The 227793-nt window shown below is 61.6% G+C and carries 219 protein-coding genes, 5 tRNA genes and 2 riboswitches; of the genes, 113 read left to right on the top strand and 111 right to left on the bottom strand.

What is annotated here, in order from left to right; all coding sequences use genetic code 11:
- The first annotated feature begins 340 nt into the window (after positions 1-340).
- Entirely contained in the window at positions 341-955 is a 615-nt protein-coding gene (locus ABIE18_RS01120) for a methyltransferase family protein (protein WP_499720794.1), read from the top strand.
- A gap of 80 nt (positions 956-1035) precedes the next feature.
- On the opposite strand, the gene ABIE18_RS01115 is transcribed toward ABIE18_RS01120, so the two are convergent.
- From ABIE18_RS01115 to ABIE18_RS01105, 3 genes are read right to left on the bottom strand one after another with little or no spacing between them, the layout of a single operon-like run.
- Entirely contained in the window at positions 1036-1449 is a 414-nt protein-coding gene (locus tag ABIE18_RS01115) for a hypothetical protein (RefSeq protein ID WP_499720793.1), read from the bottom strand.
- A complete protein-coding gene (locus ABIE18_RS01110; protein WP_499720792.1) occupies positions 1449-2348 on the bottom strand; it encodes a TIGR01777 family oxidoreductase in 900 nt (299 codons plus the stop codon). Before ABIE18_RS01110 ends, ABIE18_RS01115 begins: the two co-directional genes overlap by 1 nt.
- Positions 2345-3007: a TetR/AcrR family transcriptional regulator gene (locus ABIE18_RS01105; protein ID WP_499720791.1), complete on the bottom strand. Its 663-nt coding sequence runs from the start codon at positions 3005-3007 to the stop codon at positions 2345-2347. Before ABIE18_RS01105 ends, ABIE18_RS01110 begins: the two co-directional genes overlap by 4 nt.
- A 322-nt stretch (positions 3008-3329) precedes the next feature.
- Between ABIE18_RS01105 and ABIE18_RS01100 the strand changes: the two genes are divergently transcribed.
- A complete protein-coding gene (locus ABIE18_RS01100) occupies positions 3330-4040 on the top strand; it encodes a queuosine precursor transporter (protein ID WP_224166404.1) in 711 nt (236 codons plus the stop codon).
- A gap of 92 nt (positions 4041-4132) precedes the next feature.
- On the opposite strand, the gene tgt is transcribed toward ABIE18_RS01100, so the two are convergent.
- The 8 genes from tgt to ABIE18_RS01060 form a co-directional block, all read right to left on the bottom strand.
- Positions 4133-5449 carry a tRNA guanosine(34) transglycosylase Tgt gene (gene tgt, locus ABIE18_RS01095; RefSeq protein ID WP_499720790.1) on the bottom strand — a complete coding sequence of 439 codons (1317 nt, stop codon included), beginning with the start codon at positions 5447-5449 and terminating at the stop codon, positions 4133-4135.
- Positions 5450-5496: 47 nt separating this feature from the next.
- Entirely contained in the window at positions 5497-6207 is a 711-nt protein-coding gene (locus ABIE18_RS01090) for an SRPBCC family protein (protein ID WP_477514431.1), read from the bottom strand.
- Positions 6208-6298: 91 nt separating this feature from the next.
- Positions 6299-7306, bottom strand: coding sequence for a DUF6707 family protein (locus tag ABIE18_RS01085; RefSeq protein ID WP_499720789.1), 1008 nt, complete (start codon positions 7304-7306; stop codon positions 6299-6301).
- Positions 7307-7416: 110 nt separating this feature from the next.
- The gene (locus ABIE18_RS01080) at positions 7417-7956 is read right to left on the bottom strand and encodes an NUDIX hydrolase family protein (RefSeq protein WP_224094275.1); all 540 of its coding nucleotides are present in this window, start codon (positions 7954-7956) and stop codon (positions 7417-7419) included.
- 77 nt (positions 7957-8033) lie between these two features.
- Entirely contained in the window at positions 8034-8642 is a 609-nt protein-coding gene (locus ABIE18_RS01075; protein WP_499720788.1) for an RraA family protein, read from the bottom strand.
- Positions 8639-9046, bottom strand: a complete 408-nt coding sequence (locus ABIE18_RS01070; protein ID WP_499720787.1) for a RidA family protein — start codon at positions 9044-9046, stop codon at positions 8639-8641. Before ABIE18_RS01070 ends, ABIE18_RS01075 begins: the two co-directional genes overlap by 4 nt.
- Entirely contained in the window at positions 9043-10410 is a 1368-nt protein-coding gene (locus ABIE18_RS01065) for an MFS transporter (RefSeq protein ID WP_224094278.1), read from the bottom strand. Before ABIE18_RS01065 ends, ABIE18_RS01070 begins: the two co-directional genes overlap by 4 nt.
- 182 nt (positions 10411-10592) lie before the next feature.
- Positions 10593-11804 (bottom strand): PucR family transcriptional regulator, encoded by a 1212-nt coding sequence (locus tag ABIE18_RS01060; protein ID WP_499720786.1) that lies wholly within the window; start codon positions 11802-11804, stop codon positions 10593-10595.
- A 137-nt stretch (positions 11805-11941) separates the two neighbouring features.
- On the opposite strand from ABIE18_RS01060, the gene ABIE18_RS01055 reads away from it, so the two are divergent.
- Genes ABIE18_RS01055 through ABIE18_RS01035 form a run of 5 tightly spaced genes read left to right on the top strand, consistent with a single transcriptional unit; the run spans position 11942 to position 19292 of the window.
- Entirely contained in the window at positions 11942-13273 is a 1332-nt protein-coding gene (locus ABIE18_RS01055) for an MFS transporter (protein ID WP_499720785.1), read from the top strand.
- On the top strand, positions 13270-14892 hold the full coding sequence (locus ABIE18_RS01050) for a thiamine pyrophosphate-dependent enzyme (RefSeq protein WP_499720784.1): 1623 nt from the start codon (positions 13270-13272) through the stop codon (positions 14890-14892). Before ABIE18_RS01055 ends, ABIE18_RS01050 begins: the two co-directional genes overlap by 4 nt.
- A 14-nt stretch (positions 14893-14906) precedes the next feature.
- Entirely contained in the window at positions 14907-16313 is a 1407-nt protein-coding gene (locus ABIE18_RS01045) for a gamma-aminobutyraldehyde dehydrogenase (RefSeq protein ID WP_499720783.1), read from the top strand.
- Between the two features lie 7 nt (positions 16314-16320).
- Positions 16321-18024 carry an amidohydrolase gene (locus ABIE18_RS01040; RefSeq protein ID WP_499720782.1) on the top strand — a complete coding sequence of 568 codons (1704 nt, stop codon included), beginning with the start codon at positions 16321-16323 and terminating at the stop codon, positions 18022-18024.
- Positions 18025-18035: 11 nt separating this feature from the next.
- Positions 18036-19292: a M20 family metallo-hydrolase gene (locus ABIE18_RS01035; protein ID WP_499720781.1), complete on the top strand. Its 1257-nt coding sequence runs from the start codon at positions 18036-18038 to the stop codon at positions 19290-19292.
- Here the strand turns inward: ABIE18_RS01035 and ABIE18_RS01030 are convergent.
- On the bottom strand, positions 19289-20035 hold the full coding sequence (locus tag ABIE18_RS01030; RefSeq protein WP_499720780.1) for a hypothetical protein: 747 nt from the start codon (positions 20033-20035) through the stop codon (positions 19289-19291). The genes ABIE18_RS01035 and ABIE18_RS01030 overlap by 4 nt on opposite strands.
- A gap of 81 nt (positions 20036-20116) precedes the next feature.
- Between ABIE18_RS01030 and ABIE18_RS01025 the strand changes: the two genes are divergently transcribed.
- On the top strand, positions 20117-20722 hold the full coding sequence (locus ABIE18_RS01025) for a YdeI/OmpD-associated family protein (protein ID WP_499720779.1): 606 nt from the start codon (positions 20117-20119) through the stop codon (positions 20720-20722).
- Positions 20723-20773: 51 nt separating this feature from the next.
- On the opposite strand, the gene ABIE18_RS01020 is transcribed toward ABIE18_RS01025, so the two are convergent.
- The 4 genes from ABIE18_RS01020 to ABIE18_RS01005 all read right to left on the bottom strand — a co-directional run bounded on the left by ABIE18_RS01020 (position 20774) and on the right by ABIE18_RS01005 (position 25952).
- The gene (locus ABIE18_RS01020; protein WP_499720778.1) at positions 20774-21940 is read right to left on the bottom strand and encodes an ABC transporter ATP-binding protein; all 1167 of its coding nucleotides are present in this window, start codon (positions 21938-21940) and stop codon (positions 20774-20776) included.
- Positions 21937-23538: an ABC transporter permease gene (locus ABIE18_RS01015; RefSeq protein ID WP_499720777.1), complete on the bottom strand. Its 1602-nt coding sequence runs from the start codon at positions 23536-23538 to the stop codon at positions 21937-21939. The genes ABIE18_RS01020 and ABIE18_RS01015 overlap by 4 nt, the downstream gene beginning before the upstream one ends.
- 4 nt (positions 23539-23542) lie before the next feature.
- The gene (locus ABIE18_RS01010; protein WP_499720776.1) at positions 23543-24604 is read right to left on the bottom strand and encodes an iron ABC transporter substrate-binding protein; all 1062 of its coding nucleotides are present in this window, start codon (positions 24602-24604) and stop codon (positions 23543-23545) included.
- Positions 24605-24794: 190 nt separating this feature from the next.
- Positions 24795-25952, bottom strand: a complete 1158-nt coding sequence (locus tag ABIE18_RS01005; protein ID WP_499720775.1) for a glycoside hydrolase family 76 protein — start codon at positions 25950-25952, stop codon at positions 24795-24797.
- Between the two features lie 90 nt (positions 25953-26042).
- Between ABIE18_RS01005 and ABIE18_RS01000 the strand changes: the two genes are divergently transcribed.
- Both ABIE18_RS01000 and ABIE18_RS00995 read left to right on the top strand, forming a co-directional pair.
- Positions 26043-26876, top strand: a complete 834-nt coding sequence (locus ABIE18_RS01000; protein ID WP_499720774.1) for an SDR family NAD(P)-dependent oxidoreductase — start codon at positions 26043-26045, stop codon at positions 26874-26876.
- On the top strand, positions 26876-28147 hold the full coding sequence (locus ABIE18_RS00995; protein ID WP_499720773.1) for an acyl-CoA dehydrogenase family protein: 1272 nt from the start codon (positions 26876-26878) through the stop codon (positions 28145-28147). The genes ABIE18_RS01000 and ABIE18_RS00995 overlap by 1 nt, the downstream gene beginning before the upstream one ends.
- A 27-nt stretch (positions 28148-28174) precedes the next feature.
- On the opposite strand, the gene ABIE18_RS00990 is transcribed toward ABIE18_RS00995, so the two are convergent.
- The 3 genes from ABIE18_RS00990 to ABIE18_RS00980 form a co-directional block, all read right to left on the bottom strand.
- Positions 28175-29002 carry a DUF1684 domain-containing protein gene (locus ABIE18_RS00990; RefSeq protein WP_499720772.1) on the bottom strand — a complete coding sequence of 276 codons (828 nt, stop codon included), beginning with the start codon at positions 29000-29002 and terminating at the stop codon, positions 28175-28177.
- Positions 29003-29248: 246 nt separating this feature from the next.
- Positions 29249-30643 carry an Ig-like domain-containing protein gene (locus ABIE18_RS00985; protein WP_499720771.1) on the bottom strand — a complete coding sequence of 465 codons (1395 nt, stop codon included), beginning with the start codon at positions 30641-30643 and terminating at the stop codon, positions 29249-29251.
- Positions 30644-30734: 91 nt separating this feature from the next.
- On the bottom strand, positions 30735-31430 hold the full coding sequence (locus ABIE18_RS00980) for a hypothetical protein (RefSeq protein ID WP_499720770.1): 696 nt from the start codon (positions 31428-31430) through the stop codon (positions 30735-30737).
- Between the two features lie 296 nt (positions 31431-31726).
- Between ABIE18_RS00980 and ABIE18_RS00975 the strand changes: the two genes are divergently transcribed.
- The 8 genes from ABIE18_RS00975 (at position 31727) to ABIE18_RS00940 (ending at position 41292) form a co-directional block, all read left to right on the top strand.
- Complete coding sequence (locus ABIE18_RS00975) at positions 31727-33235, top strand: RNA polymerase sigma factor (protein ID WP_499720769.1); 1509 nt, start codon at positions 31727-31729, stop codon at positions 33233-33235.
- A 111-nt stretch (positions 33236-33346) separates the two neighbouring features.
- Positions 33347-34261 carry a PIG-L deacetylase family protein gene (locus ABIE18_RS00970; RefSeq protein WP_499720768.1) on the top strand — a complete coding sequence of 305 codons (915 nt, stop codon included), beginning with the start codon at positions 33347-33349 and terminating at the stop codon, positions 34259-34261.
- Positions 34261-35184 (top strand): ATP-grasp domain-containing protein, encoded by a 924-nt coding sequence (locus ABIE18_RS00965; RefSeq protein WP_499720767.1) that lies wholly within the window; start codon positions 34261-34263, stop codon positions 35182-35184. Before ABIE18_RS00970 ends, ABIE18_RS00965 begins: the two co-directional genes overlap by 1 nt.
- Entirely contained in the window at positions 35181-36458 is a 1278-nt protein-coding gene (locus tag ABIE18_RS00960) for a glycosyltransferase family 2 protein (RefSeq protein WP_499720766.1), read from the top strand. Before ABIE18_RS00965 ends, ABIE18_RS00960 begins: the two co-directional genes overlap by 4 nt.
- Positions 36455-37582 carry a hypothetical protein gene (locus tag ABIE18_RS00955; RefSeq protein WP_499720765.1) on the top strand — a complete coding sequence of 376 codons (1128 nt, stop codon included), beginning with the start codon at positions 36455-36457 and terminating at the stop codon, positions 37580-37582. Before ABIE18_RS00960 ends, ABIE18_RS00955 begins: the two co-directional genes overlap by 4 nt.
- A 43-nt stretch (positions 37583-37625) precedes the next feature.
- Positions 37626-37955, top strand: a complete 330-nt coding sequence (locus ABIE18_RS00950) for a hypothetical protein (RefSeq protein WP_499720764.1) — start codon at positions 37626-37628, stop codon at positions 37953-37955.
- 117 nt (positions 37956-38072) lie between these two features.
- Complete coding sequence (gene ppc, locus ABIE18_RS00945; protein WP_499720763.1) at positions 38073-40871, top strand: phosphoenolpyruvate carboxylase; 2799 nt, start codon at positions 38073-38075, stop codon at positions 40869-40871.
- A 115-nt stretch (positions 40872-40986) separates the two neighbouring features.
- Positions 40987-41292 (top strand): hypothetical protein, encoded by a 306-nt coding sequence (locus tag ABIE18_RS00940; RefSeq protein WP_477514413.1) that lies wholly within the window; start codon positions 40987-40989, stop codon positions 41290-41292.
- Positions 41293-41299: 7 nt separating this feature from the next.
- Here the strand turns inward: ABIE18_RS00940 and ABIE18_RS00935 are convergent, their stop codons facing one another.
- Positions 41300-41932: a DedA family protein gene (locus ABIE18_RS00935; RefSeq protein WP_431118258.1), complete on the bottom strand. Its 633-nt coding sequence runs from the start codon at positions 41930-41932 to the stop codon at positions 41300-41302.
- A 53-nt stretch (positions 41933-41985) separates the two neighbouring features.
- Here ABIE18_RS00935 and ABIE18_RS00930 point away from each other — a divergent pair, with 53 nt between their 5' ends.
- Entirely contained in the window at positions 41986-42525 is a 540-nt protein-coding gene (locus tag ABIE18_RS00930) for an O-acetyl-ADP-ribose deacetylase (protein WP_499720762.1), read from the top strand.
- Between the two features lie 21 nt (positions 42526-42546).
- On the opposite strand, the gene ABIE18_RS00925 is transcribed toward ABIE18_RS00930, so the two are convergent.
- Both ABIE18_RS00925 and ABIE18_RS00920 read right to left on the bottom strand, forming a co-directional pair.
- Positions 42547-43206 (bottom strand): hypothetical protein, encoded by a 660-nt coding sequence (locus ABIE18_RS00925; protein ID WP_499720761.1) that lies wholly within the window; start codon positions 43204-43206, stop codon positions 42547-42549.
- Positions 43207-43282: 76 nt separating this feature from the next.
- A complete protein-coding gene (locus ABIE18_RS00920; protein WP_499721360.1) occupies positions 43283-44212 on the bottom strand; it encodes a pseudouridine synthase in 930 nt (309 codons plus the stop codon).
- A 152-nt stretch (positions 44213-44364) separates the two neighbouring features.
- On the opposite strand from ABIE18_RS00920, the gene ABIE18_RS00915 reads away from it, so the two are divergent.
- Positions 44365-45000, top strand: a complete 636-nt coding sequence (locus ABIE18_RS00915; protein ID WP_499720760.1) for an ArsR/SmtB family transcription factor — start codon at positions 44365-44367, stop codon at positions 44998-45000.
- Positions 44993-45685 carry an SRPBCC family protein gene (locus ABIE18_RS00910; RefSeq protein ID WP_499720759.1) on the top strand — a complete coding sequence of 231 codons (693 nt, stop codon included), beginning with the start codon at positions 44993-44995 and terminating at the stop codon, positions 45683-45685. Before ABIE18_RS00915 ends, ABIE18_RS00910 begins: the two co-directional genes overlap by 8 nt.
- Positions 45686-45771: 86 nt before the next feature.
- Here the strand turns inward: ABIE18_RS00910 and ABIE18_RS00905 are convergent, their stop codons facing one another.
- Complete coding sequence (locus tag ABIE18_RS00905; protein ID WP_499720758.1) at positions 45772-46347, bottom strand: TetR-like C-terminal domain-containing protein; 576 nt, start codon at positions 46345-46347, stop codon at positions 45772-45774.
- A gap of 87 nt (positions 46348-46434) precedes the next feature.
- Here ABIE18_RS00905 and ABIE18_RS00900 point away from each other — a divergent pair, with 87 nt between their 5' ends.
- Positions 46435-46926, top strand: coding sequence for a DUF4188 domain-containing protein (locus ABIE18_RS00900; protein WP_499720757.1), 492 nt, complete (start codon positions 46435-46437; stop codon positions 46924-46926).
- 5 nt (positions 46927-46931) lie between these two features.
- Here ABIE18_RS00900 and yczR read toward each other — a convergent pair whose 3' ends face one another.
- Positions 46932-48386: a MocR-like transcription factor YczR gene (gene yczR, locus ABIE18_RS00895; protein WP_499720756.1), complete on the bottom strand. Its 1455-nt coding sequence runs from the start codon at positions 48384-48386 to the stop codon at positions 46932-46934.
- Between the two features lie 60 nt (positions 48387-48446).
- Between yczR and yczE the strand changes: the two genes are divergently transcribed.
- Entirely contained in the window at positions 48447-49085 is a 639-nt protein-coding gene (gene yczE / locus ABIE18_RS00890) for a membrane protein YczE (RefSeq protein ID WP_499720755.1), read from the top strand.
- Positions 49086-49116: 31 nt separating this feature from the next.
- Here yczE and ABIE18_RS00885 read toward each other — a convergent pair whose 3' ends face one another.
- From ABIE18_RS00885 to ABIE18_RS00860, 6 genes are all read right to left on the bottom strand, one after another.
- Positions 49117-49947, bottom strand: a complete 831-nt coding sequence (locus ABIE18_RS00885; protein ID WP_499720754.1) for a DNA-formamidopyrimidine glycosylase family protein — start codon at positions 49945-49947, stop codon at positions 49117-49119.
- A complete protein-coding gene (locus ABIE18_RS00880; protein ID WP_499720753.1) occupies positions 49940-54847 on the bottom strand; it encodes an ATP-dependent helicase in 4908 nt (1635 codons plus the stop codon). Before ABIE18_RS00880 ends, ABIE18_RS00885 begins: the two co-directional genes overlap by 8 nt.
- Before the next feature lie 55 nt (positions 54848-54902).
- On the bottom strand, positions 54903-55532 hold the full coding sequence (locus tag ABIE18_RS00875) for a DUF4232 domain-containing protein (RefSeq protein ID WP_499720752.1): 630 nt from the start codon (positions 55530-55532) through the stop codon (positions 54903-54905).
- A gap of 114 nt (positions 55533-55646) precedes the next feature.
- The gene (locus tag ABIE18_RS00870; RefSeq protein WP_499720751.1) at positions 55647-56384 is read right to left on the bottom strand and encodes a YcnI family copper-binding membrane protein; all 738 of its coding nucleotides are present in this window, start codon (positions 56382-56384) and stop codon (positions 55647-55649) included.
- Positions 56385-56483: 99 nt separating this feature from the next.
- Entirely contained in the window at positions 56484-57101 is a 618-nt protein-coding gene (locus ABIE18_RS00865) for a hypothetical protein (protein ID WP_499720750.1), read from the bottom strand.
- A gap of 137 nt (positions 57102-57238) precedes the next feature.
- Positions 57239-57811 carry an SRPBCC family protein gene (locus ABIE18_RS00860; protein WP_499720749.1) on the bottom strand — a complete coding sequence of 191 codons (573 nt, stop codon included), beginning with the start codon at positions 57809-57811 and terminating at the stop codon, positions 57239-57241.
- A gap of 138 nt (positions 57812-57949) precedes the next feature.
- Here ABIE18_RS00860 and ABIE18_RS00855 point away from each other — a divergent pair, with 138 nt between their 5' ends.
- Positions 57950-58612, top strand: a complete 663-nt coding sequence (locus ABIE18_RS00855; RefSeq protein WP_499720748.1) for a hypothetical protein — start codon at positions 57950-57952, stop codon at positions 58610-58612.
- Positions 58613-58660: 48 nt separating this feature from the next.
- On the opposite strand, the gene ABIE18_RS00850 is transcribed toward ABIE18_RS00855, so the two are convergent.
- From ABIE18_RS00850 to ABIE18_RS00835, 4 genes are read right to left on the bottom strand one after another with little or no spacing between them, the layout of a single operon-like run.
- Positions 58661-59815, bottom strand: a complete 1155-nt coding sequence (locus ABIE18_RS00850; RefSeq protein ID WP_499720747.1) for an alpha/beta hydrolase family protein — start codon at positions 59813-59815, stop codon at positions 58661-58663.
- Positions 59809-60813: a hypothetical protein gene (locus ABIE18_RS00845; protein WP_499720746.1), complete on the bottom strand. Its 1005-nt coding sequence runs from the start codon at positions 60811-60813 to the stop codon at positions 59809-59811. The genes ABIE18_RS00850 and ABIE18_RS00845 overlap by 7 nt, the downstream gene beginning before the upstream one ends.
- Positions 60813-61313, bottom strand: coding sequence for a hypothetical protein (locus ABIE18_RS00840; RefSeq protein ID WP_499720745.1), 501 nt, complete (start codon positions 61311-61313; stop codon positions 60813-60815). The genes ABIE18_RS00845 and ABIE18_RS00840 overlap by 1 nt, the downstream gene beginning before the upstream one ends.
- Before the next feature lie 15 nt (positions 61314-61328).
- The gene (locus tag ABIE18_RS00835) at positions 61329-62039 is read right to left on the bottom strand and encodes a helix-turn-helix domain-containing protein (RefSeq protein WP_499720744.1); all 711 of its coding nucleotides are present in this window, start codon (positions 62037-62039) and stop codon (positions 61329-61331) included.
- Between the two features lie 149 nt (positions 62040-62188).
- Between ABIE18_RS00835 and ABIE18_RS00830 the strand changes: the two genes are divergently transcribed.
- The 13 genes from ABIE18_RS00830 to ABIE18_RS00770 all read left to right on the top strand — a co-directional run bounded on the left by ABIE18_RS00830 (position 62189) and on the right by ABIE18_RS00770 (position 73527).
- Entirely contained in the window at positions 62189-62455 is a 267-nt protein-coding gene (locus tag ABIE18_RS00830; RefSeq protein ID WP_499720743.1) for an acyl carrier protein, read from the top strand.
- Positions 62452-63222 carry an SDR family NAD(P)-dependent oxidoreductase gene (locus tag ABIE18_RS00825; RefSeq protein ID WP_499720742.1) on the top strand — a complete coding sequence of 257 codons (771 nt, stop codon included), beginning with the start codon at positions 62452-62454 and terminating at the stop codon, positions 63220-63222. Before ABIE18_RS00830 ends, ABIE18_RS00825 begins: the two co-directional genes overlap by 4 nt.
- Positions 63219-64187, top strand: coding sequence for a glycosyltransferase family 2 protein (locus tag ABIE18_RS00820; RefSeq protein WP_499720741.1), 969 nt, complete (start codon positions 63219-63221; stop codon positions 64185-64187). The genes ABIE18_RS00825 and ABIE18_RS00820 overlap by 4 nt, the downstream gene beginning before the upstream one ends.
- A 14-nt stretch (positions 64188-64201) precedes the next feature.
- A complete protein-coding gene (gene ribB / locus ABIE18_RS00815) occupies positions 64202-64828 on the top strand; it encodes a 3,4-dihydroxy-2-butanone-4-phosphate synthase (protein ID WP_499720740.1) in 627 nt (208 codons plus the stop codon).
- Entirely contained in the window at positions 64825-66093 is a 1269-nt protein-coding gene (locus ABIE18_RS00810; RefSeq protein ID WP_499720739.1) for a lysophospholipid acyltransferase family protein, read from the top strand. The genes ribB and ABIE18_RS00810 overlap by 4 nt, the downstream gene beginning before the upstream one ends.
- A 14-nt stretch (positions 66094-66107) precedes the next feature.
- Complete coding sequence (locus ABIE18_RS00805; RefSeq protein ID WP_499720738.1) at positions 66108-66815, top strand: hypothetical protein; 708 nt, start codon at positions 66108-66110, stop codon at positions 66813-66815.
- Positions 66812-67504 carry a 4'-phosphopantetheinyl transferase family protein gene (locus tag ABIE18_RS00800; RefSeq protein WP_499720737.1) on the top strand — a complete coding sequence of 231 codons (693 nt, stop codon included), beginning with the start codon at positions 66812-66814 and terminating at the stop codon, positions 67502-67504. Before ABIE18_RS00805 ends, ABIE18_RS00800 begins: the two co-directional genes overlap by 4 nt.
- An 84-nt stretch (positions 67505-67588) precedes the next feature.
- A complete protein-coding gene (locus tag ABIE18_RS00795; protein ID WP_499720736.1) occupies positions 67589-68578 on the top strand; it encodes an ABC transporter ATP-binding protein in 990 nt (329 codons plus the stop codon).
- A gap of 66 nt (positions 68579-68644) precedes the next feature.
- On the top strand, positions 68645-69790 hold the full coding sequence (locus tag ABIE18_RS00790; protein WP_499720735.1) for an ABC transporter permease: 1146 nt from the start codon (positions 68645-68647) through the stop codon (positions 69788-69790).
- On the top strand, positions 69787-70326 hold the full coding sequence (fabZ, locus tag ABIE18_RS00785; RefSeq protein ID WP_499720734.1) for a 3-hydroxyacyl-ACP dehydratase FabZ: 540 nt from the start codon (positions 69787-69789) through the stop codon (positions 70324-70326). The genes ABIE18_RS00790 and fabZ overlap by 4 nt, the downstream gene beginning before the upstream one ends.
- Positions 70323-71435, top strand: coding sequence for a beta-ketoacyl synthase N-terminal-like domain-containing protein (locus ABIE18_RS00780; RefSeq protein WP_499720733.1), 1113 nt, complete (start codon positions 70323-70325; stop codon positions 71433-71435). The genes fabZ and ABIE18_RS00780 overlap by 4 nt, the downstream gene beginning before the upstream one ends.
- Positions 71432-72658 carry a beta-ketoacyl-[acyl-carrier-protein] synthase family protein gene (locus ABIE18_RS00775; RefSeq protein WP_499720732.1) on the top strand — a complete coding sequence of 409 codons (1227 nt, stop codon included), beginning with the start codon at positions 71432-71434 and terminating at the stop codon, positions 72656-72658. The genes ABIE18_RS00780 and ABIE18_RS00775 overlap by 4 nt, the downstream gene beginning before the upstream one ends.
- 17 nt (positions 72659-72675) lie before the next feature.
- Positions 72676-73527, top strand: a complete 852-nt coding sequence (locus tag ABIE18_RS00770) for a phosphotransferase (RefSeq protein WP_499720731.1) — start codon at positions 72676-72678, stop codon at positions 73525-73527.
- A 140-nt stretch (positions 73528-73667) separates the two neighbouring features.
- Here ABIE18_RS00770 and ABIE18_RS00765 read toward each other — a convergent pair whose 3' ends face one another.
- A complete protein-coding gene (locus ABIE18_RS00765; RefSeq protein ID WP_499720730.1) occupies positions 73668-74639 on the bottom strand; it encodes a hypothetical protein in 972 nt (323 codons plus the stop codon).
- A 683-nt stretch (positions 74640-75322) separates the two neighbouring features.
- Positions 75323-75868 carry a hypothetical protein gene (locus ABIE18_RS00760; protein WP_499720729.1) on the bottom strand — a complete coding sequence of 182 codons (546 nt, stop codon included), beginning with the start codon at positions 75866-75868 and terminating at the stop codon, positions 75323-75325.
- A gap of 73 nt (positions 75869-75941) precedes the next feature.
- On the opposite strand from ABIE18_RS00760, the gene ABIE18_RS00755 reads away from it, so the two are divergent.
- Positions 75942-76199 (top strand): helix-turn-helix domain-containing protein, encoded by a 258-nt coding sequence (locus ABIE18_RS00755; protein WP_499720728.1) that lies wholly within the window; start codon positions 75942-75944, stop codon positions 76197-76199.
- Positions 76200-76220: 21 nt separating this feature from the next.
- Here the strand turns inward: ABIE18_RS00755 and ABIE18_RS00750 are convergent, their stop codons facing one another.
- Positions 76221-76481: a hypothetical protein gene (locus tag ABIE18_RS00750; RefSeq protein ID WP_499720727.1), complete on the bottom strand. Its 261-nt coding sequence runs from the start codon at positions 76479-76481 to the stop codon at positions 76221-76223.
- Positions 76482-76680: 199 nt separating this feature from the next.
- Between ABIE18_RS00750 and ABIE18_RS00745 the strand changes: the two genes are divergently transcribed.
- The 5 genes from ABIE18_RS00745 (at position 76681) to ABIE18_RS00725 (ending at position 80789) form a co-directional block, all read left to right on the top strand.
- Positions 76681-77307: a Panacea domain-containing protein gene (locus ABIE18_RS00745; RefSeq protein ID WP_499720726.1), complete on the top strand. Its 627-nt coding sequence runs from the start codon at positions 76681-76683 to the stop codon at positions 77305-77307.
- A gap of 5 nt (positions 77308-77312) precedes the next feature.
- On the top strand, positions 77313-77891 hold the full coding sequence (locus ABIE18_RS00740) for a GNAT family N-acetyltransferase (protein WP_499720725.1): 579 nt from the start codon (positions 77313-77315) through the stop codon (positions 77889-77891).
- A gap of 147 nt (positions 77892-78038) precedes the next feature.
- Positions 78039-78647, top strand: a complete 609-nt coding sequence (locus tag ABIE18_RS00735) for a hypothetical protein (protein WP_499720724.1) — start codon at positions 78039-78041, stop codon at positions 78645-78647.
- A 473-nt stretch (positions 78648-79120) separates the two neighbouring features.
- Entirely contained in the window at positions 79121-79723 is a 603-nt protein-coding gene (locus ABIE18_RS00730; protein ID WP_499721359.1) for a tyrosine-type recombinase/integrase, read from the top strand.
- A 136-nt stretch (positions 79724-79859) separates the two neighbouring features.
- On the top strand, positions 79860-80789 hold the full coding sequence (locus tag ABIE18_RS00725; protein ID WP_499720723.1) for an SEC-C domain-containing protein: 930 nt from the start codon (positions 79860-79862) through the stop codon (positions 80787-80789).
- 47 nt (positions 80790-80836) lie between these two features.
- On the opposite strand, the gene ABIE18_RS00720 is transcribed toward ABIE18_RS00725, so the two are convergent.
- The 3 genes from ABIE18_RS00720 to ABIE18_RS00710 all read right to left on the bottom strand — a co-directional run bounded on the left by ABIE18_RS00720 (position 80837) and on the right by ABIE18_RS00710 (position 83184).
- Positions 80837-82276: a hypothetical protein gene (locus tag ABIE18_RS00720; protein WP_499720722.1), complete on the bottom strand. Its 1440-nt coding sequence runs from the start codon at positions 82274-82276 to the stop codon at positions 80837-80839.
- A gap of 287 nt (positions 82277-82563) precedes the next feature.
- A complete protein-coding gene (locus tag ABIE18_RS00715) occupies positions 82564-82878 on the bottom strand; it encodes a hypothetical protein (protein ID WP_499720721.1) in 315 nt (104 codons plus the stop codon).
- A 114-nt stretch (positions 82879-82992) separates the two neighbouring features.
- The gene (locus ABIE18_RS00710) at positions 82993-83184 is read right to left on the bottom strand and encodes a transcriptional regulator (protein WP_499720720.1); all 192 of its coding nucleotides are present in this window, start codon (positions 83182-83184) and stop codon (positions 82993-82995) included.
- A 488-nt stretch (positions 83185-83672) separates the two neighbouring features.
- Between ABIE18_RS00710 and ABIE18_RS00705 the strand changes: the two genes are divergently transcribed.
- Positions 83673-83909 carry a helix-turn-helix domain-containing protein gene (locus ABIE18_RS00705; RefSeq protein WP_499720719.1) on the top strand — a complete coding sequence of 79 codons (237 nt, stop codon included), beginning with the start codon at positions 83673-83675 and terminating at the stop codon, positions 83907-83909.
- A 26-nt stretch (positions 83910-83935) separates the two neighbouring features.
- Here the strand turns inward: ABIE18_RS00705 and ABIE18_RS00700 are convergent, their stop codons facing one another.
- A complete protein-coding gene (locus ABIE18_RS00700) occupies positions 83936-84358 on the bottom strand; it encodes a DUF7793 family protein (protein ID WP_499720718.1) in 423 nt (140 codons plus the stop codon).
- Between the two features lie 287 nt (positions 84359-84645).
- Between ABIE18_RS00700 and ABIE18_RS00695 the strand changes: the two genes are divergently transcribed.
- A complete protein-coding gene (locus tag ABIE18_RS00695) occupies positions 84646-85191 on the top strand; it encodes a hypothetical protein (RefSeq protein ID WP_499720717.1) in 546 nt (181 codons plus the stop codon).
- Between the two features lie 155 nt (positions 85192-85346).
- Positions 85347-86033, top strand: a complete 687-nt coding sequence (locus tag ABIE18_RS00690) for a hypothetical protein (RefSeq protein WP_499720716.1) — start codon at positions 85347-85349, stop codon at positions 86031-86033.
- A 207-nt stretch (positions 86034-86240) separates the two neighbouring features.
- On the opposite strand, the gene ABIE18_RS00685 is transcribed toward ABIE18_RS00690, so the two are convergent.
- The 33 genes from ABIE18_RS00685 to ABIE18_RS00525 all read right to left on the bottom strand — a co-directional run bounded on the left by ABIE18_RS00685 (position 86241) and on the right by ABIE18_RS00525 (position 113126).
- Positions 86241-86939: a hypothetical protein gene (locus ABIE18_RS00685; RefSeq protein WP_499720715.1), complete on the bottom strand. Its 699-nt coding sequence runs from the start codon at positions 86937-86939 to the stop codon at positions 86241-86243.
- Positions 86939-88567 carry an SGNH/GDSL hydrolase family protein gene (locus ABIE18_RS00680; RefSeq protein WP_499720714.1) on the bottom strand — a complete coding sequence of 543 codons (1629 nt, stop codon included), beginning with the start codon at positions 88565-88567 and terminating at the stop codon, positions 86939-86941. The genes ABIE18_RS00685 and ABIE18_RS00680 overlap by 1 nt, the downstream gene beginning before the upstream one ends.
- A gap of 17 nt (positions 88568-88584) precedes the next feature.
- The gene (locus ABIE18_RS00675) at positions 88585-88962 is read right to left on the bottom strand and encodes a hypothetical protein (RefSeq protein ID WP_499720713.1); all 378 of its coding nucleotides are present in this window, start codon (positions 88960-88962) and stop codon (positions 88585-88587) included.
- 3 nt (positions 88963-88965) lie between these two features.
- Positions 88966-89772, bottom strand: a complete 807-nt coding sequence (locus ABIE18_RS00670) for a hypothetical protein (protein WP_499720712.1) — start codon at positions 89770-89772, stop codon at positions 88966-88968.
- Between the two features lie 13 nt (positions 89773-89785).
- Positions 89786-90124 (bottom strand): hypothetical protein, encoded by a 339-nt coding sequence (locus ABIE18_RS00665; protein ID WP_499720711.1) that lies wholly within the window; start codon positions 90122-90124, stop codon positions 89786-89788.
- Complete coding sequence (locus ABIE18_RS00660; protein WP_499720710.1) at positions 90121-90522, bottom strand: hypothetical protein; 402 nt, start codon at positions 90520-90522, stop codon at positions 90121-90123. The genes ABIE18_RS00665 and ABIE18_RS00660 overlap by 4 nt, the downstream gene beginning before the upstream one ends.
- A 92-nt stretch (positions 90523-90614) precedes the next feature.
- Entirely contained in the window at positions 90615-91607 is a 993-nt protein-coding gene (locus ABIE18_RS00655; protein WP_499720709.1) for a hypothetical protein, read from the bottom strand.
- On the bottom strand, positions 91607-92731 hold the full coding sequence (locus ABIE18_RS00650) for a Gp37-like protein (protein WP_499720708.1): 1125 nt from the start codon (positions 92729-92731) through the stop codon (positions 91607-91609). Before ABIE18_RS00650 ends, ABIE18_RS00655 begins: the two co-directional genes overlap by 1 nt.
- Positions 92728-93702, bottom strand: coding sequence for a hypothetical protein (locus tag ABIE18_RS00645; protein ID WP_499720707.1), 975 nt, complete (start codon positions 93700-93702; stop codon positions 92728-92730). The genes ABIE18_RS00650 and ABIE18_RS00645 overlap by 4 nt, the downstream gene beginning before the upstream one ends.
- 12 nt (positions 93703-93714) lie before the next feature.
- Positions 93715-96951, bottom strand: a complete 3237-nt coding sequence (locus ABIE18_RS00640) for a peptidoglycan DD-metalloendopeptidase family protein (protein WP_499720706.1) — start codon at positions 96949-96951, stop codon at positions 93715-93717.
- A gap of 19 nt (positions 96952-96970) precedes the next feature.
- Positions 96971-97273 carry a hypothetical protein gene (locus ABIE18_RS00635; protein WP_499720705.1) on the bottom strand — a complete coding sequence of 101 codons (303 nt, stop codon included), beginning with the start codon at positions 97271-97273 and terminating at the stop codon, positions 96971-96973.
- Positions 97274-97428: 155 nt separating this feature from the next.
- The gene (locus ABIE18_RS00630; RefSeq protein ID WP_499720704.1) at positions 97429-97833 is read right to left on the bottom strand and encodes a hypothetical protein; all 405 of its coding nucleotides are present in this window, start codon (positions 97831-97833) and stop codon (positions 97429-97431) included.
- Between the two features lie 21 nt (positions 97834-97854).
- Positions 97855-98061 carry a hypothetical protein gene (locus ABIE18_RS00625; RefSeq protein ID WP_499720703.1) on the bottom strand — a complete coding sequence of 69 codons (207 nt, stop codon included), beginning with the start codon at positions 98059-98061 and terminating at the stop codon, positions 97855-97857.
- Between the two features lie 94 nt (positions 98062-98155).
- Positions 98156-98806 (bottom strand): phage tail tube protein, encoded by a 651-nt coding sequence (locus ABIE18_RS00620; protein ID WP_499720702.1) that lies wholly within the window; start codon positions 98804-98806, stop codon positions 98156-98158.
- A gap of 28 nt (positions 98807-98834) precedes the next feature.
- Positions 98835-99212 carry a hypothetical protein gene (locus ABIE18_RS00615; RefSeq protein WP_499720701.1) on the bottom strand — a complete coding sequence of 126 codons (378 nt, stop codon included), beginning with the start codon at positions 99210-99212 and terminating at the stop codon, positions 98835-98837.
- Positions 99209-99484 carry a hypothetical protein gene (locus ABIE18_RS00610; RefSeq protein ID WP_499720700.1) on the bottom strand — a complete coding sequence of 92 codons (276 nt, stop codon included), beginning with the start codon at positions 99482-99484 and terminating at the stop codon, positions 99209-99211. The genes ABIE18_RS00615 and ABIE18_RS00610 overlap by 4 nt, the downstream gene beginning before the upstream one ends.
- Entirely contained in the window at positions 99485-99820 is a 336-nt protein-coding gene (locus ABIE18_RS00605; protein ID WP_499720699.1) for a hypothetical protein, read from the bottom strand.
- Positions 99820-100185 carry a hypothetical protein gene (locus tag ABIE18_RS00600; protein ID WP_499720698.1) on the bottom strand — a complete coding sequence of 122 codons (366 nt, stop codon included), beginning with the start codon at positions 100183-100185 and terminating at the stop codon, positions 99820-99822. The genes ABIE18_RS00605 and ABIE18_RS00600 overlap by 1 nt, the downstream gene beginning before the upstream one ends.
- Before the next feature lie 144 nt (positions 100186-100329).
- Positions 100330-100485, bottom strand: a complete 156-nt coding sequence (locus ABIE18_RS00595) for a hypothetical protein (RefSeq protein WP_499720697.1) — start codon at positions 100483-100485, stop codon at positions 100330-100332.
- Positions 100486-100503: 18 nt separating this feature from the next.
- On the bottom strand, positions 100504-101748 hold the full coding sequence (locus tag ABIE18_RS00590; protein WP_499720696.1) for a phage major capsid protein: 1245 nt from the start codon (positions 101746-101748) through the stop codon (positions 100504-100506).
- On the bottom strand, positions 101745-102545 hold the full coding sequence (locus tag ABIE18_RS00585) for an HK97 family phage prohead protease (protein WP_499720695.1): 801 nt from the start codon (positions 102543-102545) through the stop codon (positions 101745-101747). The genes ABIE18_RS00590 and ABIE18_RS00585 overlap by 4 nt, the downstream gene beginning before the upstream one ends.
- A 17-nt stretch (positions 102546-102562) precedes the next feature.
- Positions 102563-104536 (bottom strand): phage portal protein, encoded by a 1974-nt coding sequence (locus tag ABIE18_RS00580; RefSeq protein ID WP_499720694.1) that lies wholly within the window; start codon positions 104534-104536, stop codon positions 102563-102565.
- A gap of 21 nt (positions 104537-104557) precedes the next feature.
- The gene (locus tag ABIE18_RS00575; RefSeq protein ID WP_499720693.1) at positions 104558-105907 is read right to left on the bottom strand and encodes a terminase large subunit domain-containing protein; all 1350 of its coding nucleotides are present in this window, start codon (positions 105905-105907) and stop codon (positions 104558-104560) included.
- Between the two features lie 52 nt (positions 105908-105959).
- On the bottom strand, positions 105960-106193 hold the full coding sequence (locus ABIE18_RS00570; RefSeq protein WP_499720692.1) for a hypothetical protein: 234 nt from the start codon (positions 106191-106193) through the stop codon (positions 105960-105962).
- A gap of 115 nt (positions 106194-106308) precedes the next feature.
- Positions 106309-106590 carry a hypothetical protein gene (locus tag ABIE18_RS00565; RefSeq protein ID WP_499720691.1) on the bottom strand — a complete coding sequence of 94 codons (282 nt, stop codon included), beginning with the start codon at positions 106588-106590 and terminating at the stop codon, positions 106309-106311.
- A 268-nt stretch (positions 106591-106858) separates the two neighbouring features.
- On the bottom strand, positions 106859-107185 hold the full coding sequence (locus tag ABIE18_RS00560) for a hypothetical protein (RefSeq protein ID WP_499720690.1): 327 nt from the start codon (positions 107183-107185) through the stop codon (positions 106859-106861).
- A gap of 324 nt (positions 107186-107509) precedes the next feature.
- Positions 107510-108220 (bottom strand): hypothetical protein, encoded by a 711-nt coding sequence (locus ABIE18_RS00555; protein WP_499720689.1) that lies wholly within the window; start codon positions 108218-108220, stop codon positions 107510-107512.
- A 585-nt stretch (positions 108221-108805) separates the two neighbouring features.
- A complete protein-coding gene (locus tag ABIE18_RS00550) occupies positions 108806-109417 on the bottom strand; it encodes a DUF7341 domain-containing protein (RefSeq protein ID WP_499720688.1) in 612 nt (203 codons plus the stop codon).
- Positions 109414-110724, bottom strand: coding sequence for a replicative DNA helicase (locus tag ABIE18_RS00545; RefSeq protein ID WP_499720687.1), 1311 nt, complete (start codon positions 110722-110724; stop codon positions 109414-109416). Before ABIE18_RS00545 ends, ABIE18_RS00550 begins: the two co-directional genes overlap by 4 nt.
- A complete protein-coding gene (locus ABIE18_RS00540) occupies positions 110721-111797 on the bottom strand; it encodes a phage replication protein O (protein WP_499720686.1) in 1077 nt (358 codons plus the stop codon). Before ABIE18_RS00540 ends, ABIE18_RS00545 begins: the two co-directional genes overlap by 4 nt.
- The gene (locus tag ABIE18_RS00535; RefSeq protein ID WP_499720685.1) at positions 111787-112200 is read right to left on the bottom strand and encodes a hypothetical protein; all 414 of its coding nucleotides are present in this window, start codon (positions 112198-112200) and stop codon (positions 111787-111789) included. The genes ABIE18_RS00540 and ABIE18_RS00535 overlap by 11 nt, the downstream gene beginning before the upstream one ends.
- Positions 112193-112771 (bottom strand): hypothetical protein, encoded by a 579-nt coding sequence (locus ABIE18_RS00530; RefSeq protein WP_499720684.1) that lies wholly within the window; start codon positions 112769-112771, stop codon positions 112193-112195. Before ABIE18_RS00530 ends, ABIE18_RS00535 begins: the two co-directional genes overlap by 8 nt.
- 160 nt (positions 112772-112931) lie before the next feature.
- Positions 112932-113126: a helix-turn-helix transcriptional regulator gene (locus ABIE18_RS00525; RefSeq protein WP_499720683.1), complete on the bottom strand. Its 195-nt coding sequence runs from the start codon at positions 113124-113126 to the stop codon at positions 112932-112934.
- A 213-nt stretch (positions 113127-113339) separates the two neighbouring features.
- On the opposite strand from ABIE18_RS00525, the gene ABIE18_RS00520 reads away from it, so the two are divergent.
- Positions 113340-113927 (top strand): hypothetical protein, encoded by a 588-nt coding sequence (locus ABIE18_RS00520; RefSeq protein ID WP_499720682.1) that lies wholly within the window; start codon positions 113340-113342, stop codon positions 113925-113927.
- Positions 113914-115047 (top strand): site-specific integrase, encoded by a 1134-nt coding sequence (locus tag ABIE18_RS00515; protein WP_499720681.1) that lies wholly within the window; start codon positions 113914-113916, stop codon positions 115045-115047. The genes ABIE18_RS00520 and ABIE18_RS00515 overlap by 14 nt, the downstream gene beginning before the upstream one ends.
- A gap of 61 nt (positions 115048-115108) precedes the next feature.
- Here the strand turns inward: ABIE18_RS00515 and ABIE18_RS00510 are convergent.
- Positions 115109-115198: transfer RNA gene (locus ABIE18_RS00510), tRNA-Ser, on the bottom strand.
- Between the two features lie 172 nt (positions 115199-115370).
- Between ABIE18_RS00510 and ABIE18_RS00505 the strand changes: the two genes are divergently transcribed.
- The 4 genes from ABIE18_RS00505 to ABIE18_RS00490 are packed head-to-tail and all read left to right on the top strand — an operon-like array spanning position 115371 to position 119010.
- Positions 115371-116372 (top strand): zinc-dependent alcohol dehydrogenase, encoded by a 1002-nt coding sequence (locus tag ABIE18_RS00505; protein WP_499720680.1) that lies wholly within the window; start codon positions 115371-115373, stop codon positions 116370-116372.
- Positions 116373-116375: 3 nt separating this feature from the next.
- Complete coding sequence (locus ABIE18_RS00500) at positions 116376-116774, top strand: 6-pyruvoyl trahydropterin synthase family protein (protein ID WP_431118292.1); 399 nt, start codon at positions 116376-116378, stop codon at positions 116772-116774.
- A complete protein-coding gene (locus ABIE18_RS00495) occupies positions 116775-117782 on the top strand; it encodes a glycosyltransferase family 4 protein (protein WP_499720679.1) in 1008 nt (335 codons plus the stop codon).
- Positions 117783-117786: 4 nt separating this feature from the next.
- Positions 117787-119010: a DNA glycosylase AlkZ-like family protein gene (locus ABIE18_RS00490; RefSeq protein WP_499720678.1), complete on the top strand. Its 1224-nt coding sequence runs from the start codon at positions 117787-117789 to the stop codon at positions 119008-119010.
- A 21-nt stretch (positions 119011-119031) separates the two neighbouring features.
- Here ABIE18_RS00490 and ABIE18_RS00485 read toward each other — a convergent pair whose 3' ends face one another.
- Together ABIE18_RS00485 and tadA are read right to left on the bottom strand one after the other, a co-directional pair.
- Complete coding sequence (locus ABIE18_RS00485; RefSeq protein WP_499720677.1) at positions 119032-119412, bottom strand: VOC family protein; 381 nt, start codon at positions 119410-119412, stop codon at positions 119032-119034.
- 22 nt (positions 119413-119434) lie between these two features.
- Complete coding sequence (gene tadA, locus ABIE18_RS00480) at positions 119435-119971, bottom strand: tRNA adenosine(34) deaminase TadA (RefSeq protein WP_442004712.1); 537 nt, start codon at positions 119969-119971, stop codon at positions 119435-119437.
- Positions 119972-119993: 22 nt separating this feature from the next.
- Here tadA and upp point away from each other — a divergent pair, with 22 nt between their 5' ends.
- From upp to ABIE18_RS00460, 4 genes are all read left to right on the top strand, one after another.
- Positions 119994-120629 carry a uracil phosphoribosyltransferase gene (gene upp, locus ABIE18_RS00475; protein WP_431118299.1) on the top strand — a complete coding sequence of 212 codons (636 nt, stop codon included), beginning with the start codon at positions 119994-119996 and terminating at the stop codon, positions 120627-120629.
- A 48-nt stretch (positions 120630-120677) separates the two neighbouring features.
- Positions 120678-121055, top strand: coding sequence for a VOC family protein (locus ABIE18_RS00470; RefSeq protein ID WP_499720676.1), 378 nt, complete (start codon positions 120678-120680; stop codon positions 121053-121055).
- A 45-nt stretch (positions 121056-121100) separates the two neighbouring features.
- Positions 121101-121805 carry an HAD-IA family hydrolase gene (locus tag ABIE18_RS00465; RefSeq protein WP_499720675.1) on the top strand — a complete coding sequence of 235 codons (705 nt, stop codon included), beginning with the start codon at positions 121101-121103 and terminating at the stop codon, positions 121803-121805.
- A 64-nt stretch (positions 121806-121869) separates the two neighbouring features.
- Entirely contained in the window at positions 121870-123261 is a 1392-nt protein-coding gene (locus tag ABIE18_RS00460; protein WP_499720674.1) for a pyridoxal phosphate-dependent decarboxylase family protein, read from the top strand.
- A 12-nt stretch (positions 123262-123273) separates the two neighbouring features.
- On the opposite strand, the gene ABIE18_RS00455 is transcribed toward ABIE18_RS00460, so the two are convergent.
- The 4 genes from ABIE18_RS00455 to ABIE18_RS00440 form a co-directional block, all read right to left on the bottom strand.
- Positions 123274-123411 (bottom strand): hypothetical protein, encoded by a 138-nt coding sequence (locus tag ABIE18_RS00455; RefSeq protein WP_499720673.1) that lies wholly within the window; start codon positions 123409-123411, stop codon positions 123274-123276.
- Between the two features lie 170 nt (positions 123412-123581).
- Complete coding sequence (locus ABIE18_RS00450; RefSeq protein ID WP_499720672.1) at positions 123582-124391, bottom strand: aggregation-promoting factor C-terminal-like domain-containing protein; 810 nt, start codon at positions 124389-124391, stop codon at positions 123582-123584.
- 5 nt (positions 124392-124396) lie between these two features.
- Positions 124397-124554, bottom strand: a riboswitch (cyclic di-AMP (ydaO/yuaA leader).
- A gap of 134 nt (positions 124555-124688) precedes the next feature.
- Complete coding sequence (locus ABIE18_RS00445; RefSeq protein ID WP_499720671.1) at positions 124689-126182, bottom strand: sensor histidine kinase; 1494 nt, start codon at positions 126180-126182, stop codon at positions 124689-124691.
- A 3-nt stretch (positions 126183-126185) separates the two neighbouring features.
- Positions 126186-126926, bottom strand: coding sequence for a response regulator transcription factor (locus ABIE18_RS00440; RefSeq protein WP_499720670.1), 741 nt, complete (start codon positions 126924-126926; stop codon positions 126186-126188).
- Positions 126927-127593: 667 nt separating this feature from the next.
- On the opposite strand from ABIE18_RS00440, the gene ABIE18_RS00435 reads away from it, so the two are divergent.
- Both ABIE18_RS00435 and ABIE18_RS00430 read left to right on the top strand, forming a co-directional pair.
- The gene (locus ABIE18_RS00435) at positions 127594-128460 is read left to right on the top strand and encodes a winged helix-turn-helix domain-containing protein (protein ID WP_223935847.1); all 867 of its coding nucleotides are present in this window, start codon (positions 127594-127596) and stop codon (positions 128458-128460) included.
- Positions 128461-128550: 90 nt separating this feature from the next.
- The gene (locus ABIE18_RS00430; protein WP_499720669.1) at positions 128551-129075 is read left to right on the top strand and encodes a SixA phosphatase family protein; all 525 of its coding nucleotides are present in this window, start codon (positions 128551-128553) and stop codon (positions 129073-129075) included.
- Positions 129076-129087: 12 nt separating this feature from the next.
- Here ABIE18_RS00430 and ABIE18_RS00425 read toward each other — a convergent pair whose 3' ends face one another.
- Positions 129088-130008: a LysR family transcriptional regulator gene (locus ABIE18_RS00425; protein WP_499720668.1), complete on the bottom strand. Its 921-nt coding sequence runs from the start codon at positions 130006-130008 to the stop codon at positions 129088-129090.
- 73 nt (positions 130009-130081) lie between these two features.
- On the opposite strand from ABIE18_RS00425, the gene ABIE18_RS00420 reads away from it, so the two are divergent.
- Entirely contained in the window at positions 130082-130993 is a 912-nt protein-coding gene (locus ABIE18_RS00420; RefSeq protein ID WP_499721358.1) for an EamA family transporter, read from the top strand.
- Positions 130994-131044: 51 nt separating this feature from the next.
- Here the strand turns inward: ABIE18_RS00420 and ABIE18_RS00415 are convergent, their stop codons facing one another.
- From ABIE18_RS00415 to ABIE18_RS00395, 5 genes are all read right to left on the bottom strand, one after another.
- Positions 131045-131656, bottom strand: coding sequence for a hypothetical protein (locus ABIE18_RS00415; RefSeq protein WP_499720667.1), 612 nt, complete (start codon positions 131654-131656; stop codon positions 131045-131047).
- 144 nt (positions 131657-131800) lie between these two features.
- On the bottom strand, positions 131801-132454 hold the full coding sequence (locus tag ABIE18_RS00410; protein ID WP_499720666.1) for a TetR/AcrR family transcriptional regulator: 654 nt from the start codon (positions 132452-132454) through the stop codon (positions 131801-131803).
- The gene (locus ABIE18_RS00405; protein WP_499720665.1) at positions 132451-134487 is read right to left on the bottom strand and encodes a YhgE/Pip family protein; all 2037 of its coding nucleotides are present in this window, start codon (positions 134485-134487) and stop codon (positions 132451-132453) included. The genes ABIE18_RS00410 and ABIE18_RS00405 overlap by 4 nt, the downstream gene beginning before the upstream one ends.
- The gene (locus ABIE18_RS00400; protein ID WP_499720664.1) at positions 134484-135257 is read right to left on the bottom strand and encodes a P-loop NTPase family protein; all 774 of its coding nucleotides are present in this window, start codon (positions 135255-135257) and stop codon (positions 134484-134486) included. The genes ABIE18_RS00405 and ABIE18_RS00400 overlap by 4 nt, the downstream gene beginning before the upstream one ends.
- Before the next feature lie 69 nt (positions 135258-135326).
- Positions 135327-136784, bottom strand: a complete 1458-nt coding sequence (locus ABIE18_RS00395) for a dihydrolipoyl dehydrogenase family protein (RefSeq protein WP_499720663.1) — start codon at positions 136782-136784, stop codon at positions 135327-135329.
- A gap of 252 nt (positions 136785-137036) precedes the next feature.
- On the opposite strand from ABIE18_RS00395, the gene ABIE18_RS00390 reads away from it, so the two are divergent.
- Positions 137037-137765 carry a FadR/GntR family transcriptional regulator gene (locus ABIE18_RS00390; RefSeq protein ID WP_477514371.1) on the top strand — a complete coding sequence of 243 codons (729 nt, stop codon included), beginning with the start codon at positions 137037-137039 and terminating at the stop codon, positions 137763-137765.
- Between the two features lie 220 nt (positions 137766-137985).
- On the opposite strand, the gene ABIE18_RS00385 is transcribed toward ABIE18_RS00390, so the two are convergent.
- Positions 137986-138059, bottom strand: a tRNA-Arg gene (locus ABIE18_RS00385).
- A gap of 284 nt (positions 138060-138343) precedes the next feature.
- On the opposite strand from ABIE18_RS00385, the gene ABIE18_RS00380 reads away from it, so the two are divergent.
- A complete protein-coding gene (locus tag ABIE18_RS00380; RefSeq protein WP_499720662.1) occupies positions 138344-140170 on the top strand; it encodes a phosphoenolpyruvate carboxykinase (GTP) in 1827 nt (608 codons plus the stop codon).
- A 112-nt stretch (positions 140171-140282) separates the two neighbouring features.
- Here the strand turns inward: ABIE18_RS00380 and ABIE18_RS00375 are convergent, their stop codons facing one another.
- The 4 genes from ABIE18_RS00375 to ABIE18_RS00360 form a co-directional block, all read right to left on the bottom strand.
- A complete protein-coding gene (locus ABIE18_RS00375; protein WP_499720661.1) occupies positions 140283-141455 on the bottom strand; it encodes a globin domain-containing protein in 1173 nt (390 codons plus the stop codon).
- Positions 141456-141594: 139 nt separating this feature from the next.
- Entirely contained in the window at positions 141595-142065 is a 471-nt protein-coding gene (locus tag ABIE18_RS00370) for an RrF2 family transcriptional regulator (protein ID WP_499720660.1), read from the bottom strand.
- 23 nt (positions 142066-142088) lie between these two features.
- Complete coding sequence (locus tag ABIE18_RS00365) at positions 142089-142544, bottom strand: hypothetical protein (protein ID WP_499720659.1); 456 nt, start codon at positions 142542-142544, stop codon at positions 142089-142091.
- A 12-nt stretch (positions 142545-142556) separates the two neighbouring features.
- Entirely contained in the window at positions 142557-143975 is a 1419-nt protein-coding gene (locus ABIE18_RS00360; protein ID WP_499720658.1) for a phosphomannomutase/phosphoglucomutase, read from the bottom strand.
- 141 nt (positions 143976-144116) lie between these two features.
- On the opposite strand from ABIE18_RS00360, the gene ABIE18_RS00355 reads away from it, so the two are divergent.
- Both ABIE18_RS00355 and ABIE18_RS00350 read left to right on the top strand, forming a co-directional pair.
- A complete protein-coding gene (locus tag ABIE18_RS00355; protein ID WP_499720657.1) occupies positions 144117-146282 on the top strand; it encodes a RecQ family ATP-dependent DNA helicase in 2166 nt (721 codons plus the stop codon).
- 172 nt (positions 146283-146454) lie between these two features.
- Positions 146455-147888, top strand: coding sequence for an MFS transporter (locus tag ABIE18_RS00350; RefSeq protein WP_499720656.1), 1434 nt, complete (start codon positions 146455-146457; stop codon positions 147886-147888).
- Positions 147889-147976: 88 nt separating this feature from the next.
- Here the strand turns inward: ABIE18_RS00350 and ABIE18_RS00345 are convergent.
- A tRNA-Ser gene (locus tag ABIE18_RS00345) sits at positions 147977-148064 on the bottom strand.
- A 144-nt stretch (positions 148065-148208) separates the two neighbouring features.
- A complete protein-coding gene (locus ABIE18_RS00340; protein ID WP_499720655.1) occupies positions 148209-150494 on the bottom strand; it encodes a prolyl oligopeptidase family serine peptidase in 2286 nt (761 codons plus the stop codon).
- Between the two features lie 60 nt (positions 150495-150554).
- Here ABIE18_RS00340 and ABIE18_RS00335 point away from each other — a divergent pair, with 60 nt between their 5' ends.
- Both ABIE18_RS00335 and cycA read left to right on the top strand, forming a co-directional pair.
- Complete coding sequence (locus tag ABIE18_RS00335; protein WP_499720654.1) at positions 150555-152540, top strand: FAD/NAD(P)-binding protein; 1986 nt, start codon at positions 150555-150557, stop codon at positions 152538-152540.
- Positions 152541-152614: 74 nt separating this feature from the next.
- Positions 152615-152713: riboswitch (glycine riboswitch) on the top strand.
- 133 nt (positions 152714-152846) lie between these two features.
- A complete protein-coding gene (gene cycA / locus ABIE18_RS00330) occupies positions 152847-154334 on the top strand; it encodes a D-serine/D-alanine/glycine transporter (RefSeq protein WP_499720653.1) in 1488 nt (495 codons plus the stop codon).
- Between the two features lie 81 nt (positions 154335-154415).
- Here cycA and ABIE18_RS00325 read toward each other — a convergent pair whose 3' ends face one another.
- From ABIE18_RS00325 to ABIE18_RS00315, 3 genes are all read right to left on the bottom strand, one after another.
- The gene (locus ABIE18_RS00325; RefSeq protein ID WP_499720652.1) at positions 154416-158948 is read right to left on the bottom strand and encodes an ExeM/NucH family extracellular endonuclease; all 4533 of its coding nucleotides are present in this window, start codon (positions 158946-158948) and stop codon (positions 154416-154418) included.
- A 228-nt stretch (positions 158949-159176) separates the two neighbouring features.
- Entirely contained in the window at positions 159177-159962 is a 786-nt protein-coding gene (locus tag ABIE18_RS00320) for a VOC family protein (protein WP_499720651.1), read from the bottom strand.
- 224 nt (positions 159963-160186) lie between these two features.
- Positions 160187-160277, bottom strand: a tRNA-Ser gene (locus tag ABIE18_RS00315).
- Positions 160278-160379: 102 nt separating this feature from the next.
- Between ABIE18_RS00315 and ABIE18_RS00310 the strand changes: the two genes are divergently transcribed.
- From ABIE18_RS00310 to ABIE18_RS00275, 8 genes are all read left to right on the top strand, one after another.
- Positions 160380-161363 (top strand): NAD(P)H-quinone oxidoreductase, encoded by a 984-nt coding sequence (locus tag ABIE18_RS00310; RefSeq protein WP_499720650.1) that lies wholly within the window; start codon positions 160380-160382, stop codon positions 161361-161363.
- A 63-nt stretch (positions 161364-161426) separates the two neighbouring features.
- On the top strand, positions 161427-161969 hold the full coding sequence (locus ABIE18_RS00305; protein ID WP_499720649.1) for a PadR family transcriptional regulator: 543 nt from the start codon (positions 161427-161429) through the stop codon (positions 161967-161969).
- Positions 161970-162122: 153 nt separating this feature from the next.
- Positions 162123-164432, top strand: coding sequence for a carbon starvation CstA family protein (locus ABIE18_RS00300; protein ID WP_499720648.1), 2310 nt, complete (start codon positions 162123-162125; stop codon positions 164430-164432).
- Entirely contained in the window at positions 164432-164623 is a 192-nt protein-coding gene (locus ABIE18_RS00295; RefSeq protein WP_499720647.1) for a YbdD/YjiX family protein, read from the top strand. Before ABIE18_RS00300 ends, ABIE18_RS00295 begins: the two co-directional genes overlap by 1 nt.
- Positions 164624-164702: 79 nt before the next feature.
- Positions 164703-165344 (top strand): bacterial proteasome activator family protein, encoded by a 642-nt coding sequence (locus ABIE18_RS00290; protein ID WP_499720646.1) that lies wholly within the window; start codon positions 164703-164705, stop codon positions 165342-165344.
- 8 nt (positions 165345-165352) lie between these two features.
- Positions 165353-165805 (top strand): hypothetical protein, encoded by a 453-nt coding sequence (locus ABIE18_RS00285; RefSeq protein ID WP_499720645.1) that lies wholly within the window; start codon positions 165353-165355, stop codon positions 165803-165805.
- A 120-nt stretch (positions 165806-165925) separates the two neighbouring features.
- Entirely contained in the window at positions 165926-166765 is an 840-nt protein-coding gene (locus ABIE18_RS00280; RefSeq protein ID WP_499720644.1) for an aldo/keto reductase, read from the top strand.
- 153 nt (positions 166766-166918) lie between these two features.
- Entirely contained in the window at positions 166919-167875 is a 957-nt protein-coding gene (locus tag ABIE18_RS00275) for an AsnC family transcriptional regulator (RefSeq protein ID WP_499721357.1), read from the top strand.
- On the opposite strand, the gene ABIE18_RS00270 is transcribed toward ABIE18_RS00275, so the two are convergent.
- Complete coding sequence (locus ABIE18_RS00270) at positions 167856-169322, bottom strand: amidase (protein WP_499720643.1); 1467 nt, start codon at positions 169320-169322, stop codon at positions 167856-167858. The two genes, ABIE18_RS00275 and ABIE18_RS00270, sit on opposite strands and share 20 nt — an antisense overlap.
- A 271-nt stretch (positions 169323-169593) precedes the next feature.
- On the opposite strand from ABIE18_RS00270, the gene ABIE18_RS00265 reads away from it, so the two are divergent.
- The 5 genes from ABIE18_RS00265 to ABIE18_RS00245 are packed head-to-tail and all read left to right on the top strand — an operon-like array spanning position 169594 to position 175274.
- Positions 169594-170370 carry a DUF5058 family protein gene (locus ABIE18_RS00265; protein WP_499720642.1) on the top strand — a complete coding sequence of 259 codons (777 nt, stop codon included), beginning with the start codon at positions 169594-169596 and terminating at the stop codon, positions 170368-170370.
- 53 nt (positions 170371-170423) lie between these two features.
- Positions 170424-171155 (top strand): hypothetical protein, encoded by a 732-nt coding sequence (locus ABIE18_RS00260; protein WP_499720641.1) that lies wholly within the window; start codon positions 170424-170426, stop codon positions 171153-171155.
- A gap of 56 nt (positions 171156-171211) precedes the next feature.
- Positions 171212-172441, top strand: a complete 1230-nt coding sequence (locus ABIE18_RS00255; RefSeq protein WP_499720640.1) for an amidohydrolase — start codon at positions 171212-171214, stop codon at positions 172439-172441.
- A 19-nt stretch (positions 172442-172460) separates the two neighbouring features.
- Positions 172461-173726 (top strand): CaiB/BaiF CoA transferase family protein, encoded by a 1266-nt coding sequence (locus tag ABIE18_RS00250; RefSeq protein WP_499720639.1) that lies wholly within the window; start codon positions 172461-172463, stop codon positions 173724-173726.
- A complete protein-coding gene (locus tag ABIE18_RS00245) occupies positions 173727-175274 on the top strand; it encodes a carboxyl transferase domain-containing protein (RefSeq protein ID WP_499720638.1) in 1548 nt (515 codons plus the stop codon). It abuts the gene before it with no gap.
- 63 nt (positions 175275-175337) lie between these two features.
- Here ABIE18_RS00245 and ABIE18_RS00240 read toward each other — a convergent pair whose 3' ends face one another.
- From ABIE18_RS00240 to ABIE18_RS00230, 3 genes are read right to left on the bottom strand one after another with little or no spacing between them, the layout of a single operon-like run.
- On the bottom strand, positions 175338-176762 hold the full coding sequence (locus ABIE18_RS00240; RefSeq protein ID WP_499720637.1) for a dihydroorotase: 1425 nt from the start codon (positions 176760-176762) through the stop codon (positions 175338-175340).
- A complete protein-coding gene (locus ABIE18_RS00235) occupies positions 176755-177732 on the bottom strand; it encodes an acetamidase/formamidase family protein (RefSeq protein ID WP_499720636.1) in 978 nt (325 codons plus the stop codon). The genes ABIE18_RS00240 and ABIE18_RS00235 overlap by 8 nt, the downstream gene beginning before the upstream one ends.
- 12 nt (positions 177733-177744) lie before the next feature.
- Positions 177745-178719, bottom strand: a complete 975-nt coding sequence (locus ABIE18_RS00230; RefSeq protein ID WP_499720635.1) for a branched-chain amino acid transaminase — start codon at positions 178717-178719, stop codon at positions 177745-177747.
- 439 nt (positions 178720-179158) lie between these two features.
- On the opposite strand from ABIE18_RS00230, the gene ABIE18_RS00225 reads away from it, so the two are divergent.
- The 15 genes from ABIE18_RS00225 to ABIE18_RS00155 all read left to right on the top strand — a co-directional run bounded on the left by ABIE18_RS00225 (position 179159) and on the right by ABIE18_RS00155 (position 192193).
- Entirely contained in the window at positions 179159-180046 is an 888-nt protein-coding gene (locus ABIE18_RS00225; protein ID WP_499720634.1) for an ABC transporter permease, read from the top strand.
- Positions 180046-180939, top strand: coding sequence for an ABC transporter ATP-binding protein (locus tag ABIE18_RS00220; protein WP_499720633.1), 894 nt, complete (start codon positions 180046-180048; stop codon positions 180937-180939). The genes ABIE18_RS00225 and ABIE18_RS00220 overlap by 1 nt, the downstream gene beginning before the upstream one ends.
- A 2-nt stretch (positions 180940-180941) precedes the next feature.
- Positions 180942-181745, top strand: a complete 804-nt coding sequence (locus ABIE18_RS00215) for an ABC transporter ATP-binding protein (protein ID WP_499720632.1) — start codon at positions 180942-180944, stop codon at positions 181743-181745.
- Entirely contained in the window at positions 181742-182827 is a 1086-nt protein-coding gene (locus tag ABIE18_RS00210) for an ABC transporter permease (RefSeq protein WP_499720631.1), read from the top strand. The genes ABIE18_RS00215 and ABIE18_RS00210 overlap by 4 nt, the downstream gene beginning before the upstream one ends.
- Positions 182828-182878: 51 nt before the next feature.
- Complete coding sequence (locus tag ABIE18_RS00205; protein ID WP_499720630.1) at positions 182879-183706, top strand: MBL fold metallo-hydrolase; 828 nt, start codon at positions 182879-182881, stop codon at positions 183704-183706.
- A 9-nt stretch (positions 183707-183715) separates the two neighbouring features.
- Positions 183716-184546 (top strand): MBL fold metallo-hydrolase, encoded by an 831-nt coding sequence (locus ABIE18_RS00200; RefSeq protein WP_499720629.1) that lies wholly within the window; start codon positions 183716-183718, stop codon positions 184544-184546.
- A 27-nt stretch (positions 184547-184573) separates the two neighbouring features.
- Positions 184574-186169, top strand: a complete 1596-nt coding sequence (locus ABIE18_RS00195) for an ABC transporter substrate-binding protein (RefSeq protein ID WP_499720628.1) — start codon at positions 184574-184576, stop codon at positions 186167-186169.
- Between the two features lie 79 nt (positions 186170-186248).
- A complete protein-coding gene (locus ABIE18_RS00190) occupies positions 186249-186926 on the top strand; it encodes a cysteine hydrolase family protein (RefSeq protein WP_499720627.1) in 678 nt (225 codons plus the stop codon).
- A gap of 34 nt (positions 186927-186960) precedes the next feature.
- Positions 186961-187737 (top strand): MBL fold metallo-hydrolase, encoded by a 777-nt coding sequence (locus ABIE18_RS00185; protein WP_499720626.1) that lies wholly within the window; start codon positions 186961-186963, stop codon positions 187735-187737.
- A complete protein-coding gene (locus ABIE18_RS00180) occupies positions 187734-188558 on the top strand; it encodes an MBL fold metallo-hydrolase (protein ID WP_499720625.1) in 825 nt (274 codons plus the stop codon). The genes ABIE18_RS00185 and ABIE18_RS00180 overlap by 4 nt, the downstream gene beginning before the upstream one ends.
- 38 nt (positions 188559-188596) lie before the next feature.
- The gene (locus ABIE18_RS00175; protein ID WP_499720624.1) at positions 188597-189529 is read left to right on the top strand and encodes a polysaccharide deacetylase family protein; all 933 of its coding nucleotides are present in this window, start codon (positions 188597-188599) and stop codon (positions 189527-189529) included.
- A complete protein-coding gene (locus ABIE18_RS00170) occupies positions 189529-189954 on the top strand; it encodes a cupin domain-containing protein (RefSeq protein ID WP_499720623.1) in 426 nt (141 codons plus the stop codon). The genes ABIE18_RS00175 and ABIE18_RS00170 overlap by 1 nt, the downstream gene beginning before the upstream one ends.
- A 63-nt stretch (positions 189955-190017) precedes the next feature.
- Positions 190018-190740, top strand: coding sequence for an aldolase/citrate lyase family protein (locus ABIE18_RS00165; protein ID WP_499720622.1), 723 nt, complete (start codon positions 190018-190020; stop codon positions 190738-190740).
- A gap of 113 nt (positions 190741-190853) precedes the next feature.
- Complete coding sequence (locus tag ABIE18_RS00160; RefSeq protein ID WP_499720621.1) at positions 190854-191471, top strand: cupin domain-containing protein; 618 nt, start codon at positions 190854-190856, stop codon at positions 191469-191471.
- 2 nt (positions 191472-191473) lie between these two features.
- Entirely contained in the window at positions 191474-192193 is a 720-nt protein-coding gene (locus ABIE18_RS00155) for a maleate cis-trans isomerase family protein (RefSeq protein WP_499720620.1), read from the top strand.
- Positions 192194-192276: 83 nt separating this feature from the next.
- On the opposite strand, the gene ABIE18_RS00150 is transcribed toward ABIE18_RS00155, so the two are convergent.
- Positions 192277-193206 (bottom strand): polysaccharide deacetylase family protein, encoded by a 930-nt coding sequence (locus tag ABIE18_RS00150; protein WP_499720619.1) that lies wholly within the window; start codon positions 193204-193206, stop codon positions 192277-192279.
- Between the two features lie 92 nt (positions 193207-193298).
- Here ABIE18_RS00150 and ABIE18_RS00145 point away from each other — a divergent pair, with 92 nt between their 5' ends.
- Genes ABIE18_RS00145 through ABIE18_RS00135 form a run of 3 tightly spaced genes read left to right on the top strand, consistent with a single transcriptional unit; the run spans position 193299 to position 196287 of the window.
- The gene (locus tag ABIE18_RS00145; protein ID WP_499720618.1) at positions 193299-194672 is read left to right on the top strand and encodes an amidohydrolase family protein; all 1374 of its coding nucleotides are present in this window, start codon (positions 193299-193301) and stop codon (positions 194670-194672) included.
- Positions 194669-194884, top strand: a complete 216-nt coding sequence (locus tag ABIE18_RS00140) for a hypothetical protein (protein ID WP_499720617.1) — start codon at positions 194669-194671, stop codon at positions 194882-194884. The genes ABIE18_RS00145 and ABIE18_RS00140 overlap by 4 nt, the downstream gene beginning before the upstream one ends.
- Positions 194881-196287: an amidase gene (locus tag ABIE18_RS00135; protein WP_499720616.1), complete on the top strand. Its 1407-nt coding sequence runs from the start codon at positions 194881-194883 to the stop codon at positions 196285-196287. The genes ABIE18_RS00140 and ABIE18_RS00135 overlap by 4 nt, the downstream gene beginning before the upstream one ends.
- A gap of 88 nt (positions 196288-196375) precedes the next feature.
- Here ABIE18_RS00135 and ABIE18_RS00130 read toward each other — a convergent pair.
- Positions 196376-196448: transfer RNA gene (locus ABIE18_RS00130), tRNA-Thr, on the bottom strand.
- 242 nt (positions 196449-196690) lie between these two features.
- Between ABIE18_RS00130 and ABIE18_RS00125 the strand changes: the two genes are divergently transcribed.
- Positions 196691-197422: an HAD family hydrolase gene (locus ABIE18_RS00125; protein ID WP_499721355.1), complete on the top strand. Its 732-nt coding sequence runs from the start codon at positions 196691-196693 to the stop codon at positions 197420-197422.
- A gap of 25 nt (positions 197423-197447) precedes the next feature.
- Here the strand turns inward: ABIE18_RS00125 and ABIE18_RS00120 are convergent, their stop codons facing one another.
- From ABIE18_RS00120 to tmk, 3 genes are read right to left on the bottom strand one after another with little or no spacing between them, the layout of a single operon-like run.
- Positions 197448-199055, bottom strand: a complete 1608-nt coding sequence (locus ABIE18_RS00120) for an alpha/beta hydrolase (RefSeq protein WP_499720615.1) — start codon at positions 199053-199055, stop codon at positions 197448-197450.
- Between the two features lie 8 nt (positions 199056-199063).
- Positions 199064-200215 (bottom strand): DNA polymerase III subunit delta', encoded by a 1152-nt coding sequence (locus tag ABIE18_RS00115; RefSeq protein WP_499720614.1) that lies wholly within the window; start codon positions 200213-200215, stop codon positions 199064-199066.
- Positions 200212-200886, bottom strand: a complete 675-nt coding sequence (gene tmk, locus ABIE18_RS00110) for a dTMP kinase (RefSeq protein WP_499720613.1) — start codon at positions 200884-200886, stop codon at positions 200212-200214. The genes ABIE18_RS00115 and tmk overlap by 4 nt, the downstream gene beginning before the upstream one ends.
- Positions 200887-200960: 74 nt before the next feature.
- Here tmk and ABIE18_RS00105 point away from each other — a divergent pair, with 74 nt between their 5' ends.
- Together ABIE18_RS00105 and ABIE18_RS00100 are read left to right on the top strand one after the other, a co-directional pair.
- Positions 200961-202145 (top strand): trans-sulfuration enzyme family protein, encoded by a 1185-nt coding sequence (locus ABIE18_RS00105; protein ID WP_499720612.1) that lies wholly within the window; start codon positions 200961-200963, stop codon positions 202143-202145.
- Between the two features lie 10 nt (positions 202146-202155).
- On the top strand, positions 202156-202497 hold the full coding sequence (locus ABIE18_RS00100) for a DUF2516 family protein (protein WP_216921243.1): 342 nt from the start codon (positions 202156-202158) through the stop codon (positions 202495-202497).
- Positions 202498-202521: 24 nt separating this feature from the next.
- Here the strand turns inward: ABIE18_RS00100 and ABIE18_RS00095 are convergent, their stop codons facing one another.
- A complete protein-coding gene (locus ABIE18_RS00095) occupies positions 202522-203343 on the bottom strand; it encodes a class I SAM-dependent methyltransferase (protein WP_499720611.1) in 822 nt (273 codons plus the stop codon).
- A gap of 73 nt (positions 203344-203416) precedes the next feature.
- On the opposite strand from ABIE18_RS00095, the gene ABIE18_RS00090 reads away from it, so the two are divergent.
- Positions 203417-204163: a phosphoglyceromutase gene (locus ABIE18_RS00090; RefSeq protein ID WP_223947997.1), complete on the top strand. Its 747-nt coding sequence runs from the start codon at positions 203417-203419 to the stop codon at positions 204161-204163.
- Positions 204164-204322: 159 nt separating this feature from the next.
- Here the strand turns inward: ABIE18_RS00090 and phoU are convergent, their stop codons facing one another.
- Positions 204323-204976, bottom strand: a complete 654-nt coding sequence (gene phoU / locus ABIE18_RS00085; protein ID WP_499720610.1) for a phosphate signaling complex protein PhoU — start codon at positions 204974-204976, stop codon at positions 204323-204325.
- Between the two features lie 199 nt (positions 204977-205175).
- On the opposite strand from phoU, the gene ABIE18_RS00080 reads away from it, so the two are divergent.
- Together ABIE18_RS00080 and ABIE18_RS00075 are read left to right on the top strand one after the other, a co-directional pair.
- Positions 205176-206417 carry a sensor histidine kinase gene (locus ABIE18_RS00080; RefSeq protein ID WP_499721353.1) on the top strand — a complete coding sequence of 414 codons (1242 nt, stop codon included), beginning with the start codon at positions 205176-205178 and terminating at the stop codon, positions 206415-206417.
- A 59-nt stretch (positions 206418-206476) separates the two neighbouring features.
- The gene (locus tag ABIE18_RS00075; protein ID WP_431118419.1) at positions 206477-207157 is read left to right on the top strand and encodes a winged helix-turn-helix domain-containing protein; all 681 of its coding nucleotides are present in this window, start codon (positions 206477-206479) and stop codon (positions 207155-207157) included.
- A 111-nt stretch (positions 207158-207268) separates the two neighbouring features.
- Here the strand turns inward: ABIE18_RS00075 and ABIE18_RS00070 are convergent, their stop codons facing one another.
- A complete protein-coding gene (locus ABIE18_RS00070; RefSeq protein WP_499721351.1) occupies positions 207269-207820 on the bottom strand; it encodes a hypothetical protein in 552 nt (183 codons plus the stop codon).
- Positions 207821-208112: 292 nt separating this feature from the next.
- On the opposite strand from ABIE18_RS00070, the gene ABIE18_RS00065 reads away from it, so the two are divergent.
- The 6 genes from ABIE18_RS00065 to rlmB all read left to right on the top strand — a co-directional run bounded on the left by ABIE18_RS00065 (position 208113) and on the right by rlmB (position 212984).
- The gene (locus ABIE18_RS00065; RefSeq protein ID WP_011690592.1) at positions 208113-208595 is read left to right on the top strand and encodes a CarD family transcriptional regulator; all 483 of its coding nucleotides are present in this window, start codon (positions 208113-208115) and stop codon (positions 208593-208595) included.
- A gap of 120 nt (positions 208596-208715) precedes the next feature.
- Positions 208716-209498 carry a 2-C-methyl-D-erythritol 4-phosphate cytidylyltransferase gene (gene ispD, locus ABIE18_RS00060; protein ID WP_431118420.1) on the top strand — a complete coding sequence of 261 codons (783 nt, stop codon included), beginning with the start codon at positions 208716-208718 and terminating at the stop codon, positions 209496-209498.
- On the top strand, positions 209498-210061 hold the full coding sequence (gene ispF, locus ABIE18_RS00055) for a 2-C-methyl-D-erythritol 2,4-cyclodiphosphate synthase (protein ID WP_499720609.1): 564 nt from the start codon (positions 209498-209500) through the stop codon (positions 210059-210061). The genes ispD and ispF overlap by 1 nt, the downstream gene beginning before the upstream one ends.
- Positions 210054-210410 carry a hypothetical protein gene (locus ABIE18_RS00050; RefSeq protein WP_499720608.1) on the top strand — a complete coding sequence of 119 codons (357 nt, stop codon included), beginning with the start codon at positions 210054-210056 and terminating at the stop codon, positions 210408-210410. Before ispF ends, ABIE18_RS00050 begins: the two co-directional genes overlap by 8 nt.
- A gap of 35 nt (positions 210411-210445) precedes the next feature.
- Positions 210446-211915, top strand: a complete 1470-nt coding sequence (cysS, locus tag ABIE18_RS00045) for a cysteine--tRNA ligase (RefSeq protein WP_499720607.1) — start codon at positions 210446-210448, stop codon at positions 211913-211915.
- 79 nt (positions 211916-211994) lie between these two features.
- The gene (rlmB, locus tag ABIE18_RS00040; protein WP_499720606.1) at positions 211995-212984 is read left to right on the top strand and encodes a 23S rRNA (guanosine(2251)-2'-O)-methyltransferase RlmB; all 990 of its coding nucleotides are present in this window, start codon (positions 211995-211997) and stop codon (positions 212982-212984) included.
- A 372-nt stretch (positions 212985-213356) separates the two neighbouring features.
- Here rlmB and ABIE18_RS00035 read toward each other — a convergent pair whose 3' ends face one another.
- On the bottom strand, positions 213357-214166 hold the full coding sequence (locus ABIE18_RS00035) for a carbon-nitrogen hydrolase family protein (RefSeq protein ID WP_499720605.1): 810 nt from the start codon (positions 214164-214166) through the stop codon (positions 213357-213359).
- A 238-nt stretch (positions 214167-214404) separates the two neighbouring features.
- Between ABIE18_RS00035 and glgX the strand changes: the two genes are divergently transcribed.
- Positions 214405-216519 carry a glycogen debranching protein GlgX gene (gene glgX, locus ABIE18_RS00030; protein WP_499720604.1) on the top strand — a complete coding sequence of 705 codons (2115 nt, stop codon included), beginning with the start codon at positions 214405-214407 and terminating at the stop codon, positions 216517-216519.
- A gap of 120 nt (positions 216520-216639) precedes the next feature.
- Entirely contained in the window at positions 216640-216999 is a 360-nt protein-coding gene (locus ABIE18_RS00025) for a barstar family protein (protein WP_224166499.1), read from the top strand.
- 135 nt (positions 217000-217134) lie between these two features.
- On the opposite strand, the gene glgP is transcribed toward ABIE18_RS00025, so the two are convergent.
- On the bottom strand, positions 217135-219759 hold the full coding sequence (gene glgP, locus ABIE18_RS00020; RefSeq protein WP_499720603.1) for an alpha-glucan family phosphorylase: 2625 nt from the start codon (positions 219757-219759) through the stop codon (positions 217135-217137).
- 152 nt (positions 219760-219911) lie between these two features.
- Here glgP and ABIE18_RS00015 point away from each other — a divergent pair, with 152 nt between their 5' ends.
- The 3 genes from ABIE18_RS00015 to ABIE18_RS00005 are packed head-to-tail and all read left to right on the top strand — an operon-like array spanning position 219912 to position 227426.
- Entirely contained in the window at positions 219912-221972 is a 2061-nt protein-coding gene (locus ABIE18_RS00015) for an alpha-1,4-glucan--maltose-1-phosphate maltosyltransferase (RefSeq protein WP_499721350.1), read from the top strand.
- Complete coding sequence (gene treS / locus ABIE18_RS00010; protein ID WP_499720602.1) at positions 221972-223768, top strand: maltose alpha-D-glucosyltransferase; 1797 nt, start codon at positions 221972-221974, stop codon at positions 223766-223768. Before ABIE18_RS00015 ends, treS begins: the two co-directional genes overlap by 1 nt.
- A gap of 1 nt (position 223769) precedes the next feature.
- Entirely contained in the window at positions 223770-227426 is a 3657-nt protein-coding gene (locus ABIE18_RS00005) for a 1,4-alpha-glucan branching enzyme (RefSeq protein WP_499720600.1), read from the top strand.
- Positions 227427-227793: the final 367 nt, after the last annotated feature.

The following is a 227793-nucleotide window of genomic DNA, read 5'->3' as shown; positions in this document are numbered from 1 at the left end:
CGTTCTGTCCATGAAGCTCTTGCTCATGGCGTCCTTGCGCATGGCTCTTCGTCGACTAAGAAAGGTCCTCCGTGGGTGAAGAGGACATAATCCAAACTATTGGTGATGCACGGCACAGCCAACGTCGGAGGCCATTTCCTAACACTTCCTTAGGTTTCAGGCGCTGAACGCCCTGAACGCCCTGACGCACGACGGCGGGGTGCGGCATTGTTTTGATCCCACCGTTGCGCTGTGGTCCCCCCGGATGCTCTCTCACATCCTTTGGCCTTTCGGCGGATGCTCTATCAGGTCCTGATCGGTTTCGGCGGATGCTCTATCAGGTCCTGTTCGGTTTCGGCGGATGCTCTGTCACATGCTGACCGCATTCGGCGGATTCTTTGTCACGTCCTGTTTCCTTGCTGCGGACAAGAGCGGATCGCGGGGTTACTGTTCAGACATGGCGACTTTTTCTCAGCCATCCCCGGGCCCTCGGCTGACGTTGAGGAGGTTATTCGGCAACCTGCCCCTTCCTCCGGGCCAAGTGACCGGAGTGACCATGATGGTCCTTCTCGGAAGGGCCAGCCCCTGGCCGTTGCCGGGGTCCCACGCGCTTCACAGGATGGTGGGTTCCGGTCTGCTGGCGATTGGCGGTGGGCTGAATGCCTGGGCCTTGGCTGAACGAGACCGCCGCTCGACGGGCACTTTCGATTTGGAGAGGCCTGGGGAGCTCGTAACAAGCGGCCCTTATGCATTGACCCGCCATCCTATGTACGTGGGGTGGTGGCTCATCCATTTGGGCGTGGGGACGCTCGCCGGTTCATCGTGGGTGCTCGTGACATTGCCGATCGGAATGCTTGTGGATCACAGGGGTGTACTGCGCGAAGAGGCTGCGCTGTTGGAGGCCTTTGGGCGACCCTATGCGGAATACGCGAAAAGGGTTCGCCGCTACCTAGGCACAAGATCACGGCGCCGATGATCCCTCGCGCGCTGCGGGATGTGAGAGAACGTTGCCCGGAAGGCGTCGGGATGTGAGAGAACGTTCTGGGGAGGCGGTAATTATGTGAGAGAAGGTGCGTCGTTGATGCGGACGATTTTCCAAATGGAGAGGCGCGCGATTCCGGCTGCGACGGCAATGCTCAACGGAAAGGCCCATGCTGTGGGACTCCAAAAACCTCCGAAGGGGACACACATTAGTGCCGCGGTCGTGAAGAATGCTGCGACGTGAATCCATTGGTTTCGGATGCGTCGCAGCGCCAAGCCCAAGAGTGAGCCCACCGCGGCACCGATTGCCCAAGCTGGTGGGGCGCTGAAGACGAACAAAACGACGCCCCATGTTGGGTTTGATAGGGCAAAGAGGATGCCGAACACCAGGTGTGAGATCAAGATGCCTATCACCAAGGCCTTCCAGCCCAAAACCACTCGATCCTTTGGCCCGTAGGTCCAGACCCCCGAAGGGGCGGTCAGACTCATCACTTGCCCCTTGCGATCGCGTTGAGTGCACCGGCAAGAGCTGGATACGTGAAGTTGAAACCGGCATCGACCAACTTCCGGGGTTCGACCCACCGGCTCTTCAACACCAGTTCCGTCTGTGTCCGGATGAGGAGCGCTCCTGCTTCGAGCAGCCAAGCTGGCGTCGGGATGCCAAACGGGACACCCATACTTTGCCGAACCAGCGACATCAGTTCGCGGTTATCCACGGCATACGGCGTTGCTGCGTTTACTGGACCCGTGAGTGCAGGCTGCCCGTGGACAAACACCACTGCGCGGAACAGATCCTCCACATGGATCCAGCTGAACTTCTGCGTGCCCGGCCCCATCTGCCCACCCAAACCAAGCCGGGCCAGATTCCGCAGGGGAGTCATCACGCCGCCGCCCGGACCGAGGACGATCGCAATGCGAAGCGGAACCTTTCGAGTGTCCGGAACATTGGCAGCAGCCAACTCGTCCTCCCACGCACGGGCCACGTCTACAGAGAACCCGCTGCCCAGCACGCCCGATCCTTCAGATTGTGAACGGTCCTCCGCGTGTCGATAGATGGTGCCAGTGCTGGCGTTGATCCATGTCCCAGGCGGATCGGCGCATCGAGCAACGGCACGGCCCAGGACACGAGTTGTCAAAACCCGGGAGTCCACGATCTCCTGGCGGTTCCGGTCGTTGTAGCGGCAATTCACAGATCGTCCGGCGAGGTTCACCAGCAGTTCGGCGCCGTTCAGCACCTTGGCGATGGCGCCGTCGTCGTTCCATGGAGCATCAGTTGAAGCATCCCGCCCGACCGTCCGAACCTGCCAACCTTCATTAACAAAGCGATGCTTGAAGTAACTGCCAAGGAAGCCGGTAGCGCCCGCAAGGACCACTGTGTGCGGCATCACGAGCCTTCCTTCACGCTGCGGACGAGTCCCAGAACGTCGTCAAATACCTTGCTGACGCCGGGAATCTTCGCGAGCGACAACCCCCGCGCTACCAGGGGCGCGGCGCCGTCGATCAGTTTCCGCGTGCGCCGTTGGCCCTCGGATTTGTCGTAAACCCAGAAAAGCGCGACACCCATATAGGCAAGCCACAGCAGCTCCGGTAGATCTTCGCGCAGTTTTTTGGCGACGGCGGGGGAGGAACCGTCGACGGCGGACCGGAAGATCGCCAGCGAAGCCTCGCGGGCGGCGTTGGACGCCTCGCCGAATGGGTTGACTGGCGACGTCGGCCGGATTGCAGTCGCGATGAAATCTGAGCCGAACTGGTGATAGGGCGCCATGACGTCGACGCCGGTGTGCAGCACGGCTTTCAGCCGACCGGCGAGATCGTGGACGTCGTTGAGGACCTGTGCCGCAACCTCCGCATGCTCGTTCTGGACTTGGATGTACAGCTCCTGGACGAGTTCATCCTTGGAGGCGAAGTAGTAGTAGGCATTGCCGACGGAAACTTCTGCCTCCTGTGCGATGGCACGCATGGTGGTCTTCTCGAAGCCGATTTCGCGGAACATTTTCAGTGCGACGTCGGCTACAAGCTGCCGGGTCTGTTCGCTTTTTGCTGCCATGGCGCTACTCCTTGAACCAAGTTTTGAACGCGTTCAATATTGAGTATACCCCCGAATTTGAACGCGTTCAGAAATGATCGCCGAAGAGTTGGCTGGATGTGATAGATCATCCGCCGAAACCCCGTTGGATGTGAGAGTTCGTCCGCCGAAACCCCAACGGATGTGAGAGAAGATCCGCGGAAACGGGTCAGGATGTGAGAGAGCGTTGGTGGGTGGGACAATAAAGCTGGTGTTGGGCCGAGCCCCCACCAACCACAGTGCTAATACAGCAGGGTGCCTGAACCAACAGCGCCCGTGCGAACCACTACGAAATGGATGACCCATGCCCTCGCCTTCCGGCTCCAGCACCTTGAGCAAGCCTGCACCCCGCTTCGCCTCGATCGGATCCCCGTACTTTGGCATCATGCTCGCCATCATGGCCGTGGTGCTGATCCTGTCCAATATCGGCGCATCCAAGGGCGTCGTGCTTGGTCCGATCATCACCGATGGCGGATTCTTCCTGTTCCCGCTCGCCTACATTCTGGGCGACGTCATGAGTGAGGTTTACGGCTTCAAGGTGGCGCGCAAGGCCATCATTACCTCGTTCGCTCTCTCAGTCTTCGCTTCGCTCTGCTACTGGGTGATCATCGTGCTGCCGGGTTTCACGGATGAGTATGGAACCGCCAAGCAGGCAGCTATCGAAGGCGCGCTCGGTCCCGTCCCGCAGATCGTGCTCGCTTCACTCTTGGCCTTCCTCGCCGGTCAGACCATCAACTCCTGGATCCTGGTGAAAATGAAGGAGCGCACGGGCGAGAAGACCTTGTGGGCACGGCTCATGGGTTCATCCGTTGTGGGCGAATTCGTGGACACCCTGATCTTCTGCAGCATCGCGGCCTCGGTCATTGGCATCACCGACTTCGGCATGTTCGCCAACTATGTCCTGGTGGGCTTTGTCTACAAGACAGCCGTGGAGTTCCTGTTCGTGCCGATCACAGTGCTGGTGGTTGGCTACATCAAGAAGCGCGAGCCGAGCTACGGGCCGGTCGCGGCCTAAGTTTGCCGAGATCGCCGGAGCCGTGCCAGTTCGTTGGAAGTTCCCAGACGTCCACGCACGTTTCCGGCGATCTCGATGCGATACAGCCCAAGCTACGAGTAGTACCGGCCCAGCGTCTCTGCCTTGAACTCGAAGAAATCCCCGGACTCGATGGCCAACCGTGCATCGTCCACCATTTTCACCACGAAGCGCTCGTTGTGGATGGAGATCAGCGTTGCCGAGAGCATTTCCTTGGCCTTGTACAGGTGGTGGATGTACGCGCGCGAATAGTTTCCGCAGGTGTAGCAGTCGCAGCCATCCTGCAGGGGTCCGAAATCGGCCTTATAGCGGGCACCGGACAGGTTGAACCGACCGGAGGGCGTATAGAACGCGGAGTTCCGTGCCACGCGGGTAGGGGAGACGCAGTCGAACGTGTCGGCCCCGTTCTCGATTGCCGTGAAGATGTCGTCCGGCTCGGAAATGCCCAGCAGGTGCCGCGGCTTGTTCTCAGGAAGTTCCTCATTGCACCACCGCACGATGGTGCCCAGGTTCTCCTTTTCCAAGGCACCGCCAATCCCGTACCCGTCAAACGGCATGGCACCGAGATCCCTGCAGGCCTTTCGGCGCAGATCCTCGTACTGCGCGCCCTGGATCACCCCGAACAGTGCCTGGTACGGCTTCCCCACCCGAGCGGAAGTCAAACGAGCGTGCTCTTCCAAGCACCTCAAAGCCCAGAGCCGGGTCCGCTCCAGCGATTCCTCTTGGTAGGCCCGGGAGTTCTGCAACGTGGTCAGCTCGTCGAACGCGAACATGATGTCAGCGCCGATCTGATGCTGGACCTGCATGGAGATCTCGGGGGAGAAGCGGCGCCGGTCCCCGTTGAGGTGAGACTTGAACCACACGCCGTCGTCATCAATGTGCGCCAGCCGTTCCTTGCCGGGCGCCACCGCGTCATCGGGGCCGGAGGTGTCCACATTCTTCATGTCAATGACCTTCTTGAACCCCGAGCCCAGGCTCATCACCTGGAATCCGCCGGAATCCGTAAACGTCGGTCCGGACCAATTCATGAACGCGCCCAGCCCGCCAGCGGCGTCGAGGATCTCAGGGCCCGGCTGCAGGTACAGGTGGTAGGCGTTGGCAAGCACTGCCTGCGCGCCGAGCCCGGCAATCGACTCCGGCAGCACGGCCTTGACTGTTGCTTTGGTCCCGACGGCGATGAACGCGGGCGTCTGGATGGTTCCGTGCGGCGTGGTGATGGTTCCGGTCCGGCCCAGGAAAGTGCCGCCGTTGGCTTCGATCAAGGCGTCCGACGGCGAACACGTTTCAGCCAGGCGCTGGCCCACCGAAAAGGAGAACCCGGATTGCCGTGAAGAAAGACCCGGCAAGGCAGTGGACGGAGGAGACGAGGGCAGGAAAGCGGAAGCTGGCACGCTACCAAGTGTGCCAGCTTTACCCCGGGTAACCTGCGGAACCCGTCCTAGGAGCTGTAGTTCTCAGCCTTCCAGTTATCCCAGGAGGACCTGATATCCGCCAAGGTGTGAGCCCCCAAATCGTAGGTGGAGGCAATCACCATGGAACCGCCGTCGGGCCTTTTATCGGGGATCGGCAGCTGCTCTGCAACGATCAGCAGCCCATCGCCGTGCTCTGCGTAGCTGTGCACGGTGAGGCCCACCTGGTGACGGCTCTTGAACCACACGCGGCCGGAGATCTTCTCGCCGGTTCCGAGCGTAAGGGAGTAGTCATCGCCGATGGGCGGAAGATCGCCCAGCCCCAACTTCTCGATAGCCGGCCCACCACTGCCTGGAAGCGATACGAAGTGGGTTCGCCGTTGACCGTGCGGGTGTCTCTCAAGGGCGAAACGGAGTTGTTGCAGGAAGGTAAGCCAGCCCTGCGTGATGTCCTCGTCCCATTCCGCCCACTCGGAATCGTGGTCCAGCGCGGCGCGCGTGACTTTGACTTCGGTGCCGCCGGAAACAGGGTGGAGCTCGAACTCATCCCCGCCATGCACAGTCAGCTTGGTGTGATCGGGATTTTCCTCCACATCCGGGTGGAAGTAGATCTGCTTAATTTCGTCGGCGAGGTCATCGGCTTCCCATCCGTGCCATTGAGCCACCAGCGAGGGTTCACGCAGCATTGTCCAAACCTGCTGCGCGTCGGCATTAACCACAACGCTCAGATTGTTCGTCATGGCCCCGAATCTACCGCCGTTCGCGTCTCTAAAACAGGTCTTGAAGTTTAGAAGTGCCGGGACTAGGCGGACGAATCAGGACACCGCTCATTCAGGCCCGCACGGCATCCAGTTCGATGCCGATGCGCCGGCCCAGTTCCTCTTCTCCCAGTGTCTCGGATCCACCGTGTGCACCCAGGAACAGCAACGACTCAAGGCGGAGGAACCGCCATTCGCGCTCGGCTTCATGATTGCCGTTATCGATCGCACGGAAGATTTCCTTGTCGTACAAATTCGGTTCGTTCAGGGCGCGTTGGCGGACCTTCGCGGCGATTCGGGCCTTGAAAGGGTCCGTTTCCTCCGACTCGTGGGCGCGCAGCAATTTCTCGTACACGGCCGCGCGTTCAGTTTGTCCGCCCTCCCGGCAGATGAAGCTGGAGAGCGCCAGGGCGCGTTCGATCGACGCCCAGCGGTCGGGGTTGCCGTCAAAGGGCAGCACGTTCAGGAGATCAGCCACCGCCAGGGCGTTGTCAGGATCGCGCAGCACGATGCAGAGATCGAACGCGAGGTTACTGAGGTCCCGGAGGCAGCTGCCGGATTTGGTGTTGATGCCCTTCGCCAGCCTTTCGGCGAGCACCTGAACGCCGTTCTTGCCCTTGTGATTGGCGACGGCGGCCCGCACCACGGCTTCAGGCGTTCCGGCCGGCTCGGGGATCAGCGCGAGTTCTTCGGGGGCCGGCGTGGCGACTACAGGCGGCGTTTCCGGGCGTGGGGGAACGACGACGGCGGAACCCGCCTCCACTTCGGCTTCGCCTTCCATGGAGGTGCTGGAGCCGTCGGCTTCAGAACCAGCCAGGCCGACTGCGGCGGATTCGGGCGCGGCCAAGCCGGCCGAAGCTCCATCACCCACCGGCACACTGGAGCCGGCAGCGATCCGCACGGTGCCGCCGTCGACCGTTGTCACCACCAGCAGGGCGGCAACGCCATAATCGTCCTTTTCCACCTCCACGGCAGCAATTTCCTCGGCAGGCCCGTCTCCGGGCAGGAACACAAAGTCTCCGGGTTGCAGGTCCCCAGCCTGCTTTTCGCGGTATTGCTGTGAGGCTGGGCTGTGAGTCATCGGAAGTCCTTTGGTTCTCTTGCGGTCCGCCGTCCAGTCTACAAACTCCAGCCGCCGCAGGACGCGGGACCCGCTAAAGGACGATGCCGAACTAAAGGACTATGCCCGAGCTATAGGACGATGCCCGAGAAAGCCAGCGCCTGGCGCACCAGGTTGCCGCGGCCGCCCTCGAACTCCTGTTGAACATCGTCACTCAGGACTTCCCGTGGCGTCATCCAGGTGAGTTCCAAGGCGTCCTGGCGCGGTTCGCATTCGCCGGTGACGGGGATGATGAAGACCAGCGACACCGCGTGTTGGCGGTCGTCGGTGAATCCTGTCTGGGACGGCGCGGGGAAGTATTCGGCCACGGTGAAGGGAACGGGGCTGATGGGCAGCTGCGGGAAGGCGAGGGGGCCGAGGTCCTTTTCCATATGCCGCAGAAGGGCTGCGCGAATGGTTTCACGGTAAAGGACGCGGCCGGAGACGAGGTAGCGAACCATGTTGCCGTCGGCGTCGCCCTGCAGGAGGGAACCGACTTCATTGACGTACCCGAGCGGATCCAGGCGAACGGGGACTGCCTCCACGTAGACCATGGGAAGGCGGCCGCGGGCTTCGAAGAGGTCTTCGTCGGAAAGCCAGCCTGGATACGGGTCGGGTGTACGTACGCTCATGGTTAAGTTCTACCGCATCCCCGGCCGAAGTTCCTTGGCAGCGAGGCCGTGGCCGCGGGGTTACGCTCTTGGCGGCATTAGATGGCAAGGATGGACTGGAGCGGCTCCCCGGATGCTATGCGTGCAAGGATGGCGGGCTCCGCAGCGTCCGATGCGAGCGCCTTCCCCAGGATGTCTCCCGCGACTTCGGACGCCAGGACGATCAGACCGTTGTCGTCGCCCAGGACCAGGTCACCTGGGTTGACCTCCACGCCTCCGACCAGCACCGGGACGTTTACGGCGGAGCCGGTTCCGTTCAGGCGTTTGGTGGTGAGGCACGACGTCCCGCGGGCGAATACGGGCAAGCCGGTCTGCCGCAGTTCCAGGACATCGGTCGCCACACCGTCAACCACGACGGCGGCCGCACCTTGGGCGAGTGCTGCGGCTGCCGTTACGGCCCCCACGGGCGCATGTTGGTGGTCGCCGCACATGTCCACCACGAGGACGTCCCCGGGTTGCAGGGCGAGGAGCGCGCGGTTCATGGCGATGGCGTCGTGGTCTGCGATCCGGACGGTGACGGCGGGTCCGGCGATCTTCACGTTTGCCAGCAGGGACTGGATGGTGGGGGAGACGAAGCCGTCTTCGAGGAAGTGGCCGATGGTTGGGTAGCTGACGTTGGTGAGTTCCTCCAGGAGTGTTGAACTCACTTGGGAGCCTCTTCTTTCCCGGGAAGAACGGCCACGCACTCGATTTCCAACGACACGCCCCACAGGCTCACGCATACGGTGGTCCTTGCAGGCTTGGCGGTGCCGAAATACTCCACGTAAACGCGGTTGTATTCCTCCAGTTGGTCCTGGTTGGTCAGGTACGTGTTGACCTTGACCACGTGTTCAAGGCTGGATCCCGCGGCTTCCAGGACACCCGTGAGGTTTTCGATGGTCTGCCGGACCTGCCCTTCGAAGGTGTCCGGCTGATCGTCCAGGCCCGTGATCGTGGGGATCTGGCCCGAGGTGAACACGAAACCGTTGGCAACGACCGCCGGGGAGAAGGGCCCGACCGCGGGCGCCTGGCCGGGGATACCGGCCAGGCGCTCGATGGCGGTGACGGTCACCGCGCTGCCGCGGCTTCCGTGGAGGGGGCTTCTGCGGGTGCTTCGTCGACGGCGTCGATGTTGCCGTACCGGGTCTCGGTCAGCAGGAAGAGTGCAACGAGCGACAGTCCGGCGGCGGCCATGATGTACCAGGCGATCGAGGAGCTTTGGTGTGTCATGCCCAGGAGCCACGTGGTGACGAACGGGGTGGCGGCACTGCCCAGCAGGCCGGACAGCATGTAGGCCACGGACAGGCCCGAGTATCGGACCTTGGATCCAAAGAGCTCGGCAAGGAACGTGGCGATCGGTCCGTAGTTGGCGCAGAACGCGGTCATCATGGCGAGGTAGGCAACGAAGAGCAGTGCCACCGACTTGGTGTCCATGAGCCAGAACATCGGGAAGGCCAGGGCGGCCTCGGCAGCGACACCAGCGAAGATGATCGGTTTGCGGCCGTACTTGTCCGAAAGCCGGCCGAAGAACGGGATGAGGAAGAGTCCCAGGATGCAGGAGGCCAGAACCACCCAGAGCATCAGGCTCTCGGAGTGGCCCAGTTCCTTCTTGCCGTAGGAGACGCCGGAGGCAACCAACAGGGTGAACGTGCTGCCCGTGGAAAGGGTTGCGATGCCGCCCAGGACCACCTGCTTCCAGTACTTGGCCATCAAAGCGGCGAAAGGCATTTTGGCCTTGGCGCCAGCGGTCTTGACTGCCTGGAAGGACGGGGTTTCCTCAATGTTCAGGCGGATGTAGATGCCCACCGTGACCAGGAGGACGGAGGCGAGGAACGGGATACGCCAGCCCCACGAATACAGTGCTTCGGTGCTGACCGTGGAGGCCACGATCAGGAATGCGACATTGGCGATCAACGTACCGGCGGGCACGCCAACCTGCACCAGGGAACCGTAGAAACCACGGCGGGTGGGCGGTGCATGTTCAACCGTCATGAGCACCGCACCGCCCCATTCGCCGCCGAGGGCCAGGCCTTGGATGACGCGGAGCAGAAGAAGCAGCAATGGGGCCATGATGCCGATGCTGTTGTAGTCAGGCAGCAGACCGATGGCGAACGTTGCCGCTCCCATGGTCAGCAGCGAGACCAGGAGCATGGATTTGCGTCCCAGCCGGTCGCCGAAGTGACCAAAGATGATGGCGCCCACCATGCGTGCAATGTAGGCGGAAGCGAAGGTGCCGAAGGCCAGCATGGTGCCGACGATTGGATCGAAGCTGGGGAAGAAGATCTTGTTGAAGACGAGGGCCGACGCCGTCCCGAAGACGAAAAGGTCGTACCACTCGACGGTGGTGCCAATAACGCTGGCAAGGGCAATCTTGCGCATCTTGGTCAGGTCCAACCTGGCTGTGGATGCGGAGGAAGTATCTACCGTGGGGGCCATCTGATTCTCCGGATGGGGTGCGGGGACGAATGTCCGGTGCAAAGTAGCTACAACTATGGTGTGTGCCCGATCACACCATCAATGGCATTACTTCCATCAAAACGCGGCTGGGAATGTGAAAACACACAGCGGAGCGGTGCAGCAACGCTCGGCAGCAACTCCCGACGGCGCCACCTCCTCGCTTAGGCCCACGCCACCACCAGTCGGGCCGTCTTTGCGGGAACGGCGAGGTCGATCCCGGTCAGCTCCTGGAATCGGTTGAGCCGGTTCAGAATGGTGTTCCGGTGGCAGAAGAGTTGCTCGGAAGTGACCGTGACGTTGCCTGTGCCCAGGTAGTTCCGGACCGTTTCCAACAGGCGCTCGCGCTCGCCGCCCCGGCACTCCGCCAGGGCCTCTTCGAGTTCAGCGGCGAGGTCCAGGCCGGCGTCCTGCAGGTTCTGCTGGGCCAATCGCGCCCAGGCAGAATCAGCGGACAGCGGGCCGGCGTCGCGGGGGCGGAGGAGTGCGGCGAGGCTCTCGGCAGTGCGGGCGGCCGCGGGAAGGGAGCGAAGGCCAAGGACCTCGGGAACGTAGCCGCATGGGACATTTACGACGCCGGGAGGCAGCTGTTGCGCGTCGGTTTCGGTTCCGTACGCCTCGCTTCGAGATTCAGGACCACGGTTCCGCCGTGCAGGCAAGGCCCAGAAAACATAGGTGTTGCCCCCGGATTCATGGAGGAACAATCGTTGCCGGGTGTGTTGGCCTGATCCGAATTGGGATGCCGCTGCGCGCAGCCGTGCGCCTGGATCGCCGCTCGCGGCAACCAGTGCAAAGCGTGATTCGGGGTTGATACCCAATGCCGAAGCAACCTGCGCGGAGGTCTCCTGGGACGGCGTGCTCTGGTTGAACAGGCGGGCAATGAACTCGCGTTGGATGCTCGATTCTTCCTGAGCCATCCTGACGCGTTCGGTCAGGTAACTCGTGTGCGTGCGGGTGGCGAATTCGTCTACGACGCGCCACACCTGATCCACGCGGGTAGCCAGCAGCGCGGCGTCCTCGGTGTGCGCGATCTCCAACAGTTCAGCCCAGAGGATGCTGAAGTCCAGGCGGACAGCTGAGGTCAGGGACTCCGGCGGGATCCCGGCCCTGGCCCGCTTGGATCCGAGGTCGGAAGCGAAGTCGAGCAGGCCATCCTGGCTGTCGATACGCCCGTTCCTGAGGCCGCTGATCAGGCGCCGGAAGGTCTCCCGCGCCGTCTCCTGGATCTCCAGGACAGTCACCTGGCTTTCGCCGTACTCCGGGATCTCACGGACCCTCGTGGTGAAGGCCTGCGCCAGGGTGTCCAGCCGGCCTTCAAGCTGGTCCACCAGCTCAGTCCAACGAACGGCATGCCCCGAGGTTTCAGAATTGTGCATTCACACATTCTAACGGCATGATTCCGTGGTGGATTGCTAGTCTTTTTGGGAAAAACTACTGGCACTCTGGAACGAGTCACACAAAAATCGCCCGGGCATCCCCAACGTCCGGTCCCGTTCGCACTCATGGAGCAACAATGGCAAGCACCGTCAGCGGAGCCACGGACGCCAGTCCCTCGGCAGTACGCATCGTCGATGAAAGCGTCACCAAGAAGGTGGCCCTGGCTGCCCTCGTGGGCACTGCGCTGGAATGGTACGACTTCTTCCTTTTCACCACAGCTGCTGCTCTGGTGTTCAACGCACAGTTCTTCGTATCCCAAGATCCCTTCGTCGCTGCCATGGGCTCCTTCGCCACACTCGCCGTTGGCTTCGTGGCCCGCCCGATCGGCGGCTTCATCTTCGGCGCCCTCGGTGACAAGGTGGGCCGCAAGAAGATCCTCATGGTCACGATCGTTGGCATTGGCATTGTCACCGGGCTCATCGGCCTGCTGCCGAACTACATGACCATCGGCCTGGCCGCCCCCATCCTGCTGGTTGCCTTGCGCATCGTCCAGGGCCTCGCCGTCGGTGGCGAGTGGAGCGGCGCGGTGATTATCGCCGTCGAAAATGCGCCGGTGGAAAAGCGTGCACGCTACGCCGCGCTTCCACAGATCGGTTCCCCGATCGGTACCATCCTGTCCTCCGGTGGCTTCTTTGGCATGCTGTTCCTGGTAGGTCAGACCAACTTTGACGCCTGGGGTTGGCGCATCCCGTTCATTGCCGCCATCCCGCTGCTGGCTATCTCGCTGTGGATCCGCAGCCGCCTCAGTGAATCCCCGGAATTTGAAGCACTCATGGAGTCCGGCGAAACGGAACATGCTCCCATCCGCGGCGTCCTGAAGAACAGCTGGCGCCAGATCCTGGTGGGCATGTGCTCGGCCCTGCTCGGCATCGGCGGTTTCTACCTCATCACCAGCTTCGTGGTCTTCTATGGCACCAAGGTCCTTAAGCTGCCCTCCGAGCTCCTGCTCCTGGGCACCCTGCTGGCCGCAGCCCTCGAAATCGGCGCCCTGATCTGGGCAGGCCGCCTCGGTGAAAAGTTCGGCGCCAGCAAGGTCATCCTTTGGGGCGGTGTGGCCTCGGCACTTATCGCAGTTCCTGTGTTCCTGGCCATCGACTCCCGCAACCCCGTCCTGGTGGTCCTGGGCATGATGATCGGCGTCGCCGTCCTTTCCATCCCGTACGCCGTCTCCGGCACCGCGCTGACCGCGCTGTTCGCCACGAAGGTCCGCTACACCGGCGTCGCCATCACGTCCAACACCGCGGGTGTCATCTCCGGCTTCGTGCCGCTGATCGCCACCGCGCTCGTGGCGGCCAACAACTCCTTCTGGCCGGGCGCCATCATCCTGCTGGTCGTCTCAGCACTGACCGCGCTGTCCGGCCTGTTCCTCCCACGCCTTTCCATCGAAGAAGAAGGAATGAAGCATTGAACACAACCACGGCTGGCCATCTGATTGTTGGCCAACTCGAACGGGCAGGCGTCAAGCGCGTCTACACCGTCCCTGGCGAGAGCTTCCTCGACGTCCTTGACGGCCTGCACGGCTCGCCGATCCAGAACGTGGTGGCCCGCCAGGAAGGCGGCGCGGGATTCATGGCACTCGCCGAAGGCCGACTGACCGGGCTTCCCGGTGTAGCGATGGTGACCCGTGGACCGGGTGCTGCAAATGCCTTCATCGCCATCCACACTGCCTACCAGGACGCCACGCCGCTGATCCTGTTCGTTGGACTGATTCCGGTTGCCGACCGCGGTCGCGAGTCTTTCCAGGAGTTCGACATCAACGCCTGGTTCGGCAGCACCGCCAAGAAAGTCGTGACGCTCGACGACGCCGCTTCCGCCGCCCGCGTAGTGGACGACGCCATCTTCACCGCCCTCAGCGGACGCCCCGGCCCGGTGGTGATCGGTCTCCCCGAGGACGTGCTGGTGCACGTCGTCCCGGACGCCACGGTGGAACTGCGCAAGGTTGCCCGTCCCGAGCCGGCCGCCGCGGACCTGGACGAGCTGAACCAAAAGCTCAGCACAGCACGCAAGCCGCTCGTCGTCGTCGGCGGTGAAGGCTGGACGCAGGAGTCGGGAGAGCAGTTGGCCGCGTGGGCAAGCCGCAACAGCGTCCCGGTCGTGGCCGACTTCCGCGCTTACGACGCCGTCCCGCACCGGAGCGACGCCTACGCCGGCTTCCTGGGGTACGGTCGCAGCGATGCCAACGCCGAACGCCTCGACGACGCCGACCTGCTCGTCTTTGTTGGTTGCGTCCGCGGCGACGTCCTCTCCGATGGCTACAAACGCGGACTTGACGCCGAGACCGTGGTGGTCAACGCCGACACCAACCTCCTGGGCCATTTTGGTCGGGTGAACCAGCACATCATTGCCGATGTGACGGCATTCGCCAGCGCGCTGGCTGCCACCAACACCACAGGCGAACGTGAGGAAGGCTGGTTCGCCAGCGCCCGCGCCGACCAGCTCACGTTCTCCACGCCGCAGCCTGACGGCGGCATCGGCGTCGACCTGGGCGTCGCTATGGAGGTCCTCAAGAAGGAGATGGACGCCGACGCCGTCCTCACCTTCGGCGCCGGTAACCACGCGCTGTGGCCCGCACGCTACCTGGACCACAACTCGGCAGATTCCCTGGCCGCACCCCGCAACGGCGCCATGGGCATGGGAATCCCCGCAGCCGTGGCAGCATCCCTCGCATACCCCGGGCGCCAGGTCATCTCCGTTGCCGGTGACGGCTGCTTCATGATGAACGGCCAGGAAATCGCCACGGCCATGGGCTACGGCGCCAAGTTCATCGTCCTGGTGGTGGACAACGGCATTTTCGCCACCATCCGCGAACACCAGGAAGCGCACTACCCGGACCGCCCTTCGGGCACGCACATGACCAACCCGGACTTCGCCGCACTCGCCCGTTCTTACGGCGGCTACGGCGAGCGCGTGGACCGCACGGAAGACTTCGCAGCCGCGTTCCGCCGGGCCGTCGACTCCGGCCTCCCGGCCTTGCTGCACCTGCCACAGGACCCCACCACGCGTTCCCCCAAGACTTCAACAAACTGACCGGAGCCCTCACAGTGATCCAGCTTCAGAACATCATCAACGGCGAGTCCGTGGACGCCTCGGCCAGCCTGCCGTTCTTCGACCCCGCCACGGGCCAGCAGATCGGCACCGCTCCGGACAGCGACGCCGCCGCCGTCGACGCCGCCTTCCAAGCCGCTGCTGCAGCTTTCAAGAGCTACAAGCGCACGACGCCCGGAACGCGGCAGTCGCTGCTGTTGCAGTTGGCCGACCTCGTTGAGGCGAATGTCGACCGTCTCCTTGAGGCCGAGGTTGCTTGCACCGGCAAGCCCGCAGCCTTGACCCGTGAGCTCGAAATCCTCCGCGGCGCGGACCAGCTCCGTTTCTTCGCGGGAGCTTGCCGTGTTGTCTCCGGGACTGCGCAGACGGAGTACGTGGAGGGTTTCTCTTCGACGATCCGGCGCGAGCCCATTGGCGTGGTCGCCCAGATCACGCCGTGGAATTACCCGTTCATGATGGCTGTCTGGAAGATCGGTCCGGCTCTTGCCGCGGGCAACACCCTGGTCCTCAAGCCTGCAGACACTACTCCCTGGTCCACTGTGGTCCTGGGCGAACTGGCGCAGCAGGTCTACCCGGCCGGCGTAGTGAACATCGTCTGTGGCGGCCGTGAAGCCGGTGCAGCGATGGTGGAGCACGACATCCCTGAAATGGTCTCCATCACCGGCTCCACCCGTGCCGGTGCGCAGGTCATGTCCGCTGCGGCCAGGACGCTCAAGGACGTCCATCTGGAGCTTGGCGGCAAGGCACCCGCAGTAGTGTTTGCCGACGTCGACATCCAGCGCACCGCCAGCGAAATCGCCTTGGCTGCTTTCTTCAATGCCGGGCAGGACTGCACCGCCGTGACGCGCGTGGTGGTCCACCAAGATATCCACACGGAATTCGCGGCCGCACTCGCCGACGCTGCTTCGGCGCTGAAGGTGGGCGGTTCCGATGCGGATCTCGGTCCGCTCAACAGCGCCGCACAGCTGGAGCGTGTGGAGGGCTTCATGTCCCGCCTCCCGGCCAACGCCAGGGTCCTTTCCGGCGGCAAGCGCACCGGAACCGGCTTCCATTTTGAACCCACGGTAATCGACGGTGTGTTCCAGACGGACGAAGTGGTGTGTGACGAAATCTTTGGCCCCGTGCTGACGGTCCAGCCGTTCGCTACCGAGGACGAAGCGGTCGACCTCGCCAACGGCACCAAGTACGCCCTCGCTTCCAGCGTCTGGTCCGAGAACCATGGCGTGGTGACCCGTGTTTCCAACGAGCTTGATTTCGGTGCCGTGTGGATCAACTGCCACCAGGTAATACCCGCCGAGGCCCCCCACGGCGGCTTCAAGCACTCGGGCACCGGCAAGGACCTGTCGGTGTACGGTCTTGAGGACTACACGCGCATCAAGTCCGTCACCACGTCCCACCGCTAGACACATCATGAAACTTGATCTCCTGCTGCGGAACGCAGATATCATCACGATGGATCCGGCCCGTCCTATGGCCAGTTCGCTGGGCATCTGGCAGGGACGCATCGTGGGCCTCGACGAGGACCTGGACGGGTTGGATGCCCTCGAGGTTTTGGACCTTGGCGGCGTGACCGTCACTCCCGGCTTCATTGATGCGCACTGCCACACCACGTGGTTCGGGCTGGGCCTCGCGGAACTGGACGTGTCCGGTGCCCGTGGTTTGGACGAGCTGTATGAGCTTCTCCGCGGTGCCGTGACCAGCGGCGGGGCCGAAGGTGAGGGCTGGCTTTTCGCCACCGGCTTCAGCCAGACCCAGCACGGCGGTTCCTTCCCGGACCTCGCCGAGCTGGACCGCATCACGGGGGAGCGGCCCCTGTTCATGCGGCACAATTCCGGGCACATGGCTGTGGTCAACACTGCCGCGCTGCGGCTGGCGGGTGCCGAGTCGCCGTCGTACCCCGATCCCGACGGCGGAGCAATAGTCCGCGACGCCGCCGGCCGCCCCACCGGACTCGTCCAGGAGACGGCACAGGAACTGATCCAGCAGCTGATCCTGCCGTATTCGTTGGACGACATCGAGGACGCCCTTGAACGGGCCACCCTGTACTACGCCTCCGAGGGCATCACGAGTTTCACCGAGGCCGGTGTGGGTGGGGGCTGGATCGGGCACAGCCCGGCCGAACTCGCGGCCTACCAGCGCGCTGCCGCCAACGGCCGGTTGCACGCCCGCGCACAGGTAATGCCGGTGCTGGATCTGCTGCACGGATTGGACGGGCATTCCTCGGACAGCCCGGGAGCTGCACCTGCAGGGCTGGACCTCGGGATCTCCAGCGGATTCGGGAACGAGTACCTGTCCCTCGGCCCCGCGAAGGTCTTCCTGGATGGCTCGCTTTTGGGCGAAACCGCCGCCGTGACCCATGAGTTCTGCAGCCACGGACACCGGGACAACACCGGAAACGTTGGTTACTTCCAGGCCGATCCCGCCCAGCTGCGCGAACGCATCGAGGCCGCCTACGCAGCGGGCTGGTCCATCGCGGCCCACGCCATCGGTGACCGGGCGATCGACCTCGCCGTGGGCATCATCACCGATTGCCAGGCTTTGTATGGGCCGCGTCGCCTGCCCAACAGGATCGAGCACGCGTCCATGACGCGTCCGGACCAGTTGGCCAAGCTCGCGGACGCAGGCATCGCCGTCACGCCGCAGGCTAGCTTCTTCCGCGATGGCGGGGACGGGATGACCGCTTCCCTCGGACCGGATCGCTTGCCATGGGCGTACCGTGCGGCCAGTTTCCTGGAAGCCGGGGTGACGCTTGCGGGAAGCTCGGACCGGCCGGTTGCGGACGGAAACGTGCTCCGCGGAATGCAGGCGTTCGTGGACCGCCGGACCGAATCGGGGGCCGTTTTTGGAAACCGTTCCGAACGACTCAGCGCTCAGCAAGCACTGGCCGCCTACACCAGCGGAGCCGCGGCAGCCACTGGGACGCTTGCCGGGAAGGGGACCCTCGAGCCGGGCAAACTTGCCGACTTCACAATATTGTCCGCCTCACCCTTGGACGCACCCAACATCAGCGAACTGCAGGTCCTGGCCACCGCCGTCGGAGGCCGTTTTACCTACGAATCAACCGACTTCCACGCTGAACTTTCCCCTGAAAGTTCCTTCGCGGCCCACCGTTAATAGGGGAGACCATGACAACCACCACACGTTTCACCGCCCAGGACACCGCCTTCGTGCAGGACTTTCAAACCATGAGCACGTTCGGCGCCACGGAGAACGGCGGCGTGGACCGCCAAGCCGCAACCATTCCCGACGGCGAACAGCGGCGCTGGCTGGCAGGACTCCTGGAAGACCACGGCTTCACAGTCAAGTTCGACCACGCCGGCAACCAGTGGGGCCTCTACGAGGCTGTACCCGGTGCGCCCTTCGTGGTGGTCGGCTCGCACATGGATTCACAGCCGACGGCGGGACGTTACGACGGCGCGTACGGCGTCCTCGCCGCGGCCCACGCCGCGTTCCGCTTGGCCGCACGCTGGGAAAGCGGCGCCGCAGCACCCAGATTCAATCTCGCTGTCGTCAACTGGTTCAACGAGGAAGGCAGCCGCTTCAAGCCCTCCATGATGGGCTCGTCCGTCTACACGGGCAAGCTGGAACTGGAAGACGCGCTCAACACCAAGGATGCCGCCGGGATTACGGTGCGCGAGGCCCTGGACGCGATCGGTTGCCGCGGAAACTTTGAAGGACCGGAGGCTGCCTACTGCGCCGAGATCCACATCGAGCAGGGCCGTAGCATGGAGCGTGAGGGCATCACGATCGGCCTTGTCAGTTCAAACTGGGCAGCGAACAAGTACGAGTTCGTGGTCCATGGCGAGCAGGCGCACACCGGTTCCACCGTGATTGCGGATCGCAAGGATGCCCTCCTGGGTGCTTCCATGCTGGTGGTTGCCGCACGCGAACTCGCGGATCGTTTCCCCGGCGTACTCCACACCTCCGTGGGCCAGCTCAACGTCTACCCGAACTCGCCCGTAGTGGTGCCTTCCCGTGTGAACTTGCTCCTGGACCTGCGCAGCGCGGACGAAGCCGTCCTTGCCGAGGCCGACGCCCTGCTGCACGCCCGCATCACGGAAATCGAACGGCTAGCCAACGTCTCCGTGGAGAAGCACCACTCGCACTCCTGGGCCGTGACTCCGTACCAGCCCGAAGGAGTGGAGCTGGCCGCCAAGGTCGCCGCCGACCTGGGGCTCTCCAACAAGGAAGTCATGACCCTGGCCGGGCACGACTCCACGAACATGAAGGACCTTGTTCCCACCGTGATGCTCTTTGTGCCCAGCGTGGACGGCATCTCCCACAACGAGCACGAATACACCACGGACGAAGACATCGTGGCCGGGCTCACCATGCTCACCGAAGTTGTTGGCCGGCTCTGTGATGGGGCGTTGGCGGACTAACTGCTTGGGCTTGCCAGCACCCGTTCCACTGGTGTCCGTTCCACCACGATCGACGCCGGCGCCGAGCCGCCCACGGCGTCCGGGTTGGCTACGAACAGGATGTCCTCGCTGATCCGCGCCTCAACCCCGGCTCCGGTGAGCCTGTGCAGCAGTGGTTCCAGATCGCCGTCGTACTCAAAAGCGAGATCGCCAGACTCCGCAGCCGCACCGTGGATCACGCGCAGTATCCCGCCGTTTTTGGCGTTGAACGTCGCCGATTCGTCATCCGAGGGCCGGGGCCGGGCACCGATGTTGCGGAGTTCCTGTGCTGAATCCTCGACGCCGGGACTCACCCAGGTGGCTACCACGGCAAGCGCCGGGTCGGCTTTGTCCGACGTCGCCCAGGTGCCGTCCCCGGCGCGCCGGGCGGGGTCAGCCAGGAACGTGAAGCCATCACGGGCCGTGATCTGCACGGTCTGGCCGTGCGAGGCCTCGGTGAGCACTGCGATGGTCCCATCCTCCTGTGTGCGCCGGGCGAACTCTTCCAGTGTGCCAACCTCGACGCCAAAGATCGTGACGCCGTCCTGCGGTGTGCCGCTCATCGCCTGCGTATGTTCCACGCGCTGCATCGCCAGCCGACCCGAGCCGGCATCGAACTCCAACCAGTCGCCATCCTTGACCGTGTTGACCATGCCCAGTGCTTCCAGCAGTTGAGTCCACTGATGCGGGCGGGAGGTGAAGTGGATGGGGCGGGCTCGCAACATGGGTCCTCCTGGGCTGGCTTCACTGGCACTCCGGCTTTTGGCCTCCAGCCTATGCCGTCCGGTTTGCCGCAGAATGAATCCATGCCCATTGAGCTCGAAGAATTGATCGTCGAGGACGCGGCCGCATGGCGGGCGTGGCTTGGAGAACACGCTGCCGACAGTCCTGGCGTGTGGCTGGTCCTTCACAAGAAGGGTGGGAACGTCACGGAGTTGGACTACGACGCCGCGTTGGACGAGGCGCTGTGTTTCGGCTGGATCGACGGCCAATCCAAAAGCCGCGACGCCGAAAGCTACTTTCAGCGCATGACACCGCGCGGCCGCCGAAGCATTTGGTCCGCACGGAACGTTGGGCACATCGCCCGCCTGGATCAGGAAGGAAAGATGACTCCCGCAGGATGGGCGGCCGTCGAAGCCGCCAAAGCCGATGGGCGCTGGGAAGCTGCCTACGCCGGTCCCGCGGATTCAGTGGTTCCCGATGATCTCGCAGCTGCCATCGCCGCTGTACCCGAGGCGCAGGCCATGTTCGATGTCCTGACGTCCCAGAACCGTTTCGCCCTCATTCACCGGACCAACCTGGTCAAAAGGGCAGACACCCGGGAACGGAAGATCGCCGGGTTTGTGGAGATGCTTGCCCGCCACGAGGCGCCGTACCCGCAGAAGAAACGCCCGGCGTCAGGGCCCAAGTAGCCCCAAAGACCATGTAGCGGCACAGCGAGTAGCGCCAGGGCTCAAGTAGCGTCAGCCTTCGGGCGCGAACGCCACGCCTTCGCCCACGACGCGAAGGCTGAGCTCTGTGCCGGGCTTGGTGATGGACGCGTTCCAGTGTCGGATGGTGATGATCTCTCCTCCGCCGGGATAGCGGTGGCCATTTCCGGATAGGACGCCGTCAGCCGCGGTGTAAGCGCCGAGTCTTATCCGAACAGTCGTTTCGGGACCGAAGTAGTCCGTGTCCACAACCACGCCCCGGATGGGGCCGTCGGGTGCGATGCGTATCTGCTCCGGGCGGAGCATGAGCTGCACTTTGCCCTGTGCTGGTGGCCGGCGGACGGGAATCCCGCCCAGGGAACACGTGGCCAGGGACCCTTCCATCCACGCGTCCAGGATGACGGCGTCGCCGAGGAATTCGGCCGTCGCGCGGTCTGCTGGGCGTGTGTAGACCACAAAGGGGTTGCCAATCTGTGCCAGTTTTCCTCCGCGCATGATGGCCACTTGGTCGGCAAAGGAAAGAGCTTCGGCTTGGTCGTGCGTTACGAGGATGGTTGTGACGCCTGCCGCGTTGAGCACCTTGGCAACAGCCCGGCGCGTAGCTACGCGAAGCCCGGCGTCGAGTGCCGAGAATGGCTCATCCAGCAACATGAGCTCCGGTTCGCGGGCCAGCGCACGTGCCAGGGCAACGCGCTGTTGCTGCCCGCCCGACAACTGGTGCGGACGCCGCTTCGCCATGGAGCCATCCAGGGACACCATTTCGAGCAGTTCCTGGACCCGGGAAGCAACGGCCCGGCGGCCGCCGTTGAGCTTTCCGGAATCCAGCCCAAAAGCGACGTTCTGTCCCACGGTGAGGTGCGGGAAAAGAGCCCCATCCTGGGCGACGTATCCCACCTGCCGTTTGTGCGCAGGGAACCACACGCCATTGCCCGCAACTGTTGAGCCGTTCAGGGAAATGGTCCCGGTGTCTGGATGCTCGAAGCCTGCGATCAAGCGAAGCAGCGTGGTTTTGCCGGAGCCGGAAGGACCGACAATGGCGGTGGTTCCGCCCTTGGCCACGGAAAGATTGACTCCCTTCAGCACAGCCTGGGAACCGAAATTCTTTGTGACCTCAGCGATGTCCAAGTGCGTGTTGGTGGTGGGCACAATGGACGGCGCCACGCGCGGTGACGGGAGCCTGGGTGGAGATTGTTCGGTCACTGTCCGGCCACTTTCTTGGACTGTTGGAAAAGAAGGTAGGTCATCGGGGCGGAAAGCACGATCATCAACAGCGCATACGGTGCAGCGCCTGTGTAATCGATCTCGCTGCTCTTGCTCCAGAACTCTGTTGCCAGGGTGCGGGTTCCATTGGGCGAGAGAAGGAGGGTGGCCGTGAGTTCGTTGACGATGGCCAGGAAGACCAGGGCAGCACCACCTGCCGCCGCCGGCGCCGTGAGCCGCAAGGTCACCCTGAAGAAGGACACCAGCGGAGCTTTGCCAAGGGATTGAGCGGCTTCATCGAGCTCTTTGGGTGCCTGGGCCAGCCCGGAGCGGATGTTGACCAGCGCCCGGGGAAGGAAGAGGAGAACATAGGCGGCCACCAGCACGCCGACGCTTTGGTAGATGCCGGGAACTGCGCGGATGCTGACGGTGACGAAGGCGAGGCCCACAACGATTCCGGGCAGGGAGCTGGTCACGTAGTTGGACAGTTCAAGCATCTTGCTGAACCAGCTGGGATGCCGAACGGCCAAGTAGGCCATGGGAAAAGCCACGATCGTGGTAACTGCGGCGCCGACGGCCCCGTACAGGAGCGTCTGCAGCAGCGCGGGCAGGAATTCGTCGGCGGCCCATACCTCGGCGCCTCCGGCAGAAAGCCAGCGCAGGACGAACCAGACAGGAAGCCCGAACGCCAGCGCTGTCAGGGCCAGCAAAGCGAGCTGCGCCGGAGCCTGGTATCCGCCCAGGGACGCCCGTGTTGCTTTCGCTTGCGCGCCTGAGCCAATCCGCGCGTAGCGGGCGGTGCCTCGGCTCTTGACTTCGGCGAGGAGAAGAAGCAGGCAGAGGAAGACCAGGACGCTGGCCAGCATGTTTCCGGCGGCACCGTTGAACGTCGACTGGAACTGGACCATGATCGCCGTCGTAAAGGTATCAAAGCGGATCATCGCGAAAGCGCCATATTCCGCAAGTAGGTGCAACGCCACAAGCAACGCACCGCCGGTCATTGCGATACGAAGCTGCGGGAGCACTACCCGGAAGAACACGGCCCAGGAACCCAGGCCGAGCGACGCGGCAGATTGTTCGATCGCCGGATCCAAGCGCCCCAGCGTGGCGGCGGCTGGAATGTAGACCAAAGGGAAATACGACAGGGTGGCGATCAGCACGCCGGACCAGATGCCCTCCATGGAAGGTACGGCCGATACCCATGCGTAGCTGTTGACGAAGGCGGGAATGGCAAGCGGAGCAGCCAATGCCACGGCCCACCAGCGGCTCCCACGTAGCTTGGTGCGCTCAACCAGCCAAGCGCCGCCCACCCCAAGAATGAGGCACAACGGCACTGTCAGGGCCATCAACATGATGGTGTTCAACAGCAGTTCGCCAACCCGGGGACGAACAATGAGTTCGACGGCGGTGTCCCAGCCTGTCGCTGCTGTCATGAAGATGACGTAGCCCAACGGCATGAGGGAAAACAGGGCGATCAGCACCGCCAGCAATGACACTGTGGAAACGCCGAATGGCGGGCGAGGGCGTTTGCCCTTGCCCGCCGTCGTCGTGCTCCCTGGCGACTGTGGAAGGTCGGGAGCCGATAGATCAGTGGTCACAGAACTACAGGAGTCCTGCCTTGGTCATCAGATCGGTGACCTTGGTGGAGTTCAGCTTGGCCGGGTCAACCGTGGGCGCCTGCAGGTCCTTGATCGGGACAAGCTTGTCATTGGCGTCCACCTGCGAGGCGATGGCGTACTCGAACGAGGTACCGGTCTTCAGGACTTCCTGGCCCTTCTTGCCAGTGATGAACTTCAGGAACGCCTGGGCATCTGCTGCCTTCTTGGAAGACTTCAGGACACCGCCGCCGGAGACCGAGAGGAACGCGCCCGGATCCTGGTTCTTGAAGAAGTACGGCGTGACGTTCTTGGAGTTCTCGCCGGTCTTGGCCTGGTCGCCATAGTAGTAATAGTGGTAGATCAGTGCGGCGTCCACTTCACCGGCGTTGACGGCCTTCATGGCCGTGCTGTTGCCCTTGTAGGCTTTGAAGTTTTCCTTCATGCCCTTGAGCCACTCTTCGGTGGCGGCTTCGCCCTTGAGTTCGAGCAGTGCTGCGACGATCGCCTGGAAGTCGGCACCAGACGGTGAAGCGGCCCACTTGCCCTTCCACTCCGGGTTCGCCAGGTCCAGCATCGACTTGGGCAGCTTGTCTTCGCTGATCTTGTTTTTGTCGTACACAAGGACTGTGGAGCGGGCTGCGATGCCGGTCCACTTGCCCGTGGAAGGACGGAATTCGGCGGGGACCTGGTCCAGCGTTGCCTTGTCTACGTCGGCAAACAGTCCAGCGTTCTCAACCTGCGCCATTGCGGGCGAGTTCTCTGTCAGGAAAACGTCTGCCGGAGAAGCGGCACCTTCCTGGACGATCTGGTTGGACAGTTCGGTATCCGAGCCCTGCCGCATGGTGACCTTGATGCCGGTTTCCTTGGTGAAGGCATCCACCCATTCCTTGGTCAGGCTCTCATGCTGCGCGTTGTACACCGTGATGCCTTCGCCCGAAGCGGCAGCATCTGACGACGGCGAACCGGAGGCAGCGGGGCTGCCGGCGTTGGAGCCGCAGGCGGTAAGGCCAAGGGCGGCGGAGGCGAGCAGGGCGATTCCCGCCAGCGCGTTTTTGGAGAGCTTCATGAGGGCTTCTTTCTGCGAACAAAGACACAGAGTGCCAAGCTTTGGGCTTGTTCCGTGTGAGCGGGAAGGTTTGGGGGAACCCGCTGAGAAAAGCGTAGGTTAGGCAAACCTATGCTTCCAAAGCCTGGAACACTTATGTGACAAGGATCACAACAATTACGGAACTATTGCGTGCCGTAATTACCGCGATCTAAGTTTCCAGCGTGGCCGCAGCCTCAAGCGCCATCCATGCCTGCAGCTGGGTGGAAAGCTCGACGGCGGTCCCGTCCGGATACGTTTCACTCGCCGGGCGCAAAGGGTTGGGGGAGAAGGTAAGGCCCGGACATTTGGGATCACCGCCGGACTCCCGTCGGCCGTCCCAGAAGGCCCCGGCTGTGCTGAGAACGAGGCCCTTAGCGATGTCACGGGCGGAATCCTGGAGCCGCTGATCTTTGGCAGCGAGCGCCAGGTACCGGATCAGAATGCCGGTAAAGAGGCCCCCATCCCCGGTTCCATCGCCGTGGATTACGTGCGTGCCGGGCACCGTAAGATCCCTGGCAACGGCTTCGATCAGATGGGCGGCGCGGTCCAGGTTCTCATCTCCGCCCAGTTCCAGGAGTGCCCCAAGGATTGGCCCTTGGTTATAGGTGTAGACCGCGTCCTCAAGGACGATCTCCCCATTCCGCATGCGAAGGCCATCCAGATAAAGGCCGCGGCCGGGGTGAAGGAGCTTGCCGTTCAGCCAGTTCACCAGGGCTTGAGCCCGCTCACGGTGATCGGTTCGTGCGAAGTAGAGGGCAACCGGGGCTGTTGCGGGGGTGTTCTTGAAGTCCCTCTTGGTGCTCCAGAATGTTCCACCGCCCAGATCGTCCGTGGAAGCGGAATCGAATTGAAGCGTTAGCTTCCGGCGAATATAGGCATTTCGGCGGCGTCCGGGCTTGCGCGTCTCCTCGGCCAGCTTTTCCAATCGGAGTGTGGACAGTGCCAGCCAGGCCATGTCGTCGTAGTAATCGTTGACGAACCTGAAGAGGTTTCTGAGCCGGATGGTGGTGACCAGACGGGAAGCGAGGCGTCCCGCGCTCGGGCGGGAGTCGCCGTCGAACTTTCTCTTGGTGGCCAGTTCCCGGCGGCCCGTGTCCACCAGGCAGTCGACGTAATGCGCCTGCCACCAGTAGTGCCATGGACCGAGAAGGCTGCGGATGCCGCGGGAGGGGATGCTGACGGCGCCGATGTGGGTGCCTGGGAGGAAAAGCAGCCGCCGGCCGAAGAGTCGCGTGATAGAACGAGCGGTCTCATCTGCGCGAATCGCCCACGCTGCTGCCTCCGTTGTGGGTGGTTGCTGGCCGGCGGGGTTGCTTTCGGTGGGCATGGGACCAGCCTATCCGGGGCCCAGGGTGCGCTCGATCACAATTCCAGTTAACATGCATTAACGGATTTGAGTCTGCATCAAGGAGGATGGATGGACATCAAGGGCACGGTCGCGCTGGTCACCGGCGGGGCGTCAGGCTTGGGCGCGGCAACCGCCAAACGCTTGTTCGACGGCGGAGCATCGGTGGTGCTGGTGGACCTGCCAAATTCTTCCGGGGAGGATTACGCGGCGGAGTTGAACGCCATTGGCTCGGCGGCTGGCTCGAATTCGGTGGGTTCCGCTGGCGGGGATGCGGGTCCGCGGGCCGTCTTTGCCCCCGCAGACGTGACCAACGAAGCCCAGGTCCAGGCCGCCGTCGACGCCGCGGTTTCACTGGGAACCCTGCGAATAGTAGTTAACTGCGCCGGCATCGCGACGCCGGGCAAGGTCCTGGGCCGCGATGGTGTTCTGCCGCTCGAGGCATTTAACAAAGTCATCCAGATCAATCTCGTTGGAACCTTCAACGTCATCCGTCTGGCAGCTGCGGCAATGGTGGAAAGCGAGCCGGTTGCCACGGAATTGGGCGGCCCCGAGCGCGGAGTCATCATCAATACGGCGTCCGTCGCCGCTTTCGAAGGGCAGATCGGCCAGCCTGCCTATGCCGCATCCAAAGGTGCTGTTGCGGCGATGACACTGCCCCTTGCGCGCGAGTTCGCCCGCTCCCTGATCCGGGTTGCCACCATTGCCCCCGGCATCTTCGAGACGCCGATGATGGCCGGATTGCCGCAGGCGGCCCAGGAGTCACTCGGCCAGCAGGTACCCCACCCTGCCCGGCTTGGCCGCGCGCCCGAATACGCCAATCTTGCCGCACACATCGTCGAGAATGCCATGCTGAACGGCGAGACGATCCGGCTGGACGGCGCCATCCGCATGGGCCTGAAATGATGGGCGACTACAGCGGCGGCCCGGTTCCCGCGGGTTCGGGGCGCTACGTGCCGGCGTCTGTGGCGGACCTGCCGACGGCCGACTTCTTCGACTTTGAGTCTCTCCTGAGCGTCCAGGAACAGCGAAAGCTCAACGAGCTCCGTTCCTTCCTTGCCTCCGAGATCGCCCCCTACGCAGGGCAGTGGTGGGACAAAGCCGAGTTCCCCGAACACATCCTGCCCAAGCTCGCGGCCCTTCGGCTCAGCGCTCCAGCCCAGCGCGGCTACACACACTTGTTCGCCGGGCTGGTCATTGCCGAGATGACACGCGTGGACACGTCCATCGCGACGTTCTTCATGGTCCACCACGACCTCTTCGTTGAGTCGCTCTACGACTTCGGCAACGACGCCCAGCAGGACAAATACCTCGACGACGCCTCAAACCTCCGCACCACAGGGGCCTTCGCGCTCACCGAACCAGAGCACGGATCCGACGTCGCGGGCGGTATGCAGACAAAAGCACGGCGTGTGGAAAGAGCGGAGTCCGACGGCGGCGATTACTGGGTGATCAACGGCGCCAAGCGCTGGATCGGCAATGGGACGTTCTGCGACTACATGCTGGTGTGGGCCAAGGACGAAAGCGACGGCGCCGTTCGGGCATTCATCGTGGACGCCTCGCTACCGGGCATCACGAGGAGCCGGATAGAGAACAAGATTGCCCTGCGGACGGTGCAAAATGCCGACATTCTCTTCGAAGACGTCCACGTCGCAGAATCAGACCGTTTCGCCGGAATCAGCAGTTTCGCGGATACGAACCATCTCCTTCGCGGCTCACGGATCATGGTTGCCTGGCAGGCAGTCGGCCAGCAGTTGGCAGCCTTCGATGTCGCGCGGCAGTATGCGGTGGAACGACTGCAGTTCGGTAAACCCCTGGCCCGGTTCCAGCTGATCCAGCAGCACCTGGTGGATATGCTCGGCAACGCCGTGGCCAGCATGGGGATGATGGTGCGGATCGCCCAACTTCAAGAGGGCATTTCCCGCGACGCACAAGGTGCCCGGCACGGCGGTGCCGACATGGCACAGGTGGCACTGGCAAAGGCCTACTGCAGTGCACGGATGCGTGAAAGTGTGGCCTTGGGCCGCTCCATCCTGGGTGGCAACGGTATCGTCACCGACTACAAAATTGCCAAGATCTTCGCCGACGCTGAGGCCATCTTCACCTACGAGGGCTCATACGAGATCAACTCATTGATCGTGGGCCGTGCAGTAACGGGGGTCTCTGCCATCGTCTAGTCAGTCGCTGTCCGGGTTCCCGGCGCTTTACTCCTGAGGGATCTTTTCGCCAGCCTCAACGCGGACATCAATGGAATTTCCACGGACCGGCATCGGGCAGGTGCCATAAGGCGTAAAGGCGCTGGGGTAGTTGATGGCGCGGTTGAAATCGATCACCACGGATCCATCGGGGCGTGGACGGGAGATGAAAACCTTCCGCCACTCATCCGTGGTGTCGCCGTTGGTCTCATCATGGAAGGTCACGTTCAAGGCGCCGAGTTTCTCTTCCTCAGCATGGAGGCGGACTTCATGGGCAACGCCAGGAACCCGGAACACCACCTCCCCGACAGAACGATGAACGCCGTCCACCAAGGGGTTGGCCGTTCCTATGGGTACATCCACGGGCTGGTCATAGGGTTCGAATCGACCCTGAATCACCCAGTCCGGGTTGTAATCGTAGGTGGGAACTCCGGCGAAGTCCGTAAAAACGGGCGAGCCCGCGTCCCTGGTCCGGATGGCATACTTGTCCGCCCGCATCGCTAGCTCCACCACCACCTGCTTGCCGTCGTCGCCGCCGTACTGCACCCACATGTGCGACTCTTCATCCTGCAGGGTCGCCGTCACGGTGCCGTCAACACGTTCGCCGGTCTCAACGAGGGTCAGGCCGTCCTCGGCGGTGGCCGTGAGGGCAGCAGTCGTGCCATCCGTTGACCACAGCCCCGGGGCAAACTCGACTTCTGCCGGCTCCGACTCGAGCCACTGAAACGACGTCAGCGTCAGCCAGCCATGATCGGCAGCCAGTGCTGCATTCCGAGACGCTCGGAACCGCTCCCAACGGGCAAGCTGGGCGTCTGTTGCAGTGGTGGGCGAGCTCATGGTTCTCCTCGGCAGATGTGAGCCACGGTTGGGCGGCTTTGCAATCTCCTCAACTATGCGCCGCACCGGTGCATTCCCGGAAGCGTGCAGCATTGAGCGTGGAACCCGGGGCGTGCAACGATGGGCCGCGCATCGTGTGCACGGCCCATCGTTCGTTCGGATCGCCATTCGCAGTGGAGCCTATGTGTCCTTGCGGTCTTGCGAGGCTATCGGGATGCCGTGGCCATCGGACTCGGCCTTTTGCTATTAGTGCTGACGACGAGCCGATCGCCTGACGCCCAGGAAAGCGAGCAAGGATCCCAAGGCCAACAGCGCGGCGGCCGCGTAGATGAACGCCGGGCTTTGAGCGCCAGTGGTAGCGAGGGGCTCTGGTGCCGCAACTTCTGCGGGCTGAGAGGGCTCGTTCGTAGGTACAAGCACCGGGCTCGTGGTGCTTGTGCTCGGGCTAGGTGTGGGTGTTGCCGTGGGTGTTGCCGTGCTGGTGGTAGGGCTCGGTGTGGGGGTGGGTGTGGGTGTTGCTGTGCTCGGGCTCGGCGTCGGGGTGGGTGTTGCTGTGCTCGGGCTCGGCGTCGGTGTGGGCGTGGGTGTGGGTGTTGCGTGGCTGGGGCTCGGCGTCGGTGTGGGTGTTGCGGTGCTGGGGCTCGGGGTCGGCGTGGGCGTAGGTGTGGGGCTTGCCGTTCCGTCGCCTGTTCCCTCAGCCCGGGTTCGCCGCGTTTCGGCACCGACAGGGGTTTCTTCCCCTGCAATAGTGACGGTTCCGCTGTTGGTGTAGACGTCCAGCTTCCTGTCGGTCACTTTGGTGACGACGAACAGCTCCACCCGTTCACCCCTGGGCAGGCCCGTCCATCGCACCGTTGCTTCCTGGGGAGTGCACTCGACAGTCGCGGGGTATTGCTCGTTGTCCATTGGATCGGTGATGTTTCCGGAGCTGCTGACAACCCTGCCGACGCGCGGAGTGATGTGGTCGCAATCGATTTCCATGCCGGCGGCGGGTGTGTCCGTCACAACCACGTCGTTTGATTCTGAAGGCATCGGGGGCATGTAAAAGATGGATTCAAGTTCAGTTTGTGGAGCGTCGGCCCACCACATGGACTTGCCCGCCGAAGTAGGGGGAGCGGGTTCGCAGTCCTTGGTGCATGGGCCGTCGACATCGACAGGCACGCGTACCACTGTGGATCCCACGGTGAAGTTCAGTTCCGTCGTTTCGCCGGTGCCCGGCTCCACAGCATATTGCGTGCTGAAATTGCACGTGCCACCCACATTATTGGGATGGTCCGCCACGAAGTCGGTCAACGTGAAGACCACTTGTCCGGCATCGTTCGCTACCGCCTTGGCGACCGTTACGCCGTCGGCGTTGTCCAGATCAAATGACGCGGCACCAAACCAGCGAAGCTCTGGTGGGAGCTGGAGGTTGAAGGTATCGCCCGGTTGCGAGTTGTCTGGAACGGACCACTGACAGGTGAGGTCTACTTGGTCCCATTGGTTTGTAACCACTGAGTCCGTGCTGATGGTGACGGCCGCGCCCGGGATGACGGCAGCGTTTGCCGGCACCGCCGACCAGGTGAGCCCGAAGGCTGTCACCACAACAGCCAGTAGCGCGGCCACCAGGGAGGCGGACTTGAGATGGAGCTGATTCTTCATGTGTTGGCTGGTCCTTCGAATGCGGAAGCGTGTCTCGTCGCATGGTGAGTGGCGGCTCAACGCTGTTCGTGACGGCACCAACAGGCCTCACTCACATTGCTTCGGGAATGTAGTCCTGGGGCGCGGGTTCTGAAGGGGCATTTGCCAACGGGAAGAACTGCATGCGTGCGGGTCGGAGGGCTCCTTCGCCCAGGCTTTCCATGGCAGTCCTGCACTCCATGAGTTGCCCAAGGTTGTTTGCTGAGAGGGGCAACAGCACGTGAACAGCAGAGTTCTTGTACATTGCCGTGGCACCTGTCCCGTGCAGCTGCCGTTGAACAGTTTCTCCGAGCCGCGCCAGCAGGGTCCAGCGATGGACGCGGCTCTCAAGCGGTTGGGGCAGGGACAGGATCGCAAGGGCGTAAGGGTGGGAACATGCCGTTCCAAAAATGGAGAGTTGGTGGATTTGTCGCTGGAAATGGGCCTGTGTGGCCAGGCCCGTCTCAACGTCCGTGCACGAAATCGGCGGTGCGGAATCGGCGGCCTCTGCCCATCCTTCAGCCAAGGATTGGAGAGCCTCTATGTCCATGTTCCGGTCTGCTGCCAGGAAGAGGGCGCGGAAGTCCGTCATGGTTTCGCCGATTCCAACACCATTCCTGGCCCGCGCCGCGCCCAAGGATCTCGCGGTAGGAGGTGGAACGCTGGCTCGTGTAGCCAGCGATGTCACCACCGTCCGGACCTCGGGCAGGAACCAGTCTGCGGGGAACCGCCAACCATTCTGATAACTGGTGGTCTGCCATTTGCGCATCAAGAGGTGTCGGGAAAATGTACATTCGGCGAATGATTTTGTCCGGAACGATGTCATATCCGAATAGTGCGTCCGAATAAGGATTCATGACGAAAAGCGGTAGAAGGATCTGTTTGGTAAAGAGCCTATACAAATTCGCGTCATGACTTGAGCTTGGTGCCCACTGCGTATATATGGGCACGATTTTATACGTTGTGGGGGTGCCTTAAATGGCATCCGGGACAGGTACTGACAACGCTTCCAGCGCAGGAGTTGAGAGCGATGGTCATCTAATCGGGTTGGTGCGTGGCGGTGACATGTCAGCATTCGACGAACTGTACGAACGCCATGTGTCCGTCGCGTCCACAGTGGCCCGGCGAAACGTGGACAATCCAAGTGATGCCGAGGATGTTGTGGCCGAGGCCTTCCAAGCCGTATTGCAGAGCCTGGTTGTGGGACGGGGGCCGGACAACTTCTTCAGGGCGTATCTGCTGTCCACTGTCACCCGTCTCTCACATCATCGGAATCGGAAGGCCGGGAGGTCGCTGCCCAGTAGCGACGACGCCATTCTTGACCGTACGCTGCCGGATCCCGATGCCGTAGTCAAAGCCTTCGAATCGCATACGGTTGCAAAAGCATTTCGCGCCCTTCCCGAACGGTGGCAGGCCGTGCTGTGGTACCTGGACGTGGAAAGAATGAAGCCAGCGGCGGTGGCACCACTCCTGGGTCTGTCCGCGAATGCCGTGTCAGCACTGGCGCTCCGGGCACGGGAAGGCTTGAGGAGGCAATACCTGCAGGCCCATGTGGCGGAAGAACCGGACAGTGACTGCGCTGGATTCGCATCGAAACTCGGTACGTTCATTCGAGGTGGACTTTCAAGGATCGCTGAACGCAAGATGCGTCAGCACCTTAATGGTTGCTCGAAATGCACCGCCGCCCTCTCGGAACTAAAGGACGTTCAGGGAACCATGAGGGCTGTGCTTCTCCCTCTGGTGACCGGCATACCTCTCGCCACCTTGGCAGCCAAGGGTGCCGGACTGGGTTTCCTGGGAGGGCTGGTCCCCATCAAGGCAGCGATAGTGGTCCCGGCAATTGGGCAACCAGCGGTAATGGCCATCGTAGCGGTAGCAGGATTGGGCCTGGCTCTAGGCGCGGTGGGAATCGTTGGTCGCTTGACGCCGGATGTCCCCATGGAGCAGTTGGCCATTGAGACAAGTTCCTCCCGTCAGGAGTCATTCGTAGGGGCCCTGGCTCCAACTCCCACCGCGACGCCGAAGCCCAGCCTGCCATCGCCTGTGTCGCCAGCTGCGGTTGAGCCATCGCCGTCAAAGGCAGGGCATGAGGATCCAAACACTGAGGCCGAACCTTTGGTTTCCACCCCGGCACCTTCTGGTGTGGAATCCCAGCCGCAACCTCAACAATCTGTTCCCTCGCCGGACCCCACCTCATCAGCGGCAACAGCCCTTCCTGCGTCGCTTGCAGCGGTGACAGCCTCGGTGCGGACACCCAAGGACCGTGGTTCTGGCATGACGGCCATGGAGGTGGACTTTGGGATCGGCGGCTCACAGTCCCTGGGACCGGCCAAAGCCGTGTTCTCAGTGGAAATGGACGCACGGATCCAGGAGAGTTCGCTGCGGGCTCCGGAAGGGTGGTCGTGCTCCATGGAGGGGCGGACAGCCGTCACGTGCATTACAGGTTCGGCACGGCGGAGCGACCTCCATTTTCAGGTTTCCGCGCAATCCAAGCATAAAAAGGGCGCAGGTGTCCTGACATATTCCCTGAGTGGAAGTGGTCTTGCAGCGGGCGAATTCGTGCACAAATACTGACCACGAATCACTGCCAGATACAGCGTCACGAACCAATTGCTCCGGCCACTAACTCAGAGGCGGTGCCCTGAGAGGGCAGCTGCCCATTTATCTGTGCAATTTAGGGGAAATATGAAAGCAACGTTTTTGGCCGTTGCAGGCTTGCTGGGCGCCTCGGCGGCGGTCTGGGCTTTGGTCCCGATCGGTCAAAAGTGGTTCGTTCGCAGGTTCAGCTCGCCGCATGGCCTCCGATGGGCCATGGCAAGTTTGGGCGCCTTATTGTTGCTGTCACTGATGGGATGCGCAATGGGGCCGGCGCAGCGCCCCTGGCTTGAGGTTGTAGTCCTGCTCGCAGGAGCCGGGCTGATTGTGGGCTTTCTTGTCGCGCCGGCCTTCAGGATTCACCATGGTGTGGCCATGCAGCCTCGAAGGGTGCTGGCCATAGGAGCGCACCCTGACGACTTGGAATTGGCTTGCGGTGCCACCCTCGCCAAACTGGCCGATGCCGGGCATGAAGTCCGAACCATGGTGATGAGCTCAGGGGGAAAAGGAGGAGACAGCGCAGTCCGTGTGACTGAAGCGGCGTCAGGCTCGGATTTCATGGGTGCGTCCAAGGTCCATGTCCACGACTTTACGGACACCAGCCTCGCGGAACATGGGGATGAAATGGTCCAGGCGATCGAGGCCGTGATGGACGATTTTCGCCCCGACGTTGTGATTACCCATTCCCGTAACGACTACCACCAGGACCATCAGGCCGTACACAGTGCGACTATGCGGGCAGCCCGCCAGCACTCCTCCATCCTGTGCTTTGAGAGTCCTTCCTCCACACGGCAGTTCGATCCCAGCGTCTTCGTGGATATCGCGGGGTATGTGGACGTGAAGATTCACGCCGTTGCCATGCACCGGAACCAAAAGGGCAAGCCTTATATGAGCGCAGAAAGAGTACGCAGTCTCGCAGCGTTCAGGGGCTCGCAAGTGAAGACGACATATGCAGAGGGTTTCGAACCCGTTCGACTGCTTGGCTCTGCCGTAGGGGAGTTCTGATGGTTCGGGTACTCGTAACAGGCGTTGGAGGACCAGCTGGCTCCTCCTTGGCGCGCCAGCTGAGGGAACTGGGACACTGGGTCCTGGGCGTTGATATGCAACAGGTCCACGGTTCTGCGGCTGATACGGTCTCCTTGGTATCGGCGTCCAGTTCTCCCGACTACCTGTGGGAATTACGGGGACTCGTGGGCGCCCATGGCATCGAGCTCGTGGTGCCCACGGTCAGCGATGAACTCGTCCTGGTTTCGGAAGCCCGGCAAGGCTTCGCTCCCAATGTCGAGGTCCTTATTGCCGACCCCGCACCCGTTCGAATCGCGAATGACAAATTCCTCACCATGAGGTGCCTTGCCAATGCGGGCGTCGCCGTCCCCGATTTCGGACTGCCCGGCGATTTCGCCTCTGTTGACCAGGCGATGGCGCGGCTAGGGGGATCCCTGGTGGTCAAGCCGCGGATTTCCCGCGGCGGACGCGGGGTCCAGGTCCTGGAAAAGACTGGCGACGGCGGCCGGAACGCGGCCCACGCCTGGTCCTCCTTGGACGATTCCTGGGTCGTGCAACGATTCGCGCCTGGAACGGAGTACGCACCCGTGGTCCTTCGCCACAGGCCTGAGCCGGGTCAGGACGATCTTGTGGTGGTGCTGGAGAAGACAGAACTCAAAGAGGGACGGGTAGGAAACGCCCTGTCCGTCAGGAGGAATAAGGGAGCCGAGAGCGCGGACGTGGCCCAATTGGCTGATTCAGCCGTGACCGCGCTCGGGTTGACAGGACCTGTAGACGTGGACGTGCGCCGCCTGCAGAACGGAAGTCCGGTGGTACTGGAGATCAATGCGAGGTTTGGCGCAAACAGTGCGTTCGCCCCAGAACTCCTGGAGAACGTCCTTCACCGACACGTCGCCGGTCGATTGACCGGAAGGCCTGCGTGACACCTCTTGATGCTGCCCTGGCGTTTGTCCAGGTTGGAGGCGTGCTGATTCTCAGTTTCGGCGTGGTCAAAATCGTCTACGTTCCACTGGCCTTGTATTTCAACCGGCTTTATCGTTCCAACTCTGCCAAGCATCGCTATTCCGTCATCACTGACCGGCCCCTGGTCTCTGTGATCGTGCCCGGCTATAACGAGGCCGTGGTGATCACCAGTTGCGTCGAGTCGATACTGGCCAGCCGCTATTTACGTCTGGAAGTGATTCTGGTGGACGACGGTTCCACTGATTCCACCGCCAGCATCATGGCCGGGCTTGCAGATCAATATGACCGGGTCCGATTTCTCTCCCAAACGAACGCAGGGAAGGGAGCTGCGCTCAATTATGGAATAGCCAAGGCCAATGGCGACATCCTGATGTTTGTGGACGCCGACGGTATTTTTGCACCAGACACCTTGATGCGCATGCTTGAGGGTTTTGATCACACAAAGGTGGGAGCGGTATGCGGCGACGACCGGCCGGTTAACCTGAATCGCGTTCAAACGATGATGCTTGCCGTCCTGAGCCACGTCGGGACAGGCCTGGTCCGCAGGGCCTTGTCCTTGTTGCATTGCCTGCCAATCGTCTCCGGGAATATAGGTGCCTTCCGCCGTGACGTGGTCCAGCTGGTAGGCGGTTTTCACGAGGACACGCTCGGCGAGGATCTTGAGCTTACTTGGCGTGTCTATAAGGCCGGCTACCGGGTGAGGTTCCAGCCCTCAGCCCTGGTTTATGCCGAGTCGCCATCAACGATGGGCGGATTGTGGCGGCAGCGCGTTCGGTGGTCGCGGGGCCTGCTGCAGACGCTTCGGATGCATATCGGGATGCTTGGGCGGCGGCGTTATGGGCTGTTTGGCATGTTCCTTTTGTTCAACGCCATCACCATGGTGGTGATCCCTATGCTGCAACTTGCCATTTTGGCGGTGCTGCCGTTCCTGTACCTTGCTGGGTCGGGTCCCGTACCCGCTGAAGTCCTCGCCATCCTTGGTTGGTTGGGACTGTTTGTGTCCCTGGCTCTGATTGTCTTCTCCATTGGCCTCAACCGTTCATGGAAGGATCTTCGCTTTCTATGGACGCTGCCCCTGTGGCCCCTGTATTCGGTATTCGTTGGCCTGGCTTTAGCGAGTGCAATCATCAAGGAGATCCGCGGCAGCCCTGCCGTCTGGAACAAGTTGCAACGGACGGGCGTCATTTCCGTAACTGCCACAGAGACCGGCCCCCGCTACGAGGCAGGGGTATGAAGGCTTTTGGATCCAGGCTGCTGGTTGCCAGGCTAAGTGCTGCCCTGGTGAGCTCGGTTCTCCTTGGCGTTGCATTGACGGGTATCGCTGCGTGCGCAGAAGAAGCGGAGCTTCGTCCTATGGACCGCATGGTGAATCTTGGCTTTGAGGACGTCGTCAACGAGGACCGGTCACACCTTGTGGACTTGGCCGAACGAGTGGAAGCTGTGGACGCCACCGCCGTATCGATCTCCGTGGGGCGCACAGATTGGACGGCCTTTCCCTTGTCCGGCCAACCCGAGGCGACCTCTTATGAGGTTTCCCGCACTGGCCGGGACTTCGTGGGGGAGGCGATCTCAGCATTGGCAAAAAACGGCAAGGAACGTGATGTGATCCTCACGATCGATGTCCTGTTGGATCGTGCGCTGAGTGAGGACCCCTCCCTGGCAGGACGAAATATCGCTGGCGAGCCATCCAAGTCCTTCGCCAGTGTGTCGTCCCTGCGGCACGGCAAAGCCGGCGCCCGCTTGGCTTCCATGGCTGCCGCCGTTGCGAAGAAGTACCGGCCCACAGCCGTGAATCTCACGGAATTGATGTTCGATGATTTCACCTTTGGCAGTGAAGACTTCGATGACTTCAAAGCCACCACCGGAGAAAATGACTGGCCCAGAAACCACGAAGGCGGCATCGACCAGTCGGATGCCCGGATCAGCACGTGGCGGAGCGAAGCCATGGCTGACATCGTGCGCAGGGTGGGAGCCGCCGTCGAACCCTACAGTGTCCGGCTGGAGATGGACGTGCGCTCGCCGCGGGAGTCACCATCGGCGGACCGCGCCGATAGCGGCCACGACTACGACCTCTTGCTCAAGCAGCTCCACCGGCTCCACGTTTGGGAGTACGTAGGACTCAATGCCGAGCGCTCGCCGCAGACGAAGGACCTCGCAGAAGCCCTGACCCACCGCGCGGGCTCCCGCATGTCATTGTCTATCGGGCTCTGGTCCGATGACGGCACGATCTCCCCGGAAAGGTTCGAAACGGCCTTGCATGAGGCTGTTCGGGGCGGGGCCACATCCGTGTCTGTCACACCCGCAAGCCTCATGACCGCCGGGCATTGGGAGGTGTTGCGGAACGCCTGGGCCCGGTAATTACGGGCTGTCCGGTGCCCATCCCAAGGCGTACCCTGAGCGCATGGGCATGGAATCCGTGATGGCGGCAGTAGTAAGCCTTGCACTGATTGTGGGGTCGGTTTGGGCTGGCACACGGCTGGTGCAGAAGGGTGTTTCCGCGAAGGGGGCAACGGGCACACTCGCGAGTGTCCTCTCCATGATCGAGCCGGCCACAGGTGCGCCGACCAAAATGGAGGCCGCGGCAGCCCGCGAGGAAATGCGGCAGCGAAGGCACGAGAAATTGGTAGCCGGCCCGGGCACCGCAGAGGCCGGGCTGTTCGCCGGGAAGGTGGTCCTGCCGCCGTCGACGAGCAAAGCCGCCAAGCAGCAATTCGGTGACGCCAAAATCTGAGACGTATTCCCGCACTAGAGTCCTGTGCGGGTAAGATCCCGTAGGAAACATTAGTAACCCGGCTCACAGTATCCAGCGCAGTGTACGAGCCAAACCAGATCCCGAAGGTAAGTATCTATGGTTCACACTGCCCATCAAGACACCGATCTCGCAGCAGAACTGCGGGCCGATGTGCGCCGCGTTTCCACCCTGTTGGGTGAGTCCCTTGTGCGACAACACGGCCCGGAATTGCTGCAGCTCGTGGAGCAGGTCCGCCTGCTGACCAAGGAATCCAAAGAAGCCGCACGGGGCGGAGCCGACGCCACCGGTCCATGGAGCGCGCACGACGTCGTTGCCCAGGTGCGCGAGTTGCTCGCCTCCCTGCCTCTGGACCAGGCGACGGATCTGGTTCGAGCTTTCGCGTTCTATTTCCACCTCAGCAATGCGGCCGAGCAGGTCCACCGCGTCCGCGGGCTTCGGACCCGGCAGGAGAAGGACGGCTGGCTTGCGAAGGCCGTTACGGAAATTGCCGGCCAGGCTGGGCCGCAGGTCCTTCAGGACGTGGTGAACGAGCTTGATGTTCGGCCCATCTTCACGGCGCACCCCACAGAGGCCTCGCGACGCTCAGTGCTGGACAAGGTCCGCAAACTCTCCGACGTATTGGCCCAGCCCACTGAAGAGGGAACGTCTGCCCGGCGCCGGCAGGATCGCCAGCTCTCGGAAATCATCGACCAAATGTGGCAGACCGATGAGCTTCGCCAGGTCCGGCCAACGCCCGTGGATGAAGCGCGCAACGCGATCTACTACCTGAACAGCATCCTCACCGATGCCATGCCGGAGATGCTGACAGACCTTTCCGAGCTTCTTTCCGAGCACGGCGTGGTCTTGCCCGCTGCCAGTGCGCCGTTGCGTTTCGGTTCCTGGATCGGTGGCGACCGCGATGGAAACCCCAACGTTACCGCGGCAGTTACGCGCGAAATCCTGCAGTTGCAGAACCAGAACGCGGTTCGGATCAGTATCGCGTTGATCGACGAGCTGATCTCGGTCCTGTCCAACTCCACGGCTTTGTTCGGGGCTGACCAGGAGCTGCTGGATTCGATCGACGTGGACCTCAAGAACTTGCCCGGTCTGGACAAGCGCATCCTGGAGCTCAATGCCCAGGAGCCTTATCGCCTCAAGCTCACGTGTATCAAAGCCAAGCTCATCAATACGGGCCGCCGCGTTTCCGCCTCGACCTATCATGAGCCCGGCCGGGACTACGCCACCACAAGTGAGCTGTTGGCCGAGTTCGGCCTGCTCGAAACGTCGCTCCGGAACCACGCCGCTGGCCTTGTTGCCGACGGCGCCTTGGCGCGTGTCCGCCGTGCGATCGCAGCCTTCGGCCTTCACTTGGCAACCCTGGACATCCGTGAACATGCCGATTACCACCACGACGCCGTCGGACAGCTTGTGGACCGTCTTGGTACCGAGAAGCCGTACGCCTCCTTGACCCGCGAGGAACGTTTCGAATTCCTTGGTGCCGAGCTGGCTTCACGTCGCCCGCTCTCCGGCCACCCGATCAAGCTCGAAGGCACTGCGGACGGCACTTACGACGTCTTCCGGAGCATCCGCCAGGCCCTGCATACTTACGGTCCGGACGTTGTGGAAACATACATCATTTCCATGACCCGGGGCGCTGATGACGTCCTGGCCGCCGCTGTGCTGGCACGCGAGGCCGGTTTGATTGACCTCTTCGGGGCAAAGCCACACGCCAAGATCGGCTTTGCTCCGCTGCTGGAAACCGTCGAGGAGCTCCGCGCATCCGCTGAGATTGTGGATCAGTTGCTCTCTGATCCGTCCTACCGTGAACTGGTCCGTCTCCGCGGCGACGTCCAGGAAATCATGCTCGGGTACTCCGATTCCAACAAGGAATCCGGAGTCATGACCAGCCAGTGGGAGATCCACAAGACCCAGCGCAAGCTGCGCGATGTCGCTGCCAAGCACGGCGTGAGGGTCCGCTTGTTCCATGGCCGTGGTGGTTCCGTAGGCCGTGGCGGTGGTCCGACGTACGACGCCATCATGGCCCAGCCCAATGGTGTCCTCGAGGGCGAAATTAAGTTCACCGAGCAGGGCGAGGTCATCTCGGACAAGTACTCGCTTCCAGAGCTTGCCCGCGAGAACCTTGAGCTGTCATTGGCAGCCGTCATGCAGGGCTCTGCCTTGCACCGGACTCCGCGTACCTCCGAAGACGAGCGCGAGCGCTACGCGAACGTCATGGAAACCATTTCCGATGCTGCCTTTGCACGCTACCGGGCATTGATCGACGACGCCGATCTTCCGGCCTACTTCCTGGCGTCCACGCCCGTGGAGCAGCTGGGTTCATTGAACATCGGATCACGTCCCTCCAAGCGTCCCGATTCCGGGGCTGGCTTGGGCGGCCTTCGCGCCATCCCGTGGGTGTTCGGTTGGACGCAGTCGCGCCAGATCGTTCCTGGCTGGTTTGGTGTGGGCTCCGGTCTGAAGGCGGCACGGGAAGCCGGTGACGCTGACCAACTCATGGAAATGATGGACCGCTGGCACTTCTTCCGTTCGGTGATTTCCAACGTCGAAATGACGCTGGCCAAGACCGACATGGAGATCGCGGGACACTACGTTTCTTCCTTGGTTCCTGAGGAACTGCACCGCTTGTTCCACATGATCCGGGACGAGTACGAGCTCACGGTTGCTGAAATCGAGCGGCTGACCGGGGAGCTTGAACTCCTTGACGCCCAGCCCACCCTGAAGCGATCGCTGGAAATCCGTGATCAGTATCTGGACCCGATCAGTTACCTGCAGGTGGAACTTCTACGCCGTGTGCGCGAGGAATCGGTGTCCGGCGCAGAGATTGATGAGCGGCTTCAGCGCGCCATGCTGATCACCGTCAACGGTGTGGCGGCTGGCCTGCGCAACACAGGCTAGGCGCTCTCTCACATCCCGCCGGTTTTTCCGGAACGCTCTCTCACCCCACGAACCGTCATTGGGGTGCGGGAGCGTTCCGGCTTAAAGCACCTGCGCTGAGCGTTAGGGTTGTTGGATGCCGTCGTTCCAGACCAAGTTGAAGATCACTGGCCTCAAGCCTGGCAACCCTCCCGAATCGGTCATGGCGGCCGCGATAGAAGCTTTGGAAACCCGCCATCATGTCGAATCGAACCAGCTCGATATCGTCGGAGGCGTCCCGCAGCTCAGCCTGCGCTTCACGGTGAACGACCGCGACTACTCCGGTGAGAACGACGAAGCCCGGACGTCGGCCGCCATGATGCGCGACGCCGTCGAACGCGTTGCGCTGACCGGGAGCCTCTACGTGTTGCGCCGCAGCCGCGGACGCTGGTCGCCGATCTAGGCTTACGTTACTCCGGCTGGGGCACGTCACCGTCGAAGGGTTCATCCACCGGGGAGCGGCTCCCGCGCCGCCGTGTGACGATCAATCCGACCACCACACCGATGACCAAGCCGACGCCCACGCCAATCAGTGAGCTGGCCCAGAACGGCAGTTTGGTTGCGGAGCCCGTGAAGTAGCCCAGTCCGACTTGCCACACGGCCCACAGAACGGCGCCCAATCCGGCGCAGAGGCTGAAACCGCGGACGGAGACGTTGGCGATTCCAGCTGCGGACGAGGTTGCGAGCCTGCCGCCTGGGACGAACCGCGCGCCGATGATAGCCCCATAAGTGGAGGATCGGCCTGCCTTGGCGATGGCCTCGTGGATTCCACGGTGGACTTTCCTGCCCCATGCCCAGCGATCCAGTACATGGCTCACCCGCCGCTTAAACAGTAAGTACACTGCCATGTCCCCGAGCCAGGACGCGAAGGCTGCGAGCAGCAGGATGAGCCAGAAATTGGCGTGGCCATCGGCGGCCAGTGCTCCGCCGGTGATCACCACCATTTCGGACGGGATCGGTGGGAAGATGGCATCGCCCAGCACCATGGGAACGATCCACAAGTAAATTGCGGATCCCCACGTCTCGGGGGCGATGAAGTCCATTGGCACAAGGTACCGCACTTGCCGCTCGGGCCGCTCGGCGGGAGACTGGCGCAATGCAGATCGAAATCATGCACGGGGACATCACCACGCGCGACGTCGATGCGATCGTTAACGCCGCCAACTCTTCACTGCTCGGTGGAGGGGGAGTGGACGGCGCTATACATCGGGCCGCCGGGCCGGAACTGCTTGAGGCCTGTCGCGAGGTTCGTCGCAGCAAACTGCCGGACGGCCTGGCTGTTGGCGCCGCCGTTGTGACCCCCGGATTCAGGCTCCCGGCGCGCTGGGTGATTCACACCGTGGGTCCCAACCGGCACGCTGGCCAAACCGATCCCGCACTGCTCGCCTCTTGCTTCCGGGAAAGCCTGAATGCGGCTGTGGAGGTGGGTGCACGTTCCGTCGCTTTTCCCGCAATCAGCGCCGGAATCTATGGTTGGGCCGCCCGGAAGGTCGCGGAAGTAGCGTTCGACGCCGTGGGCTCGTTCTCATCTGAGTCTTCAGATGGTGCCGCGACTGCCAGCGGACTTGAGTTGGTGGAGTTCGTCCTGTTTTCGGAGGACACGACGGCGGTCTTCCGGTCTGTGTTTGAGTCCTGAGGGGCGCCGGGCTGCTCCCGGTCAGGCGGGTTCGGGTCTGACGTCACCAGCAGGGTGAACGGCGGCTTTGTGGCTAAGGAACCTGCCCGCTTTGAAGTACCAGTATGGCCAGGCTGCCCACGATGACGCTCCGGCGACGAAACCCACTCCCATCACTGCCCAGCGGAGCCACTCGGGCCCGGGAATGAGGAAGCCGAGGCCGGCAACGGGAAGCCCGATCAGAAGTGCTCCGCCGATGAATCGGCCAAGCTTCGCGAGCCCCTTCGGATAGTCCTCAACGTGGAGAAGCTTGTTGTGCGCCACGAGGAACCAGAGGCCTTGGATCACAATGGCGGCCACGGAAATTGCTGTTGATGACTCGAAGCCCATGATCTTGAGTACCAGCAGCGCGGAACTTGTGGCTCCAGCCGCGCAGGCGGCCACCGTTACCCATTTCAGCGGCTCGGTCCATGGTGCCTGGGGAAGGCGTTTATGGACTTGGAGGATTACAGGGATGACGAGCACGTTGAACACGGCGCCTGTGGCGTCGTTGATAGCACCGAAAACAAACGGGCCGCCTTTGGGGACTTCCACGGCGTACATGGCCCCGAGCGTCAGGACGCCGGCAACGCCCACTGCCGCAGCAGAGTAGGCGAAGGCCGAAGCTGTCCTGTCGCCCGGCATCTCAGTGAATTGCTTCATGGGAACTCCCGGATTCTGACCAGCAAACCCATGGTAGTCCTGTGCTGTAGCGGAAGGAACGGGCTCCGCGAAAGGGTCAGCCGTGGGCTTCGCTGAGCTCCAGTTGGCTACGGTATTCCACGCGCTCCTTGGTGATGGGATCCACGAAGGTGATGCCGCGGGCCAACAATTGAAGCGGCTTGCTGTAGTCGTCCGGGGCCTTGTCCAGGAGGTCCGGATAGAAGGCGTCGTTGACGATGCCCAGACCCAGCGATGCCATGTGGACCCGGAGTTGGTGTGTCTTTCCCGTGTGCGGCTCCAGCCGGTACAGCGCGCGCTGGTGAGTCCCGGCGTCGAACGTCCTGACTCTTTCGATGCGCGTTTCCGCATTCGGTTCGCCATCAATAACTTCAGCGAGCAGATAGCTGCGGGACTTGGTCATGCGGTTGCGGACCACCACGGGGAAATCGACGGCGGGACGGCCGTCAGCGGGCGCCGCGGCGGACACACACTCGTATTCCTTCTGGACCTGCCGCTTCTCGAAGAGAACCTGGTACCGGCCGCGGGTCTCTGGGTTGGTTGACAGCAGCAAAATGCCGGCGGTCATGCGGTCGAGGCGGTGCATGGGAATGAGGTCCGGCAGATTCAGCAGGTTCCGCAGGCGGACCAAGGCGGACTCTTGGATGTACGTGCCGCCGGGCGTTGTGGGCAGGAAATGCGGCTTGTCCACCACGAGGATGTGTTCGTCCTGATGCAGAATGTTGATTTCCACGGGCAGGCGGGTCTCCGGAGGGAGTGTCCGGTAGTACCAAATGAAGGTGTGGTCCTCGAGTTTGGTGCCCCTGTTCAAGCGCACGCCGCCTTCGCCCACGATCTCGCCGGCGTCGAAGCGGTCCTCGATGCCCTGGGGATCAATGTGTCCCCAGCGATGCATCATGTAGTCCATCGCAGTGTCCCACGGCCCCTCGTCCGGGAGGCGCAGGCGGGTCGCGTTAACGCCGTCGCGCACGGGAAGGGGGGATTGCATCACCGGACAATTCTACTGTGGCTCGCGTTGTGGGGCCTGCTCTGCGCGCTCTGGGCCGGGAGGAGCACGCAAACCGGGCCCCGCAACGCACGTTCAAACCGACGATAAAAAAGTTCTTGACAATAAAAATTGTCGGTTGGCATACTTGAAGCATGTTGGACATCGAAGTGATTGAGGATGCAGCGGCGGCGGAGGCCTCGTTGGATCCGATCCGAACGCGCATACTTCAGGAGCTCGCTGAGCCGGCGTCGGCCACTCAACTGGCCGCCAAGGTGGGGCTTCCCCGGCAAAAGGTCAACTATCACCTCAAAGCCCTCGAGCGGCATGGCTTGGTGGAGCTTGTGGAAGAACGCCGGAAAGGCAACGTCACCGAGCGCGTTCTCCAGGCGACGGCGGCCTCGTACCTGATCTCGCCCGTCGCGTTGGCTTCTGTGGCCCCGGATCCGCAGCGTTTTGCCGATAGCTTCTCCGCTTTCTGGCTCCTGGCCCTCGCCTCCCGCACGGTCCAGGAAATGGGCAAGCTCATTTCGGGTGCGGCCGCCGCCAAGAAAAAGCTCGCGAGCTTCGCGATCGACGGCGAAATTACCTTCCGCTCAGCTGCGGAACGTGCCGCTTTCGCCGAAGAACTCGGCGTAGCGGTCACGCGGCTCGTCGATAAGTACCACGACGGCGGTGCTGCCGCAGTGGCGGGCGGTGCACGAAAGCACCGGCTCGTCGTGGTACTTCATCCCACACTCAAGACGCCGTCAACGGAAAAAACAGCAGAAAAGGAACAAGGCAATGACTGACAACCGGAAATTCGAGATCGTAGCGGACACCGAACTGCCGGGCACTCCCGAGCGGGTGTGGCAGGCGGTCACCAAGGACACGGCGGCCTGGATGTTCCCCACGGATCAGTGGCCCGATGTGAAAACCGTCGAGGAATACCCCAACCATCTTGTGTCGCGGATGGACGGCCCCAACGGTTGGTTCAACCAGTTGGAGCACGTCCTGGAGCCCGTTGAGGGTGGCCGGGCAAAGCTCCACTACGTCCACAGTGGCATCTTTGCCGACAACTGGGACGAACAGTACGACGGCGCCAGCAAGCACACGGAGTTCTACCTCCACACCCTGGGTCAGTACCTGCAGTATTTTGATGGGCATCCCGTGGTCTTCACGGATATCCAGGCGCCCGCTTCGTCGCAGACTGCGGACGGTTTTGTGCAGCTGAAAAAGGCTTTGGGCGTGGACGGCGTGGCAGCCGGTACGCCATTTGAGGTGGACGTCGACGGCGTGGGCAGGCTGAGTGGCGAGGTGGACTTCTCCAACGAGAACTTCCTGGGCCTGCGCACCGACGGTACTCTGTACCGCTTCTTCGGCAGGAACGCTTTTGGTGCGCCGGTGGGCATGACCGTGCATGAATTCGGTGGCTCGGGGGACTCCGAGCTGACGGCGAAGGCGTGGGGTGCGTTCCTGGAGAAGGTGTACGCGTAGGGGTTGCCTCCCGGGGCCCCAAGTGAGTAGCAGTAGATGCCGTTTTGAACGTTCAGAACGGCATCAACTGCTACCTACTTTTGTGCTTAGGGGGTCCAGGCGCGGGCGACTGCTTCGAGAGAGGCTTCATAGATTCCGGCCCAGTCCGTTTCGGGTTCATGCATCCGTGCCAGCTCCAGGCTGACGAGCCCGTGGACCTGACCCCAGATGGCCATTGCGATGACGGAGGGATCATCCGAACGGATCCTCCCAGCCCCTTGGGCGGCGACTACCGCCTCTACCAAGGGGAGCATCGAGGCTGAGGCGACTTCCGGCGTCGGGCTGCAGTCCACATACGCGGCCAGCGCGCCGCTGAACATGAGCCGGTAAAGGGCTGGATGCTCCAAGGCCCACACGCGGTACGCTCGGCCCAGGCCCCGGAGTCCGTCTTTGGCCGCGTCCTGCTGAGACTCCCCAAAGGAACGAAAGCCGTCGTCGACGGCGGCCGTCAAGAGTTGCGCTTTCCCGCCGAAGAGCGAGTAGATCGCCGAGGTGGAGGTGTCTGCGGCTGCGGCAACATCGCGGAGAGTCACACGCGCGGGGCCTTCACGGTCCACGAGCTCTGCGGTTACTTCCAGGAGCCGTTGCTGTACGAGCTGATCATGAACGATGGGTCTTGCCATGTCTCCAAGTGTTTCATAACATTGTTTTATAACAACGTTATGAAACCCGGAAACCCAGAATTCCCGGTTCCCCACCAAAGGAGCGACATGGCACAGGAGATCTTTCCCGGACGTTTTACGGCGGACATCGGGCGCGACACAATGACCGTCTTCCTCATCGGGATGCGGGCCAACCGATGGTGGAAGATGGGCAAGGTGGCGCGGGTAGCCTCGGCCATGCCCACGATGATGAGGCATCTTGCCGCCAATCCCGAGGCCGGGTTGCTCGGGAGTGAGCAATGGTTCGGGCGCACCACCATCCTGCTCAGCTATTGGGAAAGCCCGGAGCATCTGAGGCGCTTTGCAGCGGACCGTGAATCCCCACATCTGGGTCCATGGCGGAAGTTCATGAAGGAAATTTCCGGCAGTGGCGATATCGGGGTGTGGCACGAGACGTACCAGGTACCGGCGTCGGGCATTGAAGTGGTGTACAACGGGATGCCGCTTTTTGGCTTGGCGAAGGCCACCTCCCATGTACCCGTAGGCCCCGGAAGCAACACGGCGAAACAGCGCATGGGTTCAGCCGCCCGCGGCTCTTAGGCGTCTTAGGCGACTGCGACGGCGGGTGGCCGCCCGGCCTTGAGGGTCCGGCGGAGTTGGGGAGAAGCGTCGAGCTTGTCCTGGGCGGCTCGTAAGGCGCCCACGGCGAATTCGAGCTGCGCTGGTGGCAACGTATAGGGGACGCGCAGGTAATGCTCGAAAGCGCCACCCACTCCGAACCGCGGTCCGGCTGCCAAGCGAAGCCCGAAATCCGGTGCCAGCACAGTAAGGGCAGTGCTGCAGGCAGTGGGCAATCGGCACCATACCGTGAGCCCGCCGCGAGGCCGTTCCACTTCCCATTCCGGCAAGTATTCAGCAAGCAACGTCAGCAGGGATTCCCGATTGTTCCGCAGCTCGTGCAGGCGGGCATCCAGCGGTTCCGCGAATGACCTGACCAGTCGCGCGGCGGCCAGCTGCTCAACCACGGGTCCACCAAGGTCCATGGTGGTCCGTGTCGCCACGAATCGGGTGATCATCGCTTCGTCCGCCCTGATCCAGCCCGTCCTGAGCCCGGCCCAATGCGACTTGCTGAGCGAGCCGATCGAAACCACGCTGGGACTGAAGGCTGACATCGGCGAGGTCCGGACGGCGTCGAGGTTCAACCCGCGCAATGTCTCGTCCACCACCAGCACAGTCCCGGATACGGCGGCGGCCCGTGCTAACCGACGGCGCTGCAGATCGGACATGATGCGCCCGGTGGGGTTGTGGAAGTCGGGGACAAGGTAGGCCATCGCGGGGCGCTGCTGGTTCATTGCGGACACCATCGCATCAACGTCCCAGGCGGGGGAAGTGTGCGGCGGCAACGCCACAGGCAGCACTTTGCAGCCAGCCGCCCGGATGGCGTCCAGGGCATTTGGATATGTGGGGTGTTCCACCAGAACCCTGTCCTGCTTTCCCACGAGGGTTTGGAGAATTACGTTGAGGGCGTGCTGCGCGCCGGACGTCACCAGGATCTGACCCGCGGTAGTGGGCACTCCTTCCGCGGCATACTTCTCCGCAATTGCCTGCCGCAGGGCCGGCACTCCAAGGGCGTCGTACCCGAAGCCGGGGAGCAGTGCAGGCAATTCAGTAAGGGCATCGGCGAACGCCCGGTGGACAACTTCGCCGGCGGCCGGAAGCGATGCGTAGGCCAGGTCCAGGAGTCCTTCGGGCGCAGCAAGGCCCGGAACGCTCACAGGTGCGTCGCGGTGGGGGATGCTTGTCCGGCCGCGGCTGCCTTGGCCCGCGGTGAGGAAACCTTGCTCGCGAAGGCTCGCGTAGGCCGCAGTGACAGTGGTGCGGCTCAGGCCGAGCGTCTGCGCCAGCGCACGCTCACTGGGTAGTGCGACGTCCAGCGGAATGCGCCCATCCATCACCAGCAAACGCACGACGTCGGCCAGCTCGCGGTAGGCGGGCAGGGCGCCGTTGCTCCAAGAGCCAAGGAGGCGGACGAGTGCGGTGGGATTCAGCGAGCCGGGCATAAGACCAGTATTGCAAACTGGCTATGGAATACAAGGCCAGTTTTCGACGACCATGGTTTCATGATGACCCGAAGAATCACACAACTCCTGATCGGCCTCGCGATGTACGGCATCTCGCTGGCCATGTTCATCCGCGCCGGTCTTGGCCTTGACCCTTGGGACGTCTTCCACCAGGGCGTTTCGGAAAAGACCGGCTTCAGCATCGGGGTTGTGGTGATCGCGGTCAGCTTCCTTGTCCTCCTCCTCTGGATCCCGCTGCGGCAAATGCCCGGATTCGGAACCTTGGCAAACGCAATCCTTGTGGGAGTCTTTGCTGATCTGGGCTTATGGCTCATCCCGGAGTTCTCACACCTGGGAGGACAAATTGCGATGCTGGCCGGCGCGGTGATCCTCAATGGGATCGCGTCCGCCTGCTACATCGGAGCACGCCTCGGCCCGGGAGCACGTGACGGACTGATGACGGGATTGGTTCGCCGGACAGGGTGGTCTGTCCGCCTCGTCCGGACGGGAATTGAAGTAGTGGTCCTGGCCGTGGGCTTCTTGCTGGGTGGATCCGTTGGTGTCGGCACGGTGGTTTACGCCTTGGCAATCGGTCCGATCGTGCAGGTTCTCCTGCCGAAGTTCATGGTCCCGGAACCTGCCAAGGCTCCGGCCGCGGCGGAAGCTACGGAAGCCGTGGAGGCCGCGCCGGCTGCTTGACGGCCAGTAAGTAAGTGCCGGGTTTCGAGTCCTATGGAAGTGGTTGGCATCTGGGACAGAAGTAGATGTCCCGCTCCTCGGTTCCATCCGGCGCTGCGAGGACGTCGCGACGAATGGGTGTCCCGCAGCGCCTGCATGGCTGACGGGCCCTGCCGTAAACCCAGTAGCCGGGCCTCATCGCCCGGGGACCCAAGGTGGTCCGCAGGCCTGGACCCAGATTCTCGCCCAGGAGTCTCTTGGCATCGTTGACGGTCCTGGCGAGGTCCGGCACTGAGCCCACAGGCAACGCGGGGTGGATTCCGGAAAGGAAGCACGCTTCGCAGCGGTAGATATTGCCGATCCCGGCCAGCTTCCGCTGATCGAGCAGGGCGTAGCCGATGGGGACGTCAGGTTCAGCTTGGAGCCTGCGGAGGGCTTCTTCTTCATCCCAGTCAGGTCCGAGCAGGTCAGGCCCCAGGTGCCCGACGATCCGATCTTCCTCGCCGGTTGGCACCACCTCGAGAATGCCCAGCGAAAACCCGACCGCGTCAACGGAAGCCGTTCGCAACACGCAACGTGCAGTGTGCCCCGGTTTGGTCCAGCGACCTCCGGGCGGGTAGATCATCCAACTGCCTTCCATCTTGAGATGGGAGTGGACGGTCAGCTCACGGGGTTTCCTGCTCGCGCCGGGTTCCTCGTCCTCAGGCCCCACCAAACGCATGAGCAGGTGTTTGCCCCGGGGAATCACCTCGGTCATGGTCCAACCCGCAAGGTTCAAGGTGGCGAAACGCGGCACCCGGAAGTCTGAAGCTGTAATGACCTGCCCGGCCAAGGCCGCGTTGAGGCGCGAGGCTGCCCGCCAAACGGAATCTCCCTCAGGCACGGATCCGCAGCCCCTTCGGGGTTGAGTAGGCTCCGGCAGCCGCAAGCGCGGCAGCAATCGGCGTATCCAGGAGGTCGTGACCGTTGACCTTTTCCATGAAAAGCTTGTCTACCGCTCCGCGTCGCACCACGTCCACCAAAGCTTCGGCAGCGACCGCCATGACGGCGTCGTCCTGGCTGAAGGTGAGCAGAGTCTTACCGCCGCGCTCAACATAAAGGACCAGCGCGCCGTCGACCATCACCACCAGCGCGCCGGCCTTCCGTCCGGGGCGGTGTCCGGAACCGGCGTCGACGGACAACGCAGGCCAAGGCAATGCGGCGCCGTAAGGATTGGCCGGGTCCGTAGCTGCAAGTGCCAATGCCGAGGGTTCTGCCTTGGTGATGCGGGCATCTTCTGTGAAGGAACGGAGCCTGTCCACCGTTGCGGGGACTGCGAATTGGGCGGCTCCCAGATGCTCGATGAAGTAGCCACGGCGGCAACGCCCTGCTTCCTCGAGTCGGGCCAGGACTTTGTACATGAGCCCGAAACCGCCGATGATGTTCTCTGCCATGACCGAGCCCCGCGTGACCACGCCATACCGATCCAGCAGAAGCTCGGCGGTGCCGCGTGCATGGATGGTCGGGTCAAGTTCGGGCGAAGGCAGCGCGGACCAGCGTCCTACGGCTGATGGCGGGGCGGGAGCGGCGCCGGAGACAGAACCATAACGCCCACCCGTTAGCCCGGGGGATCCCAGAAGGCCCGTACCGTGGGGGCGGCCCAACCTGCTCATTCTCGGCGCACGGGCGCGAGGTGCCTTGGCGACCTGCCGGTGTGCTGTGCGCCCGCCGGCGATCATGGCGCGCACCGGAGCAAAGGTGTCGCCCGTGACGCGGCCGGCCCACACCAGATCCCAGAGTGCCGAGACCACGGCGTCATCGCTCAACACAGAGTCCATTCCGCCCGCCACCTCGGTGAGTTGGCGGAAGAAGTAGCCGCCTCCTGCACCCAAGTAGTCCAGGAGCCGTTGTTGGGCGTCGCCGGGTTCGAAGTCCGGAGCGGGATTGAGCGTTAGCTCGGCCGAGTCAGCCACGTGGAGGCTGATCCAGCCGTCGTTTCCAGGCAAGGCCCCAGCCCCGGACCACAGCAACTCACCGGCCGCCATGAGTTCGTCCAACATGGCTGGTTTGTAGTCCGCCACGCGGCTCGAGAGCACCAATGGCTCCCATGCGGAAGCGGGGATGGGAACGCCTGAGAGTTGATCGACCGCCGTGATGATGCCGTCGAGTCCGCGCAATGCCTGGCTCCGGGATTTCCCCGGTGCGGTCACGTTCTGCCATGCCGGCAGGAACCGCCCATATGCGGCGGTGTCCACGGGCTCAACCTCTGCGCGCAAAGCAGCCAGGGAACGACGCCGGAGCTTCCGCAGGACCTCCGCGTCACACCATTCGCTGGACGGCGGTGCATCTGCGGACATGAGCTCCGGATTTGCCGCTTCCACGGTGCTGCTCTCCGTCGCAACAGCATGTGGACGGAACTCACCCTCCACAACACGGCCATCGGCAGCGAGCCGCTTCAGCGCAGTATTGACGACGGCGACGCCAAGTCCCAGCCTGGATGCAGCCTCGGCCGCCGTGAACGGTCCGTGGGTGCGCGCATACCGTGAAACGAGGTCGCCCAGGGGATCGTGGACAGGCTCAATGAAGGCAAGCGGCACGCCCATGGGGAGGGGAACACCAATGGCGTCGCGTAGCCGGGCAGCATCTTCCACTGCCGCGAAACGCTCGACGCCGCCGATGGTTACCTTGAGCGCGCGGTTGGCTTTCTGGAGCGCGGCAAGGTGTGAACCGGCGTCCGACCCTTCTTCAAGACGCTCTGCCACTTCCTCAACGCTGAGTGGACCAAGGAGCCGGAGGAGGTCAGCGACGCCTTCCATCCCGCGCACGCGACGGTCCGGCACCAGACGCTGCAGCTCGCGTTCCGTGGCATCGATGACCGCGGCGTCAAGCAGCTCGCGCAGCTCCACCCTGCCCAAAAGCTCGTTGAGCAGCGTGGAATCCAGGGCGAGGGCTGCTGCCCGACGCTCCGCCAGGGGGGAATCGCCTTCGTAGAGGAACTGAGCCACATAGCCGAAGAGCAGGGACTTCGCGAAAGGTGACGGCTGCTGGGTGGTGGTCTCTACAATGCGCAGTTCGCGGCGCTCGACGGATGCGGCGATGTCCTTGAGGGCGGGCAGATCGTAGACATCCTGCAAGCATTCGCGGACGGTTTCGAGCACGATAGGGAAGGACGGGTACTTCCGGGCGACGTCCAGTAATTGGGCTGAGCGTTGACGTTGCTGCCACAGGGGTTGGCGCTTGGCTGGGTTTTGGCGTGGCAGCAGCAGGGCGCGGGCCGCGCACTCACGGAACCGGGAGGCGAACAACGCACTCCCGCCCACCTCGGCGGTGACGATCTGTTCGAGTTCTTCGGGATCGAACAGGAACAGCTCAGCACCGGGTGGCTCGTCCTCCATCATGGGGACACGAAGAACGATGCCGTCATCGGCGGCCATGGCTGAACCATCCAAGCCGTAGCGCTGCTGAAGGCGTTGCCCAACGGCCAAAGCCCACGGCGCGTGAACAGGCATGCCGAAGGGGCTGTGGAGAACAACACGCCAGTCCCCGAGCTCGTCATGGAAACGTTCCACAACCAATGTTCGATCGCTGGGAACGATGTTTGTGGCTTGCTTCTGTTCTTCCAAATACTGCAGCAGGTTGCCGGCCGCAAAGGCGTCGAGCCCACTCGCTTGGCAGCGCTCCATGGCTGGCGCGGGGTCGGCCGCGGAGAGTTCGCGGATGAAGGCTCCCAGAGCGCGGCCGAGATCCACCGGACGGCCGAGCGAATCGCCCTTCCAGAAGGGGAGCTTTCCCGGCTGGCCGAAAGCAGGGGAGACCAAAACGCGGTCGTGGGTGATGTCTTCGATTTTCCAGCTGGTGGCTCCGAGGGCAAAGATATCGCCCACCCGCGATTCGTAAACCATTTCTTCGTCGAGTTCCCCGACGCGGCGTCCACCCTTCGCGGCACGGGCGGAGGCGCTGGGGCCTTCACCAGCGGCGTTGGCAGAGGATGTGGATCCTTCAACTTCCGTGCCGATGATGTACACGCCGAAGAGGCCTCTGTCCGGAATGGTGCCACCCGAGGTGACCGCAAGTCGCTGTGCCCCCGGCCTGCCCTCGATGGTGCCTGCATGGCGGTCCCAGATAATACGTGGCCGAAGTTCTGCAAATTCGTCGGACGGATAGCGTCCGGCAAGAAGATCCAGTGTGGCCTCAAATGCGGACCGGGGCAGGCTGGCAAACGGCGCGGATCGGCGGACAGTGCTGAACCATTCCTCGACGTCGATGCTTCCCAGGGCCGTGGCGGCGACGGTTTGCTGGGCCAGGATATCCAAGGGATTCGTGGGGATGCTGAGCCGCTCGATTTGGCCGCTTAGCATCCGTTCCACTGTGACGGTGGTGTGAAGGAGGTCAGCCCGGTGCTTGGGGAACAACACGCCCTCGGAGATCTCGCCCACTTGGTGGCCGGCACGCCCTACACGCTGCAGGCCGCTGGCTACCGAGGGCGGCGACTCTACCTGGATGACCAGGTCCACAGCTCCCATATCGATGCCAAGTTCCAGTGACGATGTGGCAACGACGCAGCGCAGCCTGCCTGACTTCAGGTCATCCTCGATCATGGCCCGCTGGTCCTTGGAGACCGAACCGTGGTGGGCGCGCGCCAAGACAGGATCTGCTCCACTCGTACTGCCGGCCTGGGCCATCATGTGCGCCGGCGTCGCGGTGGACACGGGAGCGCCCGCAGACTTGGTGGCCGGCCCGGTGCCCCAGCTTCCTGAATCCTCTGCGTTGTCGGGAGCGCCCCACTCACCGCCGGCCGCGGCCAGCATTTGCCGCTCGGCATGGATCTCGTTCAGTCTGGCGGTCAGCCGTTCGGCCAGGCGGCGTGAGTTGGCGAAGACGATTGTGGACTGCTTGGAAAGGACAAGATCGACAATCTGTTCCTCAACATGGGGCCAGATGGATGCTTGGGGCTGAAGCCCGGAAGCAGGGCCGGAGTCAAACGCGCCCGCAGCCCCTTGGAGGTCCGACATGTCCTCCACAGGCACGGTGACTGTGAGATTCCAGTTCTTCTTGGACGGCGGAGCCACAATTTCCACAGGGGCTTGGCCCGCCAGGAACTGGGCCACAAGCTCACGCGGCTGCACCGTAGCAGAGAGGCCAATCCGCTGGGCCGGCTTCGGTAGAAGCGCATCGAGCCTTTCCAGGGACACCGCAAGATGGGCGCCCCGCTTTGTTCCAGCGACAGCGTGCACTTCGTCGATGATGATGGTGTCGACTTCGCTGAGCGTTTCCCGGGCGCGGGACGTCAGCATCAAGAACAGGGACTCCGGCGTGGTGATCAGGATGTCCGGCGGGTTCGATAACAGCGAGCGACGATCTGCCGCCGTCGTATCTCCGGAACGGACGCCGACGGTCACCAGAGGTGCCGGAAGCCCCAATCGCTTGGCGGTTTGTGTTATTCCGATAAGCGGTGAGCGAAGGTTCCGCTCCACGTCCACGCCCAGTGCTTTGAGCGGCGATATATAAAGGACGCGGGTCTTTGTTTTGGGACGTTTCGCGCGGCCCTTCCCGTCGGGGACGGACTCCATTCCGGGCAACGTATCCGACGGCGTGGAATGCAACCTATCCAAGGCCCAAAGGAAGGCAGCAAGAGTCTTGCCGGAACCAGTGGGGGCCACCACCAGGGCATGGGAGCCCGAAGAGATAGCGTTCCACGCACCATCCTGGGCGGGAGTGGGCGCGGAAAAAGCGCCGAGGAACCATTCCCTGGTTGCCTGGCTGAAACGGCCTATGGCGCCGATGGACGCCTGCTGCTCCTGCATTCCTCCATCATGCCCCACGGCTCAGACAGAATAAGCCCGAGCCGTGGGCTGATGGTTAGACAGCCTGGAAGGCAGTGATGGTCAGGAGTTTGATGCCGGTGTTGCTGCAGGCATCGTGTTGCTCAGCGACGAACAGTGACGCTGTGTCGTTAGGCGGGTAGATGCGGTAACCCGCCGCCGGAACCTTGGTGCAATCGCCGTAGTTTCCGGCCTGGGTGTAGCGCAGTTCAGCCCACGCCGATTTGCCCGGGGCAAGCTCGATCTTGGTGACGGGGGTGGTGGTTTCGCGGGTAGCGGGCTCGCCGATAGGAGCGCCGTTGGCGTCGGCCGTCAGGGAAACGCCCGCGAAACCCTCCAGAGTGCAAGGCGTGGTTCCGGAGTTCGTCAGGATCAGTTTTTCGTAGATGCTTCCGGCAGCGCCGCCGCCAGTGGAATCAGTGGCGGCAGTCAGGGAACCGGCCTTGCATTGGCCTTCGGCGCTGGGCGCTGCGGAGGTGACAGTTCCGGACGGCGAAGGCGAGTTGCTCGCGCTGGGGGAGGCCGACGTCGGAGACGCCGAAGATGAGGTGGGCGGGGCACTGCTGCTTCCCGCCGGGCTCGGGCTTGGCCCGCAAGCGGCAAGGAGCAGCAGCGAGGCTGCCGCCGTCGTCGTCACAAGTCCGAATTTGATGCGCTGAGTCCACATGGGCACCAGCCTTGCGTCGGGTGTGACGGGAGTCAATTGAGCCACGGCAAGGAAAGGGGATTGGCGTCCGGATCGTGATCTTTCCGGACGCCAACCCGCTAAAGGTTCACCCTGTTACTTGGCGTCGACCTTGGCTGCCGCTGTCTTTGCTGACCGGCCGCGGAAGAATGCGGCGCCGCCCAGGCCCAAACCAGCGATACCGGCAATAAGGCCCGCCCAGCTGCGCGCCTGTGATCCGTCGTCGGTTACCGATGACGCCTGCTCGGTTGACACCGTGCCTGCTGCGTGGTGGTCACCTTCGGCGTCGGCCGGCGTGATGGTGACAGACGGGGCCGGGGCTTTGAGTTCGTGCTCGTCCTGTCCCTCCTTCGGGATCTCCGACCAGTCAGTCTGGCCCTGTTCGCAGGTCTGCAGCGTGGGGAAATAGAGCGTCTTGCCAGCGGCGTCGGGCAGCTTGACCGAGAGAACCAAAGCATCACGAAGATGCGGGTCCAGCGGAGCCTTGGCTGTGTACACGATCTGGCTGGTCCGCTTGGTGATGGTGGTGCCATTGTCCAGCTTCTTCGGCTCCGCCAACGTCTCTGTAACTTTCTCGACGGTCCAGTTTGGGTTGACCGTGGGCTGGGCATCGGTCAGTTCCTCGGGCAACGAGATAGCGACTTTTGTTGTGCCGAACGTGTCGCAGCCGTGGGGGATGCCGAACGTTAACAGGGCGTACGAGTTCGCAGCAGTCTTGTTCGGATCGGCCGACACGTGCGCGGATGCTCCGGCGAGGCCGGCCATCATCAGGGCAGCGGTTCCGCCAGCGGCAGCGGTCGCGGAGAGAGTACGGCGGAGGGTGGATTTCTTCATGGGATTGCCTTTCGGGGGCGCCGGAGTCGGCGCGGGTACGGGTTTGTGGCCCGTCACCAAAGGCGTCCGCTTAATGCGTTGCGCTGGTGCCGGGCGGAATCAGGGAAGAACGACGGCGGCGGGCGGGCCGCGGCGGCTGTCTTGCCTCAGGTTCCGCCAAGGGCGGGGCAGGAAAACGTCAGGCGCGCCAACGGCGATAGGGGAGGCGCCGGCATCGGGCCTGAACAGCAGGATGGGCAGCGAAACCAAAGGGCGCAGCCAGGCCGCCAACTGCCACAGGGCGTCCTCGCCCTTGGCTAGGATCACGGCAGAGCCGATCGTCGCCAGGATGTGGCCAGCGAACATCGCAGTGCCCAGAGTTGTGCCCAACTCATGCAGGTGGGGCGTCGCTGTGTAGAGCAAGGGATTCAGAGATTCGGCAGCGTGGTGCGAGTTTCCTGGAGCTGTTGCCGTTACTGGACTCAAAGCCGTGAAGGCTTCGTGGAGCGCGAGCTGGCTGGTTCCAAGCAAGGCCGTCATGGCGGTGAAGTTGAGCTTGAAGCGCGTGGCCAGCGTCGCGGCCAATCCTGTCATTGCGACAAGGGCCAACAGGACCGGGACAGCGGGAAGTTCCCCGCCGCCGATCACGTGAGCCCCAGCTGCTAGAAGCACGATAACGAGCGAGATCGCACCGGACCGCAACGCATGGAAGGGTGCCCGGGGCGGCAATGAGCGCACGGAGTCCTCCCTCGATCGTCTGGCCGGATGCTGCCTGGTGTCAGCGTCTTGATTCTATCGGGAGTTCGGAGCCGGACTGGCCTCGGATGGGTCCTATGTGGATACTTTGCGCGCGTGTGGGGATGCTGGCCCCGCCCTTATTGCGCTGAAAGTTGGCCCTTAGTGCGGACAAAGGTTGGTCCTGGTGGCTCCGGTATGCGGCTGAGGTCCGCACCGGGGCGACGACGGCGAAGCTCAAGCTTCAGGCTTTCTTCGCCACGCGCCATGGCCCAGTGGTGGTTGGCCGAGAACGCAGGCTTCAGGAGCCAGCTCAGCCTGCGGAGGAGTGGCTTCGCGGCGCTGACCCGCCAGTCGTAAGTGATCACGACTTCAGGGCCGTCGGTTTCGAAAGTCCAGCGGCCAGTGCCGTTGAGGTCTCCCTCGGCCTTGAGCGCAAATCCATGCAGGGTAACGGGTTCGGTGACGGTGAGCCGCCAACGCAAGGTGTAGGGGAGCCAGCCCTTGGTGTGGAGGTCGAACGAGGCGCCCACGCCGTCCGCGTTGCCTTGCGCCACTGGTGTCACCTTGAGGTACACCGAGGGCCACCACTGCTTGAGGGTGCCCGCGTTACCGAGGACGTCCACCACTTCCTCGCGCGTTCCGGCCACTCTCCAGACCGTAAGGAACTCGTAGTCGGTGCTTTTGCTGGTTCGTTGCATTGACTTGGCCATTGGTGCCTCCGCTGCTAATCGTACCGAGAGGTTGGTCCCGGCGCCTTAGCTTTCGGAGCGGGCCGTTCTCGCTTGTGGTGAGCACCGCTTGTGGTGAGCACAAGGGCGACTCGCGGTGGCAGATTGAGAATGCCGTTCTTGCCGACACTAGGCTTGACGATTGTGTACATAGGTCATTTCGCCGCAGCTGCGGTCATTCTCGCAGTGGCGCCTGAAACGCCCGCCTTACCCATCGCCGTGGCAGTCGCGTGGCCAGACATTGTTTGGCCTGCATTGGTTTTCGCTGGCAAAGAGTCGGTGAAAGTGGACCGTAACAATCCATTGCAATCCCGCGTCAAATTCACTTCCTACCCTTACTCGCATTCGCTGGTCCTCGGTGGTGCGCTCAGCATTGTGCCCGCACTGCTGGCCGGGCTGCTCTACCAGAGTGTCCTAGTGGGTGTCCTCTTTTGGGTCGGCGTCCTGTCTCACTGGCTTCTGGATGCTGTGGTCCACCTCCGGGACCTTCCAGTTCTCGGCTGGGGGCGGAGCGATCGCCGCGTTGGATTTGGCCTCTGGGCCCGACCCCGGCTGGCGTTCGTCCTGGAGTATGTGTTCTTCGCCCTAACTGTTCTCTTGGTGGCTCCTCCCTCGATGTTCGTAGGGCTGCTTGGCGGAGGATTGCTGCTTCATTTGTTCAACATCAACTCGTTCTTCGGCTTTACCAAGAAGAACCCAGTCGGCACGCCCAAACGCTTCGCTTTGCTGGCACTGGTGGGCTATGTCATCGCGATCATCTGGTTCACGATGTCCTGGCAGTAACAGTTGCCTTGCCGGGTCAACCTACTCGGCTCACCCCACGTATGCGGACTACCCGGCCAAAGAGTCATCTTCCAAGGCGTCAAGGCCTTTCGTCATGACCCACCGTTCAATTTCCCCTTCGAATTGCCGCGGGGAAGAGTTCCATTCAAGCTGATGTGGGACTGCGTCGAGCTCAACGAGAGAGACCATTCCCGGGTTTGCGTCAGCGAACTGTCGGGTTATTCGAAGCGGGATATCGGTATCTCCATCTGAATGGATGACCAACGTGGGTACCTTTACACGGCCTGCTGGTTGCGTCCAGTCGAGGGCGCGAAAATCAACAGGCTCCCGGAGCCCGGAGAAGAAGCTGAACGGCCGATGGGACAGGCTGAACGGGACGAGTCCGGCCAACCAAGAGGGAACGCCAGCGGCGACAGCCGCAGCGACCAACGTGCCGCGCATGTTTGTGGCAGGCGATACGAGCACGAGTCCGGCGATCAAATCACGATGGCGGGAGACTTCTGACAGCGTCAGCGAAATCGAAGCGCCCATGGACCACCCGAACAGCACGACGCGGCGGGCTCCATGGTCGACTGCGTAGTCGAGCGCCATTTCAACGTCGCGCCATTCCCGCTGCCCGAGATAAGACGGTCGATTTCCTTTGCCGGGATTGTCGCTGTCACCAAAATACGACGGCACGATCGATGTCATCCCTAGGCGGAGGGCAACCGGAACGCTGCGCAGTGCGGAGAATCGTGAGGTTCGGATACCGTGCACATGGACAGCCCATGTTCCATCCGAATCGGCCGTGGGAAAAACCCACGCCGGGGACTCCCCGGTTTCGGTGGTAATCGAGGTCTCCATAAAGTCGGCGCTTACATCGTTGGGACGGGCAAACGCATGACCTGACCATCTCCCGCTCTTAGTGGCCGTGAGATCGCCGCCGAGGACTCCCACTACTTCACGGTCAACGAACCCGTTCACGGCGTCTATGCTCGCTACGTCCCCAATGCGGGCATGGGCGGTATCGTCGTTGAACCATAATCCGTGCATGCCCGCCGACTGGGTGGCTGGCGACAGGGGGAGCCTTATCAGTTGCCCAGTTTCATCAAGATCGAAATTGATCAACTTGGGGGAACGCGGCATGACGACCCGTCGTCCAAGCAGCGCCAGAAACCATACCGACAGGATGCCGAGCAGGACCGCCACTATCAGTATCAGCACTCTGATCCGCCCTTCTCCCCGTCAGGAAGCTCCGATGAACCGTAGATTCCGGCCATCTGTTGGAACCTTGGCATTCGTGCAAATACCCCCTCAACCTTCTCCACTGCGGATGACTCTGTTGGAGTGAGCCGGGCGCCGTCGAAAATTTCGTTGTCGCGGATCCGAACCACCCCGCTGTAGGCCTCGGCGGCGGGCTCTGGTGACCACAGAATCTTTTGTGCACCACGCAATGTGGTGCATGAGTTTTCCAGTCGATTCACAATCATCCACATCCTCAGTGCGCGCAGTCGCCAGACGGGCTGTGGACGCCTGACGACACGCTTCGCGTACAAGATGAAGAATCCGGCGGCAAGAGAGAAAACACCTGAGTAGAAGCAGACTGTAAAAGCCGTCCAGACGATTTCTCTTGAACCTGTGTCCGCTAGACCGAGTCCAGTTAGGGATAAGTAGATGATGTCCGTGGGTATGGACAAGATGACAGCCGCGTAGCCTACTCGGAAAAGTACATAGGTGCCGCCCTTGACGGGCCTGATCCGCCACAGGGAAGCGGCCGCTATGGCACCGACTCCTATCAGGTACATCGTCAGGTATAGCCAACACGCAAACTGACTGATGTGCTCGTCGACGAACGCGGCACTGGTGCTTCCCCGGTCCTGGATAAGGAAGAAGGGAACGGAGAATGACGTGATCATGGCTCCCGGGATCCAAGGCTTGGTCCTTTGCAGCCGTTGATCCACAATGACGCCCATGGCGCGGTACATGAACCAGAACGCACACGTGGCTGCGGCTGCCTCAGCCAGGTTCCAAAGGTTGGTACCGCCCATCAGCCCATCGACGACGTCCAGGGGAATCACGAACCCCAGAGTCAGGAGACCCAGGATGGCGAAGCCGGATGAGAGCCAAGCAGGCAGGGCCGTTGGTTTCGTCAATACCGACGGCAGCCGCAGGATAAAGAGGATTACGACAAGAAGCAGGGATATATCGGCCGCGGTCTGCATTAGCCAAAGACTTCTTCGTCCGGGGTGCTGTCGACCCTCAACAGCCTCCGCGTCAGAGCATAGGCCACGAGCTCCGCCATCCGTTCTGAACTATCTACTAGAAGTCCCCGGGCTCGCGCCCGCCGAATCTCTCCTCCGAGTCCCGTCCCGCCAAGGGGAATGTCTCCGACCATGCGAAGGACTTCACAATCATGGTGCTCAAGCAGAATGTGGCCGAACTCGTGGAAGATCGAATGGATCTTATAGATGACAGGATCCAGCGAACGGAAGAAGACGTAGTTTGTGTCTGCCGTTTCGATCCAGAGCCCTGTCAGTGTTGTCAGCGCGGAATCATCTACGGGTTCAAGGGAGATTGATTTGCCCTGCATCGCCGCGATGCTGCCGGCGACGTCGTCGAGCGTTGCACCAACGCGGAGGTTCAGGTTCTCAACGAGAGCCTCTACCAGTGCCCGTTCCTCGTCGCCCTTCGAATTGCCAGCCAGCTCGCGAACGTAAACCAAGACTCTCCCCCATAGTCACTTTTCTTCCATCCTTTTCGAGATGATCCTCGTTATGGCGCGTAGCGCGTCCGGTGTGAGCGCGCCTCGGGCCGCAATCTTGGCCACACCAGCTTGTTGCATGACTCTCTCGAATTCCAGTTCCGCCTCGACCGACTCCACCACATAGCTGTTTTCGGTGGTCAAATAATCCGGCCTGACTCCAAGTCCTTCGGCAATCGCCTTGAGAGTTTCGCTTTCGTCCGAGTCACGGGCTGGGGCAAGCTTCGTGGGATCGTCAGTTTCAACTGCCTCAGCGATACGCCCACGCGAGCCAACGGCGGGTGTTGAGGCGGCATGCAAAGTGTCATCGGTACTGCCCTGCAGTAAGAGGCGGAGGCGACGCGCCACTTCCGATCCGGGTGGTCTTTGGCCGGAAGCCTGGATTCCGGGACCCGCCAGTTGCCCCGCGGAAGAGTTGGCCATTGCGCTGGGCCCGCCTTCGACTTCACTGCGGGCCTCACTCCACACGAGGCCTGAGTCGAGGGCAAGGAAGCTGCAGATCGCTTCGAACTGTTCGATGTCGATGTGGGCGCGTCCGCGCAGCATCTTGGAGAGCTGAGCACGCGAAATGGATACCGCCTGGCTCAGATCCAGAAGGGTAACGCTCCGGCGTGTCATTTGTGCCCGAAGAATCGCACCGACCTCCACCGTGAGTGCGCCGGGAGGCTCCTTTGTTCCAGATGGCATGCTCAATGCTCTCAAATGAAACAGCTACTTGCCAATCCAAGTAGACAAGTTGCCATATTCTCCTATAAGTTTCCATATGGATACACAATCAAGCTTCCCGCGGGAAATCGTACTGCCAGCTCCCACCGTCAACCAAGGAGAACACTGTTATGCCTCAGCCTTCAGACATCAGCATGGACGGAATCCGCGAAATCATGATCAGCCGTCTCGACCTGGACCTCAGCCCCGAGGAGATCCGCGAAGGCGATTCCCTTCAAGGAGATCTTGGCCTTGATTCCGTGGATCTCCTGGAGATCGCGATCGGTATCGAGAAGAGCTACAAGATCAAGATCACCCAGAAGGATGTTGGAGCCTTCGTTTCACTGTCGACGCTTTATGCCCTTTGCCGAGAACGAGCTCTGGTCGCCACCGCATGAGCCTCCGAAAGTCAAGGAAAGATTTATCCCTTGCACCGCCTCGCGTCGCACTTGTCGTCGGAGGCAGTGGTGGCATCGGGCGTCAGATAGTGCAGGAACTGGCACCCGTATGTGAGAAGGTGTTTTTCACATTCCAGAACGGTGCTGAAGCAGCTGAAACGCTGAAACGCGAGCTCGCTTCACCAACGACCCTGATTGTGCCCGTTCAGGCGGATCTGCGAGACACATCGGCCTGGGACCAAGTCCTCCAACAGTTGGTCGACGAAGAAGAAATCGATCTTCTCGTCAATGCTGCAGGTGTCAGCGTGGATGGTCTCTGTATCGAGGTCACGCCCGATGCGTTTCTTGAGCAATACCAGGTGAATGTTTTCGCGGCGTGGAGGGCCATGTCGGTTATCGGCCGGGACATGGTGTTCCACCGACGCGGCCGGATCATCAACATCGCCTCGATCGCAGCGACTTTGAACTCACCCGGTAGGAGCGCCTATGCGAGTACCAAGGCGGCGCTCGTATCGTTGACGAAGTCATTCGCGGTCGAGCTTGGGCGATTCGGCGTTCGCGTGAACGCTGTCTCGCCCGGTTTTGTCGAAACAGACATGATCGAAAGCTTCGACGAGGCCACGAGGAAGCGTTTCACTGATCAAATCCCCCTTGGCCGTTTCGCCTCAGCCTCCGATGTCGCACGAACGGTCAAGTACCTTGCAACACCGGACGCAGCCTACCTGCATGGTGCCGTCATTACAGTCGACGGGGGAACCACAGCATGAGCGCTTCTGTGTCGATCATCATTCCCACCCACAATAAATGCTCACGTCTGGCAACTACCCTGCGATCGTTCGCGTTTCAGGACGTCACGGACTTTGAAATTGTCGTTTGTGATGACGGATCCAACGATGGTACGGCGCAGATGCTCTCGGAGATTCGGGTTCCGTACCAACTACGGGTCGTATCGGGTCCGCGTCGCGGTGCCGCTGCTGCGCGCAACTGCGCGGTAGAAGCGGCAACGGGAAGAGTTTTGATTTTCAACGATGACGACATGGTTCCTGCCCCAGGATTCATCGCCGCGCATCTGCGTGCGTGTGATGCAGAGGACATCCTTTCGAGGGGACAGCGCTGGTCGGTCCCGATCAAGGTGGTGGACCGGTTTCTGACACAGGCGTTGACCCATGACTTGTATAAGGCCATGTGGCGAACTGCCAGGATGACCGCTGCCGAAGACTGGACCCGGAACTCGTTGACCACGAGTCCCCTTCACCACTACAGGTTCTTGCAGACGTGCACGAGCAATCTCGCTATGCGCTCCACTACGTTCGCCCGAGTTGGAGCGTTCCACGAAGCGTTCGGGACCGGGTGGGGAGCGGAAGACACTGAGCTTGGCTACCGCGCCCAGCTCAACGGCGTCGGAATCCGTATGAACGATGGGGCAATGAACCTCCACCTTGAGCATTCGACTGATTCCGGTTCGAAGTTTCAGCGCGGCTTGGAGAACTTTCGGACGTTCAAGGACTTGTATCCGGGCAAGAAGGACATCCAAGCACTGTTCAGCTATTTGGAGCTGGCCATCTCTGAAGGGCATGCTTCCGAACTTTTCGATGAGCAGACGTTCATGGATGGCATCTGGCCACCATTCACGTGGGAGATCGCGGACCCGCGAGGGAAGGTCAGCTATCCAGAGGCAGAAGCCAGCAAGACATCAACGTCCGATTCACACGGGAGATCGAAAATATCATGACGACACCAGGAACAATGGAACGCGCTGTCAGCGCCTTGCGGGCTGGGGAAATGATTCTGGTCATCGATGATGAGGATCGCGAGAACGAAGGCGACCTTGTAGCGGCGGCGGAACTGATCACGCCTCAGACCATCAACTTCATGGCCAGCGAAGGGCGAGGCCTTATTTGTGTTGCTGTTGACCCCGCCACTGCCGGGAAGATGAATCTCACGCCAATGGTTGCCCGTAACGAAGACGACTACGGTACCGCGTTCACTGTCAGTGTTGATGCTTCACCGCGACACGGTGTCACCACTGGGATCTCGGCGGCTGACAGGGCAAGGACGGTACAGGTAATCGTGGACCCTGCTGAGGGACCAGATGCACTGCGACGTCCGGGCCACATGTTTCCGCTCATCGCCCATCCGCTGGGGGTCTTGGGCAGGCGGGGGCATACGGAAGCGTCCACGGATCTGTGCGAAATGGCCGGCCTCAAACGCGCAGCCGTGATCGTGGAAGTGTTACACCCAGACGGTCATATGGCACGGGCTGCAGACCTTGCCCGCTTTGCCCGTAAGCACCACCTGGTTACCGTCACTGTTGAAGAGATTGTCCGGGCTCGCGCAGGCCTGGCCGGGCATCAGTTGACAGCTGCCAAATGAGACTCCTGCGCGCGCTGCTGCTCTTGATCCTCAAGGCGTGGATCGGTCGGCGGGTCATCGCCACAATCGGCCCTCAATTGCCGCCGGCGCCCTTTATCGTGACAGCCAATCACACAAGCTACTTTGACCATTTCGTGATCGGTTGGTGGCTGCTGTGCCATGGTCGCCCGTATCCGCGGTTCCTCTCAAAGTCTGAGCTTTTTGAACGTCCTCTTTCTGCTTGGTTCAACCGCCTCGGTGGTGGAATTCCAGTGGTCCGCGGTGGCGTTGACACAGCGGCCTTCGACAAGGCCGCCGAAGTACTATCGAACGGCGGTGTCTTCATCATGTATGCCGAAGGCACACGCAGCCGCGACGGTTGGCTCCACGCACCGAGGCGGGGGGTGGCTGCTCTGGCGGCCCAGACCGGAGTACCCGTAGTTCCGGTAGGCCTCCTTGGCGTTAACGACGTACTTCCCGTAGGCGGGCGCTGGCCGAAACGCCGACGAAGAATCATCATCCACAGCGGCTCATCACTCAACGCGCCGCCTCCCGGCAAGTTGTCCGAACAAGCCTTTATCCGTTCCACGTTCCAGTCGATTGCTGCTCTTACAGGACAGTGGCCAGCATTTCTCGCGGAGCCTGACTTCGCACCAACCACGACGCTGGGGCCGACTACCGGGCCGGGCGCAAAAGCCCGGGACCTGGTAGAGGAGGCCTTCCTGACCCGGGGGCCGTCGGCTGAACCTGCTTTCAGGCAGGCAGTTGCGGTGACGCGCGGTTCGCGTGATGCCTATGCTGTTCTGGAACGGGGCAGAGCGCTCGGACAGCTTGCGTTGCTTGCTCGAAATCCCTTTAGACAGCTGTTCTATGCCCTCTTGAGCAGACGTATTATCTGGCAGTCAGTCCGGCGCCTGCCTGCATACGCGCCAGCATGGCACGTTTGGGCTTCCATGTTGGAGCAGCTTCCTGGATGGCTTGGCGGTGACAGCGCAGCGGCACGTACGGGGCACAGGGTAGCCGTGTCCCTGGACCCCCGGACGCCAAGGTACCTGCTTCACGCGGCCACCTCGTATCGTTCCATAGGCCGCGACGGCGAGGCTGAGCGATGGCTTCAACGCCTGCTGGCGATGGATGATTCCGGTCCCCACGGTGCGCGGGCTTTGGTCCTGTGGCGTGAGTGGAACCAGCCCCAGATCGACCGGAGACAGAACCACGAGTCCAGCCTCATATCGGGTGCTTCAGAATCCTTCGGGAAGGCCATGGAGGGGAGGGGACGGTCGTGAACTTGAGGAGCCGAATGGGCCCCGGTGCCGTTGCGCACCTGCGGAACTTCGCGGCCTGCGCCATTGCTGTGACGGTTCTGGCCATTGTCAACAAAGGGACGATGGATCTGCTGCTACTGATTGCGGTGGGTTGGTTTGCAGTGTCTGTGATCGCTGTCTTGCGAACGCGTAGTGCGGGCTCCTTTGTGAAATGGAACGGGATCCTGCTCGTCGTTGACGCTCTTTTCGATATCGCAGTCATGGGAACACATCTCCCGGCCTGGCTGCCGCCTGGAGCGCTCTCACAGTGGAATTTCGATAGCGGGCAAGGTTGGATCCTCGCGTACTGGATAGTCCTGTGGGGAGTGGCGCTTCCAAATCGAACCCTCGCCATGGCAGACCAGGCCGCTCTTTCGCCAAGGGCTGCGATTGCACTCGTCATCGCAGTGATCGGATTGCATGTGACGTTTGTCGAAGACGTCATCTACTTTACGATTCTGGGATACCCGCCATTGGTATCTGTACCCCCAGAGAACTATGCCTATTTGCCGCAGCTCTTCGGACTTGGTGTTTGGACAGCCCCAAAAGTGTGGGTAGTAAGCACCATTGGCTTGCTCATCTTCATCGTTACTTCCGTCGTCGTGGTGACCTCCTCGAAGCGGACGACTGTGTTCGGCCGAAGGCGGACTTCCGTTGGGCTCCCTCCCAGGGCTGCAGAGCCTGCATCGAGGGAGCGCCGATGAGCAATCCCGCAATCTCACCGGGCTTGGTGGACCAACGGAGGGGCCAAAACTCCGCGCTGTTCGAGGGTTCCCCGTGTGTTGGGGCGTGGATTGTGGGCCGGCGCCTTGGCGAACAAACTGGTACTCCTACTGCGCAAAAGAAGCGTGCCGACCAGCATTTTCTCGGGCGCCTTGCCGCAGCGAATGCATTGTTCTGCCTCGGCGGGGCAGAACTGGCAGACGTGCGGGTCGGGGTTGATGCTGACGGTTGTCCGGATTGGCCGTTAAACATTGCCGGCAGCATCTCGCACAGTGGTTCGGTCGCTGTATCGGCTGTTGCTCCGACGGATCGGGTGCTGGGTGTGGGAGTCGACGTCGAACAAATACGTTCCCGCAGCAAGGAGATGGCCGCTCGCGTAAGGCTTCCCGGCGATGCACTCAAAGCTCCAGCGGGGTTGGACGAACATTTGCTGACGACCTTGTTCTTCTCGGTGCGGGAGTCGGTCTTCAAGTGTGTCTTTCCGACACTGAGGCAAGCAATGGACTGGCCGGATTGTCACGTCGAGCTTGACTGGGACCTATCGCGCTTCACGGCGACGGCAGTGACGGATGGCCCGATTGCCAGGCTCAAGGGTCGATTCCTCATCGACGACGGCATGGTAGGGAGCCTGTGCTGGTGGCCTATCCCAGACGGACCAACATCTCCATAGCCCCACATTCCTCACCCGCTGATCCAACACATCAACGCAAGAGTTCAGCGCACTACATTCACTCATTGGAAGGCAGGCATCGACGTGACGAACGTCCAAGAAGCAGCACAGCCAAAAATCAGCACCAAGAAGACAGCAGCAATATCACTCACCGGAATCACGAAGACCTTCGGTAAAGCAACTGTCGTCAACAACATAAATCTAAACGTGGAAAAGGGGTCCTTCATTGGACTCCTCGGCCCCAACGGTGCCGGAAAAACCACCACCATCTCCATCGTTTCCGGGCTCATCGCGGCCGATGCAGGCCGTTGTGAAGTTGCGGGCTTCGATGTGGCCCGCGAAGCCGGGCGGGTAAAGAAAATCCTCGGCGTTGTGCCCCAGGACCTCGCCGTTTACCCCGAGCTCAGTGCCCGCCAGAACCTGCAGTTCTTCGGCGCCATGTATGGTCTGCGCGGGACCGAATTGAGCAACCGGGTGGAAGACGCGCTCACGCGTGTGGGCCTGGGCGATCGAGCAAAGAAGCCGGCTGTTGGCAAGTTCAGCGGGGGCCAAAAACGGCGACTGAATATTGCTGCGGCGCTCCTGCACAGGCCGGAAATCCTCATTCTGGACGAGCCAACAGTTGGCGTCGATCCGCAGTCAAGGAACCATATCTTCGACACTCTCCGCGAACTCAACCGCGAGGGCATGACGATTGTCTACGTCACGCACTACATGGAAGAAGTTGAAGCACTTTGCTCCGAGGTCGCAATCATCGACCACGGAACCGTTATCGAACGGGGCACGCTGGCCGACATCCTTCAGCAGCACGGTACTTCCGTAGTCCGCCTTGCACTGACCCCGCTTGAAGCGGAGGCGGCAAGGTCCTTGCTTGAACGTCATCCAGAGGTCACTTGGCGCAGCAGAGAGAACGATGCATTGGAGATCTCAGCGAAGCACCTCCAGGATGCCATTGCTGTGCTCACTGAGATTCTTACGTTGGTAGCGCCTAATCCGGAGGCCTGCGAGATTCTGCCGCCGTCCTTGGAGACCGTGTTCATCGCGCTCACCGGAAACAGGCTTCGCGATGAATAGTCAACGCGCCTTCAATAACAGCAAACCCTCTTGCCCCCATTTCCCCTTCCGAAAGGCTTTCACGCGGTGAAAACCCTCAACGTGTTCTGGAAAGACCTGCTGATCCTGACAAAGGACCGCGGCACTTATATCAACCTCCTCGTTCTGCCGATCATGTTCAGCGTGGTCCTTACCCTCGCCCTGGGCGGCGTCTTCGGTGGTGGGAAGAGCAGCTCTCCTGTGTCTGTCCCTCTTGTAGCCCCAAGCGCAGCTGCGGAGCCTCTCGCGAAAACCATCGAGAGCATCCCTGGCATCACCTGGCAGCGCCAGTCCCTCACGGACGCAAGGGAGCAAGTGGAGACAAGCAAGGCACTGGGTGCGGTCGTCCTGTCCGATGACGGAAGCTCGCTCGAATTCTTCGAAGACCCCACCCAACTTTCCAATGCAAAGCTCCTCTTCGGGCAGATCTCGGCATACATTGCCGCCCACAGCCTCGGTGAGCAAAACAGCGCGCTTCAACAGGGAATCGCGGTCTCGGGGCCATCAACGCTGCAAGACCAGGCAGCTGCGGCATCAGCGGCCGGGAAATTCGCAATCACCGAGAGCCAAGCTGGCAGTGACGAGGCAGCGATCGAGCCCTCCGCGTCCGAGCAATACATTCCCGGATTCACAGTCGCTTTCCTGTTTTTCATCGCGTCTACGATTGCCCAATACATGTTCATGGAACGCGAACGGGGCACACTGCGACGCCTGCTGACAAGCCCTGTCCGCCGCTATTCGGTTCTCCTGGGAAAACTCCTTCCGAACATTCTCATCGGCTTCGTCCAGGTCGTGGTGATCTTCGCTGTCGGCAAGCTCTTCTTCGGTATGAACCTGGGCAACCCCCTTGCCTTGTTCCTTGTAACTTGCGCGGCGGTTGCTGCCGCCAATGGCTTCGGGCTCATGATCACCGCACTCAGCAAGACACAGGCACAAGCGACGGGAATGGCGACTCTCCTGGTGTTTACGCTGGCCACCGTCGCAGGATGCTACGTTCCTCTCTCCTTGATGCCTGGCTTCATGCAGAACATCGCGCTGGCAACACCACAGGGCTGGGCCATGTCCGCCTATCAAAACATCATCATCAAGGGCGCTGACGTCGCGGCTGTCTCAGAGAATATCCTCGTTCTTGTTGGCTTCGCCGCGGCCTTCTTCCTCGTCGGGCTGTCCCGCTTTCGATTCGAGGAACGATGACCATCGGAACAGCGGCCCCCGCTACAGGGTTTGATCCCAGCCAGTTAAGGGTGGGGGACTATTTCCCACACAAGCACCCGTTTCTCCTTATTGACCGGGTGGAATCCATTGATGAGGATCGGGTAGTCGCCATCAAGGCCGTTACCCAAACGGAACCATGGTTCACCGGCCACTTTCCGGAGAGGGCCGTCCTTCCCGGCGTGATCCTTTTGGAAGCCATGGCGCAAACGGGGCGGTTCCTCAATCCGCTGGATGAGGTAATGGTTTCCGCTCGCTTGGCCAGAATCGACGCCGTGAAGTTCATCCGGGAGGCCGTGCCGGGTGACTTGCTTCGCATGGAGGCGCGGCGTGCCGGCTCGCTCGGATCCATCAACAAATACACCGTACGGGTAACTATTGACGGGCACCCCTGCGCGCAAGCCGATTTCACAACTCACACAGTCATGGTTCCAGCCGCCGACTCGTCGCTGGACAACAGCACGGCGGGGGTCGGCTCAGATGAAGAAGGCACCCACAGGGGAGTGACAGAAAAATGACAGTCCTTGTAACCGGCATCGGGTATCTCACCGGCGCCCCATACACGCTGGAAGAGATCCTTTCTGGGGCAAGTTCCCCCACGGCGCCGGGCAGTGCAATCGGCGGCCTCCAAGTACACCAGATGGACAACAAGCGTGCTTCGACCGGGGTTCCGCGATCCTTGCTGAGGAAGATGGACCAAATCAGCAAAATGACGACTACAGCCGTGGGGATGGCTTTGATGGATGGGGGGCTGCTCAACCAATCGCCGACGCAAGGGCAACTGGTTTTTGACTCAGATGAAACGGGACTGATGCTCGATACGGGATTCGGGTCTGCAGGAGCGGTAAGCCAGATTCTCGGAGGTATTTTCAGTGAAGAACCGGAGATCTCGCCACTTCGCTTTCCCAACGTTGTCGCGAATGCCGCCTCGGGACAAGCCGCGATAGCCTTCGGTTTGAGGGGCCCGAGCTCAACCCTCGGTGGTGTGGGAAGCCTGATGTACGCCTACGACATGCTCAACGCCGGCCGGGCGAAGAGACTGGTTGTTGGGGGCGCGGATGAGGTCACCCCAATCTACGCGCAGGCCCTCACGGACGCAGGCGCAGACGAAGTAATTCCGGCCTTTGGCGACGGGGCGGCGTTCCTCGTCCTTGAGGATGAATACACGGCAACCCGCCGCGGTGCAACGGCTTCAGCGGAAGTTGTCGCAGTGGACGTCTCGTCCGATCTCAGGTTCCGCTTGGAGGGAGCGTCGGCGTTTTCCGGCGAGGGGCTGGATCGCGCAGTGGCTTCTGTCCTCACCGAGGCTACAGGCGGCGTCGACTGGCTCATCGGATCGGGATGGCCGGGAACGCTCCTTCGCGAACGGGAAGAGGCTATCGTCAGACGCCACGGCATCATCACGGCACTCTGGCCGAAAGACTTCACAGGTGAGATGTTCGCCGCGTCCAACGCGCTTCACACTCTTTTGGCCACGGTCGTCCTCCAGGACGCCAAGCGCAACGGCGCCGGACAGACATCCGTACTTGTTACAGGGCACGATTCCACGCGCGGGCAATCTTCTGCTGCCCTCTTCCGCAGTATTACCGACCAAAACGTCGACGCTTTACAAGGAGCTAAACCATGACCCGAAAAACCAAAGTCAAGGTTGTAGTTACCGGGGTTGGCTGCGTGACCCCGTTCGGAACGGGGCTGGAGAAGTTGGTTACGGGAATTCGCAACGGCGATACTACCTTTGCTACCGTGAAGCGGTTTGACGGTTCGAAATACGGTATCGACAGCGCCTCCGAGATTGCGGAAACTCCTGAAACTGCCTCATATCAAGGGTCCCGGCCCTCACGCATCCTGCAGACCGCGGCGGCCGAAGCCGTAGCGGACAGCGCGATCAATTCTGATCTGTTCCGAAACCGGACAGCTGTTGTTCTCGGAACGACGCTTGGATCAGATGAGATCAGCACCGCGTTGTGGCAGCAAACGAACGGTCACCCCATAGATCTTGAATCCGTTATGCGATCCATGTGCGAATGCGGCGGCCGCGCAATCGTGGATCGTTGGCAAATCGACGGACCGTCCCTGGCGGTGGTTACAGCATGCGCCGCTGGGACCAACGCGATCGGTCTAGGTCTGGACCTTATCCGAGCAGGCAGGGTTGATCGCGTTATAGCAGGGGGCTTGGATACCCTCACGGAACTGATCTATGGCGGGTTCGCCAGCATCGGCGCCCTCGGTGAGCAGTGCAGGCCGTTCGCTACGGACCAGGAACGCCATGGCACCGTGTTGGGCGAAAACGCCGCTGTCCTGATTTTGGAGTCTGAGTCCGCTGCCAAAGACCGCGGTGCCCGTGTCTACGCGGAGGTCCTTGGTTACGGACTCGCCAATGATGCCCATCATATGACCGCACCAGCAGCAACTGGTGATGGGGCAATCCATGCCATGAGGCGCTGCCTCGAAGACGCCGGCCTCGTTCCTGGCGACATTGACTATGTCAACGCGCACGGCACCGGCACGGCTCTGAACGATCCTGTCGAAGCAGAGGCGCTGTGGAAGATCTTCGGCGACAGGCTCCCCAACATTCCCATCAGCTCGCTGAAGTCACAAATAGGGCATGGATTATCGTCCGCTGGAGCAATCGAAGCCATCGCCACGGTCCTCGCCCTGTATCAAGGCTTTGTACCGCCGACAGCACACACGGCTTCATCGCTGGATGCGCGCCTGGACTTTGTCCAAAATGGATCGCCTGACGAAGCAATAAGTACGGCGCTTTCCAACTCCTTTGCTTTCGGAGGGCACGGAGCCAGCATTGCGTTCGCGGCATACGCGGGCCGATCGGGGAGGTGGACCGACTGCTGAGACGTTAGTCTTCTGGAATGGAAACCTGGCACCGTCACCGGCTGAGTGCGAGCCAGGCCGGACTTGTAGAAAGCTGGCTGCCAGGTGTTCGCCTCCTCAAGGACCTCTCCTGGAATCTCATTGATACGGCGGTCCTTGAGGTAGCGGACGAGCACCACAAATACATAGTCAAAGCCGCGGGGTCTTTGAACCACCACATAGGACGTGAGATACAAGCTCACGAGTCCTCAGTGAATGTGTGGGCCCTGCAGAACCGTGCTCCTAAGCTCGTTCAATCGGATCGTTCCATGAACATCTTGATGACCGAGTATCTCGAAGGCTCCCTCGTGGAGGGCACCGAAGCTGAATATGACACGGAAACGTATCAGCAAGCCGGGCGTCTAATGCGTGCGTTTCACGAGCAAGCCGAGCAGACTGACCCAGACTATGAGGCGGCAGCCGCCTCCAAAACGTTGTCTTGGCTGAGCACGCCCCATCGCATCGAAAGCTCTAACGTTGAGAAAGTCCAGGCCATACTCGCCGCATATGAGCCGAAGCCTATGGTGCTCGTCCCGACCCACGGTGACTGGCAACCACGCAACTGGCTAATGGACGGCACCGAGCTGAGGATCATCGACTTTGGCCGCTACGAGTTCAGGCCAGCCGCCACTGACTTCTGTCGCCTGGCCGTGCAGCAATGGCGCTCCCATCCTCATTTGGAGACTGCCTTTTTTGAGGGGTACGGTTCAGATCCCAGAGACGGCGAGGTTTGGAATGTTGCGCTGCTGCGCGAGGCCGTCGCCACCGCTGCGTGGGCGTACCAGGCCAGCGACCAACGGTTTGAGGAACAGGGCAACCGAATGCTTCGTGATGCGCTGGCCAGGTTCTAGGTGACGTCACTCGTTGGCTGGGAGAACGGCACATAGTAGATTCAGTCTCCCGCCCGCATCCTCTACCGATACCCGCCATTTATGGGTGGCAGGATCGTCCCCCCCCCGGCGACCGCTGCGTCCAGCTTTGCGTGGTCTTGCTACCTCCAACCTTCGTGTGGCATTAGTGCGAATTCACCGGATACCGACGTCAACCCCACCTTGGCGGATCCGGGAAGTTCTGCATTCATCCAATCCCGGGCGCGGACAAGCCGGTCGTCCACCACAGACCTTGCCTGTATGCCCAAACCGAAACTGAGAACTGCCACGGCGGAAGCAATAACCAGGCGAAGTCGGGGTCGCCATGAGACCAACATTGCCACGGCCACCGGCGTTGAAACCAGGGCTGCAAGTACTACGCAGTATCCAAATTGTTCTTCTGCCGCCCCAAAGAACACTGAATAGATGCCCACGAAACCTGTGAAAAGCGAAGACAAGCCAATGACGCGCCGATTCGTCACCTGTGAGGTGGCGGCCACGGCACCGGCCAGAATCGATAGCCCCAGGAGCAGATAGCTGGTGCCGAACCGGCCAGCCATGTCTATAAGCCGTTCTGTCAGGTTCACGCCCGGAAATGAATTGAAGCCGGTCATTTGAACGGCTCCCACCATTCTTAGAACGCCCACCGGCTTTTGTTCGATGAACTGCGGAAGCAGGCCGTTTGCTGCCATCACGCCTAGATAGATCAAATAGGGCACGGCGGAAACGACGAGGATTCGCAGAGCTGTAAGCAGTGGAACGGTTCTACGCCAGAGCGTGGCGGCCACGAGTGGGACGACAGTGAACACAGCAGTCATGTCTTTGGTGACGATTGCCAGCCCGAAGACCAACCCGGCGCTTAGTTCAAGCCACAAGCGTGTGCGGTCCCACTTGCGGTCAATCAGGTGAAGGACGAGTAGCCATCCCGACAGTACAGCCAGGCCAGCTGGAGTCTCCATCATCAAGCGCCCGTCCATGCGGAGGACAAATGGATCGCTGGCCTGTATGACGGCAGCCACCGCAGCCGGTCCTACTCCGACCAGACGGCGCACCACCTGAAGAAGCCCGCCGATGGGGGACCGACGGGCTTCCATTTCCAACGCTATTCGGGTGGCTTGCCAACATCAACTTGAAGAAGTCGCCAAAGTCCCCGCCCGGCACCCTTGGGTCGAGGAAGGGACGGTGTTGGGCTCCTCAATTCCTTGCCACGGGCCCAGTCCGACCAAAGCAAAAGGCCCCGCATCCCTTACAAACAAAGGGAAGCAGGGCCTTTCAAAGTGGCGGTGACGGTGGGATTTGAAACCTCTCCCACAACACGCCTAGCAGTATGATCCTTGAAACCACGCGGATTTACATCACCTGATATCACTTGAAATCATGGGCGATGTGCCCAAAATGTGCCCAAAATGTGCCCACCAAGGTCTGCGAGACTGATACGCATGCCAAGTCATCCACACACTGACTGTTACTCATGTCATGCCACTAAGCTCGCGTTTACCTTTTCCTGAAGCATCCGCCCGCTGTCCAAGAGCCCGTACAACGTGGCGACCATAGCCGTGAAGTACATCGGCAGCAAGCCAGTCATCCGGGCAGCTGAGCTAGACGCCTGGCTCGAATCGCTCCCTTCCGATGTCAGCTCATGAAGAGGTGGACGATTCCAAATCCGACCCTTACAAATTTCAATATGGGGTCGGATTGAAATCGCTCGCAAGGGCCGAATGCAAGACTTATTCAAGGTCAACCGTGAAAAGGTCATGACGGTCATGGCCTTGCGCCCTCAGGCGAACGGATCCTTTTCCGGCTCTTCCCACCAGCGGTCGCCTTTCGCTTTGTGCTCGCGGATCCACACGACGAGCTTGTTTATGTCGTCTTGATGGAGCATGATGCGCTTGCCGACTCGAGTGTGAATGCCAGAAGCCCGGGCATAGTCACGGACAGCGGACTTAGCTAAGCCGAGCTCGGGCGCCACTTCTTCCGGAGTGCGGAACATGGGCTTTGGGTTGGGGTCGGTAGTACCAAGGTCATCATTGGCATGGGCGTCATTTGTAGTGACACCCTTTTGATGGCTAACGGAAGAGTTTTCCCCTCTTTTGGGGAGAAGCTCCGGTTCTTCAAGGGAGCTCACGGGCCGGTGTCCGGCCTTCGGTTCTGCCGGCAGGTCATCTAACCATTGGGCCAAGTCTTCGACGCGGATCACGCCCTTGGTGTTGGCGTAACGGGCCAGCAAGTTACCTCTGGACACCTGATCCTTGAGGGTTCGGACGCTATAGCCGCACGCCTCTGCTGCTTCTTCCCAGGTAAGAGCGAGTTTCGGAATAGTCATGGGCCAAGGGTACTTTCGGACAGATTTGTCAGGAAGTCCGAGGGCCTGCTCAGTGGCTGAGTAGGATCGGCCTATGGCTGAAGAACGTCCGTACCTCACTGCCCAAGAAATGGCCGCCAAGTACAGGCTCAGTGATCACACTGTGCGCCGCAAAGTCATGGATGGCGTGTGGCCTTGCGATCGTATTGGGCGCCTGTACCGCTTCTCGCCGGCGCAGCAAGACGAGATAGCCCGGTCCATCGAAGGCAACAGTCTGGGTTCTTCTGGATACGACAAGGACCGCGTCACTGCCGCGCTCCGTAGACTGTCTGAGGCGAATGGGGCAACCTGATGGTGATGCTCTGGGAGCCACTCAAAAATGCTCCGCCGCGTAATGGAACGCCTCCGTGAGGGTTTCGCATTCCTTCGGGCTGGACGCCCTCCTTTCAGGAGAGGGCCAGGCTGTGAAGGACCTGTACTTCTGGTTGTCGTCAAGAATGCTGGCTACTTGGGTCCCGCTCGGCAGGCGGTAGACCTGCCATTCCTTTGATGAATCATCCTGCCGCTTGAGAATGTACTCAACCCCGCGGCAGGTGTGCCGGTCCTCTATTTCGCCGCCCATCATGGCCATCACGCTCCTATGCGTTCCTTGCTGCTCGTAGTTCTGTTGTACTCCTTAGGGCCGAAAAAGCTCCACCAGCATCCCAAGATCAGGGCGACACTCATCTCAGGGTTTCTGTAAAACGATGTGCCCGGGCTCATCGTCTATAGTTAACTCATACCCTGTGGATAACCGGTCGGGGTTGTTCCACAAAGTAGGGGGAGGGTTGTATATGACTGTTTTTGATGTCGCCTCTAGCATGCTTCGTCACGCGTCTAAAGACTCATTGAACACTTTGAAGCTGCAGAAACTCGTGTTCTATTCCTTCGGCTGGTATGGCCACCTTACGGGCGAGAAGCTGTTCAGCGAGCAGTTTTTTGCGATGCCAAAGGGCCCGGTTGTGTCCCCCCTACTCTCAGCGCACTACAGCATGGAGACAGTGTCAGCGGACTATTTAGAGTCGTATGCTCAGCGCCCTCTTGAGCTAACCGACCCTTACGCTGAAGCTGTTGTCGACGCCGTCTGGATGTCCTACGGGAAGTTCAGCAAGTGGGACCTGGTAGAAATGACCCACCTCGAGAAGCCTTGGCTTGCCGCTTGGACGTCACGTCCTGCGGGAGCGAAGCGCAGTGAACTCGATGCGGACAGCATCGTTGAGCACTTCCAATCTAAGGCGTCTGCGGTCTACGACCTTCCTAGATCAGTCAACGTGCCGATTCTTTCGTTTCTGCCGGATCGTAGAGTGACCTCAATGACTTTGGAGTCTCTGCGGGAGATGGAAAATTCTGAATCTGAAATTCCTGCTGGGCATGCTGCGTCAGCACGTGAACTGCGACGCAGATTCCTTACTGTCACCTAGTACGCATGGACATAGATGCTATTGGCAGGCTACGTTTGTGCCTTCTTGACGAGTCACATTCGTTCGAAAACTTCGACTGTGGCCTTGAGTCCATGAATGACTGGCTGAAACACACCGCGCTGAACAATCAGAAGCGCGACTTGTCTAGAGTTCACGCACTTGTATGCGGCGAGGGTTCTGTCCGTGGGTTCTTCAGCCTGTCGCCGTACACGCTTGCCGTTGAAGATGTCGTCAAGAAGGACCGCGGAGGCGTCAACCAGGGGGGACTGCACTCGCAGTTGCTCGGCCGCTTCGCCACTGATCTAAGCGTCAAGGGCAATGGCATCGGAAGCCTCTTGATGGACTTGGCCTTCGAGAAGTACTTGGATCTGTGCACTCTGACAACCAGCAAGTTTCTTTGCCTTCATGCCAAAGAAGATTGGCTCGTTGGTTACTACGAACGTTTTGGCTTCAAATGTTCCCCGACCGCCGCTGCTGACAGCCCGACTACGCTGATGTACCTTAAATCATCCGCGATCCAGGATTATTGGAATGAAAATTCCCGCCCGGACACTGCCGAGGATTCCCTGTCACAGGCAAGCTGACGTCCATCACAAACGACGTATAGAGCCCACCCTTGGAGTAGGTGACTCTCTGGGCGGCACCTGCGGTGCTGTCAAAAAGAGGTGTGCCGGAGATCCACTGTGTGGCGAACCGCCATGGCCCTCACGGCATCGGGCAGAATCGACTGAGTGATCGCCGCTGAAATTTTCCTGGCTGCCGCCCAAGGCTCTCCCCAACCGGACTACATGCCCGCTGTCATAGGTTTTGTTGGGACCCTCTTTGGTGCGACCATCGGCCTCGCCTTCAACTCCTTTTCCCACCGGGAGCAGAAACGAAGGCATCTGAACGAAAAAACCGTGGAACTGCTGAGACACACTGATGCAATCCGCCTCGCATACATGGATGTCTACCGCTATGCACGACGAAACGGCGGTGACGACAACACGAATGAAACGATCGCGGCCGTGCGCAAGAAGATGAATGAACCGAGCCTAGCGAAGGCAAAGCCAGAGTATGTGGAGGCAAGAATTGTGCTGGACTACATTCGTTTGACGGCGGATTCAAAGACCTATTGGCTGGCGCGAGAGGTGGCTGAAAGCAGTAATGTCCTGCTTGCCGCAATCAACGGTTACACAGAGAAAGCGCGCCCTGTTAGTCGCCGTTACACCCAAAGTTATGGTGATGCCCGCAATGCTCTCATCGCGCATCTCTCACCCACCCCTCCTGCGCCCCGCGGACCTAGGGTGCTGGCCCGAGCATTTAGCCGCTGGGCAGCTCGTCACCTCAGGAGTAGTTAAGCCGGCAGGGGTGCAAATCAACTCGCCCGCATCAGTCCGGCTCGATAACTGTCGTCATCGAGCGCGTCATCTCGTAGTAGGACTTGAGCGGCGGAACCGGGTAGCCGGGTCAGTCCGTGGAGCCGGCGGATGCTGGCCGCGTCACGGGTTAGGCCCTGGTCTTGAAGTACGCGAGATGCTTTGCTGATGATTGAGCTGAGCCGGGCAACCTCTGCGCGCAGAGCTTGTATTTCGTTCCATTCTTGAACCTGTGAAGCGCCGAGCCATCCTCTGATGATGGCCGCCGCTTCGGTGGAGTCTTCTATGCGCGGCCGAGTGGATGATCCGTTCCATGTCCACCTCTTGTAGCCGACTCTGCCTAATGCGACCTCTTCTATGTGCTCCTCGGACGCCTTCTCTAGCTCAGCGTCCAAGTGTTTTTGGATCTTCCTTTGGTCGCTACGCGCTAGCCGGCGAGCCAGTTCCAGAGTGTCATCAAGTGCGATGATCACTGCGCCGTCGTCCTCGAAGCACAAGCTACCGATGAACTCTTCCAGGTTGCCTTCATCTCGTCCTCCCGTCGACGGAAGTCCCTTCGTGGAGACCAGAGGCTCAGCATCACCGCACTCCGAAAGCGCGACATCAACATCCGCCAAGGACGTGCAGCTGTCCGCGTCGAGCGCGCATGGAAGTCTGTCGGCAAGGGCGAAGAGATCGGGCCGCCCAAGACCAAGAAGGCCAAGCGAACAGTGACCTGCAATGCTGCGCGCACCAAGGACCTTGTTGAGCACATGAAGCCGCTCGGGCTGGATGAGTTCGTATTCCAGCAACCTGATGGCCAGTACATCCGGAACTCACGCTTCCACAAGGAAGTGTGGCAGCCGCTCATGGTTGAGATGTTGGCCGATGGCAGCCTGGACCGTAAGCCATGGATTCACGAGATCCGGCACGCTCACACCACGCACCTGTTGGAGGCCAATGTGCCTGTGCGCGTCGTACAGGCCCGACTAGGACATGAAGACCCACAGACCACACTTCGCGTCTATGCGAGGCTGTCCAAGGCATCAGACGCAGCGGCGGCGGATGCGCTCGGCTGAGGTAAACTCATTGACGCGAGAAGGCTCCGGGCTTGTTCAGATCAGGTTGGGGCCTTCTCTTACGCACTTCCATGGGGACGCAAGCCAACCGGGCTCTGCGGGGTCCTCCAAGCCGGCCCGAGAAATGAGCCTTTACTTGACGTTGATAACGGTTGCGGCCAACCCCGACTTTATCGTGCAGCTTTCCGATAGGCGTCTGACAACCGCTGACGGTGGAATCTTCACCGAAGACGAAACCAAGGTCATCTACATTCAAACGCCTTCCTGGCAGGTTGTGATGGGATATACGGGGTTGGCCAGATTCGGCCGGCAGCCTACTAACCAAGTCCTCATGGAACTGATGGAAGCAGCACTGCTGGCGTCCAACCATCAAATCGACGCAACCTTTGAAAAGTTTCGAGAACTAATCACTGAGAAGTGGAAGAAGCGGGAGGCTCGACAAGCCGGGGTCCACGCCCGGCTGAGTATCGTCATCACAGGATTTACGCTGGACGGGGACGCCCGATACCGGGGCCCGTTTCAGTGGCTCATCACGAACTTTCAGGACTGGGGTGTCGCTGACCACGCGGCCCCATGGCCGGAGTTCAAGAACACGTTCTTGTCACCAGTTGGTGAATGGCCGACGGTAATTCAACGGGTAGGCGCATATCAAGCTCTTCCTCAGACTCAGGTGGAAGAGCTTCGAGGCCGGCTAGACAAAGGCGTACCCGCCTCCGCCGTGACGGACTCAATGCTTAATTTGCTCCCGGGTCAGTCACGGGCCTTCCCAACTGTAGGAACACGCGCCAATTCGGTCATCATTCGCCCATACATGGAACCAGAAGGGAGCTATCACTCCTTCGAAGAGGTTCGCGCCATCCACATGTTTGACAGCATTCAAGTGGACTCCGCTGGTGAAATCATGATGATGTTCCAGCCGACGGTCGAGCAGGTCAGCCCCGGTACAGGCTTCATCACAGATGTCCCGAAACGACAGCCGTGCCCGTGTGGCAGCGGAATGCAGTATCGGCGGTGCCACGGCAAAGTCCCATCCAAGGCGAAAGCACCTGTCGCACGCAACTCATAATCGTGAGGCCATGAGACCGAACCTCCCTACCCTTGACTAGGCGTGAATCAGTCGGTGAGTCCCATAATTAGCCGATTACTACGCGCGATTGCGTCCGCGCACTGAAGCAAGTGCGGGGACTCCAGAGTTCTGCACCAGGCGGAGATGGCTATGTGCACAGCCTTGTCCCTGTCGGCACCTGAAACGGCAAGGTTAGGGGAGTGGTCACTTCCATGTACCGCGTTGCTCCGCTTGTCGTACAGCTTCTTGACTTCACCAAAGAAGTCGAATCGTCCGATCGGGTCATTCGGGACAAGAAGGTGGGCCAGGGCGGCGCAGACTCGTAGTGAGGTTTCTCCCTTCCCTCCAAATAGGGTTTCCCAGACGACGACGGCGTCTATCAAAGCGTCGAGTCTTGTATGCCGTTCCGTCGCGCCGGACAGCAACCGCTCCTGAGCCTTATGGAATTGCTTTGCCTGCCCTTTAGTCCACGCGGACTGTACGCGGGCAAATGTGTCACCCCAATGCTGCATTATCGTTTCGTCGGTCTGTTGCAGAGCCCTTGACGGGGCGAAATGATTCGGTTGGGGTGAGCCGTTGGGTAATACTTGGCTTTCGCTTTCCAGAGGATTAGGCCATGATTCAAAGCTTTTGCCGATAGCCTGCGTCTCCTCCGGCCCGGATGAGAGAATGGCAGCCATCTGGGCGAGCTTAAAAGGTACATTTACCTGCGCTCGAAAGCTGTCAACGGCGGCCGTTCCAGCCCGTTCACGGATCCTTCGTAGGGTCACAGGCATCTCGAACACGACTGTGCCGGCAGTTACTCCATCGAGGTGCGTGGTTTCTGCCGGGGTGACCCGCCTGAGCCTTCCCTGAGAAAACTTGATCTCGTGAACACCCCCGACAATGGCTGTGTTATAGCAACCAATGATCGCAGGTACCACGGCATCCTCACCGATTGCGAGTTTGCGTGCTACCGCAAGCATCTGGCGGACCGACCCCAGATAGGCATCTACCCCGCATTTGCCGGCGTCCCAAGCCCCGCTGGCCGCGGCGAGGATGGACCTAACGACCATCGCGAATTGGAAGCTAGTGCCAGACCCATCGTTGAAGAAGACCATCGAAGGCGTGGAGAGCCAATCGGGAGGCGGGTCCCCTGGATTGTGTGAGACAAAATCAGCGTTCGGGAAAAGCTGCATAATGGGCTCTTCCGGCTGGAATAAGAGGGAGTGCACCCGTTTCAGTTGTGGATGTTCTGCAACGTGTGCCGACCAGACAGACTTGTTTCCTACCGGCAATAAGAATGTAGGGTACACGTCAGCGGCGAGCTCTAAGAGCGCGTTTTCAGCGGGATCGTCAGCGCGGGTGTCGGGTTTCTTGCCGCCCGAGTAGATGTGGAATTCCGAAGCAGGGGTCCTGCCCCATTCTGCTGAATAGGTGCAGAAGAGCGTGACGATGTGCTGACTGCGCCTTACAGGATCCCACTCCCAGAGGGGCTGGTTACTCATCGCGACGGCGATACTAGCTGCCGTGCTCCTCTGTCTGTTAGTCAGGTTATCGAAGTCCCAGACGTTGGTGGATGAGAGCATGTAGCGAACTAGAGGCGCACCCAAGTACTCGACTAACCGACTCCACAATTCTTTTCCAGGCGCTTCCATGCCCCATTGTCCAATCGCAGTACTGCCTCAGTGGTTCCCGAATGCCAAAGTTGATCATAGCCGCACTAATGCACATGCTGGCTGTAACCGGGCGTTGACAGCAGGAAGTTTGTTCCCTGAAAACTCCCTGCGTCTCCCTACCCGCAGACTTCCCCATCCCTTGAGCCGGCATGCTGCTGGATTTCCCGCACCAAGGACGCGGGTGTCTTCGGGTTGGAAACCACGCGTCCGAGGATCTGCGCGTTATCGAACGCGGCGGCCCACGCGAGGTGATCCGCTGTCAGGTCTGGACACGCAAGCACGCCGAGGACAACCTCCAAGTGCGCGTCATCGGTCATTAGGCCGGCGAGGACTTCAGGCTTCACGTTCACCCGAGACAGAACAGCTGCAGCCGCACGCCAGTGTCCGGCAAGTGCCGCCGCTTCGAACTCGGACGCGTTGTAGTGACTCATGCATTCATGATGCAGTCCTGGTACGACAGAATCACGTGACTAGGAAGAGAACACACCATGCAGACCATGCCGTGATCCAGACTGACGGCCGCCGGCAGGAGAGATCTCAGGAAATCACTCCTGGCGAACGACGATCTTGACTTCGAAGTCTGCTACCGGTTGGTGGGTGATGAGTGAGGCCGCATCGCGGACCTTAGCCGCTAACTGCCCGAATTGGGGCAGCTGCGTATGCAAGCCGTCGATTTCCGGGACCTCCACGGTCCACCCGTTATCGTCTGGTGTGCAAATCGCGGTTAGTTGCGTCATGCGAGCAATCCTATGCGCACGCGACATGTTCCAAGTGCCGGTCTGGAGTATTCGTAGGGGGAGCACTAGCTTTTCCGCTAACGCTCGCAGCCCGCTACTCCCTAGTTGTTAGGGACAGCCACGACAAGATCTATCTGAAAAGGTAAACCCTTACCGGGCCCTACCTATTTTTGCCTTTTAGTATGAGCGTGAGGCTAAGCCCGATCACAACCTCATGGGGGTTATCCGAGGCTTTGAGGTCTTCGGCGAACTGATGTATGTCAGCAAGTTTGTCGCCCGATCCCGGGCGCAGTTCAGTTGTCACATGCTTACGTTGACAGGGCACGCTGAACGAAAGCTGTGGGAATCCGGGACGGATGGTGGTAACTCGGTTCGCCCACACGAGTTCGAAGTCCGTTTATGAGGACGCCGTTCCAGAGAGCAATTTTTGCGGATACCAAAATCTTATGAGGTCCGTCTGCATGCTTGCACATTGGTAGCTTGTTTGTATGCCTGAAATTGAGAAGCCGACGCCGCGTTTCCTTACCATTGAGCAAGTCGCCGGGGAGTTAGCCACCAGCGAGGTCCAGATCCGCAGCATGCTGAAGACGGGCCAGCTGAAAGGTATCCAAATCGGGGGCCGCAACGTCTGGCGGATCGGTCGTCAGGACCTCGAAGAGTTCATTCAGGACGCGTACCGGCAAGTCAGCGAGGGTATCACTGCGGGGAGCCTGGAGGAAGAGTAACTCGGGGCGGATCTATCGAGGCTGTCTTAGTCATTTCCGGACTGTAGAAGCCACGCTGAAGCCTCAGCTTTGGAAATGAAGAATCGTGTCGGGCAAGAGAGGGGTCCAGTGCGAAGCTGGTACTCAACCAGTATGCGGTCAACCGGGCCGGCACCAAGCAGTGCGATTTTGGAAGCGGCACAGGGTTGGGCGAAGACTTTCCGGGCTTCGTGACTGAGGAATCCCGTGGAAGTCATGTCAACCAGTAGTGGGTACGTCTGGCCTTCTGCAAGCTTGTTTACAGCCTCCATCGCAGCGCGAGCGTTGTCAGCTTCGATGCGGACTCCCTTATTCCACGCGAGATGCAGAAAGCGACCGCCGTCAAGTAGGACCTCGCAGTCGTCCAAAACGACCTTTTTCACCCTGCACCTCCAACGTTTAGCCAGTACCGCAGCGGTCTTACGCGTCATGGCGACACTTGGCTGGCATGGTTTTGGATTGGACGCACAATCTTCCTTGTGGCCTCTCCGGGAGCGGCGCACCTCCTTGACGCCCGCTTGGAGGGCATCAGCCTAGTTGTCCAGCAGGTCCATCCTTCAGCCGCCGGCGCGACCAAGTGGCCCCCGCCGGCGGCCTCATTCACAGGTGGAATCGCGCCTGCCCACATGCACGCGATAGCTTCGCTGTAGCCAGGTGGACGCTTATGGGTCGAAACTAAACACACGACGGCAGCATTCTTAGTCTTTTGGGGGTCCCTTTGAAACGCCTACTCACACCGCTTGCAATTGTTCTGCTCGCCACGTCATGTTCGGCCCCGAACGCCTCCTCTGAGGTTTCAGCTCCGCCATCTGCAATCAGCGAAACAGCTACGCCAACTCCCGCGCCGGTGGAAGTGGACGTTGCCAAGTCAAAGTCCGCCACGACTTCGAACGGCATTGAGGTGACCTTTGTCGGGACTCGGATAGCCGAGGCCTCGGAGATCGGAAGTGACCCGCAAGCTGACATGGTCCCCGTCGTGGTCCAGCTTGAATACCGCAACTTGGGTACTGAGGCAGCGACGCTGCAAGCCGTTCCCTTGAACGTGTTCTATGGTGCAGATAAGTACAAGGCCAAGCAGCCAACTCTTTATCAGGGCGGGACCACTCACACGGAACTACCCAAGCAGATAACGCCCGGTTCTGTAGTGAAGGTTGCTGACACATATTGGGCCCCGGCTGGTTCTGCGCTCACAGTGGAGGTGAACCCAAGCGGCCCATCGTCTGGGATCCTGCCTGTCATTTTCTCTGGAATAACCGCCAAGTAGAGTTCCCGTGAACGACAAAAGGTCCCCACTCTCCCGAAGGAGGTGGGGGCATTGTGTGCGGTGACGGCTGGAGCGCTTTGCTGCAGTATTAATGCTATTTATGTGACTTCGGCGCGGCTGCCCCGCCGATTTCGTTGAGAGAAATGGGATAATTGATGTCGAGATCGCCAAAGCCGCCACTACCTGAACTTCTGGAGTTCTCGGAACGCGTCAATGACCTTGAGAACAAGCCGGCGGCCGAATTGACGCTCCTATCCATGGCGTACCTGGACACGGCGCTTGGCATGGCTATCGCGCACCGGCTTCAGGCCGACCCCGCCGTTGAGTACAAGCTTCTTAACCATGACTATTCCGGCGCCGTTCTGCGGAACATCGCGTCGAAGATACACATGGCGGCTGCGCTTGGCATTATGGACGCGGCTGTCTGGCAGGAAGTGCAGGACCTATGCAAAGTCCGCGACCATTACGCGCACGCTTTCCAGCATTCGGCGTGGGATGCCCCCGAGGTTACGAAGTGGACTGACAAGCTGCAGATCACACGGGAGTACCGCACGGCTGACGAACTTCGTCCTAGCGTTGACGTTGACATTGACGGAGTCACAGGCAGCGGTGACGGTGTCACAATTGACCATCTGCGCAACGACTTCATCGTGGACCCAAATGACGCCATCCACTTTTACTGCTACGGGGAACCGTCGGAACACGTCATGGAACCCGCCAAGCGGAGGTACCTGGAGAGTTATTGGACATGCCTGTTCATCATTATGGAGACCGCAGTGGAGCGCTGGCAGATCGAAATAGACAAGCGAGGAACTACTCACATTTCACAGCCACCGCAGTAGCCACAGCCTCAATGACTTGGAGTAAAGTGACCGGGCCGGAATCCTCCGAGTAGTCATGGTGCAACGAAAGAAGCGAGTCCTCGTACGCTGGGGCTTTAAACAAATTGCCCACCGCTATTTCGGCTGCGTCGATCTGTTCTTGGCTCAGCTCAATGTTCTTTGCCATAGCTAAATCATCCTTCTTTTATTGAACAACTGGAACCGTGCTTAGAGGAGCTCCGGGTAGCGGGACTTCATGTAGGCATGAACCTTGTCCCGGTCAGCCAAGTTCAACTGCGTGGGCCAGTAGATCAGCTCACGGATGTAAGATGCCTGGCCGGCGGCGCTAGCGCCAAAGTAGAGGCCGCCAAAGGTTCCCGCAGCGGTTACGCCGGAAGGATCAGCGACTTCAGTCCCGTCTGCCCGAAGAATGAACGAGAACCCGGCGTCAGCCGCTTGTGCAACCATCATGAACACCCAGCCGTCATGGTTGACAGTGGTGGCCGTGGCGCTGCCGGAGGTGCCTTGGTAGAAGCCGGACGAGTTGCGGCCTACGGTGGTTCCGGTCATGCCTGCCACGTTGACGACATTCGCCGAGGACTTGAACACTGCGGCGATGGTCATAGGCCGCTGCGTGGTGTGCACCGAGTTGAGAAGGCGGCCGCCATTCAGCGAGTCGCCCGGCGAGTACAGGTGCCGGATACCATTCTCAGTACCCAACGTAACGGCTGGGGTACCGCCCACGTTCGCGAGCGTCGTCGGGACGGAGCCAGCCACAGAGTTCCACGAACTCACGATTGAACCATCCGGGGCGTCAAGGTGGTTCGCGATGAACCGGGCAGCATAGCCGCTGACTCCCGGGGTTCGGATGACACGCGGGGCCGTGGACGATGCTACCGCCCCGACAGCGGTGATGAGTTTCGACATTACAGCCAGCCTCGATTCTGTGCTTCTTGGTAAACGCGGGCCGCAACAGCGGTGCACCCGGCAGCATTGATGTGGGTGGAGTCCATGCGGAACGACGTCGGGGTAAGCCCGTTAGCGATGTCCGTGTTGTCCTGGGTTGTGAAGGTGATCCCCGCAGCGTCGGCCGCTGCCTGGGTCCGGAGATAGGATGCGATGTCCAGCCAGAACTCAGGGAATGCTGACTTGATGGCCGCGTTGAGTGCTGCGAGGTATGTCTTCTGGTCGGCCGAATCGAACTGCGCCGGCACGACTTCCATGACGATTACGCGCTTCACATTGGGGGAAAGGTAGTCAATCGCGGCCCGGATTGACGCGAGAACCAATGTGATGGGCGTGCTGGACGTGACATCGTTCCGGCCCGACCAGATAGTGACGATTCGGTTGCGGTAGTTCAACCCGTTCGTTGGCGTGAATACCGACTTGGCAGGAATGGGGTACGTGCCGCTGAAGTCAGGCGTGAAAGTGACATTGCCGGCTGTCAGTTCCCGGATAACACCGGGGACGCCCGCCAGTGTGCCCGGTACGGTTCGGGTGCCCGACTGCAAGACAGGCTTGTTGATGATGGACGTGACAACCGAGTTGCCGCTGGACGCTGTCACGTTGCCGGCCACTGTTACCAGTGGAGGCTGTCCACCTTGCCTCGCGGAGATCTGCGCTGCCGTCTGCTGATACCAACCACCGTTGAAGTGGTTCTTGCCAGTGAGGGCAGAGAGCTTATTGACCCACGCATCAACGCCCGTCACCGCGTTGTCAGTCATGGAATCGCCCCAGTGCGCCCAATCAAGCGCAGGGAAAATGGATGTGCCAGCGCCGGGCGCGGATGTGTCAGCGAAGATGACCCTGTCGTTTGCGTCGACCACCACGAACTTCTCGCCAGAATCCAGTTCCACGTCCTGCACGCCAACCGACTTGCCCACGCGGGACGCCGCATGAGGTGTCAAGTCGCCGTCGAGCCCAACCATGAGGGTCGTCTGCTTGTCGTCGCTGCCCACCACGCCGAAGAGGACGCCGGGAACATCTCCGGGGTCCAGGAGTCGGGAGTCGCCGGCCTTCACAATGCCAACGGTGGATTGTGCGGCGTTCGCGGCCGCAGTAACAACTGAAAGGTCCGTAGCAATCGCTTGCGCCACGAGAGGTGGCACCAACGGGCCAACCTCGGCACCCACAAGGCCGGGCACGACAGCAGCAACCTGGGCTGGGATGTTCGCCCGCGCCAGGCCAGCGTCCACTTGCGCGTCTGTAGGGGCTTGGGCAAGTTCGGCAGCTTCGGCAGCGTCGGCAGCAGCCGCCAGTGCTGCGTCCTTGGCGGCAACGGCTTCGTCCCTTACGCCCTTGTAGCTCGCCGAGATGACAGCCAGTCCACCGCCGACAAGCTTGACCAGCGGTGACGTCGTCACAAACGCGGGCGTGAAAGCATCCGAGCTGGACACCATAGGGTTGGACATCGTCAACCCATTCAAGTCCTTGAGGGTAAGCGGTGTGCTGTTGGATGCGTCGTCGGCGTCATAGGCTGTGACGCTTGAGTTGGGTGCCCGGGTGAAGCTGGCCGCGTCAGCCAGCAACACTTGATCGTGGACGTAGTCAGTCACTTACCCTCCAAAGGTATTTAGGCGCGGTGTTCGGGCTCGCGGCGGACGGCATCTTGGGCTGCGTTCGTGTTCCCGATGGGAGTAGCCGCCTGGATGGCCGGTGCCACGCCTGTCGGTTTCCACAGCAGCTTGTAGCTGTTTCCTGCGGTGATGAAGATGACGAGGATGGCGACGATAATTCCGGCGGTGTTGAAGATGCCTGCCAGCCATGCGGTTATCGCGGCCACGGCAACGTAGAACAGGAACGCCACGATGGATTGCTTCCGTACGGACCACCGGGACTGTTGAATGACGGCGATCACCAAAGGGCTGAAGAAGCCCACCGCGAGCAACCAGAGGGTTACTGGGCCGAGGTCGGCAAGGGCCGCCAGAGTGTCAGGATTGAGAGATCCCATGAGTTAGCCTTCCTGGCTCAGCGTGACGGTGGTGGTGGCGATGGCTTCGAGACCTGCAAGCGCTTCTTCGGCGCCTGCCTTTGCCGCCTCCTTCATTGCTTCGACATCGATCGGTTGGCCGCTGCCGAGGTTCTCCAGAGCGGAGAGGATGGCGCGCTGGCCGCCCTGCAACTCGGCAAGCATCTGCGGGATGGGACCAGCGGTACGCTTGCCGTCTTCACCGGGCAGGAGCAGGGCAGTGACGCCGTCCAGTCGGCGCTGGGACTCCTCGCCAACGAGCATGAAGCCTGGGTGCTTTTTGCCGTCCCTATCAGTCCAGCCGTCAGCGGCGATGTCCTGGATGTATTCGAGAATGCGATCTGCTTCAGCCACGGTGATTTCTCCTTCGGGTGGGGTGGTGCTCGTGGAGCTTGAGAGGTTGATGTAATCGCCGGCGACGACGGCCACGCCTTCGATGTCTTCCGTCCACCCAAGAAAGGTGAGCGGGTTACTTCCCGCGTAGTAGCGGATCAAGTGGGACATATTCGGGTGATGGTGCGGAATATTCGAGTCATCGCTTGTGGAGTAGACGGAACCGTCCGGGGCAAGCAAGGCGACGTGGCCGAGCGGGTTTATTGCGAGGCTGAACCAGACAGGCACCCAGCATCCAGCAGGGAAGTTCCAGTCCCGGTGCTTCCTTTGGGCGGCGTTCCATCCAGCGGTTGCGCTTGGATACAGCCCATCCAGCCCGTACGTTTGGCGCACGTACATCAGGCAGTAGCCGGGCTTGCACCAGATATCCGGGTTGGGGGTAATCAACTGGGCTGTCATGGTGTCTCCTTGCTCATTGGTCCAGGTCCTTGGGCCATTCGTGCGGGGTTCCGCCGAGCTCGTGAACCTGGCCGCGGAGTTTGTGGATGTATGCCCGGTACTGGGAGAACTGGGATTGGACGTTGGCTTTGAACGCTTCGAACTCTTTGCGCAGGTTGGACACGTCCTCCTTGTAGAGGGTGCGTTCTTCCTGCAGCTCGTTGGCGAACTTGTTGTACCGCTCAACCTCTTGGTTTGTTCCGGCGAGTTGGTTGGTTTCGGACTGGGACTTTCGAGCCCACAGTGCCGTGACGACACCAACTGATGCCGCGATTAGGCCCGAGACGATGGCAGCCCAAGGGACTTCGGTCATTGGGGGTCTCCCGGCTTCTGCACAATCTCCGGGTGGGACGGCGCGTGGTTCATCATGCGTGCGCAACCAGCAGCGGATAACGCCATGGAAGCCAGCAGAGCAGCAGATACGAATGCCGTATTCCATGTCCCGTTCGGTAAGACGGGAGTGCGGAAGAAGTATTCAGCGAACGACAGCGCCCACAACGACAGCAGCCCAGCGACAGCACCTAGCGCCCGCGACTGGTCAACTTTGAACGCGGACGCCACCAGCATGAACGCAACAAGGAACCAGACAACCGCCCACACTTCGAGGGGGAATATGCGGGTTACCATCTCCAGCGCCGGCTGCGGCCTTTCGGGCAGGACACCAAGGTAAGAGAACCCGAAGCACGCGCACATGAGAGCCTTGCCAAGCATGACCATCCCGCGGGGCCCATACACCTTAGGGAAGTTGGCCAGCACCCGACAGCGGGCGCTACTAGTCAAGCCTCGGAGGGATGCTAAGGCTTTCATGCGGCCACCCAACTGAAGCCGCCCGTGAGCAGAATCGAGAATGCCGACTTCGGGATAACTCCCGCGGCAACTGTCGCCTCGAACTCCACCCAGCCCGCTTTCGCGTGGCCAACCGGGTACACGTACAAGAAGACCTTGCCCATGGATTCGGTTGCTATCGGGTCGAAAGTCTCGATACCGGCAGGAAGGTGAGCGGCGTCAATTTCGCCAACCTTGAAACGGTTCGGCCGGGCCTGGTCCACGTTCACGGATGACCCGGACGCGCCAATAGCGCCGCCCATGAAGACCAGCCCGTCAGCATGCTTCCGGGTGTACGGCGCCACATACCCGGCGCCCAGTGCAGCATAACCACCAGAAAGCGCAATCGGCTTCGAGTCAGGTGCGTCACTGACCCACCCGGCAACACCGTTCGTGCCAAATGTGTAACGCCAAGTAGTAGACCCGATCAGGACGCAGGCACCGAGCTGGGCCAAATATCCAAGCGCCAATGTGTCCTTCGCGATGACGCCGCCGTTGCTGGTCCAGCACCGAAGATCAATGATCGTTCCCGGTTGCGTCTGCCCAGCAACAATCGGTACCAGCGCAATAGGCTGGTCATCCTCAACGCCCTGGCCGGACTTGCGCGTCCCGGGTATTGCTTTGCTTGCGCTGCCCTTCACAATGTCGAACTTGGAGACACCAGCGGTCGGGGTCCAGTCGCGCCGCACAACCACAAGGTCATAACGCGTGCCAGTCGTGTTGATGTCGAACTGCAGCGTCTCGTTAGCGACCGTCTGATCCGTGACACCACAGCCGAAGCCGTGGCCCGGAGCGATAGACACCGTACGGTCAGCGCCCGCAACAGGCGTGACCTTCCAATCGTTGACGCCCAAAACCCCGTACCGGGCAGAGCCGATAGGTTTGATGGAATGCGCGTCCGCCCAGAAACCTTCTGTGTAGGGCTTATCTGACGTCGTGTCATAGCCGCGGGAGATGAACTCAACAGGCATCAGATACGCTCCTGATTCCGCTGCCTCTTACCAAGGGCAGCAAGTCGCTGCGCAACAATGCGCGCAGGCTGGTTAGTCAGTTCCCCGATGGAGGGATCGACGCTGGCATAGTCTTTGGAAACCCATTTGAGGGTTGCTTCACGGATGGTCTCGGTGATGACCTGGCCGCCGCCGATGTCCACTGGGACACGGTCGCCAACATGGAAGCCACCCGGCCCGTACTGGAATATCCCTGTGCCTGCGAGCTCCAACGACAGGCCGTTCTTGGCTGCGTTTTCGTCCAGAGTTTCCTGGCCGCGGGCATCAAGGACGGCGTCGGTGTTGTCGTCGCGGGCGTCCCGGAAAGTCTCGGCCCGCATCCCGTACTTTGTTTCGCGGGCGGCATCTGTGACAACCCGGAACTTCCGGGCCGTACCTTCACCTTGGCCGCCTACCACGACACGGGAAGCTGTGGGGCGGGTCCTGTTCCACTTCGTGGTCTTCAGGGTCCGACCCTTGGATGAAAGCTTCCGGGGGAAGATCTGCGGCTCGTAGGCGTCCAGAACAAGGTTGCTGCCAACCTGCTGGACTGTGACGCCGATACCAGCCAATTCGAGTGCTGGGAACATCTGGTCCATGAGCGGGTGCATGCGCAACGGAACACCGCCCGGGACCACAGCCCCGCGGTTCAGGTTCGGCGCAACAGTCAGGCCCGGAACAGCCAGACGGTTCACGCCGTTCTCAGTCACCGCCGTTTTCAGGATCGTTTCGGCGTTGCCCGTATAGGTCCGGTACTCCGCTGCCGTCTGGTTGGTGTAGGGCGACGTCGGGACCGGCCAGCCGAGGATGTCCCGTAGCACGCGGAAGTCATCCTCAACAGTGAACGTCGCGTACCCCTGCACCCCGTCCGTCTGCCCCTCGTCAGAAACAATCGGTCCGGAGATCAGATGCTCCCCCTTGAAGGAGACCTTCAGCCGGGCCCCGTCTGCCATGAGCTCTCCGAAGCGCAGATGCCCGAGTGGGACAGTCATGCTCAATGTCGAGACCAGGTTGTGCCGGACCGTCACTGACAACGCTGAGGGGTTGCCGATCTGGCACCGGAACCAACGGTTCTTGTCGTACACGCCGACCCTGAAGACGCTCACCATGCCCTCCGATACAGTGACGGCAACAGCGCCTCTACGACGCCGGTGCCGGCCAGCGAGAGCGACAGTTGCACGCCCTCGCCGGCCGGGATTGGCGGGAACTCTGCTTCGCCGAGATCGGCGGAACGGTCAACAGGGTTGATCATGTCCACGCCCAAGACCCGCTGAGAGGGCTTCTCCGGGGCGCCCGCAACAATGTCGTACATGGTCGCGCCGATACGGTCCGGGTCAGACTCGATCAGCAAGCACTTGCCGGTGGGGACGGTGAACGGAACATCGACCACCATTCCGCCAACACCAACAGCCGCCGATGTCGTCTCGCCGTCGATGAACCACTGCGCGTAGGACTCGACGTCTCCCAAGTTGTCGATCCTGGCCTTGGACACATCAGCGCTCGAAGAGATATTGACGATCTGCGGACCATCCGGTTCGAAGAACGGTTCATAAACCGGGTTCTTCCAAGACCGAACCTCGGGGGCGCCCTCCCAGTAGGGCTGCTCAGCAACAAAGGTGATGCCGTACGACTGCCACCCGTACTTGAACGGATCGTAAGTGATCGTGTGGTCGCCGTCGTCGCGGAACCTCAGCCGAAGGGAACGCTTAGTGCCGTCCGGGTGGATGATCTCCCAAACCCCGGTGTCATCCGGGTCCATGCCCTTCCAGAAAGCACGGTCCCGCTCCACCCATTCCTCAGAGCTGCCATCGTGGAAGATATGCACCGGCCAGAAGGCGCCGCGGTCAAGGACCGAGACGCCTTCATGCCGAGACCCGGCAACAGCAGGGGATGAAGTCGCGTGGCGGTCAGTGGTTACCGAACCGAGGCCCCTCACACCCGGCATCAAGAACATGCCTGACGCCGGGTTCGTGAGAGGCCATGTGACTCCCTTGGCAGTCCACGTCATCACAGCACCCCGCCACGGGCTAACTGCCGGAGCCGGTGGCACGTAGGGAGTTGCGTAACCGATGCCCATTGGACTCCTTCTTTATTGGTGAACGGCGAGCAAGTCGCGCTGAGACGTCTCGAGCTTCCGAACCATCTCGTCTTCATCGCGCACGTGAAGATGCTCGATGTTGACGCCCGGGCGTTCCGGCCCCTGCCTCGATGCGATGCTGTACATGGCATCCCACTGCTGCGGGTTGAGGATGTATTCCGGCTTCTGGGTTCGGTTCATGACCTGCGACAAACCGGTGGGCAAGATGCCACCTTGGTCGTGCAGGTATGGAAGCCCCGTCGAACCTGTGTTGTCCTTGCCGCCGTTGCCGGTGACAAACGCAACCGCACCGTCAAGGAGCTTCTTGCCCGCCCCGATGGCGAGATCCGCGAACGGACCTGCTTGTGGGAAGGCCTTCTTGAACTGGTCAAGGAGCCCGTCCACAATCGCGCCAACGGGGTTCCAGCCCGGATCTCCACCGCCGTCCAAGTACTCGGCAGGGTTGCGATAGTTCGGCCACCCACCGTTGAGCACCATGTAGTGAAGGTGCGGGCCGGTGGAGTTGCCAGTCGAGCCAACCTCGCCGATCTTGGAACCGGCGTTGACCATCTGGCCCATCTTCACCGCGAAGGATGAAAGGTGGGCGTACCAGGTCTGCAACCCGTTCGGGTGATCGATATGGATCTCATTGCCGCCGCCATACGATGACCAGCCAGCAGAAGACACGCGGCCAGGGCCAGCCGCCACGACGGGCGTACCCGTCCCAGCCGCGAAGTCGATACCGTTGTGCCCGCTATGGAAAGGCTGTGAAATTGTCGCGCCGCGGATCGGTCGAACCAGGCCACCAGTCGCGTACCCGTCAAGAACACGAGCCATGGCGTAGAGGTTCCTCACACCAGCACGGCGGGTCTGCTCCTTCGTGAAAACAAACTCGTCAGCGTGCACGATGCCAGCCGGCTGATACTTAGCGCCTGGCCCGGTGTAGCCGCCTTCGGAGAATCCCGGAGGCAACGCCACCCGCGGCAATGGAGCCAAGCCCAATGCCCCGCCGATACTGTTGAGCCCGTTGATGAGGCCGTCGTTGATGACCGTGTCCACCACGAACCGGACAGGTGCCTTCGCGATTTCCTGCAGCTTGTCCCATGCCGTCTTGATGAAACCGACGCCGTCCTCGAAGGCCTTCGGAATGGTTTTCATGATGAAGTCAGAAAGCGCGTCAAAGACAGGCTTGACGATGGTCTCCCAAACCCACTTGATAGCCGCGCCGATTCCATCGAAGGCTGGCTTGATAATGGTCTGGTAGAGCCAATCAAAAGCCGGCCCAAGCACGTTGTTCAGCACCCAAACAATGGCGTCAAAAATGGGCTTCACGATGGTGTTCCACCACGCGCCGATCAGGGCCCCAATGAATCCGAACACCGGCTGAATCACGGAGGTCCACAGCCAGTTGAATGCCGGGCCCACAACCTGCGTGATGACCGCACTGATGATTTTGAAGATGTAATCCATGACCATCCACGCGGCTTGTATCGCGCCGACGATGAACCCGAAAACGGGCTGGATGATGTTGACCCAAAGCCACTCGAACACGGCGCCTACCCCGGCAAAAATAGCCAGGACGGTCGGCAACACGTACGTCTGGAACCACTCGACGGTGCCGCCGATGAATGTCTGGATAGCGCCCCAAACGTTCTGCACGATCTGCTGCCCAAGCTCGGTCTGAGTGAAGAACCAAACAAGCCCGGCCACCAAAGCAGCAATGCCGATGACAATCAGCCCAATGGGGTTCGCAGCCATTACCGCGTTGAACGCCATCTGAATCGTTGTCGCTACCGTCGTGATGGTCTTCCACGCCTGAATGGCGCCGATCCACAACTGCATGCCGACGACCAAGGTTCCGACCGTGATGCCGAGAGCCAGCAGCCAGTCCTTGTTCTGGACCACCCAATTGCCGAAGCCCCTCACTGCCGGGATGACGGACGTGATGATGTAGTCGCCGAACCTTTGCAGGATCGGCAGAACGTTCGCTTGGAAGACGTCGTACGCTTGGCGCGCCCAGTAAGCTACCTGCTCCATGAAGCCCGGGAACCCGGAAGATGTAATGTCACCGTCGTTGGCCACCCACGCCGCGGTAAACGCGGTGATGCCGCCGGCGATCTCGTCAAACACTGTGCTGAGACCGGACAGGAAGCCAGTTGCCAGGGGCTCAAGCCACACCATCACCTTGTTGCCGAAGGTCTGCAGCTTGCCGGCAATGCCGCCGTTTAGGTTGTCGCCCATTCGCTCAGCGGCGCCCTCTGTGTCGCCAAGAGCGCCCTGCGCCCCAGACAAGGAAGCGATGAACTTCGGGATGTCCTCCGTACTCAAGTCCTCCAACGGAGTGCCGAACAGAGCAAGAGCCGCCTGAGACTGGGCGACGGGGTCTTTCATGTTGCCCAACGCGCCAACGATCTTCTGGAAGGCCGCCGCGCCAGTGTCGCCGCCCGCCAGTAGATCCTTTGTCATCTTCTGCGTATCAAGACCAAGCGTCTTGTAGGCACCAGCCGTTGATGAAGACATGTCCGTGGCTCGGATCGTGAATTCCTTCAGGGCATCGCCGGTCTTATCGATGCCGTACATGCCCTTCTCAGACGCAGCCACGAGCATGCCCATGGCGTCAGAGCCCTTGATACCAAGCTGCGCGAAGAACGGGCCGTACTCATCCACGGCGTCAATGACGTCTTCGCGGACGGCGGCCGGAACCTTCTGGGCTGCGGCCGTGAGCAGGTCAAATGCTTCGTTCGCGTCACCAACAAGGCCGGTCTTCATCATCTGGCCGACAACCTGGGTAACCCTGTCAGTGTCGATCTCGAAGGCCTTCGAGAAGTTCAGTGCATTCTTGGTTGCCTGGTCGAATTCAGCCTCGGACAACTCACCAATGCCGCCGATGCTGGTCTTCACGGAAGCGACAGCGCCGCCGATGTCCTCGAAGGACCGGGGCATGGTGGAGCCGACGCGCTTCGCAGAGTCGTTGAGCGCCTGCAGGTCTTTGCCTGCCGCGCCTGTCCCGACGCTGATTGTCGTGGAGACGTCAGAAAAAACCGTCCCGACTTTGTACAACGCCCCGCCGGCGGCCGCCACAGCCCCAACCGTGGCGGCCACTCCGACAGCAATCGCCGAACCGAACTTCTTGCCAACGGAAGCGCCAGCCTTGTCCGTCTCTGCCCCTGCACCCTTGACCAGCGCCGGGCCGAAGTCCTTCATTGAAGGTAGTACCGGGAGCCAAACAGTGTCCTGCGCCTGTGCCAAAGTCAGCTCCCTTGTTGAGTTATGTGATGGCTTCAGCCGCCCGTTGCTGGGCTGCCTCAACCTCTGCGATAAGCGCGGACATCTTCTTCTCTGAACGGCGTTGCGCTGCCCGCGTGAACGCGGTCTCCGGACGTGTGGCCGGGCGCATTCTGGGAGCCTTTCCGCCGTTCACCTGGATGGTTGCCGCTATGAGCTGCGCGATGAGGTCCGCAATCGCATCCAGCCGGGCAACTTCAGCCGTGTACTCGGACAACTTCGGCCCAGAACCCTTAGACGGCGCGTCATCCTTGAAGGACTCAGCTAGTTCGTCATCGTTCGCCATGGCCTCAGTCGTGCGGGAAGACGACGGAAGCTGCCGGATCAGATCCGACAGCTTCCGCCATGACCGCTCGCCCCGGAAGAAATCAAGCAGGTCAAGCCCCAACTCGTGGTGGAGGTCGTACTCGATTTCCGCCCCGTACCTGTCAACAACCGTGACTAGGTACGGGAAACGGCTTCCCCCTCGGGGCGGTATCCCTGCTTCAGCATGATGCGGATCTTGCGGGGGTCCTTTTCAGTGACCTTCCCGCCGCCCGGGCCAACAAGGGTGACGTCCTCCGAAAGGTCAAAGAAGAGCATCATGTCGGTTACCAGGTTGCTCATCGCCTCATGGCCGGCCTTCGCGAGCAGCTTCTCAATGCGAGGCCACTGCTCACCACACAGCGTGATGAGCATGGCTTCGATGTCGCTGGACCTGTAGGCGCGTGCCCACTGGATCAGGGTCGCGCCGGTCGGTGCCTCGACGATGATCGTTTCGTCTTCCGATACCGGGAGCTGGAACGGGTCATGGGCAGCCTCTTCGGTGTACTGGTCCCAAGTCTTGAACTGCTGATTCTTTGCCATGGTGGTGGGCCTTTCGTTTGGTTACTTGGTGGTGGTCTTGGATGCCCGGGCCTCGGAGGCGTTCTTGTCCGCCTCAGCCTCCGTAGCGGCCTGCTTCGCTTCCTCGGCTTCCAAGGCGGACTTGGGCTTCCAGCCGCGGGCGCGTAGGTTCGTTGCTTGGGCTGCGTCTTCCGGGTCCCATTCCTTACCTTCGGTAGACACCAGAGTTTCGAGTTTCTTCGCGGCCATGAGAGGCACCTTTCAAGAGGTCAATGGATGATGGAGTGGGCCAAGAAAGAGGGTGGCCCCGGCTGGCCCACCAAGGAGCCGAGGCCACCAGTCATTACGGGGTCGGAGCCGGGAAGCCCATCGCCGCGTGATCGACACCAGGGCCGCCCCAGATCTCCCGGTAGGAAGTTCCGAACTGCTCGTCGGTCTTGCCAGACAGGGTGGCCGGGTACTTGATCTCGTCACCCTCAGACCACGCCTGCTCGCCGTTCTCCGTGACCTGCGCCTTAGGCAGCCACTTAGCGATGTAGACGGCATCGGGGCCGTCGCCGTCCTTGCCCAGCGCGAGGACCCGCCACTTACGGGACACCGGACGGGAAGCGCGGTCAAAGTAGAAGTTGCCCTGCGCGTCGGTCGTAACCGCGGTCAAATCCAGACCGTGGTAAACCTCCATGGTCAGCTTCTTGGATTCCTGCATCGTGAACGCCAGCCCAGTGACGTCCTTGATGATGTCCGACCGTGTCGGCTCGGAGTAACCGTAGGACTCGACGTCGCTGGTTTCCTGGTCACGGGACCACGTCGCACCGTCGCTCTTCGTGGTCATACCGACAGGCAAGTAGCCCGTGGGGATAACCAGACCAGTAGCGCCATAAATTGACGTGATCTCGGTGTCGTCGTCCTCCCACGGCTTCATGAAGATAGCCATCTCAAGGACTTTGCGGATGTTGGACGGGTTGTGGCCTTTGGCCTCAGTAAAGGTCGCCATGGCAGCGCTTCACCTTTCTATGGGTTGGTCAGTACGTTTGGCGGAATTCGAGCGCGTAAGACGCCACGAACCTGTTAGTGCCTGGGTTTCGGTAGTCCACCCATGAGGGCGCTACAACCGTGCGAACCCGATCCACTTGCACGCCGCCGACCTTCCGGCCATTGAGTGAGTGGAACCATTGGCGGGTGCTCTCAGCGAGGGCGGCCGCAGTTTTGTAATCGTTGGAGAAACACTCGACATCCACGACTGGGGCGTCGGTCAACATGTCGTCCGTGCCGGGGCCGCGGGCCAACCTAACGAACTTCTCCAACAGCTCGACGTCGCCCGGGACCTTCGTCCCGGTCTGCACAGTTGTTGCCTCGCGGTGCGCTTTCGTCAGCGCCGTCTCAATGTCAGGCCAGCTCATCCGCCCGCCCCCGCACGGCCAAGGATCCGGAAGCGGCCCATGCGGCTAGTCCCGAACTCCTGATCAGCGTTATCGCCAACCACGTTCACAAACGGACGGCCACCAGGACGCACACCAGACTCCGTGGTCACGCGCATGTCCACGCCATCACTGTCAGCCAGTTGCTTCGCCCGGGACTTCACCCGGTTAGCGACAACCTGCAAAGCCGCCGCCACTCCCGGATGCCGCGCAGCCTTCTGAATGAACTCGTAACTGATCTCAATTTCAGCCATTCAGCCAGTCACCTTCTCCACAGCAGCTTTGATGAAACCCGGAACGATGAACCCGCCCGGCTGCCGGCCAGGCTCGCCAACAACCTGATACTCAATTCCTTCAATGACCACGGCGTCCGCTGCAGAGAGCGGGGCTTCAAGAGGCAGGTTCACCCAGTAGCCGAAGACCTGCTGGTCCTTGGCTGAGGTGTCCTCGCCTGATGTTCGCGGCTCGTACCACGCCTGCCATTCCTCATCGCGGGGAGGTCCAACGACAGGATTCCCATAATCGTCATATTCACCCTCAACGGGCTGGCCTCTGAAGCGGAGCGTGAGCGTCTGATCCATAAGGTTCATCAGGGACGCTCCGGAAGTTTGTACTTCGAGACACTGTTCTGGCCCGCGTCAGGACCAGTGTCGAGCTGGATGGAGCGGCCAGCCAATGACTCAGCCTTGACGCCGCCACCCTTAATCCGGCGAGCCCGATCAGCCACGACAGACAGCAAACTGGCAGGGCATGTCTCATAACCGTGGGTGAACTCGACCTCAATCTCTTCAGGCCAACACCCGCTGGTCCGGCGAAGAACGCCGTTCGGTTTGGCTTTCCAGCCTTCGATGGCGTTGCCATCACCGTCGCGGACGGCAATAACTTCCTTCACCTTCAGAGATGGCAGAAGTGCGACGGAGTCGCGGCCAGTCGAAACCGTGATCGTCTCTGTCACTTCTGGTGCGATATGCCATTCGCATTCGTCACGCACCTGCCCAGCCGCCGAGTTTACGACTGAGGCAGGAAAAGGAGCGCCAGGGAAACCTGTCAATGCTGCTGGGTCTAGCAATGGCTGTTCCACCATGGCGCCCCTCCTTCCTTACTTGTTCTCGGCAGTCGCAGCCTTGTTGGCAGGCCGGGCCTGCTTGACTTCAACCGCATCTTCGCCGTAGCGCTCCGCGTCCTCGGCGTTCAAGAGCAACGTGTGCTCAATCCCGCTGATGGTCACGGTGTAGGGCTTCCTGTTATCAGCCATTTCTGAGTTACCTTTCGATTAGGCCGGCGGGGTGTTGGACAGGGTGACCTTCACGGTCGCAGCGGGGATGCGGTTGGCCAGGGCCACGCGCTCTTCGATGCGGGTCGTGATCAGGTTGTTGGTGAAGTCCGATGCGTGGGAGTTCGTGGACTCCACACGGACGCCGCCCTTGCGGTACACCGTGGATGCGGTGTTGAAGGCCGCCACAGCAACCGTGCCAGCGGCGACAGCGGCCGTGACGATGGTGCTGATGCCCCACAGAGGCGGCTGCCACTCGATGTCACCATTGCCGTACTGGCCCTGGAAGAAACCGCCGCCGAAGTACTGTCCGTTGCCGTCCTTACGGAGACGCAGAGCCTGGTAGTCAACGGGGTTGATGGCGATGCCGTCAGCGGTCAGACCGGTAGCGGTCTGCACCTTGGACAGTGCACGGTAAATGGCGTCCGCGTTATCCGTGTTGTTGGCCGCCGCTTCGGTCTGGATGCCAGAGCGGTTGAGCAGGCCCAGCACGTTGTTGCCGGTGCCGTCACCATTGAGAAGCTGGTTCTCTTCGGCCAAGGCGAGCAGGTACAGGCCGCGCTGGTTGATTTCCGAGACCCAGAATTCGGCATCTTCGGCCATCTCGTCCGTGAACTTCAGGAAACCGGCGATCTTCTTGAGAGCGTCGGTTCGAGTCGTCGGGTCCGTGAGGTGGAACTGAGGCTTGGCACCGCCTTCAGCCACCGTAGCGAGGCTGCCTTCTACGGCGCCTTCCACGAGGTAGCTGACCGCGTTGGATCCAGCGCCCAACGTTCCCTGTCCGAGCAGGTCGGAGATGACGGGGCGGCGGAAAGCGCGGACGACGGTGCGGTCAAATGTGGTCAGCCACGGGGCGAGACTCGCCGGCGTGGCCTGCGTGTCCGTTGCAGCCTTGGCGTTGGGGGACCATTCCGGAGCTGCGACGGTTGCTCCGCCAATGGTCTTGACGCGCAGCAGTCCGTCCTGGCCCACGGTCTTCACGAAGTGTTCGCCAAGCGACTTGGCAGGAGCGGCCTCGCGATCGCCGTCGCCAGCCTCCGGAGCCCCGTAAGAGCCGAGACGCTTCATCAGCGCATCAGACTCTCCGGCAGCCTTGATCTTGGTGTCGAACTCGTCCACCTCAGCGAACTTGGCCTCGACCGTGGTCTGCTCTTCGGCCGTGAGGTCTCGGCCCGCGGCCTTGGCCCCATCGATGACATCCTGCGCCGCCTTCAGCGCGGCGGCGCGCAACTGCTTGAGGTTCACAGGGAACCCCCTTCTGCGCTCCCAGTGAGCGCGTAGATTTTTGCTTGTGCCGCCAGGCGTTCAACGGACGACTTGGGCTGCTGTTCCTCGCCGGACGCGGACGACTTGCCCCCTGAGGGGTCCTCGTCGTTGGCGTCAGGCTTGACGTTGGCTTGGTCGCTGGCTTTTTCCTGGTCGTTTGCTGCCTCGGCCGCTTCGATAACGGCGCCGATAGCCTCCTGCGCGGAACGCAGGGAGTCGATGTGTTTGGAGGCCAGAACCCGGCCTGCCTTAAATTCCGCCGCTGCTGCCTCAGCCAGAGCCTTGACGGCGACGACGCTCGTATCGGAATTCGCCCCGATGGGCACGAAAGAGAACTCGTACACCTTGAGCTTCCGAAGTTCGTTCGCCTTCCGGCCGTCTTCAAGGGTTACTGACCCTTCGTCTAGGGTGTCGTAGGCGAAGGAAAGCTTGGTCAGTCGCCGGCCTTTCACCAGCCGGTAAACCTGCGGACCCTTGGGTGACTCAAGGTCGAACTTCCCGCGGATGCGCCACCCGTGGTCGTCCTCGGACATTTCAGTTGCGCCAGCAACAAAGTAGTCCGGGTCATCCATACGATGGCCGTACAGTCCCGGCAGTACGTCCCCGGACGCCTTCCAAGCTTCGATGTCATCCAGAAACGCGCCCTTGGCAACAATGTCGCCATAAGAGTCGGGTTCTTTGATGAACGTGGACGGGTAGACGATGAACTCGCCTTCTTCCAATCCATCCTCAGGGCCGGCCTTCACCCGGCCGATGGGCACATTCTTGACGTGCATGATGTTCCTTCCATTGGTCAGGTGATGATCACGACGGAGCACTTGCAGCCGGCGACCTCGTCAACGTCCCCGCTGAACGATCCCGGCCACTTCAGCCCGTTGCTGAACTTCTCATCGATGGGGACTGTCTCGCCGTTGATGCGCTTATGAGAGGACCGGGAGTTACCAGAGTTGGTTTTCCACCGCTTCTTGGCCTGCGGACGGGCCTGCTGTGCAGCCTCAACCATGCCGAATCCAAGGAACGTCGCCGCCGCGGTCATGCCTGACTTCGCTGCCCTGGATTCCTCAGCCACGTCGAAGACGTGGGCGAGGTCAGGCTCATCCTCGGCTTGGGCGGCTTCGAGTGCTGAAAGTGTGGTCGCGTTGACCTGCCCAGCGATCCTCTCGGCAACCTTCGCGAGGAAAGCTTCCGTCTGATCCACGTTGTAGGCGTAGGCGTCCTCACCCATGGCATCGAGCGCTGACAGAGCAGCGGCCTTGGTGACCTTCAGCGAAGCGGCCAAGATGTCTGCCGCAAGTTCCTTGTCCCAGCGGTCCGAGTCCCACCATTCGGGAGCTTTCGCGCCGACTGCGGACAGGACTGCTTTCCGCTGCCGGGCGAAGAACTTCGAGAACACCTCAGCCATTGCCTTTTGGTGATCTTCCGGGATTTCCTCCGGGGCTTTGATCTCGTACTCCGTTTCCGATCCCTTGATCACAGCCTTGACCAATTGGAACTGAGCTGACGCGAGGTTCTGAGATCCTGAATCGGATGGAGATGCTTGACCGCCAGCGACAACATTCAGCGGCACAATGAGGTCATCCCCGCCCTCAAGCGCTGGGAGGTTCCGCATGGCGCGTGCCTCGTTGCGAGTCATCCACGGGCCGCCAGTGGCGGTCTGCAGGATGGCTCCCTGTTCCTCGAAGTTGCCTTGAAGCTTCTCTTCGATGTTGAACTCAACGTAGAACCGGCGCCGTTCCAGACCCATGCGCGGGACCAGGAAGGAGTTGATGCGGTTCTCGATCTGCGCCACCAGAGGGCCGAGCGTGTCACCGTAGAGCATCTTCCGGAACTCGCGAACATTGGAGTAGTTCGCGCCGTCGTTCTGCCCAATCATCGTCGGGTTCACATGGAACGCAGACGCCACCGTTGTCAACGACAGCTTGGCCGCCTCAACATACTGCTGTTCCGTAGCAGAGAAGTCGATGCGCTTTAGCTGCATGCCTCCTTCGAGGATCGGAGTGCCGCCAGCCTTGGAACCGTTCCCGGTGTACTTGGAGTACCAGTCCTCACGGAACGCTTCACGTGCCCCATCAGACCACTGTGGCGCGTCCTTTGGCCGCTCGATGACTGACGAAACACGTCCGCCGCGCTTCCAAACTTGGGAGCGATACATCGCAGCTTCAACCTGTTCCTGCAACGTCTCGCGCAGCGCGTCAACTGTCGGGGACGAGCCGTGCATGCTTCCTGGGTGATAGCCAGGGAAAGCAAGAATCTTGTCCTTGGGGATCGTCTCAAACTTGCCGGGCTGGACGTACACCTTGTATTCCTTGATCTCCCACGGGTTAGCCATCACAGGCTCTACCCAAGTCGGAGGAAGTCGGCGAATCATCCAGCCAGACGGCATGTCCGAAGATGGAGCCGCCCACCAGTACGCCCGGTCATACATCGCAAGGTCGCCCACAAGAGCGAACACAAGCTCGAAAGTTGTCATCTCCCCATCGACGTCTTGAATCGACTGAGCCAGAACCCCATCACGGTCGCGGCGCCGGTCAGTCTGATCAACACGCTCAAAAGTGTGCAAACCAAGCTGAGCTATGTTGCGGGCCAAGAACGAAACAACCGTCCGGAAATGGGGCTGTGAGTTCCACATCTGCGCCGCTGTGAGGTTCTTCAGACTGGCCGGACTGATGATGTCGGCAAGATCCGAGCTCCCAAGATGCGTGATCCGCGGAGTGAAGAAAGCCGAACCACCTGAAACGTTGGAGAGGATATTCTGCCAAAAGCCCATGCGGCCTCTCACTCTCCTTTGCTAAATAGACATAACGCCCTGCGTTTCGTAGTCAGACTCAGTTGTTGCTGGGGTGAACTCGACGCCCGTTGCCCAGGCGGCAAACATCGCCGCTTCAAGGGTTGAGATGTCCGAATCGGCGTTTTTCCTGCCCAGCGCCGAACGTTTGCCCACATCGCGCTTTGCAGCACCAGCGGCCGCGTCTTCCAATTCCTTAGTGGAGACATAGAGGAACATGCCCTCCGTGACCTTCGTTTCGAGGTTCGCGAAAGCATCCAAGGCTTCGCCGGTAGACGCAGCGTGGTACTCGACCTCTGCAGCCTTCAAATCAGGAATAAGAAATGCGCCAGGCCCGCGACCGTCAATAACAACGGGCACATCAAACATCCCCTGCAGTTCCTTGCACCGGGCTACAACACCGCCAGTGCCAGTGGAATAATGCAGCGACTTCACCCAAACGCTTTCGCCATCCGAAGACGCCGCCACAATTGCGGCATGCTTCAAATCGAAGGACACAGCCACAGCGAGGGATTCGACTTCGAGGTTGGCCGGACGTTCATCACGCTTGCCATCGGCCCAGTTATCAAAGATGGTGACTCGAGTTTCGTTATCCCAAATACCCATGGCCTCACGGCGGAAAGATCCGGGAGTATTGAGCGCCTTCTTCATTCGAAGCATGGCCGCGTCATCCGTGCGGTGAGGATACGAAGGGTTCGCCTTCCTCCACTGCTTCCGATCGTTTTCGCTGGCGTTAGGGTCCGCGGAGAACTCTACGTAAACCGTGTCTTCATCTTCGCCAGACAGCGCCTCACGGCGCTTCTCCTTGAAGATCTCACCCGGGTCCTTAGGCCTAGGGGGCGTACCAATGAAGAACAGCAGCGGGTTGGGCGAGACGTTCGTCGCCGGGACCATGTCTTCCACGGCCGCCTCAGTGAGGATCTGCGCCTCATCGAACACTTCAACGTCCACATTGTCGAAGCCGCGACCAAAGCCACGCTCACGGGCACCGAACATGATCCGGGAACCATTGTTGAAGTAGATGACCTCATCACCTGCGCCCGTTGTCACTTTCATGACATGGGGGGCGATCTTCTTCTTGCGGGTGAACGCCTGCAGTTTCGAGAAAGTCTCGCCTGCGGTCTTCATCCGGTGAGCCGTCCAAAGGACCGTCAACCCCGGATACAGGAGGCAGAGGCAGAAAATAATGAGTGCCACAAGGTACGTCTTGCCGACCTGCCTCGGAATACTGAGGACCACGCCGCCAATACCAGCCGCATACTTACCATCGACACGCTTAGCCAAAGCCAGCTTGCCGATACTCTCCTGCCAATCATCGACACCAAGGCCAATCTCAGAAGCTTTCTTAGCCACTGACGGCCAGGCCGTAGAGACAATTCCCGAAGGCTGAACAACGCGGGCAATCTCAGATAGCTTCCGCGTCCCAGGCTTCGTCTTCGACAGGTCCGCCATTTTCGATAGCCTCCTGCTTCGCCGATGCCTCCAACGCCTGAATCTCCTTGGAGATCAGGGAGAGCTGCCGGTGAAGCGCGGCTTTCGCGGGGCCCTTCTCTTCAGGCAGAGACGCCACGATCTCCCGACGCTGAGCAAGAAGAATCTGCAGATAGTCACCAGACTCAATTGCCTGGTTAAGCGTCATGGGTTCTGGTTTCGGCTCTGGAACGTCAGCCTCAGTGACGGCGCGGAGAGGACGTGAGGACTTCGTCACGGCGCACCTCCCGCGTGAAAGAAAAAAATGCTGTGAATAGAAATGACTACCGGGCGGGAGTCAAGGAGGCCTGGATCTGTAGCGATCCAGACCCCCCTACCCCTCGGGTAGCGAGTAGGTAGTCGTAGCCTTTTTGGGAGACAAGGAGTTTCCCGCCAGATGCGATGATGTGGGTCTCTTCGCCGGGTTGGGGTCCTACGTCTTCGCCGAGCCATTCGAGGATGTCTGCGAGGCCGTGACGGACCATGCGAACGGCGTCCTGGGCGAGGGTGGGGACGATGGGGAGTGCTGGGCTGACTACGACGTCGATAGCTGCTGTGATGGCCATGCTCACCAGTCCCTTGTGATGGTTTGTTTCTTTTGGTTGGTGACTGCTGCGCCGTTGGCGCCGCCTGCTGCCCGGTTGCACTTGACGTGTTCGGGTCCGGTCCATGCGGTGCGGTCGTCGTTGTGTCCGAGGTCCCATGGTCCGTCTGGTTGGATGGGGTCGTTGCATCGGCAGCAGTTGATGCCGCCTGCTCGAACGATGGGTTCGAGTCGGGCGCGTTCTCGTTGGTGTGCTGCCCCGTATCCGCGTGCTGTTGTTGACTGGCCCATCAGTATGCGATGACCGGGACGCCGGTGGTGTCCAGTGCTGGCAGGAGAGCACTGAGTAGGTTCTCACTGGCACGCACAGGCACGTATGCGCGATCTAAGGAGTAGCCTCTGATGCGCTGCGGGTCAAGGAATATGATGCGGCCACCTACTGGGAAGATGATCTCTTCGCGTCCGCTTGCCTTGCAGATGGTTACGCGGGGAATGTCTTCGCAGACCTTGCGGGCAAATAGGAAGTCATCGCTGATCTCGTGCCGGCGGTTACCGATCCACCCAACTGTTTGGCCTTCTGCTGCGTGGCCGAGCGCTTGGATGAGTTCGAGCTTCATGGTGGGGCCTCCTGGGGTTTGTGCCAGACGGCGGCAGGTGCACCGAACCGCCGCCCAGCGTTGCCGTCTCGTCTCCCGGGATCGGCGCCGGGCCAGACCGTTGGACGGTCAAGTGTTGGGTGTGGTGATCTACTTTGCTAGGCCGCGATTCCTATTGTTGGTCGGCGTGCGTTTCGATCAGTGGGTAGTGTCGGAATCGAACCAACCTCGCTGGGGATCAAACCCGGCCCGTCACCAGATGGGCTACCTACCCTTGTGCCGGCGTCGTCACGACGAGCGGCGGTGTCCGTGAAGTTGCCCAAGGCTGGGAGCATGCCACTGCAGTTAGTCTGAGCCTTGTGGTCTTGTGAATGCTGAATAACCCGGCACCTGAGGATTCGCGGGGAGCATGGCCTCGTGCCAAATCCCATGGAGGAGCGACTCAAGGCGCGCCGCATACTCCTGAAGATTCTCGGCGATCACTTCTATCTGTTCCATCCTGTACAGGATCTGGGTTCCATCCTGTTTCCTGTGGAATCGGGACAGAATGATTGCAGGCATGGCGAAGTCACAGATCGAACCGTGAACAAAGTCGTCTCGATGCGTTTTGAGTCCCCGCCGCTCGGCCCACTGGATGTGTTTCGACAGTTCTTCACGGACTTTGCGTAGTTGTGGCCCACCGTCTTCCTTTTTCAGTTCTTTGACAAGGATCTTGTGGAGGTCGGTCCAGGTCTTATCAACCAAGCTGAATTGGCGTGTCCGGTTCTCCTGCAGAGTGAGGATTACACGCTTCATTGCGGCCTCGATGTGACCGCTAGCAACAGTAATGGCTCCTACGAGGTAGTACAGCTTCTTGCGAAGCTCGATGTCTGCTGGTGCTGGGCCGCCGATTCGGCCGTAGATGGCGTTACTCATATCCATCTGGTCAACATCAGAGACTGTTAGTTCGTACTGGAACGGCTCGAACCCATCCAGGTTCATCTCGGTTGTCCAAGTAAAGGCATGGCCAGGAGGAGGCCATTCTCTTGCCGACGTGTGATCGAATTTGTCATCCATAGTGGACATTCTGTCCTGTCACGCGAGCCCCTGCTCGCGCGCACAGACTTCGCAGAACCGTGTACTGAATCTGGCTGACAAGGCAGAAGCCCCGGAGCGGTCAGCGTCCGGGGCTTCTAAAAGGTTTTGGTTACAGCTGTGGGCTGTGGCACCAGTGTATTAAATAAACGGCTTACTTACAAGCGTGTCATTTTCCTTGTCGTTTCCGGCTGAGGCGGTGCCATCGCGCAGGGTTCCAGCGGTCGGTGAACGCGGTGGTGATCCCACCCTTGGGATGTAGGAACTTGCTTGACACTGGTTTGCGGGCCTCATCAACGCAATCCTGGCAGGCTCCCGTTTCTGTGGGTTTGAAGGAGTTTGGCATGACGACTTTCACTTTGGCTCCGCAGAGTGCTGCCCGGTAGTTGTAGGTGTCTTCCAGGAAGGAAGGGCCGAGCATTGTCAGTTCCCTGGCTGTGGGGCGAACTGCGTGGATTGGCCCGGGGTCGTCGGGCACCTGGGGTGCTCTCGTGCCGGCCTGTAGGTCGCGAGGGGTCTCCCATCGGGTTAGCCCGGCTTTATAGATTGGTTCCGGAAGATTCGAGGTCATGCTGCGTCCTTCCTGAGTTGGAATGCGAGTTCGTGTAGTTCGGTGCCTACCCAGGTCGCCCCGCAAGCTCCGCACTGGGCTTCGGTTCCGGTTGCGGTGAGGGCGGTATTGCGGACGTATTCGTCTTCGTCCCATGTCCAGGCGTGGGTGGCCCCACAGTCAGTCTGTGGGCAGGGGCCGACAATTTCCGTGCGTCGGACGGGGTTTAGCATCTGCTGAATGGCTAGCATCCATTTGGTGGTGTTCTCGAGACATTTCCTGGCAGCTTGTCCTCTGTTGTCGCTCTGGGTCCATGCGGCCCATTTCTGAAGCTTGCTCTCTTGGCTAAGTTTGGGTTCGTCGTTGCCGGTGATTGTGATGTGCATAGTTGCGAGGGTTTCGCGGATTTCAGACCAAAGGCTGAATGCCGGGATTGCGATGGGTGAGCGCGAGCCTGAGCCTCCACCACCGCCGTTTGCGCGCCGACCGGATTGGATTTCCTGCCGGAGTTGATCGAAGAGGCTTAGCTCGGTTGGGAATGACTTCGCCCCGGTCTCGCTATCGATGTGGATGGCGCGGTGTTCGCGGGTCAGCCGGTGAACGTTGTCGTTGAGAGTATCGATGTTCAAGATGCTTCCATTCCGTAGCGGTAGTCGTTGGGGCCGATGGACATGCTGTTGACCGAGGCGAAGTGTGGGCGCCACGCGAGACGGATCTTGCCTGTTTGGCCGTGGCGGTTCTTTTCGATGATGAGTTCGAGCTCGCCTTCCATCTCTTGGTCGTCTCGGTGGAGAAGGATGATGTTGTCCGCGTGAGCTTCGATACCCCCGGACTCTCGAAGGTCAGCCATGGTCGGGCGGGTGTCCGCTCGTTGCGTGGAGCCGCGGTTGACCTGGGCGAGGGCCAGTACGTGGGTGTCGAATTCCTTGGCTAGGTGTTTGCAGTCCTCAGCGATTCGGGAAACTTGGCGCTCTCGCATGTCCCTTGGGTCGGCTGGGGCACAAAGCTGCAGATAGTCGAGGATGATCAACGGCACCGGTCCGCGTCGGGCCCAGGTGCGGACTGTTGCCCGGACTTGGGCCATGGTGATGCGGGAGGCTTCCTCGATGTAAACGGGCCAGTCTGCGGCTTTGGTGGTTAGGTGCGCTATCTTCCTCCAGTCCTCCTCGCCGAGGTTATGGGAGTTGATCTTGTGGAGGTCGATCCCTTCGGAAGCTGCGGCCATGCGGCCCACCACTTCGTGCTCTTTCATTTCGAGGGAGAAGAACCCGACTCCGTATCTGGATGCTGCCACGGCCGCGCAGCCCGCCACCAACGATTTCCCGACTGCCGGCCGGGCGCCCATGACAGTTAGCTGCCCTGGGTGCCATCCGCCGTTGAACTTGTGATCGAGCTCAGACCACCCAGTGGGATAACTCTTGCCTTTGGGTGCCGACCAGAGGTTCACGGCATCCTCCAGCGCCGCCGAGAACGTCCGGACACGGATCCCTGTCGCTTCATTGGCCGCGGCGTCCAAGGTCACTCTGGCTTGGTCCAGCACAGCCTCTGTCTCATCCCAATCCGCATTATCCGACATCTGCTGCAGCTTCCGGCCAATCTCGGCAAGTCGCCGAAGCCTGGCAGTCCCGGTGATGATGCTGGCGTAGTGTGCCGCTGCCGACCGGACTGGCGCCGCCTCCATGCACTGGTGGAGGTACGCTGGGTCCATCCCGACGATCGGGTTCGACACGAGCTTTTGCGACATGGCCAGGGCTGAGGCCGGCCGACCGCCCCTTGCCTCCGCCAAGATCATGTGCCAAAGCTGCTCGTGCTGGGGGAGGTAGAAGTCCTCTGCTTTCAGCTCGACTTCGTCCAAGGTTCGCTGATCCAGGAGTACTGCGCCGATGACTGCCCGTTCGGCGTCGATGTCCTGCCGCAGCTTCAAGTTGTTCGTCATGAGATCCCCAGTTTCTGCTTGGCCTCTGCCAGCCGTTCGGCGTTGTGGATGTTCCGCTGTTCCTTTTTCCATGCGATCTCACCAGCGACGTCCAGCCCGGCGGGTGGGGTGCCTGGAGTCCAGACGTCCCTGCCCAGCACGGCCTCGACGTCAATTTCGCCTTGGAATCCGACGGTGGGCGACTTGCCGCCGACGCCAGCCTTTGCTTTCAGCTGGTCGAATTTCTCGCGGAGCTTCGACATGGACAGGATGTTTGCCCGCCAGAATTCGTTAGCAGTTGCCCACCGGATCATCCACGAGACCTGATCGACGGTGTACCCGTCCCGGTCGAGAAGCAGCCTGGCTGCTTCACGGTTCTTCTTGTTCCTGGATGGCTTCCTGGATCCGTTCTTCACCAAGCAGGAATCGAGGAGATCAAGAAGTTCATCAACTTCTGGTCGTGGGATTTCGTCAGAAATCTCCGACGAAGGAATATCTTCTTTAGAAGATGTAGCAGTAGCAGTAGCTGTTCGCATGGAAACGCTATTCGAATCCTTTGCCAAGGTTTTAGCCGTAGCGCTTCCAAAGCTCATTGCATCCTCTTGCCTAAGCCCTTGGCTCACGCCTTTCATATCCCTTGCCTTGGCCTTGAGGATCGTCTGCACCTTCGGGTGGTTCCAGAGAGCCAACTCCGGCTGCTCTTGGTGAATCTTCTGGATTTCGAATGCGAAGAACTCCTTGATGTCAGTTGAGGCGATCCCGGCAAAGTCGTTCGCCATGGTGACGTGAAGCCGGGGGTGCCTGATTACTCCGTCGTGGCGGGCGAAGGATCGCACAAGCACCTCCTCAGTGGCGTCGTCAGCGTGAATGAAGTGAGCCTCGGAAAGCTCGCAAGCGTCCCTTTGTACGTCGGCGGCCGTCCGGTCATTGGTGAGTGCAGCAAGCCGCCCTGGCCGCCAGTCAGCAACCCCGGCGTAGTTCAACGTTGGGTGTGTCAGGATCTGCTGGTACAGGTGCTGGGCTCCTATTGAGAGCCCCCGCCAGTCACCGTCCGCCCACAGATCCACACGAATATTTGCACGGTCACGAGCCAACAGACAGCGCTCCTCTCGCTGACATGAACCCATCCATAGAAAGCTTGGATCGGCGGTACTCCCGGTAATCCGAAGCCGACCACTGTCCGGTCGCGATCAGAGTGCGTAGACGTGCGTTGGCTGCCCTCCGATCGCAAGCCAAGAGGTCTGCTTCATTCGCCTCCACCGTGCCGCAACGACGAAGACGGACAGCTTCCACTTCTACGATCAAGGCCTTGATGTCCCCGGGGTAGGCAGGGCGTTTGAAGGGCTTGGAGTGGAACTTCAGCACTGCGTCGATGGCATCTTCGACTGAGTGCTGTCCGAGGATTTCAAACCAGACTCCAACTTTGGCATCGGAGGACTTTCGGCCTTCAATGTCGTCCAGTTTTTGGAGCACGGCCTCGGTTTCTGGCCTAAGCATCAGTTGCCCCTTTCGTGTGCGTGGTAGCTGCGATTGCGGCAAGGGCTTCGGTGAGTTCAAGAGCGTCACTCGCCGACAGTGCTGCATAGTTTGGGGCTTGGTGATCCGCTAGCCGGACGTCAAAAGAGTGAGTGTCTGTCGCCGCGTTCCAGACCGGGGTGATGATCCACTTGCGGTGCGTGGATTCGGGTCCGAGCCAGCGAGTGTCGGAGTGCGGATCCGGGCTGAATCCAGCAGGAGGCATTGGGATGGGGCCAAGCCGCTTCTCAAGTTCAGCCATGAGATCGGTCAGGGTCACGCCCAAGCCATAGGCCAGTTCAGCTCCCTCGCGCACTGTCAGGAACCATTTGTCAGGCCAAGTAGCGGCAGCGAGGCCCGGCCTGGAATCTTCCTCCGGCGTGGCGCCGAGGTCGCGAACCTCAATGGTCAACTCCTCATGATCGTCATTCCACCAGTGCGACCCCAGCGCTTTGTCAAAGAGGTCAAGCAGTTCCGCAAACCCCATCTCTAACTGATCGGCCAAGTTGCCGAACTCTCGCGCAGTCGAAGGTACTTTGATAACGTGTTTCACAGAATCTCCTAGTTGACCCGGGTTGGTTCTTCGGCCGTGGTGTTCTGATTGGCGTTGGACGCACCACGGCTAGCTTTCTTATTTGGTTCCTTGTGCATTTCCGCTTCGCTTGGCATTGGGCGGCCGCCGCATTGCGATCGCGGTTCGCAGCGGGAGGTCACTAGGAAGCCCGCCCCGTCTGTTCGTGCGTCTGTTCGTCTAGCCACGCGTCGATATCCGCCTGGCGGTACCGCACAGTCCGTCCCATCTTGATGAATTTCGGGCCAGTTCCCATGTATCGCTTTTGGACAAGAGACTTGTCGGTGATGCCAAGATAGTCGGCCGTTTCCTTTGTGTTTCTGAGCTTCGTTTCCATTCGCGCTTCCTCTGGTTCAGTTTTGACAACTAAGCCTCCCGGCTGGTGGGATCGAGACTACGGAAAGGGGGGCTGAGTTGTCAACACTGGCCCCCCGGAGTTCTGGGTCGCGATTGGGCGAACTTGAAGGAGGGTCGGAGGTTCACGTTTGCCAGCGGAGGCCCCGAGTGATTCTGACTTGTCACCAGTGAACCACTCTGCAACAATGACGCCATGCCCGAAATGACAGTTGAGTCCAGATACACGCCAGACGCAGGGGCGCAGACGCACCACCTCGGCTCCGTAATGATCGACATGCCGGGCACGTTGGTGATTAGTGATGCGCCAGCCAAGGGGCAAGAAGTCTCGTTCCGCGTCGATTGGATTCAAGGGGAAGGCGTGCGGCCAACGGCGATCACGGTCTCGTCAAAGGTGGGCCGGGAAGTGACTTCAACGGACCTGCGCAACGTGAATGTCAAACAGCTTTGGCGTGCAGCGATCGTGGACCATGTGGTCTACCGGCGCATGTTCCACTTCGACTGGGAAAAGTTCGACGGAAAAATAGCATTCGACAGTCCGGTCCAGCTGCCTGATGACATCCTCGAACGGCTCCGGCTAAGAGGCCCAGAGAGGGCAACGCTGGCATATGTAGCTGACCTGTATATGTTCGCCGACTCAATCGGGCTGGCTCCGGCGCTGTATGTTCAACAGATATTTGCGGGGGAGAACCTCGAGCCGCTACCGAGAACTACCGCCACGAAGTGGATCAAGAAAGCGCGTGACTTAGGCATTTTTGAGGAGTGGTTTTATGCCGACAATTGAGCCTTACACAACGGCCGCCGGCAAGCGTTACCAGGTTCGCTACCGGAAGCCTGATCGCACGCAAACCAAGAAACGCGGTTTCAAAACCAAGCGTGATGCGGAGCTGTTCCTGGCCTCGGTTGAAGTGTCTAAGGCGCGTGGCGAGTTCATTGATGCGACTGCAGCGAAGGCATTGATTGGGCCTCTTGGTGCTCAGTGGCTTGCCCGGCAGACGCACCTCAAACCATCGTCCCTCCGCCCAGTGGAGTCTGCCTGGCGAAACCATGTCCTGCCGGCGTGGGGGCACGTTCCTGTATCCGACGTCCGTAGAACGACAGTGCAGCAGTGGGTGTCAGAGATGACGCTAGGGGACCAGAACGCAAAGCCTCCGCGCAAGCCCAAGGGCGCGACGCTCGTCATCCGCGCCTATGGGGTTCTGGCGGCCATCCTGGACGATGCTGTGAGCGACAGGCGCACGCTTAGCAATCCTGCCCGTGGCGTTACTCTGCCGCGCAAGGTCAAGAAAGCTCACGTCTACCTGACTCACGAGCAGGTGCATGCCCTGGCTACTGCCAGTAAGTATCCAGCCCTCGTGCTCACGCTTGCGTACTGCGGCCTGCGGTGGGGTGAGGCCACTGGGCTGCGGGTCAAGCACCTGGACATGCTGCGGCGGCGCTTCATGGTCGAAGAGAATGCCGTGCAGGTTGGTTCCGTGATTGAGGTTGGGACGCCGAAGAACCACAAGAAGCGAACTGTTCCCTTTCCGCGGTTCCTCAGTGAGCAGTTGGCGGCTCAGTGCGAAGGGAAGGGACGTGAAGATCTGGTGTTCCCCGGCGAGGATGGCCACCATCTGCGCTTGGCTCGGGTGCACGAGGACAATATGAGTTGGTTTGCCGGCGCCGTGAAGCGTTCCGGCATTCCCAGAATCACTCCTCATGATTTGCGGCACTCGGCGGCGAGCTTTGCCGTTTCGGCCGGCGCCAACGTTAAGGCCGTGCAAAAGATGCTGGGGCACAGCTCGGCAGCGATGACCCTGGATGTCTACGCGGATCTCTTTGACGGGGACTTGGACTCAGTTTCAGACGCTCTAGATCACGCCGTCTCTCTGGCGAATGTGCCCAAAATGTGCCCACCAGCCTGATTTGGACAAAGCAAAAGGCCCCGCATCCCTCATAAACAAAGGGAAGCAGGGCCTTTCAAAGTGGCGGTGACGGTGGGATTTGAACCCACGTTGGCTTTTACACCAAACAACATTTCGAGTGTTGCACCTTCGGCCGCTCGGACACGTCACCAACTGAAATAGGGTACCGGAGTTGGGGCCCGTTCCCCAAAACGAGCCCCAAACGAGCCGCAAACCGAGCCGCAGACCAACCCCCAGCAAACCCCCAACCAACCACCCGGGAAACGCCGACAACTGCTCTCAACTTCCGCCCGCACCTGCCCAGCGATAGATTCATAAGCATCATGACTATCTCGCACGAACAAGAACACGAGGCCCAGGCCTATTGGGTCACTGAGTCGGGACACGGTGAGTTGCGCCCGGAGGCCATACCAACGCCAGGCCCCAAAGAAGCCCTCGTCAGGACCCTGTACTCAGGCGTCAGCCGCGGCACGGAGCGCGTAGTCCATGAAGGGCGCGTCCCAGAGCGCGTGGCTGATTTGATGCATGCCCCACATCAGGAAGGCGACTTCCCCGGCCCGGTCAAGTACGGATACCTGTCCGTCGGCGTCGTGGAAGAGGGCCCGGACAACTGGATCGGCAAAACCGTCTTCAGCCTGCACCCGCACCAGGATTTCTATGTTGTCCCGACGAACCAGCTCACAGCCATACCGGACGACGTGCCTGCCCGCCGTGCCGTGCTCACGGGCATCGTGGAGGTGGCCATCAATGCCCTTTGGGAAGCTGGACCGAGGCTGGGAGACCGTGTCGCCGTCGTCGGTGGTGGCCTGGTGGGCGGCGTCCTGGCGGCCATTCTCCGGAAGTATCCGCTGGGCCGTCTGCAACTCGTTGATGCAGACACGGACAAGAGAGATCTCGCCGAAAAACTCAACATCAACTTCGCGCTCCCGGACGAAGCAGAGAACGATTGCGACATCGTTTTCCACTGCTCCGCATCCAATGAGGGACTCAAACTGAGCCTCCAACTTGCTGGCGACGATTCCGAGGTGATTGAGCTTTCGTGGTTCGCTGACAAGGAAGTCACGCTGCCGCTGGGCGAGGATTTCCATGCGCGCAGGCTCACCATCCGCTCCAGCCAGGTTGGGGCCGTGGCGTTGCCGAGGAGGCACAGAAGAACCAACGCCCAGCGCCTCCAACTCGCGGCAGCAACCCTGAAAGATCCGGTGTTCGACACGTTTCTGAGCAGCGAATGCCAGTTTCAGAATCTGCCCACCACGCTCGTTAAGTTGTTTGAAAAGCCTGGCGGCTTCTGCCACGTGGTCGCCTATCCAAAGCCGGAGGAATAAGACATGTTCAGCCTGACCGTCCGACGCCACTTCATGATTGCCCACAGCCTTCCCCGCGAAGCGTTCGGCCCAGCGCAGGGCCTCCACGGTGCCACGTTCGTCGCCGAGGTGACCTTCCGCCGCCCGGACCTCAATGAGGACGCCATCGTCCTGGACATCGGCGCTGCAGGCGGCATTCTTGAGGAAATTCTTGAAGACCTGAACTACAAGAACCTCGACGAACACCCAGCCTTCAAGGGCAAGTTGTCCACCACGGAGGCCTTGGCGAAGCACATCGCAGACGCCGTGGCCGCGCACATCACGGACACCCCGGATGGGGCAGCCCTCAGCGGTATCGACGTCGTCCTTCGCGAGAATCCTGATGCGTGGGCAGGATATTCACTGGAGCTCCCGGTTAAGTAAGTGCACATCCGCTTCCTGGTGCCGGGAAATGTCCGGCACGGCTCCGGCGGGAACAAGTACAACGCCAAACTCGCCGAGCATCTGACCGCCCTGGGCGTCGGGATAGAGACAGCCATCGTCGACGGCGAGTGGCCGGTTGGGAGCCCGGCGGACCGGCAGCGGTTTGCCGAAATGCTCGACGGCGGCACCCCAGTGATTGCCGACGGTTTGGTTGCGAGTGGGGTCCCGGATGAAGTGGCGGGCGCGGTGAATGCAGGAACCAAAGTGTGGATCCTCTCCCACATGGCGCTGGCCGATCACCCGGACCTTGAAGCCCGGGCCCTGGCCGCAGCCTCAGGTGTTATCTGCCCGAGCGCCCATGCTGCTGCCGCACTGGAAAAAAGGCATGGCCTCAAAAACGTTGTGGTTGCCCATCCCGGAGTTGAAGCGGCTGAGATAGCAAACGGTTCGGAGCCCCCGCACATTATCGCCCTCGCCGCGTTGCTGCCCAACAAGAGCCAAACGGAACTGGTGGAAGCCCTCGCCACGCTTAAGGACCTGCCATGGACGGCCGCCCTGATCGGCACAGACCAACCTGACCCGGCGTACGCGGCAGAGGTGAGGGCCGCCGTCGAACGTCACGGGCTCCAAAAGCGCATCACCATGACGGGTGAGTTGACCGGCGAGCCCTTGGAGAATCAGTGGCGCAAAGCCAATCTCAGCATCCTCATTTCGAAGTCCGAGGCGTTCGGGCTGGTGGTAACGGAGTCATTGGCCCATGGCGTCCCGGTCATTGTCCGGCAGGGGACCGGTGCCGTGGAAGCCCTTGGAAACACAGGAGCGGGGACGGCGCTTGACCTCACACAGCCCAACAACCTAGCCAGCACCTTCCGGAGATGGCTCAGTGACCAAGGCCTCCAACAGAGCTGGCGCACTGCAGCACTCCAGGCCCGGGCCAACCTTCCCGGGTGGGACGGTACAGCAGCAACGGTTCTGAAGGCCCTCGGCAGCGGCGAGGGTGCAGAATAGGGCCATGACGCCCACAGTCCAGACCATTCCGGCCGCAACAACCCTCACCCCGGAGCGCCTCCGGGCCTGGGCCTGGCACAAACAGGGCCTCGACGGGTCACTCGCAGGAAAGACGTCCGAGGAAGTCCTGGATCACGCCGGATGGGCACGCTCGGTGGGCGGCGCCAATCCGTACCTCACCCTGTTCGCGAGGGCGGGAATCAGCCGCGAACAGGTGGACCGGGACGTCAAAGAACTCAAAATTCACGAACTGCCCACGGCCCGTGGCTGCACCTACGTACTGGGCAGGGCCGACTTCGCCTGGGGTCTGCAGATCGGCCGCGACGCCGCCGTTGCACCCTTCAAGGTACTGGCCAGACTCGGAGTGGAGCGCAGCGAGATCACCCTTCTCGAGGACCAAGTAGAGCACGCCCTTCAGGAGTCCAGCGATCCCCTGGACCCCAAACAGCTCAAGGACCAACTGGGCGAATCCGTGCGGAGCCTCGGAGAGGAAGGCAAGAAGAAGGGGGCGGCCACCACCCTGCCAACGGCCCTGGGCCTGCTCCAAGCCGACGGCCGCATCCGCCGGGTCCCCATCAACGGGCGCCTCGACCAGCAGCGTTACGCCTACACCAAGTGGGGCCTTGCCCCCAGCAAAATTGACGACGACGGCGCTCGCCGCCTCCTGCTCGAACGGTATTTGCGCTGGACTGGCGGAGCGACTCTCAAGCAGAGCCAGTGGTTCACCGCGTTCACCGTAGCCCAGACCAAAGCGGCGCTCGCCGGCGTCGGGGCAGTAGAAGTGCCCACCGCAAACGGTGACGTGCTGTGGATGCTGCCGAACGACGTCGAGCGCTTGTCCGACTTCCAAGAACCCGGCGACGAGCAGATCCAGTTGCTTGCCGGCACGGATTCACTGGTCCTCCACAGGCGGAATTCGGCCGACATGTTCGCTGAGGAAGACAAAGGAAAGAAGGTCCTGGACACCACCCTTGCGCTTCAGGCCGACCTCCCGGATCACCCGATTCTGGACCGGGGCAGGATCATCGGCCTGTGGCAGTACGATCCCGGCAAAGAACGCATCGCGGCCTGGACCTTCGCCAAGCCCACTGCCGCAGTCAGCAAGCGGATCGCCGAAATTGAAGCATGGATCCGCGACGAACTCGGCGACTTCAGGTCGTTCAGCCTGGACTCACCGGCGTCCCGGCAGCTACGGATCGACGCCCTCAACGAGGCCGCTGGTCTGTAACGCACTCAGCCCGAAAGGCATTCAGCCCGAACCATACGGCCGGGTGATTGCTTCAAGGAAGTGCCCGTCCGGGTCGCAGAAGTAGATCCCGCGGCCGCCGTCGTTGTGGTTGATCTGTTGCGCGCGGGAGCGTGCGGGGTCGGCCCAATAGGGGATGTGTTCGGCGGTGATCCGCAGGAATATCGCATCGAACTCCTCCTCGCTGACCAGGAAGGCGTAGTGCTGGGGCTCGATGGTTCCTGTGGCCTCGAGGAAATCCAGGGTGACGCCGTTCTCCAAGGAAACAGTGACGAAGGACCACATGGGCTGGGGTGCGGGAAGCCCAAGGATGCGGGCCAGAAACGCAGCGGACGCGTGCTTGTCCTTGGCGTAGATGATGGTGTGGTTGAAAGCGATTGTCATGATTGGCTCCTTAACATAGAGCTCAGGCGGGTGAGCGGTGCTCCGCTGCCGGTACCCGGTGTGTAGCGAAGAAGTCCCGGAGGAGCGTTGCGCATTCTTCCTCACGCACGCCTGCGTAGACCTCCACCCAGTGGTTGAGCCGGCGCTCGCGGAGGATATCGAACACGGAACCTGCCGCCCCGGCTTTCTCATCCCACGCGCCAAACACGACGCGGGGAATCCGAGCCAGGACGATTGCCCCGGCGCACATGGCACACGGTTCGAGGGTTACCACCAAGGTGCAGTCCTCGAGGCGCCATCCATCGCCGCCTTCGCCCAATTCGAGGGCGTGGCGTTGCAGGGCAGCCGCGGCTTCGCGGATAGCGACGATCTCTGCGTGGGCGGTTGGGTCCCCGTGCGCTTCCCGTTCGTTGCGTCCAGAACCCAGCACGCCGCCGTCGGGCCCTAGAACAACCGCGCCGATCGGCACGTCGTCCGTTTCCATGGCCAACCGGGCCTCGTCCAGGGCGAGGCCCATCCAGGCCATGTGTTCAGCGTGATACGGCTCGGTGGCGCTCATGTCTCAATGATAGTTTTGGACGATGCGCACACTCGTCGTGGACCACCCGCTGGTCGCTCACAAGCTCACCGTTCTGCGGGACAAGAACACCCCTTCACCGGTCTTCCGGCAGCTCACTGAAGAACTCGTCACTCTCTTGGCCTATGAGGCCACCCGTGAGGTTAAGACGCAGCCAGTCGAGATCGAGACCCCTGTCACCAAGACCATTGGCACGGCCTTCACCAAGCCGACGCCGTTGGTGGTTCCCATCCTGCGCGCTGGCCTGGGCATGCTTGAGGGCATGACCAAGTTGGTCCCCACCGCCGAGGTCGGCTTCCTGGGCATGGCCCGCGACGAAGAAACACTGGACATCATCACCTACGCGGAGCGCCTCCCCGAGAACCTCACCGGACGTCAGATCTTCGTGCTGGACCCCATGCTTGCCACCGGCGGCACCCTGCGCGAAGCCATCAAGTTCCTGTTCAAGCGCGGCGCCTCGGACGTTACCTGCATCTGCCTGCTGGCAGCTCCGGAAGGCCTCGCCAAGTTGGAGGAGGAATTGCAGGACGCCAACGTGAAGGTAGTCCTCGCTTCGATTGACGAGAAGCTCAACGAGAAGTCGTACATCGTTCCGGGCTTGGGCGACGCCGGTGACCGCCTCTACGGCGTGGCCGGCTAATCCTCACGCCTCTACCGCTTTCCGGCGCGCCCCGTTAGCCTGTGGCGCATGGACTGGAAACTTGAACTGGTGTTTGTCCCTGTGTCCGACGTGGATCGCGCGAAGGACTTTTACGTCAACAAAGTTGGTTTCAACGCCGATTTCGATGAGCGTCCCATGGACGGCATCCGCTTTGTGCAGTTGACTCCGCCGGGTTCGGCTTGTTCCATCGCGATCGGTGAGGGCCTCAGCGATGCCCCTCCCGGAACCGCGCCATCTCTTCAAATAGTGGTGAGCGATATCAACAAGGCCCACGAACAGCTCAAGGCCAATGGCGTCGACGTCAGCGATATCGATGTCCAGGACTGGGGACACTTCGTCCATTTTTCGGACCCGGACGGCAATAAGTGGGCTGTGCAGTACATTCCGCACCGGCCCAACGGCTAAGTCACAGTTCGCCGCAACCCCTGCATGGTGCGGCAGGATGGAGCCATGAGCCATCCTGCCGAGCCAACTACGCCTGCCGCGCACATCGGGCCCGCGCCTACCCTGACGGTTCGTGCTGTCCTGTTCGACATGGACGGAACACTGGTTGACTCCACGGCGATCGTCGAGCAGGTGTGGCTGGAGTTCGCCGAACGATACGGCCTCGATTACAACGAGATCCTGCGGACGTCCCACGGGGTGCAAGCGGGCGATACTGTGCGCCGTTATGCTCCGGTCGACGCCGATTTTGAAGCTTTGACTGCCGAGCTTGGCGAGATGGAACGCACGCGAACCGACGGCGTGATTGCCCTCCCCGGCGCCGAAGCGCTGCTCGCTGCCTTGCCGGACGACGCCATCGCGCTCGTCACATCCGCGGACCGCATCCTGGCCGACATCCGGATGAAGGCTGCCGGACTTTCCATGCCATCCACTACCGTCACCGCCGAAGGTGTTACGCGGGGCAAGCCGCACCCGGAGGGGTATCTCAAAGCCGCAGCGTTGCTGGGCGCGAAACCGGCCGACGTCGTGGTTTTTGAGGACGCACCCGCAGGTATCGCAGCCGCCCGAGCTGCCGGGATGCGAACCGTGGTGGTCGGCGACGCCGGTGGGGAGCTTGAGCCGGGCATGTGGCGTATCCCGGACTACTCTGCCGTGACGGTCACAGCCGTGAAAGACGACGACGGCGGTCACCTCATCACTCTCACGCTCTAGCACTGTTCGCCTCCGCTGTTCGCCTCCGCTGTTCCAACCGGTGAAGCGGGAGTAGGCTGTGCGCATGTCTGCGTTGCCGGGGGCGTACGGTGCTGCACTGGAGCGGGCCATGGCGCACGCGACGGATTGGCTTGCATCGGTGCCAAGCCGTTCTGTCCGGCCCAGGTCCGACGCCGACCAGGTCGCCTCGAGCCTTCTTTCGAGCCTTCCCGATGAAGCAACGGATGCGGCTGACGTAGTAGATGAGCTCGCCGCATTGGCTGAGCCCGGGTTGATGGCAATCCAGTCCGGACGCTTCTATGGCTGGGTCATGGGCGGAACGTTGCCCGCTGCCATGGCCGCAGATTGGCTTGTCTCGGCATGGGACCAAAACGCCGGGCTCAGGTTTGCGACTCCCGCTGCCGCCGCCATCGAAGAATCCGCAGCTGCCTGGCTCCTCGAGTTACTGGATCTTCCGCGAGGGTCCGACGTCGGGTTCACCACTGGCGCTACAACGGCCAACTTCGCGGGCCTGGCCGCCGGGCGCCAATACCTGATGGACGAGGCAGGATGGGACCTGGCGGACCTTGGCCTGACCGGGGCGCCTCTCATCACAACGTTTGCCGGCCGCGAACGGCACGCCGCCGTGGACCTCGCACTGCGGTATCTGGGGCTGGGAGCATGCGTTCCTGTGGACACGGACGATCAAGGCAGGATCCTGCCGGACGCCCTCGCGGATGCCATGGATGAACAACCCGGACCTTCCCTCGTGTGCCTGCAGGCCGGCAACCTGCATTCCGGAGCGTTCGATCCGATGTCCGAAGCCATCGCAGTAGCCCATGACCGCGAGGCCTGGGTGCATGTGGATGGCGCATTTGGGTTGTGGGCGGCGGTCAGCCCAAACCTGCGCGGGCGGCTGGCCGGCGTAGAGGCGGCCGATTCGTGGGCCACCGATGCCCACAAAACATTGAACGTCCCGTACGACTGTGGCTTGGCCATCGTGTCCCGGCCGGAAGCTCTGAGACGTGCCTTCAGCATCCATACGAGCTACCTCATTGCAACGGAGACCGGACTGGGCGATCCGTTCGACAAAGTTCCGGAACTGTCCCGACGAGCCCGGGGCATCCCGGTGTGGGCTGCCCTCCGACAGTTGGGCCGGTCCGGAGTCATTGCCATGGTGGACAGGCTTGCAGCAAACGCCCGCGCGTTGGCGGAGGGACTCGCCGCAATCCCGGGCGTCGAGATCCTGAACGACGTCGTTTTCACGCAGGTATCGGTCGCCTTCGGCAGCGATGACCGCACACGCCGCGTCACCCAGCGGCTCATGGCCGAAGGGATCGTGTGGATGTCGGGTTCCTCATGGCGAGGACGTGACATCCTCCGGATTTCGGTGAGCAACTGGTCCACGGACGCAGGTGACGTCGCTGCCTCCATCGCAGCCGTTAGAGGCGCGGCAGAGGCCGAACCGGAAGCATAGAGGCCGTCTTGGTTACAAAGCCGAGCGTGCCTTTTCCAGGTATGCCATCAGCCCGGCCAACTGCTCAGCGCTCCAAGCCAGGCCTGCGCTAATGGCTTGCCTGTTTTCCTGCCAGGCTGCCCGGGCGGTGGCCTCGGCCGAGAAAACCATCGGCGGCCTGTGACCGTGAAACGTGGGACAGCACGTTAAAGGCGAAAACCGCCCCGGTTCCCGCCGTCAGCTGCAGTAATCACTGCTGCGACGGCGGAAAACGGGGCGGCAATCAGGCCCTGCAGGTTTGAGCCCGCTGGGGTGGGCTCAAACCTGCCTATTGAGTTGGCTTAGTACCAGTTGTTGGCCAGGTGGAAGGCGAGGGCTGCCGAGGGGGAGCCGTAGCGTTCCTTGATGTAGTTCAGGCCCCACTTGATCTGGGTTTGGTAGTTGGTCTCCCAGTCAGCGCCGGCAGTTGCCATCTTGGAAGCCGGCAGGGACTGCACGATTCCGTAGGCACCACTGGACGCGTTAGTCGCCGTGGTCCGCCAGTTGGATTCCTTCTCCCACAGGGTGTTCAGGGCAGTCATTTCACCCGGACCCCAGCCGTAGTTGGCGAGGATGCTGGCGGCGTATGCCTTGGCAGCAGCGGGATCGTCCACGGCCTTGGGAGCCGCGGCAGCGGCCGCGGCTGCAGCGGCGGCGGCATCGGCAGCCTGCTTGGCGGCTGCATCAGCGGCAGCCTTCTCGGCGGCCTGTGCGGCAGCTGCCTGGTCGGCGGCGGCTTTCTCGGCCGCAGCCTTCTCGGCAGCTGCTTGTGCGGCGGCAGCTTGGTCTGCGGCAGCCCTGTCGGCTGCGCCCTTCTTGGCAGCGGCATCCAAAGAAGCAGAGATTTCCGCTGATTTGTTGCTGATCTGGGCGGTAGCCTGCGTCTCGGACGCCTGGCTCGTTTCGGGGAGATTGAATGCGGCGTTTGCGGCCTGGCCGAGCGATGCGACGCCCAATGCTGCGGCAACGACTCCTGCAACAACGGACATTCGTTGCCCGGTTTTGCCACGGCGTGCAGCGTTCTTCAGAACGGCTTGCGACTTCGTCAGGGGAGCATTGTGTTCGTCACGGTGACGCGCGGAAGGGCGCGTCTGATCGTTGAATTCAGACATGTGTGATTACCTCTCAGCGCCTGCGGAGTTAGCTGTCGGGTTCGGATGAGGTCATCCGGCCGCGCGCGTAGCTGCGGCTTCACCCCAAGGGCAAGGAAAGTACTGTGCCCGGAGACTCTGGGTCCCCCGTCTCTGCCTCGAATGAGAACGGAACTCCGGGAAGTGGCAGAGCTCGGCGCATCCCGGGTGTGGGCCAGTTAGGGGCGACCCACCCTTTCGAAGGTACAGGAGGTTTCGGCTTAAGTCACATTTGGGTAACAGAGATCACGTTCACGGCGCGTCATGTTGCCTGATTCGTTATATGCGTTCTTTCGAAGCTGTGGGGAAGCGAAGAGCGAATTCCGTGCGTCCCGGCTGGGACGTTACTTCCACACTTCCGCCATGCGCCTCGACGATGGATTCGACGATTGACAAGCCCAATCCGGAGGTTCCTTCCGAGCCTGATCTCGCCGCGTCAGCCCGGGCGAAACGCGAGAAAATACGGCCTTGGAACCCAGGAGGAATACCAGGTCCGTTGTCAGTGACCGTAACCACCGCGCAACCGTCCGCGGAAAGCGTGACGCCTGTGACCACCGTGGTACCTGGATCGGTGTGCTTGCGGGCGTTGGACAGCAGATTGGCCAACACCTGATGCAGCTGGGTTGCGTCCCCGCGCACCGTAATGGGCTCGTCAGGGAGTTGGAGCTTCCAGATGTGGTCCGGTGCCATCACCTTTTCGTCGCTGACGGTCTCAATCACCAGCTGCGTCAGGTCCACATCCGTGACCTTCAACGGCTGGCCTTCGTCCAGGCGCGCCAACAGCAACAGGTCCTCCACAAGCGTGGTCATGCGTTCCGACTGGCTCTGGACCCGTGCCAGCGACTTCCTGCCGTCATCCGTGAAGTTCTCCGTCATACGAAGCAGCTCGGTGTATCCGCGGATGGCGGTCAGCGGCGTCCGAAGTTCGTGGGAGGCATCGGCAACGAACTGCCGGACCTTGGTTTCGCTCTCCTGACGGGCTTCCAGGGCCCTGGAAACGTTGTTCAGCATTTGGTTCAAAGCGTGGCCAACGCTGCCCACTTCTGTTCCAGGATGGGAGGCCGACGGCGGTACGCGCACCGCGAGTGCCACCTCACCGGCGTCGAGGGGAAGGCGCGATACTTTGGTTGCAACCTCCGAGAGTTGCTCCAGCGGCCGCATGGTCCTGCGAATGATGACAGTGCCGGCGAGGCCGATCAGCACCAGTCCGCCAAGGGAAACAAACACCATGGTCCATACCAGCGAGGCCTCCGCGTTTTGCTTATCAGCCAACGGCAAGCCCGTCACAATGACGTCGCCGTAGGTGGTCTCAACAGCCACCAGCCGGTAGTCGCCGTTGGACAATGAACGGTCCACAGGCCGGTTGTCGCGGGGGAGTGAGAGCAGGACCTGCTTGTCTTCCGCCGAGAGTGCGACGCGACGGCCGTTTGCATTTAACAGTCCCGAGTTAATGACGGTGGAACCATCGATCCTCGCGTTGAGGGTCCCGGCGCCTTGGCCGCGGGCCTCCAGCGGATCCGGCCGACCACTTGAGGGAAAGTTCGACGGCGGCCTGCCGAAGTCATTCGCGCGGCTTGACGCCTGCTCCAACTGCTTGTCGAGTTGTTTGTTGAAGTACATGTCCATGGAGGCGTAGCTAACCACTCCAACTGCGCCGCAAATGGCAACCAGCAACGCCATCGCCACCAGGACCAACCGCGTGCGCAGATGCCAGGTGGAGGGATTGAGCCAGTTCCGCTGGGTCTTGCGGGTTACTCCTGAAGGGGTGGACAAGATTCAGTCCGCAGGCTTGATGACGTAGCCGGCGCCACGGATGGTGTGGATCATTGGCGGGTGGTTGGCTTCGATTTTCTTGCGCAGGTAGGAAATGTACAGTTCCACGATGTTGGCCTGCCCGCCGAAGTCATAGTCCCAGACGCGGTCCAGGATCTGTGCCTTGCTGACCACGCGCTTGGGGTTCTCCATGAGGTAACGAAGCAGCTCAAACTGCGTTGCCGTGAGCTGGATGTTCTCGCCGGCGCGCGAAACTTCCCGGGTGTCCACGTTCAGGGCGAGATCGCCGACCACCAGTTCCGCCGTATCCATGGCCGCAACGCCCGAACGTTGGACAAGCCTGTGCAGGCGCAGGAGGACCTCCTCCATGCTGAAGGGCTTGGTGACGTAGTCGTCCCCGCCGGCAGCAAGGCCTACGATGCGGTCCTGGACAGCGTCTTTGGCCGTGAGGAACAGCGCGGGCACTTCCGGAGCGAAGGTACGGATCCGGTTGAGGACCTCGACGCCGTCGAATCCTGGAAGCATCACGTCCAGCACCAGCACGTCAGGGCGGAAGTCCTTGGCAAGCTTCACGGCTTCTGGTCCGTCGGCTGCTACCGCGACGGACCAGCCTGCCATGCGAAGGCCCATGCTCATGAGCTCGGAGAGGCTGGGTTCGTCGTCCACCACCAAAGCGCGGATAGGGGATCCGTCCGGATGGGAAAGCTGGGGAAGGTTGTTCGTCATGGAGTGCGGGGATGCCATGTGACAACTCTCCATTCTGCTGGTTTGCCGAAGCTTTGCCGGTCCTGTGAGGACGCTGTGAGGACAACACTAGCCACGTGGGAGTTCGGTGGCAGGTGTCGCAGGAGTGTGGCGTCCATACTGGTCGGTTCTACAGCGTGTAGCAGATTTCGAGGGAAAAATTCGAGCTTGGAGGGGCTTGCGATTGGACAGCAAGTGTTTCAGATCTTGAGATTCCGTCCTTTTGCGCCTGATGGGAATCAGGAAGGGCATCATGCACTATCTGCCGAAGAAAATTCACCATAAGCCGAATATTTCTCATCGCGACCGAATGAAATGACGTTCATTTTCCATGGTGAAAGAATTGTGATCTGCAGCACAATAGACCCTCTTGTCTCAAAATGTGGACGGTTTGGCGGTTTGTTACTTGCGTGTTGCCATTGTTACGTTGCACACTTCCAATGTGAACAAGAACTCAACAGCACCTGCAGCCGCAGCAATCTGGTCCAGCACACCCGCTGGCGACGAGACCCGCTGTTGTCGAATGCAAGCCTAACTTTCCACCCCAAAGAAGTTTCAGGCATTCGCCCCCTAGCCCAGCGTTGGGCGCCCTTCCCCAAACTCATTGCGGGGACAACCAGCATTCGAAGCCGCGATGACGGCTATTCACTTTTGAGGTAATCACTCCATGTCAGTTGCATCCGGTTACGTCCATATCTCCGTCCGAAACGCCAACAAGGCCGCTTCAAACGCAGGGCTCCGCCCCGGCTTCGGCAACCGCCCCGGGTACGCCCCCGCCACTCAGGGCAACGGCCAGCAGGCTCCCGGCTACGTGCCCCAGGGCTACAACCCCAACTCCTACGGCCAGTTGCGGGCAGTTCCCACCAACGAGCCAGCACCCATGACGGCGCCTACTCCCGTCATTGCGCAGTCTGACCGCCTCCGCCCCGTCGCCAACGACAACGTGGCCCGCGGTTTCGTGCTCTACATGGGCATTGACGAAGAGACAGCAGCAGCGGCCGGCACCTCCATTGCCAAGCTTGCCCAGGAAATCCGGGCCTACGCCCAGTCCCTGGTCACCGGGGCTGAGAGCTACGCTGCAGTCGCCGTCGCACCGGCCGGGGCACCCGGGTCCGCACTCGACGTCGTACGTTCAACTTTCGGTGACCCCACAGTCGCCGCCCGCCAGCGCACCGAGGCTGCACGCCCGGCACCGCAGCAGGAAGCCCGCCCCTCCGGCGTGCTGATCGACCTCGCCCGCCGCGAAGTCCACCTCGATGGCGAGTCCCTGAACCTGACGTTCAAGGAGTTCGAGCTCCTCAACTACCTCGTCGAGAACGGCACCCGCACCGTGGGCCGCGACGAATTGCTTGAGGGCCTGTGGCGCAACGCCGAAGAAGTACCGAACGAGCGCACCATCGACGTCCACATCCGCCGCCTCCGCTCCAAGCTGGGTCGCCTTGCCAACACCGTGCGCACCGTACGTGGCCAGGGCTACCGCTTCTACGAGCACCCTGAGGTCATCGTCTGGGCCGCTCCGGAATACTCGATCTAAGTAGCACTGCAGCCGAAAGCGCCTGTCCTGTAAGGGCGGGCGCTTTCGCTTTCGCGGTCACGCGAGCATGTACGGCTATAAGGTTGTTGAATGAGTGACCATCACATCAGGCGCCTGGTGATCATGCGCCACGCCAAGGCGGATTGGCCCATGGGGGTCCCGGACCATGAACGTCCCCTCGAGGAACGCGGACACCGTGAAGCTCCGCTGGCTGGGCGATGGTTGCTCAAGCATGGGGTAGTTCCAGACTTCATTCTGTGCTCGTCTGCGCTGAGGACCCGCCAAACCTGCACGTGGGTGTGCGATGAGTTGGGGGACAAAGCCCCGACACCCAAGCTCGAGGACGGCTTGTACGCCGCCTCGGCAAACCGGATGTTGACCGTGATCAACCACGTCCCGGACACTGTTACCACCTTGATGGTGATCTCGCACATGCCCGGCGTCCAGGACCTGGCCATGCACCTCGCATCGCGCGACTCGGACCATGACGCTTACATGGACGCTGCCACGCGGTACCCAACCAGTGCTTTGACGGTCCTGGAGACTGAGAAGTCATGGGCGGAGCTGGATGGGCAGGACGCCCGTCTGACGCACTTCAAGGTGCCACGCAAGTAGCAACGCATTCGTTTAGCCCCGCACTGGCAGCTCATGCTCTGCCGCCACTTCGCGCAGCAGCCGGACGGCATGCCGGATATTGGGGCTGGCGGTCATGGTCTTTCGATACACGATTCCCACTGCCCGCTGCTGAATGGGGTTGACGACCGGCACTGCAACGACGCCAGGCGGCAGGGGTGGCCTGCCCAGCCGAGGCACAAGCGCCACGGCCATGGCCTGCTCCACCATGGCGATATGGGTGGAGAAATCGGGGTCGTAGACACGGATATCGGGGACCCGCCCAAGCCCGGCGAAGATCTGCAGGAGGGCTTCGTTGCAGATGGCACCCGCCGGCGTACTGACCCAAATTTCGTCCAGTAAGTCTTCACGCTCGACGACGGTCCGTCCAGCGAGTGCGTGCGCGCTGTTAACCAGGACGTCGGCCTGGTCCAGGCAAAGATCCTCGTGTACCAGGTTCTCGGGAATGACCAGCGGCACGGAGTTCCAGTTGTGCACCACGGCCAGCTCAGCCTCGCCTGATGCGACTCGTTGGACGGCCTCACGTGGGTCCTCGGCCAGCACGCTGATTTCAAGTGCAGAATCGGTGGTCCCGATGCGTCCTAGCATTGGCCCCACCAAGCCACGGCAGGCGGTGGAGAATGCCACGAGCCGCAGCAGTCCCGAGGGCTTCGCGGGATCGGCGAGGAGAGTTGCCTGCAGTTCCTCGAGCTCGTCCATGATTCGCCGCCCGTAGCCAGCGAGGGCAAGGCCCCGTTCGGTAAGGAGTACACCACGGCCGTTTCGTTCCAGGACGGCTACCCCCGTTTGCTTCTCCAGCTTCTTGATCTGTTGGGAAACCGCTGACGGACTGTAGCCCATCACATCGGAGGCGGCCACTACCGATCCGTGTTGTTCCACAGCGACCAGAGCACGCAAGGCTGAAATGTCGATCATGAAGTAAATCTACTTGGTTTCATGCTGAATTCAACGCTGGTGCTTAAACCATTCAGGTGCCAGAGTGATTCTTGTGAACCTCCGCCACTCCGCACTCGCCGTCCTTGTCGCTGTCCTCTGGGGCGTAAACTTTGTCGCCATAGACTTGGGCCTCCACGCCAACGGTCGTGATGTCCCGCCGCTGCTCTTCGTCGCCTTCCGATTCCTGCTGGTCGTATTTCCGTTCATCCTGTTCATCCGCAAACCTGACGTGGGCTGGAAGGCGATCATCGGCGTCGGGCTTTTCATGAGTGCCGGTCAATTCGGATTGCTGTACCTGGGCATGGCGCTGGGGATGCCGGCGGGCCTGGCCTCCCTCGTCTTGCAGGCGCAGGTGTTGTTCACGGTGCTGATCGCGGCGCGGTTCCTTGGCGAGAGGCCCAGCCGCAGGCAGATGCTCGGCGTTGTGATCGGCCTCGCGGGTCTGGGCGTGGTCGCTGTGGGGCGCAGCGCCGTGGCGCCTATCCTGCCTCTCATGATCGTGCTGGCCGCGGCGTTGTCCTGGGCGATCGGAAACGTGGTGGCGCGGCACTCGAAAGCGGCGTCGGGGCTTGGCCTGGTGGTCTGGTCCGGGGCGGTGGTGCCGCTCCCTTTGGCGGGATTGTCACTTGTGGTGGACGGGCCGGACACCGTGTGGGCGACCATTACGGACCTCCAAGCGCCCACCATCCTGAGCGCCATCTACACGGCGGTTTTCGCCTCGCTTATTGGGTACGGCATCTGGAACCGGCTGTTGACGCTCTACCCGAGTTCCGACGTCGTGCCTTTCACGCTGCTGGTTCCAGTGGTCGGCATGACGGCTGCCTGGCTGGTCCTGAACGAAATCCCCACGGCGCCCGAAATCACGGGAGGGCTGATCCTGCTCGTCGGAGTCGCAACTGCGGTGCTCGGCGCTTCACGAAAACGTCCGGAAATTCCCGTTGTGAGGCCCGCTCTGCGCCTCTAATCGCCCGCCAGGCACGCAAAGCAGTCCCCACATCGCAGGGTTTGGGGGTCGTTAGCGCTTGGAGGCGGGTTTGCGTTGTGTCGAAACGCCCGACGCCGGACGCTTGGCTGTCGCTGTGGGCGTGCGGGGTGTTGCGGGACGCTTCGCCGAAGAGGCCTTTACGGCGCTCGAAGGACGTGCCGTCGATGTAGTTGGGCGTTTGGCAGGCGCCGCTGGACGTGAGCTGGCAGCTCGTTTAGTTGGCGTTGTGGTTCTTTTGGCCACCGGCGTGGGTTGCCTGGAACCGAACGATGGCACCACCGCCCCGAGGAACAGCACAGCGAGGGTCGCCACCCCAGCCACTGCGGCCAGGTAGAAGTAGATGTCTGAGTCCTCTGTGCTTACGGCACTGCCCATGGCATTGGCGTCCTGGTTGAACGCGAGGCCCCACATGCGCAGGAATGCAATGCTGAAGCCGATGAACAGGCTGGTGCCGGCAGCGCCAAGGAGAACCACGAGGTATCGCCGCCGGTTGAAGACCTGCACTATCGATGCCAAATAGCAGGTCAGCACCGCTCCCAGAAACAGGTACAGGACGAGTTCTTCGAGGACCACGGCTGCGAGCACCAAAAGCCCGAGGGACATAAAAGCGGCTACCACCGCAAGCTTTCCGCTGTTCCCCATGTGACGCATGAGTCTAATCATCGCCGACCAGCGGGCCGCGCCACGCCGTCGTAGATTGCAGTTGGATACCGTTACGGGGCCTGCTCTGCGCCCTGAAAGCAGGTGAAAGCACGCAAAGCAGGCCCCACGACGGGCCGCTCGAACCTACTTGATGACGTATCCGTGCATGATGGTCATGACCGCGGCGACACTCTGTTCCCGGGTACGCTCCGGGTTGTAGGTTTGCCGATCGAGTCCCACCACGAAGATGGCCCCGAAGATGGCCGCCTCCAGGCTGCCGCGGACGATCGACTCGTCCACCTTGTATCCGGAGGCCACTCGTTCCACCGCAGAGCCGATGACGGCGAGGAGCTCTGCCCGGAGTTCGGCGAAGACGGCACTCCACTCGCCGGGCGTCCGCCAGTTTTCACTCACCCAAAGGCGCGCGAAGGATGGGTATTCGTCCATGAATTCCATGGCTTGGCCCACCATGTTTCTCATGGATTCGAGGGGATCGCTGGCTTGGCCTTCAATTGCTTGGAGACGGACCAGCATGATGTCCACGCCATGCCGCAGCAGCTGCGCGATCAGGTCCGATTTGCTGCCGAAGTTGTAATAGACCGTCCCCTTGGAGACGCCGGCCGCGGCCGCGATCTCATCCACGGTGACACCCGCAGCGCCACGTTCGCCAATCAGCTCCATGGACGCTTCGAAGAGGCGCTGCTTGGTGGCGTTGGTGCGCCCGGGGCGCAGCTTCTTTTCGGCGGTTCCTGCGGCGGGCCCTCGCTCTGAAGGGGCTGCCGGTTCGGTGGTGCTCATACTGCGATCTCCGGCTTCAGCGTCTTGAGGGTCCACATCTTGTGTTTGCGGACGGCAAGAGTGGACAGTGCCGCTCCCAGCAAAGTGTATCCAAGCAGGCCCAGAACTGTTGGCCAGATCATGCTGAGTTCCCCGCCGTAGATCAGGTGCCGCATTCCCGTGACCACGTAGCCCATGGGCAGGACTTCGTGCACCACGTGAAGTGGCATGGGAGTGGTCTGCCAGGGGAACGTACCCCCCGAGGACACCAGCTGCAGGACCAGCAGGATCAACACCACGAACTTGCCCGGGGTTCCCATGAGCGCCACGATGCCCTGGATGATCGCGCTGAAGGCCATCACAGCGGCCAGCATGAATAGCCACATGCCTAGGGGGTGGGCGGCGTTCAAACCAAGGCCCAGATTCACCACGAGGGTCAGGATGGTGGCCTGCAGGACCGAGACTACGAAGAACGGAAGCCAGCCACCCACCGCGATTTTCCAAGCGGATGCGTTGGATGCCAGCGCGCGTTGGGTGATGGGGCGCATGGCCTGCACCAGCATGAACACTCCGATCCACAAGGCCAGTGTCAGGAAGAAGGGTGCCAGACCGGCGCCATAAGAACCTGCTTTGGCCTGCGATACGTTGTCCACCGCGACGGGATCGGCGATCACTTTGGACACACTGCTCTTTTGTTCATCGTTCGGGTTGGGGATTTCTCCGGCACCCTTGGCAAGTTCTGTGGCCAGGGTGTGTGAGCCATCAGAGGCCTTCACCGCGCCGGTGGCAAGCTGTCCGGCGCCGTCGTTGAGTTGGTGGGCGCCGTCGTCGAGCTTGAGGGCACCGTCCAGTGCGCTCTGCTGGCCAGCGGCCAGCGCGGACGCCCCGGTTTTCAACTGCCCGGCTCCGGCTGCTGCCTGCGAAATCGCGTCAGTCAACGTTGGTGTGGCTGCGGCAAGCTTCGATGCGCCCGCGCTCACGGCAGCTGAGCCATCGGAGAGCTGCTGGATCTTGGCGGCGTCGCCCGCGATCTTGGCCTTCGCGTCGGTAACCGGGCCGGAGGTTGCAGTGGAGTCGAAATCGGCCAGGACCTTGTCAGCCTGCTCCTGCGTGAGCACGCCAGCACTCACCAGCCGCGCATTGGACTCGACAACGCGATTGCGAAGGCCTTTGTCTGCGGCATCAAGCTGCCCGACGACGTCCTGGACTTTCGCATTCAGCTCGGCGTTCCCGGCGGCTACTTGCGCCGCACCGTCGGCGAGTTTCTTCGAATCGGCAGGCAGGGTGGCAGTTTTGTTCTTCAGCTCAGTGAGGCCCGAGCTCAGCTGGCTCGCGCCGTCATTGAGTTGCACAGCGCCATCGCGGAGTTGCGTTTGACCAGCGACGAGCTGATCGGCGCCGGTGACCAACTGGGTGGTTCCGTCATGCAGCGTTGCAGCGCCATCACTGAGCTGACCCACTCCCGTGGCGAGTTCGGATGCTCCGTCCGCAGCCTTCACGATGGAGGCGTGGATGGTACCGAAGCCTGTGAGGAGCTGATTGGCTGTTTCCTCGCCCACCTCCTTGGCGACCGTTGAATGCACGGCTGTGGTGAGCTTGTCCACGATGGTGCTCAGGAGGTAGTTGTTGGCGTCGTTCGTCGTGACATGGAGCATCGCCTGGTTGGCGGCGTCGAAATTGCCGGGGGAGACCAGGTTGGCGGAGAAGTCCTTCGGGATGCGCAGCGCGAAGGCGTATTCGCCTGAACGGACGCCGGCATCCGCAGCTTCCGGACTGGAAACCTGCTTCCAGTTGAAGACGTGGCCATCCACCAAGCTGTCGGCAACCTTCTTGCCGGCCTGCAGCTCGGTGCCATCCTTGGAGGTTGCCCCCGTGTCCTCCACTACCAATGCGGCGTCGATCTGGTTCAGGTTGCCGTACGGATCCCAGTTGGCGTAGAGATACACCGCGCCGTAGAGCAGCGGCACCATGGTCAGGGCCAGGATGGTCAGCTTGGGCAGGAGCCCGCCGGTCATGCGCTTGAGTTCGGAGCGGGCGAGCCGCAGAACGGTCACTTTGCAGTCCTTTGGAGGTCTTGGAATTCAGGTTCGGATGCTTCGTCTTGAATCTCGCGGGCCGCGATTGGGCTCATTGTCGCTTGCGCGTTCGTTGCCTTTGCCGGCTGGGCGGACACTTCAACGGTTTCCGGTTGCGGCGGGTGGGCGACTGAGTTGCCAATTACCGCAGCAGGGCCAGCCCAGTTGTCCGGGAGGGCACCGACGACGGCGACGACGGCAAGCGGCCGCCCGGCGTCGGACGCCAGTGCCTCAAGTCGGGGCAGCCATGCCGCGGGATCGGCGCTGTGGCGATCGGGGGAGTCGATCACGAGGAGGTCCGTTGCAGGATCTGCCAAAGCGAGGGCAGTCAGGAGCTCGAGCCGGCGGCCGGCGGGAAGCTGTTCAATCCACAAGCCGGCGATGTCCTCAAAGCTGTTGATCTTCAGCCATGGCTTGCTGAGCAGCGCGCCTCGGTAACGGCGGGGGATGAGGGAGAGGTCCTCTGTGACGAGGTCGCGAACACTTAGATGCTGTTCAGGCTCATTGACGCCGGGCGAATCCACCAAGGCGCTCGCCAGCCGGATCTTCTTGGTCTTGCTGTTGTTGTCCCAACTGAGGACGCCGCTGCTGGGTTTCATGCGGCCACTGAGTGCCAAGGCCAAGGCGGTCCGCTGATCCTGGCCTTCGCCAGCCACGAGCAAGAGTTCGCCACGACGGGCCTGGAGTGACGTTGCCGGAAGGAGATCGTCCCGGCGGCCGTTGATCTGGAGTTGCTGTACGGACAGCACAATGAGCCTTTCGCAGAAATGGTGTCTGCTGAAAGTCTAACTGAACTGACTGGTCAGTTCAAATAGCGGTTAGAGGCCGTACTTCTCCAAGAGACGCAACCACACCTCGCTGATGGTGGGATACGACGGAACTGCATGCCACAACCTGTCCAAGGGGACTTCGCCGACGATCGCAATGGTGGCCGAGTGGAGCAGTTCAGCCACCCCGGGGCCGACGAAACTGGCGCCCAGAATGACTTTCCGATCCTCGTCCACCACGATCTGCGCCCACCCTTTGTAATCGGCGGAATAGAGCTGGGATCCGGAGACATCGATGGGCAACTCCACTCCGGTGACATGCTTGCCCTGGAGGAGGGCCTGCTCAAGGCTAGGACCCACCGAGGCCACTTCCGGATCCGTGAACACGACGCTTGGAATGGCGTGCTCGTTGGCAGTGTGCGCCCAGGCGCTCCACGGCCGGGGCGTGCCCTGGAGCTTGCCGTTGGCCCGGGCAACGATGGCATCGCCGGTAGCCCGCGCTTCGTACTTTCCCTGGTGCGTGAGCAACACTTTGCCCGCGGCATCGCCTGCCGCGTACAGCCACAGTCCGCTGGTGCCATCGCTTGCCGGGCCTTCCACCAGCCCACTGGCGTCCGTGGTGAGCCGGAGGGGTTTTCCGTTCTGCGGTTCAACGCCCACATTTTCCAAGCCCAAATTCGCCAACGCTGGATGCCTGCCGGACGCGACCAGGAGTTTGTCAGCCGTGACGGCCCCGCCGTTGAACGTGACTGTCACCGAGCCGTCGTCGTTCTTTTCTACATTGTCCACATCTGTGTGGAGGTGCACTGTTACCCCATCGGCGCGCAGCCCGGCCAGGACCAGATCGGCGGCCTCTTCGGGATAGCTGCTCAGAAGGCGACCACGAGCAATGAGTGTCACCACCGAACCAAGACGGGCAAAAGCCTGGGCCAATTCGACGCCGGCCACTCCGCCTCCGAGCACCGCGAACCGCTGTGGGACGACTTTTGCGGCAGTGGCGCCGCGGGTGGTCCAGAAGGGTACGTCCTTGAGCCCCTCAATATCCGGGATGGTAGGGGTTGAGCCTGTGGCCACAACCACGGCATGGTGCGCTTTGAGCGCGTAGCTGTTGCCGTCGAGCCCGTCCACCTGGACCTCGCGCGGTCCTGTGATGCGCCCCCGCCCACGGATCAGCTCGATGCCCGCACTATCCAGCCATTCGACCTGGCTCCCGTCCTGCCAATTGTTCGTGAACCAGTCCCGGTGCTTCAGGGCCGACTCTGCGTCAATGACTCCGGTAACCGCTTCCGAAGCCCCGGGAATTCCCTGCGCCGCGTGGAGCACGCTGCCTGGCCGAAGGAGTGCTTTGGAGGGGATGCACGCCCAGTACGAGCATTCGCCGCCAACCAGTTCGCTTTCTACAATCACTGCCGTCAGACCGCCACGAACCACCCTGTCCGCCACGTTTTCCCCCACGGCGCCCGCGCCGATCACGATTACGTCGAATTCACGGGAGCTCTCGGCATTCATGGGAGAAGCCTACAACCGGTACCTCTGCGTTTGTGAGGCCCGGTGTTCGTGCTTGGCCCCGGAGGCCGCGGTCCGATTCTCAAGGAATTCCGAAGACATACCTATCAAGGAGGTGGGACATCCGATATTGTATGTTGCGAGTCACTCATTCTGCGGTGGGCATTAAGCTCGCCTCAATATTAACACCGCACTCCTTCTGCATCCGAGGTTCACAGGCCTCTGTGGGAAGGGTGCATCGGCAAGGAGAGCGCCATGACAACTTCCGGTGTCGTTCCGCAAGCGCGGTTCAGTGCACAGGCCCGGCTGCGTGCATTGCAGTCGGACATTATGGAACTCATCCTTGAGCGCGAGCTCGAGGCCGGTGACCCGTTGCCCACGGAGAGCGAACTTTCAGTCGCCCTCGGTGTAGGGCGCAATACGTTGCGTGAGTCCCTGAAAGTGCTGCAGGCCCTGGGTGTGATCGAGATCCGCCATGGCTTCGGCATGTTCGTGGCGCCCAGCAACTTCGATGCCTTGGCTGATGGCCTGACATTCCGGGGCCGGCTTTCCCTCCGGCACCAGGGACTCGAAGCCCTGCAGCTGGTGGACGTGCGGCAGGCCTTGGAGTCCGGGCTGATCGCCTCCTCCATCGATGTGATGACCAAGGAGCAGCTCGCGTCCATCGAGGAATCGGTGAAGCAAATGGAAGAACTCGCCGCTGCCGGCGAGAACTTCGTGGCCGCCGACGCCGAGTTCCACCGCCGACTATTCGAACCCCTTAACAACGAGCTGCTGATCAACCTGATGGGGGTCTTCTGGAAGGTGTACCGGAAGATCCACGTAGAGATCGGCGCCGGTAATGAGGACCTGGCCAAGACAGCCGCGATTCATCGGAACATCTATGCCGCCGTTGCAGCGGGAGACAAGGTGCTCTCGGCCGAGCTGCTCAACCGTCACTTCGACGGCATCCGCCGCCGCATCAGCGAGGCCGTGGGGGAGTAAGCGTCCGCACCAACGGCAAGGGCCGCCGTCGTACTTTTTCGGAAAGTACGACGGCGGCCCTTGCGTTTCAGCGTTCGGCTCACCTGCTGCTGCGGCCACCCATGTAGGTCGCAGCTAAGCGCGTTTTCAGCCCTCAAAACGCGCAGTGCTGCTACTTAGTTGGGCTAACCCGGGCAAAACAAAAGACCCGCACCGGCGAACCGGTGCGGGTCTCTATCTGTGCGCCCAAAGGGATTCGAACCCCTGACCTTCTGTTCCGTAGACAGACGCTCTATCCAGCTGAGCTATGGGCGCATTTCGCGTGATTCTCGGCGGTCTGTTTCTCTGACCCCCTCGAACCTCAATAAACTTTACAGAAGTTCATGTGAAGTTCCAAATCGAAAAGCTGTAATCTACGCAACTAGACCGGTCTATGTGACCTTCCTCACTTAAAACGCGCCTCCTCGAAACTGAAACCGTGAATTCTAGGGGTTTTTTGTTTCCTCCCCACTGGACATCTGACGTCTGACAGGGGATTGGTCTGGTCCGGGACCCCTATCGTTTAGGACACACCACTGAACCCGAGGAAGGGAACCGCAATGGGCGATCTGGCGCGACTGCCGCTGCTTGAGAAGGCACCTACTACGCATGCACGCCTGCTGGCCTGGGTTGAGGAAGTTGCCGAGCTGACTCAGCCGGACCGCATCCACTGGGTTGATGGCAGCGAAGCAGAGAACAAGAAGCTGACCGACGAACTCGTCGAGGCCGGCACCCTGAAGAGGCTGAACCCGGAAACGTTCCCGAATTCCTTCGCGGCGTTCTCTGACCCGGCCGACGTTGCCCGTGTAGAGGAGCAGACCTTCATCTGCTCCGAGAACGAGCGCGACGCTGGCTTTACCAACAACTGGATGGCCCCGGCCGAGATGAAGCAGAAGCTGCGCGGACTGTTCGCCGGCTCCATGCGCGGACGCACCATGTACGTCATTCCGTTCGTCATGGGCCACCTGGATGCAGAGGACCCGAAGTTCGGCGTTGAGATCACTGACTCCGCCTACGTTGTAGCTTCCATGCGGATCATGGCCCGCATTGGCACGGACGTCCTGGACCGCATCACGCAGACCGATGCATTCTTTGTGCCGGCCCTCCACTCGCTGGGCGCACCCCTGGAGCCCGGTCAGGCCGACGTCGCATGGCCGTGCAACACCGACAAATGGATCGTTCACTTCCCCGAAGAGCGCTCCATCTGGTCCTTCGGTTCCGGCTACGGCGGAAACGCGCTGCTTGGCAAGAAGTGCTACGCGCTGCGCATCGCCTCCGTGATGGCCCGCGACGAAGGCTGGCTGGCCGAGCACATGCTCATCCTCAAGCTGACCTCGCCCGAGCAGAAGACCTACTACGTCTCCGCTGCCTTCCCGTCTGCTTGCGGCAAGACCAACCTTGCACTGCTGGATCCCACCATCAAGGGCTGGAAGGTGGAGACCCTCGGTGACGACATCACCTGGATGCGCTTCGGCAAGGAAGGCGAGCTCCGTGCCGTCAACCCCGAAGCCGGCCTGTTCGGCGTCGCTCCCGGCACTGGTTGGGGCACCAACCCCAACGCCATGCGTGCCATCGCCAAGGGCAACAGCATCTTCACCAATGTTGCCCTGACCGATGACGGCGGCGTGTGGTGGGAAGGTATGACCGAGGAAACTCCGGCGCACCTGACCGACTGGCGCGGCGAGTCCTGGACTCCGGACTCCGACGCCCCGGCTGCACACCCGAACTCCCGTTTCTGCACGCCGATCGACCAGATCGACATGCTCGCCGAAGAGTACTTCAGCCCGGACGGCGTGGAGTTGTCCGCCATCCTGTTCGGCGGCCGCCGTAAGACCACCATCCCGCTGGTCACCGAGGCCCGCGACTGGTCCAACGGTATCTTCATGGGTGCCACGCTTTCCTCGGAAACCACCGCTGCTGCAGCTGGCGCCGTAGGCGTTGTCCGCCGCGATCCCATGGCAATGCTGCCGTTCATCGGCTACGACGCAGGCGACTACCTGAACCACTGGGTGAACCTGTCGGCGAAGGCCAACCCGGAGCGACTGCCCAAGATCTTCCTGGTCAACTGGTTCCGTCGTACTGCTGACGGTGGCTTCGCCTGGCCCGGTTTCGGGGACAACGCCCGCGTGCTGAAGTGGGCCATCGAACGGCTCGAAGGCAAGGCAGACGCTGTGGAAACGCCGATCGGTTTCGTTCCGACCGGCGAGTCCATCGACCTTGAAGGCCTGGACATGACCCCGGCCGAGGTTGAGGCGGCCGTCCGCGTCGACGCCGACGAGTGGGAAACGGAACTTGCATCCATCGAGGAATGGTTCGCCAACTTCGGCGAGTCTCTCCCCGCGGCGCTGCAGTCCGAGCTGGACGGCCTCAAGAGCCGTCTGGGCTAGACCTCTTAAGGACAACGGCGTTCTTAAGACGACGGCGGCCCGTCACCTTATTCATCAAAGGTGACGGGCCGCCGTCGTGCTTTTGGCGCTTTACAGGATTTGCGGCTCTGCTTTAGTTTGCGAGCCAGACGTCTGGGCCGAAAACCTCGTAGTGGATCCGGGTGGCGGGAATCCCGGCCTCGATCGCTTCGTCGCGAATCTTCTTCATGAAGGGCAAGGGCCCGCAGAGGTATAGGGAAGCGTCTGCCGGCATGTCGACTTCCCTCAGGGACATGAAGCCTGCCTTGGCGCGGTCTACTTCGTTGCTGGGCTGCGGCGACTCAAGCCAGAGCTGCAGTTCGGCGTCAATGCTTGCGGCGTCTGCGGTCATTTGGCCGCTCAATGCCCAGCTGTCCATGGAGCGTTCGGCGTGCAGGACAAGAACCTGGCGATCAGTGCCCGCCTCAGCCAGAGAACGCAGGATTGAGGCCGTCGGCGTGCACCCGATGCCCGCTGACGCGAGCACAACCGGCCCCTCGCCGTCCTTGAGGGTGATCTCGCCATAGGGGTTGGAGATTTCAAGTACATCGCCAGGCTCGACGGCGGTATGCAGGGCGGTGGACACCTCGCCGCCGTCGTTTAGCTTGGTGGTGAAGATCCGGCTGGCGCCGGCGTCGCCTGACAGTGAATACTGCCGCACTTGGCGCAAGCCGTCAGGGAGGGCGACCATGACGCTTACGTACTGGCCGGGAAGGGCCGGGGTTACCGGAGTGTCGTCGGCAGGTTCCAAGGTGAATGTTATGGCGTCCTTGCCAGCCGGTACCTTGGAAACCACGCGCCACGGCATCCACATCTTGTTGTTCGACTGGGAAGCATAGAGGTCCTTCTCGAGCTTGATCAGGGCGTCTGCCATAAGCCAGTAAACCTCCGTCCACGCCTCAGCGATTTCCGGTGTAATGACGTCCGACAAGTCGGCCGCGATTGCTGCGAAGAGGTGCTCGTAGACCACTCCGTACTGCTCTTCGGCGATGCCCAGTGAGGCGTGCTTGTGGGCGATCCGTGCCAGGACCTTTTCCGGGAGCGTGCCCGGGTTGTTCACCAGATGGGTGGCGAAGGCGGCGATGCTCCCGGCGAGTGCCTGTTGCTGATCACCCGAGCGCTGGTTGGAGCGGCTGAACAGTCCATCGAGCAACTCGGGGTGCGCTGCAAAGAGGCGCTTGTAGAAATCGGCGGTGATGTCACCAATACGCGAGCCGACCAGGGGAAGGGTGGCTTCAATAATGGGGCGGGATTTTTCCGAGAGCATGATTCTCCTGCGGTAGGGGTCCGGTTGGGTCATTCGAACCGGCACAATACAAGCATTTGGAATGCTTATATTTACACCTCAATTTCTACTCCTTGTAGAAAAGATGTGCAAATCCGAACGCGATCCGGCCCGTAGGCCGTCAGGGCAGGGTTGCGGGGGACCTGAATTCGGGCCGGAGGCCTATTGTTTGGAAGACCGGATTCATCTGGCGGGCATGAGGCAGGGATGAGATGACGACGGTGTCGAGCTCACGATAGAACGCTTCGCGGGCCCGGTTCATTGCGCGGCGGAGACCGCACTCTGTGATGAGGGGGCAGTCATGGGTGGGGGACTGGCATTCGGCGGGATCCTGCCGGCTGTCCAAGTGGCGAAGGAGCTGGCCAACCGTGGCTTGGCGACCCGCTTCGTTCAGGCGCGAGCCACCCAAGCGGCCTCGTTCCACGTCAATCAATCCAAGGCTCCGCAACCGGACCATGGCCTTACTGACATGGTTATACGGAGTACCCACGGCGTCCGCAACAGCTTGCGTTGTCAGCAACGTACCCTCAGGGGCGGACGCCAACACCATGACGGCGCGGAGGCTCACATCTGCGAACGCGTTGATTTTCATGGGATCAGCCTACGTAGTCAGGTCTAGTCCACCCAGAGCGAGGGCTCATGGGTGTCAGGCTCAAGGGCGCCGAAGTCGAACCCTTCAGCTGTGTGGACGTATGGGATGACGGCTGCCATGACCCCGCCATCCCGGTGCTCGGCAGTGCCGTGGATGCCATCCGAGCCATGCTCGGGCAGCGCGACATCACTTGCGATGGCCACGGCCCGGTAATCGTTCCGACCCTGGCGAAGTAGTTCCTGGACGTCTGTCAACATTGCCCCCGCGTCAATGTGACCGTCTTCGTCCGGCTCTCCTGGAGAAACCATGACAATCCGCACCTCACCCTCATGTGAGAGCGTGATGCCAAAGGGGAGAAAGCCGCCGTTCTGCAGTATGTGCTCCTGGGCAGTTCCCAGTGCAGTCCCCAGAATCTCCCGGAGTTCACGCTCCTGGACGGTCCCGGTGGAATCGGCGTCGTCGATGGGCTGCTCGCTCATGTTTGCCGGTCCCTATGCCCGGACCAGAGTCAGGACGCGGTCGCGGATTTTTTCCATGGTGGGCAGGTCTTTGGCTTCGGCGTTCAAGCGGAGGAAGGGCTCGGTGTTGGAGGGACGCAGGTTGAACCACCAGCTGCCGTCCTTGGCGCTGAAGGTGCTGCCGTCCATGTGGTCGATCTCGACGTCATCGTTCTGGAAATCGAGGCGGACCCGCTCGATGGCGCCTGCTTTGTCGTCGATCTCGGAGTTGATTTCACCGGAGGAGACGTAGGGCTCGTACTGGCGTCCGAGTTCGGAGAGGGGACCGTCCTGCTCGCCCAGGGCTGCCAGGACATGCATGGCGGCGAGCATTCCGGTGTCCGCGTTCCAGAAATCGCGGAAGTAGAAGTGCGCAGAGTGCTCCCCGCCGAACACAGCACCTTCTTCGGCCATGACGGCTTTGATGAAGGAGTGCCCGACGCGGGTCCTGACTGCCCGGCCGCCGTCCTTGGCCACGAGTTCGGGAACGGCCTTGGACGTGAGCAGGTTGTGGATGATCACTGGGGTCTCTTCCCCGGATGCCTGGGCGCGGGCGATCTCCCTGCGCGCGACCATGCCAGTGATTGCCGATGGGGAGACTGGCTCGCCCTTTTCGTCGATCACGAAGCAGCGGTCAGCGTCGCCGTCGAAGGCAAGGCCGATGTCGGCGCCGTGCTTGATCACGGCGGCCTGGAGGTCACGGAGGTTTTCCGGTTCCAGCGGGTTGGCCGGATGATTCGGGAACGAGCCGTCCAGTTCGAAATAGAGCGGGATGATCTCGAACGGCAGGGCAGGAAGGAGTTTGTTGCCGAGCACTGCCGGGGTGGTCAGCCCGGCCATGCCGTTGCCGGCGTCCACGACGATCTTCAACGGACGGGAACCGGAGAGGTCCACCAGCTGGCGCAGGTATTCGGAGTAGTCCTTCAGTACGTCCCGAACACCGATCTGCCCGCGCGTCGCCGCCGCGGGGATGCTGCCTTCGTTCAGGTATTGCTCGGCGAGGGCCTGGATTTCCTTCAGGCCGCTCTCGGAGGAAATTGGTTGAGCCCCTGCCTTCGCCATTTTGATGCCGTTGTATTCGGCCGGGTTGTGGCTGGCGGTGAATGTGGCACCGGCTGCGTTCAGGGCACCGCAGGCATAGTAGAGCTCGTCTGTGGAGATCAAGTCCAGCAACAGGACGTTGGCGCCGCGCCTGGCAGCACCGTTCGCGAAGGCCTGGCTGAACTCCGGCGAGGACGGGCGCATGTCTCCGCCAACAAGGACGGTTTCACCTTCAAGACCCAAAACGTCGATGAAGGCAGCACCGACCGCCTCGACGATTTCAGCCGTGATGGATTCCCCCACGATGCCCCGGACGTCGTACGCCTTGAAGGAAGCCGAGAGGTCGAAGTTCTTGTTCTGCTCGCTAGTCACGGGCTCAATCCTACTGTGGTAGCGCAATTGAGCATGAACCGGGGAAGCTGCTATGTGGAAAGCCAGTCCCATGGCGAGCCGCTTTCCACATAACCAGGGCCACCGGTTCTGGCTGTCAGGGGCTGCTGGAATACTGGGTCCATGGCCAACAACTCCCCAAATGCCGCTGTTTCTTTGGAATCCCCTACCCGTCAGAGGGCTTTGGCTTGTCTTCGTGAACTTGTGGGGCACCCCGAAGCAGACTTCCATGACGGCCAGTTCGAGGCCATCGAGGCATTGGTGGACGCGGGGCGCCGTGCGTTGGTGGTCCAACGCACGGGTTGGGGAAAATCCGCGGTCTACTTCGTCTCCTCCTTGTTGCTGCGCCAACGGGGTGCGGGTCCCACGCTGATCGTGTCTCCTCTTCTCGCGCTTATGCGGGACCAAGTGGCAGCGGCCGCACGGGCGGGAGTCCGGGCAGTGGCCATCAACTCGGCCAACGCGCTTGAGTGGGATACTGTCCTGGCCCAGTTGGCAGCTGACGAGGTAGACGTTCTCCTGGTGTCGCCGGAGCGCCTCACCAATCCCTCGTTCAGGGAGAACCAGTTGCCCGAGCTGATCCGGAGGACCGGATTGCTCGTTATTGATGAAGCCCACTGCATTTCGGATTGGGGCCACGACTTCAGACCCGATTACCGGCGCATCGCGGATCTCATTTCCCAACTGCCCGAATCGGTTCCAGTCCTCGCCACCACGGCTACCGCCAACTCCCGTGTGGTTCACGATATTGAGGAACAACTCGGCGCCGGAGTGTTGACCATCCGGGGTGCACTGGGCCGCGAGTCGCTGAGGCTCGGCGTTCTCAACTTGCCCGACTCCCGCGATCGGCTGGGCTGGCTGCTGACGCACTTGGCGGACCTCCCTAGCAGCGGAATCATTTACACACTGACCGTCTCAGCCGCAGAGGACACTGCCCGGCTTCTTTCCGAGGCTGGACACAATGTCTTGTCCTATACCGGCCGGACGGATCCTGCCGATCGGGAGCGGGCAGAACAGCTCCTCAAGGACAACCAGGTCAAGGCGCTTGTGGCCACCTCGGCGTTGGGGATGGGATTCGACAAACCGGACCTTGGTTTCGTCATTCACCTCGGAGCGCCGTCCTCGCCGGTCGCCTATTACCAGCAGGTTGGCCGAGCCGGCCGAGGCGCAGCCAACGCCGACGTCCTGTTGCTTCCAGGCTCCGAGGACCGCGAAATATGGCAGTATTTTGCCACCGCATCCATGCCCTCAGCCGAAAAGGCCGACGCCGTCTTGAGGGTGCTTGGTGAGGCGAACACGGCCATGTCCACGGTGGCGCTGGAAGCCCGCGTGGACCTTCGGCGCACGCCTCTGGAACTCCTCCTCAAAGTCCTGGCCGTTGACGGGGCAGTTGAACGCGTGGGTGGCGGTTGGCGGGCTACCGGACGGTCCTGGAGCTACGATGCCGAGCGATACGCGCGTATTGCGGAAGCGCGGGTGGATGAGCAGGATTCCATGGTGATTTACCAGGACACCGCAGGTTGTCGCATGGAGTACATCACCTCGGTGCTCGACGACGAGACCGCCGCCCCTTGCGGCCGTTGTGACAACTGTGCTGGACGCTGGTTCCCAGGGGACATCGCAGCTGCTGCAGTTGATGCAGCAGGCCAGACGCTCCGTCGAGCCGGGATCGCGGTGGAACCGCGGCTTCAGTGGCCCAGCGGGATGGACAAGCTGGGTGTGGGAGTCAAAGGCAAGATCAAGCCGGCCGAAAGCATTTCCGAAGGCCGTGTCCTGGCAAGGCTGACGGACTTGGGCTGGGGTGGTGCGCTCCGCGAGCTCTTTGCCGCCGGGGCACCCGATCGGTCAGTGGACCCCGCTATGCTGCAGGCCTGCGTTCAGGTGCTGCGCGAATGGTCCGGGGCCGACGGCGGAACTTCCTGGAGCGGAGTGGGGCGCCCGGCGGCCGTTGTCAGTATTCCCTCAAGGAGCAAGCCGCAACTTGTGGACTCCCTGGCGCAGGGAATCGCCGGCATAGGGCGGATGCCGTACCTGGGTCAACTGCAGCCAGAGCACGGGGGTCCCACAGGATCACGTGGCGGCAACAGCGCTTACAGGCTCGCGGGAGTATGGGACCGTTTGGCGGTGGGCCCGGAATTGGCACAGTCGCTGGCAGGCATTGGTGACCAGCCAGTGCTCTTGGTGGATGACCTCATCGACAGTCGCTGGACACTGACCGTTGCGGCGAGGGCGCTCAGGCGGTCCGGAGTAGGTGCGGTGCTGCCGCTCGCCCTGGCGCAGGCGGGGTAGCGCGCAGGCTGGGATGCTCAACCGGGGAAACGTTCAACCGGGGTAGTGATTCAACGCGAGGTAGTGCGCTGAAAAGCGTCATGTTGTGAACGCTCCCACTGTGCCTCTATAGGATCGAGCAAACACGCCCGCCTGCTGATGCGGGCCACCAGACAAGACTTGGACCGGAGCCATGAGCACAAACCCGAGCAACACCGACGTCGAAGCGGCCAACGAAACCAGTTGGCGCCCGCGCTTGGCGCTGCTGGTGGCGGCAACGTTCTTCATGGAGTTTCTCGACGGAACTATCCTCACTACCGCCATCCCCAGCATTGCATCCGATTTCCGCGTGGCACCAGCTGACATCAACATCACCATGACTGCCTATTTGGTGACGGTGGCAATGGGCATCCCGTTGAGCAGTTGGCTTGCCGAGCGGTTCGGCGCCCGCAGGATATTCTGCCTGGCGATATCGGTGTTCACTATTGCCTCCCTTCTCTGCGCAGTAAGCACCGACCTGACCATGCTCACGTTGAGCCGTGTGGCGCAGGGGGTGGGCGGCGCCATGATGGTTCCTGTGGGCACCTTGGTGGTTTTGCGGGGCACGCCCAAATCCGACCTTCTCCGTGCCACCGCCTATTTGGTATGGCCAGGCCTGCTTGCCCCGGTTTTGGCTCCGATGGTGGGCGGCGCCCTCACCACCTTCCTGTCGTGGCACTGGATCTTCATCATTAACGTCCCCCTCGGCGTGGCTGCCTTCATTGCGGCACTGAGGTTGGTTCCGCGGACTCAGTTTGATGCCAAACGCCGTCTTGACTGGTTTGGCCTGTTGCTGACTACCTTGGGCGTGGGTTCCCTTGTGGTGGGGCTGGAAACGCTGGGCGGACACGCATCCAATGTGCTGGCTGTTGTGGTGGTGACTGCCGGCGTAGTGTCCCTGGCCGGCGCCGTCTGGTGGATGAGCAAAGCAAGGGTTCCGCTGTTCAACCTCAGCGTATTTGGCACCAGGACTTTCAGGGCGACATCCACCGGCGGATTCATTTACCGCCTGACCATCAGCTCGGTTCCGTTCTTGCTGCCGCTGATGTTTCAGGATGGATTTGGCTGGGATCCATTGAAGGCCGGGGTCATGGTCGCCGCAGTCTTCGTGGGCAACATCGGGATCAAGCCTGCCACCACACCCCTGATAAGGCGCTTCGGGTTCAAGCCGGTCCTCGTCTTTGCATCGTTCGCGTCAGCCGTGACGTTTGCCTTGTGTGCGTTCCTGAATGCCCAGACGCCCGAGCCCCTCATCTTCGCGTTGTTGCTGCTCAGCGGTGCCTTCCGATCCATAGGCTTCTCCGCCTACGCCTCCGTGCAGTATGCCGACATCGTCCCGGGTCAGCTGCCCTCGGCCAACGCCATCTCCGCCACCCTCGTACAGTTGGCGGCTGCGGCGGGTATCGCGGTGGGCGCGTTGTTCCTGAGGCTGTTCGAGACAACGGATGTGCTCGGGGCGGACCACGTGGCGGCCTACAAGGGGGCTTTCATAGCCATGGCTGTCCTCATGCTGGTCAGCACAGTGGACAGCCTGACTCTGCACCGGCACGCTGGCGCGGAAGTCAGCCACGGAGCCAAGCGGGGGTGACCTGGCGCAGCTAACCCCGAAAGCCGGCGTTTGGGGGTCCTGGCTGTTAAACGCAAAAGGTCCCGGTTCGAAAACCGGGACCAATTCGCGGAGACGGGGGGATTTGAACCCCCGGTGGAGTTGTGCCCCACACTTCATTAGCAGTGAAGCCCATTCGGCCGCTCTGGCACGTCTCCATTTGCTATTGCTAGCCCACCAAGGATACGCAGAACGTGCCTTCCAGTGCAAAACCGCCTTCGATCGGCTGCCCGTTTCGATGACTCGCTGCTGGCCGTGCCGTTCGCACGGCCTTGCATGCAGCGGGCCATCGAAACGGAACCTCAGTTGCTCCCGGCCAGCACACGCCACAGGAAGTGGTTGCTTCGGGCTTGCAGTGCGGCTGCCTGCCTGTTGTCCGAGGCGCCGGCATGCCCGCCTTCGAGTGCTTCATGGAACCAGACATTCGGGATACCCATTGCCTGCATCCGCGCGGCCATCTTTCGGGCTTGGACGGGGCCTACCCGATCATCCGAGGTCGCAGTCCAAATGAAGGTTTCGGGGTACTCGACGCCGTCATGAAGCAGGTGGTAGGGGGAGAAGGTACGGATGAACTCCCACTGCTCAGGCACATCGGGGTCCCCGTATTCCGCGATCCATGAATATCCCGCGGAGAGTTTGGTGTAGCGGCGCATGTCCAGCAATGGCACCCCGCAGGACACCGCACCAAACAGTTCGGGGTACTGCGTCAGCATGTTGCCCACCAACAGCCCGCCATTTGAGCCGCCCACGCAACCGAGTCGACGGCGGCTGGTCACGCCGCGGGAGATCAGGTCCTGTGCCACGGCGGCGAAGTCTTCGTAGGCACGGTGCCGCTTTTCCTGCAGCGCTGCCCGGTGCCACGAGGGTCCATATTCACCGCCGCCGCGGATGTTGGCCACAACGTACACACCGCCGCGGGTGTGTGAGCCGGGACCGTCAGCCAAGGCAGCAGCGGAAGTGCGACGCTCCAGCCAAGCCCTGCCAATGGTGCCGCTGTAGGCGGGGGTGCGGGAAACTTCGAATCCGCCATAGCCGGAAAGCTGCGTGGGATTTTGTCCGTCCAGGACCAGGTCCTTGGATGCCACCTGGAAGTAGGGGACTTTGGTCCCATCCGCCGAGACAGCGAAATGCTGCTGGACCTCATAGTCACCATCATTGAAGAACGACGGCGATCGCTTCACCACGGCATGCTGGCTGGTCACGCCCGCGGTCGGGTTGCCGGATGAAGCCACGCCGGATGAAGCCACCTCGCCAGCCGTGAGGGTACCGCGGGTGAGGGTAGTGGGAGTAGTGAAACCGGTGGCGACCAACCAGTAGTCATTTCCCGCGTCGGAAGCAGAGTCGGATTCGTCTTCGTCGTCCACCGCATAGGCATTGACATCGTGAAGCGGCGGGCACGCGTCCAGGACGGTGGCGACCCAGCCGCCGTCGGAATCCACGCGGGAAGGGTCCAGCACCCTGATTTCGGAAGAGACATCGCGCAGGAGGTTGAGCAGCAGATAGTCCTTGGTCCAACTCCACGACTGCAGCGACGTGTGATCATCCGGGGTAAAGAGCACCACAAATTGCCGCGATCCAGCCAAGTAGCCCTCGAGGTCAGCGGCCAGCAAGGAACCGGCCGTGTAGGTAACGCCGGAAACGTCCCAGTCCTTCTGCGGGCGGAACATCAGCCATTCTCGGTGGGCGCTGATGTTCACGTCGGTGGGCACGTCGATTGCGACCCATGAGTCGTCGCGAAGCAGCCATGTATTGCGGTTGTAGAAGTCGATGTAATCTACGGCGAAGGTCCGTTCGAAGCCCGGGGTTGAGTCGTGGGCCACGATGGCCAGCATGTGGTCTTCGGGGATGTCGAAGATCCGCTCTGCCTGGGCGAGGGATTGGCCACGACGCAGCCTCACACCGGTCCGGGCGTACGAGGAGGTGGTTGCAGGCAACCCCTCTGCCGTACTGGAGACCAGCAGTGTGTCTGCATCCAGCCAACTCACGTTGCCTTTTGCCGTGGGCAGATCGAATCCGCCAGCGGCCGGCTCAACAAACGTGCGGGATTCGACGTCGAACTCGCGGTGACGGTTGGCGTCGCCGCCGTCGGGGGACAGCGAAACCATCGCGAAGCGGTACGCGTCCCCGTCCAAAGGACGGAGGAACCCGGCTCCATGGAACACCCATTCGACGCCTTCTGCGGCGGCGAGGGCATCGATGTCCAGCAGTACGTCCCATTCGGGTGCCTCGGAAACGTAGCTCTCCCACGCCGTCCGCCGCCAAAGGCCCTTGGGGTGCTCCTGGTCCTTCCAGAAGTTGTAGTAGTAATCACCGCGCTTGTTCACCATGGCAATCCGGTCCGTCGAATCCAGGACCTCAAGAATGCCGGCTTCAACCGCTGCGTACTCTGCGTCTTCCAGCAAATCCTCGGTTCGCGCGTTTTGTTCGCCGACCCAGGCCAGCTGTTCTTCGCCGTGAATGTCCTCCAACCACACGTTCTCATCCGTGGGTTCGGGCGCAATGGTCGCAGCGTGGCGAGGCCCGGACTTGGTCTCCAGATCCGTGTCGTTGTCAGGAAGGGGCGTCTGATCAGCTTCTGTGATGGTCATCGCCCCATCCAAGCAACACTTTTCAACTGGAAGCAAGTCACGCAGAAGTTAGGCTTGAGCGTGGCTAAATCGCAAATCAATCGTGTTGCCCTCATTGGGGCCGGCCCCCGGGGCACGAGTGTCCTTGAGCGGCTGCTCGCGAATTGGGCTGCAGGGGCCACCAGCCGTGCGGACCGGACCGATACACGGTGGAGCACATTGCACATCCACGTTGTGGATCCTTTCCCACCGGCATCCGGCCATGTGTGGCAGCCCGAGCAGTCCAGGCTGTACCTGATGAACACCCAGGCGTTCTATCCGACGCTCATCCCTGAAGATCCCAAGCTTGCGCAGCCCCTCGCAGGCGGTTCCTTTGACCAGTGGCGCGCCGCCCGACGTCGTGATGGACAGGGCCTGAACGACGCCGAAAAGGCGGAGTTGGCCACCCTCGACTCCCACGATTTTCCCAGCAGGGCGCTGTACGGACGGTACCTGCGGCAGACTTTGGCGGACCTGCTTCAGCGAATGCCCGACGGCGTGGAGGTCACCTTCCATGAGACGATCGCCGTAGCGGCGCGCCCGGTCCCGGCGACCTCAGGCACCACAGGTGGGCAAACTTTCGACGTCGAACTGGCCGACGGCACTACGCTCACCGTCGGCTCGGTGGTCCTCGCGCTGGGGCACATCGAGTCCCGTTTGAATCCGGAGCAGCGTTCGTTCCAACGGGCGGCCGATGAGCACGGCCTCCTCTACTTCCCACCTGCACCGCCGGCCGACGTCGACTGGCAGCGGGTGCCGGACAACGAGCCCGTCCTGGTGCGCGGGATGGGACTGAATTTCTTCGACGTCATGGGCCAGCTGACTGAGGGGCGCGGAGGCAAGTTCGTCGAAGCCGGCGTACCGGGAGCCGGAGTTCTCGAGTACCGGCCCTCGGGCAGGGAACCCAAGATCATCGCGGCGTCCCGGCGCGGCACCCCATACCGGGCAAAGGCCGGCCTGAGTGGGTATTACCCCAGCAGCATCACCATGCGTTACCTGACCGAGGCAGCGGTGGACCGCTTCAGGGCAGCCGGTATCCAGCCCGGATTTGACCATGACCTTTGGCCGCTCCTGCACCGCGACGCCTTGTGGGCTTATTACTCCACCCTGGCCAGGTCGCAGCCTGCGGCCATTCGCGATGCAGCGCAGTTCCTCGCGGACCTCGAGGATGCCTTGCAGCCCCACGCGCACACCACTGCCAAGTGGGAAAGCGACGTCGCCGCCCTGGTGGACAAGCACGTGGTTGCCTCCCGCCGACTCAATGTCCGTGGGCTCGCTGCGCCGTTGGCCGGCCGGACGTTCGCATCACGCCGGGAACTGGACCTGGCGGTAACGGCCTATCTCGACGACGACGCACGACGCTCCGCACTGGGCGAAGCGGACCCCGTGAAGATGGCAATAGGCGCCCTGCACACCGGCAGGGCGATCCTGAAGTCCGTTGTGGCAGACGGTGGTATCACGGACGAATCGTGGGTCGCTGAACTGCGGGGATGGTTCGAATCGTTCGTTGAAGGCCTTGCAAGCGGAGCCCCGGCACTGCGCTCGGAGCAGTTGGCTGCTTTGGCGCGTGCCGGCGTCGTTGGTTTTGTTGGACCCGATCCGAAGTTCAGCGTGGATAGAAGCGCCAAGGTTTTCCGGGCAGCCTCGCCATGGGTCCACGACGGGCCAGCCGAGGCACCCACTTTGATCGAAGCGATGTCACCGGCCAACAGGGTGGGCATCAATATTTCCCCACTCTTGGAACAACTCATGGCCGACGGCCTTGTGCGAACCAAAATCATGATGAGTGCCGAGGGTACGCCGGTGCAGACGACCGGACTGGATGTGGAACCGCACCCGTATCGGCCCGTGGCGTCCAACGGCTCTGTGACCCGGGGGATGTATGTTTTGGGCCTGCAATTGTCCGCGACCCAATGGGGAACAGCCATTGCTGCAGAGGCGCGTCCGGCAACCGGGAAGGCTTACGCCAGTGGCCAGCGAACCCTGCGGGATGCCGACGAGATCGCGCGTAGCATTCTGGGCAGCTAGCTGCCTTCGTTTGCGGCGAGTCCAATGCTTCGCTAGTGTGTGAGCTGCATCACCGGCAAAGTGGTGCGCGCTTTTGATCTGCGGCGGGAGAGTTCTGCCGGTACATCACGTCAGGCGCCGTAGGAGCAAACCCTCCCCAGGAATCTCTCAGGCCCATGTACCGCCGCGGCGAGGCAACTCTGGAAAGCAGTCCGGGCAACCGGGCTCACCGAAGGTGCAAGCAGGCCACCCCTGCGGAAACTCTCAGGTCCACCTACAGAGTGGGGAGGAACCCGAATCATCGTGGCACCCAGTGCCGCCTGAACAATGGAGTTCCTCTTGACGATTCAGCGCCCACCATCCTCCGTCTCGCATCCAGCAGACTCACCACACCTCGAACGGCAGCTCAGTAACCGCCACATCCAGCTGATCGCGATAGGCGGTGCAATTGGCACGGGCCTGTTCATGGGCTCGGGAAAGACCATTTCTGCAGCTGGTCCCTCCGTCATTTTCGTGTACATGATCATCGGCTTCATGCTCTTCTTCGTCATGCGCGCCATGGGCGAGTTGCTCCTGAGCAACCTGAACTATAAATCCTTCAGCGACTTTGCAGCGGACCTGCTGGGTCCCTGGGCCGGGTTCTTCACGGGCTGGACCTACTGGTTCTGCTGGGTCATTACCGGCATCGCTGACGTCATCGCGATCGCCGGGTACTCCAAGGAGCTCTGGCCTTCCCTTCCACTCTGGGTGCCCGGATTGATCACCATCGGCATCCTGTTGCTCCTGAACCTGGCTACGGTGAAAGCATTCGGCGAGACCGAATTCTGGTTCGCCCTCATCAAGATTGTGGCTATCGCGGCCCTCATCATCGTCGGTCTGTTCATGATTTTCAGCGGCTTCCAGTCCGATGCGGGACCGGCCAGCTTCACCAACCTGTGGAGCCACGGTGGCTTCTTCCCCAACGAATTCATGGGCTTCGTCGCCGGTTTCCAGATCGCCGTCTTCGCTTTCGTCGGCATTGAACTGGTAGGCACCACGGCCGCCGAGGCCAAGGACCCGGAGAAGAACCTGCCCAAGGCCATCAACTCGATTCCGATCCGAGTGCTGCTCTTCTATGTGGGAGCCCTCATCATCCTGATGTCCGTCACCCCGTGGACACAGTTCGCGGCTGGACACAGCCCATTCATTGCCATGTTCTCCCTGGCCGGCCTGGGCGCCGCAGCTACCATCGTCAACCTGGTGGTGCTCAGCTCTGCGATGTCCTCAGCCAACTCGGGTATTTACTCCACGTCCCGCATGGTTTATGGCCTGGCCCAGGAAGGCGACGCCCCGGCTGTGTTCGGCGCGCTCTCAGGACGCAAAGTACCCCGCAACGCCCTGTTCCTTTCCTGCGTCCTGCTGCTGTCCGGCGTCGTCCTCATGTACGCAGGGCAGGACATCGGCAAGGCGTTCGACATGGTGACCACCGTGTCTGCTGTCTGCTTCGTGTTCGTATGGTCCATCATCCTGGCCAGCTACCTTGCGTTCCGCAAGCGGCGGCCACACCTGCATGATTCTTCGGCGTTCAAAATGCCAGGCGGCGTGGTGATGGTGTGGGTGGTCTTCGCATTCTTTGCCTTCGTGCTCTGGACCCTGACCACGCAGCCGGACACTTTTGCTGCGCTGCTGGCCACGCCGCTGTGGTTCCTGATTCTGGGGGTGGCCTGGGTCATCCTGCGTCGCCGGCCGGCACATCTGGTTCGCTATGGGGAGTTCCAAGCGCAGCTTGAGAAGGACGCGAAGCGCGCGGAGGAACCCGAGCTCGCTCAGAAGTAGCTGACAATCCACAAAGGCCTGCCCCTCACGAGTCATCTTTGTGAGGGGCAGGCCTTTTGGCGGGTCATGCGAAGGGGCTTCTTAGCCCCTCAGGCACTTCTGGTACTCCAGCCAGGCCCACGCGTAGCGCAGCCAGCCTACGACGTCGTACCACTGAGTCGGCTTGGTGGGCTCAGTGCACAGCGGCGGGTTCGGACCGGTCCCAGCCACGGTCACCAAAGCCTTCACTACGGTTCCGGACTCGACGGCGGTGAGCACCAATGTGCCGGTGCCTGCAGCTGCCGCCGCGGGAACCTTGAGGTTCACGGTGGCTGTGCCTGCCGTTACCGGCACGGATTCGAGCGTCGTCGCCGCGCCCTTGCTGTCCACGAAGATGGCTTTGAGGGCGGTGTTGGCCGGGCTGCCGATCGAGGTGAGATTCAGCTTGGAGACAGCGAGTGCCATGGGCTCACCCGCCTGGACTTCTGCCGCAGTGGTGTTGACCACGGCAACTGACCGGCGCGCGAAGTCCGGAGACACCGGGTTGTGCTCACGGAGGTACTTGATCCAGGCATCGCGGTCCACCAAGCCGGTGTCCTTCGTGTTGCTGCCTTCCTTGAAGATCCGGAAGTTGTCGCCACCCGTAGCCAGGAAGCTGAAAGTCCCAATTCTGTACTGCTTGGCGGGGTCCATCACTGTCCCGTTCACCCAAATACCGGTGACGCGGTCGCCTGCTGGGCGGGTGGCGTCGTAGGTGTAGTTGACGTTCTTGGACAGTCCCAGCTGCTGGTAGGGACGGCTGGGAACAGTTCCGTCAACGTTGGTCTGCCACTGCTGCTCAAGAAGGGTCTTGAACTGGGCGCCCGTGAGGGATGTGGTCCACAGGTTGTTCACGAACGGCAGGACCGCGTTGGCCTCGGCGTAGGTGATGGTGCCGTCCGGCGCGTAGTAGAGCTCGTTACGCAGGCCGCCGGGGTTCACGACGCCGATCTCCGCCGCACCCAGTTCAGGCGCCTTGAGCGTGTCCGCCAAGGAGTCCGCTACCAGGTTTCCGAGAGTGGATTCGTTCGCGCGGTCGTCCCGCTTGGGGGCGCCGCCAGCCGGATCCGGAGTGAAGGCGGTGGTGATATCAGCTGTCACTGCGCCAACGGGCTGATTCCCGATCACGGCAGCCTCGGCGAGAGCCTTATCCACGATCGCCTTGACCGCGGCCACCCGAGGATAGGCGGCAACGAGGCTTTCCGAAGTGTCCGTTGTACGATCCACCACGGCGGCTTTATAGCCTGTGACGGTTTTCGTGGCGGTATCGATGGTGAGAGTCACGCTTCCCACGTTTTCGCCGTAGTTGCCGGTCTGCACAATGGGCCGGGTTTTGCCGGTGGGCTGTCCGTTAGCATCCAGCAGGGGTGCATCCCAGGCGTATTCCTTGTGGGTGTGGCCGGTGAAGATGGCGGCTACGTCAGGGGTGGTCTCGTTGACGAGCTTGGCGAACGGTCCGCCGGCTGCGACTTCCTGCTCCAGGGTGGCACCCTCCGGTGTGCCCGATGCTGCACCGTCGTGATTTTCAACGATGATCAGATCGGCAAGGTTTTCTGCTTTGATCTTGGCGGCGACCCGATTAATGGCCTCCACTGGGTCACCGAACTCGAGATCCGTAATTCCGGCCGGCGTCACCAAGGACGGAACTTCCTGCGTGACCGTACCAATGACTGCCACCCGCATGCCGTTCATGTCCAGGACCTTGTACTCCGGCAGTACCGGAGTCCTAGTGCCCTTCTGGTAAACGTTCGCGCCCAGGTAGGCAAACTTCGCGTTGGTACCATCGGCGATGACGCGGTCGCGCAGATCCTGCCACCCGCCGTCGAACTCGTGGTTGCCTACTGCGGAAGCCCCGAGTTCCAGGGCGTTCAGGATATCGATGGTCGGCTGGTCCTTGGCAACCGAGGAAGCGAAGAGTGAAGCGCCGATGTTGTCGCCGGCAGAAATGAAGGCAGTTGCCCCGGGGGCGGCCGCAGCGCGGAGCTTCTCCACAGTGCCGGCGAAGAGGACAGTGTTGGAGTCGATCCGGCCGTGGAAGTCGTTGATGCCAAGGAACTGCAGGTCAACAGTGGCTGGCGCATCCGATCCCAGGTTCATACCCACTACCACGGGATCATGGTCGCTTGCACGGAACTCGTCCCCGGCATAGTAGTTGGTCACATTGTTGTTATACCTGCTGTACTCCAGCGCCACGGACTCGACGGAGTTGATGTTCCAAATGTCGGTTCCCCTGACTATCCCGGCCGCTGCCGGGGAAGCAAGGATGTGGTCCAGCGAGCCCACCATGCCCCCGAAGAGGTAAGAATGCTTGCCGGTACCAGCTTCAAGGTCGGCGTAGCCTGCGCCAGTGAGGACATTGATGGGGTCTTCCTTGGCATAGGCGTTGAAGTCGCCGATCAGGAAGACCTTGTCCGTGCCCTTGGAGGCCTGGAGGTCCTTGGAGAAGGCGAGCAGTGATGCAGCCTGCTTGGTGCGGGCTATGTTGGAGGCGCCCTGGCCCTTGTCCGTGTCATCCGGGGTGGCGGCGGACCCCTTTGACTTGAAGTGGTTCACAATTGCGATGAACTTCTTGTCGTCGTCCGCGCCGACGGGCTTGAAGACCTGCGCCAGCGGTTTGCGGGCGCTGGCAAAGGCCACGGTGTCGTTGTGGATGATTGACTCCCCGAGCGGCTCGGCTACGGCCTTCTTGTAAATGAACGCGGTGCGGATCATATCCTCATCGCTTAGAGGGGGAGCGTTGGCGGGTGTCCGCACGTAGTCCCATACGCCAGGCGTCTTCACGTTGAGGGCGTCCACCAGCTTGGACAAAGCATCATCACGGTTCTTGCCGAACTGGGCGGAGTTCTCGATTTCCTCAAGGGATACGACGTCCGCACCGGCCCTGGTAATTGCAGCGACGATCTTGCTCTGTTGGCGTTGGAGGTTTTCAGCATTGGCAGCGCCGCGGGCATTGCAACCTTCTTTGACCGTGATCGGATTCCCGTCCCGGTCGGTGTAGAAAATGCAGCCGCTGAGCTGGTCGCCGGTGGTGGTGAAGTAGTTCAGCACATTGAAGGAGGCGAGCTTCAGGTTTCCGCCAACGTCAGCGGGGCCGTCGGGGCGGGTTGTCGTGAAGCTTGCCGGCTGGGCTTGTTCCGCTGTGGCCGGAGTCAGCGGGACGAGCGGCTGGAACTTCCAGGAGTTGTTGCCGTAGCCCAGGATCACATCGGTCCGGAACTGCGCCGGGGAGCCTACCCGGACAGGGTCAGATGTAGTCAAATAAGGGAGTTGCTGGGCCTTGGTGGTGGCGTCCTTGAGAAAGTTGGTGGACGCGCCGTCGTCGAGCTTGATGGCACGGAGGGCGTTCTCTGCCACCACGCCGGAATATTCTGCCGAACCATAGGTAGCGACCGCCGTCGGCTGCACTAACGGCGATGTGCCGGCCGCGAGGCCGATTTCGCCATACTGGTTCAGCGAATAGTTGTCCGTCACGGTGTAAGGGCCCTGTGGGGCGACGAGCATGCCCTCCAGGGCTTCGCGCGCGGCCTCGTTGGCGGGCATCTCGAAGGCAGTGGGCTTTACCTCCGGTGCGGCTTCGCTCAGCTTCTTCAGGCCGGCAGCCTCAACTGTGAGCTGTGTCTGGTTGGCGAACTCGCTGACAACACCGGTCAGTTCCACGTAGTCGCCGGACTGCACTGTTCCTGCCGTGGTGGGGGAGTAGATGAACAAAGCGTCCGACGCCGTCCTGGCCGCCCCTGCGGCCTCCCCGCCGCTTCCGGGGGTTTGGACGTAGTAGCCGTTGAAGCCGCCCGTAGCGTACACGGCAGTTACTTTGCCGCGGGTGGTTACTGTACTGCCTACGAGCGGACTCGCGGCGCTGGTGCCCTGGATTTCGGCGATGGTCTTCAATCCTGGGGCCGGCTCCGGCTCAGTGGGTGGATTTCCGCCGCCGGACGCCGTGGGCGTGATGGTGGCGCTCAAGCTGAAGTCGGCAGCGTTGGAGTTGGTGTCCACGCCGTTGCTCCGATTAAGGCTCTTGACGTCCGTGTTGCCAGTGGGGGCGGTTGCTGCCGAAGTTTCGAAGGTGTTGGACGTGCCGTAGCCCAGGAGATCCGCTACGGCTGGATTGTCCGTCACTGAGCCTGCGGCCAGGGGAGAAACTGCGTTGCTCTGCTTCGCCAGGACCAGCGTGCCCGCAGTTCCACCGGGATTCAAGGTTCCGGTGGCCTGCACATCCGGAGTGGGCAGGGCTGGTGCGGTGGACGTGCCGCTGTTCGTAGCTCCTTGGATCAAGTAATAGCCTTTGGCAGGGATACTGCCGGTGAGGGGAGTGATGCCCGTGGGCGCTCCCGTGCTGGTTGCCGACCGGTACTGTAGCGACCACCCTGCCAGGCTGACCGGAGTGTCCGAGGAGTTGTAGAGCTCTACGAACTTGTTCCTGAAAGCAGAGCCGCTGCTGCCTCCGCTGAGATAGGCCTCATTGATGACCACGGCCGAGGTGCCCGGCGGCGCTGACGGATCGTCGGCCGCGATCGCGGGAACGGCTGTCAGCGGGGCTGCAAGCAAACCAGCCGAGAGCGCTGTTCCAGCTGCTACTTTCCAGTGTTTTTGGTGCATCCGCTCTAACTTTCATTAGGGGCCCTGTGGGGCTCTTTGGACTACGCCCGCTGTCTTGTGAAGTGGGCGATATGCCGGAAGTTACTCCGGGTAAACCTGGGTTTCGGGCATAGCAGAACATGTCGGAATGAACAGGAAGTGGACCGGTGATGGATGGAGGGCGCACGCGCGGAGCCTGCCGACTGCCTCAGGTCAAGAGGCAGCCGGCAGGAACCGGGCGATCGCTGGTTAGCTGGCCGGCGCCATGTTCTGGATCACCTTGAAGACGGCACCAGTAGGGTCCGACAACGTGGCCAATCGTCCAAAGGGCGTATCTGCTGCCGGTTCCATCACGGTAGCGCCCAGAGCTGCGGCCTGTTCCACTGTGGCGTCAGTGTTGTCCACCGCGAAGTACACGCTCCACATGGACGGAACCTGCTCCGGGAGGAAACCGGCTGCGTCCATAATCCCGGCCTTGGCATCGTCACCAGCGCCCAACGTGGTGTAGCGGAACTCCGGCGTATCGCTCATGACGGCAGTTTCCCAACCGAAGACGGTCTGATAGAAGCTGACTGCTGACTCGTAGTCCTTCGCGAGTAGTTCGTGCCATGCCGGCGCGCCGGATTCGGCAGCGACCTCGTAGCCCCTCATTTCACCGAACTCCCAGGCCCCGATGGCAGCTCCTGAAGAGTCGCCATACACGGCCATGCTGCCCTGTTCATGAACATCCATGGGCTCCAGGAGGACCTGGCCACCATAGGCGGCAGCTGCCTCGGTGGTGGCTTTGATGTCGTCCGTGCGCAGGTACGTCGACCACACATCCGGCATGGCCCCCATGTCTGCCTGTTTCTGCATGATGCCCGCAACCATGCGTCCATCTTTGGAAGCCGTGATGTAGCCGCCGTACTTCTCCTGGTCGCCCGTCTCGTAAGTCCAGCCAAAGAGCGCGCTGTAGAAGGACTTGGCTTTTTCCGTATCGGATGTCATCAAATCAATCCAGCACGGGGCGCCGGGGGTGATGTCAGGCGTAGGCATAAGTGAGGCTCCTGTGTTCGTTCCGCGGCGGAAGCTACGGCTGTTTGTGGGCGGTTGCGAGGACAAGCAGAACACTATGCGGGGGCTATGACAGTTTCAATGATTTTCTGGGTGTCAGTTCTCAGATCCGGATTGGGGCCCAAGTTCTGGTCCGGTTTTTAAGCCAACGATGCCCTGGGTTTTAAGCCAAAGATGCCCCGGGTTCGTGAACCCGGGGCATCTGCTGGCGGAAGGTAAGGGATTTGAACCCTTGGTACGGGGTTACCGCACACTGGTTTTCAAGACCAGCTCCTTAGGCCGCTCGGACAACCTTCCCTGCCTAGTAGTGTTTCATAGGGAGTTGGCTGTTCCAAAACATCACGTGCTCCAGTCCCTGCCCCGGGCCTGGATGTACAAGCAAGAAACCGGGAGTTCGTCATGAAAGCCGTCTATATTTCTGAACCAGGCGGACCCGAAGTCCTCGAAGTCCGGGACGTACCGGCTCCGGTGCCCGGCGAGGGCGAGGTACTGATCGACGTCGTGGCTGCTGGCCTCAACCGCGCGGACGTCCAGCAGCGCCGCGGATTCTACCCACCGCCGCCAGGGGCTTCGGAGATTCCCGGCCTGGAGGTCTCCGGCCGCATCGCCGCTTTCGGGCCAGGTGTCACCAAAGCCTTCTCAGTGGGGGACAAAGTAGTGGCTCTGTTGTCGGGCGGGGGATATGCCCAGCAGGTCGCCGTGCCCGCAGAGCAAGTACTGCGACTTCCCGACGGCGTGGACCTGGTCACCGCTGCGGCACTGCCCGAGGTGGCGGCAACCGTGTACTCGAACCTCGTCATGACGGCCCAGCTACAACCCGGGGAGACTGTTCTCATCCACGGCGCCACCGGCGGCATCGGCACCATGGCCATCCAGCTCGCCAAGGCCTATGGGGCCAAGGTTGCCACCACCGCCGGCTCTGATGAAAAAGTGGGTACAGCAAAGGCCTTCCTCGGTGCCGACATCGCCATCAACTACAACGAGGAAGACTTCCCTGAAAGCCTCAAGGCACAAAACGGAGGCAAAGGCGCAGACGTGATCCTCGACGTCGTGGGCGCCAAGTACCTGCAACAGAACATCGAAGCGCTCGCCGACTACGGCCGGCTGATCGTCATTGGCCTGCAGGGCGGAACAAAAGCCGAAATAAATCTGGGACAACTGCTCAGCAAGCGTGCTGCCGTCATCGGCACGGCCCTCCGGCCACGACCGGTGGCCGAAAAGGGCATCATCATGTCCGCCGTACGGGAGTCCGTGTGGCCCATGCTCGCCGACGGCCGCATCAAGCCCTTGGTGGCCAAATCATTTCCGCTGGACCATGTCCGCGAGGCACATGAATACTTTGATTCCGGAGAGCACGTAGGAAAGGTCCTCCTGCTCCTCTAACAACCACAGCAGCCCTGTTAATGCAGGACGTCCCCCGTCAATTCCCCAGTAGCAAGGAGCCTCATGTCCATCCGGCACAGCCTGCTTGCCCTGCTTCAGGACCAGCCCCGGTATGGCTATGAGCTGCGTGTGGAATTCGAGGACCGTACAGGTGCTGCCTGGCCGCTGAACATCGGTCAGGTGTACACCACGCTGGACCGGCTTGAACGCGATGGCCTTGTCAGCAAAGACGGCGACGACGGCGGTGGCCACGTCGTTTACAGCATCACGGACGCCGGGGTGGAGGAAGTTGCGGCTTGGTTTGAGGGAGCGGTGGATCGCGGCAACCCGCCGAGGAATGAAATCGCGATCAAGCTTGCGCTCGCCGTGACACTGCCGGGCGTGGATGCATCGGCCGTCATCCAGTCCCAGCGGGAAGTTTCCGTTCGGGCCCTGCAGGAACATACGCAAGCGCGAAAGGCTGTTTCGGCCAACCAACGGTCCTCCGATACGGCATGGCTGCTTGTGCTCGATTCCTTGATCTTTCAAGCGGAGGCGGAAGTGCGCTGGCTGGATCTTTGCGAGGCACGAATGGTCCAGTCGCAGGGCAACAGAGGGCTCAATTAGTACGCCCACCGCAGCGGTACTACCGCTCACCGCAAGACCACCGGGGTTCCGGTGTCACCCCCACCCTCTGTATGTCCTCTTTGTTAGCGTGCCCTGACTGTTCAGCGCACCCGCGGCCACAACCGCAGCAGTTCTCAAGGAGGAGACACGGGCATGACCCCTGACCATACAGAACCTGACCAAACAGAACCTGACCGAACAGAACCTGACCGAGCAGGAGAAGTGGAGGGCGTCGACCCTACGCTGCCCGCAACGGCCTTGGATGAATCCGTCCTGGATGCCGAGGACCGGAGGTGGACTCCGGCAAGGATCGGAATCTGGGTGGCGATTTCCCTCCTGGGGGCCGTGGCCTGGTTCATGCTGGCGTTGGTCCGCGGCGAGACCGTCAATGCCATCTGGTTTGTGTTCGCAGCCGTGTGTACCTACCTGATCGGCTACCGCTTCTACTCGAAGGTCATTGAGCGGTACCTCCTTAAGCCCAATGACCGCCGCGCCACTCCGGCCGAATACAAGGCCGACGGCAAGGACTACGTCCGCACTGACCGTAACGTCTTGTTTGGACACCACTTCGCGGCCATCGCTGGCGCTGGACCCCTGGTGGGCCCCATCATTGCAGCCCAGATGGGCTATCTCCCCGGCACTATCTGGATCATTATCGGCGTCGTTCTTGCCGGCGCGGTGCAGGACTACCTGGTCATGTTCTTTTCAATGCGCCGCGGTGGCCGTTCCCTGGGCCAGATGGCCCGTGAGGAACTCGGTGTCATTGGTGGCACTGCGGCGCTCGTGGCAACGCTGCTCATCATGATCATCATCGTGGCCATTCTTGCCCTCGTGGTGGTCAACGCCCTGGGTGAAAGCCCGTGGGGCGTGTTCTCGGTGGGCATGACGATTCCGATTGCACTCTTCATGGGCGTCTACTTGCGCTATCTTCGTCCGGGCAAGGTCATGGAAGTCTCCATCATTGGCTTCGTTCTGCTGATGGCGGCCATTATTGGCGGCGGTGCCGTGGCCGGCACCGAATGGGGCGCGGCCTTCTTCCACCTGGACAAAGTCACCATCGCCTGGGGCCTCATCGTCTACGGTTTCATCGCGGCCATCCTGCCTGTGTGGTTGCTCCTTGCGCCGCGTGACTACTTGTCCACCTTCATGAAAATCGGCGTGATCGTGATGCTCGCTGTCGCCATCATCGTGGTCCGCCCGGAAATCAGCGTTCCGGCGTTCAGCGAGTTCGCGGGCCGTGAGAACGGCCCGGTTTTCTCCGGGGCGCTCTTCCCGTTCCTCTTCGTCACCATCGCGTGTGGTGCATTGTCCGGTTTCCATGCGCTCATCTCGTCGGGAACCACCCCCAAGCTGATCGAGAAGGAACGTCAGACCCGTTTCATCGGCTACGGCGGCATGTTGATGGAATCGTTCGTGGCCATCATGGCACTGGTGGCGGCCATTTCGATCGATCGCGGCATCTACTTCGCCATGAACGCGCCACTGGCACTTACGGGTGGCACGGTGGAATCCGCTGCGCAGTGGGTGAACAGCCTTGGCCTGGCCAACGTCAACATCACTCCTGACCTTTTGGCACAGACGGCCAAGGACGTCGGGGAAGAGAGCATCATCTCGCGCTCGGGTGGAGCCCCCACCTTGGCGGTCGGCCTGGCCCACATCATGCAGCAATTCATTGGCGGCCCCGCAATGATGGCCTTCTGGTACCACTTCGCCATCATGTTTGAGGCACTCTTCATTCTTACCGCAGTGGACGCCGGAACCCGAGTTGCCCGCTTTATGCTGCAGGACTCCATCGGTAACTTCGTGCCCAAGTTCAAGGAGCCCGCATGGCGCCCGGGCGCTTGGCTGTGCACGGCCATCATGGTGGGAGCATGGGGGGCGGTACTTTTGCTGGGCGTTACGGATCCCCTTGGCGGCATCAACACGTTCTTCCCTCTGTTCGGCATCGCAAACCAGCTCCTGGCCGCGATTGCCCTGGCGGTGTGCATGGCTATTGCGGCCAAGCGCGGGGCCTTCCGTTACCTGTGGATCGTGGCGGTCCCCTTGGCCTTCGCGGCCGTTGTCACCATTACGGCCAGCTTCCACAAGATCTTCTCGCCGGTTCCCGCAGTGGGCTACTTCGCCAACAACCAGGCATTTGCGAAAGCCTTGGCAGATGGCAAAACGGAGTTCGGGACGGCCAAGACACTCGCAGCCATGGAAGCGGTGGTACGCAATACAGCGATTCAAGGCGTGCTTTCGGTCATCTTCGTCGCCTTGAGCATCATCGTGATCATCACTGCCGTGGTGGCAACAGTCAGGGCCTTCCGTGCCGGCGGCGGAAAGGATCACGAGGATCCGGCCTTGCCGTCCAAGGTCTTTGCTCCCGCCGGGCTGTTCCCGACCTCCGCAGAGAAGGAGCTGCTCGCCGAATGGAACGCCTTGCCGGCCGGGCAACGGACCCAAAAGGCGGGGCATCACTAATGATTTCCATGGCAAAGGGCTTTCGAGGTTTCGCCGCCTACATGAGCTCACTCATGGGCGCTGACGCTTACCGGAAGTACCTGGAGCACTTCACGTCCACGGCCCACTCCGGTCCTGCCATGACAGAGCGTGAGTTCTGGCGGGACCGGATGGACCGGCAGGACAGCAATCCTCAAGGGCGCTGCTGCTGACGTGTAGTTTCGCTACGAACGAAGTCCAAAATCCGGTCCTGGACCCAGGTTCCCGTGAACCGCATGAGAGTATGAACGGATGAGCGATCTGAACGACATTCAGCCCACGGATGAGGCTTCGGACGACACCCCCGTGGAGGGAACCACCTTGGACGAGGGCACCAATACACCCACAGAAGAACATTCGGGCAATGCGGTACCCGTCAAGGATTCCAAACCCAGGGGCGCGAACCTCCAGGAACTTGTTGACGAACCAGCCAAGGTAATGAGGATCGGCACCATGATCCGCCAGCTCCTTGAAGAGGTGAAGAGTGCACCGCTGGACGATGCTGCCCGGGGCCGGCTCGCAGAGATTCACGAGCGCTCCATCAAGGAACTCGAGGACGGATTAGCTCCGGAGCTCATCGAAGAGCTGGAACGCATCAGTCTTCCCTTCCCTGATGAGAAGGCGCCATCGGATGCAGAGCTTCGTATCGCCCAAGCCCAGCTTGTCGGCTGGTTGGAGGGACTCTTCCACGGGATCCAGGCTGCTGTCGCGGCACAGCAGGCCGCAAACGCACAGATGCAACTCCGTCAGCTTCCGCCAGGAACTGTCATTGCGCCCGGCATCGTCATCGGCGAAAACGGTCAACCCCAGCGGGCCGCTGCACCGGGTGCGCCTGGTGCCGCTCCCCAGGGCCGGGCCGAAGATCCGGACCATGGCCCGGGTCAGTACCTCTGAGCTTGACCGTGGGTTTCTTTGGGGCCGTCCGGCAAGGGCGGAAGGACGATCTTGAGCTGGGTAAGGGGCTCTGGCGCCGCGCGCACGATCGCTTTCACCGCGGATTGGACCGGTACCATCAGGTTCTTGAAGGCGTTGACGACGACCAGCTCTACAACGAGCTCGTGGAGATCGCGAATGAGCTGGCTGAGTTGTCTCCTCGCGTGAGGACCATCTGCGTGGAAGCCCAAAAGCGGGCGCCGAGCGATGGCTTGGACGTTCCCGGTTCACTGGCCGGTGTTCACCGCGCTCTGTCCAAGGCTGGAAATTCCTTGGCCACCACGGCAGAAGCAGCGGCCATGCTTCGGCTGGCCGTTGGACCCGTCCCTGTGGGCGCATTGTCTGTTAGGCGCCGGGCGGAGTCGGTCTTCGAGCAGGTTGCCGACGCCGAACGCCAACTGCGGGCTCAAGGGGTCCAATAAAGGAAGCGTGTGCAAATACTGGCGCGCGCCCATATTTCCAGAGTGCAAGCAGTTAAGCGGATAGCTGATCTCTGTAATATTTGGTGCCTCAGGCAACCCATTGCTGGCAGGATGGCACACATGACTTCGTCACCAACACTTACTTTCAACGACGGCAACACCATCCCCCAGCTCGGCTACGGGGTGTGGCAAGTTGAAGACGATGTAGCCGAAAAAGTTGTGCGCCAGGCGTTCGAAGCCGGCTTCCGGCACATCGACACCGCAAAGATTTACGGGAACGAGTCTGGAGTGGGCCGCGCCATTGCTTCCTCTGGCCTTTCCGCCGAAGAAATCTTCATCACCACCAAGCTCTGGAACGCCGATCAAGGCTATGAGTCCACGCTTGCCGCGTTCGAAGAATCCATGGACCGCCTGGGCCTTGAGACCCTGGATCTCTACCTCATCCATTGGCAGCAGCCCAAGCAGGACAAGTTCGTGGACACCTGGAAGGCCCTGATCGAGCTGAAGAAGCGCGGCCGGGTCAAGTCCATCGGTGTTTCCAACTTCACCAAGGAAGGCCTGCAGCGCATCATCGATGAGACCGGCGTTGTTCCTGCCATCAACCAGGTGGAACTGCACCCGTTCTTCAACCAGGCCGAACTGCGTGCGTTCAACGCCTCCAAGGGCATCCTGACGCAGGCTTGGTCGCCGCTTGGCCAAGGCGGGGAACTGTTGGAGAACGCCACGGTGGCCGAAATCGCAGCCAAGCATGACGCCACCCCGGCCCAGGTCGTCATCGCCTGGCACCTGGCCATCGGCAACGTCGTGATCCCCAAATCCGTTACGGAGTCCCGTATCCAGGAGAACTTCGCGGCCTTGGGCGTGAAGTTGGACGACGCCGACGTCGAGGCCATCAATGGCTTGGACCGTGGCGCCGAAGGCCGCATCGGCCCCGACCCGGCGGTTTCCGACTTCGCCTAAGGGCCAACCCACGTGCCCCGCTCCCGTACATGGGGCGGGGCACCTGCCGTTAACGCACGACGGCGGCACTCGTCACCGGGGCGCAGCGCCCCGAAGTCCGTGGTGAACCTTGAGTCCGTGGTGAAATTGAGCGACGCAACGGACGGAGTTCGCATGGTGGTGTTTGACGCATTGGAACGGCAGATTGTCGCTGCCCTCCAACTGGATCCGCGCTGTCCTTGGCGCAAGATGGCCGCTGTGCTCGGTGAAGCTGAGCGGACGGTGGCCCGCCGGGGATCGCAGCTCTTGGAATCCGGGGCCGTCGCAGTGGTGGGGGTACGCCCAAGGCCGACTGCAGTCCTCGTGGAGATGCGCTGCACCCCGGGAACCGTGCGTGCCGCTGCACAAGCACTCGCGCAGCGCACCGACACCACGTTCGTTTACACCACCACGGGCACTGGCGATTGCGTTGCCGAAATCCTCACCGAACCACACCGCATGGGCGATGTCCTCTCCGATGAGTTGCCCTCAACCATCGGACTGCGCGACTCCACCAGCTACCCCGTATTGCGCTACTTCCGGACCATCCGGGGCTGGCGGCCCGAGATTCTGACCGCGGACAGGGCTGAAGCGCTTCGCTCGAGTTTGACGTCCGACTCCGGCATCCTGGAGCCCCGGCAGGAACTGAACCGCCAGGACACTGAACTGGTAGACGCGTTGTGTGCGGATGGCCGAATGAGTTTCGAGGCACTCGGGCGGCGGGTCGGCGTCTCCGAGGCTACTGCCAGGCGCCGCAGCGAGTGGCTTCTGGCCAACAACCAGGTCCAATTCCGGGCGGTAGTTGAACCCGCGTCCTTTGGGTTGGCCGTAGAGGCGTTGCTCTGGATCCGGGCTTCGCCGCAACACGTTGAGCAGCTCGGCAAAGGCCTGGCGGAGCTTCCCGTGGTTCGCTATGCAGCCGCGATCGCAGGCGACTACCAGCTCGTCGCGGACGTGACCGTGGGCGACATGTCCTCCCTCTACCGCTTCATAACGGGCTCGGACTGGGCGCAGTACGCCGCAGCCGTCGACGTCTCCATCCTGCTCGACGCCCGTAAGCGCGGCGGACGGCTCATGCGGCCGTCGTCGTGAGCGTTGCCGCGCCCGCTGGTGCATCAGATCCAGCGGCAATGACGGGGGCGACGGCGGCGTACCCGGTCTGCTGCTCGAAGGCGCGGCCCCACCGGAGCAGCTGCATGTCCGTGTAGTGGTTACTGGCGAGCTGGAGGCCGATAGGCAGGCCCGAGGAGCTGAATCCGGCGGGCACGCTGAGGACGGGCAGGCCTGTGGCGGATAACAAGCAAGCGGAGCGCATCCAGTCCAGGTAGGTTTCCGAGGCCGCGCCCGCTACCTCCAATGGGTACCGCAAGGCTGCGTCGAAAGGCAGGACCTGGGCGCAGGGGCTGGCGAAGAGGTCGTAGCGCCCGAAGAACTCCTGCACACGCTTTTCAAGCCGGGACCGGGCCGCAGTGGTCTCGATGAGATCCCGGGCAGTCAAAGCCAGGCCCTTATTCACATTCCAATGGACTTCCGGCTTGATGACGTCCCCAGCGCGTTCCAGGATCGGCCCGAGCCCGGCGGCAAAGTCCATGGCCCGCGTGTTGCCGAATACCAGGTCCGCCTCGCTGAAATCCGGTGTGGCCTCTTCCACGATCGCTCCAAGGCTCTCGAAAACTGCCAGCTGCCGCTCGAGATGGTCAAGGATTTCCAGTTCCACGGGTACGCCAATCCCGAAGTCCCGTGACCAGCCAATGCGCACACCGCGCATGTCGGTCTCCAGTCCGGCGCGGAATACCTGCGGATCAAGACCTGCCGGATGGGGAACGCGAGGGTCCTTGCCGGCCGTGACGGACATGAACAATGCAATGTCCTCAATGCTCCTGGCCATGGGGCCCGTCCGCCCCAGCCAGGCGTAAGCGTTGACGTCGGAGGGCATGGGGATCACCGCCGTCGACGGCCGGAAGCCGACCACGTTGCAGAAGGAGGCCGGGATGCGAAGCGAGCCGCCCATGTCGCTGCCGTCGCCGATGCTCTGGACGCGGGAGGCGACGACGGCGGCAACCCCACCGCTGCTGCCGCCTGCGCTCAGGGTGGGCGCGTAGGGGTTGGTGGTGGTGCCGAAGAGCTCGTTGAAGGTGTGTGATCCCGCTCCGAACTCGGGGACATTGGATTTTCCGGTGCTGACCACCCCCGCCGCTTTCAAGCGCGCAACGATCAGGTCGTCGGCGTCGGGAATGAAGTCGCGCAATGCGAGCGACCCCTGGGTAGTGCGCATGCCGGCGGTGTTGTTGGTGTCCTTGTGCGTCATGGGCAGGCCGTGGAGGGGCGGAAGTTCCGCGCCGGAGGCGGTGCGCTGGTCGGCGCGGTGCGCCAGGTTCCGGGCTCCCTCCGGGTCGAGTGTGACCACAGCGTTGATGACGGGGTTCACCTGGGCGATCCGCTCCAGATGGGCGGCCAGGGCTTCGCGTGCCGAGACCTTCTTCTCCCGGATGGCGGCGGTGAGTTCGACGGCGGACAGCTCGCCAATGGTGTCAGACATGGTGCTCCTTTGCTGGGTGTTCTCTGCCTGAAAGTGTGCCCGGTCACATCAGGCCGCGGAAGTCTGTGCTTTCAAGGAAGTCCCGTTTGACTGTTCCGGCCAATCAAATGGCTGATTCCGTCAGCTATTGCATATGATCCGGCTCATAGCAGAAGGTGTTGCTAACCAACTGGCCGATCTGGTCGTTGGGCAAGGATTTGCCCTTAGCGCAGTACGTACCGCACAAGGACGTCGACCGCGGACTGGCGCCGGGCACCAACCGGAGGTTCCCATGTATCAACCCCTGGCACTTCAATCCCTCGCACTCCAGCCGTTCGCCGCCAACGGCTCAAACGACATCCTGTCCATCGCGAACAACCCGGTCCTCTGGATCTGCGTTGCCGGCGTCTTCGGCGTCATCATCATCCAGTCCCTCATCTTCATGAAGGCAGCCCGCCGCGCAGCTCCCTCCGTGGACATGAGCGCACAGGACATCAAAACCTCGTTCCGCTCCGGAGCCGTTTCGGCGATCGGACCCTCACTTGCCGTTTCACTCGTAGCCATTGCCTTGTTGGGACTCTTTGGTGCGCCGGCTGTCCTGTCCAGGATTGGCCTGATCGGATCGGCCGCCTACGACGTATCTGCAGCCGGCATCGCCGCAGGTTCAATGGGAGCAAAACTCGGCGACGCCAGCTACACGCAGAGCGTCTTCGCGGTCGCGTTCTTCGCCATGAGCATCGGCGGCGCGATGTGGATGCTTGCCACCCTGATCCTGACCCCGCTGCTCCGCAAGGGCGACGCCAAGATCCGCTCCGTGAACCCTGCGGCCATGGCGATCGTCCCGGCAGCCGCCCTGATCGGCGCGTTCTCCTGCCTGGGACTCACCGAGCTGCCGAAATCCGGGACCCACGTCCTTTCCTTCGTTGTCTCGGCGGCGGTCATGGGTCTCTGCCTGCTGCTGGCCAAGAAGCTCGGCAAGAGCTGGCTGCGCGAATGGGGACTGGGATTCTCAATCGTCATCGGCTTGGGCGCTGCCTACCTCGCCGTCGGTCCGGCCGTCGGCGCCTGACCCCAACTCCGGCCTGCGGCCCCTGACCATTGAGCACGAAAGGAACACCCCTCATGTCTTCCATTACCTCCGCTCCTGTCACCACCAATACCGCCATGGCGGACTTCAACCGCACCACGTCCCGCTGGGGGCAGATCACCATGATCGGCGGATTGCTGATCTCCATCGCCGGTCCGCTGTACCTGGTCTTTGCCAGCGGCCTCGACATCGGCCCTGCCCAACTCTGGATCGCCTTCGCGGCCGTCGCCGCAACCTTCGGCATCATCTGGATCATTGAGCCGCTCACGTACTTCCCGATCCTCGGGCCAGCCGCCATGTACCAGGCCTTCATGATCGGCAACATCTCCAACAAGCTCCTGCCAGCGGCCTTGATCGCCCAAACCAACATCAGCGCCAAGCCGGGCAGTAAGCGCGCGGAGCTTGCCGCCGTCGTCGCTATCTGCGGTGCTGCCGCAGTCCACCTGATCTCTCTCGCGATCTTCGTCGGTCTGCTGGGCAGCTGGCTGATCAGCGTCATTCCGCCGTCTGTACTTCTCGTGACCCGCCTGTATGTTCTTCCCACGGTTCTCGGTGCAGTCCTTGTGCAGGCCATTGTGTCCATGAAGCAGCCCCGCACCACGGTCTTCGCACTGCTGGTCTCGGCGGTCGTCGTCTTCGTGGTGCTCCCCTTGGTGCCGTCCCTCGCCATGGTGTCCACCGCCATCGCCGTGCTGGGAACCATCCTGCTGGCGTGGTTCTTCCGCGGAAAGCAGGTCATGGAGGCCAAGCCGATCCACATCGAGTAGCGGCCGCAGCGCACCGGAACAGCCCTTTTGACTACCAGAATCAGGAAAACAGGACCATGACCTCAACAGCCACAGCCCTCCAGCTCGATGCCGAGCAGACCGCGAAGCTCCACTCGTTGTACCGGCACCTTCACGCGCATCCGGAGCTGTCCATGCAGGAATTCGCGACCGCCACACTCATCGAGGAGCAGTTGGACGCCCTGGGCATTGAGCACTTCCGCTGCGGTGGCACCGGAGTGGCGGGAATCCTCAGGAACGGCGACGGTCCCGTGGTGGCCTTCCGTGCCGACTCCGATGGCCTGCCCATCGAGGAAGCCACCGGGCTGGATTACGCCAGCACGGACACCGGAACGCTGCCGGATGGCACCTCGGTTCCGGTAATGCACGGTTGTGGCCACGACACGCACGTGGCCAGCCTGCTCGGTGCCGCCGAGCTGCTGGCAGGCAACCGGGACGCTTGGTCCGGGACCTTGGTTTTGATTTTCCAACCGGGTGAGGAGACCGCGGCAGGCGCGCTGGCAATGCTCGACGACGGGCTGTGGGACAAGGCTCCCCGGCCGGAAGTGGTCTTCGGGCAGCACGTCATGCCACGGCCGGTGCGAACGGTTGCCATTTCAAGCGGTCCGGTGGCTGCCATGGCCGATTCGCTCCGTGTCACCGTTCATGGCCAGCAGTCGCACGGCTCCCAGCCGCAGGATTCCATTGACCCGATCGTCATGGCCGCGCACATGGTCACCCGGCTTCAGGGGATTGTGTCCCGTGAGCTGGACCCGCGGAAGTCCGCCGTCGTGACGGTGGGTACCTTCCATGCCGGCCTCAAGGAGAACATCATCCCGGCGTCTGCGGAGTTCACCCTGAACATCCGCACGTTCGACGAGGACGTCCGCGGACAGGTCCTTTCCGCTGTCCGTCGCATCATCGCGGCAGAGGCTGCCGCGTCCGGGGCGCCGAAGCCCGAGATCGAGGAGATGTACCGCTTCCCGCAATGCTTCAACGATCCCGACGCCGTTCCTGCCGTGATCGAAGCACTGCACGCCGAGTTGGGGGCTGAGTCGGTGGAAATCACCCCGCCGATGATGGGCAGCGAAGACTTCGGGCATTTGGGGACGGCGATCGGTGTGCCGTCCGTGTTCTGGATGTTCGGCGGTACTCCTGCAGCCGGGAACGACGGTCCGGGGCCCATCCCCGTGAACCACTCGCCGTTCTTCGCCCCCGAGCTGGAAGGCTCGCTGGCCGGAGGCGTCTCGGCCGCCGTCGCCGTGCTGATGTCCCGGCTGGGCAACTGACATTTTCAAGGACATTCCCATGACTTCAGCTTTGACAGATTCTTTGACCCAACCACAAAGCGCTACGGACGTGCCGCCGTCGGTAAGTCCGTCCCTGCAAGCAGCCCAGGGACCGCTGGCCGGAAGGCTCGTGGTGGACCTCAGCCGGGCGCTTGCGGGCCCGCACGCCGCCATGATGATGGGCGATCTTGGGGCGCGGGTCATCAAGATTGAAAACCCCGGCACGGGAGACGATACCCGCGGGTGGGGTCCACCGTTCGTTGGTCCCGAAGACGATCCGCAAGCTACGTACTTCTTGTCCTGCAACCGCAATAAGGAATCCCTCACGCTGGACCTCAAGAGCGACGATGGCCGGACCGTCCTCCGCCAACTGTTGGAGCGCGCCGACGTCGTGGTGGAAAACTTCCGGCCAGGGGTCCTCGAACGGCTCGGCTTCAGCACCGACGCCATGCACCACATCAACCCCCGTTTGGTGATCCTCTCCATCACAGGTTTCGGCCATGACGGTCCTGAATCGCACCGCAGCGGCTATGACCAGATCCTGCAGGGCGAAGCCGGGCTCATGTCCCTCACAGGCTCCGGGCCCAGTGATCCGCAACGGGTGGGTGTGCCGATCGCCGATCTCCTGTCCGGGATGTCCGGCGCGTATGGCGTGGTGGCTGCTTTGCTGGAACGGGAACATACGGGCCGCGGGCAAGTGGTGCGGACGTCCCTGCTTGCGTCCCTTGTGGGTGTCCATGCCTTCCAGGGCACCAAGGTCACGGTCGCCGGTGAAGCCCCGGAGGCGCAGGGAAACCACCACCCGTCCATTGCACCGTACGGGCTCTTCCGCTGCCGGGATGGCAGTGTCCAGATCAGCGTCGGGAGCGGGAAGCTCTGGGCGGCGTTTGCTGCCGCCTTTGGAATCGACCCCTCCGGTCCTGGGCTCGCTACGAACGCGGACCGGGTCCGAAACCGCTCCCGCGTCATCGACGTTGTGGAGGCTGCCTTCGCCGATTACGATGCCGAGCCGCTCCTCGCCAAGCTCAGCGACGCCGGCATACCGGCCGGGAAGGTCCGGACACTCAAGGAAGTCTACGAGTGGCCGCAGCTCGCCTCGCAAGGACTGCTCGTGGACGTCGATCACCCCGTTCTGGGGCCCGTCACTTTGCCGGGGCCGCCATTGCGCTTCTTCGATTACGCCGACGGCGCGGAGTCCACGCGCCGCGCACATACCGCGCCGCCGCTGCTCAACCAGCACGGCGACGGCATCCGCGAATGGCTCGCCGCCGGGGAGGTGGACTGAATGGCGGCAACTGCCACCCGCCGTCGGCCTGGCGTCCGTGAACTGCTGGAAACCGTGCTCGACGCCGGGACGTTCGTTTCGTGGGATCGTCCGGTTCGCTTGGCCACGGGTTCTTTGGGTTCGGCTGGCGCTGTGTCCGCTGACTACGCTGCCGACCTGGAAGTGGCGCGCGAGAAGTCCGGCAGCGATGAGTCCGTCCTCACGGGCGAAGGCCGGATACGCAATCACCGTGTTGTCGTCGTCGCGTCCGATTTCGCCTTCCTGGCCGGCTCGATCGGGCGGGACGCGGCGCAAAGGCTCGTAGCGGCCGTCGAACGTGCCACGGACCTGGACCTCCCGCTCGTGGCCATGCCGGCGTCGGGCGGGACTCGCATGCAAGAGGGGACCAGTGCGTTCCTGGCCATGGTGGAGATTGTGGCGGCCGTCCAGGCACATCGATCAGCAGGACTGCCGTATCTCGTGTATCTGCGGCATCCGACCACCGGGGGCGTCATGGCGTCGTGGGGTTCGTTGGGGCACGTCACCGCGGCTGAGCCCGGTGCGCTCCTGGGGTTCCTGGGCCCGAGGGTTTTCGAGGCCCTGCACGGCGAAGCGTTCCCCTCCGGCGTGCAGACCGCAGAAAACCTGTTCGACCATGGCCTGGTGGATGCCGTGGTTCCTCCGGAAGCTCTGGGGGATTACTTCGGGCGTGTGCTGGACCTGCTGCGGCCGGCCCTTGCGGGCGAGGCGGTGGAGTCGCTGCCGGCTTCTGTCGATCTTCCCGAATCCCGCCAGGCGGACGCAGGCGCCTGGCAGTCCGTGCAGCGCTCGAGGGATCCGTTGAGACCCTCCACAGTGGAGCTCCTGAAGGACGCCGCAGGCAGCGTGGTGCTGCTGCGCGGCGCGGGCGATGGCTCCAAGGACCTGGGTATGCTCGTGGCGCTCGCACGCTTCGGTGCCACGTCCTGCGTGGTGGTGGGGCATCAACGTTCTTCTCCTACTGAGAACAGCCCGATCGCCATGGGCCCGGCCTCGCTGCGCGATGCCCGACGCGGGATGCGCCTGGCCAGGGAACTGCGGCTCCCACTTGTCACAGTGATCGACACCCCCGGCGCGGCGCTCTCGAAAGAAGCCGAAGAAGGTGGGTTGGCCACCGAAATTGCCCGGTCACTCTATGACCTGCTGGCCCTCGGAACGCCAACGTTATCGGTCATGTTGGGCCAAGGTACGGGGGGAGGGGCACTGGCACTGCTGCCCGCCGACCGGACCATCGCTGCCCGGAACGCCTGGCTCGCACCGCTGCCGCCGGAGGGTGCCAGCGCCATTGTGCACCGGACCGTTTCGCACGCACCGGCACTCGCGGAGAGCCAGGGCATCACGGCTGCCGCGCTCGCAGCCAGAGGAGTGGTAGACGTGGTGGTGGATGAGTTCCCTGACGCCGCCCACGAGCCCGTTGAATTCTGCCGCCGCATCGGTGACGTGATCGCCGTCGAACTCCAAGGCCTTGCCCGGCGGGGTGCGCCCGGGCTCCCGCAGCGACGGGCGAGGTATCGCGCGCTGGTGTCGTAGGGGGCCGGAGCCCTGCCCGTTCCTCGCTCAGCGGGCAGGGCTTCAGCCTATCCTTGCGGGCAGTCAGCAAGCCGGGCGGTTGAGCACGTCGCTGGACACCCGTTGTTTAAGCAGTGTGCCATCAGGCCCGGTCAGCAACTTGCGGTCTTCCACCATGACAGTTCCGCGGAGTACTGTCATGCTTGGCCACGCCGCCACCCTGTAGCCCTCCCATGGGGTGTAGTCCGCCTCGTGGAGGTCGGATGCGGTGATCCGGCGGTCCACGGTGGTGTCCAGAACTGCGAGGTCCGCGTCGCTGCCAATGGCGATGACGCCCTTTTGTGGGTAGAGGCCGAGGATCTTCGCGGCATTGGCGGACGTGATGTCAACGAAACGTGGCAGGTCCAGTCCACGCTTTGACACGCCCTCTGTGTACGCCACAGCCATGCGCATCTCCACGCCAGCGTGACCGCCGGTTGCGTCCAGGATCGTCTTTCCGCGCGTCTTGACGTCAAGGTCTGTGCAGACGCCGTCGGTCGCCAGGGTGCTGAGCGAGCCCTCCAGCAGCGACTCCCACATCGAGTCCCGGTCTGTCTCAGACTTCAACGATGGATACGTGTGGTAGATAGCGCCGTTCTTCTGCCGGTAATCATCAGCGGTGAAATAGGCGTAGTGGGGAAGGATTTCCCCATAAACAGCTTGGCCGCGTCCCCGGGCCTCGCGGATTGCATCGACGCCCTCGCGGGCACTGACATGCATCAAATAGATCGGGGCTCCAACATGATGAGCCAGTGTGATGGCGCGCTGGAACGACAGCTTCTCGGACAAGTTGTTGTGGGCATGGTGCATATACTCGATGCCGATCTTGCCCTCGCGCTGCAACTTCTTGTAGGAGTACATGACGATGTCATCGTCCTCGGCGTGTACGGCAAGCATGGCACCAGCAGCTGCGGTCTGCTCCATCAGCCCCCACATGTTGCCCAGATCAGTTTTCTGTTTGGGCCGCGTCGGCGTCGTGTTCGTCATCCACACCTTGTAACTGCCATGGCCCCCGGCCACCGCGTCGGGGATCTGCTCCAGGACCTCGAAGGGGATTTCAGGCTCCTTGAACGTCCCATGCAGCGCGTAATCCGTGTAGGTAGAGCCGGCCCACTCGGCCGATTTCCGGGCGAAGGACTCAGATAGTTCGTCGCCTGGCTTCCAGTGGGCGAAGTCCACCAGTGTGGTTGTGCCGCCATATATGGCGCCCTCACTCACACGGTCAGGGCCAAAGCACATGATGCCGCTCTCCGCCGCGGTGGGAAGCACCGAGTTGGTGTGTACGTGCGGATCGACGCCGCCGGGAACCACCAGCTGACCCTTGAGGTCCACCACGCGCCGGGCTTCGTCGGGCGTGCCGACTCCGGTGGCGCGGAGGGACACGATCTTGCCCTGTGCTATGCCGATGTCCAGGCGTTCAGCACCCGAGGGCGTGACAACCAGTCCATTGGTCAGGAGGAGATCAAACATGAGAGACCTGCGCATTCGTAGTGTCGGGAGTTTCCAAGGAGAAGGGTTCAGTGCCGAAATAGCGGGAGGCCAGCGTGACCTTGGCCGAGACCCGGGCGTTGACCAGCTGTGAAACGGACACGTCCGCGGCGGCGCTCAGTAGCATCGCCGTCTTCTCCCGCGACCATTGCCTGTCGGTTTGGAGCAGTTCCAGCATGTCGTCCAAGGCGAGCCTCGCGGCCTCATCCAGAGTGTCGCCGTCGCCAATTGTGATCACCGAACCGCCGCTGAGGACGACTGGCCGCTGGCTGCGGGCGGTCTGTTTCGCTGCAGCTGGAACTGTGGGCCGGGGAACGACTGTGCAGGAGAGGCGGACGCTGCCTTCGACCTCGACCGCCGTCAGCGAGCACTCGCCATCGCCCTGCGCCGCGTGCAGGTCACCGGCGTAAATCATCGCCTCGGCTACTTGGACAGGGATCACGACGGCGGAACCTGCTGTTACGTCCTTGCAATCCATATTGCCTCCATGGATTCCCACGGTGCTGGAGTCAGGGCCGGCACCCACAGGTGCCACTCCGATTTTCCCCACCATGGGACGGACAGGAATGGCTGTTTCCTCATCGAACACAACATGCCCGTTCGCTATCTCCACCACGTGACCTGCTCGTCCCAGGCCGTCAGTGAACCCGCCGCGTCCTGGCAGCGTCACCATCGCACCGCGATGGTCGATCCTGATTTCGTGGATGTCTATTCGCAAAATATCGCCGGGGTTCACTCCGCGAACGGCAACCGGACCAGTGACAGGGATGGACAGTTTTTCGTACTCCCCGGTCTCTTCGAAGAGGCCTCCGGTGAGCAGGCTGCGCGCGTCCATCCAGAAATGCTCGCCCTGGTCGACGGTAAGTTCCGGTTTGGCGCCGGACTCAAAGAAAAGCGAGGCATTGCCAAATCCGACGCGCGGCACTTTCTGCAGCGTCTTCGTTTCGTTCATTGGTGCCTCCATTCAGGACGGGTAGACGGGGGTGGCCCATTTCTGATCATGGGCGACCTGTCCAATCACGGCCCTCCGGTATAGATCCTGGAGGCTGCGGGTGAGGTCCCCGGCGGTTCCGTTGCCGATAGTGGTGCGGTCAACCGAGGCAACATGATTTACCTCTGCGGCACTGCCGCAGACAAAGACTTCGTCAGCTGAGTACAGTTCTGTGCGGTCGATGGCCCGGACGTCAACGTCGAGGCCCAATTCAGTCCGTGCGAGGTGCAGGACGCTGTCCCGGGTGATTCCCTCTAGGATGCTGTCGGTTACGGGGGGAGTGCATAGCCTTCCTTGGCGGACCATGAAGACGTTGTAACCGGCGCCTTCAGCCACATGGCCACTTTCGGTGAGAAGCAATGCCGCGTCATAGCCATTTCGCTTGGCTTCCAACAGGGCCAGCCTCCCGTTCTGGTAATTGGCAATGGACTTGACTCTGGGTGGCATGGACCGATCGGAGAGACGCGCCCAGCTGCTGATTTGCACATCCAAGCCGGTAGCACCGAAGTAGTTGCCCATGGGAATGGCTGCCATGAAGACAGTGGAGGGACCCGTGTCTTCCGGCTTGCCATCCTTGGAATCGACGAATACTTGTGCCCGCATATGGAGATTGCCCCGCAGGCGGTTGGCGCGAATGAGTCCGAGCAGCTGCTCGCCGAGCTGGTCGATGTCCTGGGGGCCGTCAATTTCCACAACCCGCATGGAATCGATCAGTCGCTTCATATGGTCGGCCACCCGGAAGGCATACAGTTGCTGATCGTCCTCGCTCCAGTACGCTCGGAAGCCCTCAAAAACCCCGACGCCGTACTTCAGGGATGTGCTCAGCACGTGAAGGCGGGCATCGGCATAGTCCACCAGCTCACCGTCGTGGAGGAGGTACTTTACTGGCTGGGCGGGAGCTGGCTGCCGGGTGCCAACTGCGGCTGCTGCTTCTTGAAAGTCGTCCATGGTAGGTTCCGTTCCTCATTTGTCTGTGCTGGCGGCGTCGACAGCAGCCAGCTTCATCTCAAGCGGCACTTGCTCACTATATTGAAGTCACTTGGCGGTGGTGTCAATGGCCCAAGGGGACCTTGGGAACCCTTCTGCGGGCGAATGGTCGCGGAGTAGCAGGCTTAAAGGAATCCGCGCTCGCAGCGCACCACCCGCGCCGATCCAGCGATTTTTCCAAAAAGAGTGCAATTCGTCACACTTCGGGCTACAGTCAAATTCAATAAAGTGATGAGACTTTGATATGAGGCCTTCGCCCGTCAATGTCCGAACAGGAGCTGAACATGTACCAGCCACCGGTCCGCTGTCAGGACGATCTTCAATACATTGTGAGTGGGCTCAACTCGAGCAAGCCCGCAGACTCCCTGTCAACCACCCGCGGGCTTCGTGAGGAGGCTCCATGAGCATTCAAGGTCTTCCGCGTACATCGCCAGGCCTGCGGGTCACAGGGTGGGCCCGGCGGGGCCAGAGTCTCTTGATCAACCGGTCCAGCACCATCATGGTTGCCGTCGCGGTGACCATCATTGTGGGGTTACCGCTTATGGCCATGGTGGCTCCGCTGCCGCATGACCCGCTGCGTCCGGACACGGACGCGATCGGCATAGCACCCAACGGGACCCATTGGTTCGGAACTGATGGCAACGGGATGGATATTTTCTCCCGTACCATCGAAGCCGCGAAGCTTGACCTTCCAGTTGCCCTTGCCGCCACAGCTTTGTCCCTGGTGGTTGGGGTTCCTTTGGGCCTGTTCGCAACCAGCGGCAAGCTCGGCGATGCCATCATGCGCGTCATTGACGCATTTGCAGCGCTTCCGATCATCGTGATCGCCGTGGTCTCAATCAAACTCATGGGTGGCGGGGCAACGGATGTGGTCCTTGCGATCGCTATCGTGGCTGCGCCCAGATTTGTGCGACTTTCCCGCGCTGCTGCGCTGGCACTTCGGTCCGCACGGTATGTGGAGGCCGCGGCGGCGATTGGTTGTTCGCCGATCCGCATCGCCTTCAACCACATCTTCCGCAACGCTTATGGCGTGGTCCTGGTGCAGGCAACGCTCACCGCGGCCAATGCGCTCGGAACCATTGCTGCCTTGAACTTCCTTGGCGTAGGGGTAAAACCTCCTACGCCTACGTGGGGGGCAATGATCAACGACGGTGTCAGCATGCTGATCCGGGGGGAATGGTGGGCTGCTGCCTTTCCCACCCTTGCCATGCTCCTGGCCATTGGTTCCCTCAACGTGATCGCCGGGGGAATCGAAACCAAGATCGAGCGAGTGGAAAGGGCACGATGATGACAGGGCTCCACGTACAGGACCTCGTGACCGAGTTCCACTCCCGGGGCGGTGTAACGCGCGCCCTGCACGGTATCTCCTTCGATGTCGGCGCCAACGAAGTCGTAGGCATCGTGGGTGAGTCCGGATCAGGGAAGTCCACTGTGGTGCGCTCGGTGATCAAGCTGCTGATGCCTCCCGGTCGTGTCATGGAAGGCACCGCCGAATTCCACGGCCAGGATCTGATCCGCTTGCCAGAGCGGCAAATCCGCCATATCCGTGGCAAAGAGATCGGCTTCGTTGCGCAAAACCCCTTCAGCGCACTGAACCCCGTTGTCCGCATCGAGAAGCAGTTCGCGAACATCGCCAAAGCCCACGGCCTGAAGGCGGACGCTGAACTACGTAGCCGTGCGCTCGAATTGTTGGCTTCTTCCGGCGTCAACGAACCCGAACGCGTTATTCGTGGCTATGCGCACGAACTCAGCGGCGGCATGGCACAGCGCGTCGTCATCGCCATGGCGCTCTACCTCAACCCACGCCTTGTCATTGCCGACGAACCGACGACGGCACTTGACCTCACTGTGCAGCGGCAAGTGCTGGACACGCTCACGAGGTTGACGAAGGGGAGCGGCCGATCGATGTTGATTGTCACCCATGACCTTGGAGTGGTGGCCAACTACTGCGATCGCGTCCTGGTGATGTACCGCGGCCGGATTGTTGAACATGGTCCTGTATCCGAGGTTTTTGTTCACCCGAAGGATCCTTACACCGTGTCGCTGCTTGATTCTGTTGTACAGCCGAAAGCAGCTGAGATCCCCACGACAGAGCCAGGAGCCGAGAGGCCTAACGGCACGCAGCCGAAGAGCGCCGACATAACGAACCCCACCGTTCTCTCCCCATCCAGGAGTGCCTAGCCATGCCCATCATCGAACTGAAGGATGTCAGGAAAACATTCCGAAGCCCCCAAGGGCAGCTTGTCACCGCGGTGGACGGAGTTTCACTTGCCGTCGAACGGGGCGAAACCTTGGGGATCATTGGTGAAAGCGGATCCGGCAAGTCCACGCTTGGCCGCCTGATTCTGAGGCTCATTGAAGCCGACTCCGGAACAATCCTCCTGGAAGGCGAGGACATCCGGGGCTTGTCGAAAGCACAGCTGAGGAAACGACGCCGGCGCTGGCAGATTGTCTTCCAGGAGCCTTTCGCGTCGCTGAACCCCCGCTTGACGATCCGCCAAATTGTCGAAGAGCCGCTGATCGTTGCAAAGACATATGGCTCCCGGGCTGAACGTCTGCGCCGTGTCACGGAAACCCTCGAAGAAGTGGGGTTGTCGCAGGATTTCCTCAGCAGGCGTCCCGCCAACCTCAGTGGTGGGCAGCAGCAACGGGTGGGCATCGCCCGCTGCCTCGTGACAGACCCCACACTGGTGGTGCTGGATGAACCGACGTCCTCGCTGGACCTGACGATCCGGGCATCCATCCTGCGCATGCTGGCCAAGCTCCAAGTGGCCAGGGGATTAACTTACGTCTTCGTCTCCCATGACATCGATACAGTCCGCCACTTTTGTACCAGTGTGGCCGTAATGCACCGAGGACGGTTCGTCGAGACGGGTTCCACGGATGACGTTCTCTCCCATCCCCAAGAGTCCTACACCCAGACCCTGATGTCCGCGGCGATGCCTCCCATTCCCTATAACCCAGGAGCCAAGGAGGCCATGGCATGATCCGCTACATCCTCTCCCGTGTTGTCATTGCGTTCCTGCTCCTCCTGGGACTTATTACCCTGAGCTTTGGGCTGGTTTCCCTCCTCCCGGGTAATCCGGCCGTAGCACTTCTGGGCGAGTATGCCACCGAAGCTGATATCGCCCGGATCAATGCCCAGCTTGGGTTGGACAAGCCTTTTTGGGAACGCTACTTCGACTACATTGGCCGAACTTTGAGTGGGGATCTGGGAAATTCGTTCTTCACGGGAAGCTCCGTTTCGGGCGAGATCTGGACGCGGTTGCCCAACACCCTTGTATATCTGGTGCCGGGGCTTGTGCTTGCCCTGCTCATTGGAATGGGAATGGGTACCCTCGCGGCATACCGATATGGGCGCGTGGCAGACAAAGCATTCACTGCCGGCGTCTCTGTCCTCATGGCCATGCCGGAGTTTGTCCTGGCACTCCTTCTCCTCTTCATCTTCTACCAACAACTCCACCTGGCCCCCGCACCTTTGGGCATGCTATCCAGCTCCGACATCCCTCCACCCAGAGTCACGGGATCATTGGCGCTGGATGCAATGCTCGCCGGGCAATGGGGGACAATGCAGTCCATCCTCAGCAGGGCCGTGCTGCCGATCATTACCATGGGCTTGTTTTTTGCGGCTCCCTTTGGAAAGACCGTTCGGACTGGCCTCCTGCAAGTGCTCAACTCACCGCAGATTGAGTTTGCAAGGGCATGCGGGTTGAAGCCACTTCAGGTATTCCGCTACGCGCTCAGCGACGTGCGGGGGTCTCTGATGACCTACATGGTGCTGTTGTTCGCGGCTGCGCTGAGCGGTGCGGCAATTGTGGAAAGTGTGTTCTCCTGGCCAGGGGTTGGTGGCTGGTCATTGGACGGAGTGCTTAAGGGCGATGTCCCCGTCATCCAGGGGTTCGTGTTGATCATGGGTGCCACGAGCCTCCTTGGTTACGTGCTGCTGGACACCCTTATCACGCTGCTGGATCCCAGGACGCGCAACAACGTCGTTAGTGGTGTAAAGCGTCCGTCGAAGCTGGCCCCTGCTGCAGAGCCGGCTGTAGAGCCTGCCGTGCAGCAGGGCTAAGAATCCTGAGAAAATCCTTGACAAACACTCCAGATTCAATAGATTGAAGATATGTTCACTTCATTGCATGCAGACAAGTTGACGGTCCTAGGCGGAAACATCCCGCTCGACGGCCGCGTGAGCTGGGTTCCAGAAGGTGCAACAGGCTTCCAGCCGTCGAACGCTTACCTCTTGACCGAAGGGACTTCCCGCCTTCTGGTTGATTCAGGTTTGGCTGTCCACAGCGACGAGATCCTCGATGACCTGGCGGAGCTCATTGGCGAAGGCGAGGGAGTATCCATCTTCTTCACCCGAAGCGAGATGGACTGTGTATCCAACCTCGAACCGATCGCCGGTCGGTTCGACATCGAGCGGCTCTTCACTGGAGGGGTCATCAACCCCTTCGACGCCTTCGATGACCTGAGCAGGATGGCACTTCGAGGCAGGCGCCACCAGATCGATGCGCACAGGACCGAAGAGGGTGACTCCCTTGCACGGGCTGCCGAGATCGAGATAGCACCCGGCCGCGTGCTCCAAGTGGAATCACCCCTGCTTCGCCTCCTTCCCACGTTCTGGGGCTGGGACCAGGAAACAGGCACGCTGTTCACCTCGGATACCTTCACCCACGGCGTGATGGATCGGCCTGACGGCCAGCGCATCATCGACTCCACAGTGGAGGACACCACCACGGTGGAACAGGTAGCCGGGCACTTGTATGCGAAGTACGAGTGGATCCCGCGCTCTACGTGCGAGCCCCTGAGGGAATGGCTCCAGGACAAATTCCACACCCTGGACCCCGAGATCATCGCGCCTTCCCGAGGCTGCGTCCTCAAGGGACGCGACGTGGTGCGGCGGCACCTCGATTTCATGCTCGACGCCCTTACCCCGCAGTTGGTTTAGGAGAGAACCATGGAAGAACAACTCGTAGAAACGATGAGCAGTGACCTCCCACGCAGCGTCGCGACAGGCGTCACGTGGATGAGTTCCTGCCTCCCGTTCCATTTGGCCGACCGCGTAATCCACGGCCATAACTCCACCTACCTGGTCCAGGGCGAACACTCGTCCATCCTGGTCGATACGGGCAACCCGTCCAGCTGGCCGATCATTTCAAGCACTCTGGATGAGCTGTTGGATGGACGAGAGCTGACCTATGTTTTCCCCACGCATCCTGAGCTTCCCCACACCGGAAACCTGCCCAGGCTCGTGGAGAAGTATCCGAACATCCAGGTGGTGGGCGACACCCGCGACTACCACTTGTTTTACCCACAGATCGTTCCAAATCTCCACGCAAAGGTGCCCGGGGACACGGTGGATCTGGGTGGGCAGGAGTTTGTGGTGGTCGAGGCCCTCATCCGGGACCTGCCCAACACTCAATGGGGATTTGCGCCTGGAGCAGGCGTGCTCTTCACTGCGGACGGCTTCTGTTACATGCACCGTCCTGAACTCGACGACGAAGATCCAGTACACCTCCCCGGCGAATGTGGTTTGACCACCGGCGAACTGCAGGTTCCCATCGCCGTCGAGAACGCTGCCTTCTTCACCGGGAGCGCCCTTTATTGGGCGCGCTTCGCAAACGACGCAGACGCAGTTTACGATCGCGTCCTTCATCTTATTGATGAACTCGGCGTCACCTCCGTGGCCCCTACCCACGGCAACTTCATTAGCAACATCCGCGACGTGGAGCCCATCATCCGGGCCGGCCACAAGCGGGCATACCGCTACGAAACTGCACAGTCGTAGCTTCCCCCAATAAACGGAGCCACCTTCATGAAAAGTCTGCGTTTGCTCACCGGAGGCGCTGCAATAGCCCTCACCACAGCCCTTGTTGCTTGCGGGGGTCCAGCCCCACAAACTGCAGCTACCAAATCCATGGAAAACGTTGTTGTCGCCGTGGGCGCCCTGCCTGACAGCCTGACGCCGGCGCCTTGGGGAGGCAGCGCCTCGCACGTAGTGCTCAGTGGACTCGGCTCGCAACTCCTCGAATACAAGATGGGAACAAGCGACGGCAAGTCGTGCCCCGCGCCGTCCACAGAGGTATCGGGCCGCCTGGCCGAAAGCGCCAAACCAAGCCCTGATGGAACGGGCGTGATTGTCACCCTTCGCAAGCTCACGAGTCAGTTTGGAAACACCCTGTCGGCCGAGGACGTCCGATGGAGTTTCGATATCGGCATGAAGCGTCAGCCGGTGATGAAGGGGACGCTGAAGAGCAGCGGCTTCAATGTTGACAACCTGGTCAAGGTGATCGACGAGCGCACTTTCCAGCTGAACACCACCGGACTTACCTCTTACACAGAAGAATCACTGCAAAACAACCTCTTCTACATCCACGACAGCACGGAAGCAAAGAAGCATGCGACGGCTGATGACCCCACCGCCAACGCCTGGCTTTCGAAGAACCTCGCCGACTACAGCGGCTGGAAGCTGGAAGAATTCACTCCCGGCGCATCCCTGACCGTGACGGCGGATCCTCAGTGGGAGGGCACTCGCGGCACGGTGAAGCGTGTATCCGTCAAGGCTGTCCAGAGCACCGCTACCCGCAGCCAGCTGGTTGAAACCGGCGAAGTACAAGTAGCCAATGGCTTTGAATACGACCAGTACAAGTCACTGGAGAAGGCTCCGGGCGTGACTGTCATGAACTGCCCCAGCCAGACCCGCGACACCATGATGATCAACACGAAGACCGGTCCACTTGCCGATCCCAAGGTTCGGCACGCGGTGTCCATGGCTATCGACCGCGAAGCGCTGATCAAGGGTGCGTACGCAGGCTTCGGTGAACCCGCAAAATCGATCTTCCCCAATGTTGACGACTCTCCGATCTACAAGTTCAACAAGGACGAAGCCAAGAAGCTGCTCAGCGAGGCCGGATACGGCAATGGCTTCCCGATGACCCTCAGCTACAGCGTTACGCGTCCGGGGCCTGTAGCGGCCAAGTCCGCAGTCCTGATCCAGTCCATGCTCAAGGAAGTCGGCATCGACGTCCAGTTGCAGAATGTGGCCAGCTCCACCGACTTCTCGACGGCGCTCATCGACGGCCGTTACCAGGCCGTGCTGTACTCGGAGCCGATCGTCATTGCCGATCCCGCCTTCTACAGCTACGCGTTCTACGGCAGTGCCGCCCCCAGTAACAGCACCGGGTGGTCCAACCCTGAATTCGATAAGGCACGCAGCGAACTCGCAGCCACTCCGGACCAGGAAACGGAGAAGCGCGATGGCCTCTTGAAGAAGATGGCCGGGCTGGTGGACGAGGGCGCAGCCATTCTGTCGCTCGTTGAAACCAGGGGAGTGCTGGTCACCAGGGAGGGTCTCTCGGGCGCGGTTCCACTGACCAATGGCCAAATCCACTTCAATTCCCTGGGCCGCTAGGCCGCCAGTAGCTACGCGTGATGCCGGCCGGTCGCCGTCGAAACCCGGCCGGCATCACCTTACAGAAGGAAGACTTCCGATGATTGAAATTTGCGGAAAGCAGGTCCGCGACACCCTGCAGGAGTTACTGGATCCGGCCACTACGGCCCTTGTGGTTATCGATATGCAGGAAGGGGCTGTCTACGCCGGCGGCGCCATCGGCGATTCCGGCCACGACCTGAGCATGATGCCTTCCGTGGCCAAGCGCTGCGGCAGGGCAATTGAGTCCGCCCGGAAGAACGGTGTGCCGATCTTCCACATCCGGGTCGAAAACCTTCCCGACGGCGCCAGCTCGCCTCCCGCTTGGCTGCGGGCTTTATACACGGCTGCCAACGGGCGGCCGATCGATCTTGGCAGGCTGAGCCTCAAAGGCGATCCGGCTACGGAGTTTTGCGCCGAGTGCATGCCCGAAGAAGGCGAAGTCATCATCACCAAGCGCCGCCCGAGCGCATTCGTAGGCACGGAATTGGCCCTCCTGCTGCGGAGCCAGGGAATCGAATCCGTCGCTTTGGTAGGCGTCTCCACGGGCGGTTGCGTCGAGGCCACGCTGCGGGATGCGGTCCACAACGATTTCTACGCAGTCCTGATAGAGGACGCTGTCGGCGCCTACGACACCGTGGTCCACGACGCTGCGCTGACTGTCATGAGGGCCCGCCACGATGTCTGCACGCTGGACCAGGCCATTGAGGTGTGGGATTCGGCCAGCGCCAGCTCCTGATTCGACTGACGAGAACCACAGAGAGGAGAAGCCGTTGAATCCACGTACAGCCCAACGGGTAGCGGTCACCGGCGCCCACACCCTCATTGGAGACCGTGTTCATCGTTTGGGAGCGAATATCGTCCTGGATGAAAACGTCAGTTGGTGCCCGCCCGGCACCCGGACTACCCAGCCTGTCAATTGCTACCTCATTAAGGGAGACAACGGCTCAGTGCTGGTGGATACGGGTATCCGGCTTCATGAGGCAGACATCATCCGGCAGTTGGACTCACTCCTGGAAAAAGGGGAACCGCTGGTTGTGGTGCTGACACGAACGGAAATGGAATGTTGCCTGAACCTTCCGGCCATCGAAGCACGGTTCAATGTCGAATCGGTCTGGTACACCGGCGGAATTACAGTACCGAGGATGGCTGCATCACCGCAGCGCATCATGGTCAATCCTGGAACCTCGCGTGAAGTGGAGGTTATGGACGGCCTGACGTTGGAGTTCGTATCGCCGTTGATGCGGCTGCTGCCAACACTGTGGATCTTCGATCCAGTCTCCAAGGTGCTCCTGACCTCGGACGCATTCACGCATCGTTCTACGGGCAGCTCCACGGGCAGCTCCCCAGCGGGGCCGGGACTGCAGAAATTCCAGTGGTTTGGCCAGGCTGATACGCGCGGCATCGCAAGGGATGTTGAAGAAATAGTTCTCCGGCGGGAGGTTGAGGCCATCGGACCCGGGTACGGCGAGCCAATCGTTGGCGTGAGCGAATCTGCTGCCGAGGCCGGCGCCCTGGCCGAGGCGATCAGGAAGGTAGGTATCCAGTGAGTGCCGAGGTCTCAGGCGGGGAGCTCACCAAGGGTCGCGTCATCGCAGAAGGTGTGCATTGGCTGGGCGGTTGCCTGTCCGCCAGCGCCGAGGGGCAGGAAGTCCACTACCACGTCTCGTCATACCTGGTGGTGGGCTCCGAAGCATCGATCCTGGTGGACACGGGAGATCCCGCGCACAGGGATACGGTCCTGGCGGAACTGGAGGATGCGCTTGGAAGCCGATCGCTTGATTACGTCTTTCCAACGCATCCGGAAATCCCGCATGCCGGCAATCTTCCCGTTCTGCTGGAGCGTTATCCGTCGGCCGTCGTTGTGGGGGACGTTCGTGACTATGCGCTTCATTTCCCTGAGAATGCCGATCGTCTGCAAGCCAAGCGTGCCGGGGAGTCGGTTGATCTGGGGGACAGGGAGTTCCATTTCCTTCCGGCTTACATTCGCGATCTGGAGAACACTCTCTGGGGTTATGACTCCGGTGCGGCAATCATGTTCGTTTCCGATGGCTTTTCCTACATCCACGACATACCGGGACCGGATGAGGACGACGAACCCGTGCATCTGCCAGGGCAGTGCCGCTTGCTCTCCTCTGAGATGCCGGAACCGCCGTCCGTGGAGCAGGCGGCGTATGGCACGGGCCGTGCGCTGTACTGGACCAAATTCGTTGATGTCGGCAGTGCGTTCCGAAGCATTGAGGAATCCCTGGAAAACTACCCAGCCAGGTTGATAGGGCCCGCCCACGGAAACGTCATTGACGACGTCCAGGGCATGCTCAAGACATCGCTGGCTGCCCACCGCAAGGTTTACGAAGGGCGGCGGCTCTAAATGAACTCCCGTCACCATGAACAGCAAGGAGAGAGTCAATGCGTGACCTGATTGGATATGGGGAGAATCCCCCGGTTGTCACTTGGCCCCACGGCGCCAAGGTCGCCGTCTCCTTGGTGCTGAATTACGAGGAAGGCGCTGAAAGTTCGATCGAAGCCGGCGATGAGCGGGACGAGGATGTTTCGATCTTTGGCGGGTGGTCCGCTGATCCGACGCGGCGCAGCCTCATGAAGGAGTCCTTCTTCGAATACGGCAGCCGCGTTGGCATCTGGCGCTACCTGGGCATGTTGAGGGAGTACAACGTTCCAGCAACCGTCATGGCATGCGGAGCTGCCCTTGAACGGAATCCGGATGCGGCCCTTGCTATTGTCCGGGACGGTCATGAGATCTGCGCACACGGCTACAAGTGGCGCGGAACCGTGGGTATGGAGCCCGATGAAGAACGGCAGGAAATCCGGAAGTCGTTGGCCGCCATCGAGGCCGTGTCCGGAGTGCGGCCGGTGGGTTGGTATGTCCGTGAGGGCATCACGGAGAACACGCGGACCATCCTGGCCGAGGAAGGCGTTCTTTACGATTCCAATTCCTATGCAGACGATCTTCCGTACTATGTGAAGGCCGGCACGCACAATCACTTGGTGGTGCCATATTCGGGTGACACGAACGATGCCCGCTTCTGGGGCAACGGTAGCCTCGGCACTGCGGAGGACTTCTTCAACGTGTTGAAGGACTCCCTGGAGTGCCTGCTGATTGAGGGCGAAACGGTGCCCAAGATGATGTCCGTCGGGCTGCATTTGAGGATCGGCGGCCGGCCCAGCGTTGCCCAAGGAGTGCGCCGTTTTCTGGAGTACGCACTCGCCAAAGAGGGCGTCTGGTTCGCCACCCGCGAGGAGATCGCGCGGTGGTGGATGGAGCACCCGCCTGTCGAGGCTAACGCCACACCGGCCGAGGCTGCTTTCGAAGGGGCCGCCTGATGGGAACAGGAGACGGAGAAACTGCCACGGTAACCATCGATCGGCTCGTGCACAACGTCCACGAGCAAGGCTTTACTGCATTGGACAAGATAGGACTGAACGGCCAACGCGACCAAGGCCTGGTCAGCACGCTCATCTCCCGGGACCTCAGCGGTTCAGATGATTTGTGCGTCAGCTGGGGCCGGATCCTTCCCGGTCAGCACCACCTGTGCCACCACCACCCGGACGCGTCAGAGTTCTATGTTGTCATCAGCGGGACCCCGATTGTCCATCTTGGCGACCTTAACTACCGGGCAAAACCGGGCGATGGCATTTACATCCCCCGCGGGACTACCCACGGACTCACCAACGACGGTTCGGAGAATGTGGACCTCGTAGTTGGTGTGAGCAAGCCTGCTGACTGGCAATTCGTCCCGGATGAGTGAAGTCTCCAGCGGACGCCCAATGCCGGATCCATTCGTCATCACCACCTTCAGGGGGACCCACGCGTGAACCAGGAACAGTCTCCGACCCTGAAACGGAGCGTTGGCATCATCACTGCCGACCCCACGCCTACCCTGCTGGCCCTCCTCGCCCACGCCGAGGTGGACTTCCTGGTCCTGGATGCTGAACAGACAGGCATTTCCATCCGGGCGTGCGGCGATGTAGTGCAGCGCCTGGCTGGCACCGGGGTGCGCGTGGCAGTGCGGGTACCGGACTTGGAGCCGAACACACTGGTGGCTTTCGCGAACACCGGGGTGGGCGAGATCGTCCTTCCGCAGGTGCGCACGGTGGACCAACTCGAACAGGCCTATGAAGCCACGAGGTACGCCCCCATGGGATCGCGCCCTCACCAAGTCACGCCCGCTTCGTCCTTTGGCATGGACTATTCCTTCTCTCCATTGCTGACCGTGTTGTTCGAGACGGCGGAAGCCGTGCAACGTGTCAAGGAGTTCGTTGACAGTGAAGCATTTGGCGGAGGATGGGTGGGCCCCACGGACCTCGCCGCAGACCTCCGTCGACACGGAGAAGAGCGTCCGGAAGCGTTGCAGGAGGCCATCCAGCGCGTGGTGGATATTGTCGCAGGTGCCGGTTGCAGCATCGGAGTGCCCGCGCCTGCCATGGCTGACGCGGCCACTGTTTTCAGCCGTGGAGCTGACCGATGCGCCGTGTATTGGGAGAAAGAGGTTGCTGCCATGCTGACCGGTTACGCCGGGTTGCGGGCGGCGTGAGCAACCTTGCCAAGGACGCATCCGCCGTCGAATCCGTTGTCTTCAAAAAGGCATCCAAGCGAAATCATCTTCGATATACTGACGCAAAACCGAGGACTAATGAAGGAGTCGTCGTGGACGGTACGGACACAGCACAGGGCGAAGTAGCCGAGTCCCTGGAACGCGACTTCTGGATTGCACATCTCGGGGCCATGATCAAGCAGCAGCGCCTTGGCCGCTTCACCGTGGAGGAACTTGCCGAGCGCGCCGGTGTCAGCGCAGGACTCATCAGCCAGATCGAGCGCGGGATCGGCAATCCTTCCTTTGCGACGCTTCTTCGTTTGGCAAACTCGCTGGACCTTCCGCTGGCAAGTATGTTCATGGACCCCAATGAGGGCCAGGACCACATGCTGGTACGCCGGGCCGACCGGCGACGCATCGAAATTCCTTCCCAGGGCATCATCATGGAGCTGATCGTTCCGGATTCGGAGCGCAAGCTGGGCGTCATCAGCATGACCATCCCAGCCAACTTCGAGGGCGCACACGTTCCGCACTCCCACGAGGGCGAGGAATGTGTCATCCTGCAGGCCGGCACCCTGGTGGCGACCATCGGTGGCCAGGATTTCGTGCTGGAAGCCGGTGACAGCCTGACGTACGACGCTTCCTTGCCCCACTGGTGGAGCAACCAAACGAATTCGGCCGCAGTCATGCTCGCGATCTCCACGCCCCCCTCTCTCGGCAAAGCGCACTAACCGTGGGCAGTCCCGGCCCGAAGACCAGGCTTGGCATCCTGGTGCCGTCGAGCAATTCGAATGCGGAAACCCTCACAGCATCGATCCTTGCGGAACAGCCGGACCTTGGAGTGCACTACAGCCGCTTCCGTCTGCCTCCAAGGCTTGATGATCCAGTTGACCTGGGCGTCCTCGGAGAGGCTCCTTCCCTGTTGAATGACGCCGAGCTGCAAGCCATTGCCTTCCACGGCACATCCGGTTCCTGGACGGGCATCGCAGGCGATCAGGGACTTTGTGCCGGGCTTGAGTCGGTGTGCGGTGCGCCCGCAACCACTGCATCCGTGGCCGTCGTTGAGGCCCTTGCAGCCTTGAAAGCGACGCGCGTCGGCCTCGTTTTTCCGGGGCCCGGCACTATTGCTTCGCTGATTCAGGAGGAGTACGCGGCCCACGGCATTGACGTCACGTGTATTTCGGTTCCGGAGGTTGTGATGACCAACCCGGAAATAGCCCGGCTGGACAGGTCCGGAATCGTGGGCCTGATGAGGCCCGCCTTCACTGCGGACATAGATGCCGTGGTGTGCATCGGAACCAACCTTCGCGCGGGATACTTCGTGTCCGGCCTTGAGCAGGAGTTCGGCATTCCCGTCGTGGACAGTGCCATCGCGACTATTTGGCACCTGCTCCGCATTGCCGGGGTCGCCCGGCCGATCCCGGGCTGGGGAGCGCTGCTGGCCTTGGAGTAGAAGCGGCCGGCCTTGAAGTGGAAGTGGCCCGATGCCAGCTTCCCCGGAGGCCCTGGTAGCTGGCCCTGCGACATGAGGTGGCCCTACGACGCCGGAGAGCCTCCCGCCGTCGTCTGCTCCGCCGTCGTAACGTGCAGCCAGGCATTGACGATGTCGGCCCTGGTGGCGAACCAGACGTCTTTGTGGCGTGCGTGGGATATAAATCGCTCGAGCGCCACCGCGTACGCTGGCCGTCCAATGAGCCGGGGGTGTAGTCCGACGCTCATCACGGAGGGGCCGCCGCGGGGATCTTCGAGCAGCATGTCCAAAGCTGCGGTGAGGTGGTTGCCGAACGCTGTCGCGGTGGGGAATTGCTTGAACAGCCCGGAATCGTTGGTATCGCCTGCGTACGGCAGGACGGGAAGGCGCGGATTTCCTTGGCCACTGCCCCAATGCGGCAGGTCGTCATTGAAACTGTTCGATTCGTAGGCGAACCCATTGGCGGCGAGCACCTGGCGGGTCCCCGGCTTGAGTCCATCCCGCGAGTACCAACTCGTGGGGACGTGGCCTGTGCTCTCCTTGATCGCATCCCTGGACGCGACAATCAGGCGCTGCTCCGCGTCGTCGTCGAGGTCTGTGTGCGTGTCCCACTGGTGCCCGTGATCTGCGATCTCATGACCGTCGCGGACCAATGCGGCAGCAATTGGAGGGTTGAGCTGCAATGCTACGGCACAGCAGAACGCGGTGGCCTGGACGCCATGCTTTCGCAGGATCCTCAGCAAGCGCCAGATGCCGGCCCTGGAGCCGTATTCGAACGCCGATTCCAGTGTGATGTTCCGTGCTGCTGCTGGCTGGGCGGGAATCCAGTGTGCCGCCAGGTCGTCGGCCTTGTCGCCGCGGGCGATGCTGCGCTCAGCGCCCTCTTCCACATTGATCACCAGGGAAACCGCCACCCTGGCATTGCCCGGCCAGCGGAACTCTGGCGGCGTTTCGCCATATCCGACGAAATCCCGCTGCGTGGGTGGCTGTGCCATTGGCTTCTCCATTTCGGGGGTTCCTGCGCCGCAGCGTTACGGCTATAGTGAAGCAAACTTCGATATGATGAAACTAGTCGAGAGAGGCCTGAATGTCTACGCTCATCCGTGGAGGCACCGTTATTACGGCGTCCGGCGACACAGTCATCGACGGCGGCGCGGTAGTCATCCGCGATGGCCGCATTGCGGATGTGCTCCACCGATGGGATGCAGATCAGCCGTTTGACGGCGAAGTCATCGAGGCGTCCGGCTGCGTGGTCATGCCAGGCCTGATCAATATCCACACCCACGGAGTGACCCCGGGCCCGCTGTTCCCGAGTGCGGCACCGGCGCTGCCTGCCGAGCGATGGATGGCGAATCTGGACAGGCACCTTCTGGCGGGAACCACCACAGTGCTCAGCCTCTGTGGTTTCGCCTCCATGGACGATGTCCGCGAAGCAGACAAAAGGCACGCCGTGCACGTCCGTGGTGCAACGACGCATCTGCCACATTGCTTGCAGGCCGCCGCATTGGCGGACGGGCAGGGTCTTACAGCCGAGGCGGGCGAACTCACCATTGAAGGGATGCTCGACGACGGTGCTGTCGCCATCGGGGAGCTGGGCGGCGGTCAAACGTTGGGCGGGGGAGGGCAGGACCTTCTCTACATCCCGGCGGCTATCCAAAAATCCTCCGGCATTCGAGTCAATATTAGTCAAGCCCGCCGTATCAAGGAAGCGGTCCTTGGCAGGTTTATCGACATCCGTGCATTCGATCCGGCTGAGCTGGCCGACGCGGCCAGGGAGGCAGGACTGGCGGATGCCTTCACAGCTACCCAATTGGCGAAGCTCGTCAGGGATACGGTGATGCCATCATTTGTCCCCGCCATGGAAGGGATTCGGGAGGGCGTCCGTGCGGCGTCGAAGTTCGGCGTTCCGGCCATCGTCCACAGTGCATCGGCGACCGCCAGCCTCTTAAGGGAACTGATGCCCGAACTTGAGGGAACTGCAGCCACGCTCATCGCTGCCCACGCGAACCACCCTTCCCACACGCCGGCCGAGGCCCACGAACTGGCTGTCCTGGGCAACAAAATGGGTTGGCCTGCCGAGGCTTCGGTTTTTGATCTCCTGCACCGCAGGCGAACGGTTAAGACGCGTGAGCACTGGGACTTGCTGCTTAAGGAACCCGGACTGATCTCGGTCATCGGGACCGATTATGGACACGACGGCAATCATGACGAGCTAATTTCTGCCGTCCAGGACATTGTGGCGCACGGACACCGATCCTTGGCAGGTGCCGTTGCAATGGCCACCTCTGCTGTGGCTGATCTCATCCCGGGTATCGCGCCCGGAAGAGGGCGTCTTGAGGCCGGGAGAGCCGGAGATGTAGTTGTCGCCAACGCCGAGGATTTCCGCGATGTACGCGTTGTCCTGGTGGACGGCGTCTGCGTGGTCCGCAATGGGCAGCTCACCCCGGAGGCTCACCGATGAGTGGGCCATTCAAGGAGGCGCTCCCGCTAAGCAGTCACGATCTGGCCATCGTCCGCGAGCTCGTTGGAGCTTCGATTGCGCAGCAGGACCTTCCCGCTCTGGAGAGTGCGTACCGCGACTTCCGGACCGGGATGGATTCCTTGAAGGCTGCCTTTGAACAGCAAATTCTTCTGGAAAAGGAGAGTAGCGCGAAACGGGAGGCGAATCCTTGACCGAAGCATGGGAGCTGGGCATCACGGAAGCGGCAGCACTCGTCCGTCGCCGCCAATTGTCAGCGGTTGAACTGCTCGACTCTGTTCTGGATCGTGCCCAGGCGACGGAGGAGTATGCCCAAGCCTGGGCTCATATAGACGAACGCGGCGCGCGTGAAGCGGCCCGCATCGCCGATCACCTGGCAGTCGGAGGCCAGTTCGCAGGCGGCCTTCACGGGATCCCCGTTGGGGTGAAGGACGTCATCGATGTCCTGGGGATGCCGACCGAGGCCGGCTCCGAAAGTCTCCGCGGGAATATCGCGCGGGACGACGCCGGAGTGGTTCGTCAACTCCGTGACAGTGGTGCCGTGATCCTCGGAAAGCTTCAAACACATGAGTTCGCTTTCGGACAAGGAACTCCACCGTCGCGAAACCCTTGGGATCCTGACCGGTATGCAGGCGGCTCATCGGTTGGATCGGGTGTTGCCGTGGCTGTGGGATCAATTCCCGGAGCGCTGGGAACCGATACGGGTGGCTCGGTCCGAAACCCGGCCGCCATCAATGGTCTGGTAGGGCTGAAGCCCAGCTACGGCGTCGTGTCTTCCTCCGGCATCCTTCACGTAAGCCACACCATGGATCAAGTGGGGCCTATTGCCCGGAGCGTCGAGGACTGTGCGGCGCTACTGGACGGCATGGTGGAACCACACGGTATCGCCCTGCTTGGGGGACCTGTGTCAGCGCAAATCCGTGACGCTGCTGCCCCGGTCAGGCTTGGGGTTGATCGCAGAATGTGGTCGGAATGGGGGGTCGCCGCCGAAGTCAGGGAGGCTGTGGAAGGAGCTCTGCGTGTATTCAGGGACCTTAAATTCGAGGTCGTGGAACTTCCGCTCCCCGAGCTTGACCTTGCCCTGCATGCCAGCGTCGCAATCTCACTTTCCGAAGCTGCCCAGCATCATCGAGCCAGGCTGGAAAGCGCGGCGGAACGATACTTGCCCGCCACCCGCATCATGATCGAAACAGGTGCACTGGCTTCGGAGGAAGACGTTCATCTGGCGTGGCAGGTAAGGGAGCACCTCAGGCGGTTCTTACCGCGCGCCATGGCACAGGCCGGAGTGCACGCAGTGGTGTCACCTACGCTTCCGGCGATCGCCCCTTTGGCCCAGGCGATGTCCTCTGAACTCACAGGCTCTCCCGACGAGGGTTCCCTGTCCGCAGCCCTTCGCATGCTGTCAGCTGCAAACCTGACCGGTATGCCTGGGGTCAGTGTTCCCTGTGGCTTCGCCAACGGGCAGCCCATTGGCCTGCACATTATGGGACCGGAATACACCGATGCCACAGTGCTCGCGATCGCCCAAGCCTATGAGCGCGCCACCCAATGGAAGGGGTTTGTGCCGGTCCGCACGCTGCCACAAACTGTTGCGTAGGCATCTGACAGTCAGAGTGTGCGTGGCTGATGACACGCAAAACAACGAGAACCCCCGGAAATCCTTGATTTCCAGGGGTTCTCTACCGAGCTTCCTATCAGAATCGAACTGATGACCTTTTCATTACGAGTGAAACGCTCTACCGACTGAGCTAAGGAAGCACCGCGTCCATCACCGGTTTCCCGGGCGATCACGCAAGACATAACTGTAATAGAGGCACCGCGCCCGGGTCAAAACGAGGGCGGTGGCGGCCGTTGCGGGGATGTTCACCTGCACGTCGGGCCGGGTTCAGGCGTCCTTCTCCCTGCCGCCGGAGGCTGGGAAATCAACGGTGGCGGTTCATCCCGCCAAGTAAACCCGCCACGCAACCAGCCGAAGGGGCCACACAATGACCGGGGACGCAATGACCGGGGACGCACTGACCAGGGATACCAGCCACACTCCCACGCGGCTGCGGCTGGCTGTGGTGGACATGGTGGGGACAACCATTACCGACGAAGGACGCACGGAGCGGGCCCTGTCGAGGGCCTTGGCCGAGCACGGCGTGGAGCCGGGCAGCAGCCGCTTCGAGAGCATGCTCGGTTACGCACGTGACACCATGGGCTTCTCGAAAATGGCCGTCTTCGGGGACCTTTTCGGTGATGCGAGCGTGGCAGAGAGCGCAAACAAGGTCTTCGAGAAGACCTACGACGAGTTGATCGAGGACGGTGGTATCCGCGCGATTCCGGGCGCGGAGGATGCCATTATCTGGATGAGGGAGTCCGGCATGCAGGTATGCCTCGCCACAGGCTTTGGCCGCCACACGCAGAACATGGTCCTCGAATCACTGGGTTGGATGGGCTTGGCGGACCTTAGCTTGTGCCCGGCAGATGCCGGACGGGGCCGCCCCTTCCCGGACATGATCCTGACGGCGTTGCTCGCCTTGGACCTGGACGATGTCCGTGAGGTGGCCGTCATAGGAGACACCAGCTCAGACATGCTCTCAGGGGTCCGCTCGGGCGCATCGCTGATTGCCGGCGTCCTCACAGGCTCCCACTCCGAGGCGACGCTCCGCGCAGCTGGCGCCACCGTCGTCGTGAATTCCATCAAGCAGCTCCCGCTCCTGCTGGAGAAACGCGAAGCCAGGCACGTCTAGCTTCACTACTTGCGTCGCAGGGGACCTAGCACTGGAGCCCGTCCTGCGGCAGCTTGCCGTCAACAAAGTAATCGTCGACGGCGGTGCTGACGCACGAGTTCGAGCGACCGTAGGCTGTGTGCCCCTCACCTTCCCACGTGACCAGAGAGGCGTTTTCAAGCTGTTTGCGCAGGGACTGTGCCCACTCCAGGGGGGTGGCCGGGTCTCCCGTGGTGCCGATAACGACGATGGGGGCGGAGCCGGTGTAGTCCACGGGGGCAGGCGTACGGGTGTTCTTGTACGGCCAGTCCTTGCAGGTGACCCCGCCGTAGGCGAAGAATGCGCCGAACGTTGGAGATTCCTGCTTGAGGCGGGTTTCCTCAGCCCTCATCCCGGCCGTATCAGTGACCATCGGGTAGTCGAGGCAGTTGATGGCCTGGAACGCGAATGCCGAGTTTGAACTGTACGTACCGTTGGCTTCGCGGTCCGCACCGAGATCGGCGATGCGCATCATCTGGGACACGTCGCCGGAGAATGCACTGTCCAGGGCCTGGGTCAATGCCGGCCAGCTTTGGTCGTCATAGAGCGGGAGGAAGAGCCCGTTGACAAACTCTGTCCCGGTCACCAGCCTCCCGTCCTTGGCTGTTTGGGGGTTCTGGTCCACTGCGTTGATGAGATCCCTGATTTCCTGGACTCCGTTGTCAACGGACCCACTGAGGGGGCACTCCTTTTGACGAAGGCAGTCGTCGACGTACGTGCGGAGGGCCTTTTCAAACGCTTTTGCCTGCCCCGCAGTCAGTTCCTCGTTGCTGATGGACGGGTCCACGGCACCGTCCAAGACGAGGTGCCCGACGTTCTCTGGGAACAGTGACGCGTACGTGGAACCGAGGAACGTGCCGTAGGAATAGCCAAGGTAATTGAGCTTGGCATCGTTGACCACGGCGCGCAGGACGTCCAGGTCCTTGGCAGCACTGACGGTATCAATGTGCTCCAGCACGGGTCCGGTCTTCTCGACGCACTTCTCAGCCAGGCTCTTGTTGAAGGCCAGGGCGGCGGCCAGACCTTGGTCTGTGTCCTTCCTGAATACTTTTTCGCGAGCGGCATCGCGTTCGGCATCCGACATGCAGGTGACCGGAGCGGACCGCTTGACGCCGCGGGGGTCGAACCCCACCATGTCGAAGTTGGCGCGCAGCTTTTCGGTGAAGTGCGTGTTTCCCGCATCCTTGACGAAATCGACGCCGGAGCCGCCCGGACCTCCGGGATTGACCAGGATGGAGCCCTTCTTGGTGCCCGTGCTGGGTAACTTGATGGCGGACAGCGTGATCTCGGCGGAGTCCGGACTGCCGTAGTCCAAGGGAACCTTCACCTCAGCACACTGGAACCCGTCCTCACACGAGCTCCACTTCACGGACTGCGAATAGTACTTTTCGAGGCCCTTAGGCGCCGAGGCCGCAATGGACGGGTCAACAGTGCTGGTGCTCGGCTTGGCCGTAGGTGTTGGGAGGAACGGCAAGGAGCAGGCACTGAGCACCAGCAGGGAGGCAAGGGCCAAACAGATGGCCATGAGACCCCGCTGGCCGCCCCCGGCCGCAGCAGGCTGGACAGACCGGTCCCTTGAGGGGGTACCGGCGGGCCGGCGAGGTGCGGACTTCATGGATTCTCCTATTGCTGGATGAGGCTCGTCGCCATGGACTCGACCGCCAACAGCGGCGCAACGTTGGTGGTGGTAATGCGGACACGGGCCTTGTTGATCGCGTCCATCCGGGCGAGGGTCGCTTCCGGGGTGGAGCGGGCGGCGTATTCTTCAAGATCGTTCTTGAGCTCAACGTTGACCAGCTCCACGGCGTTCCCCAATTGGATGATCAGGACGTCCCGGTAGAAGGACAACAGATCTGTCAGTGTGCGGTCCAGCGAGTCCGTGATGGAGCGCTTGGCGCGGCGTTTTTGGTCGTCCTCCAGTTGCCTCACCTGGCTCCGCATGGACGGTGGCAGCGTGCCTGACTCCGGTGCACCCAGGCTTGCCAGGAGCGCAATTTTCTCGGCGGCGTCGCGTTCATCATTGGAGCTGTTCGCTTCATCGGTGGCGATCTTGACGAGCTTCTCCGCCATCATCACCGCTGCCGTAACCCCACGTAGCCCCAGGGGGATGCGAACCGTTTCGAGACGGCGTTCGCGGGCGTCCGCGTCACGGGCGAGGCGGCGGGCAATCCCGATGTGGCTTTGCGCGGCACGGGCAGCCCGGTCCGCGAGCTCAGGATCGATGCCGTCGCGCCTCACCAGCAATGCTGCGACGTCGGAGGCTGGGGGAAGCCGCAGGCTGACGGGACGGCAGCGCGAGCGGATCGTAACCAGCACGTCTGCCGGCGATGGGGCGCACAGCATCCAGATGGTACGCGGGGTTGGTTCCTCGATGGCCTTCAACAGGACGTTGGTGGTTCGTTCCGCCATGCGGTCCGCGTCCTCAACGATGATGATCCGCCAACGGCCAGTGGCGGGGCGGTCCCCGGCCTTTGAAACAAGTTCGCGGGCCTCGTCAATGGTGATGGTGACTTTTTCGGTCCGCACGAAGGTCACATCAGAATGCGTCTCGCCGAGGATCGTGTGGCACGCGGCGCACTCGCCGCAGCCACGCAAAGTGACGTCGTCCTGCTCGCAGTTCAGCGCGGCGGCGAAAGCCTTGGCAGCATTGGATCGACCCGATCCCGGAGGACCGGTGAAGAGCCAGGCATGAGTGAGGCCGGTTTCGCCCTGCGCTGCCTGCTTGAGCTGGGCAACCACGGGCGCCTGGCCTTGGAGGTCGTCCCAAACGCTCACAGGTGGTTCCCTGAAACGCGCTCGCCCAGCCCGCGCTCAGCCAGCAAGGATTCCACCCGTTCAAGGATCTGCGCCGCCAGCGTCGCAATGTCTGATTTGGCAGGCAGCACCAGATAACTCGAGGGAGCAGCCGCTGCGAGGTCAAGGAAGGCATGGCGGATGGTGGAATGGAACGCGTCCGGCTCCGATTCCAAACGGTCCTCAGCAGCCGCGCCGGCGGTGCGGCGTTCGCGGCCGTCGGAGGGCTCGACGTCGAGCAGTACAGTCAGGTCCGGATGCAGGCCTTCGGTGGCCCATTCGTTAAGGGACAACACACCCTCTGCCCCAAGCCCACGGCCGGCACCTTGATAGGCAACGGACGAGTCAATGTAGCGGTCGGTGATGACAATCTGCCCGGCCGCAAGTGCCGGGCGGATTACCTGGCTGGCGTGCGCTGCCCGGGCCGCGGCGAACATCAGGGCCTCGGTGCGGGCATCGATGGTGCCGTGGCCATGGTCCAGGACAAGGGAGCGCAGCTTTTCTCCAATGGGAGTCCCGCCGGGTTCGCGGGTGCGCACCACGGATAGGCCCCGCGCTTCAAGGGCGTCGCAGAGCCGGGCAGCCTGGGTGGACTTGCCGGCTCCATCTCCGCCTTCGAACGCGATGAAAAGGCCGGGGCTCTGAATACTCACTTGTCTAGCCTACCGATCAGGGGCAAACCGTAACGGCTTTCATCCACAGGCTCGCCCACGACTACCCTGAAACCATGAGCCTTTCCGATCAGCGCGCTGCCGATTTGTCCCCGGAAACCGTTGTGGTGGCTGCGGGCCGCCCCGAGCGTAAGCACGATGAACCGGTGAATCCGCCCATCGTCCTGTCCTCCACATACTTTGGAACTGGTTCTCTTGGCGACGGCGATCGCGGCTATGGGCGCTACGCCAACCCCACCTGGGACCCGTTCGAGGACGCCCTGGGCAAGCTGGAAGGCGCTGCGCTGCCCGGCTTGCTCTACGCATCCGGGCTCGCTGCAGTCAGCTCGGCTCTCTCCTTGGTACCTGCCGGTGGCGTTGTTGTCATGCCATCACATAGCTACTCAGGCTCGTTGGTCATGGCGACGGAACTTGCTGAGAAGGGCTTCCTGGACCTGCGAATCGTGGACATTACGGACACGGAGGCCGTGAAGGCCTTGATCAGTCCGGAAGAGGGCAAAGCCGCGGACCTGCTCTGGCTGGAAAGCCCCACCAACCCCATGCTTGGCATTGCCGATGTCCGGGCGCTCACCGACGCCGCCCACGCTGTGGGCGCGATCGTGGTCACGGACAACACTTTCTCCACCCCGTTGGTGCAGCAACCGCTAAGCCTGGGCTCCGACGTCGTGCTTCACTCTGTGACCAAGTACCTGGCGGGCCATTCCGACGTCGTCCTGGGCGCCTTGGTGACTTCCAACCCGGAACTGCGGGCAACGCTGCTCCACCACCGCATCATCCACGGCGGCATCGCCGGCCCGTTCGAAGCATGGCTTGCGCTCCGCGGACTGCGCACCCTCGCGTTGCGGATCGAGCGTTCGCAGGCGTCCGCGGCAGTGCTCGCCGAGCGCCTCAGCACCCATCCGAGGGTCGAGTCTGTCCGTTATCCGGGCCTTCCCACGGATCCAGGGCATGAACGCGCCAAAGACCAGATGAAGGGCTTCGGTTCCATCCTTTGCATCCAGATCGCCGGAGACGATGCCCGCACCGGCGCCGAGGCGGCCGATGAATTGGTCCGTGCGCTTCAGCTCTGGCTTCCGGCGACATCCTTGGGTGGGGTTGAGTCGCTGATCGAACGTCGACGCCGGCACACGGCTGAGCCGGTCAGTGTCCCGGAGAACCTGGTCCGTTTGAGCGTGGGGATCGAGAACGTGGAAGACCTCTGGTCCGACCTCGAGCAAGCACTGAAGTCGCTGGACGGTTAGGCTAAGGGGCGTGGACGGAAAATTCTTGATCGCGATTGTCACCAACGCGGTCTACTTCATCCTTGGCTTGGTGGCCGTTGTCCTGGAACTGTGGGCTTTTGTGGATTGCCTGCGCCACCGGCCGACGCTGTTCGTGGCCGCCTCCAAGCGGACCAAGACGTTCTGGTTGGCCCTCACCGGCGTTGCTTTTGCCATCGGCGCGTTGACCCTCTTGAGCGGTGGAAGCGGTCTCGGCCTGTTCGGCATTGCTGCAGTGACCGCATCCTGCGTATACCTTGCAGACGTCCGGCCAGCAGTCCGCGAAGCAGGCAGCGGCGGCAACCGCAACGTCGGCCCCTACGGCCCCTGGTAAAGAAACGGCCCCTGGTAAAGAACGCTACTTCGGCGCAACCGCGTCCCACGCCACCGTAACTTCACCCAGGCGCCACCGCGATGGGCCATCCTGAAGCGGCCACCCGGCGTCGCGCAGTAAGCGGCACATTCCTGTCCAGCGCTGCCGGTTGCCGAACGAGGCCAGCGGCGCGACCTCCAACCAGGCCTTGTCCATGGCCTGCAGGAACGTATGGATGGGTTCGCCCGGCACATTCCGGTGGATAAGGGCCTTGGGCAGGCGCTCTGCCACTTCCGAGGGCAGCTCAAAACTGCCGAACCGCACCGAGAAACTAAGGCTCAGGGGGCGATCCCGGTCCAAGGCCACCCACGTGGCGCACCGGCCGATCTCATCGCAGGTGCCATCAATGAACAGGCCGGCCGGAGCCAAACGGGACTGAACCAGCCCCCAGATCCCGGCCACATCAGCTTCCTCATATTGACGGAGCACATTGAAAGCCCGCACAAGTATGGGGTCGCCGTGAACCGGCACTTCGAAACCGCCTACGTGGAAACTTAGTCCGGGGCGTTCCAGCGCCTTGGCCGTACGCACCCTGTCCGGCTCAATCTCGATCCCGCAGACGCGCACATCCGAACGGACGGCCTGAAGCCGCTCAAAAAGTTCGACGGCGGTGGCTGGCGAGGCGCCATAGCCCAGGTCAACAACCAAAGGGTCGACGGCGGCGCGGAGCCGCCACGCCTGAGGACCGGCGAGCCACCGATCCAGGCGGCGCATACGGTTCGGATTGGTGGTGCCGCGGGTGACGTTGCCAACAGGCTTCCCGCTTCGACTTCGGGAAGTACTGACCCGTTCCGCTTTTTGCACCACGGCCCCACTTTATCCCGCGTTGAGAAACGTAACGCCCGGCAAGGCACAGGAGCCCTCGGCTAGGATGAAAACCATGACTTACAAGCTGATTCTGCTGCGCCACGGCCACAGCGACTGGAACGCCAAGAACCTGTTCACCGGTTGGGTGGACGTAGACCTGAACGACCAAGGCCGCGCGGAAGCAGTGCGCGGCGGGGAACTCCTGGTTGAGAACAACATCCTCCCGGACATCCTGTACACCTCGCTCCTGAAGCGGGCCATCAACACTGCCAACATGGCACTGGACAAGGCCGACCGCGGCTGGATCCCGGTCAAGCGCGACTGGCGCCTCAACGAGCGCCACTACGGTGCGCTGCAGGGCAAGGACAAGGCCCAGACGCTTGCCGAATTCGGCGAAGAGCAGTTCATGGAATGGCGCCGCAGCTACGACACCCCGCCGCCGCCCCTGTCCGACGACAGCGAATTTTCGCAGGCACACGACGTCCGCTACAAGGACCTCGGCGACGCCCTCCCGCGCACGGAATGCCTCAAGGACGTCCTTGTCCGCCTTCTCCCGTACTGGGAATCGGACATCAAGGAAGACCTCAAGGCCGGCAAGACCGTCCTGGTGACCGCGCACGGCAACTCCCTGCGCGCCCTGGTCAAGCACCTGGACGGCATCAGCGATGACGCCATTGCAGGACTGAACATCCCCACGGGCATCCCGCTGGTCTACGAACTGGACGAGGACTTCCAGCCGATCAACCCGGGCGGCACGTACCTGGACCCCGAGGCGGCAGCAGATGCGATTCTGGCTGTAGCCAACCAGGGCAAGAAGTAGGCTCTACGCTACTGCCGCGGCGGCTGCTCGGTCGTTCCTCCCTTGGACGCAGCCTGCCCGCGGCACCAGCTACGAGGCTGTTAAGCGACGACGGCGGCCGGTCACCTCAGGTGACCGGCCGCCGTCGCTGTTTAGATTGATTGTTATGCGGGGAACCGGCTAAAAGCCCTCAGGCTGCCATTCGCCCGTCACCAGGTACGTGACCTTGCGGGCAACGGAGACGCCGTGGTCGGCGAAGCGCTCGAAGTAGCGGCTGGCAAGGGCCACGTCCACGGTGGTGGAAGCAGTTTCGTTCCAGTCGGGGGAGGCGATCGCCTTGAAGACGCTGAGGTGGAGGTCGTCCACAGCGATATTGATCTTGAGGATGTCCCGGGCCACCTCAAGGTTGCGGGTCTCGAGGAGCTCGATGACCTTGGCCGTGATGTCGATGTCGTCCTGGGCCATCGCCTTGAAGGTCTGTGTCAGGGACGTCGGGATGACGGTGGCGGGGTAGCGGAGTCGGGCCAGCTGCGCCACGTGGCGGGCCAGGTCACCCATGCGCTCCAGCGATGCGCTCATCCGGAGCGAACCAACAATCATGCGCAGATCGCTGGCAACGGGGCCTTGCAAGGCCAAGATGTCGATGGCCCGTTCGTCGAGGCTGTTCTGCAGGAAGTCGATGCGTGCGTCGGCCGCGATGACGTCCTGGGCAAGATCGACGTCGGCGCCTTCGAAGGCTGTAGTGGCCTTCGTGATTGCTTCGTGAACCAGTTTGGAAATCTCGACGAGGTCGTCACCGACCTGGGTGAGCTCCTCCTGAAAAACCTTGCGCACTAAGGCGTCCTTTCCTTGGAAATCCTGTCCCATGATGGGGTACGGATTTCAAAAACCATTGGCAGTCCAACCAGTAACTGTGTCAGGAGCCAGTGAACGGTTGCGCACCTTTAGATGAACGTTAGTTGAACCGCCCTCGTTTGGCACCGGATCAACACTTTGGCGTGATTCCAGAGCATAAGCTGGACACGTGGATCCGTTGCTTATAGGTGTCGTTGCAGGCTTGGTTGGCCTGTCACTGGGCGTCTTTGGCATGCTCGCTTTCAGGATCAGCGAGCGGCAGCGCAGGATCGTGGACCTGGATGTTACCGAACCCGTGCTTCCGGAAGGTGCAGCGGAGGTGCTTGCCGTCGTCGGCCGCGCGTTTGTGGTGGTCGATGCGATCGATGGCGTGGTCCGCGCGAGTCCGGCAGCGTACGCCTACGGCCTGGTCCGCGGCCACACCGTGGTTCACAAGCAGCTTCTGGACATGACCGCAAAGGTCCGCCGCGATGGCGTAATTCTGGAGCAACAATACGAACTTCCCCGGGGGCCGCTCGGCAAGGGCACCATCGTGGTCCAGGTACGGGCAGCCATGCTCGGCTGGGAGTACATCCTGCTGCTGGCCGACGACCGTACGGAGATCACCCGCACCGAAGAGATCCGCAACGACTTCGTGGCCAACGTTTCCCATGAACTCAAGACGCCGGTGGGCGCTATTTCGCTCCTGGCCGAAGCATTGGAAGCCTCGCCTGACGACGAGGAAGCCGTGCGTCGCTTCGCCAAACGCATGCATAAGGAATCCGGACGCCTCGCAGCTCTGGTCCAGGACATCATTGAGCTTTCCCGGCTTCAGGGCGCAAATGTTGCCCAACAAGGCCACACGGTGGACATCAACACCGTGATCACCGAGGCAGTGGACCGCTCGCAGCTGCCGGCCGAGAGCAAGAATATCCAGATCATGGTGGGTGGCCACTCAGATTCCCTGGTGTTCGGCGACAGGGACCTGCTGGTCACCGCCCTGCGCAACCTGATCGACAACGCCATCCGCTACTCCCCGGAGAACACCCGTGTAGGCGTCGGAGTTCGGACCCGGGAGGGCGTCGTGGCCATTTCAGTGACGGACCAGGGCGAGGGCCTGACCCCCGAGGACCAGGAACGCGTCTTCGAACGCTTCTACCGGGTGGATGCTGCACGCTCCCGGCATACCGGTGGCACCGGCCTGGGCCTCAGCATCGTCAAGCATGTTGTGTCCAACCATGGTGGCGAGGTCACTGTGTGGTCCCAGCCTGGTCAAGGCTCAACGTTCACCATCCGCTTGCCCGAAATGGAAGGCCAGGACGACGACGCCGGCCTCCCGGCTCAGGCTGCATCCACTGCTGGGTCCCCGGAGCTACCAGCGGCGGGGGTTGCCGCCGTCGAAACCCACCACACGACTCAGCAACCGCATCACGCGAATTAACCGCATCACGGGAATCAACTAAGGGGCGCCAGCGGCGCCCAAGAGCAAGGAGCCAGCGCTTGAGCAGGATTTTGATAGTGGAGGACGAAGAGTCCTTCAGCGACCCCCTGTCCTACCTTTTGGGCAAAGAGGGTTTCGACGTCGAGGTAGTGGACAACGGCACCGACGCTTTGGTGGAATTCGACCGGAATGGTGCCGACCTCGTCCTGCTGGACCTCCAGCTGCCCGGAACACCGGGCACGGAAGTGTGCCGTCAACTGCGCCAACGTTCCAGCGTGCCCGTGATCATGTTGACTGCCAAGGACTCGGAGATCGACAAAGTGGTTGGCTTGGAGCTGGGTGCCGACGATTATGTCACCAAGCCGTATTCCTCACGCGAACTCGTGGCACGGGTGCGTGCAGTGCTTCGCAGGCAGGGTGAACCTGAAGAGCTGATCGCCTCCACAGTGCAGGGCGGGCCGGTCCGGATGGACATCGAGCGCCATGTGGTGAGCGTGAACGGCGAGCAAGTATCACTGCCGCTGAAGGAATTTGAACTCCTTGAAATGCTGCTCCGCAATTCCGGACGTGTGCTCACCCGGGGCCAGCTGATTGACCGCGTGTGGGGTTCGGACTACGTAGGTGATACCAAGACGCTTGATGTCCATGTAAAGCGCCTGCGCAGCAAGATTGAGCCTGATCCGTCCGTTCCGAGGTACCTGGTGACGGTGCGTGGACTGGGCTACAAGTTCGAGCCGTAAAGCTTCAGTCAGCAGACGTTCTCAGCAGACTGACAGCAGACAACGACGAAGGAAGGGTTCCGCCGCAGCGGAACCCTTCCTTTATTGTCATTGCTTGCAGCGCGCAGCCTGTTAGTGGCCGGCAGCTGCCGATTCGGTGTGCGTCGGCGTCGGCGTTGCCGTGGAAGAAGAAGACGGAGTTGCCGAGGCGCTGGAGGAGGGCAGGTACTCCTTGTACTCCGGCAGCGTGCCGTCAACCACGGGAACGTTGATCGTTGCGGAGTCCGAACCGCTGCGAATGGTTACCGGGCTCAGTCCGCCGGGCCTGGTGCCTGCGGTGCTAAGGACCGCGGCGTCGGCTTCGTCGTTCAGGTACGTCTCCGAGTTGGCCTTGACCGGGATTTCCGTCTGGGCGCCATTTGCACCACTGATGGTCAGGGTGGCATCCGAGTTGGACTTGTTGAACACTGCGCCGATCACGCGGCCGGGCTGGTTTTCACCTGTTGCGACGATCAGCATGTTGCGCAGCTGCAGCTGGCCGAGATCTGCTTTGACCCCGTCCGATGCTGAGTACTGGTGGGAAGTCTGCTGGGCGTTGACGAAGCCGCAGCCGGTAACGGACAGAAGGCCGACGCCGATTGCAGCCGCCGCAATTGCCAGCTTGCCGCGCTGGACAGGGTTCATCGCAGTAATGCGCACGACACCTACTCCTCAAGAGTCATTGGAAACTTTTCAGGCATAGCCTATCGGCAAACCTGCCGAAACAAGGATTCGGGAAGGCATTGTGGCGTACGCGACCGGGAAGATCCGACGCGCTCCTTGCCTCCGTGATGCATCTTTCCTGGCTCACGTCAAGGGGTAGCGTGGGCTCGTTTTGGGGCTGTTTCCCTTTATTGGCGCGGCTGGACGGCCCTTCGGGTGCCAGTCGTATGCCTTAATCGTGATAGACTAGTCTGCGGGAAAGGGGAAAGTCCACATGGTTTTTGAGGTCGGCGAGACAGTAGTTTACCCTCACCACGGTGCAGCAAAAATTGAGGAAATCAAGATGCGCACCATCAAGGGCGAAGAGAAGATGTATCTCAAGCTCAAGGTGGCTCAGGGTGATCTGACCATTGAAGTTCCAGCAGAGAACGTTGACCTTGTTGGGGTCCGGGACGTAGTGGGCAAAGAAGGCTTGGAGCACGTATTTGACGTCCTCCGCGCCGAGTTCACTGAAGAGCCTACCAACTGGTCACGTCGTTACAAGGCAAACCTGGAGAAGCTTGCTTCGGGCGATGTCATCAAGGTGGCGGAGGTCGTTCGCGATCTTTGGCGTCGTGATCACGATCGCGGCCTTTCCGCAGGTGAGAAGCGCATGCTGGCCAAGGCGCGGCAGATTCTGATTTCAGAACTGGCCCTGGCTGAGAAGACAGACGAAGAGAAGGCAGCAAGCGTTCTTGACGAGGTCTTGGCTTCCTAAGAATTGATACCCGGTGGTGCGAAAGCGCCGCCGGGTTTCTTTTTGCCACAAGCTAGCCGCAGCTGTGCGGAATTGCCCGGAATGTGGGTATTCATGCACATTCCGCATAACCTTGGGCGCATGAGTATTCCTTCCAAGCGCGCTGTTACGGCGGTGATCGTGGTGGCCGCCGGCTCGGGCGAGCGCCTCGGTTATGGCATGCCCAAAGCCAAAGTTCCGCTGGGTGGCGAAACCATCCTGATGCATGCGCTTCGTGGCGTTGTCGCTGCCGACGTCGCTCGCCAGATCTGTGTCGCCGTGCCCAAGGGGGATACGGAACTCCGCCAACTGATTGCCGGGTTCACGGTTGAACTGGTAGATGGTGGCCCCGAAATAACAGTGGTCGACGGCGGGTCCACCCGAGCTGATTCCGTCCGCGCTGCGTTGGCTGCTTTGGAAGACGGCACGGAAGCCGTCCTGGTCCATGACGCAGCCCGCGCGTTGACCCCCGAGCGCGTATTCCAGCGCGTCGCCGATGCTTTGGCCTCCGGCGCCAAGGCCGTCATTCCAGCCATGCCTGTGGTGGACACGATCAAGACCGTGGCCCAGACCAGCGCTTCGGACTCTGGCATCGCCCCGGAAGTTGTCACGGGAACAGCACCCAGGGAACAACTCAGGGCAGTTCAGACTCCCCAGGGTTTTGATCTCGCCACGTTGCGCCGCGCGCACGACGCCGCGGAGCTCTTTGATGACAAGCAGGCCGCCGCAGTCACCGATGACGCCATGCTGGTTGAGCTTCTGGGCGTTCCGGTCCATGCCGTCCGCGGGGCCAGCCAGTCGCTGAAGATTACTACGCCCCTGGATCTCATCATTGCCGAAGGACTCCTGGAGGGCCCCCTTGGAATGCGCTGGGTGGAAGGCTGATGGCGGCTCAGCAAGCTGCCGGCGTTGCCGGCCCTTTGGCCCTGCCCCGAACCGGAATCGGCGTCGACGTGCACGCATTCGCGCCGGAGGGCGATCCCCAGCCGCTCTGGTTGGGTGGCCTCTTTTGGGAAGGTGAGCAGGGGCTGTCAGGACATTCCGACGGCGATTGCGTCGCCCATGCGGCTGCCGACGCCCTGTTTTCCGCGTGTGGAATCGGTGACCTTGGTACCCACTTCGGCACAGACCGTCCCGAGTTCGCCGGCGCCTCCGGGGTAAAGCTCCTCGGTGAGGCTGCACGGATAGTCAGGGCCGCAGGGTTCGAGATCGGCAATGTCGCCGTCCAGTTCGTCGGCAACCGCCCCAAGTTCGGCCCCCGCCGCGAAGAATCCCAAAGGGTTCTGAGCGAAGCCGCGAACGCACCCGTCAGCGTCACAGCCACCACCAGCGATGGTTTGGGATTTACTGGCCGCGGCGAGGGAATTTCTGCGGTTGCCACCGCCCTCGTTTACCCCGTCCAAGGAGCTACCCAGCCGGGTTCCACTGAAGGTGGGCTGAATGTTTAAGGTGCGTTCCGGCGTCGTGCGTTCCGCCGTGCTCTTGTCCGCGAGTGTGGCTGCTGCCCTCATGCTCGGCGGCTGTGCCGGGACGCCGAAGATGGATGTGAAGGCCAGTTGCGAGTTCCTCAACAACGACACCTTCAAGCCCGACGGCAACCAACAGCAGCAGTCCAAGCAGATCGCTGCCCACTATCACGAGATCGCGGACAAGCTTGCTCCGGAAATTGGCGATCCCATCAAGGAGATGGCCGCCATCATGGACAAAGCCGCCGCGTCGTCGCTCGGGGCGGCAACGCAGGAACAGCAACAGCAGCTGACGGTGCACTTCAACAAAATCGGCGAGTACTGCAAGTAGGCAAGTCATGCCGCGTCATCGGCTAATCTGGAGCGGTGACCCTGCGCTTCTATGACACCGCCTCCGCCGAAGTCCGCGACTTCGTTCCCCTCGAACAGGGCAAGGCCAGCGTGTACTACTGCGGGGCTACTGTTCAGGGCATGCCGCATGTGGGGCACGTCCGGTCCGCAATTGCGTTTGACCAACTGACGCGCTGGCTCGAATTCCGTGGCCTCCGTGTCACGGTAGTGCGCAACGTCACGGACATCGACGACAAAATCCTCGCCAAGTCCGAGCAATCCTTCGGTCCCGACTGGGCTGCCGAGCCAACAGCGCGGAAGGACGAGGAGTGGTGGGCTTTGGCTTACCGCTACGAGCAGGAATTCGAGAACGCCTACGAATCCCTCGGCGTCCAGCGGCCGACGTACGAGCCCCGCGCTACGGGGCACATCCCGGAAATGCACGCGCTGATCCAGCGGCTCATCGACCGCGGCCATGCCTACCCCGCACTGGATGACTCCGGGGACGTCTACTTCGACGTCCGTTCCTGGAGCAAATATGGTTCGCTGACCCGGCAGAACATTGATGACATGCAAGGCGCTCCCGACGCCGACCCTCGCGGCAAGAGGGATCCGCGAGACTTCGCGCTGTGGAAGGGCTACAAGGACGGCGAACCCGTTACCGCCAAATGGGAATCCCCCTGGGGAGCCGGACGACCCGGGTGGCACCTCGAATGCTCCGCCATGGTCACCAAATACCTGGGCACCCGCTTCGACATCCACGGTGGGGGATTGGACCTCAGATTCCCGCACCACGAAAACGAGATGGCCCAGTCCCAGGCTGCAGGCGACGAATTCGCCAATTTCTGGATGCACAACGGCATGGTTACCTACGAGGGCGAAAAGATGTCCAAGTCCATCGGCAACACGGTGAGTCCGGCCGAAATGCTTGAGTTGGCGTCGCCCCGGGTGGTCCGCTATTACCTTGGGCAGGCCCACTACCGTTCGGTGCTGGACTACCGGCCTACGTCGCTGCAGGAAGCCGCGGCCGCCGTCGAACGTATTGATGGCTTCATTGCCAAAGCCGCCGCGAAGGTGGGGCAGCAGGTCAGCGAGCCGAAGAGCTACACCGAGGGTTCGCAGGCCGCGATGCCGACTGCCTTCATAGCCGCTATGGACGATGACCTCAACGTCCCGCAGGCGCTCGGTGTCCTGCACGAGACCGTTCGGGCCGGCAACACAGCCTTGGCTGCCGGCGACCTCGGCACCGTAAAAGACGCTCTCTCCAGCGTCCACGCCATGACAAGTGTCCTCGGCCTGGATTCCGTGAAGCGCCCGGAGGCCGTGCAAAGCCGCGAACACGCGGCGTTGGAGATTTTGGTGGAAGCGCAACTCGAGGCCCGCGCCGCAGCCAGGGCCAACAAGGACTGGGCCGCGTCCGACGCCATCCGCGACACCCTCGCGGCCGCCGGGGTCGTCGTCGAAGATGGTGCGGAAGGCGCTACCTGGAGCCTGAAACGCGACTGACAAACCGCCGCCACCGCCGAATTGCATTGGGTCAGTAGACTGGAATGCAGACTCATTAATTTCAAGCAAGGTGGACAGAATGGCCAACCACGGTCGCCCGGGTGCAATCCGCAAGAGCAAGAAGGGCCCCTCCACGGGTACCGGAGGCCACGGTCGCAAGGCCCTCGAAGGCAAGGGGCCCACCCCTAAGGCCGAGGAGCGGACCTACCACAAGGCGTACAAGAACAAGCAGCTTGCCGAGCGTTCGGCCGCCAAGCGCGGTCCGGCACGCCCAGGTACCGGTGCCCGCTCCGGCCCCAAGGGCCGCGCAACCGAAGAGCTGGTCACCGGCCGCAACTCGGTCGTGGAAGCGCTGCGCGCCGGCATCCCTGCCAAGGCTCTGCACGTTGCCATCCGCATCGAAATGGACGACCGCGTCAAGGAGTCCCTCAAGCTTGCAGCTGAACGTGGCATCCCGCTCCTCGAAACAGGCAAGCCCGAACTGGACCGCATGACCGAGGACGCAGTCCACCAGGGCCTGGTCCTGCAGATCCCGCCGTACGAGTACGAGGACGCTTACGACCTCGCAGAGACCACCATCGCCAAGTGGAAGAAGGGGCACATCTCCAACGCCCCGATCTTCGTTGCGCTCGATGGCATCACCGATCCCCGCAACCTCGGTGCGATCATCCGTTCCGTGTCCGCGTTCAGTGGCCACGGTGTCATCGTTCCCGAGCGCCGGTCCGTCGGCGTCACGGCATCGGCATGGAAGACCAGTGCCGGCGCAGCAGTCCGCGTACCCGTGGCCCGCGCGTCCAACCTGAACAACGCCCTCAAGCAGTTCAAGAACATGGGCATCTACGTCCTCGGCCTGGATGGCGACGGCGACATCTCGCTGCCCGACCTCACCGTAGCCACCGAGCCCGTCTGCATCGTAGTCGGCTCCGAAGGCAAGGGCCTCAGCCGGCTCGTCCGCGAAAACTGCGACCAAATCGTCTCGATCCCGATCGACTCCTCGATGGAGTCGCTCAACGCATCCATGGCCGTGGGCATCTCGCTGTACGAGGTGTCGAGGCAGCGCGCAAGCTAGCGCCAGTCCGCCGAGGCGCCGCAAGCGCCATCCTCCGCGCGCTCGCTCGTTCCTCGCTTAGACGCGCGCTTCCGGATGCCCCTTGCGCCGCCTTTGGATGTTCTCTCATATCCCGCGGGTTTTTGACGGATGCTCTCTCACTTCCCGCGGCTTTTTGACGGATGCTCTCTCATGTCCTGATCGTTTTTGGCAAGCGCTCTCTCACATCATGTTGGTGGGGGAGCGTTTGCTGTTCTCCGGAGAATGACGACGACGGCGGCATCCGGCCCGGGCGGACCGTCCCCTTTGGGAAGGTATGTGAGAGAGCATCGGCCAAAACGTGTCCGGATGTGAGAGAAGATCCGCCCAAAACCCGCAGGATGTGAGAGAAGATCAGAAGTCGCGGCGGTTGGCCAGGACCGGGAGCTTTTGGCGGGCTTCTTCCACCACGGCGGGGTCGAGGTCGGCGAAGAGGAGCCCAGGTTCGCCCTCGAGGGCTTCCAGGACTTGCCCGAAGGGGGACACGACGGCGGAGTACCCCACTCCTGTGGGCGCGGCACCCTTGACCTCAACACCTTGCGTAACAGGATCACCTTGGCCGCAGGCAAGCACGAACGTGGTGGTATCCACCGCGCGGGCGCGGGACAGGAGCTGCCATTGATCGGCCTTGCCCGGTCCGGCTCCCCACGATGCCGCCACGATGTTTACCACGGCACCGCGCAACGCGTTGGCTGTGAAGAGTGCCGGGAAACGGATGTCGTAGCAGGTGGCCAAACCAAAGGTGACGCCGCCGACGTCGAACGTCACTGGGTCTGTTCCCGCCTCAACCGTGTCCGACTCAGCGAAGCCGAACGCGTCGAAGAGGTGGATCTTGTCGTAGCTGGTCTCCACGCCGGGGCCTGTGACCATGAGAGTGTTCCGCACGCGGCGCGCACCGGAATCCGAAGCAGCGCCAGGCGTGAACATCCCTGCCACGATCACCAACTGAAGTTCGTCAGCGAGCTCGCGCACCCGGCCCGCCCAGGGGCCGTCGAGCGGTTCGGCGATGTCCGTCAGGGAGTTACCGAACGCGCGCATCATTGCCTCGGGAAAAACGACAAGCTCCGCGCCGCCGTCCTTGGCGCGGCGGGCGTACTCTTCCAGAAGCCGCAGGTTGTCAGCCAGGTCCCGGCCGGTGATGACTTGAGCGAGTGCAACGCGCACGATTGAACCTCCAGTTCTGTCAGTCCCAGTATGGCAAGCCTGTCGCCAACACACAGCCGGAGCGACACATTCGGGGAGCCGATACGAGTGTGCTGTTGCCCGGGCTAAAGCGTTCCAGCACGTGAGCGGCCCGGAACGACGGCCGCGGCCGGTACATACCGGAAATTTGACGTGGTGCGCGCCGTCACACGGGCGGCCGACTCAGCACTCATCCTGTATGGAACTAAACTTGCAAGCAATGGTTATGCCTATTTTGGACCCAGCAGCCGCCCTGGATGCGTCGCGCAGCAGGCCCCTCGGACTGAGCAAGCCCCAGCCCGACTTCTTTGATGCCGTCACCCAGCAGACAGACAACGTCAACGTTGCAGTGTTTGCTCCTGACCTGGAACGCGTTGAAGTGGCGTACCAGGCACCGGGTGATGGTTGGCGGGTTCACACCCTTCCCAATCTGGAGGACGGTGTGCACTTTGGCATCGTCAGCGGCATGCCGCCGGGCACACGGTACGGTTTCCGCGCTGCCCCGCTTGAGGGCGGGCTGCCGATGTCAGTACCGGCACTGGATGTTGATGACGACGGCGAACAGTCGCTGTTGCTGGATCCCTATGGTCGCGCTGTGGATCAGCGGGGCGAATTCCTCACGAGTGTCCACATGGCATCGGACTTCGACTGGGGAGACGACGCGCCGCCGCGGACGCCCATGCGTACGTCGGTCATTTACGAGGCCCACGTCCGTGGTCAGACGATGCTTCACCCGGATATCCCGGAGCACCTCCGCGGAACGTATGCCGGGATGGCGCACCCCGTGATGATCCAGCATCTGACCGAGCTTGGAATCACTGCCGTGCAACTCCTGCCCATCCACTTCCACCTGGACGAGTCCCACCTTCAGGACCTGGGCATGACGAACTACTGGGGATACAACACCGCGGCCTTCTTTGCCCCTCATTCCGACTACGCCACTGAGGCTGCGCGGAACGCTGGCCCCCACGCTGTGCAGGACGAGCTTAAGGGCATGATCAAGTTGCTCCACGCTGCTGGCATCGAGGTCATTCTGGACGTGGTCTACAACCACACCGCGGAAGCAGGACCGGACGGGCCTGCGTTGAGTTTCCGCGGCCTCGCGGAGAAGCGCTACTACCGGCACGATGCGCATGGACGGTATCTGGATACCACCGGGTGCGGCAACACCCTGGATTTCAGCGATCCCACGGTGGTGGACCTTGCCTTGGATTCCCTGAGGTACTGGGTGAATGACTTCCACGTGGACGGCTTCCGCTTCGACCTCGCCGTGACGTTGTGCCGGGATGCCGGCAACCAATTCGATCCGAATCATCCGTTCCTGCGGGCCATTGCCGAGGATCCGGTCCTGTCCGGGGTCAAGCTCATCGCCGAGCCTTGGGACGTGGGTTACGGCGGCTGGCAGACAGGGCGGTTCCCTCAGGGATGGTCCGATTGGAACGATCATTTCCGCGACGGCGTCCGGCGCTTCTGGCTGTCCGACCGCGCTGCGATTGAGGGCGGCGGCCAAGGCGGCTCAGTGGCCTCGCTGGCTGAGCTGATGGCGGGTTCGGCGAGCCTGTTCGCGCCGTCCGGCCGCACGCGCTTGGCCTCGGTCAATTTCATCACGGCTCACGACGGCTTCACGCTCAAGGACTTGGTGAGCTACGACCGAAAGCACAACGAGGCCAACGGTGAGCAGAACCGCGACGGCCACGGAGACAACCGCAGCTACAACCATGGCGTTGAAGGCCGCAGCGAGAACGAGGAAATCGTGGCTGCCCGGGCGCTCTCCGTCCGGAACCTGATGGCTACCTTATTGTTGTCCATCGGCGTACCCATGATCACCGCTGGTGATGAGATCGGGCGTACGCAGCACGGCAACAACAACGCGTACTGCCAGGACAATCCCACTGCATGGCTGGACTGGAGCCGGACCCAGGAAGCCAACGCCATGTTCCAGACCACCAGGGAGCTTGTCAGGCTTCGCCGGTGGTTCCTGCGCCACCAGCCCGAGAGCTTCCCCGCCCACGCGAATGATTCCACCCTGCAATGGTTCGACGACAAGGGAAAGCGCATGACGCCCGCGCGTTGGAATGATCCCAACGCACGCTCCATTCAGCTCCTGATGGGTCATGAGGACAGCGAAATCCGTGGCTTGATCGTGGTGAACGGCAGCAACCAGGACGTGAAGATGGTGCTTCCCGAGATTCTCAGCGAAACTGGCATCGGCAAGCGCATGTTCGAACTCCGGTTCACGACCTCGGTGCTGCATGAACGCCGGAAGGGTGCGCTGGTGGCGTCAGGCGAGCGGGATATCCTGCAAGCCAACACCATCAACATTTATCGCACCTAGGAGCCCCTGCATGAAACGGAGCAGCAGCAAACTGCTGGCCTTCGCAGCTCTGGTGATTGCCGTCGTCTCTGGTGATTGCACGATTCGTTCAAGTTCATCGTCGAAGGCAAGTAGGAGCCCATGAAGATTTATTCCGCAGACACCTGGACCATCGAAGAACTTCAGGAGCAGGTGGCAGACGCCGGGCGCAGGACCATCCTCGTCCCGCCGGCGACAACAAAGTCGGGCGTCCTGGAGGTCTTTGGCCAGGTCCTGGACTTCCCGGAGTACTACGGCGTGAACCTGGACGCCCTCAACGACTCCCTGCATGACTTCGCAGACGCCCTGTCCGACGACGACGGCACTCCCGTCACGATGATCTGGCAAGTCCCAGCGGCCTACCGTACGGACCGCTCCTTCGGCGTGGTCTGCGAAATCCTCCAAGACGCCGAACGCTACGCAGGCCGCGACCTCGCAGTCATCGCCGTCTTCGAAAACTAAATTTCATAAGTCGCAACGCCTCGCCTAACCAAACAACAAAGCCGGATGCCAGTTATCCGGAAGCGTGCGTCAAAGCGACGAAGGAGCAGCACGCGGAGGATGACTGACATCCGGCGGATGTCGTCTGGTTACGGACTAGGCGTTCGCGATCAACCCCAGTTCAGCTTTGGAAGCCAACGCCGAGTGCTTCGGGAACACCCGGACGGTGTAGCCGAAGGACCCTGAGCGGTTGATGACCAGGTCGCCGTGGAAGAGGTGGCGTCCGCCGCCGAGGTTCTCCAGGGAGTCCAGTTCCGCTACGACGATGTCCTCAAGCTCGTCGGATTCCTCGGCGCGACCGAAGGCTACTTCCACGGAGACGTCGTCGGGGGTCAGGTTGTGGAGTGCCACGTAGGCGTTGACCTGCAGGGTGTCGCCGACCTGGGGTTCTTCGGACACTCCGACGGAGTCGACGTGTTCCACGACGACCTCAGGCCAGGCGCTGCGGACCTTGGAGGTCCAGGCCGCGAGTTCCTTGGCTTCCTTGAACGATTCAGCGGTGGCCCGGCGTCCGGCTACTGCTGCGGGGCAGTACAGGTTGTTGACGTAGTCGTGCAGCATGCGTTCGGCTGAGACTGCCGGGCCCAGGTTCGCCAGGGTGTGCTTGATCATGGACACCCAGTGGGTGGGCACGGTCTCGCGGCTGGATTCGGAGGGTCCTGCTGCGCCGGCGCCTTGGGCCACGGTGGTCCCGTAGAAGCGCGGTGCCACCTGGGTTTCCAGCAGCTCGTAGAGTGCGGAAGCTTCGATGTCGTCGCGTTCATCTGCGGATGCGCCGTTGTTGGCTGTGGGGATCGCCCAGCCATTTTCGCCGTCGTACATTTCGTCCCACCAGCCGTCCAGGACGGAGAGGTTGAGCGAGCCGTTGATGGCTGCCTTCATTCCGGACGTGCCGCAGGCTTCCAGCGGGCGCAGTGGGTTGTTGAGCCAGACGTCGCAGCCGGGGAAGAGGGTGCGGGCCATGGCGATGTCGTAGTTCGGGAGGAACACGATCCGGTGGCGCACCTCGGGGTCGTCGGTGAACCGGACCAGGTCCTGGATCATTTTCTTGCCGGCGTCGTCTGCGGGGTGCGATTTGCCTGCAATAACCAACTGGATGGGGTGTTTGGGGTTCAGAAGGAGGGCCTTCAGTCGCGCGGGGTCGCGCAGCATCAGCGTGAGTCGCTTGTACGTGGGCACCCTTCGGGCGAAGCCGATGGTCAGCACGTCCGGATCCAGTACGCTGTCCGTCCAGCCAAGCTCGGCGTCGGCAGCACCGCGTGTCTTCCATGAGGCGCGCAGCCTGCGTCGGACGTCTTCGACGAGTTGGGTACGCAGTTGCTTGCGGAGCCCCCACACGTCCTCGTCGCTGACGTTGTAGGCGAGGTCCCAACGGCCCAGGGCTTCGGCTTCTGCGCCGAACTGCTGCCGTGCCAGGGAGGATATCCGTGGGTCCACCCAGGTGGGAACGTGGACGCCGTTGGTCACGGAGGTGATGGGGATTTCGGAGTGGTCGAATCCGGGCCAGAGACCGGAGAACATTTCCCGCGAAACTACGCCGTGCAGCTTGGCCACGCCGTTGGCACGCTGCGCGAGGCGCAGGCCCATGACTGCCATGTTGAACACCGAGGGGTTGCCGCCGTCGTAGTTTTCCCGGCCGAGTTCCAGGATCCGGTCCACGGGTACCGCAGGGGCGAGCCCGGCTTCGAAGAAGTGCTTGATCTGGAGGGTCTCGAAGCGGTCGATTCCTGCCGGTACGGGGGTGTGCGTGGTGAAGACGGTAGATGCACGTCCCGCTGCGAGGGCTTCGTCCCAGGTGAGGGGATCATTGGCGTCGGACATCGCTTCCTGGATGCGTTCGATTCCCAGGAATCCTGCATGGCCTTCGTTTGTGTGGAAGACCTCCGGCGCGGGCATCCCCGTCAGTTCCTGGTAGACGCGCAGGGCCTTGACGCCGCCCATGCCCAGCAGCAGTTCCTGCTGGAGGCGGTGATCGCCGCCACCGCCGTACAGGCGGTCGGTGATGCCACGCGCGGCTTCGTCGTTGGAGGGGACGTTGGAGTCGAGCAGCAGCAGCGGAACGCGTCCGACGTCGGCACGCCACACATGCGCGTGAAGCTCGCGGCCGTTGGGAAGCGGAAGCGAAATGTGCACCGGCTTGCCGGGAACGCCGTCCTTGGAGGGCTGGCGCAGGAGCGTCAGCGGCAGGCCGTCCGGGTCCAGTACCGGATACGTTTCCTGCTGCCAGGCGTCACGGGACAGCGACTGCTTGAAGTAGCCGGCCTGGTAAAGCAGCCCGACGCCGATCAACGGGACACCGAGGTCCGATGCGGCTTTGAGGTGGTCGCCGGCAAGGATGCCCAAGCCACCGGAGTACTGGGGGAGAACCTCGGTGATGCCGAATTCCGGCGAGAAGTAGGCGATGCAGGCCGGGGCTTCTTCACCCAGGCCCTGGTACCAGCGCGGCTCGCTGAGGTAGCGGTCCAGATCGGCTGCAGCTTCCTGTACCCGGCTAACGACTTCGCCGTTGCTGGCCAGGTCCTGCAGTTGCTCCCTGCTGATGGACCCCAGGAGGGCGATGGGGTCATGCTGCGCGGCCTCCCAGAGAGCCGGGTTAAGGCTCGCAAAAAGTTCCCTGGTGGGCCGGTGCCAGGACCAGCGCAAGTTGGTCGCCAAGCGGGCCAGCGGCCGGATGGGCTCAGGGAGGACGGTACGGACTGTAAATCTTCGAATTGCCTTCACGAGCGCCACACTAACGGACTCACATGGCAGTCGGAACTGGTTTGGGTTTCTTTTAGGTAAAAGTCATCTTGCGTCGCGAAGATGGCTCGTGTGCTTAGCATTCTTGGATTTTTGTCGCTAACGTCGTGGTTGTGACGAATACCTCGCGAACCATGACCGCTTTGAAATCCAAGACGAAAACGGACATCACCGCCGGACTTCGCTTCGGCCGGTTCCCCATCACGGCTGTCCAGCCGGTGGTTGAGGGTGGCCGGTTCCCCGCGAAGGCCCTTCCGGGTGAGGATCTCGCCATCGGCGCGACCGTCTTTCGTGAAGGACATGATCAACTCGGCGTCTCCGCCGTCCTGCTCGATCCCAAGGGCAAGGAGCGCCAGCGGGTCCGCATGGCACCGGCCAAGGATGAGCGCTGGAAAGGCCTGGACCGCTGGGAGGGATTGCTGTCGCCGTCCGGCACGGGCGCGTGGTCTTTCGTCATCGAGGCTTGGCATGACCGTTATGGAACGTGGCACCACAACGCGGAAGTGAAAGTGGGCGCCGGCATTGACGTTGAGTTGATGCTCGCCGAGGGCGCCGCCCTCCTTTCGGAGGCAGCCGAGGACGACGCCGGTCGCACCGCTGCGGAGAAGCGCGCCTTGCGTGCTGCTTCAGTTGTCCTTGCCGACACCACCAAATCTGCCGAGGAGCGCCTTGGTGCCGGTTTCAGCCCAGAGGTGCTGGCCGCCGTCGGACGCGTTCCGATCCGCGAGCTGGTGACGGTTTCGGAGCCGTTCCCGCTGCAGGTGGAACGTGATCTCGCCGGTCGTGGTTCCTGGTATGAGTTCTTCCCCCGCTCCGAGGGCGCGGTTTTGGATCACGCCACAGGTATCTGGACCTCGGGCAACTTCCGCACCGCAGCCAAGCGCCTGGAAGCGGTTGCGGAGATGGGCTTTGACGTTATCTATCTGCCGCCAATCCACCCGATCGGTTTCCAGCACCGCAAGGGCCGCAACAACACGCTGACACCGGGCCCGCAGGATCCGGGTTCGCCGTGGGCTATTGGTTCCAAGGACGGTGGCCACGATGCCATCCACCCGGATTTGGGCACTTTTGAAGATTTTGACGCTTTTGTGTCCCACGCCCGCGAGCTCGGACTTGAAGTTGCACTGGACCTGGCGTTGCAGGCAGCCCCTGACCACCCCTGGGTAACGTCAAACCCGGAATGGTTCACAACCCGTGTGGATGGCTCCATCGCCTACGCAGAAAACCCGCCAAAGAAATACCAGGATATTTATCCCCTGAACTTCGATAACGATCCCGCAGGCCTTTCAAAGGAAATCCTGAGGATCGTGCAGTTGTGGATCAGCCATGGCGTGAAGATTTTCCGCGTGGACAATCCGCATACAAAGCCTGTCTGGTTCTGGGAATGGTTGATTGGCAAGATCAACAAAAAGAATCCAGAGGTAGTTTTCCTGGCCGAGGCTTTCACTCGTCCACCCATGATGCACGCATTGGGCAGGGCAGGGTTCCAGCAGTCATACACCTACTTCACGTGGCGGAACACCAAGACCGAACTGGAGCAGTATTTCCATGAGGTCAGCCACGAGAGCGCGGCTTTCTTCCGGCCCAACTTCTTTGTGAACACGCCTGACATCCTCACGGAGTACCTCCAGTACGGCGGTCCCGCGGCCTTCCGCATCCGGGCTGTCCTTGCCGCGACAGCAAGCCCGGTCTGGGGAATGTACGCCGGTTATGAGTTGTACGAGCACGTGGCACGGCCGGGGGCAGAAGAGTACATCGACAACGAAAAGTACGAGTACAAGGCCAGGGACTGGGAAGGCGCTGCCGCGTCCGGCCGCACGCTGGCTCCGTACATCACCAGGTTGAACACCATCCGCAAGGACCACCTTGCCCTGGGCGACCTGCAGAACCTGACGTTGCACAGCAGCACCGATGACGCAACAATCGTCTATTCCAAACACAAGACGTTGCCGGACGGCACCAAGGACACGTTGATCATCGTGGTCAACGTGGATCCGCACAGCACCCGCGAAAGCACCGTCTCCCTGGACCTGGCTGCCCTGCAGCTGGACCCTGCGGACTTCAACGAGGACGGCCGGTTCCTGGTGGATGACCTGATCAGCGGGCAAAGCTGGTGGTGGGGTGAACACAACTACGTCAGGCTCGACGCACACGTGGAGCCCGCACACATCCTGAGTATCCGGAGGCAGCCTTAGTGAGTTTTTCTCCGCAAAACCCGAGCCAGTACTTCACTCCGAAGAACACCTTCGAGCTGAATGCCCCCGGTCTCCAGCATGATCCGCACTGGTACCGCAAGGCAGTCTTCTACGAAGTACTGGTGCGGGCCTTTGCGGATGCCAACGGGGATGGCTCCGGTGACTTCCACGGCTTGATCGAGAAACTGGACTACCTTCAATGGCTGGGCGTTGACTGCCTCTGGTTGCCGCCGTTCTTCCATTCCCCGTTGCGTGATGGCGGCTATGACATTGCCGACTACACCTCGGTGCTGGACGAGTTTGGCACCATCAGCGACTTCAAGCGCCTCGTGGCGGAGGCCCACGCCCGCGGCGTCCGGGTGATCATCGACCTCCCTCTGAACCACACCTCGGACCAGCATCCGTGGTTCCAGGAATCGCGGAAGGACCCCACGGGTCCCTACGGCGATTTCTATGTCTGGAGCGATACGGATGAGAAATACCAGGATGCGCGCATCATCTTTGTGGACACGGAGGAATCCAACTGGACCTTCGACCCCATCCGGCGCCAGTTTTTCTGGCACCGCTTCTTCAGCCACCAGCCGGACCTGAACTTCGAGAACCCTAAAGTCATCGAGGCACTCTATGACGTCATCCGGTTCTGGCTGGACCAGGGAATCGATGGCTTCCGCGCGGACGCCGTTCCGTACCTTTTCGAGGAGGAAGGCACCAACTGCGAGAACCTGCCGGCCACCCACGCCTTCCTGCAAGACCTGCGCAGGATGGTGGATGCCAACTACCCCGGACGCGTGATCATCGCCGAGGCGAACCAGCCACCTCACGAGGTGGTGGAGTATTTCGGCACCGAGGAAGCCCCGGAATGCCACATGGCTTTCCACTTCCCGATCATGCCCCGGCTCTACTATGCCCTGCGGGACCAGAAGGCGGCTCCGATCATCCAGACCCTGCGGGAGACTCCGGAGATTCCCAAGGGCGCCCAGTGGGGGACCTTCCTGCGAAACCACGACGAACTCACGCTGGAGATGGTCAGCGCGGACGACCGCGCCGCCATGCTTGGCTGGTACGCGCCGGACCCCAGGATGCGCGCCAACATTGGTATCCGGCGGAGGCTGGCTCCGCTGCTGGACAATTCCCGGGCTGAGATTGAGCTCATTAACGCTCTGTTGCTCTCCCTGCCAGGTAGCCCTTTCCTCTATTACGGGGACGAAATCGGCATGGGGGACAACATTTGGCTTGATGACCGTGATGCCGTCCGCACACCCATGCAATGGAACCCGGACAGGAACGCGGGTTTCTCGGGCGCGGACCCGGGCAAGCTGTACCTGCCGGTGATCCAGTCGCTGGTCTACAACTACAGCATGGCCAACGTTGAAGCGGAGGCAGCGCATTCAGGCTCACTGCTGCGATGGACCCGGCAGATCCTGAGCGTGCGAAGGAATCACCCTGTGTTCGGCTTGGGAAGTTTCCGCCACATTGAAGCGGACAACGAGGTAGTTCTGGCCTATGTCCGGGAACTGCCGGCGGGCAACCCTGAAGGCGAGGACGCGGAGACCATTCTTTGCGTCTTCAACCTTTCACAGCATCCGGTGGCCGCCACCCTGGATCTGCCGGAATACGCCGGCAGGGGCTTCCGCGACATTTTCGGTGGCCAGACATTCCCGGCCGTTGGGGACAACGGCCATTTGACGGTCATGCTGGGTAGCCACAACTTCTATTGGCTGCGGCTGCGCTCAGCATTTTCCAACCCCTCATCGCCATTTACCCAGGCGATTCCCGTGGTGTCGACCAAAGGATGAGATGAAAAAGGGAACACTTAACCCCTCGATCGAAAGTCTTCTCCGGAGCTGGCTTCCCACCAAACGCTGGTTCCCGGTGAAGAGCCCCGACTTTACGCTGGAGCGCGTCGGCGGCTTCAACCTCCCATACCCGGAAGGTAGCGCCGGATTGCAGGTTGAACTGCTCGCCGTGACGTACCGGACGGCCGACGGCGGTCCCCGGACCGACGTTGTCCAGGTACCGTTGAGCTTCAGAAGCCAGCCGTTGCCGGATGCTCCCACTGCCTTGCTGGGGGAGGTCGCGGATCCGGAACTGGGGCTGCGACTGGTGTACGACGCCGTTTACGACACCGAGTTCATCACGGCGTGGCTGGACCTCATGCGCCGGGAGGACACCGTGGGTGATGGCCTCGCTGCGGGCCATCTCGTCCGGGGCCGTGTGGCCCTTCCGGAAGGGCCCACCTCGGTCCGCGTGCTGTCCGGCGAGCAGTCCAACACGTCCGTCATCATTGACGACGGCGGTTCGACGGCGATCGTGAAGATCTTCCGTGTGTTGGCGGCAGGCAAGAATCCCGAGGTGGAGTTGGGTGCTGCGCTGACGGCAGCAGGGACAACCGAGGTCCCGGCAACGTTGGGTTGGATCACGGGTTCCTGGGATGGTCAGGGCCCAAGTGGTTCGGCCACCGGCGAGCTCACAGTGGCCCATGAATTCCTGCTGGGGGGACTGGATGCATGGAGGCTGGCTGTCGAGGCCGCTGCAGCCGGTGCCGATTTCACCAAAGAGGCCCACGAACTCGGTGCGGCAACAGCAACGGTCCACGCCAGGCTCGCGGAAACTTTCGGCACACTGGATGGCCAAACGCAGGGCGCCGACATCATTGCGACCCTGGCCGGGCGCGTCCGCCAGTCATGGGCAGAAGCGGCTTCCGCCGTCGGGCCTTATGAGGGCAACCTCGAAGAGCTGCTGGCCACGCTGCATCCCCGCGATGTGGGCCAGCTGCAGCGCGTCCACGGCGACCTCCACCTTGGCCAGATCCTCAAGGTTCCCGGAAAGGATGGGGCGCCGGGCAGGTGGGCCATCCTGGACTTTGAAGGCGAGCCCCTCCGGACCATTAACGAGCGCAACACGCCTGACCTCCCCTTGCGGGACGTTGTGGGAATGCTCCGCTCCTTCGACTACGCGGCAGGAGCCGCTGTCCGTGAGAACGCCGAAGCCAAGGTGCCAGCGTCATGGGCGGATGACTGCTCCACAGCGTTCCTGGCCGGATACAGCGAAGTCATGCCGGGAACCATTGACCGCCGCTCGCCGCTCTTTGTGGCATTGTGGCTGGACAAGGCCTTATATGAGGTGGTCTATGAGTTGCGGAACCGGCCGGACTGGCTGTCCATTCCGGTCAACGCATCACGGCAAATCCTCGACAACACGAGCCGCGGCAAGCACGCCGCGGCTACAGCGGAAGGTAATGAAATGACAGGCTCTGCACGCACCGAACGGCCCCGAGTTCCCCTGCATGTGGACTCCGAGACCTTGGCCCGCGTGGCAGCTGGAGCCCACCACGCACCACACTCCGTGCTCGGCGCCCACCTGGACGATCACGGCCACGTCACCATCCGGACCGTTAAGCATCTCGCCAAGTCGGTGACGGTGGTGACGGAGGCCGGACGCACTGCCATGGAGCACGAGGCCAACGGCATTTGGGCCGCTGTCCTGGATCCGCTGCAGCACGGCCATGTTCCGGACTACCGTCTGGAAGTGGTTTACGACGCCGAACCCATTACCATTGATGACCCTTACCACTACCTGCCTACCGTGGGCGAGGTGGATCTGCACCTGATCGGCGAAGGCCGGCACGAGCGTCTCTGGGATGTCCTTGGCGCCCACGTCCAGCATTACCGCTCTTCGCTGAGTGAAGTAGACGGTGTTTCCTTTGCTGTCTGGGCCCCGAACGCCCAAGCGGTCCGGGTCAAGGGTGATTTCAACGGCTGGGATGGCCGTAGCCACGCAATGCGTTCCCTCGGCTCGTCCGGTGTCTGGGAAGTCTTCATTCCCGGGGTTGTAGCAGGGGCGTGCTATAAATACGAGATCCTGAGCAAGTCCGGGCACTGGCTGGAAAAGGCTGACCCCTTGGCCTTCGGCACGGAAGTTCCGCCACTGACGGCATCCCGCGTGGTGGACTCCAGCTACCGCTTCAAGGACGCGGAGTGGATGACAGCGCGTGCCGAAAAGGACCCGCACAACTCGCCCATGAGCGTCTACGAAGTCCACTTGGGATCCTGGCGCCTTGGCCTGGGCTACAAGGAACTGGCCAAGGAACTGGTTGACTACGTGAAGTGGCTTGGTTTCACCCACGTGGAATTCATGCCCGTGGCAGAACACCCCTTCGGCGGTTCCTGGGGCTACCAGGTCACGTCCTACTTTGCGCCTACGTCCAGGTTCGGGCACCCGGATGAGTTCCGGTTCCTCGTGGACTCCCTGCACCAGGCCGGTATCGGTGTCCTGCTGGACTGGGTCCCTGCGCACTTCCCCAAGGATTCCTGGGCGCTCGCCCGTTTTGACGGCGAGGCACTGTACGAGCACTCAGATCCCAACCTGGGCGAACACCCGGACTGGGGCACCCTGATCTTCGACTTCGGACGCACCGAGGTGCGGAACTTCCTGGTTGCCAACGCACTTTATTGGCTTGAAGAATTCCACATTGACGGACTGCGCGTGGACGCCGTGGCCTCAATGATCTACCTGGACTACTCGCGCGAAGAAGGACAGTGGCGACCCAACAAGTTCGGTGGCCGCGAGAACCTCGAGGCTATTTCCTTCATGCAGGAGGTCAACGCGACCGTCTACAAGACGCACCCTGGCGCCGTCACCATCGCAGAGGAATCCACCGCATTCCCCGGTGTCACCGCCCCTACCAACCACGGTGGGCTCGGCTTTGGCCTCAAATGGAACATGGGGTGGATGCACGACTCCCTGAAATACATCTCCGAAGACCCCATCAACCGCCGGTGGCACCACGGCACCATCACGTTCTCCATGGTCTACGCCTTCTCGGAGAACTTCCTCCTGCCCATCAGCCATGACGAAGTAGTCCACGGCAAGGGATCAATGCTTCGCAAGATGCCCGGTGACCGTTGGCAGCAACTGGCAAACCTCCGTGCCTTCTTCGCCTACCAGTGGGCACACCCCGGTAAGCAGCTCATTTTCATGGGCACCGAATTCGGCCAGGAAGCCGAATGGTCCGAGCAGTACGGACTCGACTGGTTCCTGGCGGACATCCCGGCCCACCGTGGACTCCAACTCCTTGTCCGGGACCTTAACGGCCTCTACACGTCAACGCCTGCACTGCATGTCCGCGACAACGAACCCGGCGGCTTCCAGTGGATCAACGGTGGAGACGCCGACCACAATGTCCTGACTTTCATTCGCTGGGACCACGATGGCAAGCCGTTGGTGTGTGCAGTCAACTTCTCTGGTGGCCCGCACAAGGATTACATCCTGGGAGTGCCGGAAGCAGGGGAATGGGTTGAAGTCCTGAACACAGATTCCGAGACGTACGGTGGCTCGGGCGTCCTCAACGCTGGAACACTGAAGGCTGCCTCGCCGGGGACGGATGGCCAGCCAGCGGCATTGACCGTAACACTCCCGCCGCTTGGCGCGTCCTGGTTCACGCTGGCCGAGTAGTTCTTCAAAGAGCCGGGCAGTCCTTCGATACCCGGGTACTTCTTCAAGAGCAGGGAGGGTCCGGAGCCGCGTGCTCCAGGCCCTCCCTGGCTCCGTAGGGGGGGGTAGCTGAGGTGCCCAAGGAGCCCCTCCCTGAGTGGCTTTGCCATCTCGGCTGAGTAGGGGTATAGTTAGTACCCGCGCTGGTCCCCGAGTGGAGATCGCCAAGCTGACAAGAAACCGCAAGGAAAAATCAAGTCAAGCTTGCCGATTTGACTCCGAGAGATCCAGCCGGTAAGTTTGAAAAGTTGCTCCGGAGCGATCCTGTGGCCCTGTAAGGGTCCGGTGGTGCCGGTTAGTGTCTGTTGTTTGAGAACTCAATAGTGTG

The sequence above is a fragment of the Arthrobacter sp. 2762 genome, from assembly GCF_040548745.1.
Lineage (GTDB): Bacteria > Actinomycetota > Actinomycetes > Actinomycetales > Micrococcaceae > Arthrobacter.
The sequence above is the reverse complement of the archived record's forward strand: the minus strand, read 5'-3'. Positions and strand labels throughout refer to the sequence as shown.

Bases quoted from the DNA above. Each gene is read 5' to 3' on its own strand.
- ABIE18_RS01120 (WP_499720794.1), top strand. From the start codon at position 341: ATGCTCTGTCACATGCTGACCGCATTCGGCGGATTCTTTGTCACGTCC.
- ABIE18_RS01115 (WP_499720793.1), bottom strand. From the start codon at position 1,449: ATGAGTCTGACCGCCCCTTCGGGGGTCTGGACCTACGGGCCAAAGGAT.
- ABIE18_RS01105 (WP_499720791.1), bottom strand. From the start codon at position 3,007: ATGGCAGCAAAAAGCGAACAGACCCGGCAGCTTGTAGCCGACGTCGCA.
- ABIE18_RS01100 (WP_224166404.1), top strand. From the start codon at position 3,330: ATGCCCTCGCCTTCCGGCTCCAGCACCTTGAGCAAGCCTGCACCCCGC.
- ABIE18_RS01090 (WP_477514431.1), bottom strand. From the start codon at position 6,207: ATGACGAACAATCTGAGCGTTGTGGTTAATGCCGACGCGCAGCAGGTT.
- ABIE18_RS01085 (WP_499720789.1), bottom strand. From the start codon at position 7,306: ATGACTCACAGCCCAGCCTCACAGCAATACCGCGAAAAGCAGGCTGGG.
- ABIE18_RS01080 (WP_224094275.1), bottom strand. From the start codon at position 7,956: ATGAGCGTACGTACACCCGACCCGTATCCAGGCTGGCTTTCCGACGAA.
- ABIE18_RS01065 (WP_224094278.1), bottom strand. From the start codon at position 10,410: ATGGCCCCCACGGTAGATACTTCCTCCGCATCCACAGCCAGGTTGGAC.
- ABIE18_RS01060 (WP_499720786.1), bottom strand. From the start codon at position 11,804: ATGCACAATTCTGAAACCTCGGGGCATGCCGTTCGTTGGACTGAGCTG.
- ABIE18_RS01055 (WP_499720785.1), top strand. From the start codon at position 11,942: ATGGCAAGCACCGTCAGCGGAGCCACGGACGCCAGTCCCTCGGCAGTA.
- ABIE18_RS01040 (WP_499720782.1), top strand. From the start codon at position 16,321: ATGAAACTTGATCTCCTGCTGCGGAACGCAGATATCATCACGATGGAT.
- ABIE18_RS01035 (WP_499720781.1), top strand. From the start codon at position 18,036: ATGACAACCACCACACGTTTCACCGCCCAGGACACCGCCTTCGTGCAG.
- ABIE18_RS01030 (WP_499720780.1), bottom strand. From the start codon at position 20,035: ATGTTGCGAGCCCGCCCCATCCACTTCACCTCCCGCCCGCATCAGTGG.
- ABIE18_RS01025 (WP_499720779.1), top strand. From the start codon at position 20,117: ATGCCCATTGAGCTCGAAGAATTGATCGTCGAGGACGCGGCCGCATGG.
- ABIE18_RS01010 (WP_499720776.1), bottom strand. From the start codon at position 24,604: ATGAAGCTCTCCAAAAACGCGCTGGCGGGAATCGCCCTGCTCGCCTCC.
- ABIE18_RS01005 (WP_499720775.1), bottom strand. From the start codon at position 25,952: ATGCCCACCGAAAGCAACCCCGCCGGCCAGCAACCACCCACAACGGAG.
- ABIE18_RS01000 (WP_499720774.1), top strand. From the start codon at position 26,043: ATGGACATCAAGGGCACGGTCGCGCTGGTCACCGGCGGGGCGTCAGGC.
- ABIE18_RS00995 (WP_499720773.1), top strand. From the start codon at position 26,876: ATGGGCGACTACAGCGGCGGCCCGGTTCCCGCGGGTTCGGGGCGCTAC.
- ABIE18_RS00990 (WP_499720772.1), bottom strand. From the start codon at position 29,002: ATGAGCTCGCCCACCACTGCAACAGACGCCCAGCTTGCCCGTTGGGAG.
- ABIE18_RS00985 (WP_499720771.1), bottom strand. From the start codon at position 30,643: ATGAAGAATCAGCTCCATCTCAAGTCCGCCTCCCTGGTGGCCGCGCTA.
- ABIE18_RS00980 (WP_499720770.1), bottom strand. From the start codon at position 31,430: ATGCGCAAATGGCAGACCACCAGTTATCAGAATGGTTGGCGGTTCCCC.
- ABIE18_RS00975 (WP_499720769.1), top strand. From the start codon at position 31,727: ATGTCAGCATTCGACGAACTGTACGAACGCCATGTGTCCGTCGCGTCC.
- ABIE18_RS00970 (WP_499720768.1), top strand. From the start codon at position 33,347: ATGAAAGCAACGTTTTTGGCCGTTGCAGGCTTGCTGGGCGCCTCGGCG.
- ABIE18_RS00965 (WP_499720767.1), top strand. From the start codon at position 34,261: ATGGTTCGGGTACTCGTAACAGGCGTTGGAGGACCAGCTGGCTCCTCC.
- ABIE18_RS00955 (WP_499720765.1), top strand. From the start codon at position 36,455: ATGAAGGCTTTTGGATCCAGGCTGCTGGTTGCCAGGCTAAGTGCTGCC.
- ABIE18_RS00950 (WP_499720764.1), top strand. From the start codon at position 37,626: ATGGGCATGGAATCCGTGATGGCGGCAGTAGTAAGCCTTGCACTGATT.
- ppc (WP_499720763.1), top strand. From the start codon at position 38,073: ATGGTTCACACTGCCCATCAAGACACCGATCTCGCAGCAGAACTGCGG.
- ABIE18_RS00940 (WP_477514413.1), top strand. From the start codon at position 40,987: ATGCCGTCGTTCCAGACCAAGTTGAAGATCACTGGCCTCAAGCCTGGC.
- ABIE18_RS00935 (WP_431118258.1), bottom strand. From the start codon at position 41,932: ATGGACTTCATCGCCCCCGAGACGTGGGGATCCGCAATTTACTTGTGG.
- ABIE18_RS00930 (WP_499720762.1), top strand. From the start codon at position 41,986: ATGCAGATCGAAATCATGCACGGGGACATCACCACGCGCGACGTCGAT.
- ABIE18_RS00925 (WP_499720761.1), bottom strand. From the start codon at position 43,206: ATGAAGCAATTCACTGAGATGCCGGGCGACAGGACAGCTTCGGCCTTC.
- ABIE18_RS00920 (WP_499721360.1), bottom strand. From the start codon at position 44,212: ATGCAATCCCCCCTTCCCGTGCGCGACGGCGTTAACGCGACCCGCCTG.
- ABIE18_RS00915 (WP_499720760.1), top strand. From the start codon at position 44,365: ATGTTGGACATCGAAGTGATTGAGGATGCAGCGGCGGCGGAGGCCTCG.
- ABIE18_RS00910 (WP_499720759.1), top strand. From the start codon at position 44,993: ATGACTGACAACCGGAAATTCGAGATCGTAGCGGACACCGAACTGCCG.
- ABIE18_RS00905 (WP_499720758.1), bottom strand. From the start codon at position 46,347: ATGGCAAGACCCATCGTTCATGATCAGCTCGTACAGCAACGGCTCCTG.
- ABIE18_RS00900 (WP_499720757.1), top strand. From the start codon at position 46,435: ATGGCACAGGAGATCTTTCCCGGACGTTTTACGGCGGACATCGGGCGC.
- yczR (WP_499720756.1), bottom strand. From the start codon at position 48,386: ATGCCCGGCTCGCTGAATCCCACCGCACTCGTCCGCCTCCTTGGCTCT.
- yczE (WP_499720755.1), top strand. From the start codon at position 48,447: ATGATGACCCGAAGAATCACACAACTCCTGATCGGCCTCGCGATGTAC.
- ABIE18_RS00880 (WP_499720753.1), bottom strand. From the start codon at position 54,847: ATGCAGGAGCAGCAGGCGTCCATCGGCGCCATAGGCCGTTTCAGCCAG.
- ABIE18_RS00875 (WP_499720752.1), bottom strand. From the start codon at position 55,532: ATGTGGACTCAGCGCATCAAATTCGGACTTGTGACGACGACGGCGGCA.
- ABIE18_RS00870 (WP_499720751.1), bottom strand. From the start codon at position 56,384: ATGAAGAAATCCACCCTCCGCCGTACTCTCTCCGCGACCGCTGCCGCT.
- ABIE18_RS00860 (WP_499720749.1), bottom strand. From the start codon at position 57,811: ATGGCCAAGTCAATGCAACGAACCAGCAAAAGCACCGACTACGAGTTC.
- ABIE18_RS00845 (WP_499720746.1), bottom strand. From the start codon at position 60,813: ATGCAGACCGCGGCCGATATATCCCTGCTTCTTGTCGTAATCCTCTTT.
- ABIE18_RS00835 (WP_499720744.1), bottom strand. From the start codon at position 62,039: ATGCCATCTGGAACAAAGGAGCCTCCCGGCGCACTCACGGTGGAGGTC.
- ABIE18_RS00830 (WP_499720743.1), top strand. From the start codon at position 62,189: ATGCCTCAGCCTTCAGACATCAGCATGGACGGAATCCGCGAAATCATG.
- ABIE18_RS00825 (WP_499720742.1), top strand. From the start codon at position 62,452: ATGAGCCTCCGAAAGTCAAGGAAAGATTTATCCCTTGCACCGCCTCGC.
- ABIE18_RS00820 (WP_499720741.1), top strand. From the start codon at position 63,219: ATGAGCGCTTCTGTGTCGATCATCATTCCCACCCACAATAAATGCTCA.
- ribB (WP_499720740.1), top strand. From the start codon at position 64,202: ATGGAACGCGCTGTCAGCGCCTTGCGGGCTGGGGAAATGATTCTGGTC.
- ABIE18_RS00810 (WP_499720739.1), top strand. From the start codon at position 64,825: ATGAGACTCCTGCGCGCGCTGCTGCTCTTGATCCTCAAGGCGTGGATC.
- ABIE18_RS00805 (WP_499720738.1), top strand. From the start codon at position 66,108: ATGGGCCCCGGTGCCGTTGCGCACCTGCGGAACTTCGCGGCCTGCGCC.
- ABIE18_RS00800 (WP_499720737.1), top strand. From the start codon at position 66,812: ATGAGCAATCCCGCAATCTCACCGGGCTTGGTGGACCAACGGAGGGGC.
- fabZ (WP_499720734.1), top strand. From the start codon at position 69,787: ATGACCATCGGAACAGCGGCCCCCGCTACAGGGTTTGATCCCAGCCAG.
- ABIE18_RS00780 (WP_499720733.1), top strand. From the start codon at position 70,323: ATGACAGTCCTTGTAACCGGCATCGGGTATCTCACCGGCGCCCCATAC.
- ABIE18_RS00775 (WP_499720732.1), top strand. From the start codon at position 71,432: ATGACCCGAAAAACCAAAGTCAAGGTTGTAGTTACCGGGGTTGGCTGC.
- ABIE18_RS00770 (WP_499720731.1), top strand. From the start codon at position 72,676: ATGGAAACCTGGCACCGTCACCGGCTGAGTGCGAGCCAGGCCGGACTT.
- ABIE18_RS00765 (WP_499720730.1), bottom strand. From the start codon at position 74,639: ATGGAAGCCCGTCGGTCCCCCATCGGCGGGCTTCTTCAGGTGGTGCGC.
- ABIE18_RS00760 (WP_499720729.1), bottom strand. From the start codon at position 75,868: ATGACTATTCCGAAACTCGCTCTTACCTGGGAAGAAGCAGCAGAGGCG.
- ABIE18_RS00755 (WP_499720728.1), top strand. From the start codon at position 75,942: ATGGCTGAAGAACGTCCGTACCTCACTGCCCAAGAAATGGCCGCCAAG.
- ABIE18_RS00745 (WP_499720726.1), top strand. From the start codon at position 76,681: ATGACTGTTTTTGATGTCGCCTCTAGCATGCTTCGTCACGCGTCTAAA.
- ABIE18_RS00740 (WP_499720725.1), top strand. From the start codon at position 77,313: ATGGACATAGATGCTATTGGCAGGCTACGTTTGTGCCTTCTTGACGAG.
- ABIE18_RS00720 (WP_499720722.1), bottom strand. From the start codon at position 82,276: ATGAGTAACCAGCCCCTCTGGGAGTGGGATCCTGTAAGGCGCAGTCAG.
- ABIE18_RS00715 (WP_499720721.1), bottom strand. From the start codon at position 82,878: ATGAGTCACTACAACGCGTCCGAGTTCGAAGCGGCGGCACTTGCCGGA.
- ABIE18_RS00710 (WP_499720720.1), bottom strand. From the start codon at position 83,184: ATGACGCAACTAACCGCGATTTGCACACCAGACGATAACGGGTGGACC.
- ABIE18_RS00705 (WP_499720719.1), top strand. From the start codon at position 83,673: ATGCCTGAAATTGAGAAGCCGACGCCGCGTTTCCTTACCATTGAGCAA.
- ABIE18_RS00700 (WP_499720718.1), bottom strand. From the start codon at position 84,358: ATGACGCGTAAGACCGCTGCGGTACTGGCTAAACGTTGGAGGTGCAGG.
- ABIE18_RS00690 (WP_499720716.1), top strand. From the start codon at position 85,347: ATGTCGAGATCGCCAAAGCCGCCACTACCTGAACTTCTGGAGTTCTCG.
- ABIE18_RS00685 (WP_499720715.1), bottom strand. From the start codon at position 86,939: ATGTCGAAACTCATCACCGCTGTCGGGGCGGTAGCATCGTCCACGGCC.
- ABIE18_RS00675 (WP_499720713.1), bottom strand. From the start codon at position 88,962: ATGGGATCTCTCAATCCTGACACTCTGGCGGCCCTTGCCGACCTCGGC.
- ABIE18_RS00670 (WP_499720712.1), bottom strand. From the start codon at position 89,772: ATGACAGCCCAGTTGATTACCCCCAACCCGGATATCTGGTGCAAGCCC.
- ABIE18_RS00665 (WP_499720711.1), bottom strand. From the start codon at position 90,124: ATGACCGAAGTCCCTTGGGCTGCCATCGTCTCGGGCCTAATCGCGGCA.
- ABIE18_RS00660 (WP_499720710.1), bottom strand. From the start codon at position 90,522: ATGCTTGGCAAGGCTCTCATGTGCGCGTGCTTCGGGTTCTCTTACCTT.
- ABIE18_RS00655 (WP_499720709.1), bottom strand. From the start codon at position 91,607: ATGCCTGTTGAGTTCATCTCCCGCGGCTATGACACGACGTCAGATAAG.
- ABIE18_RS00645 (WP_499720707.1), bottom strand. From the start codon at position 93,702: ATGGGCATCGGTTACGCAACTCCCTACGTGCCACCGGCTCCGGCAGTT.
- ABIE18_RS00635 (WP_499720705.1), bottom strand. From the start codon at position 97,273: ATGGCGAACGATGACGAACTAGCTGAGTCCTTCAAGGATGACGCGCCG.
- ABIE18_RS00630 (WP_499720704.1), bottom strand. From the start codon at position 97,833: ATGGCAAAGAATCAGCAGTTCAAGACTTGGGACCAGTACACCGAAGAG.
- ABIE18_RS00625 (WP_499720703.1), bottom strand. From the start codon at position 98,061: ATGGCCGCGAAGAAACTCGAAACTCTGGTGTCTACCGAAGGTAAGGAA.
- ABIE18_RS00620 (WP_499720702.1), bottom strand. From the start codon at position 98,806: ATGGCGACCTTTACTGAGGCCAAAGGCCACAACCCGTCCAACATCCGC.
- ABIE18_RS00615 (WP_499720701.1), bottom strand. From the start codon at position 99,212: ATGAGCTGGCCTGACATTGAGACGGCGCTGACGAAAGCGCACCGCGAG.
- ABIE18_RS00610 (WP_499720700.1), bottom strand. From the start codon at position 99,484: ATGGCTGAAATTGAGATCAGTTACGAGTTCATTCAGAAGGCTGCGCGG.
- ABIE18_RS00605 (WP_499720699.1), bottom strand. From the start codon at position 99,820: ATGAACCTTATGGATCAGACGCTCACGCTCCGCTTCAGAGGCCAGCCC.
- ABIE18_RS00595 (WP_499720697.1), bottom strand. From the start codon at position 100,485: ATGGCTGATAACAGGAAGCCCTACACCGTGACCATCAGCGGGATTGAG.
- ABIE18_RS00585 (WP_499720695.1), bottom strand. From the start codon at position 102,545: ATGCACGTCAAGAATGTGCCCATCGGCCGGGTGAAGGCCGGCCCTGAG.
- ABIE18_RS00580 (WP_499720694.1), bottom strand. From the start codon at position 104,536: ATGGGCTTTTGGCAGAATATCCTCTCCAACGTTTCAGGTGGTTCGGCT.
- ABIE18_RS00570 (WP_499720692.1), bottom strand. From the start codon at position 106,193: ATGACGCTTAACCAGGCAATTGAGTCTGGTGACTATCTGCAGATTCTT.
- ABIE18_RS00565 (WP_499720691.1), bottom strand. From the start codon at position 106,590: ATGGCCATCACAGCAGCTATCGACGTCGTAGTCAGCCCAGCACTCCCC.
- ABIE18_RS00560 (WP_499720690.1), bottom strand. From the start codon at position 107,185: ATGAAGCTCGAACTCATCCAAGCGCTCGGCCACGCAGCAGAAGGCCAA.
- ABIE18_RS00555 (WP_499720689.1), bottom strand. From the start codon at position 108,220: ATGGATGACAAATTCGATCACACGTCGGCAAGAGAATGGCCTCCTCCT.
- ABIE18_RS00545 (WP_499720687.1), bottom strand. From the start codon at position 110,724: ATGACGAACAACTTGAAGCTGCGGCAGGACATCGACGCCGAACGGGCA.
- ABIE18_RS00535 (WP_499720685.1), bottom strand. From the start codon at position 112,200: ATGCTTAGGCCAGAAACCGAGGCCGTGCTCCAAAAACTGGACGACATT.
- ABIE18_RS00525 (WP_499720683.1), bottom strand. From the start codon at position 113,126: ATGGAAACGAAGCTCAGAAACACAAAGGAAACGGCCGACTATCTTGGC.
- ABIE18_RS00520 (WP_499720682.1), top strand. From the start codon at position 113,340: ATGCCCGAAATGACAGTTGAGTCCAGATACACGCCAGACGCAGGGGCG.
- ABIE18_RS00515 (WP_499720681.1), top strand. From the start codon at position 113,914: ATGCCGACAATTGAGCCTTACACAACGGCCGCCGGCAAGCGTTACCAG.
- ABIE18_RS00505 (WP_499720680.1), top strand. From the start codon at position 115,371: ATGACTATCTCGCACGAACAAGAACACGAGGCCCAGGCCTATTGGGTC.
- ABIE18_RS00500 (WP_431118292.1), top strand. From the start codon at position 116,376: ATGTTCAGCCTGACCGTCCGACGCCACTTCATGATTGCCCACAGCCTT.
- ABIE18_RS00490 (WP_499720678.1), top strand. From the start codon at position 117,787: ATGACGCCCACAGTCCAGACCATTCCGGCCGCAACAACCCTCACCCCG.
- ABIE18_RS00485 (WP_499720677.1), bottom strand. From the start codon at position 119,412: ATGACAATCGCTTTCAACCACACCATCATCTACGCCAAGGACAAGCAC.
- tadA (WP_442004712.1), bottom strand. From the start codon at position 119,971: ATGAGCGCCACCGAGCCGTATCACGCTGAACACATGGCCTGGATGGGC.
- upp (WP_431118299.1), top strand. From the start codon at position 119,994: ATGCGCACACTCGTCGTGGACCACCCGCTGGTCGCTCACAAGCTCACC.
- ABIE18_RS00470 (WP_499720676.1), top strand. From the start codon at position 120,678: ATGGACTGGAAACTTGAACTGGTGTTTGTCCCTGTGTCCGACGTGGAT.
- ABIE18_RS00465 (WP_499720675.1), top strand. From the start codon at position 121,101: ATGAGCCATCCTGCCGAGCCAACTACGCCTGCCGCGCACATCGGGCCC.
- ABIE18_RS00460 (WP_499720674.1), top strand. From the start codon at position 121,870: ATGTCTGCGTTGCCGGGGGCGTACGGTGCTGCACTGGAGCGGGCCATG.
- ABIE18_RS00455 (WP_499720673.1), bottom strand. From the start codon at position 123,411: ATGGTTTTCTCGGCCGAGGCCACCGCCCGGGCAGCCTGGCAGGAAAAC.
- ABIE18_RS00450 (WP_499720672.1), bottom strand. From the start codon at position 124,391: ATGTCTGAATTCAACGATCAGACGCGCCCTTCCGCGCGTCACCGTGAC.
- ABIE18_RS00440 (WP_499720670.1), bottom strand. From the start codon at position 126,926: ATGGCATCCCCGCACTCCATGACGAACAACCTTCCCCAGCTTTCCCAT.
- ABIE18_RS00435 (WP_223935847.1), top strand. From the start codon at position 127,594: ATGTCAGTTGCATCCGGTTACGTCCATATCTCCGTCCGAAACGCCAAC.
- ABIE18_RS00430 (WP_499720669.1), top strand. From the start codon at position 128,551: ATGAGTGACCATCACATCAGGCGCCTGGTGATCATGCGCCACGCCAAG.
- ABIE18_RS00425 (WP_499720668.1), bottom strand. From the start codon at position 130,008: ATGATCGACATTTCAGCCTTGCGTGCTCTGGTCGCTGTGGAACAACAC.
- ABIE18_RS00415 (WP_499720667.1), bottom strand. From the start codon at position 131,656: ATGGGGAACAGCGGAAAGCTTGCGGTGGTAGCCGCTTTTATGTCCCTC.
- ABIE18_RS00410 (WP_499720666.1), bottom strand. From the start codon at position 132,454: ATGAGCACCACCGAACCGGCAGCCCCTTCAGAGCGAGGGCCCGCCGCA.
- ABIE18_RS00395 (WP_499720663.1), bottom strand. From the start codon at position 136,784: ATGAATGCCGAGAGCTCCCGTGAATTCGACGTAATCGTGATCGGCGCG.
- ABIE18_RS00390 (WP_477514371.1), top strand. From the start codon at position 137,037: ATGACAACTTCCGGTGTCGTTCCGCAAGCGCGGTTCAGTGCACAGGCC.
- ABIE18_RS00380 (WP_499720662.1), top strand. From the start codon at position 138,344: ATGGGCGATCTGGCGCGACTGCCGCTGCTTGAGAAGGCACCTACTACG.
- ABIE18_RS00375 (WP_499720661.1), bottom strand. From the start codon at position 141,455: ATGCTCTCGGAAAAATCCCGCCCCATTATTGAAGCCACCCTTCCCCTG.
- ABIE18_RS00370 (WP_499720660.1), bottom strand. From the start codon at position 142,065: ATGAAAATCAACGCGTTCGCAGATGTGAGCCTCCGCGCCGTCATGGTG.
- ABIE18_RS00365 (WP_499720659.1), bottom strand. From the start codon at position 142,544: ATGAGCGAGCAGCCCATCGACGACGCCGATTCCACCGGGACCGTCCAG.
- ABIE18_RS00355 (WP_499720657.1), top strand. From the start codon at position 144,117: ATGGCCAACAACTCCCCAAATGCCGCTGTTTCTTTGGAATCCCCTACC.
- ABIE18_RS00350 (WP_499720656.1), top strand. From the start codon at position 146,455: ATGAGCACAAACCCGAGCAACACCGACGTCGAAGCGGCCAACGAAACC.
- ABIE18_RS00340 (WP_499720655.1), bottom strand. From the start codon at position 150,494: ATGACCATCACAGAAGCTGATCAGACGCCCCTTCCTGACAACGACACG.
- cycA (WP_499720653.1), top strand. From the start codon at position 152,847: ATGGAGTTCCTCTTGACGATTCAGCGCCCACCATCCTCCGTCTCGCAT.
- ABIE18_RS00325 (WP_499720652.1), bottom strand. From the start codon at position 158,948: ATGCACCAAAAACACTGGAAAGTAGCAGCTGGAACAGCGCTCTCGGCT.
- ABIE18_RS00320 (WP_499720651.1), bottom strand. From the start codon at position 159,962: ATGCCTACGCCTGACATCACCCCCGGCGCCCCGTGCTGGATTGATTTG.
- ABIE18_RS00310 (WP_499720650.1), top strand. From the start codon at position 160,380: ATGAAAGCCGTCTATATTTCTGAACCAGGCGGACCCGAAGTCCTCGAA.
- ABIE18_RS00305 (WP_499720649.1), top strand. From the start codon at position 161,427: ATGTCCATCCGGCACAGCCTGCTTGCCCTGCTTCAGGACCAGCCCCGG.
- ABIE18_RS00300 (WP_499720648.1), top strand. From the start codon at position 162,123: ATGACCCCTGACCATACAGAACCTGACCAAACAGAACCTGACCGAACA.
- ABIE18_RS00295 (WP_499720647.1), top strand. From the start codon at position 164,432: ATGATTTCCATGGCAAAGGGCTTTCGAGGTTTCGCCGCCTACATGAGC.
- ABIE18_RS00290 (WP_499720646.1), top strand. From the start codon at position 164,703: ATGAGCGATCTGAACGACATTCAGCCCACGGATGAGGCTTCGGACGAC.
- ABIE18_RS00280 (WP_499720644.1), top strand. From the start codon at position 165,926: ATGACTTCGTCACCAACACTTACTTTCAACGACGGCAACACCATCCCC.
- ABIE18_RS00275 (WP_499721357.1), top strand. From the start codon at position 166,919: ATGGTGGTGTTTGACGCATTGGAACGGCAGATTGTCGCTGCCCTCCAA.
- ABIE18_RS00270 (WP_499720643.1), bottom strand. From the start codon at position 169,322: ATGTCTGACACCATTGGCGAGCTGTCCGCCGTCGAACTCACCGCCGCC.
- ABIE18_RS00265 (WP_499720642.1), top strand. From the start codon at position 169,594: ATGTATCAACCCCTGGCACTTCAATCCCTCGCACTCCAGCCGTTCGCC.
- ABIE18_RS00260 (WP_499720641.1), top strand. From the start codon at position 170,424: ATGTCTTCCATTACCTCCGCTCCTGTCACCACCAATACCGCCATGGCG.
- ABIE18_RS00255 (WP_499720640.1), top strand. From the start codon at position 171,212: ATGACCTCAACAGCCACAGCCCTCCAGCTCGATGCCGAGCAGACCGCG.
- ABIE18_RS00250 (WP_499720639.1), top strand. From the start codon at position 172,461: ATGACTTCAGCTTTGACAGATTCTTTGACCCAACCACAAAGCGCTACG.
- ABIE18_RS00245 (WP_499720638.1), top strand. From the start codon at position 173,727: ATGGCGGCAACTGCCACCCGCCGTCGGCCTGGCGTCCGTGAACTGCTG.
- ABIE18_RS00240 (WP_499720637.1), bottom strand. From the start codon at position 176,762: ATGTTTGATCTCCTCCTGACCAATGGACTGGTTGTCACGCCCTCGGGT.
- ABIE18_RS00235 (WP_499720636.1), bottom strand. From the start codon at position 177,732: ATGAACGAAACGAAGACGCTGCAGAAAGTGCCGCGCGTCGGATTTGGC.
- ABIE18_RS00230 (WP_499720635.1), bottom strand. From the start codon at position 178,719: ATGGACGACTTTCAAGAAGCAGCAGCCGCAGTTGGCACCCGGCAGCCA.
- ABIE18_RS00225 (WP_499720634.1), top strand. From the start codon at position 179,159: ATGAGCATTCAAGGTCTTCCGCGTACATCGCCAGGCCTGCGGGTCACA.
- ABIE18_RS00220 (WP_499720633.1), top strand. From the start codon at position 180,046: ATGACAGGGCTCCACGTACAGGACCTCGTGACCGAGTTCCACTCCCGG.
- ABIE18_RS00215 (WP_499720632.1), top strand. From the start codon at position 180,942: ATGCCCATCATCGAACTGAAGGATGTCAGGAAAACATTCCGAAGCCCC.
- ABIE18_RS00210 (WP_499720631.1), top strand. From the start codon at position 181,742: ATGATCCGCTACATCCTCTCCCGTGTTGTCATTGCGTTCCTGCTCCTC.
- ABIE18_RS00205 (WP_499720630.1), top strand. From the start codon at position 182,879: ATGTTCACTTCATTGCATGCAGACAAGTTGACGGTCCTAGGCGGAAAC.
- ABIE18_RS00200 (WP_499720629.1), top strand. From the start codon at position 183,716: ATGGAAGAACAACTCGTAGAAACGATGAGCAGTGACCTCCCACGCAGC.
- ABIE18_RS00195 (WP_499720628.1), top strand. From the start codon at position 184,574: ATGAAAAGTCTGCGTTTGCTCACCGGAGGCGCTGCAATAGCCCTCACC.
- ABIE18_RS00190 (WP_499720627.1), top strand. From the start codon at position 186,249: ATGATTGAAATTTGCGGAAAGCAGGTCCGCGACACCCTGCAGGAGTTA.
- ABIE18_RS00175 (WP_499720624.1), top strand. From the start codon at position 188,597: ATGCGTGACCTGATTGGATATGGGGAGAATCCCCCGGTTGTCACTTGG.
- ABIE18_RS00170 (WP_499720623.1), top strand. From the start codon at position 189,529: ATGGGAACAGGAGACGGAGAAACTGCCACGGTAACCATCGATCGGCTC.
- ABIE18_RS00150 (WP_499720619.1), bottom strand. From the start codon at position 193,206: ATGGCACAGCCACCCACGCAGCGGGATTTCGTCGGATATGGCGAAACG.
- ABIE18_RS00145 (WP_499720618.1), top strand. From the start codon at position 193,299: ATGTCTACGCTCATCCGTGGAGGCACCGTTATTACGGCGTCCGGCGAC.
- ABIE18_RS00140 (WP_499720617.1), top strand. From the start codon at position 194,669: ATGAGTGGGCCATTCAAGGAGGCGCTCCCGCTAAGCAGTCACGATCTG.
- ABIE18_RS00125 (WP_499721355.1), top strand. From the start codon at position 196,691: ATGACCGGGGACGCACTGACCAGGGATACCAGCCACACTCCCACGCGG.
- ABIE18_RS00120 (WP_499720615.1), bottom strand. From the start codon at position 199,055: ATGAAGTCCGCACCTCGCCGGCCCGCCGGTACCCCCTCAAGGGACCGG.
- ABIE18_RS00105 (WP_499720612.1), top strand. From the start codon at position 200,961: ATGAGCCTTTCCGATCAGCGCGCTGCCGATTTGTCCCCGGAAACCGTT.
- ABIE18_RS00090 (WP_223947997.1), top strand. From the start codon at position 203,417: ATGACTTACAAGCTGATTCTGCTGCGCCACGGCCACAGCGACTGGAAC.
- ABIE18_RS00070 (WP_499721351.1), bottom strand. From the start codon at position 207,820: ATGAACCCTGTCCAGCGCGGCAAGCTGGCAATTGCGGCGGCTGCAATC.
- ABIE18_RS00065 (WP_011690592.1), top strand. From the start codon at position 208,113: ATGGTTTTTGAGGTCGGCGAGACAGTAGTTTACCCTCACCACGGTGCA.
- ispD (WP_431118420.1), top strand. From the start codon at position 208,716: ATGAGTATTCCTTCCAAGCGCGCTGTTACGGCGGTGATCGTGGTGGCC.
- ispF (WP_499720609.1), top strand. From the start codon at position 209,498: ATGGCGGCTCAGCAAGCTGCCGGCGTTGCCGGCCCTTTGGCCCTGCCC.
- ABIE18_RS00050 (WP_499720608.1), top strand. From the start codon at position 210,054: ATGTTTAAGGTGCGTTCCGGCGTCGTGCGTTCCGCCGTGCTCTTGTCC.
- rlmB (WP_499720606.1), top strand. From the start codon at position 211,995: ATGGCCAACCACGGTCGCCCGGGTGCAATCCGCAAGAGCAAGAAGGGC.
- glgX (WP_499720604.1), top strand. From the start codon at position 214,405: ATGGTTATGCCTATTTTGGACCCAGCAGCCGCCCTGGATGCGTCGCGC.
- ABIE18_RS00025 (WP_224166499.1), top strand. From the start codon at position 216,640: ATGAAGATTTATTCCGCAGACACCTGGACCATCGAAGAACTTCAGGAG.
- ABIE18_RS00015 (WP_499721350.1), top strand. From the start codon at position 219,912: ATGACCGCTTTGAAATCCAAGACGAAAACGGACATCACCGCCGGACTT.
- ABIE18_RS00005 (WP_499720600.1), top strand. From the start codon at position 223,770: ATGAAAAAGGGAACACTTAACCCCTCGATCGAAAGTCTTCTCCGGAGC.